The 227121-nt window shown below is 68.3% G+C and carries 214 protein-coding genes, 1 tRNA gene, 5 pseudogenes and 1 riboswitch (1 of these 221 only partly in view); of the genes and pseudogenes, 79 read left to right on the top strand and 141 right to left on the bottom strand.

Going from position 1 to position 227121, the window contains the following annotated elements; genetic code table 11:
* Window positions 1-80: 80 nt before the first annotated feature.
* The 5 genes from G3I17_RS13755 to cobT form a co-directional block, all read right to left on the bottom strand.
* A tRNA-Ala gene (locus tag G3I17_RS13755) sits at window positions 81-146 on the bottom strand.
* Between the two features lie 193 nt (window positions 147-339).
* Complete coding sequence (locus tag G3I17_RS13760) at window positions 340-861, bottom strand: GNAT family N-acetyltransferase (protein ID WP_164596412.1); 522 nt, start codon at window positions 859-861, stop codon at window positions 340-342.
* A gap of 12 nt (window positions 862-873) precedes the next feature.
* Window positions 874-1692 (bottom strand): RNA methyltransferase, encoded by an 819-nt coding sequence (locus G3I17_RS13765; RefSeq protein WP_164596413.1) that lies wholly within the window; start codon window positions 1690-1692, stop codon window positions 874-876.
* Window positions 1689-2915, bottom strand: a complete 1227-nt coding sequence (gene cobA / locus G3I17_RS13770) for a uroporphyrinogen-III C-methyltransferase (RefSeq protein ID WP_164596414.1) — start codon at window positions 2913-2915, stop codon at window positions 1689-1691. The genes G3I17_RS13765 and cobA overlap by 4 nt, the downstream gene beginning before the upstream one ends.
* Window positions 2912-3952: a nicotinate-nucleotide--dimethylbenzimidazole phosphoribosyltransferase gene (gene cobT / locus G3I17_RS13775; protein ID WP_164596415.1), complete on the bottom strand. Its 1041-nt coding sequence runs from the start codon at window positions 3950-3952 to the stop codon at window positions 2912-2914. The genes cobA and cobT overlap by 4 nt, the downstream gene beginning before the upstream one ends.
* Window positions 3953-4086: 134 nt before the next feature.
* On the opposite strand from cobT, the gene G3I17_RS13780 reads away from it, so the two are divergent.
* Entirely contained in the window at window positions 4087-4632 is a 546-nt protein-coding gene (locus G3I17_RS13780; RefSeq protein WP_343238317.1) for a YbhB/YbcL family Raf kinase inhibitor-like protein, read from the top strand.
* A gap of 58 nt (window positions 4633-4690) precedes the next feature.
* Here the strand turns inward: G3I17_RS13780 and G3I17_RS13785 are convergent, their stop codons facing one another.
* The 5 genes from G3I17_RS13785 to G3I17_RS13805 all read right to left on the bottom strand — a co-directional run bounded on the left by G3I17_RS13785 (window position 4691) and on the right by G3I17_RS13805 (window position 11425).
* Window positions 4691-5575 carry a carbohydrate ABC transporter permease gene (locus G3I17_RS13785; protein WP_164596417.1) on the bottom strand — a complete coding sequence of 295 codons (885 nt, stop codon included), beginning with the start codon at window positions 5573-5575 and terminating at the stop codon, window positions 4691-4693.
* Entirely contained in the window at window positions 5575-6444 is an 870-nt protein-coding gene (locus G3I17_RS13790; protein WP_164596693.1) for a sugar ABC transporter permease, read from the bottom strand. Before G3I17_RS13790 ends, G3I17_RS13785 begins: the two co-directional genes overlap by 1 nt.
* A 107-nt stretch (window positions 6445-6551) precedes the next feature.
* Window positions 6552-7835 (bottom strand): extracellular solute-binding protein, encoded by a 1284-nt coding sequence (locus G3I17_RS13795; protein WP_164596418.1) that lies wholly within the window; start codon window positions 7833-7835, stop codon window positions 6552-6554.
* Window positions 7836-8048: 213 nt separating this feature from the next.
* Entirely contained in the window at window positions 8049-10208 is a 2160-nt protein-coding gene (locus G3I17_RS13800; RefSeq protein ID WP_164596419.1) for a 3-hydroxyacyl-CoA dehydrogenase NAD-binding domain-containing protein, read from the bottom strand.
* A complete protein-coding gene (locus tag G3I17_RS13805) occupies window positions 10205-11425 on the bottom strand; it encodes an acetyl-CoA C-acetyltransferase (protein WP_164596420.1) in 1221 nt (406 codons plus the stop codon). Before G3I17_RS13805 ends, G3I17_RS13800 begins: the two co-directional genes overlap by 4 nt.
* 85 nt (window positions 11426-11510) lie before the next feature.
* On the opposite strand from G3I17_RS13805, the gene G3I17_RS13810 reads away from it, so the two are divergent.
* Window positions 11511-12248, top strand: coding sequence for a MerR family transcriptional regulator (locus tag G3I17_RS13810; RefSeq protein ID WP_203590174.1), 738 nt, complete (start codon window positions 11511-11513; stop codon window positions 12246-12248).
* A gap of 76 nt (window positions 12249-12324) precedes the next feature.
* Window positions 12325-13455: an alpha/beta hydrolase gene (locus G3I17_RS13815; protein ID WP_164596422.1), complete on the top strand. Its 1131-nt coding sequence runs from the start codon at window positions 12325-12327 to the stop codon at window positions 13453-13455.
* A 52-nt stretch (window positions 13456-13507) separates the two neighbouring features.
* Here the strand turns inward: G3I17_RS13815 and G3I17_RS13820 are convergent, their stop codons facing one another.
* The 11 genes from G3I17_RS13820 to G3I17_RS13865 all read right to left on the bottom strand — a co-directional run bounded on the left by G3I17_RS13820 (window position 13508) and on the right by G3I17_RS13865 (window position 22366).
* Window positions 13508-13978 (bottom strand): hypothetical protein, encoded by a 471-nt coding sequence (locus G3I17_RS13820; RefSeq protein WP_164596423.1) that lies wholly within the window; start codon window positions 13976-13978, stop codon window positions 13508-13510.
* Between the two features lie 78 nt (window positions 13979-14056).
* On the bottom strand, window positions 14057-14332 hold the full coding sequence (locus tag G3I17_RS13825) for a DUF6510 family protein (protein ID WP_164596424.1): 276 nt from the start codon (window positions 14330-14332) through the stop codon (window positions 14057-14059).
* Window positions 14329-15084, bottom strand: a complete 756-nt coding sequence (locus G3I17_RS13830; protein WP_164596425.1) for a ferredoxin reductase — start codon at window positions 15082-15084, stop codon at window positions 14329-14331. The genes G3I17_RS13825 and G3I17_RS13830 overlap by 4 nt, the downstream gene beginning before the upstream one ends.
* Window positions 15054-15650 carry a molybdopterin-dependent oxidoreductase gene (locus tag G3I17_RS13835; protein WP_164596426.1) on the bottom strand — a complete coding sequence of 199 codons (597 nt, stop codon included), beginning with the start codon at window positions 15648-15650 and terminating at the stop codon, window positions 15054-15056. Before G3I17_RS13835 ends, G3I17_RS13830 begins: the two co-directional genes overlap by 31 nt.
* A 201-nt stretch (window positions 15651-15851) precedes the next feature.
* Window positions 15852-17300: an ATP-binding protein gene (locus tag G3I17_RS13840; protein ID WP_164596427.1), complete on the bottom strand. Its 1449-nt coding sequence runs from the start codon at window positions 17298-17300 to the stop codon at window positions 15852-15854.
* Window positions 17301-17376: 76 nt separating this feature from the next.
* Window positions 17377-18519, bottom strand: coding sequence for an acyl-CoA dehydrogenase family protein (locus G3I17_RS13845; protein ID WP_164596428.1), 1143 nt, complete (start codon window positions 18517-18519; stop codon window positions 17377-17379).
* 64 nt (window positions 18520-18583) lie between these two features.
* A complete protein-coding gene (locus G3I17_RS13850) occupies window positions 18584-19708 on the bottom strand; it encodes a CaiB/BaiF CoA-transferase family protein (protein ID WP_275402461.1) in 1125 nt (374 codons plus the stop codon).
* Window positions 19709-19747: 39 nt separating this feature from the next.
* Entirely contained in the window at window positions 19748-19882 is a 135-nt protein-coding gene (locus tag G3I17_RS41625; RefSeq protein ID WP_275402462.1) for a hypothetical protein, read from the bottom strand.
* Entirely contained in the window at window positions 19879-20622 is a 744-nt protein-coding gene (locus G3I17_RS13855) for an NAD(P)H-binding protein (RefSeq protein WP_164596430.1), read from the bottom strand. The genes G3I17_RS41625 and G3I17_RS13855 overlap by 4 nt, the downstream gene beginning before the upstream one ends.
* Window positions 20623-20637: 15 nt before the next feature.
* Complete coding sequence (sigJ, locus tag G3I17_RS13860; RefSeq protein ID WP_343238297.1) at window positions 20638-21561, bottom strand: RNA polymerase sigma factor SigJ; 924 nt, start codon at window positions 21559-21561, stop codon at window positions 20638-20640.
* A gap of 22 nt (window positions 21562-21583) precedes the next feature.
* Window positions 21584-22366 (bottom strand): LysR substrate-binding domain-containing protein, encoded by a 783-nt coding sequence (locus tag G3I17_RS13865; protein ID WP_164596431.1) that lies wholly within the window; start codon window positions 22364-22366, stop codon window positions 21584-21586.
* Here G3I17_RS13865 and G3I17_RS13870 point away from each other — a divergent pair.
* A pseudogene (locus G3I17_RS13870) lies at window positions 22317-23114 on the top strand (NAD(P)H-binding protein); the annotation flags it as partial. The gene G3I17_RS13865 and the pseudogene G3I17_RS13870 sit on opposite strands and share 50 nt — an antisense overlap.
* A 15-nt stretch (window positions 23115-23129) precedes the next feature.
* Window positions 23130-23816 carry an SDR family NAD(P)-dependent oxidoreductase gene (locus G3I17_RS13875; protein ID WP_164596433.1) on the top strand — a complete coding sequence of 229 codons (687 nt, stop codon included), beginning with the start codon at window positions 23130-23132 and terminating at the stop codon, window positions 23814-23816.
* 15 nt (window positions 23817-23831) lie between these two features.
* On the opposite strand, the gene G3I17_RS13880 is transcribed toward G3I17_RS13875, so the two are convergent.
* The 5 genes and pseudogenes from G3I17_RS13880 to G3I17_RS13900 form a co-directional block, all read right to left on the bottom strand.
* Complete coding sequence (locus G3I17_RS13880; protein ID WP_164596434.1) at window positions 23832-24395, bottom strand: DinB family protein; 564 nt, start codon at window positions 24393-24395, stop codon at window positions 23832-23834.
* A gap of 15 nt (window positions 24396-24410) precedes the next feature.
* Complete coding sequence (locus tag G3I17_RS13885) at window positions 24411-25883, bottom strand: cobyric acid synthase (RefSeq protein WP_164596435.1); 1473 nt, start codon at window positions 25881-25883, stop codon at window positions 24411-24413.
* Between the two features lie 44 nt (window positions 25884-25927).
* Entirely contained in the window at window positions 25928-26227 is a 300-nt protein-coding gene (locus G3I17_RS13890) for an Imm74 family immunity protein (RefSeq protein ID WP_164596436.1), read from the bottom strand.
* Window positions 26228-26248: 21 nt separating this feature from the next.
* Window positions 26249-26443, bottom strand: coding sequence for a hypothetical protein (locus G3I17_RS40715; RefSeq protein ID WP_343238298.1), 195 nt, complete (start codon window positions 26441-26443; stop codon window positions 26249-26251).
* A gap of 98 nt (window positions 26444-26541) precedes the next feature.
* Window positions 26542-26724 (bottom strand): annotated as a pseudogene (locus G3I17_RS13900) (MFS transporter); the annotation flags it as partial.
* Between the two features lie 68 nt (window positions 26725-26792).
* Here G3I17_RS13900 and G3I17_RS13905 point away from each other — a divergent pair.
* From G3I17_RS13905 to G3I17_RS13915, 3 genes are read left to right on the top strand one after another with little or no spacing between them, the layout of a single operon-like run.
* Window positions 26793-27089 carry a GNAT family N-acetyltransferase gene (locus G3I17_RS13905; protein WP_164596437.1) on the top strand — a complete coding sequence of 99 codons (297 nt, stop codon included), beginning with the start codon at window positions 26793-26795 and terminating at the stop codon, window positions 27087-27089.
* Window positions 27086-27619 carry a YbaK/EbsC family protein gene (locus tag G3I17_RS13910; RefSeq protein ID WP_164596438.1) on the top strand — a complete coding sequence of 178 codons (534 nt, stop codon included), beginning with the start codon at window positions 27086-27088 and terminating at the stop codon, window positions 27617-27619. The genes G3I17_RS13905 and G3I17_RS13910 overlap by 4 nt, the downstream gene beginning before the upstream one ends.
* Before the next feature lie 20 nt (window positions 27620-27639).
* The gene (locus G3I17_RS13915; RefSeq protein WP_343238299.1) at window positions 27640-28509 is read left to right on the top strand and encodes a helix-turn-helix transcriptional regulator; all 870 of its coding nucleotides are present in this window, start codon (window positions 27640-27642) and stop codon (window positions 28507-28509) included.
* Window positions 28510-28619: 110 nt separating this feature from the next.
* Here the strand turns inward: G3I17_RS13915 and G3I17_RS13920 are convergent, their stop codons facing one another.
* Window positions 28620-29051 (bottom strand): organic hydroperoxide resistance protein, encoded by a 432-nt coding sequence (locus G3I17_RS13920; RefSeq protein WP_164596439.1) that lies wholly within the window; start codon window positions 29049-29051, stop codon window positions 28620-28622.
* A 49-nt stretch (window positions 29052-29100) separates the two neighbouring features.
* Window positions 29101-30054 (bottom strand): zinc-binding dehydrogenase, encoded by a 954-nt coding sequence (locus G3I17_RS13925; RefSeq protein ID WP_164596440.1) that lies wholly within the window; start codon window positions 30052-30054, stop codon window positions 29101-29103.
* Window positions 30055-30140: 86 nt separating this feature from the next.
* Between G3I17_RS13925 and G3I17_RS13930 the strand changes: the two genes are divergently transcribed.
* On the top strand, window positions 30141-30803 hold the full coding sequence (locus G3I17_RS13930) for a TetR/AcrR family transcriptional regulator (protein ID WP_164596441.1): 663 nt from the start codon (window positions 30141-30143) through the stop codon (window positions 30801-30803).
* Here G3I17_RS13930 and G3I17_RS13935 read toward each other — a convergent pair.
* The 4 genes from G3I17_RS13935 to G3I17_RS13950 all read right to left on the bottom strand — a co-directional run bounded on the left by G3I17_RS13935 (window position 30787) and on the right by G3I17_RS13950 (window position 34448).
* Window positions 30787-31533, bottom strand: coding sequence for a sulfite exporter TauE/SafE family protein (locus G3I17_RS13935; RefSeq protein WP_164596442.1), 747 nt, complete (start codon window positions 31531-31533; stop codon window positions 30787-30789). The genes G3I17_RS13930 and G3I17_RS13935 overlap by 17 nt on opposite strands.
* Before the next feature lie 121 nt (window positions 31534-31654).
* Complete coding sequence (locus G3I17_RS13940; protein WP_164596443.1) at window positions 31655-32818, bottom strand: SPFH domain-containing protein; 1164 nt, start codon at window positions 32816-32818, stop codon at window positions 31655-31657.
* Between the two features lie 189 nt (window positions 32819-33007).
* Window positions 33008-33520 carry an NfeD family protein gene (locus G3I17_RS13945; RefSeq protein ID WP_164596444.1) on the bottom strand — a complete coding sequence of 171 codons (513 nt, stop codon included), beginning with the start codon at window positions 33518-33520 and terminating at the stop codon, window positions 33008-33010.
* A 145-nt stretch (window positions 33521-33665) separates the two neighbouring features.
* Window positions 33666-34448: an ABC transporter ATP-binding protein gene (locus G3I17_RS13950; protein WP_164596445.1), complete on the bottom strand. Its 783-nt coding sequence runs from the start codon at window positions 34446-34448 to the stop codon at window positions 33666-33668.
* 150 nt (window positions 34449-34598) lie between these two features.
* Here G3I17_RS13950 and G3I17_RS13955 point away from each other — a divergent pair, with 150 nt between their 5' ends.
* The 4 genes from G3I17_RS13955 (at window position 34599) to G3I17_RS13970 (ending at window position 39074) form a co-directional block, all read left to right on the top strand.
* Window positions 34599-35342 (top strand): hypothetical protein, encoded by a 744-nt coding sequence (locus G3I17_RS13955; protein ID WP_164596446.1) that lies wholly within the window; start codon window positions 34599-34601, stop codon window positions 35340-35342.
* Window positions 35343-35370: 28 nt separating this feature from the next.
* Window positions 35371-36594, top strand: coding sequence for a phosphoserine phosphatase SerB (serB, locus tag G3I17_RS13960; protein ID WP_164596447.1), 1224 nt, complete (start codon window positions 35371-35373; stop codon window positions 36592-36594).
* Window positions 36595-36639: 45 nt separating this feature from the next.
* Window positions 36640-37524, top strand: coding sequence for a GNAT family N-acetyltransferase (locus G3I17_RS13965; RefSeq protein WP_203590176.1), 885 nt, complete (start codon window positions 36640-36642; stop codon window positions 37522-37524).
* A 137-nt stretch (window positions 37525-37661) separates the two neighbouring features.
* Window positions 37662-39074 carry a glycoside hydrolase family 16 protein gene (locus tag G3I17_RS13970; RefSeq protein WP_164596448.1) on the top strand — a complete coding sequence of 471 codons (1413 nt, stop codon included), beginning with the start codon at window positions 37662-37664 and terminating at the stop codon, window positions 39072-39074.
* A 50-nt stretch (window positions 39075-39124) separates the two neighbouring features.
* Here the strand turns inward: G3I17_RS13970 and G3I17_RS13975 are convergent, their stop codons facing one another.
* Window positions 39125-39928 (bottom strand): hypothetical protein, encoded by an 804-nt coding sequence (locus G3I17_RS13975; protein ID WP_164596449.1) that lies wholly within the window; start codon window positions 39926-39928, stop codon window positions 39125-39127.
* 222 nt (window positions 39929-40150) lie between these two features.
* Here G3I17_RS13975 and G3I17_RS13980 point away from each other — a divergent pair, with 222 nt between their 5' ends.
* The 5 genes from G3I17_RS13980 (at window position 40151) to G3I17_RS14000 (ending at window position 46096) form a co-directional block, all read left to right on the top strand.
* Window positions 40151-40330 (top strand): hypothetical protein, encoded by a 180-nt coding sequence (locus G3I17_RS13980; protein ID WP_164596450.1) that lies wholly within the window; start codon window positions 40151-40153, stop codon window positions 40328-40330.
* Between the two features lie 41 nt (window positions 40331-40371).
* Window positions 40372-41502: a cyanophycinase gene (locus G3I17_RS13985; protein ID WP_164596451.1), complete on the top strand. Its 1131-nt coding sequence runs from the start codon at window positions 40372-40374 to the stop codon at window positions 41500-41502.
* Window positions 41499-44309 (top strand): cyanophycin synthetase, encoded by a 2811-nt coding sequence (cphA, locus tag G3I17_RS13990; protein ID WP_164596452.1) that lies wholly within the window; start codon window positions 41499-41501, stop codon window positions 44307-44309. The genes G3I17_RS13985 and cphA overlap by 4 nt, the downstream gene beginning before the upstream one ends.
* 78 nt (window positions 44310-44387) lie before the next feature.
* Entirely contained in the window at window positions 44388-44921 is a 534-nt protein-coding gene (locus tag G3I17_RS13995) for a copper chaperone PCu(A)C (RefSeq protein WP_203590177.1), read from the top strand.
* A complete protein-coding gene (locus G3I17_RS14000; RefSeq protein ID WP_164596453.1) occupies window positions 44918-46096 on the top strand; it encodes a Dyp-type peroxidase in 1179 nt (392 codons plus the stop codon). Before G3I17_RS13995 ends, G3I17_RS14000 begins: the two co-directional genes overlap by 4 nt.
* Before the next feature lie 293 nt (window positions 46097-46389).
* Here the strand turns inward: G3I17_RS14000 and G3I17_RS40720 are convergent, their stop codons facing one another.
* The 6 genes from G3I17_RS40720 to G3I17_RS14030 form a co-directional block, all read right to left on the bottom strand.
* Window positions 46390-46734, bottom strand: coding sequence for a peptidase inhibitor family I36 protein (locus G3I17_RS40720; RefSeq protein WP_164596454.1), 345 nt, complete (start codon window positions 46732-46734; stop codon window positions 46390-46392).
* 74 nt (window positions 46735-46808) lie between these two features.
* The gene (locus G3I17_RS14010; RefSeq protein WP_164596455.1) at window positions 46809-47651 is read right to left on the bottom strand and encodes a hypothetical protein; all 843 of its coding nucleotides are present in this window, start codon (window positions 47649-47651) and stop codon (window positions 46809-46811) included.
* A 38-nt stretch (window positions 47652-47689) separates the two neighbouring features.
* Window positions 47690-49378, bottom strand: a complete 1689-nt coding sequence (locus G3I17_RS14015; protein WP_203590178.1) for a Mur ligase family protein — start codon at window positions 49376-49378, stop codon at window positions 47690-47692.
* Entirely contained in the window at window positions 49378-50154 is a 777-nt protein-coding gene (gene fabI, locus G3I17_RS14020; protein WP_164596456.1) for an enoyl-ACP reductase FabI, read from the bottom strand. Before fabI ends, G3I17_RS14015 begins: the two co-directional genes overlap by 1 nt.
* 37 nt (window positions 50155-50191) lie before the next feature.
* Window positions 50192-50896: a 3-oxoacyl-[acyl-carrier-protein] reductase gene (gene fabG, locus G3I17_RS14025; protein ID WP_164596457.1), complete on the bottom strand. Its 705-nt coding sequence runs from the start codon at window positions 50894-50896 to the stop codon at window positions 50192-50194.
* A gap of 133 nt (window positions 50897-51029) precedes the next feature.
* Window positions 51030-51242 carry a dodecin gene (locus G3I17_RS14030; protein WP_164596458.1) on the bottom strand — a complete coding sequence of 71 codons (213 nt, stop codon included), beginning with the start codon at window positions 51240-51242 and terminating at the stop codon, window positions 51030-51032.
* A 73-nt stretch (window positions 51243-51315) separates the two neighbouring features.
* Between G3I17_RS14030 and G3I17_RS14035 the strand changes: the two genes are divergently transcribed.
* Together G3I17_RS14035 and G3I17_RS14040 are read left to right on the top strand one after the other, a co-directional pair.
* Window positions 51316-51639 (top strand): DUF3099 domain-containing protein, encoded by a 324-nt coding sequence (locus G3I17_RS14035; protein WP_164596459.1) that lies wholly within the window; start codon window positions 51316-51318, stop codon window positions 51637-51639.
* A 208-nt stretch (window positions 51640-51847) separates the two neighbouring features.
* Window positions 51848-52054 (top strand): hypothetical protein, encoded by a 207-nt coding sequence (locus G3I17_RS14040; RefSeq protein WP_164596460.1) that lies wholly within the window; start codon window positions 51848-51850, stop codon window positions 52052-52054.
* A 77-nt stretch (window positions 52055-52131) separates the two neighbouring features.
* Here G3I17_RS14040 and moaA read toward each other — a convergent pair whose 3' ends face one another.
* Window positions 52132-53148: a GTP 3',8-cyclase MoaA gene (moaA, locus tag G3I17_RS14045; protein ID WP_164596461.1), complete on the bottom strand. Its 1017-nt coding sequence runs from the start codon at window positions 53146-53148 to the stop codon at window positions 52132-52134.
* Window positions 53149-53216: 68 nt separating this feature from the next.
* On the opposite strand from moaA, the gene G3I17_RS14050 reads away from it, so the two are divergent.
* Both G3I17_RS14050 and G3I17_RS14055 read left to right on the top strand, forming a co-directional pair.
* On the top strand, window positions 53217-54041 hold the full coding sequence (locus tag G3I17_RS14050) for an SURF1 family protein (RefSeq protein ID WP_203590179.1): 825 nt from the start codon (window positions 53217-53219) through the stop codon (window positions 54039-54041).
* A gap of 181 nt (window positions 54042-54222) precedes the next feature.
* Entirely contained in the window at window positions 54223-54978 is a 756-nt protein-coding gene (locus G3I17_RS14055) for an SDR family oxidoreductase (protein ID WP_164596462.1), read from the top strand.
* A gap of 7 nt (window positions 54979-54985) precedes the next feature.
* On the opposite strand, the gene G3I17_RS14060 is transcribed toward G3I17_RS14055, so the two are convergent.
* On the bottom strand, window positions 54986-56098 hold the full coding sequence (locus G3I17_RS14060) for a DNA polymerase domain-containing protein (RefSeq protein WP_164596463.1): 1113 nt from the start codon (window positions 56096-56098) through the stop codon (window positions 54986-54988).
* Between the two features lie 160 nt (window positions 56099-56258).
* On the opposite strand from G3I17_RS14060, the gene G3I17_RS14065 reads away from it, so the two are divergent.
* On the top strand, window positions 56259-57854 hold the full coding sequence (locus tag G3I17_RS14065; protein WP_164596464.1) for a M4 family metallopeptidase: 1596 nt from the start codon (window positions 56259-56261) through the stop codon (window positions 57852-57854).
* A gap of 128 nt (window positions 57855-57982) precedes the next feature.
* Window positions 57983-58402, top strand: a complete 420-nt coding sequence (msrB, locus tag G3I17_RS14070) for a peptide-methionine (R)-S-oxide reductase MsrB (protein WP_164596465.1) — start codon at window positions 57983-57985, stop codon at window positions 58400-58402.
* On the opposite strand, the gene G3I17_RS14075 is transcribed toward msrB, so the two are convergent.
* The 6 genes from G3I17_RS14075 to hemE form a co-directional block, all read right to left on the bottom strand.
* Window positions 58374-58874: a phosphotransferase gene (locus tag G3I17_RS14075; protein ID WP_164596466.1), complete on the bottom strand. Its 501-nt coding sequence runs from the start codon at window positions 58872-58874 to the stop codon at window positions 58374-58376. The two genes, msrB and G3I17_RS14075, sit on opposite strands and share 29 nt — an antisense overlap.
* A gap of 102 nt (window positions 58875-58976) precedes the next feature.
* Window positions 58977-59357 carry a VOC family protein gene (locus G3I17_RS14080; RefSeq protein WP_164596467.1) on the bottom strand — a complete coding sequence of 127 codons (381 nt, stop codon included), beginning with the start codon at window positions 59355-59357 and terminating at the stop codon, window positions 58977-58979.
* Window positions 59354-60055: a hydrogen peroxide-dependent heme synthase gene (gene hemQ, locus G3I17_RS14085; protein ID WP_164596468.1), complete on the bottom strand. Its 702-nt coding sequence runs from the start codon at window positions 60053-60055 to the stop codon at window positions 59354-59356. Before hemQ ends, G3I17_RS14080 begins: the two co-directional genes overlap by 4 nt.
* Window positions 60052-61473 (bottom strand): protoporphyrinogen oxidase, encoded by a 1422-nt coding sequence (gene hemG / locus G3I17_RS14090; protein ID WP_164596469.1) that lies wholly within the window; start codon window positions 61471-61473, stop codon window positions 60052-60054. The genes hemQ and hemG overlap by 4 nt, the downstream gene beginning before the upstream one ends.
* Before the next feature lie 12 nt (window positions 61474-61485).
* The gene (locus G3I17_RS14095; RefSeq protein WP_164596470.1) at window positions 61486-61995 is read right to left on the bottom strand and encodes a GNAT family N-acetyltransferase; all 510 of its coding nucleotides are present in this window, start codon (window positions 61993-61995) and stop codon (window positions 61486-61488) included.
* Window positions 61988-63076: a uroporphyrinogen decarboxylase gene (gene hemE, locus G3I17_RS14100; RefSeq protein ID WP_343238318.1), complete on the bottom strand. Its 1089-nt coding sequence runs from the start codon at window positions 63074-63076 to the stop codon at window positions 61988-61990. The genes G3I17_RS14095 and hemE overlap by 8 nt, the downstream gene beginning before the upstream one ends.
* Before the next feature lie 89 nt (window positions 63077-63165).
* Here hemE and G3I17_RS14105 point away from each other — a divergent pair, with 89 nt between their 5' ends.
* Together G3I17_RS14105 and G3I17_RS14110 are read left to right on the top strand one after the other, a co-directional pair.
* On the top strand, window positions 63166-63768 hold the full coding sequence (locus G3I17_RS14105) for a DUF3000 domain-containing protein (protein WP_164596472.1): 603 nt from the start codon (window positions 63166-63168) through the stop codon (window positions 63766-63768).
* Window positions 63765-65108 carry an HRDC domain-containing protein gene (locus G3I17_RS14110; protein ID WP_203590181.1) on the top strand — a complete coding sequence of 448 codons (1344 nt, stop codon included), beginning with the start codon at window positions 63765-63767 and terminating at the stop codon, window positions 65106-65108. Before G3I17_RS14105 ends, G3I17_RS14110 begins: the two co-directional genes overlap by 4 nt.
* A gap of 773 nt (window positions 65109-65881) precedes the next feature.
* Here the strand turns inward: G3I17_RS14110 and G3I17_RS14115 are convergent.
* From G3I17_RS14115 to G3I17_RS14125, 3 genes are read right to left on the bottom strand one after another with little or no spacing between them, the layout of a single operon-like run.
* Entirely contained in the window at window positions 65882-66370 is a 489-nt protein-coding gene (locus G3I17_RS14115; protein WP_164596473.1) for a glutathione peroxidase, read from the bottom strand.
* 31 nt (window positions 66371-66401) lie between these two features.
* Entirely contained in the window at window positions 66402-67082 is a 681-nt protein-coding gene (locus tag G3I17_RS14120) for a dienelactone hydrolase family protein (RefSeq protein WP_164596474.1), read from the bottom strand.
* Between the two features lie 9 nt (window positions 67083-67091).
* The gene (locus G3I17_RS14125) at window positions 67092-67766 is read right to left on the bottom strand and encodes a hypothetical protein (RefSeq protein ID WP_164596475.1); all 675 of its coding nucleotides are present in this window, start codon (window positions 67764-67766) and stop codon (window positions 67092-67094) included.
* A 171-nt stretch (window positions 67767-67937) separates the two neighbouring features.
* Between G3I17_RS14125 and G3I17_RS14130 the strand changes: the two genes are divergently transcribed.
* The 4 genes from G3I17_RS14130 to G3I17_RS14145 all read left to right on the top strand — a co-directional run bounded on the left by G3I17_RS14130 (window position 67938) and on the right by G3I17_RS14145 (window position 72800).
* Window positions 67938-69143: a thiolase family protein gene (locus G3I17_RS14130; RefSeq protein WP_164596476.1), complete on the top strand. Its 1206-nt coding sequence runs from the start codon at window positions 67938-67940 to the stop codon at window positions 69141-69143.
* Window positions 69140-71254: a 3-hydroxyacyl-CoA dehydrogenase NAD-binding domain-containing protein gene (locus G3I17_RS14135; RefSeq protein WP_164596477.1), complete on the top strand. Its 2115-nt coding sequence runs from the start codon at window positions 69140-69142 to the stop codon at window positions 71252-71254. The genes G3I17_RS14130 and G3I17_RS14135 overlap by 4 nt, the downstream gene beginning before the upstream one ends.
* 165 nt (window positions 71255-71419) lie before the next feature.
* Window positions 71420-72325 (top strand): DUF929 family protein, encoded by a 906-nt coding sequence (locus G3I17_RS14140; protein ID WP_164596478.1) that lies wholly within the window; start codon window positions 71420-71422, stop codon window positions 72323-72325.
* Window positions 72326-72329: 4 nt separating this feature from the next.
* Window positions 72330-72800 carry a vitamin K epoxide reductase family protein gene (locus tag G3I17_RS14145; RefSeq protein WP_164596479.1) on the top strand — a complete coding sequence of 157 codons (471 nt, stop codon included), beginning with the start codon at window positions 72330-72332 and terminating at the stop codon, window positions 72798-72800.
* Here G3I17_RS14145 and G3I17_RS14150 read toward each other — a convergent pair.
* The 6 genes from G3I17_RS14150 to dxs form a co-directional block, all read right to left on the bottom strand.
* Window positions 72797-74095 (bottom strand): hypothetical protein, encoded by a 1299-nt coding sequence (locus tag G3I17_RS14150; protein WP_164596480.1) that lies wholly within the window; start codon window positions 74093-74095, stop codon window positions 72797-72799. The two genes, G3I17_RS14145 and G3I17_RS14150, sit on opposite strands and share 4 nt — an antisense overlap.
* 126 nt (window positions 74096-74221) lie before the next feature.
* The gene (locus tag G3I17_RS14155; RefSeq protein WP_343238300.1) at window positions 74222-75445 is read right to left on the bottom strand and encodes an amino acid permease; all 1224 of its coding nucleotides are present in this window, start codon (window positions 75443-75445) and stop codon (window positions 74222-74224) included.
* Window positions 75352-75699, bottom strand: a complete 348-nt coding sequence (locus tag G3I17_RS42085; RefSeq protein WP_343238301.1) for a hypothetical protein — start codon at window positions 75697-75699, stop codon at window positions 75352-75354. Before G3I17_RS42085 ends, G3I17_RS14155 begins: the two co-directional genes overlap by 94 nt.
* A gap of 72 nt (window positions 75700-75771) precedes the next feature.
* Window positions 75772-77154 carry a hypothetical protein gene (locus tag G3I17_RS14160; protein ID WP_203590182.1) on the bottom strand — a complete coding sequence of 461 codons (1383 nt, stop codon included), beginning with the start codon at window positions 77152-77154 and terminating at the stop codon, window positions 75772-75774.
* Window positions 77155-77269: 115 nt separating this feature from the next.
* Window positions 77270-78652: a hypothetical protein gene (locus tag G3I17_RS14165; RefSeq protein WP_203590183.1), complete on the bottom strand. Its 1383-nt coding sequence runs from the start codon at window positions 78650-78652 to the stop codon at window positions 77270-77272.
* Window positions 78612-80504 carry a 1-deoxy-D-xylulose-5-phosphate synthase gene (dxs, locus tag G3I17_RS14170; RefSeq protein WP_164596481.1) on the bottom strand — a complete coding sequence of 631 codons (1893 nt, stop codon included), beginning with the start codon at window positions 80502-80504 and terminating at the stop codon, window positions 78612-78614. Before dxs ends, G3I17_RS14165 begins: the two co-directional genes overlap by 41 nt.
* A 158-nt stretch (window positions 80505-80662) precedes the next feature.
* On the opposite strand from dxs, the gene G3I17_RS14175 reads away from it, so the two are divergent.
* Window positions 80663-81175, top strand: coding sequence for a DUF402 domain-containing protein (locus G3I17_RS14175; RefSeq protein ID WP_203590184.1), 513 nt, complete (start codon window positions 80663-80665; stop codon window positions 81173-81175).
* 3 nt (window positions 81176-81178) lie between these two features.
* Here G3I17_RS14175 and G3I17_RS14180 read toward each other — a convergent pair whose 3' ends face one another.
* Both G3I17_RS14180 and G3I17_RS14185 read right to left on the bottom strand, forming a co-directional pair.
* Window positions 81179-82075 (bottom strand): hypothetical protein, encoded by an 897-nt coding sequence (locus G3I17_RS14180; RefSeq protein ID WP_164596482.1) that lies wholly within the window; start codon window positions 82073-82075, stop codon window positions 81179-81181.
* The gene (locus G3I17_RS14185; RefSeq protein WP_164596483.1) at window positions 82065-83123 is read right to left on the bottom strand and encodes an NBR1-Ig-like domain-containing protein; all 1059 of its coding nucleotides are present in this window, start codon (window positions 83121-83123) and stop codon (window positions 82065-82067) included. The genes G3I17_RS14180 and G3I17_RS14185 overlap by 11 nt, the downstream gene beginning before the upstream one ends.
* 26 nt (window positions 83124-83149) lie before the next feature.
* Between G3I17_RS14185 and G3I17_RS14190 the strand changes: the two genes are divergently transcribed.
* Entirely contained in the window at window positions 83150-83653 is a 504-nt protein-coding gene (locus G3I17_RS14190; protein ID WP_164596484.1) for a toll/interleukin-1 receptor domain-containing protein, read from the top strand.
* Between the two features lie 48 nt (window positions 83654-83701).
* Here G3I17_RS14190 and G3I17_RS14195 read toward each other — a convergent pair whose 3' ends face one another.
* From G3I17_RS14195 to G3I17_RS14205, 3 genes are read right to left on the bottom strand one after another with little or no spacing between them, the layout of a single operon-like run.
* Window positions 83702-83839 (bottom strand): hypothetical protein, encoded by a 138-nt coding sequence (locus G3I17_RS14195; RefSeq protein WP_164596485.1) that lies wholly within the window; start codon window positions 83837-83839, stop codon window positions 83702-83704.
* The gene (locus G3I17_RS14200; protein ID WP_164596486.1) at window positions 83836-85395 is read right to left on the bottom strand and encodes a hypothetical protein; all 1560 of its coding nucleotides are present in this window, start codon (window positions 85393-85395) and stop codon (window positions 83836-83838) included. Before G3I17_RS14200 ends, G3I17_RS14195 begins: the two co-directional genes overlap by 4 nt.
* Window positions 85396-85448: 53 nt before the next feature.
* Window positions 85449-86093, bottom strand: a complete 645-nt coding sequence (locus G3I17_RS14205; RefSeq protein ID WP_164596487.1) for a VWA domain-containing protein — start codon at window positions 86091-86093, stop codon at window positions 85449-85451.
* A gap of 197 nt (window positions 86094-86290) precedes the next feature.
* On the opposite strand from G3I17_RS14205, the gene G3I17_RS14210 reads away from it, so the two are divergent.
* Window positions 86291-89266: a tetratricopeptide repeat protein gene (locus G3I17_RS14210; RefSeq protein WP_164596488.1), complete on the top strand. Its 2976-nt coding sequence runs from the start codon at window positions 86291-86293 to the stop codon at window positions 89264-89266.
* Here the strand turns inward: G3I17_RS14210 and G3I17_RS14215 are convergent.
* The 3 genes from G3I17_RS14215 to G3I17_RS14225 form a co-directional block, all read right to left on the bottom strand.
* The gene (locus G3I17_RS14215; RefSeq protein ID WP_164596489.1) at window positions 89244-90521 is read right to left on the bottom strand and encodes a helix-turn-helix transcriptional regulator; all 1278 of its coding nucleotides are present in this window, start codon (window positions 90519-90521) and stop codon (window positions 89244-89246) included. The two genes, G3I17_RS14210 and G3I17_RS14215, sit on opposite strands and share 23 nt — an antisense overlap.
* 132 nt (window positions 90522-90653) lie before the next feature.
* Window positions 90654-90827 carry a hypothetical protein gene (locus tag G3I17_RS14220; RefSeq protein ID WP_164596490.1) on the bottom strand — a complete coding sequence of 58 codons (174 nt, stop codon included), beginning with the start codon at window positions 90825-90827 and terminating at the stop codon, window positions 90654-90656.
* 119 nt (window positions 90828-90946) lie between these two features.
* Window positions 90947-91525, bottom strand: coding sequence for an NUDIX hydrolase (locus tag G3I17_RS14225; RefSeq protein WP_164596491.1), 579 nt, complete (start codon window positions 91523-91525; stop codon window positions 90947-90949).
* Window positions 91526-91675: 150 nt separating this feature from the next.
* On the opposite strand from G3I17_RS14225, the gene G3I17_RS14230 reads away from it, so the two are divergent.
* From G3I17_RS14230 to G3I17_RS14245, 4 genes are all read left to right on the top strand, one after another.
* The gene (locus G3I17_RS14230; protein WP_164596492.1) at window positions 91676-92170 is read left to right on the top strand and encodes a hypothetical protein; all 495 of its coding nucleotides are present in this window, start codon (window positions 91676-91678) and stop codon (window positions 92168-92170) included.
* On the top strand, window positions 92167-93345 hold the full coding sequence (locus G3I17_RS14235; RefSeq protein WP_164596493.1) for a hypothetical protein: 1179 nt from the start codon (window positions 92167-92169) through the stop codon (window positions 93343-93345). The genes G3I17_RS14230 and G3I17_RS14235 overlap by 4 nt, the downstream gene beginning before the upstream one ends.
* A complete protein-coding gene (locus G3I17_RS14240) occupies window positions 93342-94595 on the top strand; it encodes a hypothetical protein (protein ID WP_164596494.1) in 1254 nt (417 codons plus the stop codon). The genes G3I17_RS14235 and G3I17_RS14240 overlap by 4 nt, the downstream gene beginning before the upstream one ends.
* A gap of 218 nt (window positions 94596-94813) precedes the next feature.
* Window positions 94814-95497 (top strand): hypothetical protein, encoded by a 684-nt coding sequence (locus tag G3I17_RS14245; RefSeq protein WP_164596495.1) that lies wholly within the window; start codon window positions 94814-94816, stop codon window positions 95495-95497.
* Window positions 95498-95549: 52 nt separating this feature from the next.
* Here the strand turns inward: G3I17_RS14245 and G3I17_RS14250 are convergent, their stop codons facing one another.
* The 3 genes from G3I17_RS14250 to rfbB all read right to left on the bottom strand — a co-directional run bounded on the left by G3I17_RS14250 (window position 95550) and on the right by rfbB (window position 99177).
* Entirely contained in the window at window positions 95550-96224 is a 675-nt protein-coding gene (locus G3I17_RS14250) for a hypothetical protein (RefSeq protein ID WP_164596496.1), read from the bottom strand.
* 16 nt (window positions 96225-96240) lie between these two features.
* Window positions 96241-98031 carry a LamG domain-containing protein gene (locus tag G3I17_RS14255; RefSeq protein WP_164596497.1) on the bottom strand — a complete coding sequence of 597 codons (1791 nt, stop codon included), beginning with the start codon at window positions 98029-98031 and terminating at the stop codon, window positions 96241-96243.
* Between the two features lie 150 nt (window positions 98032-98181).
* Window positions 98182-99177 carry a dTDP-glucose 4,6-dehydratase gene (gene rfbB, locus G3I17_RS14260; RefSeq protein ID WP_203590185.1) on the bottom strand — a complete coding sequence of 332 codons (996 nt, stop codon included), beginning with the start codon at window positions 99175-99177 and terminating at the stop codon, window positions 98182-98184.
* Window positions 99178-99226: 49 nt separating this feature from the next.
* Between rfbB and G3I17_RS14265 the strand changes: the two genes are divergently transcribed.
* Entirely contained in the window at window positions 99227-99721 is a 495-nt protein-coding gene (locus G3I17_RS14265) for a DUF402 domain-containing protein (protein ID WP_164596498.1), read from the top strand.
* Here the strand turns inward: G3I17_RS14265 and G3I17_RS14270 are convergent, their stop codons facing one another.
* A complete protein-coding gene (locus G3I17_RS14270; RefSeq protein WP_164596499.1) occupies window positions 99722-101221 on the bottom strand; it encodes a CocE/NonD family hydrolase in 1500 nt (499 codons plus the stop codon).
* Window positions 101222-101350: 129 nt separating this feature from the next.
* Here G3I17_RS14270 and G3I17_RS14275 point away from each other — a divergent pair, with 129 nt between their 5' ends.
* Both G3I17_RS14275 and G3I17_RS14280 read left to right on the top strand, forming a co-directional pair.
* Window positions 101351-103252 (top strand): Na+/H+ antiporter, encoded by a 1902-nt coding sequence (locus G3I17_RS14275; RefSeq protein WP_164596500.1) that lies wholly within the window; start codon window positions 101351-101353, stop codon window positions 103250-103252.
* Complete coding sequence (locus tag G3I17_RS14280; protein WP_164596501.1) at window positions 103252-103668, top strand: HIT family protein; 417 nt, start codon at window positions 103252-103254, stop codon at window positions 103666-103668. The genes G3I17_RS14275 and G3I17_RS14280 overlap by 1 nt, the downstream gene beginning before the upstream one ends.
* A 21-nt stretch (window positions 103669-103689) precedes the next feature.
* On the opposite strand, the gene G3I17_RS14285 is transcribed toward G3I17_RS14280, so the two are convergent.
* Entirely contained in the window at window positions 103690-105324 is a 1635-nt protein-coding gene (locus tag G3I17_RS14285; RefSeq protein ID WP_164596502.1) for an alkaline phosphatase D family protein, read from the bottom strand.
* Window positions 105325-105467: 143 nt separating this feature from the next.
* Here G3I17_RS14285 and G3I17_RS14290 point away from each other — a divergent pair, with 143 nt between their 5' ends.
* From G3I17_RS14290 to G3I17_RS41630, 3 genes are all read left to right on the top strand, one after another.
* Window positions 105468-105890, top strand: a complete 423-nt coding sequence (locus G3I17_RS14290; protein ID WP_164596503.1) for a hypothetical protein — start codon at window positions 105468-105470, stop codon at window positions 105888-105890.
* Between the two features lie 28 nt (window positions 105891-105918).
* Window positions 105919-108945 carry a S8 family serine peptidase gene (locus G3I17_RS14295; RefSeq protein ID WP_164596504.1) on the top strand — a complete coding sequence of 1009 codons (3027 nt, stop codon included), beginning with the start codon at window positions 105919-105921 and terminating at the stop codon, window positions 108943-108945.
* A gap of 158 nt (window positions 108946-109103) precedes the next feature.
* Window positions 109104-109928 carry a hypothetical protein gene (locus G3I17_RS41630; protein WP_164596505.1) on the top strand — a complete coding sequence of 275 codons (825 nt, stop codon included), beginning with the start codon at window positions 109104-109106 and terminating at the stop codon, window positions 109926-109928.
* A gap of 93 nt (window positions 109929-110021) precedes the next feature.
* Here the strand turns inward: G3I17_RS41630 and G3I17_RS14305 are convergent, their stop codons facing one another.
* The 8 genes from G3I17_RS14305 to G3I17_RS14340 all read right to left on the bottom strand — a co-directional run bounded on the left by G3I17_RS14305 (window position 110022) and on the right by G3I17_RS14340 (window position 124532).
* A complete protein-coding gene (locus tag G3I17_RS14305; RefSeq protein ID WP_203590187.1) occupies window positions 110022-110576 on the bottom strand; it encodes a HEAT repeat domain-containing protein in 555 nt (184 codons plus the stop codon).
* Window positions 110577-110610: 34 nt separating this feature from the next.
* Complete coding sequence (locus G3I17_RS14310) at window positions 110611-111204, bottom strand: DUF3558 domain-containing protein (protein WP_164596506.1); 594 nt, start codon at window positions 111202-111204, stop codon at window positions 110611-110613.
* Between the two features lie 155 nt (window positions 111205-111359).
* A complete protein-coding gene (acnA, locus tag G3I17_RS14315) occupies window positions 111360-114146 on the bottom strand; it encodes an aconitate hydratase AcnA (protein WP_164596507.1) in 2787 nt (928 codons plus the stop codon).
* Window positions 114147-114302: 156 nt separating this feature from the next.
* Window positions 114303-115511, bottom strand: a complete 1209-nt coding sequence (locus tag G3I17_RS14320) for a Fic family protein (RefSeq protein ID WP_203590188.1) — start codon at window positions 115509-115511, stop codon at window positions 114303-114305.
* An 81-nt stretch (window positions 115512-115592) separates the two neighbouring features.
* Window positions 115593-116525 carry an LLM class F420-dependent oxidoreductase gene (locus G3I17_RS14325; RefSeq protein WP_164596508.1) on the bottom strand — a complete coding sequence of 311 codons (933 nt, stop codon included), beginning with the start codon at window positions 116523-116525 and terminating at the stop codon, window positions 115593-115595.
* 10 nt (window positions 116526-116535) lie between these two features.
* Complete coding sequence (locus tag G3I17_RS14330) at window positions 116536-121245, bottom strand: hypothetical protein (protein ID WP_164596509.1); 4710 nt, start codon at window positions 121243-121245, stop codon at window positions 116536-116538.
* A 75-nt stretch (window positions 121246-121320) separates the two neighbouring features.
* Entirely contained in the window at window positions 121321-122508 is a 1188-nt protein-coding gene (locus G3I17_RS14335; protein WP_164596510.1) for a TRAM domain-containing protein, read from the bottom strand.
* Window positions 122505-124532, bottom strand: coding sequence for an APC family permease (locus tag G3I17_RS14340; RefSeq protein ID WP_164596511.1), 2028 nt, complete (start codon window positions 124530-124532; stop codon window positions 122505-122507). Before G3I17_RS14340 ends, G3I17_RS14335 begins: the two co-directional genes overlap by 4 nt.
* A 95-nt stretch (window positions 124533-124627) precedes the next feature.
* Here G3I17_RS14340 and G3I17_RS14345 point away from each other — a divergent pair, with 95 nt between their 5' ends.
* Both G3I17_RS14345 and G3I17_RS14350 read left to right on the top strand, forming a co-directional pair.
* Window positions 124628-125290, top strand: coding sequence for a TrkA family potassium uptake protein (locus G3I17_RS14345; protein WP_164596512.1), 663 nt, complete (start codon window positions 124628-124630; stop codon window positions 125288-125290).
* Window positions 125290-125958, top strand: coding sequence for a TrkA family potassium uptake protein (locus G3I17_RS14350; RefSeq protein WP_164596513.1), 669 nt, complete (start codon window positions 125290-125292; stop codon window positions 125956-125958). Before G3I17_RS14345 ends, G3I17_RS14350 begins: the two co-directional genes overlap by 1 nt.
* Before the next feature lie 89 nt (window positions 125959-126047).
* On the opposite strand, the gene G3I17_RS14355 is transcribed toward G3I17_RS14350, so the two are convergent.
* The 4 genes from G3I17_RS14355 to G3I17_RS14370 all read right to left on the bottom strand — a co-directional run bounded on the left by G3I17_RS14355 (window position 126048) and on the right by G3I17_RS14370 (window position 133272).
* Window positions 126048-129650 carry a S8 family serine peptidase gene (locus G3I17_RS14355; protein WP_343238302.1) on the bottom strand — a complete coding sequence of 1201 codons (3603 nt, stop codon included), beginning with the start codon at window positions 129648-129650 and terminating at the stop codon, window positions 126048-126050.
* A 242-nt stretch (window positions 129651-129892) separates the two neighbouring features.
* Window positions 129893-130954 carry a cobalamin-independent methionine synthase II family protein gene (locus tag G3I17_RS14360; protein ID WP_164596515.1) on the bottom strand — a complete coding sequence of 354 codons (1062 nt, stop codon included), beginning with the start codon at window positions 130952-130954 and terminating at the stop codon, window positions 129893-129895.
* An 88-nt stretch (window positions 130955-131042) separates the two neighbouring features.
* Entirely contained in the window at window positions 131043-132305 is a 1263-nt protein-coding gene (locus G3I17_RS14365; RefSeq protein WP_203590189.1) for a hypothetical protein, read from the bottom strand.
* A gap of 46 nt (window positions 132306-132351) precedes the next feature.
* A complete protein-coding gene (locus G3I17_RS14370; protein ID WP_164596516.1) occupies window positions 132352-133272 on the bottom strand; it encodes a LysR family transcriptional regulator in 921 nt (306 codons plus the stop codon).
* A 73-nt stretch (window positions 133273-133345) separates the two neighbouring features.
* Between G3I17_RS14370 and dapA the strand changes: the two genes are divergently transcribed.
* Window positions 133346-134221, top strand: coding sequence for a 4-hydroxy-tetrahydrodipicolinate synthase (gene dapA / locus G3I17_RS14375; RefSeq protein WP_164596517.1), 876 nt, complete (start codon window positions 133346-133348; stop codon window positions 134219-134221).
* Window positions 134222-134226: 5 nt separating this feature from the next.
* Here the strand turns inward: dapA and G3I17_RS14380 are convergent, their stop codons facing one another.
* Window positions 134227-135378, bottom strand: a complete 1152-nt coding sequence (locus tag G3I17_RS14380; RefSeq protein ID WP_164596518.1) for an alpha/beta hydrolase — start codon at window positions 135376-135378, stop codon at window positions 134227-134229.
* A 119-nt stretch (window positions 135379-135497) separates the two neighbouring features.
* Between G3I17_RS14380 and G3I17_RS14385 the strand changes: the two genes are divergently transcribed.
* Window positions 135498-136148, top strand: coding sequence for a TetR/AcrR family transcriptional regulator (locus tag G3I17_RS14385; RefSeq protein WP_164596519.1), 651 nt, complete (start codon window positions 135498-135500; stop codon window positions 136146-136148).
* 6 nt (window positions 136149-136154) lie between these two features.
* Here G3I17_RS14385 and pcaC read toward each other — a convergent pair.
* The 4 genes and pseudogenes from pcaC to pcaH all read right to left on the bottom strand — a co-directional run.
* Window positions 136155-136529: pseudogene (gene pcaC / locus G3I17_RS14390) on the bottom strand (4-carboxymuconolactone decarboxylase); the annotation flags it as partial.
* Window positions 136495-137751, bottom strand: coding sequence for a lyase family protein (locus tag G3I17_RS14395; RefSeq protein ID WP_164596521.1), 1257 nt, complete (start codon window positions 137749-137751; stop codon window positions 136495-136497). The gene G3I17_RS14395 and the pseudogene pcaC, both read right to left, overlap by 35 nt.
* Complete coding sequence (pcaG, locus tag G3I17_RS14400) at window positions 137735-138322, bottom strand: protocatechuate 3,4-dioxygenase subunit alpha (RefSeq protein ID WP_343238303.1); 588 nt, start codon at window positions 138320-138322, stop codon at window positions 137735-137737. The genes G3I17_RS14395 and pcaG overlap by 17 nt, the downstream gene beginning before the upstream one ends.
* Window positions 138319-139005, bottom strand: a complete 687-nt coding sequence (pcaH, locus tag G3I17_RS14405) for a protocatechuate 3,4-dioxygenase subunit beta (protein ID WP_239062535.1) — start codon at window positions 139003-139005, stop codon at window positions 138319-138321. Before pcaH ends, pcaG begins: the two co-directional genes overlap by 4 nt.
* Before the next feature lie 52 nt (window positions 139006-139057).
* Here pcaH and G3I17_RS14410 point away from each other — a divergent pair, with 52 nt between their 5' ends.
* Both G3I17_RS14410 and pcaD read left to right on the top strand, forming a co-directional pair.
* Window positions 139058-139819: an IclR family transcriptional regulator gene (locus tag G3I17_RS14410; RefSeq protein ID WP_164596523.1), complete on the top strand. Its 762-nt coding sequence runs from the start codon at window positions 139058-139060 to the stop codon at window positions 139817-139819.
* Between the two features lie 9 nt (window positions 139820-139828).
* Window positions 139829-140593 (top strand): 3-oxoadipate enol-lactonase, encoded by a 765-nt coding sequence (pcaD, locus tag G3I17_RS14415; protein WP_164596524.1) that lies wholly within the window; start codon window positions 139829-139831, stop codon window positions 140591-140593.
* Here the strand turns inward: pcaD and G3I17_RS14420 are convergent, their stop codons facing one another.
* On the bottom strand, window positions 140594-141751 hold the full coding sequence (locus G3I17_RS14420; RefSeq protein ID WP_164596525.1) for a 4-hydroxybenzoate 3-monooxygenase: 1158 nt from the start codon (window positions 141749-141751) through the stop codon (window positions 140594-140596).
* 181 nt (window positions 141752-141932) lie between these two features.
* Here G3I17_RS14420 and G3I17_RS14425 point away from each other — a divergent pair, with 181 nt between their 5' ends.
* A complete protein-coding gene (locus tag G3I17_RS14425; protein WP_164596526.1) occupies window positions 141933-142715 on the top strand; it encodes an IclR family transcriptional regulator in 783 nt (260 codons plus the stop codon).
* Here the strand turns inward: G3I17_RS14425 and G3I17_RS14430 are convergent.
* On the bottom strand, window positions 142702-143610 hold the full coding sequence (locus G3I17_RS14430) for a LysR family transcriptional regulator (protein ID WP_164596527.1): 909 nt from the start codon (window positions 143608-143610) through the stop codon (window positions 142702-142704). The genes G3I17_RS14425 and G3I17_RS14430 overlap by 14 nt on opposite strands.
* A gap of 84 nt (window positions 143611-143694) precedes the next feature.
* Between G3I17_RS14430 and G3I17_RS14435 the strand changes: the two genes are divergently transcribed.
* The 8 genes from G3I17_RS14435 to G3I17_RS14470 are packed head-to-tail and all read left to right on the top strand — an operon-like array spanning window position 143695 to window position 152369.
* On the top strand, window positions 143695-144789 hold the full coding sequence (locus G3I17_RS14435; RefSeq protein WP_164596528.1) for a hypothetical protein: 1095 nt from the start codon (window positions 143695-143697) through the stop codon (window positions 144787-144789).
* A 2-nt stretch (window positions 144790-144791) separates the two neighbouring features.
* On the top strand, window positions 144792-146021 hold the full coding sequence (locus G3I17_RS14440; protein WP_164596529.1) for a DUF5624 domain-containing protein: 1230 nt from the start codon (window positions 144792-144794) through the stop codon (window positions 146019-146021).
* Window positions 146018-147262, top strand: coding sequence for an amino acid ABC transporter substrate-binding protein (locus G3I17_RS14445; RefSeq protein WP_164596530.1), 1245 nt, complete (start codon window positions 146018-146020; stop codon window positions 147260-147262). The genes G3I17_RS14440 and G3I17_RS14445 overlap by 4 nt, the downstream gene beginning before the upstream one ends.
* Window positions 147259-148143 (top strand): branched-chain amino acid ABC transporter permease, encoded by an 885-nt coding sequence (locus G3I17_RS14450; RefSeq protein WP_164596531.1) that lies wholly within the window; start codon window positions 147259-147261, stop codon window positions 148141-148143. The genes G3I17_RS14445 and G3I17_RS14450 overlap by 4 nt, the downstream gene beginning before the upstream one ends.
* Window positions 148140-149969, top strand: a complete 1830-nt coding sequence (locus tag G3I17_RS14455) for a branched-chain amino acid ABC transporter ATP-binding protein/permease (RefSeq protein WP_164596532.1) — start codon at window positions 148140-148142, stop codon at window positions 149967-149969. The genes G3I17_RS14450 and G3I17_RS14455 overlap by 4 nt, the downstream gene beginning before the upstream one ends.
* Window positions 149966-150691: an ABC transporter ATP-binding protein gene (locus G3I17_RS14460; RefSeq protein ID WP_164596533.1), complete on the top strand. Its 726-nt coding sequence runs from the start codon at window positions 149966-149968 to the stop codon at window positions 150689-150691. Before G3I17_RS14455 ends, G3I17_RS14460 begins: the two co-directional genes overlap by 4 nt.
* A complete protein-coding gene (locus tag G3I17_RS14465) occupies window positions 150688-151503 on the top strand; it encodes an aldolase/citrate lyase family protein (RefSeq protein WP_164596534.1) in 816 nt (271 codons plus the stop codon). The genes G3I17_RS14460 and G3I17_RS14465 overlap by 4 nt, the downstream gene beginning before the upstream one ends.
* Window positions 151500-152369 (top strand): amidohydrolase family protein, encoded by an 870-nt coding sequence (locus tag G3I17_RS14470; RefSeq protein ID WP_203590190.1) that lies wholly within the window; start codon window positions 151500-151502, stop codon window positions 152367-152369. Before G3I17_RS14465 ends, G3I17_RS14470 begins: the two co-directional genes overlap by 4 nt.
* 13 nt (window positions 152370-152382) lie before the next feature.
* On the opposite strand, the gene G3I17_RS14475 is transcribed toward G3I17_RS14470, so the two are convergent.
* The 4 genes from G3I17_RS14475 to dut all read right to left on the bottom strand — a co-directional run bounded on the left by G3I17_RS14475 (window position 152383) and on the right by dut (window position 154805).
* Entirely contained in the window at window positions 152383-153111 is a 729-nt protein-coding gene (locus G3I17_RS14475; RefSeq protein ID WP_164596535.1) for a DUF3159 domain-containing protein, read from the bottom strand.
* Window positions 153104-153493: an OB-fold nucleic acid binding domain-containing protein gene (locus tag G3I17_RS14480; RefSeq protein WP_164596536.1), complete on the bottom strand. Its 390-nt coding sequence runs from the start codon at window positions 153491-153493 to the stop codon at window positions 153104-153106. The genes G3I17_RS14475 and G3I17_RS14480 overlap by 8 nt, the downstream gene beginning before the upstream one ends.
* A 54-nt stretch (window positions 153494-153547) precedes the next feature.
* On the bottom strand, window positions 153548-154225 hold the full coding sequence (locus tag G3I17_RS14485; RefSeq protein ID WP_164596537.1) for a DUF3710 domain-containing protein: 678 nt from the start codon (window positions 154223-154225) through the stop codon (window positions 153548-153550).
* Between the two features lie 127 nt (window positions 154226-154352).
* Entirely contained in the window at window positions 154353-154805 is a 453-nt protein-coding gene (gene dut, locus G3I17_RS14490; RefSeq protein ID WP_164596538.1) for a dUTP diphosphatase, read from the bottom strand.
* A 52-nt stretch (window positions 154806-154857) separates the two neighbouring features.
* On the opposite strand from dut, the gene G3I17_RS14495 reads away from it, so the two are divergent.
* A complete protein-coding gene (locus tag G3I17_RS14495; protein ID WP_343238304.1) occupies window positions 154858-155313 on the top strand; it encodes a DUF3093 domain-containing protein in 456 nt (151 codons plus the stop codon).
* A gap of 24 nt (window positions 155314-155337) precedes the next feature.
* Window positions 155338-155619 (top strand): DUF4235 domain-containing protein, encoded by a 282-nt coding sequence (locus G3I17_RS14500; protein ID WP_164596540.1) that lies wholly within the window; start codon window positions 155338-155340, stop codon window positions 155617-155619.
* Window positions 155620-155751: 132 nt separating this feature from the next.
* Here G3I17_RS14500 and G3I17_RS14505 read toward each other — a convergent pair whose 3' ends face one another.
* The 3 genes from G3I17_RS14505 to G3I17_RS14515 form a co-directional block, all read right to left on the bottom strand.
* The gene (locus G3I17_RS14505) at window positions 155752-156051 is read right to left on the bottom strand and encodes a DUF4193 domain-containing protein (RefSeq protein ID WP_012921380.1); all 300 of its coding nucleotides are present in this window, start codon (window positions 156049-156051) and stop codon (window positions 155752-155754) included.
* Between the two features lie 278 nt (window positions 156052-156329).
* Window positions 156330-157130: an inositol monophosphatase family protein gene (locus G3I17_RS14510; RefSeq protein ID WP_164596541.1), complete on the bottom strand. Its 801-nt coding sequence runs from the start codon at window positions 157128-157130 to the stop codon at window positions 156330-156332.
* A complete protein-coding gene (locus G3I17_RS14515; protein ID WP_164596542.1) occupies window positions 157127-158254 on the bottom strand; it encodes a ferrochelatase in 1128 nt (375 codons plus the stop codon). The genes G3I17_RS14510 and G3I17_RS14515 overlap by 4 nt, the downstream gene beginning before the upstream one ends.
* 77 nt (window positions 158255-158331) lie before the next feature.
* Between G3I17_RS14515 and G3I17_RS14520 the strand changes: the two genes are divergently transcribed.
* Window positions 158332-159531, top strand: a complete 1200-nt coding sequence (locus G3I17_RS14520) for an MFS transporter (protein ID WP_164596543.1) — start codon at window positions 158332-158334, stop codon at window positions 159529-159531.
* A gap of 3 nt (window positions 159532-159534) precedes the next feature.
* Here G3I17_RS14520 and G3I17_RS14525 read toward each other — a convergent pair whose 3' ends face one another.
* Window positions 159535-160149, bottom strand: coding sequence for a trimeric intracellular cation channel family protein (locus tag G3I17_RS14525; protein ID WP_343238306.1), 615 nt, complete (start codon window positions 160147-160149; stop codon window positions 159535-159537).
* 77 nt (window positions 160150-160226) lie between these two features.
* On the opposite strand from G3I17_RS14525, the gene G3I17_RS39800 reads away from it, so the two are divergent.
* Window positions 160227-160370, top strand: a complete 144-nt coding sequence (locus tag G3I17_RS39800; RefSeq protein WP_203590192.1) for a hypothetical protein — start codon at window positions 160227-160229, stop codon at window positions 160368-160370.
* A gap of 149 nt (window positions 160371-160519) precedes the next feature.
* Here G3I17_RS39800 and G3I17_RS40730 read toward each other — a convergent pair whose 3' ends face one another.
* Complete coding sequence (locus G3I17_RS40730; protein WP_239062536.1) at window positions 160520-160771, bottom strand: hypothetical protein; 252 nt, start codon at window positions 160769-160771, stop codon at window positions 160520-160522.
* Window positions 160772-160918: 147 nt separating this feature from the next.
* Between G3I17_RS40730 and fdhD the strand changes: the two genes are divergently transcribed.
* From fdhD to G3I17_RS14545, 3 genes are all read left to right on the top strand, one after another.
* Window positions 160919-161746: a formate dehydrogenase accessory sulfurtransferase FdhD gene (gene fdhD, locus G3I17_RS14535; protein ID WP_164596544.1), complete on the top strand. Its 828-nt coding sequence runs from the start codon at window positions 160919-160921 to the stop codon at window positions 161744-161746.
* Window positions 161747-161882: 136 nt separating this feature from the next.
* Window positions 161883-162410, top strand: coding sequence for an ECF RNA polymerase sigma factor SigK (sigK, locus tag G3I17_RS14540; protein WP_239062557.1), 528 nt, complete (start codon window positions 161883-161885; stop codon window positions 162408-162410).
* Between the two features lie 5 nt (window positions 162411-162415).
* Window positions 162416-163150: an anti-sigma factor gene (locus G3I17_RS14545; protein ID WP_164596545.1), complete on the top strand. Its 735-nt coding sequence runs from the start codon at window positions 162416-162418 to the stop codon at window positions 163148-163150.
* A gap of 113 nt (window positions 163151-163263) precedes the next feature.
* On the opposite strand, the gene G3I17_RS14550 is transcribed toward G3I17_RS14545, so the two are convergent.
* The 4 genes from G3I17_RS14550 to G3I17_RS14565 are packed head-to-tail and all read right to left on the bottom strand — an operon-like array spanning window position 163264 to window position 168653.
* The gene (locus tag G3I17_RS14550) at window positions 163264-164265 is read right to left on the bottom strand and encodes an aldo/keto reductase (protein WP_164596546.1); all 1002 of its coding nucleotides are present in this window, start codon (window positions 164263-164265) and stop codon (window positions 163264-163266) included.
* A gap of 31 nt (window positions 164266-164296) precedes the next feature.
* A complete protein-coding gene (locus G3I17_RS14555; protein ID WP_164596547.1) occupies window positions 164297-164704 on the bottom strand; it encodes a MerR family transcriptional regulator in 408 nt (135 codons plus the stop codon).
* A gap of 44 nt (window positions 164705-164748) precedes the next feature.
* Window positions 164749-167526, bottom strand: a complete 2778-nt coding sequence (locus tag G3I17_RS14560; protein WP_164596548.1) for an AAA family ATPase — start codon at window positions 167524-167526, stop codon at window positions 164749-164751.
* Window positions 167523-168653, bottom strand: coding sequence for a metallophosphoesterase (locus tag G3I17_RS14565; RefSeq protein ID WP_164596549.1), 1131 nt, complete (start codon window positions 168651-168653; stop codon window positions 167523-167525). Before G3I17_RS14565 ends, G3I17_RS14560 begins: the two co-directional genes overlap by 4 nt.
* A 127-nt stretch (window positions 168654-168780) precedes the next feature.
* Between G3I17_RS14565 and G3I17_RS14570 the strand changes: the two genes are divergently transcribed.
* Both G3I17_RS14570 and G3I17_RS14575 read left to right on the top strand, forming a co-directional pair.
* Window positions 168781-169338, top strand: a complete 558-nt coding sequence (locus G3I17_RS14570; RefSeq protein WP_164596550.1) for a GNAT family N-acetyltransferase — start codon at window positions 168781-168783, stop codon at window positions 169336-169338.
* Window positions 169339-169345: 7 nt separating this feature from the next.
* Window positions 169346-169843 (top strand): HAD family acid phosphatase, encoded by a 498-nt coding sequence (locus tag G3I17_RS14575; protein ID WP_164596551.1) that lies wholly within the window; start codon window positions 169346-169348, stop codon window positions 169841-169843.
* A 64-nt stretch (window positions 169844-169907) separates the two neighbouring features.
* Here G3I17_RS14575 and G3I17_RS14580 read toward each other — a convergent pair whose 3' ends face one another.
* The 10 genes from G3I17_RS14580 to hrpB form a co-directional block, all read right to left on the bottom strand.
* Window positions 169908-171584 (bottom strand): ABC transporter substrate-binding protein, encoded by a 1677-nt coding sequence (locus tag G3I17_RS14580; RefSeq protein WP_164596552.1) that lies wholly within the window; start codon window positions 171582-171584, stop codon window positions 169908-169910.
* Complete coding sequence (locus tag G3I17_RS14585; RefSeq protein ID WP_164596553.1) at window positions 171581-172612, bottom strand: ABC transporter ATP-binding protein; 1032 nt, start codon at window positions 172610-172612, stop codon at window positions 171581-171583. Before G3I17_RS14585 ends, G3I17_RS14580 begins: the two co-directional genes overlap by 4 nt.
* Entirely contained in the window at window positions 172609-173610 is a 1002-nt protein-coding gene (locus tag G3I17_RS14590; protein WP_164596554.1) for an ABC transporter ATP-binding protein, read from the bottom strand. The genes G3I17_RS14585 and G3I17_RS14590 overlap by 4 nt, the downstream gene beginning before the upstream one ends.
* The gene (locus tag G3I17_RS14595; RefSeq protein WP_164596555.1) at window positions 173603-174601 is read right to left on the bottom strand and encodes an ABC transporter permease; all 999 of its coding nucleotides are present in this window, start codon (window positions 174599-174601) and stop codon (window positions 173603-173605) included. The genes G3I17_RS14590 and G3I17_RS14595 overlap by 8 nt, the downstream gene beginning before the upstream one ends.
* Window positions 174601-175530 carry an ABC transporter permease gene (locus G3I17_RS14600; RefSeq protein WP_164596556.1) on the bottom strand — a complete coding sequence of 310 codons (930 nt, stop codon included), beginning with the start codon at window positions 175528-175530 and terminating at the stop codon, window positions 174601-174603. The genes G3I17_RS14595 and G3I17_RS14600 overlap by 1 nt, the downstream gene beginning before the upstream one ends.
* 260 nt (window positions 175531-175790) lie before the next feature.
* Window positions 175791-176462: a hypothetical protein gene (locus G3I17_RS14605; protein ID WP_164596557.1), complete on the bottom strand. Its 672-nt coding sequence runs from the start codon at window positions 176460-176462 to the stop codon at window positions 175791-175793.
* 61 nt (window positions 176463-176523) lie between these two features.
* Entirely contained in the window at window positions 176524-177213 is a 690-nt protein-coding gene (locus tag G3I17_RS14610; RefSeq protein WP_164596558.1) for a hypothetical protein, read from the bottom strand.
* The gene (locus G3I17_RS14615) at window positions 177210-177731 is read right to left on the bottom strand and encodes a sigma-70 family RNA polymerase sigma factor (RefSeq protein ID WP_164596712.1); all 522 of its coding nucleotides are present in this window, start codon (window positions 177729-177731) and stop codon (window positions 177210-177212) included. Before G3I17_RS14615 ends, G3I17_RS14610 begins: the two co-directional genes overlap by 4 nt.
* 331 nt (window positions 177732-178062) lie before the next feature.
* On the bottom strand, window positions 178063-178500 hold the full coding sequence (locus G3I17_RS14620; RefSeq protein WP_164596559.1) for a GNAT family N-acetyltransferase: 438 nt from the start codon (window positions 178498-178500) through the stop codon (window positions 178063-178065).
* Between the two features lie 24 nt (window positions 178501-178524).
* Complete coding sequence (hrpB, locus tag G3I17_RS14625; protein ID WP_343238307.1) at window positions 178525-181122, bottom strand: ATP-dependent helicase HrpB; 2598 nt, start codon at window positions 181120-181122, stop codon at window positions 178525-178527.
* 101 nt (window positions 181123-181223) lie between these two features.
* On the opposite strand from hrpB, the gene G3I17_RS14630 reads away from it, so the two are divergent.
* Window positions 181224-182741 carry a TldD/PmbA family protein gene (locus G3I17_RS14630; protein ID WP_164596560.1) on the top strand — a complete coding sequence of 506 codons (1518 nt, stop codon included), beginning with the start codon at window positions 181224-181226 and terminating at the stop codon, window positions 182739-182741.
* Complete coding sequence (locus tag G3I17_RS14635) at window positions 182738-184147, top strand: metallopeptidase TldD-related protein (protein WP_164596561.1); 1410 nt, start codon at window positions 182738-182740, stop codon at window positions 184145-184147. The genes G3I17_RS14630 and G3I17_RS14635 overlap by 4 nt, the downstream gene beginning before the upstream one ends.
* A gap of 55 nt (window positions 184148-184202) precedes the next feature.
* Here the strand turns inward: G3I17_RS14635 and G3I17_RS14640 are convergent, their stop codons facing one another.
* On the bottom strand, window positions 184203-184640 hold the full coding sequence (locus G3I17_RS14640; protein WP_164596562.1) for a DUF805 domain-containing protein: 438 nt from the start codon (window positions 184638-184640) through the stop codon (window positions 184203-184205).
* A 126-nt stretch (window positions 184641-184766) separates the two neighbouring features.
* Window positions 184767-185435, bottom strand: coding sequence for a class I SAM-dependent methyltransferase (locus tag G3I17_RS14645; RefSeq protein ID WP_203590196.1), 669 nt, complete (start codon window positions 185433-185435; stop codon window positions 184767-184769).
* Window positions 185436-185758: 323 nt separating this feature from the next.
* Between G3I17_RS14645 and G3I17_RS14650 the strand changes: the two genes are divergently transcribed.
* Window positions 185759-187678, top strand: coding sequence for a hypothetical protein (locus tag G3I17_RS14650; RefSeq protein ID WP_203590197.1), 1920 nt, complete (start codon window positions 185759-185761; stop codon window positions 187676-187678).
* An 89-nt stretch (window positions 187679-187767) separates the two neighbouring features.
* Entirely contained in the window at window positions 187768-189297 is a 1530-nt protein-coding gene (locus G3I17_RS14655; RefSeq protein ID WP_164596563.1) for a PfkB family carbohydrate kinase, read from the top strand.
* Window positions 189298-189310: 13 nt separating this feature from the next.
* Here G3I17_RS14655 and G3I17_RS14660 read toward each other — a convergent pair whose 3' ends face one another.
* A complete protein-coding gene (locus G3I17_RS14660; RefSeq protein WP_164596564.1) occupies window positions 189311-190252 on the bottom strand; it encodes a hypothetical protein in 942 nt (313 codons plus the stop codon).
* Window positions 190253-190593: 341 nt separating this feature from the next.
* Between G3I17_RS14660 and G3I17_RS14665 the strand changes: the two genes are divergently transcribed.
* Window positions 190594-190749, top strand: a complete 156-nt coding sequence (locus tag G3I17_RS14665) for a hypothetical protein (protein ID WP_164596565.1) — start codon at window positions 190594-190596, stop codon at window positions 190747-190749.
* A 74-nt stretch (window positions 190750-190823) separates the two neighbouring features.
* Window positions 190824-192218 (top strand): amidase, encoded by a 1395-nt coding sequence (locus tag G3I17_RS14670; RefSeq protein WP_164596566.1) that lies wholly within the window; start codon window positions 190824-190826, stop codon window positions 192216-192218.
* A gap of 1 nt (window position 192219) precedes the next feature.
* Here G3I17_RS14670 and G3I17_RS14675 read toward each other — a convergent pair whose 3' ends face one another.
* The 17 genes and pseudogenes from G3I17_RS14675 to G3I17_RS14755 all read right to left on the bottom strand — a co-directional run.
* Complete coding sequence (locus tag G3I17_RS14675) at window positions 192220-193962, bottom strand: IucA/IucC family protein (protein ID WP_164596567.1); 1743 nt, start codon at window positions 193960-193962, stop codon at window positions 192220-192222.
* Window positions 193959-195251, bottom strand: coding sequence for a SidA/IucD/PvdA family monooxygenase (locus tag G3I17_RS14680; protein ID WP_164596568.1), 1293 nt, complete (start codon window positions 195249-195251; stop codon window positions 193959-193961). Before G3I17_RS14680 ends, G3I17_RS14675 begins: the two co-directional genes overlap by 4 nt.
* Window position 195252: 1 nt before the next feature.
* Window positions 195253-195798, bottom strand: coding sequence for a GNAT family N-acetyltransferase (locus G3I17_RS14685; protein WP_164596569.1), 546 nt, complete (start codon window positions 195796-195798; stop codon window positions 195253-195255).
* Window positions 195795-197513, bottom strand: coding sequence for an IucA/IucC family protein (locus tag G3I17_RS14690; RefSeq protein ID WP_164596570.1), 1719 nt, complete (start codon window positions 197511-197513; stop codon window positions 195795-195797). Before G3I17_RS14690 ends, G3I17_RS14685 begins: the two co-directional genes overlap by 4 nt.
* Entirely contained in the window at window positions 197510-199000 is a 1491-nt protein-coding gene (locus G3I17_RS14695) for a pyridoxal-dependent decarboxylase (protein WP_164596571.1), read from the bottom strand. Before G3I17_RS14695 ends, G3I17_RS14690 begins: the two co-directional genes overlap by 4 nt.
* A 156-nt stretch (window positions 199001-199156) precedes the next feature.
* Window positions 199157-200458: a serine hydrolase domain-containing protein gene (locus G3I17_RS14700; RefSeq protein WP_164596572.1), complete on the bottom strand. Its 1302-nt coding sequence runs from the start codon at window positions 200456-200458 to the stop codon at window positions 199157-199159.
* A gap of 67 nt (window positions 200459-200525) precedes the next feature.
* Window positions 200526-203375: an aminomethyl-transferring glycine dehydrogenase gene (gene gcvP / locus G3I17_RS14705; protein WP_164596573.1), complete on the bottom strand. Its 2850-nt coding sequence runs from the start codon at window positions 203373-203375 to the stop codon at window positions 200526-200528.
* Window positions 203376-203446: 71 nt separating this feature from the next.
* Window positions 203447-203544: riboswitch (glycine riboswitch) on the bottom strand.
* Between the two features lie 21 nt (window positions 203545-203565).
* On the bottom strand, window positions 203566-204066 hold the full coding sequence (locus G3I17_RS14710) for a MerR family transcriptional regulator (RefSeq protein WP_203590241.1): 501 nt from the start codon (window positions 204064-204066) through the stop codon (window positions 203566-203568).
* A gap of 509 nt (window positions 204067-204575) precedes the next feature.
* Window positions 204576-205067: a bifunctional nuclease family protein gene (locus G3I17_RS14715; RefSeq protein ID WP_164596575.1), complete on the bottom strand. Its 492-nt coding sequence runs from the start codon at window positions 205065-205067 to the stop codon at window positions 204576-204578.
* Between the two features lie 78 nt (window positions 205068-205145).
* The gene (locus tag G3I17_RS14720; protein ID WP_164596576.1) at window positions 205146-205832 is read right to left on the bottom strand and encodes a MerR family transcriptional regulator; all 687 of its coding nucleotides are present in this window, start codon (window positions 205830-205832) and stop codon (window positions 205146-205148) included.
* Between the two features lie 38 nt (window positions 205833-205870).
* Complete coding sequence (locus G3I17_RS14725; RefSeq protein WP_164596577.1) at window positions 205871-206392, bottom strand: FHA domain-containing protein; 522 nt, start codon at window positions 206390-206392, stop codon at window positions 205871-205873.
* A 295-nt stretch (window positions 206393-206687) separates the two neighbouring features.
* The gene (gcvH, locus tag G3I17_RS14730) at window positions 206688-207068 is read right to left on the bottom strand and encodes a glycine cleavage system protein GcvH (RefSeq protein ID WP_164596578.1); all 381 of its coding nucleotides are present in this window, start codon (window positions 207066-207068) and stop codon (window positions 206688-206690) included.
* 50 nt (window positions 207069-207118) lie between these two features.
* Window positions 207119-207937, bottom strand: a complete 819-nt coding sequence (locus tag G3I17_RS14735) for a DUF881 domain-containing protein (protein WP_164596579.1) — start codon at window positions 207935-207937, stop codon at window positions 207119-207121.
* A 1-nt stretch (window position 207938) separates the two neighbouring features.
* Entirely contained in the window at window positions 207939-208271 is a 333-nt protein-coding gene (locus G3I17_RS14740) for a small basic family protein (RefSeq protein ID WP_020389931.1), read from the bottom strand.
* On the bottom strand, window positions 208268-209059 hold the full coding sequence (locus tag G3I17_RS14745; RefSeq protein ID WP_164596580.1) for a DUF881 domain-containing protein: 792 nt from the start codon (window positions 209057-209059) through the stop codon (window positions 208268-208270). The genes G3I17_RS14740 and G3I17_RS14745 overlap by 4 nt, the downstream gene beginning before the upstream one ends.
* A gap of 90 nt (window positions 209060-209149) precedes the next feature.
* Complete coding sequence (locus G3I17_RS14750) at window positions 209150-209746, bottom strand: CDP-alcohol phosphatidyltransferase family protein (protein ID WP_164596581.1); 597 nt, start codon at window positions 209744-209746, stop codon at window positions 209150-209152.
* A gap of 313 nt (window positions 209747-210059) precedes the next feature.
* Window positions 210060-210200 (bottom strand): annotated as a pseudogene (locus tag G3I17_RS14755) (SRPBCC domain-containing protein); the annotation flags it as partial.
* Window positions 210201-210307: 107 nt separating this feature from the next.
* Between G3I17_RS14755 and G3I17_RS14760 the strand changes: the two are divergent.
* Together G3I17_RS14760 and G3I17_RS14765 are read left to right on the top strand one after the other, a co-directional pair.
* Window positions 210308-210544: pseudogene (locus G3I17_RS14760) on the top strand (kinase); the annotation flags it as partial.
* A gap of 60 nt (window positions 210545-210604) precedes the next feature.
* Window positions 210605-211720 (top strand): hypothetical protein, encoded by a 1116-nt coding sequence (locus tag G3I17_RS14765; protein ID WP_164596583.1) that lies wholly within the window; start codon window positions 210605-210607, stop codon window positions 211718-211720.
* A gap of 23 nt (window positions 211721-211743) precedes the next feature.
* On the opposite strand, the gene G3I17_RS14770 is transcribed toward G3I17_RS14765, so the two are convergent.
* Window positions 211744-212610, bottom strand: coding sequence for a helix-turn-helix transcriptional regulator (locus G3I17_RS14770; RefSeq protein WP_164596584.1), 867 nt, complete (start codon window positions 212608-212610; stop codon window positions 211744-211746).
* Window positions 212611-212731: 121 nt separating this feature from the next.
* Between G3I17_RS14770 and G3I17_RS14775 the strand changes: the two genes are divergently transcribed.
* Window positions 212732-213658: an alpha/beta hydrolase gene (locus tag G3I17_RS14775; protein ID WP_164596585.1), complete on the top strand. Its 927-nt coding sequence runs from the start codon at window positions 212732-212734 to the stop codon at window positions 213656-213658.
* A gap of 61 nt (window positions 213659-213719) precedes the next feature.
* Here G3I17_RS14775 and G3I17_RS42090 read toward each other — a convergent pair whose 3' ends face one another.
* A complete protein-coding gene (locus tag G3I17_RS42090) occupies window positions 213720-214328 on the bottom strand; it encodes an acyltransferase (RefSeq protein ID WP_164596586.1) in 609 nt (202 codons plus the stop codon).
* A 166-nt stretch (window positions 214329-214494) separates the two neighbouring features.
* Here G3I17_RS42090 and G3I17_RS14785 point away from each other — a divergent pair, with 166 nt between their 5' ends.
* Window positions 214495-215391: a zinc-binding dehydrogenase gene (locus G3I17_RS14785; protein WP_164596587.1), complete on the top strand. Its 897-nt coding sequence runs from the start codon at window positions 214495-214497 to the stop codon at window positions 215389-215391.
* Here the strand turns inward: G3I17_RS14785 and G3I17_RS14790 are convergent.
* Both G3I17_RS14790 and G3I17_RS14795 read right to left on the bottom strand, forming a co-directional pair.
* The gene (locus G3I17_RS14790; RefSeq protein WP_164596588.1) at window positions 215344-215643 is read right to left on the bottom strand and encodes a hypothetical protein; all 300 of its coding nucleotides are present in this window, start codon (window positions 215641-215643) and stop codon (window positions 215344-215346) included. The genes G3I17_RS14785 and G3I17_RS14790 overlap by 48 nt on opposite strands.
* Entirely contained in the window at window positions 215640-216221 is a 582-nt protein-coding gene (locus G3I17_RS14795) for a dihydrofolate reductase family protein (protein ID WP_164596589.1), read from the bottom strand. The genes G3I17_RS14790 and G3I17_RS14795 overlap by 4 nt, the downstream gene beginning before the upstream one ends.
* 370 nt (window positions 216222-216591) lie before the next feature.
* Here G3I17_RS14795 and G3I17_RS14800 point away from each other — a divergent pair, with 370 nt between their 5' ends.
* Window positions 216592-216915, top strand: a complete 324-nt coding sequence (locus G3I17_RS14800; RefSeq protein WP_164596590.1) for a hypothetical protein — start codon at window positions 216592-216594, stop codon at window positions 216913-216915.
* A 78-nt stretch (window positions 216916-216993) separates the two neighbouring features.
* Here the strand turns inward: G3I17_RS14800 and G3I17_RS14805 are convergent, their stop codons facing one another.
* The 3 genes from G3I17_RS14805 to G3I17_RS14815 form a co-directional block, all read right to left on the bottom strand.
* Window positions 216994-220674, bottom strand: a complete 3681-nt coding sequence (locus G3I17_RS14805; RefSeq protein WP_164596591.1) for an error-prone DNA polymerase — start codon at window positions 220672-220674, stop codon at window positions 216994-216996.
* 87 nt (window positions 220675-220761) lie between these two features.
* Window positions 220762-221631, bottom strand: coding sequence for an LLM class flavin-dependent oxidoreductase (locus G3I17_RS14810; protein WP_164596592.1), 870 nt, complete (start codon window positions 221629-221631; stop codon window positions 220762-220764).
* 9 nt (window positions 221632-221640) lie between these two features.
* The gene (locus G3I17_RS14815) at window positions 221641-222660 is read right to left on the bottom strand and encodes an aldo/keto reductase (RefSeq protein WP_164596593.1); all 1020 of its coding nucleotides are present in this window, start codon (window positions 222658-222660) and stop codon (window positions 221641-221643) included.
* 137 nt (window positions 222661-222797) lie between these two features.
* Here G3I17_RS14815 and G3I17_RS14820 point away from each other — a divergent pair, with 137 nt between their 5' ends.
* Window positions 222798-223391, top strand: coding sequence for a TetR/AcrR family transcriptional regulator (locus tag G3I17_RS14820; RefSeq protein ID WP_343238308.1), 594 nt, complete (start codon window positions 222798-222800; stop codon window positions 223389-223391).
* A 72-nt stretch (window positions 223392-223463) separates the two neighbouring features.
* Here G3I17_RS14820 and G3I17_RS14825 read toward each other — a convergent pair whose 3' ends face one another.
* The 3 genes from G3I17_RS14825 to G3I17_RS14835 form a co-directional block, all read right to left on the bottom strand.
* A complete protein-coding gene (locus G3I17_RS14825; RefSeq protein ID WP_203590198.1) occupies window positions 223464-224318 on the bottom strand; it encodes an alpha/beta hydrolase in 855 nt (284 codons plus the stop codon).
* A gap of 480 nt (window positions 224319-224798) precedes the next feature.
* Window positions 224799-226382, bottom strand: a complete 1584-nt coding sequence (locus tag G3I17_RS14830; protein ID WP_203590199.1) for a DNA polymerase Y family protein — start codon at window positions 226380-226382, stop codon at window positions 224799-224801.
* Between the two features lie 376 nt (window positions 226383-226758).
* On the bottom strand, window positions 226759-227121 hold the 3' portion of the coding sequence (locus tag G3I17_RS14835; RefSeq protein ID WP_203590200.1) for a hypothetical protein. Its footprint extends 456 nt past the window's final position; 363 of the gene's 819 nt are visible here — the last part of the coding sequence; its start codon lies off the right edge, out of view; its stop codon occupies window positions 226759-226761.

A 227121-nucleotide genomic window follows, 5' to 3' on the forward strand; every position in this document is an offset into this window, starting at 1 on the left:
AAGCCCTACTGCTGCATTTTGCTGCTGCACTCGACGACAAAGGCCCTCCCCGATTACTCGGAAAGGGCCTCTGACCTGGGTGGAGCTGAGGGGATTCGAACCCCTGGCCTCCTCGTTGCGAACGAGGAGTGACCGATCTTCGGCCCTGATGCGCCGGGCAGTCGGGGCTTCGTCCAACGCAGTGTGGCGAGCAGGCGACACGCCATGGGTTGGGTAGCGGGCCAGTTCGGCCCCTCTGTGTTTGCTTCAACGGCAGACGAGGTGCGACGGAGGAGCGCCTGCTGGGGGGTGGGGAGCGGGCGACGGAGGAGCCTGCGTGGGCGCTCGTCGTACGGGGTGTCAGCTCTTCCAGGTCTGCTGGGTGATGGAGTAGATGACGGCGGCGAAGGTTTCGCTGGCTTCCTCGAGCAATGCTTCGTGGTCGAAGGTCATGCCTAGGCGTTGCATGACGGCCGCGCTTTTGGTGTTGGCTGTTTCGGTGGAGGACAGGACGCGCGGTAGGTCCAGGTCGGTGAAGGCGCAGGTGAGCCAGGAGGCGGCGGCTTCGGTGGCGTAGCCGTGGCCCCAATACTGGCGGGCCAGGCGCCAGCCGAGGTCCAGGTCGTCGGGGTGCCAGGACTCGTGGGTGAGGCCGGCTGCGCCGAGGAACGCGCCGTCGGAACGGCGTTCGATTGCCAGGAAGCCGGTGCCGTCCGCCTCGTACCGGCTGTTCACTGCTGAAGCGATTTCGTCCGTCTCGGCGCGGGTCAGCGGCTTGCCGCCGAGGTAGCGCATCACCTCGGGGTCGGTGTTCAGGTCAGCCCACGCCGGCAGGTCCTCATCGCGGAATGGCCGCAGGTACAGGCGATCTGTCGTGCGCATGACGACCTCCGATCAGTTCGTGGTCCGTTCGGGTCTGGTGGCGTAGAAGGCCACTGCTGCTGAGGATGCCACGTTGAGGGAGTCGACTCCGGCGGACATCGGGATCCGGACCGTGAGGTCTGCCTGTTCGAGCACGTGGGGTTTGAGGCCGTGCCCTTCGGTGCCGAAGATGAGCGCGAGCTTGTCGTCCTGGCGGGCGGTGAGTTCGTCCAGGGTGAGGGAGTCGTCGGTGAGGGCGAAGGCGGCGGTCACGAAGCCGTGCTGCTTCAGGACGTCGAGCGAGTCGGGCCAAGAAGACAGCCGCGTCCACGGGACCTGGAAGACCGTGCCCATGGAGACCTTGATCGATCGCCGGTACAGCGGATCCGCGCAGGTCGGAGTCACCAGTACTGCGTCGACGCCCATCGCCGCGGCGGCGCGGAAGCCGGCGCCGACGTTCGTGTGATCCACGATGTCGTCGAAGATCGCGATGCGCCGCCCGCCGAGCAATCCGTCCAGGCCGACCGAAGGGCGGCGCCGGTACGACGCCAGCGCGCCGCGGTGCACGTGGAAGCCGGTGACTTGCTCGGCCAACTCCTCCGTCACCACGTAGACAGGGGCCGAGGGCCACTTCTCCAGGACGTCCGCCAGCGAATCGAGCCAGCGTGGAGCCAGCAGGAACGAGCGCGGCTCGTACCCCGCGTCGGCGGCGCGGCGGATCACCTTGTCGCCCTCGGCAATGAATAGGCCATGCTCTTCTTCGAGCAGCCGGCGCAGATTCACCTCGCGCAACTGGACGTAGTCCCCCAGCCGCTCGTCCGCGGCGTCCTCAACCGGAACGATCGGGCTCATGAGCCCTCAGCGGTGGACAACCCGGCGGCGACCTCGACGACGTTGCCGATCACAACGATCGCCGGCGCTCCGACCCCGGCCGCTGACATCGCCGAAGCGATCCCGGCCAGGTCGGAGGTCACCTGCTGCTGTCCGGGAAGGGTGCCGTCGGCAATTGCTGCGGCGGGCGTCAGGGGATCCTTGCCATGAGCAATGAGAGTCGACGCGATCACCGGCAGGTTCTCCACTGCCATCAGCAACACGAGAGTGCCGCGCAGCGAAGCGAGCGCTTCCCAGTTGACCAGCGAGTCTGGATGTCCCGGCGGGATGTGCCCCGACACCACGGTGAACTCATGTGTCACCCCGCGATGCGTCACCGGGATCCCCGCCGCCGCCGGCACCGCGATCGAGCTGGTGATCCCCGGTACGACGGTCCACCTCACCCCGGCCTCGGCGCACGCCAAAGCTTCCTCGAACCCGCGGCCGAAGACATACGGATCGCCGCCCTTGAGCCGCACCACGACCTTGCCCTGCAGTCCGCGGTCAACCAGGATCCGGTTGATCTCCTCCTGCTGCGCCGACCGCCCACGCGGCAACTTCGCCGCGTCGATCAGCTCGACATCGGGATGAAGCTCCTCCAGCAACTGCTGCGGCGCCAACCGATCCGCGACCACGACATCCGCCTCGGCCAGCAACCGCCGCCCGCGCACGGTGATCAGGTCTGGATCGCCAGGACCGCCGCCCACGAGATACACACCCGGCTGCTTGGCCAGCGAATCCCGCGCCCCCAAAGAACCCTCGCGCAACGACTCCAGGATCGCGTCCCGTACCGCCGCCGACCGCCGGTGATCGCCACCACCCAGTACGCCGATGGTCACCTGGTCGTGCTGCCCCGAAGCCGGTGTCCAGGCCGTCGCCCGCGACCGATCGTCCGAGCGCACGCAGAAGATGCGCAGCGACTCCGCCTCGGCCGAGACCTGATCGTTGACCGCGGCATCATCCGTCGCGACCACCACGTACCAGGCGCCGTCGAGGTCACCGGCGGCGTACCCGCGCTCGACCCAGCGCAGATCCGGGTTGGTCAGCAGCCCCTCGATCGTCGGCGTGATCACCGGCGAGATGAGGTCGATCTGCGCACCGGTCTCGAGCAACCGCGGCAGCCGCCGTTGCGCGACGCCGCCGCCACCCACGACCACCACGCGGCGGCCGGTGAGGACCAGGCCCGACAGGTACGGCGCCGTCACGCCTCGATCCCCGCAGACTCGAAGGTCGCCATCTCGGCCAGCGCCCGCACAGCACAGGTGAGGATCGGATAGGCCAGTACCGCGCCCGTCCCCTCCCCCAGCCGTAGATCCAGATCAACGAGCGGCTGCAGCCCGAGCGTCTTGAGCGCGACCGCGTGACCGGGCTCGGCCGACCGGTGTCCAGCGATGCAGTAGTCGATCACCGAAGGATGCAGTGCCTGAGCAACGAGCGCCGCGGCACCCGCGATCACGCCGTCGAGGATCACCGGCACCTTGTTGGCAGCGGCGCCGAGGATGTACCCGGCCAGCGCCGCGTGCTCCAGCCCGCCGTACGCCGCCAGCGCGGCCAACGGCTCCGAAGCCGGTACGTCGTGAAGCGCCAGCGCAGCCCGGACGATCTCGGTCTTGTGCGCGAGCATGGCGTCGTCGATGCCGGTCCCCCGGCCTGTCACCTCATCGGCCGTGCCCCCGCTGAAGGTCGCGATCAACGCGGCCGAGGCAGTCGTGTTGGCGATACCCATGTCACCGGTCAGCAGGCACTGGTACCCGTCGCGCACCAGCTTCTCCGCGAGCTCGAAGCCGACGCCCAGGGCAGCCGACACCTCTTCCGGCGTGAGCGCCTTCTCGACCGAGAGATCCCGCGTCCCGGCGCGGACCTTCGCGTGCACGATGTCCAGCTCGTCGACATCCGAGGCAACCCCGACGTCGACCACCCGTACGTCGACGCGGTTGTTGGCCGCGAAGGCGTTCACCGCGGCGCCACCGGCCGCGAAGTTCGCGAGCATCGCCGCGGTGACCTCCTGCGGCCAGGGCGAGACGCCCTGGGCGTGCACACCGTGGTCGGCGGCGAACACCGTCACGGCAGCCGCGGTCGGAACCGCAGGCGGGCAGACACCGGTCATACCGGCGACGCGGACCGACAGCTCCTCCAGTACGCCGAGGGAACCGGCCGGTTTCGTCAGCCTCAGCTGACGCTCCGTCGCCGCCCGCTTCGCGGCCTCGTCGGCCGGACCGATCCTGGCCAGGTACTCCTCCACCGCTGATCCTCCGCTCCATACGGCGCCTGGACGCGCCCACTTCCGATCTTCGCACCTCCGAACGCCTGCCCCGGCCATGAGCGCTGGCCTGTGGACAGTAATGTCGGATTCACCACACGCGAGATCCCGGGAGGATCACAAAGATGTCGCTCCAAAGGCCCGTCGCACCGGATCCGTACAGCCTGCTGCCCGAGGTCGGATCGTTCACGGTCACCAGTACCGACGTCGCCGACGGCGAGCCGCTGGGCGACGACCACGCCTTCGCCGGCGGCAACAAATCCCCGCAGCTCAGCTGGGAAGGCTTCCCCGCCGAGACCTTGGGCTTCGTCGTCACCTGTTTCGACCCGAACGCACCGACGCCATCGGGCTTCTGGCACTGGGCTCTCGTCGGCCTGCCCGCCACCACGACCGAGCTCCCGACCGGCGCCGGTACCACCGAGCGACTCGATGACGGCGCCTTCCACATCCGCAACGACTACAGCATGAGGTCGTACGCCGGTGCCGCCCCGCCGCCCGGCGACCAGGTGCACCAGTACCACTTCGTCGTGCACGCCATCGATGTCGAGGCCCTCGACATCGACCACGACGCAACCCCGGCCGTGGTCAGCTTCAACCTCGCCTTCCACACGCTGGCCCGCGCGATCATCACGCCGACCTACCAGGTGCCCGCGGACAGCTAAAGGCAGCGAAGCGGCGGGAGCCGGTCAGGGACTCCCGCCGCGGTCTATGTGACCAGCCTCAGTCCTTGATGCCGGACTGGGTCACGCCTTGGATCAGGTAGCGCTGCAGGAACGCGAAGATCAGGATCAGCGGCAGGATCGACACCGCGGCCGCCATGAAGAGCTGGTGGACGTTGACCGTCTGCGCGGTGATGAAGGTCGACATCGCCACCTGCACCGTCCACGACTTCTCGTCCTGGCCAATCACCAGCGGCCAGATGAACGAGTTCCAGTTGCCGATGAAGGTGATCGCCGCGATCGCCGCGAAGAACGGCAGTGAGTTGGGTACGACGATCCGCCAGAACGTGGTGAAGTACCCCGCCCCGTCGACCCGCGCCGCCTCCTCGAGCTCCTTGGGGAACCCGAGGAAGTACTGCCGGAACAGGAAAGCCGCGAACCCACTGAACAACGTCGGGATGATCATCCCGCGCAGCGTGCTGACCCAGCCGAGCGAGGACACCACGATGAAGCTCGGAATGAAGGTCACCGCGGCCGGGATCATCAGGGTCGCCATCACCGCGTAGAACACCTTGTCGGCATGCCGGTACGGGATCCGGGCCAGTCCGTAGCCGGCCATCGATGCCAGCAGCAACTGTCCGCCGGTGCCCAGAACGCCGATCACGGCCGAGTTGTAGAGCGCCCGGGCCATCGGGACGTTCTCGTCCTCGAACAGTTCCCTGATGTTGCCCCACTGGAGATCGGTGGGGAAGAACTTCCAGTCGACTCCGGTGATGTCGGCCTCGGTCGACAAGGCGTTGCGCAGCACCAGGTAGAACGGGATCAGGAAGAGCAGGGTCGCGATGATCAGCGCCACCCAGCGAAGAACCGCTCCGACCACTCCCCACGGGCTGCGGCTGTGGCCGATCGGCTGCGGCGTCCGGGTGGTCCGCTCGATCGCCGCCATCAGTCGTTCGCCTTTCCGAAGCCGAAGATCTTGCTCTGCAGCAAGGTGAGCACCATGATCACCACCGCCAGGATGAGCGCACCCGCGCTGCCGTGGCCGAGGTCCTGGATATTGCCGAGCGAGACCTTGTACAGGTAGACCAGCGGCGGCCGGGCGAAGTTCGCGTCGGCGCCGATCAAGTTGTAGAACTCGTCGAACGCCTGGTAGGCCGCGATCAGGTTCAGCAGCAGCACCGCGACCGAGGTCGCCCGCAGCTGCGGCCAGGTGATGAAGCGGAAGACCTGCCAGCCGGGCTTCGCGCCGTCCACGTAGGCCGCTTCGTAGAGTGCCGGGTTGATCCGCTGAAGACCGGCGATGAACAGGATCATGTAGAAGCCGAGCTGCAGCCAGAGCCGCACGGTGATGATCGGCAGCCAGAACCAGGGCGGGTCGACGGTTGACAGCCAGGCGATCTGGTCGAGGCCGAACCAGTTCAGAACCGTGTTGGCCAGACCGAACCGGACACCGTTGAAGATCGACAGCTTCCAGATCAGGGATGCGACCACGTACGAGCAGGCCGTGGGCAGAAAGAACACCGAGCGGAAGAACGCCCGGGCCACCTTGGCCTGGTTGACCAGCAGTGCCAGCGCGAGCGACAGCACGAAGGTCAGCGGCACGATGAAGATCGCGAACACCGTGAAGGTGCCGAGGGAGCTGATGAAGTTCCGGTCGGTCAGCATGTCGATGTAGTTCTGCAAACCGACGAAGTCCGTCGGCGTGACCGTGTTCTGCGCCGAGAAGAAGCTCAGCACCAGGCTCCACAGGATCGGCAGGTAGCTGAAGACCAGCAGGCCGAGCACGAAGGGGCCGGTGAACAGCCAGAACCACAGCGTGTTGTTGCCGTTCGCCGACCTGCGCGACTTCTTCTTGCCACCCCCCGGACCGGCCGGCGTCCGGACGACGTCGACCTTCCGGGTCGGGGTGGCAGCCCCGCTGCTCACCCGAAGAGCCTCGCCAGCTCGGTGTTCACGGTCTTGTCCAGCTTGGTGATCTCACCGGCCGGGTCGGCGCCCTTGCGGATCACGTTGTTCAGCAGGTCGGTGAAACCGGTCGTCATCTTCGGCGTCCAGGCCGGCAGGTCCACGACCCCGAAGTCCTGGTTCAGCTTGACCACCTCGGCGGCGGCACCGCTCTGCAGCTTGGTCGCCTTGGCGGCCAGGCTCTTGCGCGGCGGGATGTGGAAGCCGTAGTTCAGGTTCCAGTCCTCCTGGAACTCCGCGTTGTCGACCCACAGCCACTTGACGAACTTCTTCGCCGCCTCGACGTTCGCGCTCTTCGCGGAGACGAACTGGGTCCAGCCGCCGGACGGCAGCGCTTGTTTGCCCTCGGCATCGAGCTTCGGGTAGGCGAAGACACCGAAGTCGTCGCCGAGCGCCTTCTGGATGGCCGGCATCGCCCACAGGCCGGTCCACTGGATCGCGGTCAGGCCCTGGACGAACGCGCCCGGATCCCACCAGTCGGCCGGGGCGCCGAGCAGGACACTCTTGTCCGCGAAGAACTGGTGCAGCTTGCCGAAGGCCTCTGCCGCCCGCGCGTTGTTGAAGCCGGGCTTGTTGTCGTCGGTCAGGTACTGACCACCGGACGACCACAGCGCCGGACCGCCGACGATCACGCCGCCGTCATTGCCGAGGAAGATGCCCTTCACCTTGTCGGTGGTGAGCGCCTTGGCCGCGGCGATCAGGTCGTCGACGGTCTCCGGCGGCTTGATCCCGGCCTTGTCGAACATCGACTTGCGGTAGTAGAACACCTGCGGGTCGTCGATCATCTTGATGCCGTAGAGCTTGCCGTCGATGGTGTTCGTCTTCAGGTCGTTCGGGTTGAAGTCGTCCTTGGCATCGCCGAGGATGTCGTCCAGCGCCACGACCTGGCCGCTCTTCACCATCGCGACGTTCAGCTGGCTCTCGAACACGTCCGGCCCGTTGCTGGACAGCAGACCCGACGCGAGCTTGGCGCCGTAGTCACCCGGCGTCCACTGCACCCCGATGGTCGAGTCGGTGTAGGCCTTCGCGTACTTGAGCGCGGCCTCCTTCGTGCCGGCCTCGCCGTACTGGTGGTACCACTGCGACAGCGTGACCTTGCTGCCGTCGCCTCCCCCGCTGCTTGCTGGTCGGCCGGTGTTGCCGCCACACGCGGCGGTGAAGGCGGCCAACGCGGCCAGCCCTCCGGTCCGCTTGAGCAGGTCGCGCCGGGACAGTCCGGCAGTCGGGATACGAGCAGGCATGCGTTCCACCTCCAGGGACTAGCGGATCCGGTAGTTACTTAACTTGGTTAAGCATCTCCGGGTTTCGCACACGTTACAACTAAGTCAAACATCGCAACAGGCCTAGCCGGTGACAGTTCGAGCACGACCGCGAGTGCCCACGTTGTAACGCTGAGGTCAAACACACGAAGAGCGCGGTACCGGACAAGTCCGGTACCGCGCTCAGTGATCGAATCAGGAGAACTTCTCGCCCGCCTCCGCCTTGCTGACGAGCAGCGCCGGTGGTTCGAAGCGGCTGCCGTAACTCTGTGCGAGCTCCCGCGTGCGGGCGACAAAACCGGCAAGTCCACCTTCGTAGGCGTTGATGTACTGCAGCGCGCCACCGTGCAGCGGCGGGAAGCCGATGCCGAAGATCGAGCCGATGTTCGCGTCGGCCGTCGAGCGCAGCACGCCCTCCTCGACACACTTGACCGTCTCGAGGGACATCGCGAACGCCATCCGCTCCTGCAGGTCGATCAGCGGTACGTCGGTGTCCGCCTTGACGAAGTGCTCCCACAGCCCGGGCCACAGGTGCTTCGGACCGTCGGCCGGATACTCGTAGAAGCCGGCCCCGGCCGCCTTGCCCTTGCGGTCGAACTCCGTGACCAGGCGCTCGGTCACCTCCATGCCCGGGTGGTCGTCGAAGGCACCCGCGTTGTCCCCAGAAGCGCGAGCCGCATCGCGGATCTTCATCGGCAAGGTCAGCGTGACCTCGTCGAGCATCGCCAGCGGCGGCGCCGGGAAGCCCATCTGGGTCGCGGCGCGCTCGATCGTCACCGGGTTGACGCCCTCGGCAACCATCGCGGCACCCTCCATCACGAGCGTGCCGAACACCCGTGAGGTGAAGAAGCCACGGCTGTCGTTGACCACGATCGGCGTCTTCTTGATCTGCCGGACGACGTCGTACGCCTTCGCCAGCGCGCGATCGGAGGTCTTCTCCCCCACGATCAGCTCGACCAGCGGCATCCGGTCGACCGGTGAGAAGAAGTGCATCCCGACGAAGTCGTCCGGCCGGTCGATGCCCTCGGCGAGCGAGGTGATCGGCAGCGTCGACGTGTTCGAGCAGAGCAGCGCGTCCGGCTCGACCACACCGGCGATCTCGGCGAAGACCTTCTGCTTCACCTCCTCGCTCTCGAACACCGCCTCGATCACCAGGTCGCAGCCGGCCAGGTCGTTCGGATCCGCGGTCGGCGTGATCAGGCTCAGGAACGCCGCCGCCTTCTCCGGCGTACTGCGGCCCTTCTTCACCTGCTTGGCGAGCAGCTTCTCGGAGTACTCCTTGCCCTTCTCGGCCGACTCCAGCGAGACGTCCTTGAGCACCACCTCGATGCCCACCTTCGCGCACACGTACGCGATCCCCGCGCCCATCATGCCCGCGCCGAGCACCCCGACCTTCCGGGCCTTGTACGCCGGTACGTCGGCAGGCCGCGACGCCCCGGCGTTGATCGCCTGGAGCTCGAAGAAGAACGCGTTGATCATGTTCTTGGCGATCTGGCCGGTCGCCAGCGAGACGAAGTACCGGGACTCGATCCTGCTGGCCGTCGCGAAGTCCACCTGGCTGCCCTCGATGGCCGCGCTCATGATGGCACGCGGAGCCGGGTACGGCGCGCCCTTGAGCTGCTTGCGCAGGTTCGCGGGGAAGGCCGGGAGGAACGCGGCCAGCTTCGGCGAGGACGGCGTACCACCGGGGATCCGGTAGCCGTCGCGATCCCAGGGCTGCTTGGCGTCACCGTCGTAGGAATCGATGAACCTGTACGCCGCGGCGAGCAGCTCGCCGGCCGGGACGACCTCGTCGACGATGCCGACCGACTTGGCGTGCTCGGGCTTCATCCGCTGGCCCTGCAACAGCACCTTCATCAACGCGTCCTGCAGCCCGAGCATCCGGACCGTCCGGGTGACGCCGCCACCGCCGGGCAGCAGGCCGAGCGTCACCTCGGGCACGCCGAGCTCGATCCGGTTGTCGTCGGCAACGATCCGGTGATGGCAGGCGAGCGCGATCTCCAGCCCACCGCCGAGCGCGGCACCGTTGATCGCGGCAACGACCGGGACGCCGAGCGTCTCCAGCACGCGGAGCTGGCGCTTGACCTCCTCGATCGTCTCGAACACCTCGGCCGCGTTCTCCGGCTGGATCTGAGACAGCATCTGCAGGTTGCCACCGGCGAAGAAGGTGGACTTGGCGCTGGTGATCACGACGCCCTTGAGCTGATCCTTCTCCGCCTGCAGCCGTTCGACAGTCGAAGCCATCGCGGCGATGTAGGTGTCGTTCATCGTGTTCGCCGAGGCGCCGGGATCGTCCATCGTCAGCGTGACGGTGTATTTTCCAGACGCGTCAGTGTCCTTCGTCCAGTCGATCATGCCGCCAGCCTCTCGATGATGGTGGCGACGCCCATGCCGCCGCCGACGCACAGGGTGGCCAGACCGTAGCGCAGCTCGCGCCGCTCCAGCTCGTCCAGCAGGGTTCCGATCAGCATCGCGCCGGTGGCGCCGAGCGGGTGGCCGAGCGCGATCGCGCCGCCGTTGACGTTCACCTTCTCGTGCGGGACGCCGAGGTCGTTCATGAAGTGCAGGACGGCGGCCGCGAAGGCCTCGTTCATCTCGAACAGGTCGATGTCGGAGACCTCGAGCCCTGCCTTCGCCAGCGCCTTGCGGGCGGCCGGCGCCGGGCCGGTCAGCATGATCGTCGGGTCGGTACCACTGACCGCCGCGGCGACCACCCGGCCGCGCGGGGCCTGGCCGAGCGCCTCGCCCGCCTTCTCGTTGCCGATGGCAACCAGCGCGGCGCCGTCGACGATGCCGGACGAGTTGCCGGCGTGGTGCACGTGGTTGATCCGCTCGACGGTCACGTACTTCTCCAGCGCGACCGAGTCGAACCCGCCGTGCTCACCGATCGCGGCGAACGACGCCGGCAGACCGGCCAGGGTTTCGACCGTGGTACCGGGTCGTACCAGCTGGTCGTGGTCCAGGAGCTGCAGCCCGTTGCGATCCGTCACCGGGACGACCGAGCGAGCGAAGTACCCGTTGGCCCACGCCTTGGCGGCCCGCGCGTGCGACTCCGCGGCGTAGGTGTCGACGTCGGTGCGGGAGAAGCCGTCCATGGTGGCGATCAGGTCGGCGCTGATGCCCTGCGGGATGAAGTTGGTGTCGATCGCGGTCTCCGGGTCCATCGCCCAGGCGCCGCCGTCGGAGCCCATCGTCACCCGCGACATCGACTCGACGCCGCCGGCCAGGATGAAGTCCTCCCAGCCCGAGCGGATCCGCTGCGCCGCCTGGTTCACCGCTTCGAGGCCGGAGGCGCAGAAGCGGTTGAGCTGCACGCCGCCGGTGGTCTCCGGGTAGCCCGCCGCGAGGACCGCGGTCCGGGCGATGTCCATGCCCTGGTCGCCGATCGGGGTGACCACGCCGAGGACGACGTCGTCGATCGCGTCCTCGTCGAGCTCGGGGTGTCGCACCCGGAGCTCCTCGAGCAGGCCGGTGATCAGCTGGATCGGCTTCACTTCGTGCAGCGCGCCGGCCGCTTTGCCCTTGCCGCGCGGTGTCCGGATCGCATCGTAGAGAAAGGCTTCAGTGCTCATGGGGATCCCGTCGGTCGAGTCGTCCCGTTGATTGTGACAGTTCTGGTGTCATGGTCGTCAAGAGGGGGTCGTTATGATCTCGGCCATGTCAGAAGTCACCGCGGACGAAGCGACCCTCACGGTCGACGAGCTGTCCGCCCGGGTCGGGATGACCGTGCGCACGCTGCGCTTCTATGCGGGCCGGGGCCTGATTCCCCCGCCGGTACGCCGTGGGCGGGTCGGGTACTACGGCTCCGAACACATCGCCCGGCTGGATCTGGTCCGCGAACTGCAGGCGCACGGGTTCAGCCTGTCCGCGATCGAGGGCTACCTGGATCGCATCCCCGCCGACGCGACCCCGCAGGACATCGCGCTGCACCGGACCCTGCTCACCCCCTGGATGCGCGACCTGCCCGAGACGCTCGACCGGGCGACGCTGGTACGGCGTACCGGCCGGGAGCTGACCGATGACGACATCGAGATGCTCGTCGCGCTCGGCGTGGTCGAGCCGACGCCGGACGACGACGTCTTCCAGGTCGCGACGGCACACCTCAGCCTCGGGGTCGAGCTGCTCGACCTGGACCTGCCGGTCGACGCGGTGCTGGATGTCGGGCGGATCTTCACCGAGCACGGCCGGCAGCTGGCCGAGGAGCTGACCGACGTCTTCCGGACCAAGGTCTGGCCGCACTACCGCGACTCGGGCGGCCCGCCGGAGCACATCCAGCAACTGGTCGAGCGCTTCAAGCCGGTCACCATCCAGGGCCTGGTACTCGCGTACGAACGGGCCGTCGGCGAGACGCAGCGTGACACGATCCGCTCCCGCAACAAGCCGCCGCGACGCTGACAACACCCTGACATTCTGGGACATTCTGGGACATCCCGGCTGACAACCAGCCGGCTGAGCGGCGCGTGGCAGCAGTATGAGGAAACTGCTGACCGTAGTCGCCGCACTCGCCCTGACCGGCGCGGTCCTGGTGCCGACGGCATCCACCGCCCAAGCCTCCACCCTCCATCCGATCGGCAGTACGTCGTACAGCCTCGGCAACGAGCTGACCGCCGTCGTGCACTACCCGAAGGATCTCGCCGGTCACAAGTATCCGGTCGCGCTGATGTCGCACGGCCTCTGGATCACCTGCGCGGATCCGAAAGCCTGGGACGAGCAGGACTACGACAAGCTGTCCGTCCAGCCGTGCGCGGCAGGCACACCGGAGATCCCCAGCTATGTTGGCTACGACTATCTCGGGAAGGCGCTCGCGGCGCAGGGCATGATCGTGGTTTCGATCGACGCCAACAGCACGATCGACTTGATCGGTCAGGAGCAGGACGCCGCCCGGGCGTCGCTGATCAACCAGCACCTCGCCATCTGGCAGCAATTGTCCGCGCACGGGTCCGGGCCGCTGGCCGGCAAGCTGAAGGATCATGGCCAGCCGATCGACTTCCGTGGACACGCTGATCTGACCAATGTCGGGTTGATGGGCCACTCGCGGGGTGGCCGCGGCACGTTGCTCGAGGCAGCCGACGTGAACCAGAAGAACTGGCCGGCCGGCGTGAAGATCAAGGCGGTCGTCCCGCTCGCGGCCGCCGAGCCCTACGCTCCGGACGACAACCCGGACAACGCGGAGTACGACAACTACCGGATCACCAATATCCCGGTCGCCTCCCTCGTCGGGAGCTGCGATCGCGCCGTCGACGGGCATCTCGCGTATCTCGGCGCGCACAACAAGGCGCCGTACTACGAGTTCTACGTACACGGCGCGAACCACGACTTCTACAACACCCAGTGGTCGCCTTCGAGTGGCCAGGTCGGCGCCTACGACGACGCGGAATCGCCCGATCGGCCGTCCCCCGGTCACTGCAGCGCGAATGATGATCGCCAGCGTGCCGACAAGCAGTTGACCGAGACCCAGCAGCGGCTGGTCTCCACCACTTACCTGTCCGCGTTCTTCCGCCGCTATCTGCTCGGCGACACCCGCAGCAACTCAATCCTCAGCGGAAGCATCAAACCCCTGGGGGCCTTCTCGACGATCGACGTCCACCAGGACCTCCCATAACGCCGCCGGCCCGGTCCGCCCATGCCCGGGTGGACCGGGCCGGTCGGTGGTGTCAGTCGGTGAGCTCGCCGTCGTACGGGCCGACTCTGGTCACGCAGGCGCCGTCGCGGAAGACCAGTTGCAGGCCTTGCTCGGGCTCCCAGTCGCAACCGCACTCCAGCGACACATAGATCCGCCCGTCGCCGTCGTCGTTGCGGAGGACCTCGGCCTCGGTACCCAGGTTGACGTACTCGAGCACGTCGTCCGGACCGTTGATCTTGACGCCCAAGTCGCCACCGGGCTCACGCCGCGCCCGCAGGTAGTACGCGTAGACCGCGGGCGCCGCCTCGGTCAGCGCGCTTGGCCCGAGGCTGAGGAACGTCCGGATCGCCGCATGGAAATCCTCCTGATCCTCTTCCTCGTCATAGCCCTGTACGACGAACTCACACTCGAGGCCACCCAGCACGCCGACCGGGACGGCCTTGCTGCGATAACCCTCGAAGGCGTCGTCCTCGACGACCGCCCCCAGCCCAGGAATCTCCATGGGCCGGATGCTAGGAGCAAAAAAGCCCAAAGTCGGGCAAATTCGACCTCAGCGCAATGTCACTTCCTGCAATTTGCGTCAGCTCGGGGTGGAGAAGCGCAGATAGGTGAGGCCGCGGAGATCCAGATAGGTGTCGGTGGGGGTGGTGACGACCCGGAGGAGGACGCCGTCGCAGCCAGAGCAGCGGGCGACCAGGCCGGGGGCGTCCAGGTAGACGCGGGTCTCGGCGAACACGCCAGTCTGGCCGCAGCCGGCGCACTGGCCGACCGCAGCGGTGATGTCGACGGCGAAGACCTCGCGGAGCGCTCCCGCTGCAGCATTGCCATCCAAGTGGGTCGGAACATCCGCGGTCATCGCGGTCCTCCTGTCGGTCCGAAGCGTTCGGTTCTTACCCTGGCCGGGTCGTGCCCGGCCGCGACGAGCAGGTCTGCCACCGCTTCGACGAACGGGGTCGGACCGCAGACATAGGTGGTCGGTGCGTCTTCCGGCTGGAAGGTCACCGACCTCAGCAGCTCCGCGTCGACGCGAGCCGGGGAGCGTTTCTCCCCCGGTGGCGCCTCACGGGTGTAGAGGAAGGTGATCTCGACGTCCTCGGACCCCGCGATCTCCTTCAAGCCGTCCACGTAGATCACCGACGCCGGCCTGCGGACGGAGTACAGGAGTTTGGCCGGTGTCGTGCTCGCGGCGGCCGCGTGGGCGCGGAGCATCGCCATCAGCGGTACGACGCCCGAGCCACCGCCGATCAGCTGGATCGGGCCCTCTTGCTCGGGTTTCCAGACGAACCAGCCGCCGACCGGGCCGCGCACCTCGAGCGGGTCGCCGACTTTGAGCACGTCGACCAGGTACGGCGAGACCTCACCGTCGGGCACCTGCTCGACGGTCAGCTCGATGGTCGACCCGGTCCACGCCGAGGCGATCGAGTACGAGCGGGAGGCGCGATACCCGTCGGGCGCGGTCAGCCGGACGTCCAGGTGCTGCCCGGCGAGATGACCCGGCCAGTCCGGTACGTCGAGAACCACGGTCCGGGCGGTCGACGTCTCCTCGCGCACTTCGGTGACGGTGCCGACCTGCCAGGTCAGTCGCCGGCGTATCGCTGTTCTTTCCATGGGTCTCCGTACTCGTGATAGCCGGCGGTCTCCCAGAAGCCCAGGTCCTCGGTGTCCGACAGGATCATCCCGCGCACCCACTTGGCGCTCTTCCACAGGTACAGGTGTGGCACCAGCAACCGGGCCGGGCCACCGTGCTCCGGGGCCAGCGGCTCACCGTCGTACTCGTAGGCGATCCACGCCTGGCCGTCGAGCAGGTCTTCGAGCGGCAGGTTGGTCGTGTAGCCGCCGTAGCTGTGCACCATCACGAAGTCGGCGCCGGTCTCGATGTCGGCCAGCAGGACGTCCAGCGAGACGCCCTTCCACTCCGTCCCCAGCTTCGACCACCTGGTCACGCAGTGCAGGTCCTTGGTGATCGTCTCGCTCGGCAGCTTCGTGAACGCCGACCAGTCCCAGCGGGTGACCTCGCCCGCCTCGTTGGCGACGGTGAACTCCCAGTGCTCCGGCTGGATCCGCGGCGTCGGTCCCGCCGACAGAACCGGGAACTCGTGCGTCAGATACTGCCCCGGCGGCAGATCACTACTACCTCGGCGACGGCCGGTGAACCCCGGCGACACAACGTCCATCGGGAACCTCCTCCAAGCTGAAACCACTCCCGGCAGTCAACCACGAAACCACCACGATCACGGCGTGGTCGGGGCTGATTTCCGCGGGTCGGCGGCGATGGCCTTCAGCCACTCCTGTGGAGTTTGCGGCGGCTGCCCGACGGCCGCGAGGGTATGCAGCATCGCTCGGCGTTCTCGGCCGGGTTGTTCGTCATTCTGAGGTCACCCCCGCCAGGCGCCAACGACATCCGCGGGGGTCCACAGCAGCTCGTCAGGCCGCAGGTCGACGCCAGGCGCCACCCCGCTCAGCGATGCGACAACCAAGCCGGCCACCACCGGGTCGAAGCCGGGAATCGCGGTGACGGCCCGGCGCAGTCCGTTGAGGTCATGTCCGTCGAACGGGCTGCTCAACCACTTCACCGAGCCCGCGAAAGCCAGCCTGGTGGCAATCGGAGCGCGATCGGCGCCTACCAGGTCGACCTCCGGATCAAACTGACGATTCCACCATCCGCCGACAGTCTCGACCTCCGGCCAAGGAAGGGCGCCGGCCAGCCCGGCCAACTCCAGCGACTCTCGAACCATCGGTTCGACCGCACGACCTCGCCAGGTTGCCCATCGACGCTCGATCACCCGGAATCCAGCCTCGGGCCGGCCACGGCGCGCTTGTTCATGGACCGACCTCAGTACCCCCAGGTACAGGCGGAGGTTGCTGTCGGCAACGCGGTACAGGGCGGGTTTGCCGGCTACCGTCGACAGTGGCTCATCGATCGCCAGGACCTGCTTCTCCCTGGTCAACCGCTGCAGGAGGGGCGACAGCGTGCCCGATGGCAACCCACCGTCACGACTACCGGCCGCGGCAGCGATGTTGGGATGGGTCCGGTCGCCGGCACCGACCGCCTCGAGAACCCGCCGGGCCAGATCCGGCGTCGGGAACTCAGCCAGCAGAGCCGTCTCCGGAACACTGAAGAGAGCTGCGGCCGGATCAGCCGACTCGGTCCGCAGGAAGTCCAATGCAGGCATACCGTGCGGCCAGGTGCGCAAGATGCCTGGCAGACCACCGGATACCAGGTGTACGTCGATCGCATCCGCGCCCTGCATACCTACGGCAGAACCTGCGTCGGCTGGATTCAACGGTCCTAGGACGAGGTTGTCAGCTCGACCGAAGAACGGGCGGTCGTAGGCCGTCAGACGCTCCATCATGTGAAGGTCGCTGCCGAGCAGCAGAAGGAGGAGGGGCTTCGAGGACAGCAGCCTGTCCCAAGCCGTCTGTAGGGCCCCGTCGAACAGCGCATCTTGCTCGGCCAGCCACGGCACCTCGTCCAGAACCACGATGCTCGGACTCGAGGGAAGCGCTGCAGCGAGAACCTTGAAAGCGTCGGGCCAGTTTCCGCTGGTCAGCCCAGGAATCAGCTCACCATCAGCCGGCAGCGTCGAATCCTTCAGATCCGCGAGGAGGGTCTGCACCGCCTCCACCGGCGATGCGCCTTTGGTCGCAGTCGAGAAGAGGTACGGAACCGCAGCCTGATTACAGAACTCCTGTACGAGGCGCGACTTGCCGACCTGCCGCCGACCTCGCACCGCTACCGCAGTCCCTTGGCCGGTCGAGGTAATCCTCTGCAGTCGCTTGCCCAGCAGACCGAGTTCGATCCGACGGCCGATGAAATCTGACAAGAGTAATCCTCGCTAGGTAGATTGAATCTACATAGATCCAATCTACCTAGTTGGCGTCACTCAGGCAATACTCGCGTCAGATGCCCATCGTGCGGCCGATGATTTCCTTCATGATTTCGGTGGTGCCGCCGTAGATGGTTTGGATCCGGGTGTCCAGGTAGGCCTTGGCGATCGGGTACTCGGTCATGAAGCCGTAGCCGCCGTAGAGTTGGAGGCACTTGTCGACGACCTTTTTCTGGAGTTCGGTGGTCCACCACTTGGCCATCGCCGCGTCGGAGACGGTCAGGGTTTGGGTGTTGAGTTCTTCGATACAGCGGTCTACGAAGACTCTGGCTATCTGGGTTTCGGTGGCTAGTTCGGCGAGGACGAAGCGGGTGTTCTGGAAGGCGCCGATGGGGCGACCGAAAGCCTTGCGTTCCTTCACGTACTGGAGGGTGCCGGCGAGAATGGATTCGCAGGCGGCGGCCGCGACGACCGCGATCGTCAGGCGCTCCTGCGGGAGCTTCTCCATCAGGTAGATGAAGCCTTTGCCTTCTTCGCCGAGCAGGTTGGTGGCGGGGACGCGGACGTTGTCGAAGAAGAGTTCGGCGGTGTCCTGGGCTTTCAGGCCGATCTTCTCCAGGTTGCGGCCGCGTTCGAAGCCTTCCATCCCGCGCTCGACGACGAGCAGCGAGATGCCCTGGTAGCCGGCCTCGGGGTCGGTCTTGGCGACGACGATCACCAGGTCGGCGAGGATGCCGTTGGAGATGAAGGTCTTCTGGCCCTTCAGGATGTAGTCGTCGCCGTCGCGCTTGGCCGTCGTGGTGATGCCCTGCAGGTCGCTGCCGGCGCCCGGTTCGGTCATCGCGATCGCGGTGATCATCTCGCCGGAGCAGAACTTGGGCAGCCACCGCGCCTTCTGCTCCTCGGTCGCATAGTCCAGCAGGTACGACGAAACGAGATCGGCGTGGATCGTGAACCCGGGGCCGCTCGCGCGTGCTTTGGTCACCTCCTCGATCACCACGGCGTTGAAGCGGAAGTCGCGCGCACCACCACCGCCGTACTGCTCGGGAATCATGAAGCCGAGCAACCCGGCCGAGCCGGCCGCGGTCCACAGCTCGCGCGGGACGATGCCGGCCTCCTCCCAGCTGTCGTGGTGCGGCGCGATCTCCTTCTCGCAGAACGCGCGCGCGGTCTCGCGGAAGGCATCGTGATCGGCGTCGAAGAGGTGACGTTCCACGGGCGGTCTCCTGAGGTGCTTGGTCGGCTTGAACGGCGGCGGCGAGTTTGGTCAGTCGGCTTGGTCAGTCGGCTTGGACGGCGGCACCAGAGGCGAGCAGCGCGTCGATGTCGCTCACTCCCCAGTCGGCCAGGGCTTCGCGGGTGTGCTGGCCGGGACGGGCCGGGGGCTGGCCGAGCGTCGTCGGAGTGCGGGAGAAGCGTGGCGCGGGCGCCGGCTGCCGGACGCCGTCCTTGTCGACGAAGGTGCCTCTGGCAACTAAATGGGGATGATCGCCGGCCATCGGGAGGACCGGCGAGACGCAGGCGTCGGTACCGTCGAAGATCGCTGCCCACTCCGCCTGGGTCCGTTGAGCGAACGTCTCGGCCAGGAGTTTGCGCAGCGCGGGCCAGCTCGCCAGGTCGTACCGGTCAGGCCCCTCGACGCCGAGCAACCTGATCAGCTCGTCATAGAACTGCGGCTCGATCGCACCGACGGCCATGTATTCGCCATCCGAAGTCTCATAGACGTCGTAGAACGGCGCGCCGGTGTCGAGCAGATTGGTGCCGCGCTCCTGCTTCCAACTGCCGCCAGCCAGAGCGCCGAGCAGAATCGTGGTGAGGTGCGCGGAGCCATCCACGATCGCCGCGTCGACCACCTGCCCGCGGCCACTCCCCCGCGCCTCGAACAGCGCGGCCAGTACGCCGACCACCAGGTACAGCGAGCCACCTGCGAAGTCGCCCAGCAAGTTGGCGGGCACCTGCGGCGGGCCACCGGCGCGGCCGATCAGGTGAAGGGCGCCGGACAGCGCGAGGTAGTCGATGTCATGCCCGGCCGACTGAGCCAGCGGACCGTCCTGCCCCCAGCCGGTCATCCGGCCGTAGACCAGCTTGGGGTTGACCTCGTGGCAGGCATCGGGGCCGAGGCCGAGTCGCTCGGCCACGCCAGGACGGAAGCCCTCGATCAGTACGTCGGCACCCGCGATCAACTGCAGGACGGTGTCGATCGCGGCCGGGCTCTTCAGGTTGAGGACGACGTTGCGGCGACCCCGGTTGAGCAACTCCAGCTCGGGTGGCCCCATCGCGAGACCGCCGCCCGGGCGCTCGATCCGCAGCACCTCGGCGCCGAGCTCGGCCAGCATCATGCAGGCGAACGGCGCCGGCCCGATCCCGGCCAGCTCGACGACCTTCACCCCGCTCAGTGGACCCATACGGACCATTGTGACAGTAGTACTGTCACAGTCGTCAAGTCACCGTCCGGCGCGCGGCCTCCTGAGCGCGGCGGGGATCAACGCGAGCGGGAGCACCACCTCCAAGATGGTGAAGGTCAGCAGAACCGTCGACCAGGTCGGCGAGGCACCTCGAAGCCATCCTCGGGCGCTCATCCCTCCACCCCAGCGGCGAGGAAGTCGGCAAAGGTTTTCTGCCCGTACGGCGTACCGTCGGTCAGCGCGGCTCCCCTCGCGAAGGCTCGGAACGCCTTGCCTGGCAGGCGAACTGGGACGATTGGGCGATGGGAGCCGGCCGCCTGCTTCCAGGCTCGCGCGAAGTCGACCAGGGGTCGTTGCTCTGGGCCACCGATGTCGGGGACTCGGCCGGCCGGATGCGCAGCGGCGAGTTCGGTGAGGCGGGTGGCGACGTCCTCGACGGCGATGGATTGCAGCCTGACCGACGGGGTGAGCAGGAGCGGCAGGAAGCGCTGGGCGGTGAGCACCTGGTCGATCAGGTGATGGAACTGGGTCGCGCGAAGGAGGGAGTACGGGATCGCGGACTCCTGGACGAGTCGCTCGGTCTCCAGTTTGGCGCGGTAGTACGGCATCGGGATCTGGTCGATGCCGACGATCGAGATGACGATCAGGTGCTCGACGCCGGACGGGCGCAGGCTCTCGATCAGGTGCTGGGTCTGCGTGACGTCGGCGCGTCCGAGGCTGGTGGCGAGGTGGAGCACGGTGTCGACGCCGTTCAGCGCCTCGCGCAGGCCGATGCCTTTGGTCAGGTCGCCAGTGGTCAGGCCCGGGCCGCGCCGCCTGCTGAGGACGCGGACATCATGGCCGGCCGCTCGTAGGCGTGCGGTCGTCGGGCGGCCGAGGGTACCGGTACCGCCGGTGACGAGGATGGTTCGCATGCTGTGTCCTTTCGGTCACCAGCCCAGACCGGATACCCCGCCGATTCGTGACAGCTGCTCGTCGACGCGGCTGAGCTTGTCGGGGTTCATCGCCAGCTCGAGGCTGGTCAGTTCGTCGCCGTCGAAGGTCAGGAAGACGACTGCCCGGACGCCATCGGGGCCGACGGCAACGATGGCGGGCGCACCGTTCGCGTGGCCGAAGTACGGGAGGATGCCGGCGCCGAAGCGTTCCAGTACGCCGATCAGGTACCGCGCGACACGATCCCGGCCGATGACCGGGTTCCGGGCCGCGTTGACCTTGCCGCCGCTGTCGGCGCGGGACACCACCTCAGCGGCGAGCATCGTTTCGAGGCCGCCGATGTCGCCCAGCTGAGCAGCAGCCAGGAACCGCTCGACCAGAGCACGCCATTGACCGGGGTCGACCGGGCGCGACTCCCGGTCGGCGCCGACCCGTTTGCGGGCTCGTGAATGGAGTTGGCGGGCGTTGGCTTCCGTCGTACCGATCAGCTCGGCGACTTCGCGGTGCGAGTAGGCGAAGGCTTCGCGCAGGACGTATGCCGCGCGCTCAGCGGGAGTGAGCTTCTCGAGCAGGGTGAGCAGGGCGAACGAGACCGACTCGCGCTGGGCGACCTCATCCAGCGGTCCGAGATCGTCGAGCTTGCCGCCGGTGAGGATCGGCTCGGGAAGCCATTCGCCGACATACGTCTCGCGGCGGGCGCGGGCGGAGGTGAGCTGGTTGAGACAGAGGTTGGTGACGGTCTTGGCGAGGAAGGCGCCAGGCTCTTTGACGCTCCGATGATCAACCGACTGCCACCGCAGCCAGGCATCCTGGAGCACCTCATCGGCCTCGACCGCCAACCCGAGCATCCGGTAGGCGATCCCGAACATCCGCCCGCGATGCTCCTGAAACACCTCCAGTTGCTCCGCCGAAGAACTCACCCGGCCATCTTCGCAGGCTGCCTCAGGCGCGCAGAGTCGTGGTCGCCAGGTCGAGGAAGTCGAGCAGCCGCTCTGTCCGGCGGTTCATCGGCACGGCCAGGCAGGTCTCGTCCGGGTCGTTGTCCAGGATGGGCAGGTAGACCAGGTCGGCACGCGGATACATCCCGGCCACGGTCTCGGGCACCAAGGCGATGCCCTGGCCGGAGGCGATCGCCTCGAACTTCTCCTCCAGCGAGGCCATCCGGCGCGGCAGCGAGTTCATCACCGTCTCGCCGTCGAGGTCGGCGAGCACCAGCGTCTCGCGCTCGGCCAGTCGATGTGTCACCGGCATACAGGCGACCCGCTGCTCACTGCCGATCGGGACGATATGCATCTCAGTACGGTCGAACGCGCCGCGCAGATAGCCGACGTCAGCCCTGCCGTCGCGAAGCGGCGCGTCCTGCTCCCACCAGTTCAGGCTGAGCACATCGACTTCGATCTCCGGGTACTTCGCCGCGAACGCGAGCACGACCTCCGACACGTGCAGCCCGGACGCGAAGCCGACCACGATCCGCTGCACCCCGCGATCGATCTCGTGCACCCGCCGGACGGCGGAGTCCACACTCGCGAACACTCCACGCGCCTCTTGCCGCAACTGCTCCCCGGCTGGCGTCAACTGCACACTGCGGGTCGTCCGGACGAACAGGTCGCAGCCGAGATCGCGTTCCAGCGAACGGATCTGCCGGCTCAGCACGGGCTGGGCGATGTAGAGCTTCGTGCGCGACCCCGCCAAACTCCCCGACGCGGTCCGCGGACGCGTCGACATCGTGACCGGATCCCACGGCGATCCCGAGATCGTCGGCAAGGCGTTCGCCGACGCCGACGCGGTCTTCTGGATCGTCCCACCGGACAGTCAGTCGGCGAGTCTGCAGGCCGCGTTCTCCGGGTTCACCCGGGCCGCTGCGGACGCGTTCGCCACCGCTGGCGTCAACCACGTCGTCGGTGTCTCGGCTCTCGGTCGCGGTACGCCGGTCGCCGGGAGCGCCGGGCTCGTCACGGCGTCGCTTGCGATGGACGACCTCATCGGTAGTACCGGCGTTGCCTACCGCGCACTCGCCAACCCGTCGTTCATGGACAACCTGCTGCGCCAACTCACCTCGATCCGCGACAACGGCGTCTTCACCGACACCGTCGCCGGGGACCGTCGGGCTCCGGCGGCGTCCACGAGCGACATCGCCGCCGTCGCAGCCGGGTTGCTGATCGACCGGTCATGGACCGGAACCGGCACCGTCCCCGTCCTCGGCCCGGAGGATCTGTCGGCCAACGACATGGCCCGGATCATGTCGGATGTCCTCGGCCGACCGGTCCGCTACGAACGCGAGCCCCTCGATGCCCTCGCCGCCAGGCTGACGAGCTTCGGCCTCAGCGACGCCTTCGTCGGCGGCATGGTCGACATGATGCGCGCCAAGGACGAAGGCCTCGACGACGGCATCGCCCGGACGCCGCAGACCTCTACCCCGACCACCTTCCGGCAGTGGTGCGAGCAAGTTCTCAAGCCCGCCGTCAACGCCTGATCCTCTGGAGAACCCGTGACTCAAACTGCACTCATCGTCGGCGCTTCCCGCGCTCTCGGTCTCGCGCTCGCCGCTGAATACCTTCGGCTCGGCTGGGATGTGATCGGAACGGTCCGCGGCGACGACCGCGCCGAACTCCACACGCTGGCTGACACCTCCGACGGACGGCTCGTCGTCGAGTCGCTCGACATCACCGAACCCGACCAGATCTCCGCATTGCACGACCGACTGGCAGCTCGCACCATCGATCTGCTCTTCGTCAAAGCCGGCGTCACCAAGGGCAACCTCCCGATCGCCGAGGTCCCGACCGAGATGTTCACCGAGGTCATGGTCACCAACGCGCTCAGCCCGCTGCGCGTGATCGAGACCCTGCGCTCACTCGTTGCCCCCAAGGGCACGATCGGCGTGATGTCGTCCCGCCAGGGCAGCCTGACCATGAACACCAACGGCGGCCAGGACGCCTACCGCGCCAGCAAGTCCGCGCTCAACCAGCTGATGCGCTGCTACGCCGCCCGGTACGCCGACGACGCGCACACCCTGCTGCTCCTCAACCCCGGCTGGGTCAAGACCGACCTCGGCGGTCCTGGCGCCCTCCTCACCATCGATGAGAGCATCCCCGGCGTCGCCGCCACCATCAACGCCCAGGCAGGAACCCCCGGCCTCCAATTCCTCGACTACCAAGGCGAAACCGTCCCCTGGTAGAGGTCTCTCAACGTGTTATTTGAAGGTATCGGCGGCCTGTTGGAGGGTGGTGTAGTACTCGGTCCAGCCTGGTCCGTCGAGCATGTCGGCGTCGGGGCCGCCGGTGCCGTCGATCAGTTCCCGGATGATGTCGGCGTGGCCGGCGTGGTGGGCGGTTTCGTCGACCATCCGGATCAGGAGGATGCCGAGGGTTGTCGTGCGGGCGCCTTCGGGCCAGTGGGCTACTGAGCCGGGGGCGTCCAGGTCGAGCGAGGTGATCGTCTCGTCGGCGAAGGCGCAGGCGCGTTGGTACAGGGCGATCAGGTAGTCGCTCGTCTCGGTGGGGAGGGCCCACATGTCGGCGCCGTCCCAGATGGTCTCGTCCTCGACCCAGGCGAGTTTTTCCGGAGGGACACGGCCGAGGCATTCACCCAGGTAGGTGTATTCGAGGCCGGCCAGGTGCTTGACCAGACCGAGCAGGTTCGTGCCGGACGGGACGAGCGGGCGGCGCCGGTCGTACTCGCTGAGGCCTTCGAGCTTGCGCAGCAGGACGGCGCGAGTCTCCTGGAGTTTTTGGTGTAGCTCTGCCTTGAGGTCCACGGAGACGACCGTAGATCAGCCCGCCGACAGTTTCGGAGCGCCCGGCGGGATGAACGCAAGACCGCCGGGCGAGCCCGACTCGATCAGGGACAGCAGGGCAGCAGTGTCGAGGTGCTCGTCGATGGCGTCGGCCAGCAGATCGAGGCGGGCTTCGCGTTGGGCTGCGAAGGAGACAGCCCCATCGGGAGCCGGTTTGCCGGTCAGCCCGGCGACCTCGGTCAAAAACGCGTGCCGGGCGGTGTCGTCGTCGAACAGACCGTGCCAGATGGTCCCCCAGACGACGCCGGAGCGGCAGCCGCCCGGGAACTCCGCGGCCGAACCCGTCACGCTGACGACGCCATGATGGATCTCGTACGCCGTGGGCGCCGGTCGCGCGAGCACCTTCTCGGTGCCGAAGGTTGTTGCCACCGGCAACAGCTCCAAGCCCGTGTGCGAGCCGCCGCCCTCGACGCCCGCAGGGTCCGAGATCGCGCCGCCGAGCAGTTGATAGCCGCCGCAGATCCCGAGCACGAGTCGCCCGGCAGCCACACGCGCGGTCACCGCGTCGGCCAGGCCGGTCGAGCGGAGCCAGGCGAGGTCCGCGGTCGTCGCGCGCGAGCCCGGTAGTACGACGAGGTCGGCATCGCGGACCTCCGCCGGGCTCGCGGTGAAGAAGACGCTCGTGGTCGGCTCGACGGCGAGCGCGTCGAGGTCGGTGAAGTTGCTGATCCGCGGGAACCGCACCACCGCGATCGTGAGCACCTCCGACTCCCCTGCCGCGCGTCGGGCCGGTACGTCGAGCGCATCCTCGGAGTCGAGCCAAAGACCGGGCAGCCACGGCAGTACGCCGTACGTCGGCCGCCCGGTCACTGAGCTCAACATGTCGATCCCGGGCTGGAGCAGACTCACGTCGCCGCGGAACTTGTTGACGACGAACCCGCTGATCAACCGCTGGTCGGCGGCGTCGAGCAAAGCGACCGTGCCGAACATCGAGGCGAACACCCCACCGCGATCGATGTCCCCGACAACCACCACCGGCGCCCGGGTGTGCTGGGCGAGACCCATGTTCACGTAGTCCGACTGGCGCAGGTTGATCTCGGTGGGACTGCCCGCACCTTCGCTGATCACCACGTCGTAGCGCGAGGCGAGATCGTCATACGCCGCGAAGGCCGCCTTAGCCAGCTCGGCGCGTTCGGTGAGGAAGCCCCGAGCGGTCAGCTCGCCCCACGGCTCCCCCATCAGTACTACGTGGCTTCGGCGGTCGCTGCCGGGTTTGAGCAGCACCGGGTTCATCGCGGCCTCGGGCTCGGCGCCGGCGGCCACTGCCTGGATCCATTGGGCGCGACCGATCTCGGCACCGTCGGCGCAGACCATCGAGTTGTTCGACATATTCTGTGCCTTGTACGGTGCGACGCGAACGCCTTGGCGCGCGAGCCATCGGCAGAGCCCGGTCACGACGGTCGTCTTGCCCGCGTCGGACGTCGTACCGGCGACCAGAAGTGAACCCACGGGGTGATCGTAGTGTTCTGCGTCCGCTCCTGAGTCTGCTCGGGTCAGTCGATGACCAGTCGCAAGCCGGAGCGGGTTGCGACTTCGGGCAGTTTCTGGACGATGAACTCCTGATCGGCGATCGACATCGGGGGGCCGTCGTCCCATCGGGTGATCGATGCTCGATCGATGTAGTAGTCGACGTCGCCGACCGCGATGAACTCGCCGTAGACCGTGGCTGTACGACCCTTGAGCTCGAGTTGCAGGTGACCTCGGGCCGCATCCACGATCTCCACAGCGCACCCTTCTGCCGACCGGCCGGAGCCCGTGCGGGTGTGCTCGGCCAGACGATCGGCCGGGAACACCCGTGGGCTCCTAGGACACTTCTAGCAGCCGTTCACGTACAAATTGACGGCGCCGATGTTGTTCAGCATGGCGTAATCGTCTCGGTGGTCGCCGTTCAGATCGGCGAACCGGACCATCGCGCCGGAAGCGCCACCTCCGGACGCGACCTGTCCTCGGGGGTGCCACGTGGCGTTCTGGTTCTTGGGGCCGAGCCCGCCGTTGAGGTACGCGGTCACCGCGCCCGAAGTGTTGTTGACCAGGAGGTAGTCGTCGCGGCCGTCTCCGTTGAGATCTGCGAAGTCGAGGGAGCTGCCCGAGCTGAGGACTCCGGAGGCAACCTGACCCCGACCGGGATGATGTCCTTGTCGAGGAAGACCAGGCCGACCGCGGAGCCGATCAGCGCGCCGGCCCAGTAGGTGCCGTTCACGCTGATGTCGACGCGACCCCGGTACTTCGACGGGATCAGCTCGTCGATCGCGGAGTTGATCGCGGCGTACTCACCGCCGATGCCCCTGCCGGCGCAGTCACCGTGCTCAAACCCACCGCCCGGAAGTGTGCTTCGGCCGGCTGGATACAGTGGCTCGCATGGAGAACGAGATCGCGATCACGGACGCCAAGGACGTGAACCGGTACGAGGCGCGCGATGCCGCTGGCAACTTGATGGGGTTCGTCGACTACAAGCTGGCCGGCGAGGTGATCTCCTTCCGGCACGCCGAGACGCTGCCGGAGTACCAGGGCCAGGGCGTGGCGAGCAAGATTGCGCGCAAGTCGCTCGACGACGCTCGCGACGCGGGGCTGCGGATCCGGCCGGCCTGCCCGTACTACCAGGACTTCCTGAAGAAGCACACCGAGTACGCCGACCTCGTGGACGACTCGCAGTGACGGCACCCGTCCTCGGCAAGCTCGACTGGCGAGCGGCTTCCGAAGTACCGGAGCTACTGGCCGAGCCGGTCCGCGCGGCGCTCGGCGACCTGCCTGCGTGGGCCGTCGCGATCGACCCGACACTGGCCGACACGGCCGCTTTCTGCGCGGAGTACGACGTACCGATGGCCGCGTCGGCGAACTGCGTGATCGTGCACGGCAAGCGCGCCGGCGAGTCGACGTACGCCGCCGTGATGGTGCTCGCCACCCACCGGGCCGACGTGAACGGCATCGTCCGCAAGCACCTCGGCGTCCGGAAGATCTCGTTCGCGGCGCAGGACGACGCGGTCGGCTCAACCGGGATGGAGTACGGCGGCATCACGCCCATCGGCGTACCGGCGGCCTGGCCGGTCCTTGTTGACGAGGCAGTGGCGCAGGCCGGGCTGGTCGTCATCGGCAGCGGCATCCGAGGCTCCAAGTTGCTCGTCGACGGCGCCGACCTGGCCAAGCTTCCGTCCGCCACGGCGCTCGAACTCGCCACTCCCGCTTGATCTCCCGCTAGCATGCTGGGGTGACGGTGGCCGGTGGTGAGGGTGGACCGACCGCGCTTCGCATCATGCTCGGCGGACATCTGCGCCGGATGCGTGAGGCCGCGGGGATCAGCCGCGCCGACGCCGGCTGGCAGATCCGCGCCTCGGAGTCCAAGGTCAGCCGGATGGAACTCGGCCGGGTCGGGTTCAAGGAACGCGATGTGAACGACCTGCTCGACCTGTACGAGATGAAGGACCCGCAGGAACGCGAGCGGCTGATGGAGCTCGCCCGCGCAGCGAACAACCCCGGCTGGTGGTCGCGGTACGGCGACGTGATGCCGAGCTGGTTCAGCAACTACGTCGGGCTCGAGGTCGCGGCCAAGCTGATCCGGACCTACGAGCTGCTCTTCGTCCCCGGGCTGCTGCAGACCGAGGACTACGCCCGGGCCGTCGTCCAGCTCGGCAAGTCCTACCTGCCGGCCGAGGAGATCAACCAGCGGGTGGCACTGCGGGTGACCCGGCAACAGATCCTGACCCGGCCCGATCCGGCCCGCTTGTGGATCGTGCTCGACGAGGCCGCGCTGCACCGGCCAGTCGGTGGCCGGGTGACGATGCGCGAGCAGATCGAGCACCTGATCGAGGCCTCGCAGCGGCCGAACGTCACGCTGCAGATCATGCCGTTCAGCAGCGTCGGTTACCCCGACGCCGGCGGCGCGTTCAGCATCCTGCGGTTCCCGGAAGGGGATCTGCCGGACGTCGTCTACATCGAGCACGCGGCAAGCGCCCTCTACCTGGACAAACTCGAAGACCTCGACGAGTACGCCGCAATCATGGAAGCCCTGACAATCGCAGCAGCACCAGTCAGCGCCACCCAGTCCCTACTCGCAGAAGCCCTCGAGCGAATGTCCTGAGCCCCCCCCATTTCGGCGGTTAACCGCCGAGGTGGTGGGTTGTCACCCCGTAATCAGGGGTGACAACCCACGAGGCTGGCGGTTAACCGCCGAAATGCGGGACCGGGGGATCAGGCGACGCTGAGGTCGACCTTGATGTTGCCGCGGGTGGCGTTCGAGTACGGGCAGACCTCGTGGGCCTTGGCGACCAGCGCCTCGGCCTCCGCGCGGTCGAGGGTCGGCAGGCTGACGATCAGCTCGACCTCGAGGCCGTAGCCGGCGCCGCCGTTGATCGGGCCGATGCCGACGGCTGCGGTGACCGTGGAGCCGGCCGTGTCCTGCTTGGTCAGCCGGGCGACCGACTTCATCGCGCTGTGGAAGCAGGAGGCGTAACCGGCAGCGAACAACTGCTCCGGGTTCGTGCCCTCACCGTTGCCACCCATCTCCTTCGGCGGCGCGAGGGTGACGTCCAGCTTGCCGTCATCGCTCGCGGTGTGACCCTGCCGGGCGCCTTCGGCGGTGGCGCGGGCGGTGTAGAGAACCTTCTCGACTGCGATGGTCATTTCTATGACTCCTTAAAAGATGAAAGAGGGGGTTGGCTAGCTGGTGTGTTCAGCGAGTGGGGTCGAGAACGAGCTTGCCGACGGTCCGGCGGGCCCGCATGTCTTCGTGGGCGGTGGTGATCTCGGACAGGGCGTAGTCGCCACCGAGGATCGGCCGCAGCTTGCCCTCCTGGACCAGACCGAACAACTCCGTAAGCGGGTCGCCGATCATGCCGGGAACCTTGAAGCAGTCCGCCAGCCAGAAACCGGCGATGGTCTTCGAGCCCTTCATCAAGCGGCCCGGCGCGATCGGCTCGGCCTGCTGACGCGACGCGGCGCCGAAGGTGGACAGCCGGCCGAAGGTGGCCAGCGCGTCGAACGACTCGTCGAAGGTCTTGCCGCCGACCATCTCGAGCACGATGTCGACGGGCTTGCCGTCGTTCGCCTCGATGATCCGGTCCTTCAGGCCCTCGGGGTCGCCGTCGATCGCGACGTCCGCACCGAGGTCCAGGATCTGCTTGCGCTTCTCCTCGGTGGAGGCGGTCGCGATGACGCGTCCGGCACCCCACAGCTTCGCGAGCTGGATGGCGAGCGAACCGACCCCACCGGCACCGGCGTGGATCAGCACGGACTCCCCCGGCTGCAGGTTCGTCGAGGTCTTCAGCAGGTGCCAGGCGCTCGTGCCCTGCACGATCAGGGCGAGCGCGTCGGCGTCACTGACGCCTTCCGGTACGTCGAACGTCGCCAGCCCGTGGGCCACCGCCTTCTCCGCATACCCGCCCGTACCGACCAGCGCGACGACCCGGCGGCCGTCCTGGGTGTGACCGACGACCTCACCACCCGGCGTCAGCGGCAGTTTGGCCTTCGACAGGTAACTGTTCTCGACTTGGTGGGTGTCGGCGTAGTTGACGCCGGCCCGGTCGACGGTGATCAGGACCTGGCCGTCACCTGCCACCGGATCCGCGATCTCCACCACCTGCAGAACCTCTGGTCCACCGAACTCACTGATCTGTACCGCTCGCACCTTCGCGCTCCTTCCGGTTGCTTCCTCTACGCTGTACTATACACCGTACGTTATAGGTTCACACGTGTGAGATGGGAGACAGGCCGATGCCAGCCAGCCGGACCAGGACGCCGCGGAACACGCTCAGCCCCGACCTGATCGTGCAGACCGCGCTCAACCTGATGGAGGCCAACGGCACCGATGCCTTCAGCCTGCGCGGTCTGGCGGGTGAGCTGGGTGTCGGCCCGATGGCGCTCTACACCTATTTCCGTAACAAGGATGACCTGTACGACGCCGTCCGCGACCACCTGATGGCGCTCGTGCCCGGCGTCCCGGCCGACGTACCGTGGCCGGACCAGGTCCGCGCCGTCTGCCGTGGCCTCCGCGCCCTGATGCTGCAGCATCCTTGCCTTGCGCAACTACTCGCGAGCCGCCCGCTGAGCGGCCACGAGACCGCCCGGGTGGCCGAGGGCCTGCTCGGCGTCCTGCGGTCCGCCGGGTTCGACGCCGAGTCCGCGGCCCGCACGCACACCACGCTGTTCACCTATGTGCTCGGCGCGACGTCCTGGGAGATCCAGATGGCGGCCGAGCGCCGTGACCCCGAGGCCTGGCGCCGGTTGCGGACGACGATGGAGTCGCTGTCGTCGCACGAGTTCCCGACGGTCGTGGAGCTCGCTCACGAACTGGCCCGGACGACAGGTGGCGACGACCAGTTCGACTACGGGCTGGACGTGTTGCTGGCCGGGCTCGAGGTCAGAAGACCATCGTGACGATGGCGACGACGCCGATCACGACGATGAGCACACGCAGGCCCGTCGGCGGCAGCTTGCGGCCGTAGCGGGCGCCGACGAAACCACCGATCGTCGAGCCGACCGCGATCAGCCCGGCCGCCAGCCAGTCGACGTCCGCCACGATGATGAACAAAATCGCGGCGACGCCGTTGACGACCGTGGCGAGAACGTTCTTCAGGCCGTTCATCCGTTGCAGGTTCGCGTCCATGCCGATGCCGAGGATCGCCATCAGCAGCACGCCTTGGGCAGCACCGAAGTACCCGCCGTAGACCCCGGTCAGGAAGACGGCCGGTATCACCCACCAGGCGCCGCGATGGGTGTGCGCCGGGAGGCTGATGCGCTTCGAGAGCCACGGTTGCAGGGCGACCAGGAGACAGCCGAGCAGGATCAGCCCGGGGACGACGGCCTTGAAGGCCGAACCGGGGAGCTTGAGCAACAGGACGGCGCCGACGATGCCGCCGACGAGCGAGGCCGGGATCAGCCGTAGCAGCCGGCCACGCTGGCCTTCGAGTTCGCGACGGTAGCCGATCGCGCCGGCCGCGGTACCGGGTGAGAGGCCGATGTTGTTGCTGACGTTGGCCAGGATCGGCGGCAGGCCGACGGCAAGCAACGCGGGGAAGGTCAGCAGCGTGCCCGAACCCACCACCGCGTTGATCGTGCCCGCGCCCATTCCCGCCACCAGGACGAACAGCGCCTCGAACCATGTCATCGTCGCAAGACTCTACGCACCGGACGGACGTTTCAGTTCACCAGTCCGGTTCGTGGGCGGGAAACGTCACACGGCCCAGCTCTATGAGCCGGGCCGTGTGTTAATCCGTAGTACTGATTTGTCAGCGCTCCTGCGGAGGGCCGTCCTGCACCGGTGAGGTCTGCACGGGAGCCGACGTGACCGCCGGCGGTGCTGCCTGCTGGGCGCGGTTGCCGACTGCCGCGTTCTGCGCGGCCGCGATGGCTTCCTGTACTGCGTTGTCCGCCTCGGCCACTGCAGCGTCCGGCGTTGCCGCCGAACCGAGACCGCTGTCGACCTCCACCGCCTGCGAGCTGCCCAGGTCGGGCTCCGGGAACGGACCCTCGGCCTTCTGGGTGATCCCGGCGATCTGGCCGACGGCGCTGCCGAGGCCCTCCATCGCCTTGCCGATCTCGCTCGGGATGATCCACAGCTTGTTCGAGTCGCCTTGAGCGATCGACGGCAGCATCTGCAGGTACTGGTACGCGAGCAGACCCTGGTCGGGCTTGCCGGCGTGGATCGCGTTGAAGACGGTGGTGATGGCCTGCGCCTCACCCTGTGCCTTCAGGATCCGGGCCTCCCGCTCGGCCTGCGCGCGCAGGATCCGGGACTCCCGGTCACCCTGCGCGGTGAGGATCGCGGACTGCTTCTGGCCCTCGGCCGACAGGACGGCCGACTGGCGCATACCCTCGGCGGTCAGGATCGCGGCGCGCTTGTCGCGGTCCGCGCGCATCTGCTTCTCCATCGAGTCCTGGATCGACGGCGGCGGGTCGATCGAGCGGAGCTCGACCCGGTTGACCCGGATGCCCCACTTGCCGGTCGCCTCGTCCAGGACGTACCGCAGCTTCTCGTTGATCTCCTCGCGCGACGTCAGCGTCTGCTCGAGGTCCATGCCACCGATGATGTTTCGCAGCGTGGTCATGGTGAGCTGCTCGATCGCCTGGATGTAGTTGGAGATCTCGTAGGTCGCCCGCACCGGGTCGTTGACCTGGAAGTAGATGACGGAGTCGATCGACACCATCAGGTTGTCCTCGGTGATGACGCCCTGCGGCGGGAACGCGACCACCTGCTCACGCATGTCGATGGTGTAGCGGACCTTGTCGACGAACGGGGTCAGCAGGTTCAGGCCGGGCTGCAAGCCGACCTTGAACTTCCCGAACCGTTCCACGATGCCCACGGTCTGCTGTTGCACGACCCGGACTGACTTGATCAGTGTGACGACCACCAGTAAGGCGACCAATGCCAGCACTATGAGGAACGCGGTCACGTGACCCTCCCACTCGAAGAACCCTCAGGACGGACAGTCTTTCCTATCGACGGGCCACCCGAGGCAACGGTTCCCTCACGATCCGGGAACCCTTCAGGTGGGGTGTCGCTGGCAACGATGTCCGTACTTCCGACAGTACTTCGAGGCGACGGTGGCGCAACCGCGCCACACCAGCGACCAGCGGCGCGGTTAGGAGTCCTTCGGCTCGGGCTTCTCGCGGAGCTCGGGGAGGGTGTGGTCGATGGGCCCGGCGATCGGGTAGACGACGGCGGTGGCGCCGTCGATGGACATCACCTCGACGCGGGTGCCGGGCTCGATGGTGGAGGTGTCGTCGTACGGGCGGGCGGTCCAGAGCTCGCCGTTGAGTTTGATCGAGCCGCCGCCGTCGGGGTGGATCTCCTTGACGACCACACCGCTGCGGCCGATCACGTGCGCCGACCCGGTCTTCAGCTCGACGCCGTGGTGGATCTTGCGGACCAGCAGCGGCCGGATGGCGGCCAGCATCGCGGCCGCGGTGATCAGGCCGACGACGATCTGGAGCCAGAGCAGGTGCGGGAACAAGGCGCCCACGCCGGCCGCGGTGATCGCCCCCGCGGCGAGCATCAGCAAAGTGAAGTCGAGCGAAGCCAGCTCCGCCAGAGCGAGCGCAGCGGCGATTCCGAGCCACGCCGCCCAGACGTTGTCCCGCAGCCAATCCATCATCTGCCAACTCTATCCGCGTTCGGGACCTCAGGCAGGTCCATCACCAGTGTGACGCGCGAAACCAGCCCCCGGACTCCCCTTACGTCCGAAGAAGTGGGTACCACGTCTCACCAGTTCTTCGGACGTAAGCGCAGGCCAAGGCTGGTCAGAGGGCGCGGGCGAAGTAGCGGCCGTCCTGGTGGTCGAGGCTGAGGGCGAGGTCGAAGGTGTCGCTCAGGGTCTCGGCCGTCAGCGCCTGCTCGATCGGGCCAGCGCTGACGATGCGGCCCTTCTTCAGCAGCAGCGCGTGCGTGAAGCCCGGCGGGATCTCCTCGACGTGGTGGGTGACGAGCACCATCGCGGGCGCGCCTTCAGCGGTCGCGATCGAGCTGAGCGACCGGACCAACTGTTCGCGACCCGTAAGGTCCAGCCCGGCCGCCGGCTCGTCCAGCAGCATCAGCTCGGGGTCCGTCATCAACGCGCGGGCGATCTGCACCCGCTTGCGCTCGCCCTCGGACAGCGTCCCGAAGGTGCGGTCGCTCAGATGACCGATGCCGAGCTCGGTCAGCAACTCCTTGGCCCGCTGGTGGTCCAGCTCGTCGTACTCCTCGCGCCAGCGCCCGAGTACGGCGTACGACGCGGAGACGACCACATCGGACACCCGCTCCGACTTCGGCAGCCGGTCGGCGAGTGCGGCGCTGGTCAGCCCGATCCGCGGTCGCAACTCGAAGACGTCGACCGCGCCGACCACCTCGCCGAGCAGCCCGACCACGCCGGTCGTCGGGTGCATCTGGGCCGCGAGGATCTGGAGCATCGTCGTCTTGCCGGCTCCGTTCGGGCCGATCACGACCCAGCGGTCGGTCTCCTCGATGGACCAGTCGACGCCGTCCAGCAGCAGCGCGCCACCACGCACGATCGAGACACCGGCCAGCTCCGCCACTGCAGTCATGGACCAAAACCTACGGGGTCGCCCGGAACGCCCGACGGCCACCCTGCCGTCTCACGTCGTCAACCAAGGAAGGGAGGTTGGCAGGAGGGGTCGTCCCATGCGGCTGACGCCGACCCTGCTGTGTCGGGACAACAAAGCAAGGATGGGATGATGGCAGATGTGCTGACCACTGCCGCCTCGGTGCGTTTCACCGTGTGGACGAACGCGATGCTGACCGGTGCCTGCGACCCGGACACGGCCGCGCACAAGATCCTGGGCGAGGACGTCGGGCACCACGTGTCCGGTCTCGCCGGGCATCCCGAGCCCACCACGTTGCCGGTGGCCCTCAACCTGTTGCGCGCGGCCGGCGCGACCCAGGCTCACCTCGCCCTGCCGATCCCGGGTGACCCCATCGGGCTGGCCGGGCCGCCGACGTTCAACGAGGCAGCGCTCGAGACGGGCGAGGCCGTAGTACTGACCGGTGCGGAGATCGGGCTCGTACCGGCGTACGTCGGTCCGGCGGTGCAGTGGACCGCGTTGCGGGCGACCAGTCCCCTGCCGGCCGACCTCGGTGAGGCCGATCGTGGGTTGCGGGCCGCGTTGATCCAGGCGGCCGAGTCGCTAGCCGCGCTCGACGTCGCCAAGTGGAAGCCCGAGGTCGCGGACGCGCTGATCGATATCCGCAAGATCGGTTCGGGCAAGGGCGACGACCTTGCCCCCGGCTACGAAGCGCGGGCCGTGAAGGCTGCCGCCACCGCCCGTCGCTGCCTGGCCATCGCCGACGCCGCTCTGGAGGACGACGGCGCCGCTCTCACCGGAGCCGAGGCCGATGCCCGGCGTCGTGCGCTGACCGAGCTGGCCGCGGCTGCCCGGCGCGCTCTTGTCGCGGCATGTGGACCGCCCACCTCCCGTTAACAATTCATCGGTAGCCTGGGGCCTTGACATGACAGGACAGGCTGAGCACGAGACGTCGATAGCGGACCGCCCCACCCTGCTGGTCACTCTGACCGGTACGGACCGGCCAGGTCTGACCTCCGCAGTACTGTCGATGCTCGCGCTCCGCGGGCTCGACGTGATCGACGCCGAGCAGGTCGTCCTGCGAGGCCGGCTGGTCCTCGGCGTGCTGCTGTCGGCGCCGCGTGACCACAAGGAGCTCAAGAAGGAGCTCAAGGCGCTCGCCGAGAACCTCGAGGTCGAGATCGACCTGAAGAAGGGGTTCGGTGACAACGAGCCGCGGCGCAAGGGCCGGACCCAGGTGACCGTGATCGGCAGCCCGCTGACCGCGCAGGGCTTCGCCGCGATCGCCGGCCGGATCGCCGACACCGGCGCCAACATCGACCGGATCAGCCGGATGGCGCGCTATCCGGTGACCGCGATGGAGATCGCGGTGTCAGGTGCCGACCCGGACTCGCTGCGGAAGGTGCTCGCGCTCGAAGGCGTCGTCCAGGGCCTCGACGTCGCAGTACAGCCGGGTGGTCTGTACCGGCGGGCCAAGCGGCTGATCGTGATGGATGTCGACTCGACCCTGATCCAGGGCGAGGTGATCGAGATGCTCGCGGCCCATGCCGGGCGGCTCGAGGAGGTCGCGGCGGTCACCGAACAGGCGATGCGCGGCGAGCTGGACTTCGCCGATTCGCTGCGGAGCCGGGTCGCGACGCTCGAAGGGTTGCCGGAGTCGGCGCTCGACGAGGTCTTCCAGGCGATCGAGCTGGCACCGGGCGCGCGCACGCTGGTACGGACGCTGAAGCGCCTCGGGTACCAGTTCGCCATCGTCAGCGGTGGCTTCAGCCAGATCACCGACAAGCTCGCCGCGGAGCTCGGCATCGACTTCGCCGCGGCCAACGAGCTCGAGGTCGTCGACGGCAAACTGACCGGCAAGGTGGTCGGCGACATCGTCGACCGGGCCGGCAAGGCAACCGCCCTGCGCCGCTTCGCGGTGACTTCCGGTACGCCGCTGTCCCAGACGGTCGCGATCGGCGACGGCGCCAACGACCTCGACATGCTCGCCGCCGCCGGTCTCGGCATCGCCTTCAACGCCAAGCCTGTCGTCCGGGCGGCCGCCGACACCCATGTGAGCGTTCCCTACCTCGATACGATCCTCTATCTCCTCGGCATCAGCCGCGAAGAAGTAGAGGCCGCCGACGCGGACGCCGGACACCTCGGCTGAGTTCCGGGTTGCGGTACAAGGCTCGCGAGGTGAGGATCGGCTTTTGTGCCTACTCCCCCGGTGATGCCTGCTGGATTCAGTTGCCGAGCCGCCACCACGGCTGACGCCAAAACGATCAGCCGGCTGGCGGAGATCGCGCTGGACGAGGTCGAGGCGACGTTGGAGCGGCCCGGGCTGGACGCTTCCGTCGACACGCTGGTGATTCTCGAGCCGGCCGGTGACATCGCAGCCTGGACGTACGTTCGGGGCCGGCGCTCGCAGGTCGACGTCGGACCGTCATACCGCGGGCTCGGCCTGGGCAGCAGCCTGCTCGACTGGGCCGAGGCGCGCGCTGTCGAGATCGACGGGGAATGGCTCGCACAGACGGTCGACGACGAGGACCACGCCGGTACTGCGCTGTTGCGGGCCCGCGGCTACGACGTACTGGCGACCAACTGGAAGCTGACGATGCCGGCGACCGAGAACCCGGCGCTGCCCGACCTGCCCGACCTGCCCGCCGGGATCACCATCCGGCCGTTCTCCGCCGAGGACCGCCAGGCGGCGTACCTGGTGATCCAGAATGCCTTCGACGACTGGCAACCGCGGCGATGGGGCTACGAAGAGTGGGCCCGGATGAGCGTCGAGCGCTCCAGCTTCACGCCCGAGCTCTCCCCGGTGGCCTTCGCCGGTGACGAGCTCGTCGGGGCCGCGATCTGTCTGGCGCTGCCGGATTCCGACGCCGGGAGCGTCGAGCAGCTCGCCGTTCGCCGGGACCTGCGCGGCCAGGGAATCGCCCGGGCGCTGCTCGCGCACGCATCGCACGGCTTCTCCCGCCAGGGTCGCCCCAACCTCACGATCTGGACGCACTCCGGAACCGGGGCGCTGGCGATGTACGAGCGGCTCGGGATGACGGTCGAGCACAGTACGACGGTCTTCAGCCGCAAACTCTGACGAGCGGGGAACGTTCCCTGACGCCAATGCGGTGACGAAGCGTTGACAGCGCGACATGAGAGCGCTCCCATGAGCGTAATCACCTGCCCGGCGCCGTTCTGGTGAAGGCGCTCGGCCCCCGCCCGTGGAGGTCATCCATGCGTTCCCGCCCCAACAAACCGTCCACCCGCCGCCGAACCATCCTGAGCGCCCTGCTCGCTCCCCTCCTCGTCGCGACCGCCCTGACCGTCGCGGCCCAGGCCAGCGTGCCGCCACCGGCCGCCGGCTGGACGACGGTCTGGAGTGACGACTTCAACGGCACGAACGGCACACTGCCGTCCGGCGCCAACTGGATCATCGACACCGGCCACGCCTATCCGGGCGGCCCCGGCAACTGGGGCACCGGCGAGATCCAGAACTACACCAACAGTACGAACAACCTCGCCCTCGACGGCACCGGCAACCTCAGGATCACGCCCCGCCGCGACGGCGCCGGCAACTGGACGTCGGCCCGGATCGAGAGCCAGCGCAGCAACTTCAGGCCCCCGGCCGGTGGCGTGGTCGCGATCGAGAGCCGGATCCAGATGCCCAACGTCACGGGCAACGCGGCGCTCGGCTACTGGCCCGCGTTCTGGGCGCTCGGCGCGCCGTACCGGGGCAACTACTGGAACTGGCCCGGTATCGGCGAGTTCGACATCATGGAGAACGTCAACGGGATCAACTCGGTCTGGGGCGTGCTGCACTGCGGCGTGAACCCGGGCGGTCCGTGCAACGAGACCAGCGGCCTCGCGAACAGCCGCGCCTGCCCGGGCACGAGTTGCCAAGGGGGCTTCCACACGTACCGGTTCGAGTGGGACACGAGCATCTCGCCGAACCAGTTCCGCTGGTACGTCGACGGCCAGCAGTTCCACTCGGTCAGCCAAGGGCAGTTGCCGGCCGACACGTGGAACAGCATGACCTCACACGCCGGGTACTTCATCCTGCTGAACGTCGCGATCGGCGGCGCCTTCCCGGATGCCCTCAACGGTCCGACACCGCGCGCCGAGACCGTCCCCGACCGCCCGATGGTGATCGACTACGTCGCCGTCTCGACCCGAGGTGGCGGTGGCGACCCGACCACCCCGCCCACTACGCCGCCCACCAACCCGCCGGGTGGTGGTGGCAGCGCCTACAGCACCATCCAAGCCGAATCCTTCACCCAGCAAGGCGGCGTCGCAACCGAGACGACCACTGACTCAGGTGGCGGCCAGAACCTCAAGCAGGTCGGCAACGGCGACTGGGCGCTCTATCCGAACGTCGACTTCAGTAGCTCCGCAGCCCATCAGTTCACCGCCCGGGTGGCATCGGGAGCCGCCGGCGGGGTGAGCGGCCTGGTGGAGGTACGGCTCGACAGCAGGACCAACGCACCGATCGGCAGCTTCGCCATCGCCAACACCGGCGGCTGGCAGACCTGGCGCAGCGTCCCGGCCAATATCAGTGCGGTGACCGGGGTCCACAACGTCTACCTGACCTTCACCAGTGGCCAACCGGCCGACTTCGTCAACGTCAACTGGTTCACCTTCGGCCACTGAGATGCGGGCAGGTGGCGCCGGGCCTGTCCCGGCCCGGCACCACCTGCTTGCTACGCGTCGATCTGGGCTGTGGCCGGAGCCGCGACGGTGACCGGGTCACCGAACTTCGTGTAGAGCGTCGAGATCGTCGAGGTACCGAAGGTGAAGTCGAGCTTGCGCGGCAAGGAGTCGTCGCCGACCAGCACCGTGACGGGGATGACCTTGAGCTTCTCTTCGGCGACCACGTCGGGCGTCAGGTACTCACCGAACGCCTTCCCGGCGGCAGCCTTCGCCGCGTCGATGGTGATCGTGTAGGCCGTCGTCGGTACGCCGTCGACGGTCGGCCCGGCGGCGGAGCTGAACTTCGTCGCGTAGGCCGTCCCGGCGAGGAACTCGTGAGTCAGCGCCGGGACCGTGAGGATCTTCATCAGCGCACCGGTCAGCGGCGCCATCGGATCCTTCGACGCGGCCTTCGGATTCCATGCCTTCCACGGCTTCGCGGGGGTGTCGGTGATCCCGTCGCCCTTGCCGTAGAAGGTGCCGCCGATCCGCCGCGCCGACGAACCGTCGCTACTGACCACGGACACATCCGTACCGCCCGAAGCCACCTTCACGTCGGACGTGTACGTCAGCGGGCCGTCCTCGTCGGTCATCGTGGTGACCGAGTGGAAGGTGCTCTTGGCCAGCATCGCGGCCTGGACCTTCGAGACGAAGTCGGTCTGGGACAGCGCCGTTGCCGTCGTTGCCGTCGCAACCGTCGTCGGTGGCGTCGAGGACTGGCCGACAGCCGGAGGCTTCGCTTCGTCGGAGCCACCGCAGGCAGCGGCCGACATCATCGCCGCGGCAACCACCAACGGCATCAGGAGTTTCTTCACCGACGCAGGATGCCACAGGCAACAACTCTCCGTGGCGGAATTGCAGCTTGTTGCAACGGCTTCAGTGCAGTTCGGCGTGCGTGGTGCCCAAGGTGAGGGCTTCGCCACAGTGTTTGCAGATGAGTTCGAGGTCCAGCGGCGAACCGCAATCGTGTTTCAGTACTGCGGCGCGCGGCGGGTCCAGCCACTTCGCCGCCGAGCCGGTACGCCGTCGGCGCCGCCGTGAACTCCAGCTTCCGTCAACTCGGCGCCGTCCTCGGTGTGAGCATCCTGGTCGCCATCCTGGGCTCAACTCGCGACCTCACGGTCTACGACCGGGCCTGGTGGTTCCTGGCCGCCACCGGCGCCGGCAGCGCGCTCGTGTGGCTCGTACCCAAGGCTCGCGCCCAGCACTCCGAGTGACCAAGGCGGGCTGAAGGGGGTCCAGCGCTTATTCTTCGGCTATGTCTGAACAGCAGGGTGGGGTGACGACGAGCGGGCCTGGTGCCTTGTTCGCCATCGGTGGGGCCGAGGACAAGCTGAAGAAGCGGCTCGTTCTGCAGGAGTTCGTCGAAGCGGCGGGCGGGTCGAAGGCGCGGATCGTGGTGGTTCCGACCGCGTCGGCGCTCGGAACCGACGTGATCGACGTCTACTCCGCCCTCTTCGCCGCGCTGGGTGCGGCGAACGTGGTCGGCGTCCGGCCGGAGAACCGGGAGGACGCCGACGACCCCGCCTTCATCGAGCCGCTGAACGAGGCGACCGGAATCTTCATGACCGGCGGTAACCAGCTCAAGCTGAGCGGTGTCGTCACCGGTACCGCGTTCGGCCGGGCCGTCACCGCAGCCCACGCCCGGGGAGCCGCCGTCGGTGGCACGTCGGCCGGCGCGAGCATCCTCGCTGAGCACATGATCGCCTTCGGCCGGTCCGGTGCCACTCCTCGCCAGCGCATGAGCCAGCTGGCCGGCGGGCTCGGGCTGGTTCAGGGCGCGATCGTCGACCAGCACTTCGCCCAGCGGAACCGGTACGGGCGCCTCCTCTCGCTCGTCGCCCAGTCTCCGGGGCTGCTCGGGATCGGCGTCGACGAGGACACGGCGGCCGTAGTACGGGGATCTCACCTGGAGGTCGTCGGGCGTGGCGCCGTGACGATCTTCGACGGCAGCCGGATCACGTCCAACGCGCACTATGCGAGCCGGTCCGAGGCGATTCTCGCGTCCGGGGTCGTACTGCACGTACTTCCCGCGACTGCGACCTTCGATCTGAAGGCGCGGGTGCTGTTGTCCTACGGGCCGCAGCCGCCGGCCGAGGAGATCGCCTCCATCGAGGCGGCCGAAGCAGACCTGCGCAAGCTCGCCAAGGAGATCGCCGCTGAGGGCGTGTCCCCCGCGTACTACGCCGAGCGCAAGCGGCGGGCGGGCCGGCGGACGGCGAAGGCGGCCGATCCCAGCAAGAAGGCGGCGGCGTCGAGGAAGTCCAGATCGTCGGCGGCGATCCAGTCCAGACCGGAGGCGACCGAGCCTCTGAGCGCGGGCGCCGAACTCAGCCGACCAGATACCGACCCCGCAACAGGGCCACTAGCAGACAGTGGGAACGCATGACGGATACCGCCCCCGACCAGACCCACGGCACGCCGAGCCCGGACCTGAAAGTCATCGAGACGCGCGTCTACCGCGGCCCGAACATCTGGAGCTACGACCCGGCGATCCATCTGGTCGTCGACCTGGGTTCGCTGGAGGACTTCCCGTCGAACACGATCGACGGCTTCACCGAGCGGCTGCTCGAGTACCTCCCCCGGCTGGACCAGCACCACTGCTCACGCGGCCGCCGCGGCGGCTTCATCGAGCGGCTGCAGGAGGGGACGTGGCTCGGGCACATCGCCGAGCACGTCTCGCTGCAGCTGCAGCAGGAGGCCGGCCACGACATGCGGCGCGGCAAGACCCGCCAGGTCAAGGGCGTGCCCGGCCGGTACAACATCATCTACTCGTACGCCGACGAGGGCGTCGGCCTGGCCGCGGGTGAGCTCGCGATCCGGTTCGTGAACTACCTGGTCCAGCCGACCGAGGACTTCGACTTCACCACCGAGCTGGAGAAGTTCATCCGGCAGGCGGAGCGGAGCGCCTTCGGGCCGTCGACGCAGGCGATCGTGGACGAGGCGGTGTCCCGCGACATCCCGTGGATCCGGCTGAACAAGTACAGCCTGGTGCAGCTCGGTCAGGGCGTGCACGCGAAGCGGATCCGGGCGACCATGACGTCCGAGACCGGCTCGATCGCCGTGGACGTGGCCGGCGACAAGGACCTCACCACCAAACTGCTCGCCTCCGCCGGTCTGCCGGTACCGCGGTCCGCCTCGGTCCGTGAGGTCGAGGAAGCCGTCTCGGCGGCGAACAAGATCGGCTATCCCGTCGTCTGCAAGCCGCTCGACGGCAACCACGGCCGCGGTGTCTGCCTGAACCTGCAGGACGCGGACGCGGTCCGGGAGGCCTTCCCGATCGCGGCCGACCAGTCGCGCCGCGGTTCGGTGATCGTGGAGAGTTTCGTCACCGGCAAGGACTACCGCTGCCTGATCATCAACGGGCGGATGGAGGCCATCGCCGAGCGGGTACCGGCGCACGTGGTCGGTGACGGCGTGCACACCGTCGCCGAGCTGGTCGACATCACCAACGCGGACCCGCGTCGTGGCGTTGGCCACGAGAAGATCCTGACCCGGATCACGGTGAACTCCGCCGCGCGTGAGCTGGTGAAGTCCCAGGGCTTCGAGATGGACGACGTGCCGCCCGAAGAGACGATGGTGAAGCTCACCCTCACCGGCAACATGTCCACCGGTGGGATCTCGATCGACCGGACCTTCGAGGCGCACCCGGAGAACGTCGAGATCGCCGAGGAGGCGGCCCGGATGATCGGGCTGGACATCGCCGGGATCGACTTCATCTGCCCCGACATCACCCAGCCGGTCCGCGAGACCGGTGGCGCGATCTGCGAGGTGAACGCGGCACCTGGCTTCCGGATGCACACCAACCCGACCATCGGTGATCCGCAGTACATCGCGAAACCCGTCGTCGACATGCTCTTCCCACCGGGCGCGACCAGCCGGATCCCGATCATCGCGGTGACCGGCACGAACGGCAAGACGACCACCTCGCGGATGATCAGCCACGTCTTCAAGGGGATGGGCCGCAAGGTCGGGATGACGTCGACCGACGGCATCGTGATCGACGAGCGGCTGGTGATCCGGTCGGACGCGTCCGGGCCGAAGTCCGCCCGGATGGTGCTGCAGAACCCGCGGGTCGACTTCGCCGTGTTCGAGGTGGCTCGCGGCGGGATCCTGCGGGAGGGTCTCGGGTACCAGCGCAACGACGTCGCCGTGGTGCTGAACATCCAGCCGGACCACCTGGGCATGCGCGGCATCGACACGCTGGAGCAGTTGGCCGACGTCAAGGGCGTGCTGGTCGAGGCGGTTCCGCGCAACGGGTTCGCAGTACTGAACGCCGATGACCCGCTGGTCCGGAAGATGCGCCGGAAGTGCTCGGGCGAGGTGGTCTGGTTCAGCATCGCCGAGCCGGGCAGCGAGGTCCGGGAGTACATCGAGGGGCACTGCCGGCGCGGTGGCCGTGCGGTCGTCCTGGAGCGCTCCGACCTGGGCGACATGATCATCATGAAGCACGGCCGGCGCTCGATGCAGCTGGCCTGGACGCACTTGCTGCCGGCAACGTTCGGCGGCCGGGCGATGATGAACGTGCAGAACTCGATGGCCGCCGCGGCCGCCGCCTTCGCCGCGGGCGCGCCGCTGCACGACATCCGGCAGGGCCTGCGGACGTTCAGCACCTCGTACTACCTGTCCCCCGGCCGGTTGAACGAGATCGACGTCGACGGGCGCACCGTGATCGTCGACTACTGCCACAACGCCCCAGCGATGCGGATGCTCGGCGACTTCGTCGACAAGCTGGGCGAGAGCCTGAACGCCTCGTCCGAGCTCGGCCGCTCGTCGCGGATCGGTGTCATCGCGACGGCGGGCGACCGGCGCGACGACGACATGCGCGAGCTGGGCGAGGTCGCGGCGCACCACTTCGACGTGGTGATCGTCCGCGAGGACGCCCGGCTGCGCGGCCGCGAGCGCGGCAGCACGGCCGAGCTCGTCACCGAGGGCGTCCGCGCTGCGATGGAGAAGGGCGCGCGCTGCCGTCAGGTCGAGACGGTGCTGGAGGAGCTGACCGCTGTTCAGCACGCACTGTCCCGGTCGAACCCAGGCGACCTGGTCGTGCTCTGTGTGGACCAGCACCAGCAGGTGCTGTCCCACCTCGAGTCCGTGTCCCACCTCGCACAGGCCGGCGCCCGCTCCGGCGACGAGGGCGGCGACCCGGACTTCGTGAAGCCGGACGAGTCGGAAGCTGACCAGTCAGCGGAGTAACCGAATCGTGAGCGGGGACACACGGGGTGTCCCCGCTCTTCCGGGAACTCGGATGGCCGAAGCGTCGTTGGCCTGTCCGTGAAGACGAAGCTGCTGATGGCCGGTCTGGCCGTCGCCCTGCCCCTCCTGGTGTCCTCCTGCGGCGCCTCCGATACCAAGGCCCCGACCACCCAGGCCGCGGTGACCACCCCCGGCGTGCTCGTCGAGGACGCCTGGGTGCGCGCGACGGTCGGGTCCAAGGACACCACGATGACGGCGGCCTTCATGTCGCTGACCAACCCGGGCAAGAGCGACATCTCGTTGACGTCGGCAACGTCTCCGGTGGCCGGCCTGGTGCAGCTCCACGAGATGGCGATGAAGGACGGCAAGATGGTGATGCAGGAGAAGGCCGGTGGCATCAAGGTGCCCGCCGAGTCACACGCGCACCTCGCGCCGAGCGGTGACCACGTCATGCTGATGGGGCTCAAGCAGCCGCTCAAGCCGGGCGACGAAGTACCGGTCACGCTGAAGTTCTCCGACGGCTCCACGCACGATCTGACCGTGCCGGTGAAGGCGTTCACCGAGGAGGAAGAGCACTACCACCCGTCGACCACGCCCAGCCCCACCCCTTGACCGGTCGTCCGTCCCGGCGGCAGCTCTTCGGGTACGCCGGAGTTGCCGCCGCGGGCGCCGCCGTCACTGGTGGAGCCGTTGCGCTAGGCAACAATACCGCCTCGCAGTCCGTTTCGGCGGTCGTTGGCCGAGACATCAACCCGTACGGCGACCACCAGCCGGCCATTGCCGCGCCGGCACCGAAACATGCCGAGCTGGTCGCTTTGACCCTGCTGCCGGGCATCGACAAGGCGGCGCTCGGCCGGTTGATGCGGCTGTGGACCAGCGACATCGTTGCCCTCGGCGCAGGTCGTCCAGCTCCCGGCGACACGGCTCCCGAGCTGGCCGTTCCCGGTGTCGCGCTGACCGTCACGGTCGGCTTCGGACTGAAGGTGTTCACGCTGCCGGGTCTCGCTGCGTCGAGGCCGCACGGGTTCAGCGACGTACCGGTGATGTCGCATGATCGGCTGCAACCAGGGTGGACCGGTGGCGATCTGCTGGTGCTGGTGGGTGCGGACGACGCGGTGTCGGTCGTACACGCCGTACGGCGGCTGGTGGCCGATGCAGCGCCGTTTGCGAAGCCGTTGTGGCGGCAGACCGGGTTCTGGAACGTGACCGGGCCTGATGGTCAGGCCGTCACCGGGCGAAATCTCTTCAACCAGGTCGACGGCACCGGCAATCCCGCGCCGGGCACTCCGGACTTCGACAGCACGGTCTGGGCACCCGACGGTGGTACGACCCTGGTCGTCCGGCGGATCAGCCTCAACCTGGACACCTGGGACGAGCTGACGCGCTCCGAACAGGAGCGCGCGGTTGGCCGCAAACTGTCCAACGGCGCGCCGCTGACCGGTACGGCCGAGCACGACGAACTCGACCTGTTAGCCCGCGACGCCGACAACCAACTGGTGATCGCCAAGAACGCGCACGCGCGCCTGTCCCACCACTCCGAGAACGACGGACGGCGGATCTTCCGCAAGGGCCTCAACTACGTCCAGGACACCGGCGCCACCCGCGAGTCCGGCCTCATCTTCCTCAGCTACCAGGCTGACCTGGTCAGCCAGTTCCTCCCCCTGCTGGCCCGCCTCGACGCCGCGGACGCCCTCAATGAATGGACCACCACGATCGGCTCAGCCGCCTTCGCAATCCCACCGGGATTCCACGAAGACGGCTGGCTGGCCCAGAAGCTCCTCGCCTGACCTACCACCTTGTGCACCACCTGAGCGGATCGCTCGCGGCAGGATGCTCACGTGGCGCACAAGGCGAGAGCCGGCGAGCGGCTGACGCCCCACGGAAGGGCGCCCAAGGTCGGAACGGTGTCGTTTGGGGGGTTAACCCCTGAGGTGGTGGGTTGCCTGCCCGGGTTCTGAGCAGGCAACCCACCGTTTGAGGGGTTACCCCCTCAAACGACGGGGTTCCGCCTTGGTGGCAGCGGGTGAAACCCCCTGGTGGGGGCGGGAGGAGGGCGAGTCAGGCGCCGCCCGGCTGAGTGTTAGCCCGCGCGGAAGCTGAGGAACTTGGTGCTTGGGTAGCTGTGGAAGTTGCCGGCGGGCTCTACCGACGCGATGCCGGTGCAGTTGGCGGTGCGGTACAGGTAGATGTCCTTGGTGCTCCAGTTGAAGAGTGCGCCGGGGACGAAGGGCAGCACGGTGCAGGAGGTACTCGGAGCGGGGTACTGCACAGTCTTGCCGCTGAAGCTGGTGGTTTCGTAGAAGCAGGCGATGCCTTGGACACAGGCGGTCGAGGCCGACTGGTCCTGGTACGCCGAAGCTGGGGTGATGCCGACCGCGACGACGGCGGCCGCTGCGGTGGCTCCGAGAGCGAGGCGAAGTTTCACGAGGGGTCCTCCGGGAAGATGGGCGGTTTCCCTGACACCCGAAAGCCTATAGTTGAGATTTCACTAAAGCGGTTTTAGCGGCGTGCCGGAAGCAGTCGCCGCTTCGGGTCCTCGCGGTCGATCCAGTCGAGGTCGTCGGACAGCACCGCGTCGTTGCTCCGGCCGTCGTCGACGGTGGGCGGCGGAGGCGGCGGTGGCAGCGCGCGGACCTTGAGGGCGACCATCGGGATCGCGAGCAGCACGGCCAGCGCCAGCCAGGGCCAGTACTCCCGCAGCAGCGGCTCGAAGCCGTCGAAGAACGCGTCGGTACCGGCGTTGGCGATCACGTCGGTCGGCTTGCCTTTGGCCGCTGTCACCGCCTGGAGGCCCTCGACGACCGCGAACGACGCCAGGTAGAACGCGGTCAACGGCAGCCAGAAGTACGCCGATCGCCAGCCGCGCCGCCAGCAGGCGACGTACAAGAGGATGGTCAGGCCGACCGTGACGAGCAGCCCGTTGAGCTGCCACAGCCAGCGCCAGTCCTGCAGTTCATCGGCCGGGCGCAACGCGTACCAGGCGACCGGCACCGACAAGGCGAACGCCGCCAGCACCGTACTTCGGGTGCCCAGGGCACCGAAACCCGCGCCGACAACGCTTGCCACCAGCAACGTCGCCAGCAAACCCTTGTCCGACAATGAATAGTCACTCAGCCACCAGGAGCCCCCGGCAACGATCAGGATCAGTGGTGCCGCGATCCGGACGCGGCCGACGATCAGGCCGGCCAGCACTCCCCCGGTGAATCCGCCCAGGACGAGCAGATCCAGCCGGGTCCCGACGAAAGTGGTCGAGCCTGACGGCAGCCCGTTCAGGTAGGTCGGCGCGAAGCCGGCCACGAACCAGGCGACCACCGCCGCTGGTATCGACCACAAATAACGCATGTAACCCCGATCCGCCCCGGGCGGTGGGGTCCCGGGGATCAGTGCTGTGCTCGTTCGACCTTCGCCTTCAAGGTCTCCGGGTTATCGACGGTAGCCCCCTCGGACCGCAACCAGGCGTCAAGACTCGCCCGATCCTGCAAAGCCATCACCGCGACCACGTCACCGGCCTGCGCTTCGCGGACCAGCGCCTGGGCCGCCTCGAGTTCGGTCGGGAAGGACGGTACGTCGTCGACGCCAACCGAACTGGCGCCTTCGCGGAAGACGGCCTCCAGTTCCTCCGGCGGCCGGCCACGCAGGTACTCGCCCTTGTGCCCGATCACCACCCGGTCCGCGCCGCGGGCGCCGATCGCACCCATCGCGACGACCATCTCGTCGGCCCGGTCACCGGGCGAGCCGAGTGCCAGCAGCAGCCGCCCACTCGGTTGACGGACGCCGTTCATGATCTCCAGCAGCGCTTCCAGGCCGGCCTCGTTGTGGGCGAGGTCGATCACGACGGTGAAGTCGCGGACGGAGTACATGTTCATCCGGCCCGGGTTGTTCTCGGCCGGGGAGAACGTGCTGAGCCCCTCGATCACCGCGGCGCGCGGCAGCCCGAGGCCGAGGGCGGCCGAGGCGGCGGCGAGCGCGTTCTCGACGTTGTAGTGCGACAGCCCGGACAGCGTCATCGGGACGTCGACGACCTTCAGCAACGGCTCGGCGTCGCTGGACTGGTCGAGCACGGTGATGAACCCGTCCAGCACCGTCGTCGCGCGGCCACCCTCGTCGAGCACGCTGCGGATCGACGGCGAGTCGGGGTCGCGGGAGAACACCCAGCACTTGGCCGGCGAGTCGAGCCGCATCGCGAACGTTCGCGGGTCGTCACCGTTGACCACGCACCAACCGCGCGGCCGGGTGATCTTGGTGATGACCGCCTTGACCTCGGCGAGCTGGTCCACGGTGTCGATCCCGCCCAGGCCCAGGTGGTCGGCGGTCACGTTGGTGACGACGGAGACGTCGTTGTAAGCCACTCCGACACCGCGACGAAGGATGCCGCCGCGCGCGGTCTCGGTGACAGCCAGCTGGACGCCCGGCTGGGACAGCACCTGACCGGCACCGCTAGGCCCGGAGAAGTCGCCGTACTTGACCAGCTCGCCGTCGAAGTACACGCCGTCGGTGCTGGACCAGCCGACGTGCAGGCCGGCCGCGCGGCCGATGTGCGCGATCATCCGCGAGGTGGTCGTCTTGCCGTTCGTGCCGGTGACGGCGACGACGGGGATCTTCGGCCGCAGCGTCGGCGGCGAGTTACCGGCCGGCTCATTGCGGACCCGGTCGCCGACAGTCGCCACCAGCTCGGGCAGCTCCTCAGAGCCAAAGGCATCGACCACCTCGACGATCGCCTCGCCGAGCGCCCGGGCGCGCCCTTCATGCGCCCACGGGAACGCCACCACGAGCCGGTGCACATCGGTCTCGGACCGGACCCGTACGCCGATCCGCCCGATCCCCGCCTCGCGCGCGATCCGCCGGACGATGTGCCCGACGACCCGGACGGCGAATCGCTGCCGGAACCCCGACCCGATCCGCCCGGGGCGGGTCGCACCGAGCCCGAGCGCCTGCCCGTAGGCCTTCGCGGCCGGCGCCGGCGCGTCGATGAGTGCCGTCAGGTCGAGCGTGAGCTTGACCGCCGCCCGGCTGAAGTACAGGTTGGCGCCGTCCAGAACGCGGAGCTCTACCAAGGAAGTGGTCAGCACTAGGCACCCATCGCGTGAAAGCCGCCGTCGACGTGGATGATCTCGCCGGTGGTGGAGGGGAAGAAGTCACTGAGCAGAGCGACGATCGTCTTGCCGGTCGGCTCCAGGTCGGACGGGTCCCAGCCCAGCGGTGCCTGCTCCAGCCAGGGACCCTCGAACTTCTCGAAGCCCGGGATCGCCTTCGCGGCCAGCGTCTTCAGCGGACCCGCTGAGACCAGGTTGCAGCGGATCCCAAGAGCGCCCAGGTCACGCGCGAGGTAGCGCGAGGTCGACTCCAGCGCCGCCTTGGCGACCCCCATCCAGTCGTAGCCCGGCCAGGCCACGGACGCGTCGAAGGTCAGCCCGACGATGCTGCCGCCACTGCTCATCAAGGGCGCACACGTCACCGCGAGAGACTTCAGGCTGTACGCCGAGACGTGCACCGCGCGCGACACGTCGTCCCACGGACCCTCGAGGAACTTGCCACCGAGGATCGTCTCCGGGTTGCCGTAGGCAATGGAGTGGACGACGCCGTCCAGGCCGTCGACGTGTTCGCGGATCGCGGCCGGCAGCGCGGCCAGGTGGTCGGCGTCGGTGACGTCCAGCTCGATCACCGGCGGCGTGACGGGCAACCGGCCCGCGATCCGTTTGGTGATACTCAGCGCCCGGCCGAAGTTGGAGATCAGCACCGTGGCGCCTTGTTCCTGCGCCACCTTGGCGGTCGCGAAGCCGATCGAGGAATCGAGCGTCACGCCCGCGACCAGGATCCGCTTGCCGTCGAGGATGCCCACCGGCATTGCCTTCCTTCTAAAAAAGTGGTCTCAAAAGAAGTAGTTAGTTGCCCATGCCGATGCCGCCGTCGACGGGGATCACCGCGCCGGTGATGTACCCGGCTTCGTCCGAGCTCACCCAGCGGACGACCTTGGCGATCTCCTCGGGCAGCCCGAAGCGGCCGAGCGGGATCTGGCTCAGGTACTGCTGCTGGGTCTCTTCCGGCAGTACGGCGGTCATATCGGTCTCGACAAAGCCCGGCGCGACCACGTTCGTGGTGATGCCGCGGCTGCCGAGCTCGCGCGCCATCGAGCGCGCCATCCCGATCAGGCCGGACTTGCTGGCGGCGTAGTTCACCTGGCCGGGTGAGCCGAGCATGCCGACCACCGAGGAGATGAAGACGATCCGGCCCCGGCGCAGCCGCAGCATGCCCTTGGCCGCCCGCTTGGCGACCCGGAACGAGCCGGTCAGGTTCGTCTGGATGACGGCGTCCCAGTCGTCGTCTGACATCCGCAGCAGCAGGGTGTCGCGGGTGATACCGGCGTTCGCGATCAGTACCTCGACCGGGCCGTGCTCGGCCGCGATGGTGTCGAAGGCGGCATTCACCTGCTCGGTGTCGGTGACGTCGCACTTGACCCCGAGGAAGCCTTCCGGCGGCTCACCGCTGCGGTAGGTGACGGCGACCTGGTCGCCCGCCTCTTTGAAGGCGGTCGCGATGGCCAGGCCGATGCCCCGGTTGCCGCCGGTGACCAGTACCGATCTCGCCACGTTCCATCTCCTCACAGAAGTCACTTCAGCCGTTGGACGGCGCTGCCGCACGAACGGTATCGCCCGCCCCCGCCGGTACTGCGAACCGGGCGGCCCCGGCGGCTCGCAGTACCCGTCCCGCGACCAGCCGGAGTCAGGAGTCTTCGAGCCGGAAGCCGACCTTCAGGCCGACCTGGTAGTGGTCGATCGCGTTGTCGATGATGTGGCCGCGGATCTGCGTCACCTCGAACCAGTCCAGGTGCCGCAGCGTCTCACCGGCCCGGCTGATCGCGTTCGTGATCGCCGCGTCGACGCCCTCCTTGGAGGTACCGACGAGCTCGGTGACGCGGTAGGTGCGATCGGTCATGGCTGTTCCCCTTCGCCTGGGTACGCCACAACTTATGCCACGGCGTACCGTTGGGTGTTGGTGAGGAGAATAGATGCCACAGCGTCGTAAGCGGGGTCGTGAGCGGGCGGACGCGACAGTCATCTCGGTGACCAGCGCGCAGCCCGGCCGGTCGGAGGAGCTGGAGAGCAGGATCTTCCGGTACGCCTGGATGATGTCGCTAAGGGTGGTCTGTTTCGTGGGCGCCGTCATCACCCCTTCGCCGTGGCGCTGGATCCTGCTCGTCGGGGCCGTCTTCCTGCCGTCGGTGGCCGTCGTACTGGCCAATGCGCGGCAGACGAAAGAGGTATCCGGCGCCGAGGTCTACGTACCGCCGGCCCGGCCCGAACTGGGTCCGGATCACGACACCGAAAAGTGATCTGCGTCGGGACTGGATTCTCATGACGGATCCGTGTCAGAATCTGCGTGCTCTGAAGTTCACAGCTGGAATTCAGGGTCTTGATGCGGCGTCGGACGGCTCCCCCCGTGGCTGTCCGACGTCGCTTCATTTTGCCCAGGCTATTGATAATTGAGTGGTCAGGAACAATTGCCTGTACTGACCTGAATGACACCTGGGAGACCCTGCTGTGAGCGAAGAAGCACTGCCGTCCGTCTGCTCTGCAAGGGGATGCGGCAAACCGGCCACCTGGGCGCTGTTGTGGAACAACCCGAAGATCCACACCCCCGACCGGCGCAAGACCTGGCTGGCCTGTGACGAGCACAAGGACAGCCTCTCCGACTTCCTCGGCCGGCGTTCTTTCCTGCGCGAGGTCGAGCCTTTCCTACTGCCGTAACTGCGCCATCGGTCCGCGTTACACCGGAAAAAGTAAATTTCCTGTTTAGAAAGGTCCGCCGCGGACCGGCTGGGGACTCAGCCGCCGATCGCGGACATCGGCCGGACCGGCTGCAGAAAGCTCGGGTCGTTGATGCCGTGGCCGGGGAGTTTGCCGCGCATCGCCCGGCGCCAGCGGTCGGCCAGTTCGTCGTCGTCCGCACCCGCGCGCAACGCCGTCCGGAGATCGGATTCGGTCCGCGCGAACAAGCAGTCGCGGACCTGACCGTCGGCCGTCAGCCGGACCCGGTCGCAGTCGCCGCAGAACGGGCGCGTCACGCTCGCGATGATGCCGACCGTGGCCGGGCCGCCGTCGACGGTGAACGACTCGGCCGGTGCGCTGCCCCGCGTCGCCGCATCGGTCGCCGTCAGGGTGAAACGCCCACCGAGCAGCTCGAGGATCTCGTCCGCGGTGACCATCTGGTCCCGGCTCCAGCCGTGCTGGGCGTCCAGGGGCATCTGCTCGATGAAGCGCAGCTCGTAGCCGTGGTCGAGGCAGAACTGCAGCAACTCGGGCGCCTGATCGTCGTTCACGCCACGCATCAGCACCGCGTTGACCTTCACCGGCGTCAGGCCGGCCTGGTGGGCCGCCGCGAGACCCGCCAGGACGTCCTTCAGGCGGTCCCGTCGGGTGAGCTGCAGGAACGTGTCCGGCCGAATCGTGTCGAGGCTCACATTCACCCGGTCGAGTCCGGCCTCGCGCAACGCCTCCGCCTGCCGGGCCAGGCCGATCCCGTTCGTGGTGATCGAGATCTGCGGGCGGGGCTCGAGTTGGGCGGTACGGGCGACGATCCCGACTACGCCGCGGCGAAGCAGCGGCTCTCCCCCGGTGAAGCGGATCTCGTCGACGCCGAGCCGGTGGACGGCCACCTCGATCAGCCTGATGATCTCGTCATCCGTCAGCAATTCCGGCTTGGCGAGCCAGTCGAGGCCCTCTTCGGGCATGCAGTAGGTGCAACGCAGGTTGCACCGGTCGGTCAGCGACACGCGCAGATCGGTCGCGACCCGGCCGAAGTTGTCGGCCAGGCCTGGCTGGGTCGTGCTGGGCGCTGTCACGGGGCCAGCGTACGTCCCGCCCGGCAGCCGACCGCGAGGCGTTTCGGTGGATGGCTTAAGTTCGAACCGTGCGTCGTCTGATGAATCTCCGCTGGATCACCGCCGCGTTGATGATCCTCGTCCTCGCCGGGGTCTGCGTGGAGCTCGGCCGGTGGCAGCTGCACCGGCTGGACGCCCGCAAGGCGCGCAACGAGGTCACCCGGACCAATCTGGCCGCTCCGGCGGCTCCGCTGGCCGAGATCGTCGGGCCACAGCGAGTGATCGGCGATCAGCACGACTGGCGCACCGCGGTCGTCACCGGCCGGTACGACCCCGCCAAGCAGGTCGTGATGCGCTATCGGAACATCAACGACCGCCCGGGGTTCGAGATCGTCACGCCGTTGCTCCTGTCCGACGGCACCGCCGTCCTGGTCGACCGGGGCTTCCTGCCCAAGCAAGGCGGCGAGCTGGCGCCGAGCAGCATCCCCGCCGCGCCATCCGGAGAGGTCACCGTCACCGGCCGCCTCCGCCGCAGCGAGCGTGGCGGGCATACGAACGGCGGTACGCCGTCCGACGGCACCGCCAGGCTCATCAACGGAGCCGACTTCGCCCCGGCGCTCGGGCTGACCCTGTACGACGGCTACCTGACCGTGGAGCAGCAGGTTCCCGCCGCGGATCCGGCCTTCGACGGGTTCCCGGGGCCGGAGATCGACGACGGACCGCACTTCTTCTACGCCTTGCAGTGGTTCTTCTTCGCCCTGCTGGCGGTCGGCGGGCTGGTCTACTTCTCCCGGCGTGACGTGACCGGCGAGAACGCCGGCTCCCCGGATCCCCAAGCCGCCGTCCCGCCGGACGATTCGTTGCCCACTGCAACGACATCGGCCGGTTCGCGAAGCGGTCCGGGTAATCCGTAGTACCGGCTGCCGTTGCCTGCGGCCACCACCGGCGTGTCGGCCTGTCCAGGCACACGGAACGCCGGTCTGGCGCTGGCGGCAACTACTTTACGGTGAGACGGCTGTCCAGTGAATGAGATCGTTGCCACCCCTGGCGGCGCGCTCGGCGGCGAGATCTGACGGCGTGAGGCAGGATGGAGCCGTGGACCTCGGACTTCGTGATCGCATCTATATCGTCACCGGCGCCAGTGGCGGGCTGGGCTTCGCCACCGCGAAAGCCCTGGCTGCCGAAGGGGCCCGGCTGGTCATCTCCAGCAGGAACGAGGAATCGATTTCACGGGCGGCCGCGGAGCTCGGCGCCAACGTCGTCGGCATCCCGGTCGACAACGCCGACCCGGAGAGCGCGCAGCGGCTGGCCGCGACGGCGGTGGCCAAGTGGGGTGCCCTGCACGGCGCGCTGATCAGCGTCGGCGGCCCCCGGCCCGGTACGGCGATGGACACCGACGAGGACGACTGGCGAGCAGCCTTCGAGAGCGTTTTCCTCGGCGGACTGCGGATCGCCCGCTCGGTCGCACGAGCCGGTACGGACGGCACGTCGATCGCCTTCGTGCTGTCGTCGTCGGTGAAATCGCCGATCAACGGGCTGGCGATCTCGAACGGCCTGCGCCCGGGGCTCGCGATGGTGGCCAAGACCCTCGCCGACGAGCTCGGGCCGAACGGCGTCCGGGTGAACGGCCTGATGCCCGGCCGGATCGCGACCGACCGCCTGAAGGAGCTCGACGGCAAGAGCGGCGACCCCGACGCGGCCCGCCGGGCGGCGGAGAAGACCATCCCGCTGCGCCGCTACGGGATGCCCGACGAGTTCGGCCGGGTGGCCGCCTTCGTCCTGTCCCCCGCCGCGTCCTACCTGACCGGCGCCATCATCCCGATCGACGGCGGCGCCCTCCGCACGATCTGACGCCCTTCTACTGCCCTGGCTCCTCGGGCGCAGCTTCCTCGGGCGCAGGCTCCTCCGGCGCGGGGTCCTTGGGTCGGTCGCGGTCCTTCGACGGCTGGACGCGCTTCGGCTCGCCGGGCATCTTCGGGTACTCCGGCGGGTAGGGCAGATCGCCTTCGCCGAAGTCGCGTTCGTGCTTGGCGGACAGCTCCAGCAGGGACTCCAGCGAGAACGCCTTCTCGCCGACGGCCGCGTGCAGGTCGCCGACCTCGGCGAACCGGGCCGGCATCGTCAGTACGTCGAAGTCGTCCGGAACCACCTCGGAGACCTCCTCCCAGCGCAACGGCGCCGAAACCCGGGCCCGCGAGTTCGGGCGGACCGAGTAGGCCGAGGCGATCGTGCGGTCGCGGGCCATCTGGTTGAAGTCGATGAAAACGCGTTCGCCGCGCTCCTCCTTCCACCAGTTCACCGTCACCTGGTCGGGCATCCGGCGAGCCAGCTCGCGACCGACCGCGATGACCGCCCGGCGAGCCTGGATGAAGTCCCAACGAGGCTCGATCGGCACGTAGACGTGCAGCCCGCGGCCACCCGAGGTCTTCGGATAGCCCTCGAGGCCGTGCTCAGCCAGTAGCTCCCGTAGTACCGGTGCTACCACCGCGGCGCTCTTGAAGTCCGTACCAGGCTGGGGGTCGAGGTCGATCCGGAGCTGGTCCGGTGAGTCGAGCTCCGGGCGGCGGACAGGCCACGGGTGGAAGGTCAGGGTGCCGAGGTTGGCCGCCCAGACGACCACTGCGAGCTCGCTCGGGCAGACCTCGTCGGCGGGCCGGCCGCTGGGGAACTTGATCGTCGCGGTCTCGACCCAGTCGGGCGCGCCCTTGGCGACCCGCTTCTGGTAGAACGCGTCGCCTTTGTTGTCCATCCGGGTGGACAGCTTCGCGCCCTCGAACCAGCCGCCCGGCCAGCGCTCCAGCGTGGTCGGGCGGTCCCGGAGCGCGCCCAGGATGCCGTCGCCGACCGCGACGAAGTAGTTCACGATGTCCAGCTTGGACAGTCCTCGGTCCGCGAAGTACGGCTTGTCCGGATTGCTCACCCGGACCGTCCGCCCCGCGATCTCCAGCTCGATTGCCTTGGTCGCCGCCATGCCGCCGACGCTACCGGTCGGCACCGGCCAATTGCCGTGACCACCACGGAAAAGGGAAGTTTTCTCAACCCCTGGCCACCCTAGGTGACCGGGCGGTAACGTGCGTGCACCTCGTTCCTGGGGCGTGAGGCCCCCGGGACACTCTTGAAGGAGCACGAGGATGAAGAAATCCGCCCTGCTCGCCGCTGCCACCGCAGTGGCGACCGCAACCGCCCTCGGGCTGGCCGGAGCCCCAACGGCTACCGGCGCACCGAAGGCAGACCCCGGCCCGACCCCCGCCAGCGCGGTCGCCCGGGCGAAGGCTGCGATCTCCGAGAATCTCGGAACCCTCAGAGCCACCGGCGCCGACACCTTCCTCGTGAAGGACGTCATCCTGGACGCCGACGGCTCCAGCCACGTCCGGATGGACCGGACCATCGGCGGACTGCCGGTGCTCGGTGGCGACGTCGTGGTTCACCAGGCCAAGGACGGCGCCGTGAAGGGCGTCAGCCTGACCCTCGACCGGTCGGCGAACGTCAGCCGGACAGCGAAACTCAGCTCCGCCACCGCGCTCGCCAAGGGAGTCGCCGGCGGCCTCAAGGCCGAGGGCAAGCCGTCCCTGGTGATCGAGGCCCGCAAGGGCGCGCCGCGGCTGGCGTACCTGGTCACCTCCGGCGGCACGCAGGCCGACGGCACGCCCAGCCACGTGACCACGACGATCGACGCGCTGACCGGCGCCAAGCTTGTCAGCGAGCAGCACATCGAGACGGTCACCGGCGACGGCAAGAGCCTGTACTCCGGGACGGTGCCGATCGACACCACGGCGGTGTCGGGCGGGTTCAACCTGACCGACTCGGTCCGCGGCGGTGGTACCACCCTCGACGCGCAGAACAAGACCGACTCGATCCTGTGCCAGCTGTTCGGTCTCGGGTGCCCGGTCGCGGCCAAGTTCCTCGACGCGGACAACCACTGGGGTACCGGTCTGAACACCGACCGCGCCTCGGCCGCCGTGGACGCGCACTACGGCGCGGCGACGACGTTCGACTACTACAAGAACATCCACGGCCGGAACGGGATCTTCAACGACGGCAAGGGCGTCCCGAGCCGGGTGCACTACGGCACGAACTACGTGAACGCCTTCTGGGACGGCAAGAAGATGACCTACGGCGACGGCGACAACGTCGTCGCGGGACCGCTCGTGTCGATCGACGTGGCCGGTCACGAGATGTCCCACGGCGTCACCTCGGCGACCTCGAACCTGACCTACTCCGGTGAGTCCGGCGGTCTGAACGAGGCCACCAGCGACATCTTCGGCACCGCGGTCGAGTTCTACTCCAACAACGCCAACGACCCGGGCGACTACTACATCGGCGAAGAGATCATGAAGGACCGGCCGGCCCTGCGGTACATGGACAAGCCGAGCAAGGACGGCCAGTCCAAGGACTGCTGGTACGCCGGGATCGGCGACATCGACGTGCACTACTCCTCGGGCGTGGCGAACCACTTCTTCTACCTCGCCTCCGAGGGCACCGGCGCCAAGACCATCGGCGGCCTGCCGCACGACTCGACCAGCTGCACCGGGTCGACCGTGACGGGCATCACCGAGGCCAAGGTGGCCAAGATCTGGTACCGCGCCCTGACGACGTACTTCACCACCGGTACGACGTACGCCCAGGCGCGGGTCGCGACGCTCAGCGCAGCCACCGACCTGTACGGCGCCTCCAGCCCCGAGCGGGCCACCGTGGCGGCCGCCTGGTCGGCGGTCAGTGTCAACTGAACTGGGTCGACTGAACTGGTGATCGCCGGAGCCTGTCCCACTGGGGCGGACAGGCCCCGGCGATTGCGGCTGGCTTACGTCGGTCGCCGGCGCGGGGTTTCGGTTGACCGGCCGTCGATAATGGGGACATGACAGATAGCACCAAGCAGTACGCCGTCCAGAAGTCCGACGAGGAGTGGCGCGCCAAGCTGGCGCCGGCGGAGTTCCAGGTGCTTCGCAAGGCCGGAACCGAGCGGCCGTTCACCGGTGAGTACACCGACACCAAGACGGTCGGTGTCTACAAGTGCCGGGCCTGTGACGCGGAGCTGTTCCGCAGTGAGACCAAGTTCGACTCGCACTGCGGCTGGCCGTCCTTCTTCGCGCCGCTCGCGGAGGACCGGGTCGAGTACATCGAGGACCACGACCTCGGCATGAAGCGCGTCGAGGTCCGCTGCGCCAACTGCGGCTCCCACCTGGGCCACGTCTTCGAAGGCGAGGGCTACGGCACCCCCACCGACCTCCGCTACTGCATCAACTCGGTCAGCCTCGCCCTGGCCCCGGCTGAGTAGTCACCCCAAGCAGGACCGCGCGGCTCGCCAGGATGTACGAGACGGCCGCGCGGTAACCGCCTGCGTGATCCTCGTCGCGGTGTACGCCGAACGCGGGATTGCCGGCGCGCACCTGCTGCTCGATGTTCGCGGCGTGGGACAGCAGCCGGATGACGATCAGATCCAGTACGTCGGCGGGCTCGACGCCCAGCCCGTAGGAATCGCAGAACAGCCTCAGCCGACGCGCGCGGTCGGGCTCTGCAGACCAACCGAACGGCTCGAGCCACGCCGGTGGGTGAAACGGGACGAACTGGTAAGCGGCGTAGGCCAGGTCCCAGACCCGGTTGGACGGCCGAATGGTGTCCCAGTCGATGATGCCGACCAGTTGGGCGCCATCGAAGACCAGGTTCCAAGGAGCCAGGTCGTGATGTCCGATGCAGTCGATCCGGACGGGCGCAGCGACTTCCAGGTCGTTCCAGGCCGTCGGGTCCACCGGCTCGAAACCGGCCGTGGCGTCGTGCAGGCCGAACGCGTTGGACGGTGTCGCCTTGGCGGATCGGCCTGGAGAAGCGGCCGCCGGGGAGGGCTTCGGCCATCAGATCGGGGTGGCGAGGGCTACTGGGTTGTTGTCGGGGTCGGAGACGTAGGCCTGGCGTTCGCCCCAGGGCATGGTGGCGGGCTCCTGGAGGACCGGGAAGCCGGCGGTGCGGAAGGTGTCCACGGTGGTTTGGACGTCATCGACGTACACGAAGAGCTCGAAGCGGGGGGCCGTGCCGACGGTGATACCGAGCTGGGCTTCGGGCCAGTTGGCGTCGGCGATGCCCAGGGAGGAGTCGCCGCGTTCCAGGCCGACGTAGTGCGGGTCGCCTTCGAGGGGGAACTGATAGCGCGACTCGTAACCGAGCAGGGCGTAGAACTCGACCGACCGGCGGACGTCCGTGACGTACAGGACCGGGAAGGCCTTGCGCTCCGTCACGCCAGGTTCGCGATCAGATCGCTCAACTCGGCCCGCTTGCCGGTGTAGAAGGGGACCTCTTCGCGCACGTGCCGGCGGGCCGTCGACGCGCGCAGGTCGCGCATCAGGTCGACCATCCGGTGCAGCTCGTCGGCCTCGAAGGCGAGCATCCACTCGTAGTCGCCGAGCGCGAACGACGCCACCGTGTTCGCCCGGACGTCGGGGTAGCTGCGCGCCATCTTGCCGTGCTCGGCGAGCATGAACCGGCGCTCCTCGTCGGGCAGCAGGTACCACTCGTACGACCGGACGAAGGGGTAGACGCAGATGAAGGTCCGCGCCTCCTCGTCGGCCAGGAACGCCGGGATGTGGCTCTTGTTGAACTCCGCCGGCCGGTGCAGCGCGAGCTGCGACCAGATCGGCGCCAGGTGCCGGCCGAGCCGCGAGCGGCGCAGCGCGTGGTACGCCTTCTGCAGCGCGTCGGACGTCGGCGCGTGCCACCAGACCATGAAGTCGGCGTCGGCGCGGAACCCCTCGACGTCGTACCAGCCGCGGATCACCACGTCCTCGTCGGCCCCGAGCTTGCCCAGGAGCTCGTTGAGCTCCGCGACGAGCTCGTCGCGGTCGGCGTCGCCGAGCGGCGTCTCCACCTTGAACACCGACCACATGGTGTAGCGGATCACATTGTTCAGCTCGCGCGCCTTCGGCTTCGTCTCGGTCACCCAGCCATTGTCGCCAATGCGTCCAGGTGAGCCTGCACCCGGGTTGCTGCCTTCCCTGCCGAGGCGACGCAGGCAGCGATGCCGACACCCCGGTACGCCGCCCCGCAGACGGCCAGGCCGGGCTGGTCGGCGACGGCCGCTTCTACCCGGTCAATGCGGTCCAGGTGGCCTACGGCGTACTGCGGAAGGCCACCGCCCCACCTGGTGATCAAGGAGCCGACTACGGGCGCCTGCAGGCCCACAGCGGCTCGTAGATCCGCTGCTGCGAGCGCAGTGAGCTCCTCATCCGACCGCTGGAGCACGTACTCCTCACCGAGCCGCCCGACGGAGCAGCGCAGTACTGCGAGGTCTCCCCCGGCGTCGGCGGACCACTGCCACTTGGCGTGGGAGTAGGTCGACGCCTTGATCGTGCGGCCCTCCACTGACGGCACCAGGAAGCCGGACCCGGTTGCCTCCGTCGGCCAGTCCGCCTTGCGTACTGCGAGCGTGACGATCGCCATACTCGCGTACTCGATGGCAGCCAGCTCAGTAGACGCCTGCGGAACCACCTCGGTGAGCATGCGAGCCGCCGGAGCAGCCGGGACAGCCACCACGATCGCGTCGGCCTGCAGCAAGGTCGGGGCGGGCACCGGGCCGGTCTCGAGTTCATAGCCGTCCGCAGTACGGCGGATCCGGCGTACGGTCGCGCTGCGGTGGATCTGGACCCCACGGGCGAGCAGATCGGTCTCCAGCGCGGTGATGAGCCGGTTGACGCCGCCCTTGATGCCGGCGAAGACAGGCTCGCCGGCCGCGTTCCGGCGCTGACTTGTCTCCCGCAGCTCGGCCGTTGCCGCCAGCAGGCTCGGCGCTGTCTTCAGCTTGGCGTAGAGCTCCGGTACCGCGGCCGCCAGCGAGATCTCGTCGGCGCGACCGGCGTAGACCCCGCCAAGCAGCGGGTCGACGAGTTTTTCGGAGACGGCTGCACCCATGCGTTCGGCGACGAACCGCCCGATCGCCACGTCCTCGGTCAACGCGGGCGCGGGTAGGTCGGACTCGTGCGCGACGGTCTCAGCCGCCTCCTCGCCGATGGCGTCGACAGTGGACGCAGGGTCGGTCGGCACGCCCATCACGGTCGGCGGGATCGCCCGGATCCGGTCGCCGATCCAGAGCCCGGCCGAGGTCGTTGCCGGATGCACCACGTCGTCACCCAGCCCGATGGCGTGGATCAGCTCGAGGGCCTCAGGACGACGGGCGAGCACGGACTCGGCGCCGAGGTCGACCGGGATGCCTTCCAGCTCGGCTCCCGCCAGCTTCCCGCCGAGCCGTGGCGACGATTCCAGCACGGTGATCTTCGGGGGGTTCGGCCCACTCGCCAGCGCATGCGCCGCAGCCAGCCCACTGATCCCACCACCGACGACAACTACAGACTTACGCTCCACGACCCCATGAGATCAGACGCTCAAAGAACGCACGTAGGTGAGGCCCGGACCGCCGCCGTACGTCGCCTCACCGACAGGGATGAAGCCGGCGCGGGCCAGCACCGCCTGGGACGCCGCGTTGGTCAGGTTGGTCCCCGCGCGCAACTCCTTCAGCTCGTACTCCCGCGCAGCCAGCCGGCACACCTCGAGCACACCAGCTGTGGCGAGCCCGCGGCCGGTGGCGTGCTCCGCGATCCGATAGCCGAGTTCCGCCGATCCGTCCGCGACGTCGACCAGGTTCACCCGCCCGACCACCCGGCCGTCTTCTTCCACCAGAAGATGGAAATGGAGCTCCCCGGCATCCTGGTCGGCCAGCAGGTCGGCATGCCGGGTGGCGAACTCCGCGAAGTAGGCCTCCCCACGATCGGACACGTGAGCGGCGAAGTACGCCCGGTTCTCCAGCTCGAAGGCAAGCAACGCAGGCGCGTGCTCAAACCGCAGGCGCTCAAGGCAAACGCCCGCCGGAAGACCATTCTCAGGCACGGGCGGACTTCTGCTGGACCGCCTTGACGATGCGGTCGAGAACGTCGGGGTCGGTGGTCGGGGGGACTCCGTGGCCGAGGTTGAAGATGTGGCCGGGCGCCGACTTGCCTTCCTCGAGGATTCGGTCGATCTGGGGCTCGATCGCGTCCCAGCCGGCGATCAGGAGGGCCGGGTCGAGGTTGCCTTGGACCGGCTTCGGGGCGCCGCTCGCCGCGGTGATCCGGCGGACGGCCTCGTCCAGCGGCACTCGCCAGTCGACGCCGACGACGTCTGCGCCGGCCTCGCTCATCAGGCCGAGCAACTCACCCGTGTTCACGCCGAAGTGCAACCGCGGCACGCCGTAGTGCGCGAGCGCCTCGAACACCTTCGCCGAGTGCGGCTGGACGAACTCCGCATAGTCGCGCGCCGACAACCCACCGGCCCACGAGTCGAACAGCTGGATTGCCGAAGCGCCCGCCTCGATCTGCACCGACAGATACGCGATCGCCACGTCCGCGAGCCGGTCGGCCAGCGCGTGCCAGAGCTTCGGGTCGCCATGCATCAGCGCCTTGGTCTTCGCGTGATCCTTGCTCGGCCCGCCCTCGACCAGGTACGACGCGACCGTGAACGGCGCGCCCGCGAACCCGATCAGCGGCGTACCACCCAGCCGCGACACCAGTTCCTGCACCGACTCGGTGATGTACGAGACATCAGCGGGTGTCACCGGACGTACCGGCTCGAGGTCCTCGAGTGACTTGACCGGCGAGGCGACGACCGGGCCGACGCCGGGCTGGATCTCCAGGTCGACACCGACCGCTTTGAGCGGCAGCACGATGTCGGAGAAGAAGATCGCCGCGTCGACGCCGTAACGGCGTACCGGCTGCAGCGTTATCTCCACGACGAGGTCGGGCCGCATACAGGACTCGAGCATCGTCGTGCCAACGCGGATCTCCCGGTACTCCGGCAGCGAGCGACCCGCCTGGCGCATGAACCAGACGGGCGTGTGCGGGACCGGTTCGCCCCGGGCGGCCCGCAGGAAAGCGGACTGCGCGAGCGAGGAGGGTCCATCGGTAGCGGTGGGTGATTGAGGAGATTGCGTCACGGGCACAAGAGCGATGATCCCATGCCCGCGAGGTGTCACCGGCGCGTCGTCACCGGCGTCGGTGAGTAATCAGTCGTAGGCTGCGAAGCATGGGTGCCCGCAAGCAGGTCGACGCGCCACCCGCGGAGTTCGCCGAGGCTCTCACTCAGTTGCGAGAGGCCCGGTTCAGGCCCGAGGTGTTCGTCGAGGAGATGCCCGCACCGCAGCGGATAGCACCGCACGCGGCCGCGGTCAGCGCAGACGTGACGGTCGATGGTGACGATGTCGCCACCGGTCGCCTGGTCGTCCTCTACGACCCGGCGGGGAACGACGCCTGGCAGTCGACCTTCCGTTGTGTCGCGTATGTGCGTGCCGCCGTCGAACCGGAGATGGTGACGGACGCACTGCTCGGTGGCGTGGGCTGGACCTGGTTGATGGAGGCCCTGGCCGACCGGGGCGCCGAGTTCGTGGCGCCGAGCGGTACCGTCACCAGAGTGGTGTCCGAGAGTTTCGGCGGAATGGCCGATGATGAGGCGACGGCGGAGATCGAGATCCGTGCGTCCTGGAGTCCCGTGCCCGGCCCGGACGGGATGGTCGAAGTGACCCACCACGCCGAGGCCTGGGGCGAGGTGCTCTGTACTGCGGCGGGACTCCCGCCGGTTCCGCCGGGGGTGGTCGCGATGCCGACCCGGCGCGGTCAGCGGGGCCGATGAGCCCGGCAGAGACCCAGCAGCAGCCGCCCGTCCCGGATGATCCGGCCGAAGAACTGCCTCTGCTCGAACTACGCGACGGCTTGTCCGACGTGATCGACACCGACCCGGCCCTGGCCGAGGTCGTCGAAGCTTTCCGCGCTGGTACCGGCCCGGTGGCCGTCGACGCCGAGCGTGCGTCCGGCTACCGCTATTCGCACCGCGCGTACCTCGTTCAGCTCCGCCGGGAGGGTTCCGGCTCCGCGCTGGTCGACCCGATCCCGTTCGGTGACCTGTCGTCGCTCGGCGATGCGATCCTCGACGCCGAGTGGATCATCCACGCGGCGAACCAGGACCTGGCCTGCCTGGCCGAGGTCGGGATGGTCCCGAGGACCGTCTTCGACACCGAACTGGCCGGCCGCCTGCTCGGCTATCCCAAGGTCGGGCTGGCCTCGCTCGTCAGCGAAGTACTCGGCTTCAAGATGCGCAAGGAGCATTCGGCGGCCGACTGGTCGACGCGTCCGCTGCCGGGTCCGTGGCTGATCTACGCCCAGCTCGACGTCGAGATGCTGATCGAGCTGCGGGACGCGATCGAGGCCGAGCTGCGCCGCGAAGGCAAGTGGGAGTGGGCGCAGCAGGAGTTCACCGCGATCCTCAACGCCCCGCCGCGCGAGCCCAAGCCGGACCCGTGGCGGCGGACGTCGGGAATGCACCGCGTCCGCAACCGCCGCAGCCTGGCCGTCGTGCGCGCGTTGTGGGAGGCGCGCGACCAGATCGCCGAGTCCGCCGACATCTCCCCCGGCCGCATCCTCCCGGATGCGGCCATCGTCGAGGCCGCCGCTGCGATGCCGGTCGACCGCGACACGTTGCAGCGCCTGACCGCCTTCAAGGGTCGCGGCGCGCACCGCCACATGCGCACCTGGTGGGAGGCGATCGACCACGCCCGCCGCCTGCCCGACACCGAGCTCCCCAAGCAGGGCCCCCGGTACGACGGACCGCCACCGGCTCGCGCCTGGGCGGATCGCGACCCGGACGCGGCAGCCCGCCTCTCGGCCGCGCGGTCGGCGGTCAGCGAGATCGCTGAGGCGCACCGGCTCCCGACGGAGAACCTGCTCTCCCCCGACACGATCCGCCGGCTGGCCTGGACCCCTCCGGCCGATGCCGACCTGACGTCGGTGTCGACGTTCCTGCGCGAGCACAACGCCCGCGAATGGCAGATCGGCCTCACCGCCGAGATCCTCACCGACGCCATCGCCACCGTCGCAGCCCCAGCCGATCCGCTAGACCCAGCCGACACCCCCAACGGCGCCGCTCCCACCAGCGAAGCCCCCACCAGCGAAGCCCCCGCAAGCGACACTCCCTAGCCCTGGCTCCACCCACGGACCAGCCACGATCCGCCCCGCCGGCCGAACTCCCTGAGCACCCATGGACGCCCCGTCCACACCCACCGGCTGGCATAGTTGCCAAGGGCAACGGACTTCCCCGCATACCCAAGTCACCAGGCAAGCGCCTACCTCGTCGCGTCCGGCCAGTTATGCATGCATGGCGGTCCTGCCGGTCCCCTCGACCAAACGCGACAGGCGTGTTCACTGGGATGGTGCTGTTTGGGCGATTTCGGGGGCTGAAATCGTCTTGCTGGGGGTCGGCTGGCAGGTTATTCGACGGCTAGCGTGCTCTAGCACGCTAGCCGTCGAATAACGCGCTAGTGGCCGAGGATTTGAGGTCGCCGATCCCCGTCGGCCCCGAGCAGGCCCCGGCTCCACGTGGGTCGTGGCGTCACGGCCACTCGAATGGTGCCCGGCCGGGCGGGACTCGGGTGCCCGAATGTGCCCGGATGGTGGCTGGTCCTGGCGATGGTGGTGATTCATTCATCGTGGTCAGTCTTTGCAGCGACTCCGGGATAGCTGCGTCTTTCCCTGGTCGTGGTGGTGCGTGTCAAGAGTCGAAACTTGTTTCGATCCCGAAGGGACGCGAAGCGCTCTTGATACGCACCACCACGACTAGGACCATTTCGCAGCCCGGCGACGCAATCCAGAGTCCCTTTCCGTCAGCACCCGGATCCAGAGTCCCCTTGGCAACAGCACCCCGGATCCAGAGTCCCCTTGGCGACAGCACCCCGGATCCAGCCACCCCCTGGTCAGGCGCTGAGTTGCGCCTCGATCGCCTTGGTGATCTCGTCCGACTCCGGCAGCGTCTGCGGGCGGAAGCGGCCGGCGACGGTGCCTTCTGGGGTGATGAGGAACTTCTCGAAGTTCCACTGGACGTCGCCGGCGGTGCCTTCGGCGTCGGGGGTCTGGGTGAGTTCGGAGTACAGGGCGTGCTTGCCGTCGCCGTTGACCTCGAGCTTGTCCAGCATCGGGAACGTCACGCCGTACGTCATCGAGCAGAACGTCTCGATCTCCTCGGCCGAGCCGGGCTCCTGGCCGCCGAACTGGTTGCAGGGCGCACCGAGCACGGTGAAGCCGCGGTCCTCGTAGCGCTTCTGCAGGTTCTCCAGGCCCTCGTACTGCGGGGTGAGGCCGCACTTGGAGGCGACGTTCACGACGAGCACGGCCTTGCCCTTGTACTCGGCCAGGGAGGTGTCGGCGCCGGAAAGAGTGTGCAGTGGGATGTCGTACAGGCTCATCAAAATCCTTAAGAGAAGGTGGAAGGGCCGATCAAGCCGTCGGAAGGTGGCGGCTGAGAAAGACTTCGGTACGGCTCCACGCGAGCGCTGACGCCTCGGCGTGGTGGAAGGCGGGCATCGGGTTGTCGAACGCGTGCCCGGCCCCGGGATAGCGGTAGATCTCGTTCTCGGGACGGTCGACGGCCGCGACGATCCGGTCGACGGCATCCGGCTTCAGGTAGTCGTCGGCATCGCCGAAGTGGTGCAGGCTGACGGCGTTCACGTCGGGAGCCAGCTCCAGCAACTGCGGCAGCGCGGAGCCGTAGTAGCTCACCAGGGCGTCGGGCGGTGACACGGCTGCCACGTTGAAGGCCAGTCCCCCGCCGAAGCAGAAGCCGACGATGCCTACGCCCAACTCACGGCTGCGCAAGTAGTCCAGCGCGGCGACCGAGTCCGAGACGGCGGTCGGCCAGTCGAGTCGCTGCATCAGGCCGATCGCCTGGTCCAACAGGTCGGGAGCCGACTCGTCCAGCTCCGCGTCGTCCAGGCGCCAGTAGATCTCCGGTGCGACGACGTAGTACCCGAGTGTGGCGAGATCGACGGCCCGCCGCTTGATGTAGTCGGAGACTCCGAAGATCTCCTGGAGCAGCAGAATGCCAGGCCCAGTTCCGCCGGCAGGTTCCCATACGTGTGCCGGCATCAGCCCCGAGCCGGTATCAATCTCCAAGGTCACCCTTGGAGCCTACTTCGCCTCCACAGACTCCCGTCGCGTCACCTGGGTCGGCGCAACCACCGGAGCGGGCATCCACCGCTCGCACTCGGCGATTACTGCCTCAAGGAGCTCGTAGAGCCGCTCGTCCGGGTTGGACACGCAGGCCTGCGAGATGCCCTCCACGGCACACGACACTGCCCGTGGGGCCGTCCGGCGCGCGAAGTCCGGCGTACCGCGGTGTGGTCGGGCAGTGAAGGTCCGGGCCCACTTGGCAGCCGACGGTACTGCGTCCAGCGCCACCTGGGCCTCCGGGCGCAACGTGTCGAGAGGCTGGCCATCCAGTGCGGCCAGGGTGCGCTCCCCCACCAACAGCGCCACGGCCAGGATGTACTGCCGCTCCTGCGACACCACCGGCAGCGCGTGCTGGATACACACACCGGTCATCAGCGGTACGACGTGTGGGTCCTCCGGGGTCAGCCCGATCACCGAGGGGATCAGTGGAGCCAGCCGAGTCCGACCGGCGTCCGTCGTGCAATCGTTGACGTCGCGGGCCACTCCGGCCAGCAGTGGATCGGTACAGGCCGGGTGATCCGACCAGGGCTCGCCCGCGAGGTACGACGCGAACTCCATGAAGCAGGCGCCCTTGCGAGGGTTGCGGTGTTTGCCCCGCGACAGGACCGGGACTGCAAGATCGAAGTTGTTCATGGCGACTCCTGAGACGCTCGTCATCCCAGAATGCGCTCGAACGGCCGCCGACGCCACGGGTTACCGGAATCGGCTTGTGAGGAGGGGCACAGGCGTGGCGGGTTGGGGGGAAGTGTTACCGACGGGTAGCCTTGGCGGTGCTCCCACTCCTGAAGCACAGAGGAGGGCCTCGTGCCCCGTGAGATCCGCGATGTCGTCTTCGTCGACGGCGTTCGCACCCCGTTCGGAAACGGCAAGGCCACCGGCCTGTACGCCGAGACGCGCGCCGACGACCTGGTGATCAAGTGCATCCGGGAAATTCTCCGGCGCAACCCGTCGCTGCCGCCGGAGAAGGTGGAAGAGGTCGCCATCGCGGCCACCACCCAGATCGGCGACCAGGGCCTGACCATCGGCCGGACCGCCGCCCTGCTGGCCGGTCTGCCGAACACCACTCCGGGCTACGCCATCGACCGGATGTGCGCGGGCGCCATGACGGCGGTGACCACACTCGCGTCCGGGATCGCCTTCGGCGCCCAGGACGTGGTGATCGCCGGCGGCGTCGAGCACATGGGCCGGCACCCGATGGGCGAGGGCGTCGACCCGAACCCGCGGATCATCTCCGAGAAGCTCGTCGACACCAGCGCGCTGGTGATGGGGTCGACGGCCGAGAACCTGCACGACCGGTACCCGAGCATCACCAAGGCCCGTACCGACGCCTTCGCCGTACTGTCCCAGGAACGCGCCGCCAAGGCGTACGCGAACGACCTGATCCAGCCTGACCTGGTGCCGATCGCGATCCGCTCGGCCGAGCAAGGCTGGGGTCTGGCGACCGCCGACGAGCCGATGCGCCCGGGCACCACGCTGGAGGACCTGGCCAAGCTGAAGACCCCGTTCCGTCCGCACGGCCGGGTCACCGCGGGCAACGCGGCCGGGATCAACGACGGCGCCACTGCCGCACTGCTCACGTCGGCCGAGGCGGCCGAGGAGCTCGGCCTGAAGCCGAAGATGAAGCTGGTCTCCTACGGCTTCGTCGGCGTCGAGCCCGAGGTGATGGGCTTCGGCCCGGTCCCGGCGACCGAGAAGGCGCTGAAGCTGGCCGGCCTGACCATCGACGACATCCAGGCCTTCGAGGTGAACGAGGCGTTCGCCGTCCAGGTACTGGCGTTCCTCGAGCACTACGGGATCGCGGACGACGACCCGCGCGTCAACCCGTACGGCGGCGCGATCGCGTACGGCCACCCGCTGGCGTCCTCCGGCATCCGCCTGATGACCCAGCTGGCCAAGCAGTTCGAGCTGCGGCCCGAGGTCCGGTACGGCCTGACCACGATGTGCGTCGGCCTCGGCATGGGCGGAACCGTCATCTGGGAGAACCCGAACTTCGAGGGGAACAAGGCATGAGCTTGCAAGACCTCATCGACGAGGCCGTCGCGATCGAGAACGACGAGCTCGTCACGCTCGCGCCGAGCCGTGACGTCGTCCTGCCGAACAAGGCCGGCACGCTGGCGCTGATCACCCTCGACAACCTCCAGGACCACACCAAGCCGAACACCTTCGGCCCCAAGGGTCTGGCCGAGCTGAACAAGGCGATCGACGCCGCGCTGGCGCGGGAGGATGTCGTCGCGATCGGCGTCACCGGCAAGCCGTTCATCCTGGCTGCCGGCGCCGATCTGAGCGGCGTACCGAAACTGACCGGGCGCGAGCAGGCGCTCAACCTCGCCAAGATCGGCCACGGCGTCCTGCGCAAGCTGCTCGACGGTGGCAAGCCGTCGTTCGCCTTCGTCAACGGGGTCGCTCTTGGTGGCGGCCTCGAGGTCGCGCTGCACGCGCAGTACCGGACTGTCTCCGTCGCTGCCGGGATGATCTCGACGCCCGAGGTCTTCCTCGGGCTGCTGCCGGGCTGGGGTGGCAACTTCTTGCTGCCGAACCTGATCGGCGCCGACAAGGCCGTCAAGGTCGTGGTCGAGAACGCCCTGAACCAGAACAAGATGCTCAGCGGTCCCGAGGCGGTCAAGCTCGGCATCGGCGACGTCCTGCTCGACTCGGCCGACTTCCTCGAGCAGTCGCTGATCTGGGCGAGCAAGGTGCTGACCGGCGAGGTCACCGTCGACCGGCCCGAGATCGATCGCGGCGAGGCCTGGGACGCGGCTGTTGCGCGCGGCAAGGCGTTCGCCGACCTCAAGGTGAGCGGCGCGGCCCCGGCGCCGTACCGGGCGCTGGATCTGATCGCGGCGGCCAAGGACAACGACCGCGATCGTGGCTTCGCCGCCGAGGACGAGGCGCTCGCCGACCTGATCATGAGCGAGGAGCTGCGCAGCGGCCTCTACGCCTTCGACCTGGTCAACAAGCGCGCCAAGCGCCCGGCCGGAGCGCCGGACAAGTCGCTCGCCCGCCCGGTCAAAAAGGTGGGCGTTGTCGGCGCCGGTCTGATGGCCGGACAGCTGGCGTTGCTGTTCGCCCGCCGGCTCGAGGTGCCCGTGGTCCTCACGGACCTCGACCAGGAGCGCGTCGACCGTGGCGTCGGCTATGTGCACGGCGAGATCGACAAGCTGCTCGGCAAGGGCCGGATCCGGTCCGACAAGGCCAACCAGCTGAAGGCGCTCGTCACCGGTTCGGTGGATCGTGCCGTCTTCGCGGACGCCGACTTCGTGATCGAGGCGGTCTTCGAGGAGCTGCAGCTGAAGAAGACGATCTTCGCCGATCTGGAGAAGATCATCCGGCCGGACGCGATCCTCGCGACCAACACCAGCTCGCTGTCGATCACCGAGATGGCGGCCGACCTCGAGCACCCGGAGCGGGTCGTCGGGTTCCACTTCTTCAACCCGGTCGCGGTACTACCGCTGCTGGAGATCATCCGCGCGGACCAGACGGATGACGCCGCGCTGGCGACGGCGTTCGCCGTTGGCAAGACGCTGAAGAAGTCGTGCGTACTGGTCAAGGACGCACCGGCCTTCGTGGTGAACCGGCTGCTGACCCGATTCCTCGGCGAGGTGAGCGCCGCTGTCGACGAGGGCACGCCGATTCCCGAAGCGGACAAGGCATTGTCGGCGCTCGGCTTGCCGATGCCGCCGTTCGTGCTGCTGCAGCTCGTCGGGCTGCCGGTCGCGCTGCACGTCGCCGAGACGATGAACCGGGCGTATCCCCAGCGCTTCGCGGTGTCGGCGAACCTCGCCAAGGTGGTTGCTGCCGGCAAGAACTCCTTCTACGTCTGGAGCGCCGAGGGCAAGCCGTCGGTGGACCCGGAGGTCGAGGCGCTGGTGACGGTCGGCGACAAGCCGTCGACCGCCGAGGAGCTGCGCAGCCGGGTGCTGACCGCGCTGGCCGAGGAGATCCAGATCATGCTCGACGAGGGTGTGGTGGCGCAGGCGCAGGACATCGACCTCTGCCTCCTGCTGGGTGCGGGCTGGCCCTTCCACCTCGGTGGCATGACGCCGTACCTGGACCGCAGCGGCATCGCCGAGAAGGTCAACGGTAAGCGGTTCCTGCCGAAGGGCGTCGCAAGCATCGCGTAGTACAACAGACTGCTGGGGGTCGGTCCGGCGCCGGAAGCCCGGTCTGGCCCCAGCAACTTTCTTTCTCGCCCCCTCTCTTTTTCTCCCTTTTGCAACATGCGGCGCGGAACTTCCTGGCTTGGTCGGCAGTTGTCCTTGATGGACCAAACCGATGTTGGGGAGAACATGAGCAAGCGCACGGAACAGAAGTCTCAGGCTCGCGAGAAGGCGGCGGCGCTCGCCGCCACCCAGGCGCGGGCCGAGCGCCGCAGGCGGGTGCTGATCGCGATCAGCGCCGTCGTGGTCGTCCTCGTCGTGATCGGTGGACTCGTCGCGGTCCGCCTCGCCGGTGGCGGCAAGAAGGACGAGGCGGCCGGCCCGTCCGGCACGGCCGACACGAACCTGATCTCCACGCTCGCCAGCATCCCGGCCGCGACCTTCGCCACGGTCGGCAGCGACGGCGTCCAGGCTGCTCCCGCGGCCATCACCGCCCCGGCGCTGACCGACGGCGGCAAGCCGAAGGTGCTCTACATCGGCGCCGAGTTCTGCCCGTACTGCGCCGCGGAGCGCTGGCCCGTCACGGTCGCGCTTTCCCGCTTCGGCACCTTCAGCAACCTCGGCACGACCCACTCGGCCGCCGCCGACGTGTTCCCCAACACCGCGACGCTGTCCTTCCACGGCTCGACCTTCACCAGCCAGTACCTCGCCTTCACCGGTGTCGAGACGACCACCAACGAGCAGGTCAACGGGCAGTACGCCCCGCTGGACACCCCGACGGCCGAGGACCAGAAGACCTTCGACACGTTCAACCAGCCGCCGTACGTGAAGAGCGGCGGCTCGATCCCGTTCATCGACCTCGGCGGCAAGTTCGTCGGCTCCGGCGCGACGTATACGCCGGAGGTCCTGGCCGGGAAGACGCAGACCGAGATCGCCGACGCATTGAAGGACCCGGCGAACCCGATCGCGAAGGCCGTTCTCGGCTCGGCCAACGTCTACACCGCGGCCATCTGCCAGCTCACCAACAACCAGCCCGCGGCCGTCTGCTCGACCGACGTGGTCAAGACGGCAGCCGGCAAGCTCGGGAAGAGCTGACCCGGTGAGCTCGACCACAAGGGCCACTGGGCGCAAACCGCTGGGCTGGCTCCCGTGGGCGACCCTGGTGCTGTCCATCGCCGGGGTCGCCGTCGCGTCGTACCTGACCTATGAGCACTTCACAGCTGGTACGACGCTCGCCTGCCCCGACACCGGCGTGGTCAACTGCCTGAAGGTCACCAGCAGCGAGTACTCCAAGCTCTTCGGCATCCCCGTAGCACTACTCGGCCTACTGTTCTTCATCGGCATGACAGCCCTCTCGCTGCCACCCCTATGGCGCACTACGTCCCCCTGGCCGAGCCGCCTACGCCTGACAGCTGTCGTAGTCGGAGTCATCTTCGTCTGCTACCTGATCTGGGCCGAACTCTTCCAAATCGACGCCATCTGCCTATGGTGCACAGTCGTCCACGGACTAACGCTCGTCCTGTTCGCCCTAGTCGTCATCCGCCAGGCCCTACCACCACTCGAGGACTAGCCTCGGAACTTCTTGACCGCGGTGACTAGTTCGGGTGGGGTCTTGCCTGTTTGTTTTTTGATGATTGAGGCGATCGCCGCCGGGCTGGTGCCGTGTAGTGCCAGGTCTGTGTAGAGCGCGGCCATGCCCTTCTCGCCCTTGGTGGAGACCAGGTACTCCGTCACCCACCAAGCCTGCCCGTACGAGCGGTCGCCGCTAGCGTCGAACTGCGTCTCCCCCGGGAGCACCTTCATCGACGGCAGGTACTTCGTTCTGACCGTCTTGCGATAGGGATCGACGGTCCAGTGCGGGTCATCCTCGATCGAGCGGCAGCGCACGTACTCGGCGATGCCCTCGACCAGCCAGACCGGCGCATGGACGCCGATCGGTACGGTCGCGACGTGGGTCATCTCGTGGACCAGCAGGTCCTCGTCGAGGCTCTTGCGGACGGCCGGGTTGATCACGATCCTGCTGCCCACCGGTGCAGCTGCCTTCACGCTCAGCGGCTCACCGTCGTACAGGGTGACGGCCTTCGCCGCGATCGTCCAGCCGGTGCCCGTGCCGGTCGTCCACAGCAGTGACATCACCCGGGGCTCGGGCATCGCGACCACCATCACGGCACCGTTCCAGGGTCGAGGCCAGTGCCGGTGTACGGCGGAGATCGCGGTCTTCGAGACGCCGGCGATCTTCTTGCCGAGCGCCGCCTCGGACTTGTCGACCACCACGACGATCTTGCCGCGGCGGATCACGGTGATCGGCTGGAAGTCCCACGGCTGGCGATGGCCGTCGTCGCTCAGCGTCTGGTCGATCGCGTCGTCCGCGACCAGGATCCAGCGGCCGGCCCGGACCACGAAGGTGTAGCCGAGGTCGGTCTGCACCGGCCCCGGGTCGAGCCCGGCGAGCTGGTAGCGCATCATCACGCGGGTGGAGAAGGCGGTGTTGCCGTACTTCTCCACCAGGTTCGGCGCAAGTCGCTCGTCGGCGACGAAGTACCGCAGAGTGCTGAACTGGAACTGGCGAAGGTTCGCGAACAACACGCGCTGCTTCGCCACGAGCTTCGGCTGCTGGGGGTCGACCGAGGCGATGAACGCCTTCACGTCACCCTTCAGCACGGCGGTCGCGCGCTGGGCGAGGATCACGTCGAGCGCGGCCTTGCGCGACTGCGGCGAGCCGGCCTTGGCACCTGCGGTCGCCGCTGCGGCAGTACCACCTGCTGTCGCGCTGTTGTCCGACCTGGTCGCGACCGCGACACCGACGGCGCTCACGAGGACCAGCGCGGCAGCGCCCGCGAAGAGGCGTCCCCGCTGCATCACCATGTCCCGCTCCTCGCCCGGCTCGATCCGGCCGGACGGATAATACGCCGTGCCCCGGGACGCCGGAAGGGCCGCGCCCTCGGGGTGATCCCGGGAACGCGGTCCCTCCGCTTACTGCTCCACGCAGCGCTAGGCGTGCGTGCTCTCGCCCGTGCGCTCCGTCTCGCCGACGCGGCTCTTGCGGTAGCCGTAGATCGCGTAGACGACGAAGCCGAGCACCATCCAGACCAGGAACCGAATCCAGGTCTCCAGCGACAGGTTCAGCATCAGGTAGATGCAGATGAGCGCTGCCAGGAGCGGCACCACCGGGTTGCCCGGCACCTTGAACGAGCGCTCGATGTCGGGCCGGCTCCGGCGCAGCAGCGGCACCGCGATGGAGACCAGCGTGAACGCGGCCAGCGTGCCGATGTTCACCATCTCCTCCAGCTTGCCGATCGGCGTCACCCCGGCCACGATCGCGACCACCACGCCGATGCCGACTGTCAGCCGGTACGGCGTACCGAACTTCGGGTGCGTCTTGCCCAGCTTGGCCGGTACCAGGTGGTCCCGGCTCATCGCGAAGACGACGCGCGCCGCGCCGATCATCAGCGTCAGCACCACGGTGGTCAGACCGGCGACCGCTCCGGCCGAGATCAGCGTCGCGAAACCAGGCCTGCCGACCGACCGGAAGGCCTCGGCCAACGCCGCCTCACCCTTGATGTCGGTGTACTTGACCATGCCGGTGATGACGATGCAGACCAGCACGTAGAGCACCGTGCAAATCGCCAGCGAGCCGAGGATGCCGCGGGGCAGGTCGCGCTGCGGGTTCTTGGCCTCCTCCGCGGTCGTCGCGACCACATCGAAGCCGATGAAGGCAAAGAACACCAGCGAGGCGCCCGAGATCAGGCCCATCACACCGAACGTCGACGGCGCCCCGGTGATCCATTGGATCAGCGGCGTGGTGATCGTCGCGTCGCCGCTCGCGGCCGGGACGCCCGGCGGGATGAACGGGCTCAGGTTCGAGGCCTTGACGTAGAACAGCCCGGCGATGATCACGAACAGCACGACGAACAGCTTCACCGCGACCAGCACCAGGTTGACCCGCAACGACTCCTTGATGCCGACCGTGGCCAGGATGGTCAGCACGATCACCAGCAGCATCGCGAGCACGTTCACGTCGCTCTTCGGCCCGATCGACGCGGGCCAGCCCAGCCCGATCTGGTCGAGGAACAACGCGGCGTAGGTCGACCAGCCCTGCGCGACAACGCTTGCCCCGAGCATCAGCTCGAGCAGCAGGTCCCAGCCGATGATCCAGGCGAAGATCTCACCCAGTGAGAAGTAGGAGAACGTGTACGCCGAGCCGGAGACCGGCACGGTCGAGGAGAATCCGCGTAACACAGCGCGGCCAGCCCACAGCAGATCGCCGCGAACACGAAAGACAGTGCGATGCCCGGACCGGCGAAGGCCTGGGCGGCGCGACCGGTCAGGGTGAAGATGCCGGCGCCGATGATGACGCCGATGCCGAAGACGGTCAGGTCGAGGGCGGTGAGGCGTTTCTTGAGCTGGTACTCCGGCTCGTCGGTGTCCGCGATCGACTGCTCGATCGTCTTGGTTCGCAACAGACTCATCTGTACGCCTCCTCAAACTCGGACGGAACCCTCCGAGCCTGCCAACCTGACAGCCCGAGGTCAAACCGCCACTCAGCGTTGAGGCTCGTAGTCCTTCAGGTAGATCCAGAGTGTCGCCTCGGTGAACCCGGTCCTGGTCAGCAGGATCCGATCCCGCGACGCCTGATCGATTCCATGCCTAGCCAAATCCTCGTACAGCTCCTCGACCGCCGCCAGTCCGAGCCGTTTCACCAGGAAGCGCACGGCCAGCCAGCTCACGCCGTACACGTCGGCGGTGTTCTGGTAGAAGCCCTGGTCCGACGGCAGGGCGGTGAGCAGCGGGAGCGCGTCGTCGATGACTTCCTGCTCCCATTTGCCGACCTCGCCGGGCCCGCTGATCGCCTCGATGCCGCGCCAGGAGACGTACTCCGCGCAGCCCTCGGCCAGCCACAGCGGCTCGTAGCCACCGAGATCGGCGGTCGCGACGTGGGTGATCTCGTGCGACAGCAGGATCTCGTCGACCCGGTCGCGTTCCTTCGGGTTGACCACGATGTAGGCGCCGGCGACGGTTCCGTCGGCGGTGTCCTGACCGGGCAGCGACGAGAAGGTCGACCCGGCGCTCGCCGCGGACTCGACATCCTCGTCGGCGAACCGCGCGTCCCGGACGTCGGTGTCGTCCAACGCCGCGATCAGCACCGAGCCACGCCATTTGCGCGGCCAGTACGCCGTTACCTCGCCGAGCGCCTCGGTGGCCTCGGTGACGATCGAGCGGCCGCGCTGCGTGTCGCCCTTGTCGACCAGCACGAGGACGCGTGGGGCGCGATGCACCTCGAAGCGGCCGAGGTCCCAGGCCTCCTGGTGTGCGCCCGGCCCGAGGTCCTTGTCGAGATCGTTGTCGTCGGCCATGACCCAGCGGCCGCTGCGGTGCACGTAGGTGTAGCCGAGCTCGGTGGTCACCGGCGTCAGATCGACCTCGTGGATCTGGTACCGCATCAATACCCGGACCAGGTACGTCGAGGCGCCGTGCTCGCGGACCGCGGCCTGGTCGAATCGCTCCTCGGCCTGGCTGTACCCGATCTCGTCCAGGCCGAGCTCGACCAGGTTCGCGAACAGCACCTTCTGGGCCTGCCGCAGTTTCGCGTTCGCCGGGTCGACGTCCTGCAGGAACAGCTTCTCGTTGACCGTCCGGACGGCCTTCGCGCGCCGGAGCAGGATCGTGTCGACGGCCAGCCGGCGGGCCGCCACCGCGGCGGCCGTCTTGGACGGCGGTTTGGTGCCGCGGTTGGGCTGGGTGGTCGGCGGCTTCGTCAAGGGCGCGCTCGGCCTGGCCCGGGCATCCCTTTGGCGGTCCTCGACGGCGTACACGACGCCGGCCGACACCACGGCCACGGCAAGGAGCAGGCCCAGCGCTCGGCGGGGCCCGTGGGGCGGAACCTCAGCGCCGGACGGGGCGGCGCTAGGTGGTGTGAAACTCACGTCGGGTCGATTCCTCCGGTCCGCCCGTCTGCTACAGCCCGGCTACCCTACTCGGTCCAGCGGATTCCACCACCGACACGCCCGGTATACAACCTGCCCCTGTCTGCCCCGAGCCCTATTGGGCAGCAGCGGCGGCCTTCAGGGCTTGGAAAAGGCCGGCTTCGGTGATGCCGACGTGCTCGAGCATGATCCGGTTGCGTTCGGCCTGGGTCGAGCCGAGGGAGGCCATCTCCTGGTAGAGCGTGCCGACCTCGGTCCCGCCGTACTTCGTGAACAGGTAGTCGACCGCGAGCCACGACATCGGGTACGAGCTGTTCGAGTCCTTGAAGAAGACGCTGTCCGCGGGAAGCGTCTTCGCCCTCGCCAGGTACTTCGACCGGACCTCCTTGCGGTACTTGTCGAGCGCGAGGTCCTCCTCACCGGCCATCGGCAGGAACTCGACGTACGTCGCCGCGCCCTCCACCAGCCAGCGCGGCGCATAGGCCCCGTACGGCGCTGTCGCCACATGCGTGAACTCGTGCGCCAGCGTGCGAGCGTCGACCTTGGCGCGGTTGCGCGGGTTGATCACGACGTACGAGTCGGCGCGCTGCCCCATCGCGGTCACCTCGCCGGGCAGCGTCCGGTAGACCCAGGTCGCCATCGCCAGTGCGTCCTCGGCGTTCTTCGGGACGGTGTAGTCGGCGCCCCGGACGATCTTGTCGTCCAGGGCGATCACCACCCCGGAGCCCGTCCAGCCGCCCGGCCAGCTCTTGCTGACCGCCTGCACCGCGCTGACCGCCTTCGCGGCGAGGTTGTCGGCGAGCTTGCCCTGGCCGCGCTCGACCACGATCAGCACCCGCGGGGACCGCTTCACCAGGATCTGGCCGAGATCCCACGCCTCCTGATGCGACCCGCGCGGGAGCAGCTGATCCATGTCGGAATCGGACACCAACAGCCAGCTGCCGTCGGGCTTCTGGGTGAAGGTGTAGCCGAGCATCGTCCGCACGGGTTGCGGGTCGATGCCCTTGATCTGGTACGTCATCGCCACGCCGACCAGGTACGTCGAGGGGCCGTACTTGTCGACGAGTCGCTGGTCGAACTGTTCCCTCAGTTGCTCGTACCGGATGCTCTGGAAACCGAACTGCTGCAGGTTCGCGAAGAGCTGCTTCTGCCGGGCGACGAGGAGCTTGTCGACCGGGTCGACGTCGCGGAGGAACTCCTGCTCGTCGTTGCCGCTGACCGCCTGCGCGCGGCGTACCAGCACCTTCTTGACGCCGGCGGCGCGGGCGGTCTCGTCGATCTCCGGCGGGCCGCTCGTCTTGGGCGTGACGATGCCGGCGCCGTCGGGGTCGGCGCTGGACCGGTGCAGGGCGAGACCACCGGCGACGGCACCGGCTACGAGAACCAGCGACAGCAGCAGCGGCCAGAGCCGACGCTGCCGGGGAGCCGCGGAGTGACGCCCCCTCGCCGGTCCCCCGTCAGGCCCCGCCCGGCCTGCCGCTCGCGGTGTCTGACTCACTGGTGATCGCGTCCCCTTGCTTGGCGATCATCTCTATCACGTCCCGGGCCAACCCCTGGCCGGTCAAGCCGATCTCCTGCAGGATCTTGTCGCGCTTGGCGTGCCCGAGAAACTCCTGCGGGATGCCGAAGTCGCGCACCGGCGTCGTGACACCCGCGTCGCGCAGCGTCTGCGAGATCGCCGCGCCGCACCCACCGGCCCGGCCGTTGTCCTCGATCGTCACGACGAACTTGTGCTTGGCCGCCAGCTCGATCAGCTTCGGGTCGACCGGCTTGACCCAACGCGGGTCGACCACGGTGACGCCGAAGCCTTGCGCCTCGAGCCTCTTCGCGACGTCGACGGCGGTGGCGGCCATCGAGCCGATCCCGATGATGAGCACGTCGGTGCCGGTACGGACCAGGACATCGCAGCCGCCGACGCGGTCGATCGCGTCGATATCGGCGAACACCTCGCCCTTCGCGTACCGCAGTACGGTCGGGGCGTCGTCGACCTCGACCGCCTCGTTCAGCAGCTCGCGCAGGCGGGTGCCGTCCCGCGGCGCGGCCAGCCGCAGGCCCGGTACGACCTGGAGGATCGACATGTCCCACATGCCGTTGTGGCTCGCGCCGTCGTCACCCGTGACGCCGGCCCGGTCGAGCACGAAGGTGACACCGCACTTGTGCAGAGCGACGTCGAGCAGAAGCTGGTCGAAGGCGCGGTTGAGGAAGGTCGCGTAGAGGCCGACGACCGGGTGCAGACCGCCCATCGCCAGGCCGGCGGCACTCGTCACCGCGTGCTGCTCGGCGATGCCGACGTCGAAGATCCGGTCGGGGAACTCTTTGGCGAACGGGGCCAGGCCGGTCGGGTGCAGCATCGCGGCGGTGATCGCGACGACATCGGGCCGGCGGTGGCCGATCTCGATGATCTCCTCGGCGAACACGTCGGTCCAGCCGCGCGGCTTGCTCTTCGGCCGGACCTGGTGGAAGTTGTCTTCCTCGTCCTGCTCGGCAGCGGCGTACCCGAAGCCCTTCTGGGTGACCGCGTGCACGATCACCGGGCCGCCGAACGCCTTCGCCTTGGCGAGCGCGTCCTCCATCGCCTGCCGGTCGTGACCGTCCACCGGGCCGACGTACTTGAGGCCGAGGTCCTCGAACATGCCCTGCGGGGCGAGCATGTCCTTCAGGCCCTTCTTCACCCCGTGCAGCACCTCGTACATCGGCGGGCCGACGTACGGCGTGCGGCCGAGGTTCTTCTTGATCAGGTCGAGGATCTTCTCGTACCGCGGGTTGGTGCGCAGGCTGGTCAGGTGCGTGGCCAGGCCACCGACGGTCGGGCTGTACGAGCGGCCGTTGTCGTTGACGATGATGACGAGCTTGAGGTCGTCGGCCGCGGCGATGTTGTTGAGCGCCTCCCAGGCCATCCCGCCGGTCAGGCCGCCGTCACCGATCAGCGCGACGACATGCCGGTCCTCTTTTCTGAGCCGGTAAGCCTTGGCGAGCCCGTCGGCGTACGAGAGTGAGGTCGAGGCGTGGCTGTTCTCGACGACGTCGTGCTCGGACTCGGCCTGGCTCGGGTATCCCGAGAGGCCGCCTTCCTGACGGAGCGTGTCGAACGTCGCGGCGCGGCCGGTGAGCAGTTTGTGGACGTAGGTCTGGTGCCCGGTGTCATAGACCATCCGGTCCCGCGGCGAGGAGAACACCCGGTGCATCGCCAGCGTGATCTCCACCATGCCCAGGTTGGGACCCAGGTGACCACCGGTCCGCGACACCGTCTCGACGAGAACGTCGCGGATCTCCGAGGCCAGCTCACGCAGCTGAGAATCGGTCATTCCTTTGAGGTCCGCCGGGCCATCGACGGTCTCCAGAACGCGCATCGAGCTCCTCCGCAGGTTGTCCTCGAAGTCTTGAGTCTATGCACGGACAGCGACGATTCCGAACCGGGCAGCCCCAAAGGTGAATTTCTCACACTCGCCCCACGCACGGGCCGTGTGCTTGCTCGCTTGTGATGCAAGCCTCACCTACAGTGACGTGTATGGAGATGGTGAGGACACTCTTCTGCAAGTACGACGGTCGCCCCCACCGCCTGCTGAAATCCATCCGTTTGGGTGAAGACGAACACGGTCTCTGGGTAGGTTCTCTCCCTGGCTCCCGCGGCCAACGAGCCGACGGCACCTGGGTGACGATCGACCACCACAGAGTCCGCCTCTACCCCCGAGGCCAATGGTGGAGCGCCCTCTTCAACGACGCCCCCCACCCCACCCAGATCTACTGCGACATCACCACCCCACCCGAATTCGGCGTCGACTCCGTCACCACAGTCGACCTAGACCTAGACATCCGCCTCCTCCGAGACGGCACCATCAAAGTCATGGACGAAGACGAGTTCCTGACCCACCAAAAGCTCTACGCCTACCCACCCCAGGTAATCGCCACAGCCCAAGCCACCTGCGCCTGGGTAGTAGCCAACATCGCCGTATCCGAGCCCTTCATCACCGTCTACAAGACCTACCTGGACAGACTCCGTACCCTCACGCCGACCGCCTGATCGTCAATCCGTAGCTCGTGCCACCGGGAAACCGGGTGGCAGATCGAACGTGCTGTCGTATTCCTCGGTGCGGGTGTCCACCCAGAGTGGCAGCCTGCCAGGCAGGCACGACGACAGATCCGGGAACACCATCACGTAGCTGACCACTGCCAGGTTCGGGAAGAACTGGGCTCGACCGGGCACCAGCAGGTCACAACTGTCACCCGGATCGGTGTCCGGTACCGGCAGAATCGCAGGTGTCAGAGGCAGACTCGAGGTCACCGGAGCGCCCAGCCGGAAGAGCAGACGATCGCGCCACGGCACGATCCCGCGGTTGCACAGTTTCAGCTCGAGAACAAACGGTTCGCTGTGATCGACCTGAATGCGCGCCGACGAGGCCGTGGAAAGGATGCCGACAGCATCGCCTTCGACCGGACGAAAAGGACCGCCGGTCGCTCCCAGTTCCAGGCGGCGCCGCACCAGTTGGAGAAGCTCCTCGCGCTCGCTGCCGTGCCGATCGAGTAACTGCAGGTAACCGCCGAGAGTCTGTGCAGTCGTGAGCCGCGCGGCCGCCGCGAGCAGCCGCTGCCACCACGAGTTGTCCGGGACCGGAGCGACGATTCTGCTCCACTGCTGCAGGCGGGACGCCGGAGTGCTTGTCGGGAGCGGTGCGATCATCGGGGGTGGTACAACTCGTAGCGGCTCGACCTGTTCGGGCGGCACGCCGGCGCGGATCAGTGCGTCGGCGACCTCGTCCCACTCGACGGGCGACAGGTCGGCCAGGCCTTTCTCGAGGTTGCTGAGTCGGCGCGTGCTGAGCGAGCTCTCAGCCAGGCCGTTCTCGACCAGGTGGTCGACGAACGCCCGCAAGGACATGGTTCCGCGCAGCGCCCTGAGGATTCCCGCGTGATCACCGGTCATGATCGGGCCAGTCCTGGTACGGGTCCGCGATGTCCGCGGGCGGCACGATCAAGGTGATGATGACGCCCAGGAGCGTCGTCGGGAAGCAATAGGTGCCGTCCGGCCAGCCCATCTTGACGCACATCCGGTAGGTCCCCGGCTCCGTCGGAGCACGCAGGACCCAGCGAACGTTGGCGAAGGACCCAGGATCGGTGTCGGCGAGAGGGACGAAAGGCGGACTGCAGATCCCGGCGGACGAGCTGCCCACGCGGTACATCAACCGATCCCGCCAAGGCACCTGTCCGACGTTGTGGACGACGAAGCGCGCGACCAGCATGCTGCCGGGCGCCACGACTGTCCCTTCCGGCGCCTCTTCCTCCGCTTCACCGAGAAAGCCCGACTTGTCAGCGGCTGCGGGGACCCACAGGCGCGGCGCCGCCTGGTACCGATCTCTCGCTGCAGCCAGCTCCGCTGCCTGGGTCGACAACAAGGTCCGCAGGTCTGCGGCCGGCGCTCCCAGATCGCGGATCAGACAGGCGTACTCCTCGCCCGGAACCACATCGGCCGGCAGGTCGCGGGTCCTGCGTGGCAGGTCCTGCGACTGATCCTCCCTCAGCGCCTCGCTCCAGACATACACGTCGGCCAGGAAACCATCGGCGCCGAAGGCGATGTCGTAGGCCCGCACCAGCCAGGCCGGTACCCGGCTCGCGTTCGTCCGGACCCGGTCGACCGTCACGAGCTCGGCCCACTGCGGCACCTGTTCACGCCGGGAATGCAGGCCTCGTTCCAGATGTGAGACGTACTTCGCCGAGACCAGCCGGGGAGTCGAACGTCCGCCGTCTCCGCCCGGGCGGGCCTCTGGACTAGCCCCGGGATACAGCTCCTCGATGGTCTGGTTGAGAATCTCCACCGTCCGCTCCAGGTCGCTACCGGTGGCGCCTCGCAACTGGCGCATCGCGACGGTGAGCTCACGGCTGGCGAAGAGGTGAACCGGCGCCGGCTGCGGTGGCCGGCCGCGACGCCCGGCACTGCCCAACACGCCCCTGGCTTTGGTGAGGCTAGTGCGCATTAATGGTCCTGTTCCAAGGTTGCGTCATGAACAACGCCACCTCTGCATCGATCTTCATCAACTACCGGTCCTCGGACGAACATGTGGCTGCGGTGTTGCTGGACAACACGCTCTCGGCACGGTTCGGCGAGCAGAACGTGTTCTTGGACAGCAAGTCCATGGCGCCCGGCACCCCGTTCGACGAGGCGCTACGCACTGCTGTCCGGGACTGCGACGTCCTGCTCGTGGTCATCGGCTCACGCTGGCTCACCTCCGCCGACGAGCACGGCCGCCGGCTGATCGACCACCGCGGCGACTGGGTCCGCCTCGAGATCGTCGAGGCCGAACGGGCTGGCAAGCACGTGGTCCCGGTCCTCGTCGGCGACGTACCCCCGTTGGCAAAGGTCGCGCTGCCGGCCGCCATCCGATCACTGGCAGGCAAGCAGTTCCTCCGGCTGCGCCCTCGTGACGGGCGGGCCGACCTGGACCAGATCGTCGCCAGGACCCGGACTCTGGCTCCTCGGCTCGACGGGTTTCTGAGCCCTGCATGACCGCCGAGGCAGAAGGTGGGACCCCTCCATTCCCACCTTCCGCTTCCGTCACTTGCCGCTGTTGTTGCCCTTGATGGCGGCCTTACCCAGTCCCCGCACCACTTTTTCCGAGGGCTTCTCCCGCGGCCGCTTCTCGATCGGGTCCGGGGCCCCCTTCCTCTCCGGGTTTCTCTCCATGTCGGTCACCCCCCTCCCGTACTCGGGTTCTCCGCCCGCGCTACCGCGGGCATCGAGGTCTCGTCGGTGTCAGCCGGTCCGCGATTCCGCCACTGGGCGACGCCCAGGACGACGAAGAGCAGGACCGTCGACGTGATGGTCAGCGACCCGACCTTGATCGGTCCGTGGCCGAGAGTCCCCGGTATGCCCACCACCCAGGCACCCGCGATGAGAGTGACGACCAGGTGTGGCATGACGCGCTCCACCGAGCGCCGCCAGGACTCTGACGTCTCTGCTATCGGTAGATCGCACAAAGCGATCCAGGCAACGGTGAGGGCGAGGACGCTGCCCGCTGCCGCCACGGCCAGCAATCCGAGCGCGCCCGGTCCGTCGCCGAGCAGATAGCGCAACGTGTAGATCGCACCGTAGGCGACGCCCGCGGCGGCGGCGGACAGCATCAGCACCGGGAGAACCACCACTCTGGCGGTTCGCCATCCCACGGCCCAGGCGAGCAAGGCCGCCTCCGCGAGAATTTCGGCCGTTGCCCGCACCGCGGCCGCCAGACGACGGCAGGCCACGACCACGAGTCCGCAGATCCAGTTGGCCAACCGGACAGCCAGCACCAAAGCTATGTGGGCCGCACGCAAGAGCATGTTCGCCACTCCCCGAGCGGTGGCAACGATGGCGGCCGTGGCCCGCGCAGCGAATTCGGCCAGCGCACGATCGAACGCCCCTCTCGCTGTGGATCGCGATCCGCGACGGACGGCGACCCGCCAGTTGACGAGCCACGGTTCCCGCCGGACGGGAAACAGCGGGGCCACGAACGTGTTCACCCTCGCCTGGCCACCGACTGCTCCGGCGATCGCCGCTACCAACAGCGTTGCGGCAACGCCGGTCGCCACCCCGATCGGCAGGTAGTGCCGCACCCAGTCCGGCACCGAGATGAGGCCGATCGACGGCGACGCAAGGAACCACCCGGCTGCCAGGGCCGGCACGGCGGTGAATGCGGCCACCGTCACGGCGGGCGCGGCAGCACCACCCCGCGATCTCTGCTCCCGCCAGGCGAGCGCACCGGCGTACAGCATCGCGAGCACAAGCGTGAGGACGACGGCGATCGTTCGGACCAGCGACGCAGCGGCGTGCCCGAAGTGCGGCAGGAGGCCGGCCGCAAGACCGGCCAGCAGCCAGACGAAGATCACCGTCCTCATCGTGACCGGGAACCGGTACAGCGGCCCGGCCACGATCGCCAGACCGGCCAGGACGAAGAGAATGAACAAAGGGACCGAACTCTCCACTCCGGCGGCGAGTACCACTGCTCCACAGACGGCTCCCCGCAGCAGGTTGACCGGAATCCAGCTCCCGCGCCGCTGCAGGTACCTGCTCAGCGGGATGAGCCGATCGTGATCCCTGCAGTACAGGTCTACAGCCGAGAGGTCGTCCACCGAACAGGGTTCCTCCTGACACCCGGTGACTGCGGTCGACCGCTCCTTGCCGACTTGAAGGAGCATGCTTTCGTAGGGCTGGTAATCGGACTCGGCTTCGTCGGAGTCGTGCGCGGAGAAGCCGGTGTGAGTGCTGTGTTTCATCACCACACCTCCTATCGGTGCGAGGAACGAAAACCGGACGTGGGCCGCAGAGGTCAGCGTTGCGCTGACGGTTGGACGCCGGATGGATCAGAGCTGGACCGCTGCTTGCTGCTGGGCCGCCGGACGAGCAGCGAGCAGCGAGGGGAGCAGGTGAAAGCGTCGATGACCCCGGCGGTCCGGCAGGCCGGCGGCGGGGATGGCGTCGCGATGCGTTGTAGCGTGGCCGCATCGGCATCGCCGACGCCGACCGTGAGCAGGTGCGGATGGGTCGGCCGCGCCGGGTCGGTGAGCGCGGCGTGCGCGGTCGGCCATGTCGCCGGGTCCGTCGGTTGCCCGTCCGAGACGAACAGGACCACCGGCCGGCGCACGGCCACTGCCCCGGCGAGGAGCTGGCCGACGTCGGCTTCGATCGTGTCCAGCAGGAACTTGAACGCGGTACGGAAGCTCGTGATCGACGTACCGCGTCTGGGAGCCGAGGGCAGCTCGAAGACCCCCAGTGGCCCGAGTGGACGGAGCACCTGGGCGGAGTCCGAGAACCCGATCAGGCCCAGTCGTACCCGGGCCGGCCCCGACCCCGCGGCGCGCCTGAGACTACCGGCGAAGCTGGCAACGATGCCGGCGACCGCCTGCTCGTGCTCGGCCATGGACAGCGACTCATCGCAAGCGACGTAGAAGGGCAGTACTGTCTCAGGTGCCATCGGATCTCCTCGTCGGATGCTCGTCTTCGCTCCGACGGTGCACCGCAAGGTTGGACCTGTTGTGGATCAACCAGGGATCAACAAAGGATCAACCAGGGATCCGGACGAAACGCCGGACCCTGTTTCGCCGATAGGGCAGATGAGGGGCGCGTGGCCATCATCGGGGCGGCCGGCGCAAGGGGGAGTGGGCAGCGGTAATGGAGTTTCGCTTGCTCGGGCCGTTCGAGGCCTGGCACAACGGTTCCAAGGTCGCCCTCGGCGACCCCCAACAAAGGTTTGTTCTAGTGGTGCTGCTGCTGAACGCCGGCAGACCCGTGTCCACCGAGCGGCTGGTCGAGACCGTCTGGCCCAATCAACGCCCGAAGAGTCCCCTGGTGCCCGGCTACATCAGCAAGATCCGCGCCTTGTTGCGCCGCGGGGGCGACGCGACCGTGGAGAACAGCCAGACCGGCTATGTTCTCCACCTCGCCTCGAACACGCTCGACACCGAGCGGTTCGCCGAGCTCAAGGAGGCCGCCACCGGAGCCCACTGCGCCGGAGACCTGGACCGGGCCGCCCACCTCCTGCAGGAGGCTATCGACCTGTGGCGCGGCGACTTCCTGGAGGATCTCGACGTCGACCGGGTCGGCGGGGCGGACGTGGTACCGCCCGAGGAGTCGCTGATCGACGTCGTCGGCGACCTGGCCGAGCTGAAGCTTGCTGACGGCAACCATAGGTGGGTCCGTGACCGGGTCCGCCCGCTGCTGCGCAAACACCCTGAGAACAATCATCTGGCCGTCCTGCTGATGCGCGCACTGCTCGCCGACGGGGATCGGGTCGGCGCCATCCAGGTGTACCGCGAGGCGGTCGACGAGGTCGGCCGGTTCGGCATGAAAGCGCCACCTGAGCTCCGCGAACTGGCGCAACTGGCGCACCACCAGGGGATCAGGAACACCCTGCCGCGGCGGTCAAAGGTGTTCACCGACCGCGCCGAGCCACTGCGCGAGGTAGCCCAACTGGCCGGTCAGAGCTCCACCCGGCTCGTCTGGGTGAACGGACCGCCCGGCGTCGGGAAGACGACCTTCGCCGTCGAGGCGGCCCACCAGATGGCCACCCGCTTCACCGGCGGACTGCTGTTCGCCTCCCTGAACGGCTTCACCCTCAACGTCGAACCGGTCACGGCTGCCGATGCCCTGGCCGTTCTGCTCCGCGACCTCGGCGTACCCGAGGAGCGCATCCCGAAGGCCGTCAACGAGCGGGCTCTGCTCTACCAGGAGCGCCTCGCGGGCACCCAGACCCTGGTGGTACTGGACAACGCCGCCTCTGACGAGCACGTCCGGCTGTTGCTGCCCGACGCCGCGGAGTGCTTCGCCATCGTGACGAGCCGCCGGGACAGTGACCTCCTCGACGGCGGAACACAGATCCGGCTGTCACCGTTCTCCGCCGATGACGGGGCCACCCAGTTCCGTACGCTGGTCGACACCCGCCGCCTCGAGAACGCGGGCGCGTCGATCGAACGGATCGTGACCGGGTGCGGCGGACTGCCTCTGAACATCCGGCTCGCCGCGGCGCAGTTCAGCCGGCACGACAGCTGGCCGATCGCTCACCTGGCCACGCTGCTGGAGCAGAAGGTGCCCTGGCGCGCGGACGCCGACTCGGCCGACGTGTCGGCGATCCTCGTCTCCTACCGGCACCTCGACGACGACCAGCGCGCGATGTTCCGGCTCTGCGGTCTCGCTCCAGGTGCCGACCTCGACCTACGGGCCGCGGCGGCGTTGGCCGACTGCACGGTGGCACGGGCCTGCGGCTTGCTCGACGGACTGCACGCAGTCGGAATGCTGGAGGAACAGGCACCGGAACGCTACTACCTACTGGATCCGCTCAAGGAGTTCGCCCGCTCTGTGCCGGCGCAGGACGGCCAGGGCTCGGAGCTCACCGGGGTCGCGCTCGATCAGCTGCTCGACTTCTTCCTCGTCACCACGCACGCGGCGGTCGCTACCGCGTTCCCCTTCGCCAGTGATCAGCTCCCGGTCGTCGACCGCTCCAGCACGTTGGCGAGAACCTTCGCCGACCGCGAGGCCGCGCTCGGCTGGCTAGCCGCCGAGCGGGCGAACCTGGTGACGATCATCGGCTACGCGGCCGGCCGCGATCGGCCGGACCACACCTGGCAGCTCGCCGTGCTGCTGTGGCGCTTCCTCTACACGACCGGCCGGTTGCAGGACTGGCTCGAGACGCTCACCATCGCCCGGTGCGTCACCGCGCGTCAGCCCGATTCGCCGGGCTTCGCGCAGGTCCTGTTGCGGTTGTCCGCGGCGTACTGGCAGACCGGGCAACTGCATCCGGCCCTCGAGGTCGCCGCGCAGGCGCTCCCCAAGTGGGTCGCGCTCGGGGACGTCCTGGGCCAGGCCGACACTCTGGTCGCAATCGCTGCCGTGAGCACAGACCTCGGCAATCCCGATGAGGCAATCGCCCATCTGGAAGCGGCCCTGGCCAAGTACATCCAGATCGGTGACCGGCGCGGTCAGGCGAACGCGCTCAGCATGCTCGGTCATCAGAACCATCAGCAGGGAGAGTATCTGCTGGCCGCTCAGCGGCAGCGGGCGGCCGCCGACCTGTTGGAGTCCATTGGCAACTTCCAGGGTCTCGCGCATGCGCTGGACAACCTCGGTTCCGCACAGCAGCACCTGGGCGACCTCGACGACGCGATGAGCAACCACGAGCGTGCTCACTCACTGGCCAAGGAACACGGCGACCTCGGGGTCGCCGCCTATGCCGTCGGCAACATCGGCAACGCCCACCGGCGGCAGCGACGGCTCGACGCTGCCGTGCGGTCGCACCAGCGGGCGCTGAAGATCGCCGAACCGCTCGGTGATCCCAACCTGACCACGTTGCTGCGCCTCGATCACGGCGAGACCTGTCTGGCCAGACGCGATTTCGCCGGCGCGACCCGATTGTTCGCGGTGGCCGCGGAGCTCGCAACCGAGACCGGCGACATCGGCAAGCTCGCGCAAGCTCACCTCGGGCTGGCCAGGACGCTGCATGAACAGGGTCGGCACGACAGCGCGATCATCGAGTGGAACCAGGCGGAGTCCGCCTTCACCCAAGCACGGCTGCGGCAACTCGATGCCGTCCAGCAGGAGCGGAAGCTCCTCCCCTGCGCGTGCGCCGGTCCTACTCCCCTGCCTGCGAGCTGAGTGCACGGAGCAGCAGCGGTTGGGTCTGGCGAACGGCGTCATGTGTGGACCAGCGATTCAGCACCCGTACCAGATTGCGTAGATCGGCCCTGATCGTCGCCGAGTCGACCCGGATCGCGTCGTCGAGCGTCGCGCGGACGACGAGACAGGCCTGATCCACCTCGCCCGCCTGTCCGTACGCCAACGCCTGGCGGATCCCGAAGCGGGCCCGGGCCCTGCGGCTGGCAGGCGGTATCGACGCCAGATGCTGTTCGAGGATCGCCGCTGCCTCGGCGGGCAGGCCGAGGTCGAACAGCGACCAGCCCAGTGCGAGGCGCAGCTCGTCCGCCCCGCTGGACGAACCCAGCATCGGCGCCGACGACGGAGGCTCGGCGGCAGCGGCCGCGAACAGCTCGGCGGCTCGATCCAACGCCCGCCGGCACGCTGCGGCATCTCCGGCGAGAGCATGTCCTTGCGCTTCGCAGCGGGCGGCCAGCCCGCGCACCCGCGGGCTGATTCGGGTGTCGAGCTGGGCGCGGCCGGCCAGCTCGATCGTGCTGATCGCATCGTGCCGGTACAGCGCGACCTCGGCCCGGCGTACCAGGGCATAGCCGGCGATCTGCGGGTCGAGGCTCTCCGTGCCCAATCGGACGGCCTGTGCCGTCCACCAGCTCGCCGCCCGGTCGTCCCCCGCCTCTTGACTCATCCATCCGGCGTACTCGGCCGCGCGGGACGCCAGCAGCAATAGCTCGATCCGGGCGGACCCGGTTGCTTCAGCTGCCAGAGCACGCAGTGTCTGGAGATGAGCGATCACCGGTCCGAGCACCAGCGCCGGGCTGACTGCCATGCCGAGAGCCCGATACTGGTCGAAGCTCACTCGCAGGGCAGCGATCACCTGCTCGTCGGCGACCTGTCCGGCGCCGGTGATCGCGGTGAAGATCGCCGGACCGGAAGCGGGGAACCTGTCGCCCTGGTCGAATCGCAGCCCGCCACTCGCTGTCAGCCCCAGCAACCAGGTCTCCCCCGCCGTCTCGCCTTCTCCAGCCGGATCCTGCGTCCGCGCCGGCTGGTCTTCGGCGACCAACCCGGCCAGGACGCCGCCAGTCTCCAGGGCGGCGTCGCAGAGCTTCGCCATCGTGAGGCTGGGCGACTTGTGGTCGTTCTCGAGCTTGCTCAGATAGCTCTTGTGGTAGTTGACGCGTCGCGCGAGTTCGCCCATCGAGAGCCCGGCGGCGATCCGGCAGGCGCGCAACTGGGCGCCGAAAGACTCCGGCACGGACACCTCCAGTAGGCGCGACCTCATCCGGTGATCGAGTAGACCACGGCCGGAGGGATCACAACAGGCGCCGACGAGGAAGGGTCCTGGGTGGACGTTCCACCCAGGACCCTCCTTCCCGCTGGTGAGTTCTCAGCCGACCCAGCCGTGGCTGTCCGTCGGCGGCGGGGGCGGCGGGGGCGGCACCTGGCCGGTACCGCCGTCCGCGACGGCGATCGACCCGGTGGCGGCGGCGCCGATTCCGATGACCACGGCGACGGCGACCGCGGCGAGGGCGTTCCGGGCCATGCTGCGTACTGCGATCATGACAATCCTCCAAGTATTTCATTCGGCTTCCGCGAATTTGGTTTCGCGAATACTTGGAGTTTGTGGTCGACGCCTTTCCCGGACTAGCTGGTGACTGTTTCCCAACAATCAGGAAACGGTCAACGGTAAATGTCGAGAATTCCATTCACCCGGGCCGACAGAACCGCGAACGCGCTGCCGGCATGCGGCATCTGCCCGGCCCGGACCATGGCCAGCACCCGGTCGAACGGGAACCAGCGCACCTCCAGGTCCGCCTCCCCCGGCTCCAACTCCGGCTTGCCCTGGGTCAGCTCGCCGGCCACGAAGACGTGTTCGCGGTGATTCGTCAAGGAGTCCGCGCCGTTGATCACCCCCAGCAGGCGCAGGCGCGCCGCGGAGAGTCCCGTCTCCTCGCGCAGTTCACGCCGCGCTGCAACTTCCGGACTCGCGTCAGCTGCCTCGATCCGCCCAGTCGGCAGCCGCCACTGCGCCTGCCCGTGGGGATAGATCCACTGCCGGGTCACCGCCACCATGGCGTCCTCGTCGACGGCCAGCACCGTCGCCGACCCCGGTACGACGACGTGGTCGTACCGACCCCTGGAACCTTGCGGGAGCACCGTTTCGTCGCAGCGCAACTCGAGCCACCGCGATCGATAAAGAATTCTCGTGGACAACGTCACCCATTGCGTCCGGCCTGATTGCGCTGCGTCATTTTTCATGCCGCCGAGTGAAGCACGAACAGCGACCGGATTCGCAGCCCCGGACGCATCGATGATCTATCCAGTTCCGGTCCAACGGTGGCCACGACGATGGCTGCGAACGAGCCGTCGCCATGCGTCGGCGCCGGGGGGAAACCGAAAGGAAAGTACATGGAGTACATCGTCGGTATCGCCGTCATCGCCGCCTTGGTCGGCGGCGTGCTGTGGAACCACCGCACCAAGCAGGCTGCCTTCACGGGGGTCGGCTTCGAGGTGCCGCTGCCACCTGCCCAGGTAGCGGACGTCGTCAGCGCTGTCTACTGCCAGGGCGCCAAGGCGTCGGTGCGCAGCACCTTCTCCGGCGTCTCCGTCCGCCGCCAGGGGCCGACCGAGTTTCTCTTCGAGACGAAGCTCGGCGACACCGACTGGATCAAGATCACCGCGGCTGAGACCGGCAGCGCGGTGGAGGCCGAGACGACCTCGCTGCACATCGGGGGAACGTTGCTGTCCGACGACGGCTCGCCGATCTGGCGGTTGTCGAAAACGCTGACCGACCTCATTTACAAAGTGCTCGGGCTGGCGCCGTTCGCCGCCAGGATGAAGAGGTTCCAGAACGGCCTGGAGCGGAAAGTCGGCAACCACATTCATCGGCAGCTGCAGTCATGAAAGCCAGGATGCCCAACTCCTACCGGATCGCGGGACTGGTCGCCATCGTGGCGGCCATCTCCGCGTTCCTGCTCCTTCGCGGCGGTGACGAGGACCCGCCGGAGCGCACCGTCGCCCTGATCGTCGGCCTGCACACCGGCGCGACCGGGCTGCTCGACGGAAAGGGCAACGCGATCCCCGAACTGACTGCGGCCCTCGACCAGTTCCTGCGCGGACCGGGGACGTTGACCGTGATCGCGAACGACGGTCGCCCGCACGCGGTACGGACGATCGAGCTCGGGTACGACGACGGTTCCGACCTACGTCGCCAGGACAAGGTCAACGCCAACAAGCGCCGACTGGAGGAAGCGCTGCGGGATGCGGAGCCGGTGGCCGAACAGGCTGACCCGACCGCCGCGCTCAAGCTGGCCGGTGACACCGTGCGAGGCAAGAAGAACCCCGCAGTAGTTGCCTTTGACAGCGGGCTGTCCACTACCGGGACGCTGCTGATGCAGCTCGGCGCGATCGACATCGGGACCGATGTGGCCGATCTCGCGCGCCAGAGCAAGGCGACGCTGATCGGCTCTTTCCAGGGGATCGTCGTCGACTGGCACGGTCTTTGCTCGGTCGCCGATCCGCAACCCGCTTGCAACGCCGGGGTTCAGCAGCAGCTCCAGAAGTACTATCGGCACCTGATCGAGGACGCGGGCGGCAAGGTCGAGTTCGACGACGCGCCGCTGGCCGGCGTCCCACCGGCCGCGACCATGCCCGTGGTCGACGTCGTCCACTGGCGTGTTCCGAAGTTGCCGACCGCGACTCCGACGCCGACACCCTCTCCTCCGGCGCTCGTCGAGGTGCTCACCGAAGACCTGGTGCGATTCAAGCCCAACTCCGATGCGTATGCCGACGAGGACCGCGCAGAACTGGAGATCGCGGCTCTGGCCGGCCGGTTGCGGGCCTCGGCCTACCCCAAGATCTATGTGGCCGGTTGCACGGCCAAGGATCCTGAGTCGACCGAGCAGCAGATGATCGATCGCGGCCAGAGCCGAGCCGACACCATCGCCCGCGACCTGCAGGCTCACGACGTCACCACGCGGTTCACCACCAAGGGCCTCGGCTGGCAGTGCCCGGGGTACCGGCCCGGTGACGACGACGCCAACCGCCGCGTGATCGTCTCGTCGGAGCCGGTCCGATGAGCACGCCCACCAGAACGCTCAACCTGGCCGGTGGCCCCGCGATGGAGGAGCCCGGTCCGCACTCACGCGCTGTCGACGCCGACCACCATCTCGGCCTTCAGGACGCCCGCTGCCACGACCAGGACTCGATCGATCCGTCCCAACCGCTCCGGCGGGAGTTGACGCTGGCTTTCGGCGTGATGATCCATCTACAGGCTTTGCTCAACACGCTGCTCGGCACCTTGATGATCCAGTACGACATCTGTAAGGACCTGCGCGCCGTCCAGGCCGGTGCGTCCGAGCAGATCCAGCAAGCCCGGCAAGCCTGGACACAGGCGGGCGCAACGCTCGGAACGGCCCTGGCGCAACTCGCTCCGGACCGGCCCGACCTGGTCGCCGACGCCCAGGAAGAGGCTGTGGCGCCGGAGTGGTCTCTGGAGGCCTTCCTCCGCGGCTGGCTGGCCATGACCGTGTTCGCCATCCTCGAGATCGTCACGAACTACCTCGCGATGCAGTACCTGCGCGACAACGAGGCAGCGACCTGGGTTCTGGCCGGGGCGACCACGGCGGCCATTCTGGGCGGCTGCTACTACATCGCCCAGTCCCGCAGCCGGTTGCGAACCTCGACGCTCGGCATCTGCGTCGCCGCGGTCGTGGTCGGAAGTGGAGTGCTGCGTTTCCGGTACGTGGTGGACGCCGTGAATCAGGGCTTGACCGAGAGCCAGCTTCCGAACCTGGACTGGGTGACCAAACTGGCCATCCTGGCGTTCGCGATCGGCCTTCCCGCCGCGTTCGGGCTGATCACCATCGCCAAGACCCGGCCGGAGCCAGGAGCGGCCGAGGCGATCGCAGACCAGGCCGCCGAAGAGCGGCAGGTCGGTGGCGTCCGGAGGCTCCAAGCCACCGCCGAACGCCGCAAAGCAGAGCTGCGGGCAGCGGTCGAGGCGGAGGCCGCTGCAGCTGACGCGTTGCGGAACGGCGAGACTTCCTTGCGGATGCTCTGCGACCAGACCGACGCCGCCGTCATGGCGGAGTACGGTCGCCGGCTCGAACGGCTCGACGCCTACTTCCGGGGACTGACGCTGGCCTCCGGTGACCCCGCCATGACGACGCGGCTCGACCGGCGGTACGCGAATGCGGTCGGGGTCCTCACCGAGCAACTCAGCTACGCGATCCAGGAAGCCCGCAAGCAGATCTCCACGGTTCGGGCCGAGCTGCTCGCCTTCCCAGCCGGTGAGTCGCTGCCGCGGGAGCGAACAGAGGCCTCCTGATGCGGCAGATCTGGCGTTGGTTCTGGCCGAGCCGCCGGGATGCCCCGGCGTCGCCTTCCCCATCGACGGCTCCTTGCCCGTCCTGCGAGGGCACGTTGACCGCCTGCGTGGCCTGTCAGGGTGACTGGCGCACCAGCCTCTGCCCGAGGTGTGCGATCGGTCTGTTGTGTGACACCTGCGGTATTCATCACTGGATCGCTTGAGAGGGACGAACCACGATGCTGATTCCCAGCTCGACCCGCTCCATCCTGCTTCCCAAGGCGCCACCGTTCGCCCGCCGTCGTGGACTGCGTTGCGCAATCGCGAACCTGGTGGCCCAGATCCGCGGCGCGCGCGACCTCAACCAGCCCTTCGGGGAGAACGGCCTGCAGCCCGCGGTTTCTGCCTGGCACCGGCAGGCCGACCAGGTCGCCGCCCAGATCGACGATGCGCTGTGCTCACGTCTGGAGGAGCTGGACCGCCGCTCCGCGGAGCTCTTCGGTCTGGCGAACCACCGGGTCTCGAGCATCGCCGAGCTCGACGCCACCCTCCAAGAGTCGGCCGCCTCCGCCATCGACGAGGGAACCGTGGCTGCCAGTGACAATCGCAGGATGATGCGCTCGGCCCGGGCCACGATCGAGGCCGAGCGCAGCAATCTCGCCAACGCCGCCAAAGAGTTGCGCCAGCTGGCGCAGACCAGGCAGCACCTCCGCGAGGCCGCGCGCGACCTCGCGGACTCCTGGTCGAGCCGCTGCGACGAGCTCGGCGCCTTCCACCGCCGCGGCTTCCACTTCCGCGCCGCCCGGGCGAAGGTCAGCTCCACCCCCGACGCCCCTCCGCTGCCCAGCCACCGCAACCGCTACGAATGGGTCGACGCCTCGGATCAGACTGCCAGCACCGATCAGTGGCCACCGCAGCCTTGACCCGGCACCCTGACCTCCACCGCTCCCGCGCCGTACCGCTTGCGCAACTCGTTCAATGATCTGCCGGCTCTGGGACGATTTTGTAGTTCGGGGGGTTGAGGGTGCCCCAGGGGGTGGTTCTTGCGTGGGGTGGGAGGGGGGCTGTGGCGGGCATCGGGCCGATTAGGCAGGCGTTGCACCAGAAGTAGGCGGTGCCGTGGTCGGCGCAGGGGTCGCGGACTTCGAATTCCAGGCGTAGGCGGTGCTCGCCGCAAGCTGGGCATGGCTGGGTCGGTACGGACTGGGGGTCGTGGTGCGCCACCATGTAGGCGTCGATCCAGCGCTCGTACGGGGTTCCGCCTGAGCACAGGCGGGTCAGGACCCGCCAGACGGCCCACAGGTCATCCGCTCGGTCCAGCTCTCCGGCGTACTCGTCTGCTTTGTCGACGGCCTCCTGCAGCATGATCAGCAACAGGTCCGCGCGATCGCGGACGATTCCCTGCGGCAAGGTGACATCCACCGACAGACGCCGGTCCTGCGTGTGCAGCCCGCCGACCCGCACTCGGGGGATTTCGACCGGCCCTCGGAATCGCACCACCAGGCGGAGCTCGGGGACCAGCCCGTACTCCGCGGCCTCCGCCCGCGCCTGTAGCTCGGCTATCTCTTCCTGCCAGCCCGCGGCGACATCCACCAGTGAGAGCACACCCTCACCGGTGGACATCGCCTCGGTCGGCCATCGAACACTCATCGGACCATAAGAGGTGCTAGGACCCGCACCTGTCTAGATCGGGGTAGTCCTCACATAGCCTCGGGCCCTGCGCGTTGCCTGCGTACAGCCGGAGGTCGTCGAGCCGCCCAGCGAACGATTTCCCGGCCGTACGGGCCGCGCCGACCACCGTGGCACCGGCGCGGGGCGGGGTTGCCGGGTAAGACTGGCTCGATCCGTCTGAGCCTCGGTAGTCGACCGTCAGGAACAGGTCACCGGTCGGATCGGTGTCGGTCGGCAGGGTGTATGCGCCCGCGAGCAGATGCCACTCGGCAAGCGTCTCGCGGTCGACCTTCGCGGTCGCGAGGGTCTCCCCTGTCGACGCTGCGTCGCCTCGCGCGAAGATGAACTGGCCACGGAATTCGTCGAGTGGCTGGTACTCCAGCCGCCAGGTGTCCTTCCCGCTCGTCCCCTGACGCGCGATCACCACCGGCTTGGAGGAGTCGGCGAGCTTGACCCGGACCGCGACGGTGAAGCTCAGGCTGCCGTCGACGACCGGGCTGTTCAGCGTCACGGACTCGCGAGACTTGCCGGTCATCTCCAGCACGTGGCCGCGCTCGGGGTCGTCGACGAAGGCGCCCGACTGGTTGCTGGTGGCACCGAAGCCCGCGACGGTGAGGTCGGCGCCACGCACGGTCTCGGGAGTGTGCCAGACGTTGCCGGCGCCCTTGACCGCGTTGTCGAACGGCCAGTATGCCGCCAGGCCGGCAGCGAGCCGGTCGTTCCCGCTCGAGCCCAGCCGAGGGTCGACCAACGCCGGGATCTCCTCGGGGACGATCACCCGCTGCCACAGATTGATCTGGTCCAGTGAGCCGGCGAACTGCCCGGTGAATACACCTGCATACTTCGCCCGGCCGACCGTCAGCGGCCCGGATGCTTGCCAGGCCGGCGTGGTCGGGGACGTCGCGGTCTGCTGGGACCTGCCGTTGACGTACAACTGCAGCGCGCCGGTCGAAGCGTCGTACGTGCCGATCAGGTGGGTCCAGGCGCCGTTGACCGGAGCCTCCTTGGAGGCAGCCTGGTAGCGGGTCGGGTTGTTCACGTCCGCGGAAGTGCGGGCGAAGAGCCAACGCTTGGCCGACGCGTCGTAGTACAGGCCGAAGGCGCTGCTGTTGGTGCCGGACACAGCCGCGACCACGCCGGTCTGACTGGCTTTGGTCGGCCTGGCCCAGGCCGAGATCGTGAAGCTCTTGGAGGTGTCGACCACCGGCTCGGCGGCCTCGGCGTAGTCGTTGGTCCCGTCCAAGGCCACTGAGCCGATGATCCGGCCCTTGCCATCGAGGGAGGCGCCGTTGACGAGAGTCAGCGGATGGGCCGGCACCGCCGCGTCAGCTGCCGTCGTACCTGACCCGTCGTCGAACCCCCAGGACCCGACCGGCTTCGGCCGTGGCCCGACATTGAACAGGAAACGCGCCGAGGTACTGAACTGGCCGAGCTCGTTGACGCTCTGCACGTCCAGGGTGTTCCACCCCGCGTACGGAGGGGTCAGCGACAGCGTCAGGTTCGCGCCGTCGTGATCCTCGATCACGGAGTTGAACCTGACCCGGGTGCTGACCAGGTTCGGTGAGGTGGCCGTGATCGTGACGGTGACCGGCTCACCGGTGACGGCCGTCTTCGGGCACGACGGCTGCGTCCCGCAGTCGAGGATCTCGACGCCGTTGTACGACACCGCGATCTGCGGTGGCGCCGGCGGTACCGGCGGATCGTCGAGCGAGCCGGCCGCGGCCTGCAGACCGGTCAGCCCCGCGATCGCGAAACTCAGCGCCGCGATCACAACTGCCCCGCGCACGCGTCGATTACCCCACCTGGCCATGAAGCCCTCCCAACAACACACCAGGCTCCTGCAGCCAGGCGGCCGCATCAGCCTGAAGGGTTGCCTGCAATGCCGTCCAGCGACTTACCGGGATCTGCAGGAACCTGCAAATGCTGTAACGCCGGGTCAGCGGCCGAGGAGTTTGTACTTGGCTTCGGTGTGGGATTTGGTGGGTTTCCACCAGGTGGGGTTTTCGCGGTACCAGGAGATGGTGGCGGTCAGGCCTTTGGTGAAGTCGTAGGTGGGGTGCCAGGCGAGTTCGGTGCGGAGTTTGGTGGTGTTGTTGGAGTAGCGGAGGTCGTGGCCGGGGCGGTCGGGGACGTGGTCGTAGGCGTCCGCTGGGTGGTCCATCAGGGTGAGGATCTGCTCGATGATCTGCTGGTTGCTGCGTTCGTCGCCGGAGCCGATCAGGTACGTTTCGCCGATCCGGCCGGACGCGATGATGCGGTGGACCGCGTCGTTGTGGTCGTCGACGTGGGTCCATTCGCGGACGTTGGCGCCGGCTCCGTACAGCTTCGGTCTGTCGCCGAGCAGGATGTTGGTGATCTGGCGTGGGATCAGCTTCTCGACGTGCTGGTACGGACCGTAGTTGTTGGCACAGTTCGACAGGGTCGCCTGTACGCCGTACGAGCGGACCCAGGCGCGGACGAGCAGGTCGGAGCTCGCCTTGCTGGCGGAGTACGGGCTGGAGGGGTCGTACGCCGTCTGCTCGGTGAACTGCTCCACCGAGTCCAGCGGCAGGTCGCCGAAGACCTCGTCGGTGGAGATGTGGTGCAGCCGCTTGTCATGACGCCGCACTGCCTCGAGCAGGGTGAAGGTGCCGAGGATGTTGGTGCGGATGAACGGCGACGGGTCGTTCAGCGAGTTGTCGACGTGCGACTCGGCGGCGAAGTGCACGAGTACGTCGGTGTCGCGCACGAGCCCGTCGACCAGCGAGGCGTCGCAGATGTCGCCGTGGACGAAGGTGATCCGGTCCGACACCTGGTCGAGGTTGCGCTGGCTGCCGGCGTAGGTCAGCAGATCCAGGACGGTGACCGCGAGGTCGGGGAAACGCCGCAGCGTGTCGAGCACGAAGTTCGAGCCGATGAACCCTGCCCCGCCCGTGACGAGCATTCGCTGCATGCGGGTCAGGATATCCGGCGTGACCGCCTGCCGCCGGTACGGTGACGGCATGCGTAACGTCCGGGTGGTCTACCGCAAGTACGACGAGAAGCTCCACTGGCACCAGTGGATGCAGTATCTGGGCGAGGACCAGTACGGCGTCTGGCTCGGCGCCCCGCCGAACTCGGTCTCCCAGCGCGGCGACGAGCCCGAGGTCACCCAGGAGCAGGCGCACGTGCAGCTGTTCTCCCGCGACCGTGGCTTCACCGCGATCTTCAACGACGAACCGCGGTCGACCGAGATCTACTGCGACGTGACCTCTCCGGTCGAGTTCGGCGAGGACGTCTTCACGATGATCGACCTCGATCTGGACGTCATCCGCAAGCGCGACGGCACGATCTATGTGGACGACGAGGACGAGTTCGCCGAGCACCAGGTGAAGTACGGCTACCCGGCCGACGTGATCGAGCAGGCCCAGGCGACCGCGGACTGGCTGGTGACCGCGGTCGCCGCCGAGGAGCCGTTCCTCACCGTCTTCAAGACGTACCTCGACAAAGTCAGGTGATCAGCGCACCCGGTGCAGGCTGAGCCGCACGTCGTCCAGGCGCAGCGGCGCGGGAACGTGACCGTCTTGCCCGGCGAACATGTCGGCGACCGGTGAGACCGTCAGGAAGAGCTTCTTCCCGGCTGGTACGTCGACGGCGATCCCCGGCAGGTCGACGGTGCGGCGCACTCCATGGACCGGGCGGAGTTCGCGCAGCGGCATCGTGTTGTTCTGAACGATCTTCGCGTCCAGCGGCGTGGTCCCGACACTGAGCGCGAAGAAGGCGGCCGCCCCCGGGACCAGACTGCTCACCTTCGCCTTGAGCTGCGGAACACCCGCGACCGTGATCGGCCCCTCGGCCACAGCGGTCGTCACAGCGTTCACCTTGCCCAGCCGGTACTGCGTGTTCGGTGTCAGCTGTCGTTGCGTAAGGCAACGGCCGTCCGCGGTGGCGAGGTGGTAGCTGCCGAAACCCGAGAGTCCGGTGTCCTCGTGCTTGAGGTTGCGATCCATGAAGCGTTGCTCGAGCGCGGCGAACGTCGGGCTGCCGAGAGCGATCGAGCACGGGTCGCCGGGCGTGACGAAACCGGGCGGGACGACGCTCGGCAAGGTGTGCCCGGCGTTGTAGCCGACGAAGAGCGACTTGGACCGCGCCCGTGCGGTGAGCGCCTTGTCGAAGTTCTGCAGCCCCTGGTTGAGGTTGAACAGGTTGTCGGACAGGCCCTGGCCGATCAGCACCGGGATGTCGAGCTTGCGCCCGTGCTTCACCTGCCAGGACGGACCGTTCTTGGCGAAGAACGCCGTCAGATCACGGCCGGCCTGACCAGTCGGCCATTGGCCGGTGGTGATCAAGACGACGAACCCCGCCTGGACGGCCGGCGGCAGATGCGTACCACCGCCCGCGTACAGGAGCGACAGCCACATCGTCCGGGCCGCCTCCGACGGCGCGAGGCTCTCTTTGAGATCCCACCAGGTGATCTCGGGCGCCAGCGCGTCGAAGCGGGTCCGGCCCTTGTCGCGCAGCTCCGCGAAGGCCCCGGCGAACTGATAGCCACCCCCGTACGAGCCACCGATCGCCCCGATCAACGGGTCGCCCGGTCGTTGCCTGGTGACCCAGTCCAGACCAGCGACCAAGTCGACCAGTTTGACCACGTCGCGGCCTTCGAGCTCCGGGTTCATCACGTGCGCGACGCCGGTCGACTCCCCGAAGCTGCGCTGGTCGAAGCTCAGGACGCCGTACCCGGCGTCGAGCCACGATTTGAAGGCGGCCGCGTCCTTGGTCCGGCTCCCGCCCCACCCATGACTGTGGAAAACGAGCGGCACGGTGTGTCCAGCTGACGCATCCGCCGGTTGGAACAGGGAGTAGCAAATCCGCACCGGCGCCGTAGTACCGGGCTCTGGCACGCTCGCGACACACCCGTTCGTTGTCACCGGGCCCGCAGCAGCGTGGGCCGATGGGGCGACGACTACCGAACTGAGCAGAGCCAGGCTGACTGCGATACGAATGACGTGGCGGGACATGTGACCCCCAGTGGTCGTGGCGTGCCGGTGCGCACACGGTAGATGATTGCAGGCCGGTCGGACAGTTCCTGATCTCCGCTGTGGGCGAACCGCGCAGCAGCCGCCAATAGCGCCTGCGAGACTGTGCGCGTGGATATCGCGATCGAGATCGTTGCCCTCGTCGCCTTGGTCGCGGCAGGGGCCGCGCTGGCTCGGCGGATCGGGCTCTCGGCTCCCCTCCTGCTCGTCGTGATCGGGGTCGCCGCCTCGTACCTGCCGTTCGTGCCCCGGGTCGAGCTGTCCCACGAGGTCGTCCTGGTCGGCTTCCTGCCGCCGCTGCTGTACTCCGCGGCGATCAAAACCAGCCTCGTCGACTTCTCCAAGCACCGCCGCTCCATCGGCCTGCTGTCCGTCGGCCTGGTCGCCTTCACCGCCGCGGGAGTCGGGCTGGTCGCCTACTGGCTGCTCGGTCCGTCGATGGTCAGTGAGAACCCGCTCCCGCTGTGGGCTGCCTTCGCCATCGGTGCGGTCGTGGCGCCGCCCGACGCAGTCGCGGCCACCGCGATCGCCAAGAAGGTCGGCCTGCCCCGGCGCGTGGTGACGATCCTCGAGGGCGAAAGCCTGCTCAACGACGCGACCGCGCTGGTCTGCCTGAACACCGCGATCGCCGCCGCCCTGATCACGCCGACCTTCCTGCACGTCGGCCTCGACTTCCTCCGCGCGGCCGGCGGTGGCGTCGTGGTCGGCCTGATCGTCGCGTTCGTCCTCGCCAAGGTCCGCAAGCGCTTCACCGATCCCGTGCTGGACACCACCCTCAGCCTGACTGCACCGTTCATCGCGTACGTCGCCGCCGAGAACCACTACGTGCACGCGTCGGGCGTGCTCGCCGTCGTCGTGACCGGCCTGCTGCTCGGCCACAAGGCGCCGATCATCCAGTCGGCGGCGTCCCGGATCTCCGAGCGGACCAACTGGCGCACCTTCCAGTTCCTGCTCGAGAACACGGTCTTCCTGCTGATCGGCCTGCAGACCCGATGGATCCTCGACGACCTCTCGCGGAGCCCTCTGTCGGGCTGGACCATCGCGGTGGCCACGATCGGCGTCTTCCTGGCCACCGTCCTGCTCCGCCCGATCTGGCTCTTCCCGGTCACCTACCTGTCCCGGCGAATCCTTGGCCGCTCCCGGCCTGGCCCGGTCAGCGTGCAGGCCCTCGTCGTCGTCTCCTGGGCCGGGATGCGCGGCGTGGTCACGCTGGCGGCCGTCTTCATCCTGCCGGAGAACACACCGCACCGCGAAGTACTGGTCTTCATGGCACTCGTGGTGACCGCCGGGACCCTGCTGCTGCAGGGGTCGACCCTGCCTTGGCTCGTACGCCGGTTGCGGCTGCCCGGCCCCGACCCTGCCGAGGACGCGCTGCAGGAAGCCGCCGTACTGCAAGGTGCGCACCGCGCCGCGGAGCAGAAGCTCGACGAGCTCGTCACCCCGAACGACCCGCCGGAGGTCGTCACCCTGCTGCGCCAACGCGGCGAATCCCGGGCCCTCGCCGCCTGGGAACGCCTCGGCCGGGCGGAGACCGATCTGGAGACGCCGAGCGAGGCCTACCGCCGGCTGCGGATGGCGATGCTGGACACCGAACGGGCGCACATCCTCAAGGTCCGCGACGACGGCCTGGTCGCCGACGAGGTGCTCCAGCGCGCCCAGATCGCGCTCGACATCGAGGAGTCGATCCTCGACCGCTCCGAGGCCGACGACGTCGGCGGGCAGTCGGACAACCTGACCGCTCCCCCGACGACGGCCGCCGAATGCGAACACCTGGCCGCCGCACCCTGCGTGCTTACGCCGAAGACGCCTGAGGGCTGCGAGGAGTGCCTCCGCGACGGCGGCACCTGGGTCCACCTGCGGCTGTGTCTGGGCTGCGGCCACGTCGGTTGCTGCGACTCGTCGCCCGCGCGGCACGCGAGCAAGCACTTCGACGAGACCGCGCACCCGGTGATGCGCAGCTTCGAGGCCGGCGAGACTTGGCGCTGGTGCTTCGTAGACGAGAAGCTTGGCTGATGGCCGACTGTCTCTTCTGCTCGATCATCGCCGGATCGACGCCAGCACACATCGTCTACGACACCCCTGAGGTGCTGGGCTTCCTGGACATCCGACCGGTGTTCAAGGGGCACACCCTGCTCGTCCCACGCGAGCACATCGCGACCTTGGTCGAGCTGCCCGACGAGCTGACGGTCCCGCTCTTCGGCGCCGCCCGGTCAGTCGCCGCGGCAGTCCGCACCGCCTATGACGCGCAAGGCTCCTTCGTCGCCGTCAACAACGTCGTGTCGCAGTCGGTCCCCCACCTCCACGTGCACATAGTCCCCCGCACCAAGGGCGACGGCTTGCGCGGCTTCTTCTGGCCACGCACCAAATACGCCGACGACGCCGAAGCAGCGCAGTACGCGGAGAAACTCCAGAGCTCACTCGCCGAGTGAGCTCTGGAGTTCCCTTGAGCGTTAAGGGCGCTCGGTCTCCCAGGCGATGGTGTCGGGGGCGGTCGCAGTACGGAAAGCGGCGGCCGGCGGGGTGTCAGCGGTCTGGTGGAGGCCCGGGTTGCGGTCCTCGATGGTGAACTGGGCGCGGGTGAAGACGTCGGCGTCCTTGCTCTGGACGGCCCTGACACAGCGGAAGTCGGCGACCAGCGACTCGCGCGTGATGGTGGTGTTCACATAGCCGCGGAGGTTGTTCTGGAAGCGCAGGTGCGGGTTCCAGCGCAGCCACGGGTGCGAGCCCGACGCCGAGTCGCTGCCGTTCCCACCCGTCGAGATGGACGAGCAGACCAGCTCCGAGCCCACCGTCCGCGACGCCGGGTCGGCATAGTCGAGCTTCAGGTCGGACGCCCAGTGCGCGTGCACGTCACCGGTCAGTACGACGGGATTGCGCACCCGCGCGTCGACCCAGCCGCGAGTGATCCGGTCGCGTGAGGCGACATACCCGTCCCAGGCGTCCATCGAGGTGAGCTTGACCGGCCCCTCGGTGTTGTCGCGCTGGGCGAAGAACACCTGCTGGCCGAGGACGTCCCAGCGCGCCTCCGAGCGGCGGAACCCATCGATCAACCACTTCTCCTGCCGCCCACCGGTGATCGAGCGCTTCGGGTCGACCGCGGCCGGGCAGTCCTTGTAGCCGTCGCCGCAGCCCTGGTCGTCGCGGTACTGCCGGGTGTCGAGCATGTGGAAGGTCGCCAGCTCACCCCACTTCACCCGCCGGTAGAGCTGCATGTCGATGCCCCGCGGCTTCGAGGTCGCCCGCAGCGGCATGTTCTCGTAGTACGCCTGGAAGGCGGCCGCCCGGCGCTCGAGGAACCCCTCTTCCGGCTTCTCCGGGATCTCGTCGGCCCAGTTGTTGTCGACCTCGTGGTCGTCCCAGACGACCAGCCACGGCGCCACCGCGTGCGCCGCCTGCAGATCCAGATCGCTCTTGTACTGCGCGTGCCGCTGCCGGTACGACGCCAGCGTGGTGGTCTCCGGTCCATCGTGGTCGCGCACATTGCCGCCGGGGGCGACGTACGTGTTCTTCGTGTACTCGTACTGATAGTCACCCAGGTGGAGCACCAGATCCGGCCGATCCTCCGCCAGCCGCCGGTACGCCGTGAACCAGCCGTGCTCGAACTGCGAACACGACACGAATGACATCGCCAGCTCGCGCGGAGTCGTCCCGCGAGCCGGTGCGGTGAGCGCTCTCCCGACCCGCGACGCCCGGCCGTCGACCCGGAACCGGTACCAGTACTCGCGTCCCGGTCGCAGTCCCTCGATGGTCACGTGGACCGAATGCGCGTGCTCGGGGCGGGCCACGGCCACCCCCGAGCGCACAACGTGATGGAACCGCGCATCGCCTGCCACCTGCCACTGCACGGCGTACGAGCGGCTCGGCATGCCACCGAGGCCGTTCTCGGCGAGCGGGTCGATCGCGAGCCGGGTCCAGAGCACGAACCCGTCGGGCCACGGGTCGCCGCTCGCGACACCGAGCGTGAACGGATCCTGCGGGATGGGAGTGGCGGCCGCGGTGGTCGGTGTGGTCAGGCTCGCAAGGCCGGCGACGGCCGCTGAGGAAGCCAGACCGGCTTTCAGGACGGATCTACGGGAGGTCTCCATACGCCGACGCTTCCCGCCCCGGGAAGCCGACGACTGACATCCAGGTGGCCATCCGATGACAGCGATTCACGAAGTGGACTTTAAGGATTTCTGAAGGCAGCGGCAGAGCATCAGAGGAACAAGCAGATGACCGGGGGAACGTCATGCATTGGGTCCGATGGGGTGTGCTCGCGGCGGCGTTGCTGCTGGCGGCTTCCTGCTCGTCCGGGGCGAGCACGACGCCGGACGCTCAGCAGCCGTCGCCCGGGAGCACGCCACAGAGCACGCTCCTGAGCAGAGTCCCGCCCGCCGGGACCCTGCCGGTGGTCGTGACGCTCGCCGGGACGTACGTGCCCGAAGGGGAGCTTGCCGACGAGTCCGCGCGACAGGCTCAGCGCCGCGCGATTCGGGCGGCGCAGGACGCCGTACTGGCTGAGCTCCCGTCGTCCGGCGTGCGGGCCGTACGGCGCTTCGCCTTCACCCCGCAGCTTGCGTTGACGGTCGACGCGGCTGCTCTCGAACGGCTGCTGCGCTCGCAGCGAGTGGCAGCAGTTCAGGAAGACACCGCCCAGTCTCAGCACGGCTGAGACGCCTAATCCCATGGGGGGAACCATCATGCACAACCGAAGACTGTTCACCGCCGGAGCCGCGGCTCTGGCCATGCTGGCGGCGATGGCCGTTCAGCTCCCGGTGCAGGCTGCGCCGGATCCGACGCCGAATCCGGCCGAGCAGAGTCTGATCGACAAGGCCGCTCAGGAGGGCTCGACCCGGGTCATCGTCCAGGTCGACCAGCTCGCCGACAAACAGAGCGTGCTCGACAACATCGACCAGGGCTCGGCGGACGTGAACCAGACGTACCGCTCGATCCCGCTCCTCGCGCTGGATGCGGACGAGAAGGCACTCGAGGAACTCGCGGCCGACCCGAACGTCGTCTCGATCCAGGAGGACAAGGTCGGCTCGCCGTCGCTGGCTTCGAGCATCCCGTTCATCCACGCGGATCAGGTCCAGCAACTGGGCTTCACCGGCGCCGGCCAGACGGTCGCGATCCTCGATACCGGGATCGACCGGGACCACCCGTTCTTCACCGGCCGGATCGTCTCCGAGGCGTGCTACTCCAGCGTGAATGACGCCGCCACCGAGGTCTCGCTCTGCCCGAACGGCACAGCGAGCCAGACCGGCGCGGGCGCTGCCGACGCGGAGACGGCCCAATGCCTCAACGGTATGGCGAACATCTGCCGTCACGGCAGCCACGTCGCGGGGATCGCGGCCGGCAACGGGGCCGGCGTGACCGGTGCCCCGGGCAACGGGGTGGCGCCGGGCGCGAACATCATCGCGATCCAGGTCTACCACCGCGCCAACACCGGCTGCGACGGCAATCCACCCTGCGCGCAGTTCTACTACTCCGACTTCATCGCCGGGATGCAGCGGATCTACGACCTGCGCAACTCGTTCACGATCGCCTCGGCCAATCTGAGCGGCGGTGACGACAGCAACCACACCACTACCTGCGACGGCAGCTCGACCAAGGCATCGATCGACCTGCTGCTCTCGGTGGGCATCACGACGACGCTCTCGGCCGGCAACGAGTCGCACCCGGCGGGCGTCGGCGAACCCGCCTGCGTCTCCACCGCCGTGACGGTCGGCGCGATCGATGCCGATGGCAGTGGCAACGACGTAGACACCCCGGCGGGCTACTCCAACCGCGGCTCGCTGCTCGACCTCTTCGCGCCGGGCACCTCCATCGACTCGTCGGTACCGGACGACGCCTGGGCGAATTTCCAGGGCACCTCGATGGCCGCACCGCATGTCGCCGGCTCGATCGCCGCACTCCGGCACGCGTACCCGAACGCCACGGCGGCGACTCTTCTCACCTATCTGCGGGACACCGGCGTCGATATCACCTACGCGACCAGTCCGACGACAAACGTGACCACGCCGCGCATCGACCTGCTGGCAGCATTGCAGGAGGGCAACAACCCGCCCGCGATCAGCGCGGACCAGGGCACGGTCAACGTCAACGAAGGCTCGACGGCAACCAATGCCGGGGGTTTCAGCGACCCCGAAGGCCGGCCGGTCGGCCTCACCGCGTCGAGCGGTGTCGTGTCGGATGCTGGTGGCGGCCGCTGGTCATGGAGTCGCGGTACCAGCGACGGGCCCGCGCAGAGCGGCGACGTCACGATCACCGCGACCGACGACAAGGGCGAGACGGCGACCACGACCTTCCACGTGAACGTGGCGAACGTTGCCCCGAGCATCAGCATCGACGCGGGCCAGCTCACCACCGCGACCGAGGGCAGTACCTTCTCGGTGAAGGCCGGGTTCTCCGATCCGGGATGGGCCGACGCGTACAGCGCCCAGATCGAGTGGGGCGACGGTAGTACGAGCACTCCCCCGGCGACGGTCACCACCCAGGGACCGCCGGCGGACCAGGGTCAGATCACCGGCAGCCATGCCTATGCGGACAACGGCAGCTACACCGTCAAGGTGACCGTGACGGATGACGACGGCGGGACGAGTTCGGCCTCGTTCGCAGTACAGGTCAGCAACGTCGCGCCGGCCGTCACGATCGATCCGGCGCAGGTGAAGACGATCACCGAAGGGTCGACAATGGCCGCCAAGGCGTCGTTCAGCGATCCGGGATGGGGTGACACGTACTCGTCGGAGATCAACTGGGGCTTCGGCGCCCCGACCGCTGGGTCGATGATCCTGACCAACGACGGGCCGCCGGCGGATCAGGGCACCGTGACCGGAACGCGGGCCTACGGGGACAACGGGGCGTTCACGGTCGGTGTGAAGGTGACCGACGACGACGGCGGCAGCCAGACCGCGTCCTTCCCCTTGCAGGTCACGAACGTCGCGCCGACGGCCGTGATCGACGAGACCGGCGCGACGGTGGTCAACGGAGTACCGACCTTCATCGCGCACAGCGGGCAAGCGGTGCCGTTCAAGGCGCGGTCGACGGACCCGGGCAGTGACGACCTGGCGCTCAGCTGGAGCTGGGGTAACGGGCCGCCCGCACCGGACGTGACGACGAACTACATGGTCAACCCGCCCGGTACCGACCCGGTGACGAGTCCTGACCTCCAGCCGCGGGACGTGACCGACAGCAAGTCGCACACGTTCGGATCGGCGTGCAGCTACGACGTCGGCTTCGGGGCACGAGATGACGACGGTGGTACCAGCTCCGACGCGGCCAAGGTGGTCGTGACCGGGAACGCGCACCTGACCAGGATCGCGCCGGTGTGGTTCCTGCAGACCCGCGCCGGTCTCCGGCTCCCGCCGATCGACCTGCCGGTCAGCACAGTGAACTGCTACCTGCAGGTGGTCCAGCACATGAGCCCGCTCTTCTCCGAGGCGAAGGACGTCTCCACGATGGCCAAGGCGCACAGCGTGCTGAACCTCCAGCTGCTCAATCCGAAGGCCGAGTTCGACCGGCAGGCACTCGCTGCCTGGCTGAACTTCGCGGACGGCTCGTTCGACCTCGGGACCAGGGTGGACACCAACCTGGACCTGCGGCTGGACAGCACCTTCGGGGCAGTCATGGCCCAGGCCGAGGCCATCCGGCTCAGCCCGGCCTCGACCAACACCCAGATCCGCCAGCAGACCCTGCTCCTGGAGAAGCTGAACCTGCTCGGGATCTGATCCCCGGCGGTCGGCGGATCTCACTCAGGGTCCGTCGACCGCTACCGGCAGCAATCGAACTGCCGGTTGAACTGCCTGTCGAATTCCCCGTCAAACCGCTGAAATCAGAGAGTCCCGATCCGCTGACACAAAGTCACGGACCGACTGAGGGGATTCAGATGAGGCAAGCAGTACGCATTACCGCAGTACTAGCCGCCGGCGGGATGGCCGTCGTGGCCCTGACCACCAGCAGCAACGCCCAGCCGACGAACGACCAGAGCATCCAGGCCAGTGCGGCCCGCCCCGCCACTGCGGCCGCAGACGACCACACCGACACCGTTTACGTCACCGGCAAGGCCAAGGACGGCACTGTCAGCGTGACGATCTACGACCCCGCCAAGGGAGTGACACCGGATCAGCTCCGGGAGAAGCTCCGCCGCAGCGGCGTCACCGGAGTACTCGCCAAGGGGCAGCAGCCGCCCACCGCGCAGCCTGGCCAGAAGCAGGACAAGCTGCTCGAGTGCCTCAGCTATGGGAGTGCCCGTGAGTGGTGCGACCACCGCTGGAGCTACGGGTCCTTCCGTGACCCGCAGGTCTACTTCCTCGACCACACGTCGTCGGCCTGGCCGGTGACCAACGCTGTGAACGACTGGTACCAGGCAGTCGGCATCGACGCCTACTACCGCTGGTACACCGCGGGCTGCCCGGGCGGCACGCACTGCGTCAATGTCTACAACGGTGGCTACGGCGCCACCGGCTGGTACGGCCTCACTACCTGGTCACCGGGGACTCAAGGCCCGGTCACCGTCCAGCTGAACGACAGCTACCCGCTGAACGCCAACGAGCACCGCACCATCGCCTGCCACGAGCTCGGCCACGCCCTGTCGCTCGCCCACAACGTCTCCACCTCGAGCTGCCTGTACTCGGGCACCTACATCTCACTCCGCCCGAACGGCGACGACTACAACATCCTGCCGCGCATCTACCCGCTCTCCGGCACCTGAGCACGCAATAGCTGACACCGGGGCGGCACCCACCACGGGTGCCGCCCCGGCCCTGCGTTCCCGCGCTGCGGCCCTCCACCTCAGCGCAGCGGGCTACTCCAGCTCGCGGTCCAGCCTGCGGGCCAGTCCGTCCAGCGCGCGCTCAACCGCGGCTCGTACGGTCTGGTCCGGATCGTCCCGGAGCGCCTCGACCGCCTCGACGTGCTCGAACTCCCCCGCTGCACCCACCGCCCGTACTGCGGCAGCGCGCACCCGCGGCAGCTCGTGGTCCAGCATCGGGATCAGCGCATCGACCAGCTGGCCCAGCTCGCGTTGAGCGGTGATCCGGGCGACATGCTCACGCACTCGCCACGCTGGATCGTCGGTGACTGCCAGGAGCGCATCGACCACGTCGTCGCGCCAGATGTAGAGGAACGCTCGCGCCGCCCACACCCTGATCCAGTAGAAGTTCACCGGATCGACCGGCTGCGACCATCCGCCCGGATTCGCCGAGCCCGTGATCGCCACCAGCTTCGGCAGCTCCGGACCGTAGGCGTCCTCGCCCGAGATCTCACCGGTCAGGTACGCGACGCACCAGTCGATCACCACGTCCTCGCCGTACTTCGCGCAGGCCGCCCGGATCACGTCGCGTGGAGGCTCCCGTTCCATGCCGCCCAGTAAATCGGACCCCGCCGACAGTTTCTCAGCCCCGCGCGAGGACCTCGATCATGAACGCCTTGATCGTGCCGACGCTGGCCTTGCTGCCCGCGCCCGACACCTGCACCCCGGTCAGTACGCCGGCGTGCTGAACCACGGCGTACCAGATCGGGACTCCGCTGACCGAGGCGCCGATCGCGAAGCCCTCGTCCCCGACTCCTTCGAGCAGCTTCTTGCCACGCGCCTTCTTCGACTTCGCCTCGGCGATCATCTGCTGCGAGAACGCGTCGTACTGCGCCCCATCACCGCGGGTGATGGTGACGCTGCCGGGGCCTTCCACCGGCTTCACCGTCGTCCAGGTGCAGGTGACGTACGGGCCGCGCTTACCGGCCACCACCTTGCGGACGGGGAGTCCGAGCGTCGCGGTGATCTCCGCCGTGGTGAAGATCGAACACAGCGGCTTGGCCGTCGGCTCGGTCGTCGCGTCGATGTTCGGCAGGCTCGGATCGGGTGTCCTCGGCCCGGTCGACTTGGGTCTGAGGGTCGGTCCGGCCGTGGTCGGTCCATAGGTAGTCGGCTCCTCGGCCGCACACCCCGTGACCAGCAACGCCGTAGCTAGCAAGAGCAGTGGGTAACGCACGTTTCCCCCCGGAAATGAGGCCCGGCCCGCCCGGCCGAGCATCGACAGCTAACCAGGACTGTATTACGACGAGCAACCTCACCGATGAACAGCTCCGCACAGACCAGTACGGCGCACCCCGGGCAGCAGCCCGCAGTACGCCGTACCGGTGGTGATCAGTTCGCGATCAGGGAGCGCAGCACGTACTGCAGGATGCCGCCGTTGCGGTAGTAGTCGGCCTCGCCGGGGGTGTCGATCCGGACCACGGCCTCGAATTCCTTGACCGAGCCGTCGGTACCGGTGACCTTGACGTGCACCGTGCGCGGGACCGAGCCGTCGTTCAGCGCGGTCACGCCCGTGATGTCAAAGGTCTCCTCGCCGGTCAGGCCGAGGGACTCCGCGTTCTCACCCTCCGGGTACTGCAGCGGCAGGACGCCCATGCCGATCAGGTTCGACCGGTGGATGCGCTCGAAGGACTCGGTGATGACAGCCTTTGCGCCGAGCAGCGCCGTACCCTTCGCGGCCCAGTCGCGCGACGATCCCGAGCCGTACTCCTTGCCGGCCAGGATCACCAGCGGCGTACCGGCCGCGATGTACGACTCGGAGGCCTCGTAGATCGACGTGACGGGCGCGTCGTCCTTGGTGAAGTCGCGGGTGAAGCCGCCCTCGGTGCCGGGCGCGATCTGGTTGCGCAGCCGGATGTTGGCGAACGTGCCCCGGATCATCACCTCGTGGTTGCCGCGGCGCGAACCGTACGAGTTGTAGTCCTTGCGGTCCACGCCGTGCTCGGCCAGGTACTTGCCGGCCGGTCCGTCGGCCTTGATCGAGCCGGCCGGGGAGATGTGGTCGGTGGTGACCGAGTCGCCGAGCTTGGCGAGCACGCGCGCGCCGGCGATGTCGGTGACCGGCGACGGCTCCTTGGCCATCCCGTCGAAGTACGGGGGCTTGCGCACGTAGGTCGAGTCGGCGTCCCACTCGAACGTCTTGCCCTCGGGCGTCGGCAGCGACTGCCAGCGCTCGTCACCGGCGAAGACGTCGGCGTAGTCCTTGGTGAACATCTCCTTGTTGATCGAGGAGGCGATCACCTTCTCGACCTCGTCGGTCGCCGGCCAGATGTCCTTCAGGAAGACGTCGTTGCCGTCGGTGTCCTGACCCAGGGCGTCGGTGTCGAAGTCGAAGTCCATCGTGCCGGCCAGCGCGTAGGCGATCACCAGCGGCGGCGACGCGAGGTAGTTCATCTTCACGTCCGGGTTGATCCGGCCCTCGAAGTTGCGGTTGCCGGACAGCACCGAGACGACGGCGAGGTCGGCTTCCTGGACACCGGCCGAGACCTCCTCGGGCAGCGGGCCCGAGTTGCCGATGCAGGTGGTGCAGCCGTAGCCGACCAGGTGGAAGCCGAGCTTCTCCAGGTACGGCGTGACGCCGGCCTTGTCGTAGTAGTCGGTGACGACCTTCGAGCCCGGCGCCAGCGACGTCTTGACCCACGGCTTGCTGGTCAGGCCCTTGTCGACCGCGTTCTTCGCGAGCAGCGCGGCGGCGAGCATGACCGAGGGGTTCGAGGTGTTGGTACAGGAGGTGATGCTGGCGATCACGACGTGGCCGTGGTCGAGCTCGACCTCCTGGCCGTTGAGGCTGATCTTGGTCTTCTTGGTCGGCCGGCCCCGGTCGCCTGCGCCGTGCGGCACGAGCGGGTTGTCGTCGGTGTGGCCGTGGCCGTTCGGCGCGTCACTTGCCGGGAAGCTGCCCAGCTCCGACGGGTCGACCTCAGCCTCGTCCTCGTGCGACGCGTAGTCGGCCAGGGCGCCGCGGAAGCCTTCCTTGGCCTCGCTCAGCGCGACCCGGTCCTGCGGCCGCTTCGGCCCGGCGATCGACGGCACGACCGTCGACAGGTCGAGCTCGAGGTACTCCGAGAAGCGCGGCTCGATGTCTGCGTTGTGCCACAGGCCCTGCTCCTTGGCGTAGGCCTCGACGAGGGCGACCTCGTCGTCGCCGCGGCCGGTCAGGCGCAGGTACTCCAGGGTCACGTCATCGATCGGGAAGATCGCGCAGGTAGAGCCGAACTCCGGGCTCATGTTGCCGATCGTGGCGCGGTTGGCCAGCGGTACGACCGAGACGCCCTCGCCGTAGAACTCGACGAACTTGCCGACCACCCCGTGCTTGCGCAGCATCTGGGTGATGGTCAGCACGACGTCCGTCGCGGTGGCGCCGGCCGGCACCGCACCGGTCAGCTTGAAGCCGACGACCTTCGGGATCAGCATGCTCACCGGCTGGCCGAGCATCGCGGCCTCGGCCTCGATCCCGCCGACGCCCCAGCCGAGCACGCCCAGGCCGTTGACCATGGTGGTGTGGCTGTCGGTGCCGACGCAGGTGTCCGGGTACGCCTGGCCGTTGCGGACCATCACGGTCCGGGCCAGGTGCTCGATGTTCACCTGGTGCACGATGCCGGTGCCCGGCGGTACGACCTTGAACTCGTCGAACGCGGACTGACCCCAGCGCAGGAACTGGTACCGCTCCTTGTTGCGCCCGTACTCCAGCTCGACGTTGCGCTCGAAGGCGTCCTGGCGACCGAAGACGTCGATGATGACGGAGTGGTCGATGACGAGTTCGGCCGGCGCCAAGGGGTTGATCTTGGTCGGGTCGCCACCGAGCTCGGCGACGGCCTCCCGCATGGTGGCCAGGTCGACGACACAGGGCACACCCGTGAAGTCCTGCATGATCACCCGCGCGGGGGTGAACTGGATCTCGGTGTCGGGCGCCGCGTTCGCATCCCAGTTGCCGAGCTTGCTGATGTGCTCGGCGGTGATGTTCGCGCCGTCCTCGGTGCGCAGCAGGTTCTCGAGCAGCACCTTGAGCGAGTACGGCAGCGTCTCAGCGCCCTCGATACCCGCCAACCTGAAGATCTCGTACGACGTTCCGTTGACCTCGAGTGCGCCCTTGGCACCGAAGCTGTCGACGCTGGCCATCAACCTGCTCCTCTATCCGGTCCTGTATCCGCTGAACCCATCCTGCCGAGCCCCCGGCCCGGCCCGGAGGTCAGGCTCCCCTAACCTCCACACCCACAAACTCTCTCGACATCAAGATACACGACATCGAGCCACTTCCGCTCGCCCGAACCGCCCTCATCTCAGCGCAGCGGCCGCGATCCGAGCCCCGAGGCCTTCCAGTTCGTCCAGTACGTCGGACGCTCCCCACACCTGATTGCGGACCCGGCGGGTGAGCGGACGGATCACGCCGGCCTCGTGCAATCGCTCGACGGCCGAGTAGACGCTGCTGACCGGCCCTCCGATCGCCTGCGCCGCATCGTCGGCAGAAAAGATCGGATCGGCAGCGAGCCCGTCCAGCAGTCGCGCCGCAGCGCTGCCTCGGCGCGCACCGACGGCCTGCCGCCAGTCCTCGGGCATCTTCACGATCCTCCGAGCGGTCACCTGCGACTCCTTCGCAGCGACAGTCGCGGCGGTCGAGAAGGCCAGCACGAGCGGCTCGACCTGGCCCGCACGATAGGCAGTCAGGAGGCCGAAGTAGGCGTCGCGTCGCGCCACGAGTGCCGACGCGAGCGGCACCACGACCTGCCGGGTCGCCCCGCGGCGCCGAAGTACGGCGTTGATCAGCGCCCGCCCGATCCGGCCGTTGCCGTCCGTGAACGGGTGGATTGACTCGAACTGTGCGTGCACGATGGCCGCCTGAGCTAGTACCGGCAGGTCGGTCCGATTGGCGAACGCCACCAGATCTTCCAGGTGGTCGGCGACCGTCTCAGCCGCCGGCGGTACGAACTGGGCGATACGGGGCGAGTAGTCGCTGCCGCCGATCCAGTTCTGCATGTCCCGGAAACGGCCCGCGTAAGCACGCTCGTACTGGTCGTCGGCCATCAGCGCCTGATGCGCGAGCAGCAGGTGCTCGATCTCGATGTCCGCCCCACCCTCGACGGAGTTGATCATCGCCACCAGCGCCTCCGCGGCGGCGACCATCGACGTCGCGGACGCGTTCGACCGAATCCCGTGCAGCGCCCGGGCGAAGTCCTCGACGGATGCCTCGATCCGCTCGATCTTCGACGAGGCAACCGACTCTGTCCGCAACAGGAGCGTCTCCAGCGCCTTGAGGTCGGCGCCGTGCGAATGGTCGAGCGCGACGATCTCGCGAACGCAGGCTTCCGCCGCCGCCCCAACGGCAGGCGTCAACTGAACCTCGAGGCCGGCGATCAGCGGTGGCCGCATGGTGACCACCTCGGTCAGCGTCCGATCCTCGATCGTTCCGCCGCGGTACGACTGCCGCCAGGGCCGGACCTCCGGCACATGCGCAGGCCACGCCGGTCCTGCCTGCTCCGTTGCCATCTCACCACCCGCTAAGTCGGAATAACACCGGAGTTATTCCGACTTAGCGAGTGTAACTCGGAATAGCGTCGCTAGTTTTAGTCAGGACATCTGAGGTAGGACGTCGGAGGCGATCAGGTCAAGGTGGGCCAGGTCCGTGAGGTCCATGATTTGCACGTAGACGCGTTGGGTGCCGATCTCGGCGAAGCGGGCGAGGTGGTCGACGACCTGGTCCGGCGTACCGCCGACGCCGTGTTCCTTCAGCTCTTCCAGGGTCCAGCCGGCCGCTTCGGCGCGGCGCTTCACCTCGGCGTCGTCCTTGCCGACTACCACTCGGTGAGCCGCAGACAGTGCGAGTGTCTTGGGATCGCGACCAGCGGTGGTGCATGCTTCCTGAACCCTGGCGAACAGCGCGGCAGTGTCCTCAACCGTCTTGAAGCCGGCATTGAACTCGGCGGCGTACTTCGCGGTGAGAGCGGGCGTGCGCTTCTTGCCGGCGCCGCCGATGATGATCGGCGGGTGCGGCTGCTGCACGGGCTTGGGCAGTGCGGGCGAGTCCTTCAGCTGGTAGTGCTCGCCGTCGAAGTTGTACTTCTCCCCCACCGGCGTGTCCCACAGGCCGGTGATCAGTTCGAGTTGCTCGGCCAGCAGGTCGAAGCGGCCGGGCGTGTCCGGGAAGTCCAGCCCGTACGCCGCGTGCTCCTCCGCGAACCAGCCCGCACCGAGCCCGAGCTCCGCGCGGCCGCCGCTCATCTGGTCGACCTGGGCGACCGTGATCGCCAGTACGCCGGGGTGGCGGAAGGTCACCGGGCTGACCAGCGTGCCGAGCTTGATCCGGCTGGTCTCGCGCGCCAGGCCGGCCAGCGTGATCCACGCATCGGTCGGGCCGGGCAGACCGTCGCGGCTGCCCATCGCGAGGTAGTGGTCGGAGCGGAAGTACGCGTCGAAACCGCACTCCTCCGCCTTGCGCGCGACGGCCAGCTGATCGTCGTACGAGGCGCCTTGCTGGGGTTCGGTGAAGATCCTGAGCAACATGCGGGTCACGCTATCTCGCGCTGATGTAGAGCTTCTCCAGGTAGGACGGTTGCCAGTCGGGACCGCGCCCGTTCAGCCGCCGGACCAGCCCGTTGACGTCCAGCCGCGACTCGATCGGGTTGTCCCACCAGTCGGGCACGCTGTCGTACCAGCGGTCGATCCGCAGCGTCCGGCCGGCCGCGTCGAGCCGCGCGAAGAGCCAGCCGCCTTGCTCGCCTTGCGACTCCGCGATCCAGAGGTCGCCGAGGAGTTCACTGAGTCGCTCGGACCCGTACTGCGGGTCGTCGACCTCGGGCGGCTCCAGATCGAACCGGTAGCTGGGCGCCGCCGGGTCGAGCACCTGCACCTGGATGGTGAAGCCGGACGGTACGACTTTGGTGCGGGCACGGCACCAGTCGCGAACAGCCTTGAACGCGTCCGACTCCTTGGGTCGGGGGCGGGGGCGCTCGACCTCGGCGCGCATAGCCTCCTCGATCGAACCAGGAGGCGTCTCGACGCGCGGGCTGTCGACAACCCCGAGACCGGGGATGGCCACCGACCCGCCACCCTCGTCCGGCACCACCAATTTCTCCGGCCGCTCAGCAACCGAAGCCTCAACCTGACCTTCAGCCTCTACCGGGCGAGCCTCCGCCGGCGGTTCTTCGGCGGATACTCCGGCTCGTACTTCGCGCTGCGCTTCAGCTTCCCGCAACGCCTCAGCCTGTACTCCGCCCACTGCTCCAGCGAGCTGCTGGGACCGAGCGTCGGGGAGTTCCTCAGGTTGCGCGTCCGCGGGCTCTTGGTGCTGCGCGTCCGCGGGTTCTTGGTGTTGCGCTTCGGCTGGCTCTTGGTGTTGCGCGTCGGCGGGTAGTTGGTGCTCGGCTCCGGCTGGTGCTTCGCCTGCTACTTCGGCGGATGCTCCCGGAGCCTGATCGCCTTCCTTGGACTCGCCGTCCTGGGATTGGGCGTCAGCCTGCTCGGTGTCCTGAACCGGAGCGAACTGAGCAGTGACGTCGACAGCTGCCGGTTCCCGCGGCTCGCCTAGCTGGTCGGCCGTCCAGTCGGCGCCACCGAGGATCTCGTCGTGGAACTCCTCGTCGGCCATCCGGTAGTCGAGATCACCAAGCGGTTCGAGACTGCTGAACCCGTTCGGCGGAATGTCCCGGGCCGGTGGAGCGAACGGCGTGCTGCCGCTGGCGTAGTACTCGTCCTCGAGATCCTGCTCAGTAATCGCGGCAATCTCGGCCGTCGGAGCCTCATCCTCAACCTGAGCCTGATGCCCAACAACCACCGGCTCACCGCCAGCATCAGGCGATGCCTCAGCAGCCGCTTGCTCGCCAAGCACATCCCCGCCCGGCAGCCCGAGCACCTGATCCTCGGCTGGTACTCCGACGAGCTGGTCCTCGACCGGTAATCCGCCGAGTTGCTCTCCAGCCTGCGATCCGCCGATCCGCTCAGCCGCGTGCCCTAGCACCCGCGCGTCGGTCAGCGGCTCCTCGCGTTCCTCGAACTCGGCCAGATCGAGGACATGTTCTTCCGTCGGCGGCTCTTCGACGGACTGCCCAGGCCCGCCGCCCCCGCGAACTCCACCTACAGCGGGCGACTCCCCAGCGGACAGCGCGTACTCATCGACGCCAAGAACCCGCTCCTCGATCGGCGGCTCCCCGGCGGGCTGCCCGTACTGGTTGCCGCCAAGAACCCGCTCCTCGGTGGGCGGTTCCTCGGCGGGCTGTCCCAGCCGGTTGAGCCCGAGAACGTGCTCTTCCGTAGGCGGCTCTTCGGTGGGCAGCTCGCTGACGTCGAGGATGCGTTCCTCGGTCGGTGGCTCCTCGGGCTGGGCTGCGGTCAGATCTTCTGCGGGCTGGGATTGGGCAGGGACGGACTTGGCGGGGCCAGCTGCGTTCTGGGCTGCGAGGTAGGCGGCTACGTCTTCAATCCACACGCCGTTGATCCAGGCGCCGCCGATCCACTCCCGCTGCGCCGGAGCGGCCGGAGGCTCTGGAGCCGCCTCCGGCTCCGCCTCCACGACCGCCTCGTACTCCGCGATCGCTTCAGACCTTCGATCGGACTCAATGGACCATGCGCCCGCTTCAACAGACCCCCGACCCGCCTCGAAGGACCCTGGGGTTGACTCAGCAGACTCTCGGCCTGCCTCGAAGGACTCTGGGGTTGACTCGGCAGACTCTCGGTCTGGCTCGAAACCGGCTGCCGTGCCGTCGAAAGTGTCCTGGTCCGCCGCGGCGTTCTCAGCGGTTGGGGCGAGGGGCTGCTGGCGCGCTCCGAGGGCATCCATCGGTGTGCCGAGGGCGTCCTGGCGAGACCCGGTCTCGAAGTTTCCCGCGGCCGAGCCGGACGGCTCCTGGCGAGCTTCGAAGGGGTCCGCGGGGGTGCCGAGGGCATTCCGATTCAGCTCTGCGTTTTCGGCGGTTGTGTCCGACGCGTGAGGCTGGCCCTGGATGCCTTCTGGAGGTTGTCCGAGGGCGTCCTGCCGCACCTCGGCGTTCTCCGTGGTTGGGGCAAACGGCTGTCGGCGCGCCTCGGCTTCAGCGATTCTTTCGGTTGCGGTCGAAGGCTCCGGGCGTGTCCCGAGGGGTTCCACGCTCGTGCCGCCGACATTCCGGTGTACGTCCACGTCGTCCGCCGGACTGCCGAAAGTGTCCCGGAGGAAATCCGCCCCTCCGGCGGGGGCGCTGAAGTTGTCCCGACGCGTCTCCGCGGCATCCCCAGGACCGCCGAGGGTCTCCCGGTGGACCTCCGCGCCTTGCCCGGTACCAGCGAGGCTGTCCGGGCGCGCCTGCGCGTCTTGCTCGGGTGCATCGAAGGCTTCTCGGCGGGCCTCTGCGTCTTGGTCAGGGCCGCTGGAGGTCGGCTGCCTCGCATCGGTGTCTGTCGTCGATGTGTAGAAGTGGTTTTGGGGGGCGATCTCGTCGCTGGGGATCGGGGGGATGACGCCCGTGTCGTCGGAGGCGGAGACGGCCGGGGCCGGGTCGGCTGCGGCTGGGGTGTCCGTTACTGCGATGAACTCGCTTGTTGCGTCGTCGGCAGACCAGGAGTCTGGCGCGGCGGGGGTGTCTCGGATGACATCCGGTACGTAGGTCGCGGCCGCCGGGGCGTCTGCGAACAGGCTCGCGTAGAAATCCTCGCCGTCGTCCACCGGGCCGCCGACGCGCGGCGGTTCGGAGGACGGCATCGGACGCTCGACGGATGGAGCAGAGGCGTCGGCCTGGTCCCGCGAGACGTACGGCGCCACAGTGGCCGGCTCGGTGTACGGCACCGGAGCGGAGCGCCCGTCCGTCGGCTGCTGCCCGTACGACGCTCCCGCGGGGCGGTCGGCGCCTGGCTGGTCGGTGTAGGGCGGTGTGGTGGCGCGGCCGACTGTGGAGTAGTCGGCGTAGGGCGGTGCGATGGCGCGGCCGTCTGTGGGGTAGTCGGCGTAGGGCGGTCGGCGGTCGGGCGTCGATGACGGGGTGTAGGGCGCGGCTTTGGACCAGTTGGTGGTGGGCTGCGGGGCTTCTGCGGGGGCAGAACCGACTGGAGAGGGTGGGGTGGGGTCGTCGTGTTTGCGGCGGCGGAAGAGGCGGGGCTTCTTGGCGACGACGCCATAGGCGTCGTGCTGGTCTCCGGCGTCTTCCGGCTGGTACGGCGGGTCCGCGTCGGGCTCCGGCCTGTACGGAGGCTCTGGTGCGTACGGCCGTGGCTCGGGGGCGAAGGGTGAGTCGGGGCGGAACGGGGGTTCGGGAGTCAGCGGTGGTTCGGGAGTGAACGGCCGTTCGGGGGCCGGCGGAGGCTCGGGGGTGAAGGGTGGTTCGGAGGTGTAGGGCTCGGAGCCGCCGATGATCAGGTTGGCGTCGTCGCCGATCGGCTGGCCGGTGAACGGGCTGATGCCCGGCGGGACGATGAAGGACTCTTCGTCGTCTGCTTCATCGACTGGCAGTTCCGCAGCGGCTGCCGGCGCCACCGGTACAACCAGCGCAGGGCCAGCTGGCGCAGCGGGTGCCGGAGCAGGCGGTGCGGGGCGTGCAGAAGGCACGGGGGCTGCGGCAGGTGCGGGTGTGCGAGTGGGTGCGGACGCGCGGGTGGTCGGCGTGGATTGGCTTGGGGCGGTGCCGTTGAATTGGGATGCGGCGGACAGGGCAGCTCGTAGGTCCGGTTGTTGTGGGGATTGCGGTCCGATCCCCAGCCGGTCGAAGAGCTCCAGCAGCGACTCCTGCGTGAGGCCGGTGCTCGCCGCCGTACGGATCAACCGGACGCCAACCGGCAGCAGCTCATCGAGCCCGCCGAGATAGTCGGCCCACTCCGCCGCCCACTCGATCATTTCCCGGGCGGCCTCCTCGTCGGAGGTGATCCACTCGCCGATCGGGAGGAAGCCGTCGTCCAGCGGCTGCCACGGGTCGCCCGGGTACGACGCGCGCGCCCACGTCCCGTTGAAGCTGCCGTAGACGAACCCCAGCTCCCCCGCCGCGATCCGCCGCTTGACCTCCGGCTGGCCGATCCACTCCGGCGCCCCGGCGAGCAGCTCCGCCTCGGCCGTCTGGGTGTGCTGCGTGTGGAATCCGAACAGCACCGCCCGCCCGCCCTCGAGCCGCTGCATCCGCAGGTCGCTGCCGGTCTCGTCCTGGTGGTACCAGCCGTTCTCGTCGGCGTACCAGCGCCGGTCGTAGCCGGTGGCATGGGCGACCGCGGCGAGGGCGCTCCAGCGGGCGCGCAACTCCTCCGGGTCGTCCAGGTCGACGAGCGGCATCGGGTCTCCTGCTCAGTGCCAATCCAGGGCCAGTCCAATCCAGGCCAGAACGGTACCCGACACCGCCCATCCCAGCTAGGCCACTCCGGCGCCCAGCTCGGGTCGCGGTTCGAGCACAGCCACGCACTCTATGTGATGCGTCATCCCGAACAAATCGAACGCCCGCAACGAGCTCACCCCGTACCCGAGTCCGCCGAACGTCTTGAGGTCCCGCGCCAGCGCCGCCGGGTCGCACGCGACGTAGGCGATTTTGCGAGGCGAGAGCGCCGCGATCCGCCGTACGACGTCCTGCCCCGCCCCCGTCCGTGGCGGGTCGAGCACGACCAGGTCGACCGACTCCAACCCCTGCCCGGCCGCGTTGTTGAGCACCTTGGCCACGTCCCCGGCCTCGAGCGTCACCTCTGGCAGGTCGTGCAGGTTCCGCCGGGCGTTCTTCACGGCGTCTTTGCTGCCCTCCACAGCCAGTACTGCGCACCCAGCTTGGGCCAGGAACGCAGCAAACAGCCCCACTCCGGAGTAGAGGTCCAGCGCCGTCTCACCGTCGCGTGGCTCCAACCCGGCCAGTACTGCGTCCACCAGCGTCTCGGGAGCGTCCGGGTGCGCCTGCCAGAACCCATTGGCCTCCACCCGGAAGCGTCGGTTCCGCACGACCTCCACTACTCGACCACCGGAGTTGTCATCGGTCAGTACGGCCGACTTGCCCTCCGACGACACCACTGCCTTCACCGACGAGGCCTCTGGCCACTGCTCGTGCAGTACGTCCGGAGTACCCGGGTGTGCGATCAGGCACTTGTCGATCTGGACCAGGTCGTGCGTACGGTGCGCGTACATGCCTGGCCGGCCGTCGACGACGGCGTACCGCATCCGGGTGCGCCAGCCGAGGCCATCGTCGCCGGGTGACTCCACCACGATGTTCCGCTCGATGCCGCCGATCCGCCGCAGCGTGTCGGATACCACCGTCGCCTTCAGCCGCCGCTGCTCGACGATGTTGGCGTGCTGGAAGTCGCAGCCGCCGCACCGGCCGGGCCCGGCGAACGGGCAGGGCGGCTCGATCCGCTGCGGGGAAGGCGTCAGCACCTGCACTGCGTCCGCACGGAGGTACTTCGTCGTCTGCTCGGTCACGCGGGCATGCACCAGCTCACCTGGTAGCGCGTGCCGCACGAAGACCACCTGGCCCTCGTAGCGCGCGACACAGTGCCCGCCGTGAGCTACCGGCCCTACCTCCAGCTCCAGTAGCGTCCCGACGATCTGCTCTGCCGTCACCGGTCTCCTGAACTCTTGCGCGCACCGCGCCGTACTTGGCCGGCCACACGCTCCTCGCGGTCCTGCCGCTCCTCAGCTGCCTGGGACGAGATCAGCTGGTACGGAACGGACGTGACCATCACACCAGGCGTGAACAAGAGCCGGCCCTTGAGCCGCAGCGCGCTCTGGTTGTGCAGGATGTGCTCCCACCAGTGCCCGACGACGTACTCAGGGATGTAGACCATGACCACGTCCCGCGGCGATTGCCGCCGGATATCACGAACGTACTGCACGATGGGTCGAGTGATCTCCCGGTACGGCGACGCGAGCCGCTTGAGCGGTACCGGAATGTCCCGCGCCTCCCACTCGGCCTGCAGCGCCTCCGACTCCTCCCTGTCGACGTCGACCGTGACAGCTTCGAGGACGGACGGCCGGGCCGCCTTGGCGAAGGCCAGTGCCCGCAGGGTCGGCTTGTGGAGCTTGGAGACGAGCACGATCGAGTGCACCCGGGCCGGCAGCATCAGCTGGTCGTCGGGGTCCACCGCCATCTCCCGGCCGACAGTGTCGTAGTGCCGGCGGATGCCCTTCATCATCACGAACAGCACCGCCATCGCGATGATCGCGATGTAAGCACCGTGGGTGAATTTGGTGACCAGCACGATGACCAGCACGATGCCGGTCATCGTCAGGCCGATCGCGTTGATCACCCGCGACCGCATCATCTGCCGACGCTTGCCGCCGTCGGTCTCGCTCTTCAGGTGCCGCGTCCAGTGCCGGATCATGCCGAACTGGCTGAGCGTGAAGGAGACGAACACCCCGACGATGTAGAGCTGGATCAGCTTGGTGACCTCGGCGTCGAAGGCGATGATCAGGCCGACCGCGCACAACGCCAGCACGATGATGCCGTTGCTGTAGGCGAGCCGGTCGCCGCGGGTGTGCAGCTGCTTGGGCAGGAAGCCGTCCTTGGCCAGGATCGAGGCGAGCACCGGGAAACCGTTGAACGCCGTGTTCGCCGCCAGCACCAGGATCAGCATGGTCGCGCCGATCACCAGGTAGAAGCCGGGCGGGAAGTTGGAGAAGACCGAGTCGCCGATCTGGGCGATCACCGTCTTCTGGCTGTAGCTGTCCCCGACCGGCTGACCGTCGCGCAACAACTGGGTCGCGGGATCCTCGGCGTACCGGAGCCTGATCTTGTCCGCCAGGAAGAGAATGCTCATCAGCATCGTCACGGCGATGGTGCCGAGCAGCAGCAAGGTGGTCGCGGCGTTCTTGCTCTTCGGCTTACGGAACGCCGGGACGCCGTTGCTGATCGCCTCGACACCGGTCAGCGCCGCACAGCCGGAGGAGAACGCCCGCGCCAGCAGGAAGGCCGCCGCGAACCCGGTGAACGCCTCGTGTCCGGGCTCCGGCTTCACCTCCATGCCGGCGCTGTCGGCCAGCGGCAGGCTGCCGACGCCGAGCCGGATGATGCCCCAGATCGCCATCCCGATGATGGCCGCCATGAAGATGTAGGTCGGGATCGCGAACAGCGCGCCGGACTCGCGCACGCCGCGCAGGTTCAATGCCGTCAGGATCAGTACCAGCGCCACCGCGAGCGGGACTTCGTGCCCCTCCAGGAACGGCAGCGCGGACTTCGCGTTCTGCACTCCGGAGGAGATCGACACCGCGACGGTCAGCACGTAGTCGACCATCAGCGCGCTGGCCACCGTCAGTCCGGCGGTCGGGCCGATGTTCACGGTGGCGACCTCGTAGTCACCGCCGCCGGACGGGTATGCGTGCACGTTCTGCCGGTACGACGCGACCACGATCAGCATCACGAAGGCGACCAGCAGGCCGATCTTCCAGGAGAACGAGTAGGCCGCCAGACCGGCCAGCGAGAGGGTCAGGAAGATCTCGTCCGGCGCGTAGGCCACCGATGACAGAGCGTCACTGGCGAACACGGGGAGCGCGATCTTCTTCGGGAGCAGCGTCTCGCCGAGCTGCGTACTGCGCAGCTTGCGTCCGATGAGGATGCGTTTGCCGATGTCGCCTAGAGCGGGAGTCACACCGGTGATGTTAGAGGCAGCACCGGTCCGGTGTAGCGTCTATCCCTGCCGAGACCGATGCCAGCGGCCCCAGTGGGGCAAGGAGTGATCACGGAGTGCACGTCGTCATCATGGGCTGCGGCCGCGTCGGGTCGACGCTCGCCCGGACGCTGGAGAAACGCGGCCACACAGTCGCGATCATCGACCAGTCTGCCGACTCTTTCCGCCGGCTGAGCCCCAACTTCTCCGGTCGTACCGTGACCGGGATGGGCTTCGACCGCGATGTGCTGACCGAGGCCGGGATCGAGGAGGCCGAGGCGTTCGCGGCGGTCTCCAACGGCGACAACTCCAACATCCTGGCCGCGCGCGTCGCCCGGGAGAACTTCGGTGTCGGCAACGTCGTCGCCCGGATCTACGACCCGGGCCGGGCCGAGGTCTACCAGCGGCTCGGCATCCCCACCGTCGGCACGGTGAAGTGGACCGTCGATCAGATGATCAGGCGGTTGCTGCCGAGCGGTTCGGAGCCCGAGTGGCGCGATCCGTCCGGTACCGTCCGGCTGGCCGAGGTACACGTGAACTCCGGCTGGGTCGGCCGGCTCGCGATGGACATCGAGAAGGCCACCGGCGCGAAGGTCGCATTCCTGACCCGGCTCGGCGAGGGCGTGATGCCCAAACCGGACACGGTGATTCAGGAGGGTGACCTGGTGCATGTCGTCATGCTGGAGCGCGATGCCGCCGCGATCGAGTCCCAACTAGGCACCAAGCCCGAGGAGCTGTGATGCGGGTAGCCATCGCCGGCGCGGGCAACGTCGGGCGATCGATCGCCGCTGAACTGCTGGAGAACGGCCACGAGGTCCTGCTGATCGACAAGGACCCACGGGCGATCAAGGCCGAATCCGTACCGCGCGCCGAGTGGCTGCTGGCGGACGCCTGCGAGCTGTCCTCCCTGGAGGAGGCGGCTCTGCAGCGCTGCCAGGTCGCGATCGCGAGCACCGGCGACGACAAGACCAACCTGGTCGTGTCGCTGCTGGCGAAGACGGAGTTCGGCGTGCCGCGGACCGTTGCCCGGGTCAACCACCCGCGCAACGAGTGGATGTTCAACGAGGCCTGGGGCGTGGACGTCTCGGTCTCGACCCCGCGCATCATGTCGGCACTCGTCGAGGAAGCGGTCTCGGTCGGTGACCTGGTCCGCCTGTTCACCTTCCGCCAGGGCAACGCCAACCTGGTCGAGCTGACCCTGCCCGAGGACTCCCCCATGATCGGCCTCCGCGTCGGCGACATCGACTGGCCGGTCGACACCGCCCTCGTCACGATCATCCGGGAAGGCCGCGTCCTGCGTCCGGATCCGGAAGGCACCCTCGAACTGAACGACGAACTCCTCTTCGTCGCAGCGGACGAGACCGAGGAACAACTCGAGAACATGCTCTCCCCGCACCACCGCAGGTAACCCAGACGGTCGGCTCGGGCCACTGAACCTTCAGCGCCAAGAAGTGAAGCTGCCGGGCGGAGCTGCTACTCCGCCCGGCAGCGGCCTGTCTACTTGAGCCCGAAGGCCCTGGTGATGGTTTGGTCGATCGCGGCGCCCTGGCCGTCCTCCGCGTGCGTGCGGAGGCTGACGAAGGCGGCGTTGCGCGGTCCGTCGAGGCGGGTGGTCCAACCCTCGGCGGTACTACGAAGTGCTGCCCGCTGCCACGTCTTGCCATCGTCGTACGAGATGTCGAGCGAAGGCGTGCGCAGCCCGGCCGCCGTGGAGCTGACCGACCACTTGGGCGAGATGGTCAGGTCGTCATGCCGGCCGGCGCGTCCAGTCGTGTCAACGTTGATCGCATAGTCAACCTGGATCAATGACACCGGCGACGCGTCAACAGTGGACGCGGAGTTGAAGCTCCACTCGGTCCGCGTCGCGGTCGAGTACGGGCTCGGGTACTCGCCCCGAGTGTTGTCGACGACGAGCCGGTACGGGCGGGCTTCCGCCTTGAGTCCCGACACGCTGAGCTGGTCGCGATCGGCCTCGGCGACCAGCGTCGAGCCCTGGTACAGGCTCAGCTTCTGGGTGAGGTCGAAGTTGCCGAACGCTGTGCCGATGTGGTTTCCGCCGCCGTCGCTCCAGCCGGGCGCGACCATTGCGAGCCCGTCGTTCAGCCGCACCGGCGAGAGCGCCATGCTCAGCCGCGGCCGCTGGATCGGGCCGAACCACCGCACATCGGTCCGACTCCCGGCCTGGTACGTCGTCCACTCCGGCTCGGCTTGTTGCGTCTCGCGCAGGATCTCGGCCTTCGCCTGATAGGGCACGCCGGCCATCACGTAGTCCGCGCGCTCGGCCACGAGCGGCATCCCGGTCGTGTTCATCGCCGACTCCCAGTCGACGTTCCAGACGTCGAAGCGGTTCTCGATCCCCGTGCCCTGCCGGAAGTTCCGGTAGGAGACGTTGAGCCGCGCGAGGTCACCCGTCCGCGCCCGGTACGACGGGTCGGCCGGCAGGTGATCCCAGAACTGCGACAAGTCGTAGGTGTACTCCAGCGTCGGGTTCGAGTTGACCGTGAGGCTGCCTCGACCGTGCTCCACCTGGGTGATCAGCGCCTCGCCCTCGTCATGCGTGAGGGTCGCGATCGTGATCGGCGCCGGCTTCGTCCAGTAGATCGAGTCGACCCAAGGCGCCAGCTTGCCCACGCCGTCGTTGACCACGACGAGGAGTTTCGCGCCCGCCGCCGCGGCGGCATCGGCCTGCTCCTCCAGCGTTCCGTCGTTCCGTACGACGACCGCCTTGCCCCGCTGGTCCTTCGCGTCGGCGAGTACAGCCTCGAGCTGGTGCTTACCCTTCGACAGCGGCGTGGCACCCCGGCGTACCAGGAGGTCTTCGTAGGTCTGGGTCGACGAGCTGATCGTCAACGCAGGCTGCTCCAACCGCCACCGGGCGCCGGTCGTGAACGTCCCGCTGGTCGCCTTGCCCGTGGGCAGCTCCCAAACGCTGTCGTAGCTGGCATCCGGCCAGCGCGACGACCCCACCGAGAAGACGTCTCGCCCGAAGTCCCGATAGTTGTTCACCCTTACTTCGCCGAGCGTGGTCGCCTGCGGAGACGCCACCTTGAGCTGCCGCGCCTTGCGGGCGTCGTACGTCACCGTGCGGTCCTTGTCGAGGTGGATGTCGAGCAGGGTCAGTACTGCGAGCCCGCGCGACGACGGGCCGTTGACGCCCTCCACATCGGTGGTCAGCCAGGTGGTGTAGTCGCCAGGCGGCAGGCGGAGTGAAGTACCGCCCTCCTCGACGATGAACTGTCCATAGCTGGTACCGCCGATCAGGATCGCGTCGCCACTGAGCGGGCGGCCGCTGCGGTCCTTGGCGTTCAAGGTGAGCTCGTAGCGCTCGCCTTCACGGCCGATGCCGATCATAGTGCTGAGCTGGGCGCCGTCGGCCTTCTTCGCGATCAACTGGCCGGACAGTTGCCGGTCGACCGGCGCGACGTCCACCTTCGCCGTCAGGGTGACGGTAGCGGTCCCGTGCGCAGGCACTGTGACCGTCGGGGTCGAGAGCGTGAATAGACCAGCCGGCGCGTCCGCGACCTGCGTGGTCAGGTTGAGCACGACGGGCGCGTCACCGGTGTTGGTGTAGGTCACGTCGTGATCCACAACCTTGCCGGGGGCAACCGGCCAGTCGTAGTGGCCGGAGTATGCGCTCGACGTGGCGAAGACGGTCGCCTTGCTCGTCGCGGCAATGTCCAGCCGCCCATTGCCACCCTGGTAAGGGTTGTAGGCGGGCGTCGGCTTCGCGGTGCTGACGATCGCGCTCTTGAGCTGCTGCCCAGTCCAGTCCGGGTGCTGCGCGGCGAGCAGCGCGACCGCTCCGGCGACGTGTGGTGTCGCCATCGAGGTACCGCTCATCAGCTGGTACGAACCGCTGCCTCCCGCCGCGTACTGCGAACGGGCGGCGAGGATGTCGACGCCGGGCGCGGTGATGTCCGGCTTGAGCCCGCCGTCGGCGACCCGCGGGCCCCAGCTCGAGAAGTCGGCGAGCTTGTCGGCACCGTCGACCGCGCCGACGGTCAGTGCCGCCTCAGCGATCCCCGGCGCGGTGGCGGTGTAGTAACCCGGGCCATAGTTGCCCGCGGCAACAGTGAAGAGGGCGCCGGTCTCGGCGGAGAGCTCGTTGAGCGACTGGCTGATCGGATCGGTACCGTCGGTCGGCCCGCCACCGAGGCTCATGCTGACGACCTTGGCGTGCTGGTCGCGAGCGGCCCACTCCATCCCGGCGATGATCCAGGACTCCTGGCCACTCCCCTCGTTGTCGAGCACCTTGCCGACGTGCAGCCGGGCGCCCGGCGCGACGCCCCGTTCCTTGCCGTCCGAGGCGTCCCCGGTACCGGCGATGGTCGACGCGACGTGGGTGCCGTGGCCTTGCCGGTCGGTCACGTCGAGGCCGGGCACGAAGCTGGTCGAGGCGGCCACCCGGTCGTCGAGGTCGGGGTGCTCGAGATCGATGCCGGTGTCCAGTACCGCGACATCGACGCCTTCGCCGGTGTTGCCGCCACGCCAGACTTCAGGCGCGCCGATCTGCGCAGTACTGTCTGCCAGGTCGGCCTTGAACTTGCCGTCCAGCCAGACCTTCTTGATGCCGGCCGCGAATGCTGCCTTCGATCGTGCCGTGCTGCCCGCGGTCAGCGAGCGCCAGAAGTCAGCGGGCCGGTCGGCGGTCAGCGCGGCGCCCTGGATGCTGCTGAGCGTGCTCTGCTTGCGGGCACCGGCCGGGACAGCCTGCGTGCGCGCCTTCGCCGCGGCATCGGTGTAGGTCACGATCAGCGGAAGCCCGCCGTCGTCGTACCCGTCGGCCAGCAGTCTGGTGACGTTGAACAGATCCTCGTCGAGCAACTTCGCCGCGAGGAAGCGGGCGGCGGATCGGGGGTAGACATAAGTGTCCTTCCCGTTGACCCGCACGTCATGGTCGACGAGCCGGCCATCCGGCGCGGTGACGAGATAGTTCTTCTTCCCGTCGGCCCCGGTGGTCACCTTGACCAGGTCCCCAGTGACCAAGGTGACGGACTTCGCAGCCTGCCCGGCCACCGGTACGACGTACGCGGCGGCTGGAGTGGTGGGTGGTGACGCGGCGGCGATGCCACCGGTCAGGGAGGTGGCAGCGGCCAGCACCGCTACCGAAAGGACCGGCAGTCTTCGACCGCGGCCAGGGCGTGGAGTCACAGATGCCTCACAGAGGGTCTACGAACAAGTCGCCAGATCGTAGGCCCGCGAATCCACCCGGGTTAACCGATTCAGTTGGCCACAACCCGCCGTGTCACGTTTGCGACACCCCGGAAAGTAAGTGCGGCGGCCAGTGCCGCGAAAGGACCCTCACCAGATCGCTCCCGGTGAGGGCCCTTGCGGAAGGTCGATCAGCCCAGGGCGTCCGCGGCCAGGCGGGTTCCTTCGACGCGGGCGGCGATCTTGGCGAAGGCGATGTCACGCGAGGTCGACGTGTCGTCGGCGAACGGCGAGAAGCCACAGTCGTCGCAGGTGCCGAGCCGGTCGGCGGGCAGGTACTCGGCAGCCAGCAGCACCCGGTCCCGGACTTCCTCGGCGGTCTCGACGCGCGGGTCGATCGGGTCGATCACCCCGACGAAGACCCGCTGATCCGGCCGGGAGTACTCCGCGATCGTCGCCAGCGCCTTGCGCGGCTCGGCCTCACTGGCGAGCTGCACGTAGAACCGGCCGGCGTGCAGTTCGAACAGGGTCGGCAGCAGTCCCGCGTAGTCGACGTCGAGGCTGTGCACCGAGTCCTGGTCGCCACCGGGGCACGTGTGCACCCCGATCTTGGTTCGCTCCTCGTCCGAGAACCGGTCGAGGACCCTGTTGTTCAGCTCCACGAAGGACTTCAGCAGCCCGCCGGACGGGTCGAGCTTCAGCGACAGCCGGCCCTCGGTGAAGTCGAGCTGCACGCTGTCGGCGCCGGCGTCCAGGCTCCGGCGGATGTCGGCCTCGGCCGCGTCCACGAGGTCGGCCAGGAACTGCTCCTGGGAGTATCCGTCGATCCCGTCACCGGGGTAGATCAGCCCGACGGCCGACGCGGCGATGACCGCCTGCTTGACCGGCAAAGCGGTGAGCTGCTTCGCGCGGCGGAGGTACTCATCGGCGTGAACCGCGTACCGGAACGGGCCGGCCGTGAGCCGCGGCAGCTGCCGGGTGTGCCCGTCCGCGAAGGGGATGACCACGCCGTCCGCGGCGAGGTCGGTCAGCCCGGCCAGCGGGTAGGTGGCGAAGCTCGGCTTGGTCTGTTCGCCGTCGGTGAGCACCGGCGAGCCGGTCTCCTCGAACCTGCTGATCGTGTCGGTGAGGGCCTGGTCCTGCAGTTCGGTGAGCCGGTCGGTGTCGATCTCGCCGGCGGCGTGGGCCACCATGCCTGCGATGAGGTAGTCCGGACGGGGAATGCTGCCGATCGGTTCGGTGGGAATGGTCATCCCTTGCTCCTCCAGCGTTTTTCCACAGTCAGCGGCACGGCGGAAGGCGCGGCCGCGGCGGTCACGGCCAGTATCCATGCGGCCCGGGTCAGTCACCACCTCCGAGCGTGCTCACTTTTTCGCCGCCGTACGGCGCATCGGGGAGGCCCAGGTTGCGCCAGACGAAGCGCGGGATGCGGGCCAGGAAGCCGCCGAGGATCAGGGAGTTGTGGGCGATTACCTGATGGCTGTGCTCGCCTGGTTCGAACCAGGCCCAGTCGTCGACGATCTTGAAGGCCGCCGGCGGGTTGGCCATCAGGTATTCCATCTGGCGCGGGTGGATCACGTCGTACGCGAACTTGGTGTCGTCCGCGCGAACCTTGAACGCGTCGTTGAACGCGCCACTCTCGAAGCTGATGCCGTGGCCGAATCCGCGCTGCCCGACCTGCAGCGACGGCATCCGGGTCGGCAACTGGAATCCGAGGATCGACTCGCTGTGGTTCTCGACCACCCGCCGGGTCTGGCTGCGACCCTCGCTGTCGGTGTAGGTCTCGGTGCGCGTCGTCTTCCACTCGTGGGTGAAGGCGACGAACGGCGGGCCGTCCCCATCGCGACCGCGGATGACGTCGCTGGTGCTGTGATCGTGGCCGGACCTGGTCACCGGCATGGTCTGCAGCAGGCTGTCGTCGACGCCGATCCAGTGCCAGTCCGGGTGGTGGTAGAAGGACAGCCGCGGCGGCTGCTCCGGTTGGATCCAGCGGTCCAGCGGGGTCGCGTCGATCGCCGCGGCGATGGCGGCGAGCTGCTCCAGCCATTGGGCCATCAGCTCGGCGTCCTTGCGCGGCGGGTCCAGCACCACCAGCTGGTCACCGTCGATGCCGAGGCTCAGGTTCAGCGGTCCGGCGCCCAGCCGCTCGCACACTTGCGGGCTCAGGACCTCCGCGGCGTACGCCGGGTCGAGCGCGCCGATCTGCCAACCCTGACCGAGTTGCGCGGGCACCGGCACCTTCGTCGCTTCGACGCCGTACCGGGGCCGCGCCTGACCGCCGAAGACCCACAGCTCAGGGAGCCGGCGGGACAGCGTGACCATCCCGACCCAGCCCGACCACTGCTCGGACTTGTACTCGATCACCTGGAACGGCCGGCCCGAGCTGGTCGAGCCGGTGATCTGGTCATCCGGATCCCGGCGGAAGCCGAGCCCGAACGGCGGGCTGGCGAGTCTCGCCACGGTGTCGAACGTGGGGCTGCCGTTGAACGTCCACCCGCGATCCGTCAACGACTTGATGTACCGCCCACGCCGCACGACCAAGAAAAGACCGATGGCGACACCGATACCGGCGATCACCAGGATGATCACAGCGGTCTGATTCACGTACTCCCCCTTGGTTCGCGGCCTGCCCGCGGGGCTCGATTGTTCCCTATGACGCGGGTGACCCCGGGGTGAGTTCCGTCAGCATCGCCTGGATCGCCGGGCTGGCGTCAGCGCTCCGCCGCCAAGCAGCCTGTACTTCGCGCGTCGGCCGGCGCGCGAGTTGCCGCGAGACGAGTCCGTCACCCAAGGGCGGGCGAGCAAGGCGCGGGAGCAGCGCGATCACGTCGCCCGCGGCCACCAAGGCGAGTTGAGTGGCGAAGTCGTCGACCAGATGGCGAATTGCCACCGCCTCACCGCTCCGGTCTTCGGGCACCTCGGCCAGCAGTCGCCGGAACCCTTGGTGACAGACCGTGCCGGGCGGGCTGGTCACCCACGCCCGGCCGGCGAGATCCGCGGCGGCCAGCGGTTCGTCGAGGCGCGCCAGTGGATGCGTGCTGCTCATGACGACGTCGCCGACATCGGTGTGCACGCGGCGTTGGGTCAGGGACGGCGGAAGCGGAGCAGGCAGCCCATCCGCGTCGTGGACGAGCGCGAGGTCCGCAGTACCGGCGTCGACGCTGTGAAGTGCTTGGTCCGGATCCTGCTCGGTGATCTGCACGACCAGGTCGGGACAGCTCGTCGCCAGCCGGCCCAAGGTCGGCGCGACCAGTCCGCGGATGGCGGTCGAGAAGGCGACGACACGCAGTACGCCGCGTGGAGCGCCCTGCGAGACCGACTGGGCCGCTTCGGCGCAGCGCTCCAGCGCCTGGAACACCTCCGGCGCCGAGTCGACGATGGCCTGCCCGGCCGGCGTGAGCACGACTCCACGTCCAGCCGGCGCAAGTACCGGTACTCCTACCTGGCGCTCCAGCCGCTTGAGCTGCTGCGACACCGCCGAGGCCGTGAACCCGAGCTCCTCGGCCGCCCGCGCCAACGTCCCAAGAGCAGCCACCGACCGCAACGCTCGCAATGCACCGACCTCAATCATGCAGTCAGGCTAAGCAATACCAGGTAAAAACCATCGCTGGACCTGACCTATGGCGCCAAGACAGGCTCAACCCATGACCTCTGCGGCCCAGCTCTTCGGCATCAACCTCGTCGCCATGGTGACCCCGATGAACCCCGACGGCTCGATCAGCGACCCAGGCGTCACCAGCCTCGTCGACCAACTCCTCGCCACCGGCTGCGACGGCCTCGTCGTCGCCGGAACCACCGGCGAGTCCCCCACCCTGGCCGACGCCGAGACCATCTACCTCATCCGCACGGTAGCAACGCGAGCCAGCGGCCGAGCCCGAGTCATCGCCGGCGTCGGCACGTACGACACAGCCGCCAGCATCCGCCGCGCGCAAGAGGCCGAAGCAGCCGGCGCAGACGCCCTCCTGCTAGTGACCCCGTACTACTCCAAGCCAACCCAGGCCGGCGTGATAGCCCACTGCCTGGCAGTCGCCGACGCCACCGACCTCCCGGTGATGCTGTACGACGTCCCCCACCGCACAGGCCTCGCCATGGACCCAGCCACCCTGATCGAACTGGCCACCCACCCGAGAATCCGAGCGGTCAAAGACGCCAAAGGTGACCTCGCCGAGGCAATGACCGTCATGGCCGGTACCTCACTCGCCTACTACTGCGGCATAGACGACCTGAACCTCCCGTACCTGGCCGCCGGCGCCACGGGCGTGGTCAGCGTGATCGGCAACCTCTACGCCGACCACAACGCCGCTCTCATCCACGCCATCCACACCGGCGACCTCGACACGGCAAGGTCGATCCACCGCTCACTGATCCCTTCGACAGCCGCCCTGACAGGCACCTCCCAAGGCGCAACGATGACCAAGGCAGCCCTGGCCGAACTCGGCGTCATCCCCCACGCAACCCCACGCCTCCCCCTCCTCGAGTCCCCGCCACCACACCTCCCGGGTGAGCCGCCGACCAGTTGAGCCCGTCAGGCGGCCAGGTGCTGGGCCAGGAAGTCGACGATGTGATTCATGGTCTCTTGCGTACCCCAGGGCTTGCCGGCCGCGGTGTCGCCGGTGAAGGACAGATCGCCATGATCCGCACCGGTCAGCACATACCTGGTGCTGTCGATCCCCTTACTCCGCAACGCGTTGTGGAGCAGCAGAGTCTGACTCGGCGAGATCAACCGGTCCGCGCTGCCGTGCAGCGACAAGAACGGCGGCGTCTTGCCCGAGAGATAGCTGATCGGGTTGGCCGCCGTGATCTCCGCCGAAGGGTTCTTGACGGACTTCTTGGTGCCGGGGCCGTAGACCCACGTGGCCAGGGAATTGCCCGGGGCATAGTTCGCGTTCTGCGCGGCCTGGTCGAAGTCCGCCGCGATCTTCGAGAGGTCGGACGCGCCGAACTCGTTCACGACGCCTTGGACGTCGCTGCTCTGATCAAGATTGTCGCCGACGTCGAACTGCTTGTCGCCGTTGGTGGCGCCAGTCATCGCCGCGAGGTAGCCGCCGGCCGATTGGCCCCACACCGCGACCTCACCGGTATCGATGCCGTACTCGTCGGCGTGCGCGCGCAGATAGCGCACCGCTGACTTCACATCAGCGGGGCCCGTCTTGTACGTCGCTCCCTGGCCGATGGTCCTGTACTCGATGCTCGCCACCACATAGCCCTGCTCGGCGACATAGGTGCGTTGATCGAGGTTCGCCGTCTTCTGGGACAGCACGAACCCACCTCCGGGAAGGTAGACGACCAGCGGCTTCTTGCCCGCCGTGTCGGGGATCTGGAGGTCGAGCTTGAGTTCGGTCTTCTTCCCGTTGACCGTCGGCGCCGAGTAGACGATGTCGTCGTGGGCGGTGACCTTGGTCTTGCCGCACTCGATCTGCGCGCCCGTGGGGGCGATGACCGCGCTGGTGCTCGTATCGCCCGGCTTGATGGTCTTGGCGAACGTCAGGCTGACCGGAGCTGCACCCTTGGGTGCCGCCGCCGCGGCCGGCTGGGGACTTGCCGGGCACGCCACAGCGGTCGGCGTCGTAGCCGATCCCCCGGCATCGCTCTCCGTCTCCGACGAACAGGCGGCCAGCATCAAGCAACCCACCACCGTCACCGCCAGGACTACCGCACCTCTGGGCCTCAGGGTCATCTCATCGTCTCCGTCACTCGATCGAACTGGAGGCATATCCTCCACTTGCCGGATGTTAGCATCAACTGGAGCCTCACCCTCCAGTTATGTTTCCGGTGAGTGGAAGAGGAAGGACGAGGATGGAAACGCCCGCCGGGCAGCCGCCGCTCAGGCGCGATGCCGAGCTCAATCGCCAGCGGCTGCTGGCTGCCGCCCACGAGGTCTTCCGGGACCGCGGACTCAGCGCCACCCTCGAGGATGTGGCCAGGCACGCCGGGGTCGGGATCGGAACCGCCTACCGACGGTTCGCCAACCGGGACGCACTGATCGACGCACTCTTCGAGGACATGATCGCCAAGGTCGCGGCGATGGCGGTGGAAGCCGCTGAAGACCCGGACGCCTGGCGAGGCCTGAGTACCAGCCTGGAGCGGGTGTGCGAACTGCAGACCTTCGACCGCGGACTGCGCGACATCATGCTGGGCACCGGGCGGGGCCGGCGACGCCAGGAGCTCGTCGCCGAGCGGATCAAGCCGACGGTCGACGCGATGATCCAGCGAGCCAAGGACCAAGGGGTACTACGCACCGACGTCGAGGGCTGGGACCTGCCGATGATCCAGCTGATGGTCGCCACCATCACCGATCACACCGGGCATCCCGACCTGTGGCGGCGGTACCTGCACCTGATGCTGGACGGCATGCGGATCGGCGGGGCCGACGGCACCACACTCCCCGTCGCGCTGTTCCCCGACGGCCAACCACCTTCGGAAACCCTTAGCCTGCCGCAAGGATGAGCACGTTCACGATGGCCCGTCCTGAGGCCCGAGCGCGCGGGTGGCGATCGCGAAGGCCGAGTTCGCGGCCGGTACGCCGCAGTACACCGCGCACTGGAGCAGTATCTCGGCGATCTCCTCGCGGCTGAGCCCGTTGCGGACCGCTGCCTGAAGGTGGAACTCCAGCTCGCTCCAGTGGTGTCCGGCGACCAGAGCCGTCACCGTGACCACTGACCTGGTCCGCCGGTCGAGCCCGTCGCGCTGCCAGACCGAGCCCCAGGCGTACCGGGTGATGAAGTCCTGGAAGTCGTCGTTCAGCGGGGTCCGTGCGGACTCCGCGCGATCGACATGGTCGTCACCGAGGACTTCACGGCGGATCCGCAGGCCCTCGTCGTAGGGATCCGTCCAGGTCATGGTCGTCCACCTTTCCTTGGTCGGCCTCGAGTGCGCGGTCGACCCACACGTCCGCCGCGCGGAGGTGAGCGTCCGTCCAAGTCTCGTCCTCACCCAACGCGGAGCGGAGCAACTCGAGGTTGCGGGCGAGGGCGTCCTCGTCGAAGACCAGCCCGTCGACCAGGTCGCGGGTCAGGGCGGCCACACCACCTGCCAGGCGCAGCATCGTGCGGAGCGGCTGCCACTCGGCATGCCAGGCCCCGGCCGGGCGCTCCTGCTCCGCGACAGCGGACGTACCGATGACCGCGGCAAGGGCGGGGAGTTGGCGAGCCGCCGAGGCGATCAGGAGGGATCGGACCGGGTTCGACTTGTGCGCCATCGACGACGACGCACCACCGCTCGACTCGCGGACCTCGCCGATCTCCGTCTGGCTCATCACGAGAACGTCTGCCGCGACCTTGCCGCCCGCGGCGCCGACCATCACCAGAGCATTGGCCAGGCCGAGCACCGCCCCACGCCGGGTGTGCCAGGAAAGCGTCGGCGCGGACAGGCTGAGCCGGCCCGCGAAGGCGTCCAGTACTGCGGGACCGTCCGCGCCGTAGACATGCGCGGTCCCGACCGGTCCCGCGAGCGAGGCCGGCAGGGGCTGAAGTGCATGGATCGAGTGAAGAGCGTCTCTCGTACCAGTCAGCCAACCGGCCACCCGCAGACCGAGCGTCGTCGGCAACGCCTGCTGGCCAAGGGTCCGGGCAACGATCGGGACGCCGCGATAGCGGACGGCAAGCTCTGCCAGCCGGTCGGCGGCCGCGCCCAGATCCTCGGCGACCACCGCGAGTACGTCCGTCGCGAGCAGCATCATCGCGGTGTCGAGAATGTCCTGGCTGGTCGCACCGTGGTGGATCCAGTTCGCCGTCTCGTGGCCGAACGCGGCCGTGGCCGACTCCCGCAAGTGCTGTACCAGCGGGATCACCGGGTTGCCCCCGGCAACGGCTTCGACCGCCAGCCGGCGAGGGTCGATCGGGACCTGCCCGAGGTGCGCCGCCAGCGCCTCGGTCGACGCGGGCGCGATCCCTGCCTGCGCCAGCGCACAGATCAGCGCCGCCTCGCCGAGCACCAAGGCATCGACCAGAGCCGCATCGCTCGTCATCGCCTCAGCCCGGCTTCCAGCCCAGACCGGGCTCAGCAACCCGAAATCTCCACCCACCAGCGGGGCCTCACCGGCCGCCGACATCGAGGAACACCGTCTCCTGGTCGCCCTGCAGGTACACGTCGAAACGGTAGCCGTCCGGCGCCGGCGTGGCTACGAGTGACGACCGGCGGGCCTGCGGCAACGAATCGAGCAGGGGATCCATGTCCAGCGAGTCTTCAGGGAAGTAGATCCGGGTGACGACCCGGCGCAGCAGACCCCGGGCGAAGACCGACATCGCGATATGCGGCGCCTGGCAACGGCCGTCGATCGTCGGCACCGGCCCTGGCTTCACGGTGAAGAACTCGTACTCGCCGCTGTCCGTCGCCGAGCGCCCGAAACCGCGAAAGCCGTCGGGCTTTTCGTAGATTCCCTGCGTCGTCACGAACGTTCCGGCCTGGTCTGGCTGCCAGATCTCGACCAGCGCGTCGAGGGCGGGCTCACCGGACCCGTCGTACACGGTCCCGGCCAGCCGGATCCGCCCCGGCACGGACGTTCCCGCGACCTCCGACCCGGCGGAGTACGGCAACGCGAGGTGGAAGAAGGGCCCGACGGTCTGCCACGGCGTCGGGCCAGGCGACGCCGTCACGTCCGTGACCGGGTAGACGATGCTCACGACCGCTCCTCGAACGGGGTGGCTGCGGCGCCGTCGAGCACGATGTCGAAGCGGTAGCCGGTGGCCCACTCCGGTGAGGTCGCGCTGTGGTCGTAGGACGCGATCAGTCGCTTGCGGGCCCGCTCGTCCCGAATCGAGTTGAAGATCGGATCCTGGAAGAACAACGGGTCGCCGGGGAAGTACATCTGCGTCACCAGCCGCTGCGTGAAGGCCTGGCCGAACAGGGAGAAGTGCAGGTGGGCCGGACGCCAGGCGTTGTCGTGGTTGCGCCAGGGGTACGGGCCCGGCTTGATCGTGACGAACTGATAGTTGCCATCAGCATCGGTCAGGCACCGGCCGGCACCGGTGAAGTTCGGATCCAGTGGAGCCGGATGCCGATCGAGCTTGTGCACATACCGCCCGGATGCGTTGGCCTGCCAGAGCTCGAGCAGGGTTCCCGAAAGCGGCCGGCCGAACGTGTCGGTGACCCGGCCGTGCACGATCAGCCGCTCGCCGATCGGCTCGCCCACTCCGTGCACGGTCAGGTCGGCGTCGCTGTCCCGGACATCGCCTGAACCGAACACCGGCCCGGTCGACTCGACGTACCCGGGCGGCGGCATCACCAGTGCCTTGGCCGGGGCGCGGAGCACCGAATTGGCAAGGTCCGGGAACAGGTACGGAGGATCCAAGGCCTGGTTCGTCATGGCCGTCATGCTCGCTTGCACCAACCCCTCTCGGCGAGCAGACTTCCGTCACATGGAAGTCGCCGGCACCGCAGCGAGCAAACTGCTCTCCGTTCTGAGCGCGTTCACCGAGCAGCGGCCCGCCCTGACCTTGACCGAGATCGCCGCCGGCACCGCACTCCCCCTCAGCACGGCGCATCGCCTCGTCGGTGAACTGGCCGCCTGGGGCGCGCTGGAGCGCGGGCCGGACGCACGGTACCGGATCGGTCTGCGACTGTGGGAGCTCGCCTCGTTGGCCCCGCGTGGTCTGCCGTTGCGCGAGGCGGCGCTGCCCTTTCTCGAAGACCTCTATGAGGCCACCCACGAGAACGTCCAGCTGTCGGTCCTCGATGGCGACGAGGTCGTCTACGTGGAACGGCTGTCCGGCCGCCGCGCGGTGAAGACGCGCACGCGGGTCGGTGGACGGCTGACCGGCATCGCCACCGCCGGCGGCCGGGTGTTGCTCGCCCACGCGCCGGCCGAGGTCGTCGAGAAGATCCTCGCCGAACCGGTGATCCCGTACACGCCGCAAACCGTGACCGATGCCGCGACACTGCGCGGGCTCCTCGCCGAAGTACGCCGTCAGGGGCTCGCCGTGGACGAGCACCAGGTGACGGCAGGCGCTATCGCCGTGGCAGCGCCGATCAGGAACCGGTACGGCGAAGTCATCGCTGCCGTGTCCGTCGTCGCCAAGGCCGAACCGGGGTCCGCACGAATCCTGACACCGCTGGTGACGACGACCGCGTCAGCCGTGTCCCGCGCCCTGGGTTTCAAAGGCACCAGACGTCGGTCCTAATCTGTGCGCATGCCGAGACTGCACTGCGAAGTTACCGGACCCGAGCACGCACCCGTTGTGGTGCTGGCGAATTCGCTCGGCGCAACGTTGCGCATGTGGGATCCGCAGATCGAGGCGCTGACCCAGTCGTACCGGGTCGTCCGCTTCGACACCCGCGGACATGGCGGTTCACCGGTACCACCGGGGCCGTACACGATCGACGGGCTCGCCGACGACGTGGTCGAGCTGCTCGACCGGCTGGCGCTCGAGCAGGTGCACTACGTCGGGCTGTCTCTCGGCGGCATGATCGGGATGCGCCTGGCCGCCCAGCACCCTGACCGGGTCGATCGGCTCGCGGTGTTGTGCACCTCAGCCCTGCTCGGTCCGGCCTCGATGTGGCACGAACGCGCTGCCAAGGTCCGGCGGTCCGGTACGGCGAGCGTGGCCGGGACAGTCGTGGCCCGGTGGTACACGGACCCCTTCCAGGAAAGGCATCCCGAGGTGGTCGCTGCCGCCCGCGAGATGATCGGCTCGACACCCTCAGAAGGCTATTCGGGGTGCTGCGAGGCGATCGCGGCGATGGACCTGACCGCCGACCTGGCGCGGATCACCGCACCGACCCTGGCGATCGCGGGCGCGGGCGACCTGGCGACACCGCCCGATCACCTCGCCCGCATCGCGTCGACGATTCCCGCCGCGGCGCTGCTCGTCGTACCGGAGGCTGCTCATCTCGCCAATGCCGAGCAGCCCGACCTCGTCACCGCCGCGATCCTCCGCCACCTGCAGGGGACGTGATCAGGTCCACGGCAGCCCGACGTAGTTCTCCGCCAGTTTCGTGGCCGCGGCGGATGAGCTGACGACGTACTCCAACTGCGAGCGCTGCAGCCGCTGCTGGAACGGATCCTCGCCCGGGAAGCTGTGCAGCATCGAGGTCATCCACCAGGAGAAGTGCTGGACCCGCCACACCCTCCGCAAGCAGGTAGCCGAGTACGCGTCGAGACCGGTACTGCGACCGGAGTCGTACCAATCCCCCATGGCTTCGGCCAGCACGTGGACGTCGTGGATGGCAAGGTTCAGCCCCTTGGCGCCGGTCGGCGGGACGATGTGCGCGGCATCGCCGGCCAGGAAGAGCCGGCCGTGTTGCATCGGCTCGCAGACAAAGCTGCGCATCGGCGTGATCGCCTTCTCCAGCACCGGTCCCTCCTTCAGCGACCAGCCACTGTGCGCGAGCCGCACGTGCAGCTCGTCCCAGACCCGATCGTCCGACCAGGCGGCGAGATCCTCGAGCGGGTCGACCTGCAGGTACAGCCTGCTCACGGTCGGCGAGCGCAGACTGAGCAGCGCGAAGCCGCGGTCGGTGTTGGCATAGACGAGCTCGTCGTTCGACGGCGCGACGTCGGCAAGGATGCCCAGCCAGGCGAACGGGTACTCGCGCTCGTAAGACGTTGCCGACGGCAACACCTCACGGCAGACGCCGTGGAAGCCGTCGCAGCCGGCGATGAAATCGCAGTCGAGCTCGACCCGTTGCCCCTCGTGCATGAAGGTGACCCGCGGCACCGCGGGATCGACCACGACGTCGTCGGCCGAGAAGTAGAGCTGACCGCCGGCCGCCAGCCGTGCCTCGGTCAGATCACTGACCACCCGCTGCTGACCGTAGATGGTGATCGACCGGCCGCCGCTCAGCTCGGTCAGCGGGATCCGGTGCGACACCCCGTCGAAGAGCAGCTCGATACCGTGGTGCGGCAGGCCGTCGCGGTCGAGTCCCGCGCTGACGCCGGTGGCCCGCAGCAGGTCGACGGTGCCCTGCTCGAGCACACCGGCCCGGACCCGCTTCTCGACGTACTCCCGGCTGCGTCTCTCCACTACGACGGACTCGATGCCGCGCAAATGCAGCAGGTGTGACAGCACCAACCCGGCCGGACCCGCACCGATGATCGCCACCTGTGTGCGCATGATGTGGCCTCCTCTCAGGCTTTCGCCGAGAGTCCCCGATCCGCGATCAGCCCGGGCGAATCTGCTTCCGCTGAGTGGAAAGCCGCTCGATCCGAGCGGCCGTTCGAGTGGTGCTGTCCAGTTCGCCGACTGTCGGGCAGGATGGGCTCGTGATCGACCTGCCCGACGCAGCTGAGCACTGATGGCTGGGAACACTCGCGACAGTGGCCAGTCCGTCACGGCCCGCGCGCTCGCGGTCCTCGGGGCGTTCGACGTCGAGCACCGGCAACTGACGCTGTCCGAAATCTCCCGCCGGACCGGGCTCCCGCTGGCGACGGCGCACCGCCTGATCCGGGAACTGGAGTCGTGGCGTGCACTCGACCGCGACGCGCACGGCAATTACCACATCGGACTACGCCTGTGGGAGATCGGCCTGCTCGCCCCACCGGCCGGCAGACTGCGCGAGATCGCCCTGCCCTTCATGCAGGATCTGTACGAGGTCACCCGGCAGAACATCCACCTGGCGATCCGCGACGGCTTCGACGCGGTCTATGTCGAGAAGCTCACCGGGCACCGCTCGGTCCCGATCATCTCCCGGACGGGCGGCCGGCTGCCGATGCACGCGACCGGGGTCGGCAAAGCGCTGCTGGCACATCAGAGCGACGAGTTCGTCCAGGCCTTCTGCGAGCGGCCGCTCGAGCGACCGACGCGCTACACCATCGTCGAGCGCGGTCGCCTGCTGCGCGAACTGGACCAGGTCCGCAAGCGCGGCTACGCCACCACCAGCGAGGAGATGACGCTCGGCGCCTTCTCCGTCGCGGTCCCCATCCTCGACGAGAGCGGCGCGGCCACCGCCGCACTCGGCATCGTCATCCACACCGTCCGGGCTGACGCCTCCAAGCTCGTACCTCCGCTGCGTACCGCCTGTGAAGGAATCGAACGCCGGCTGGCCGAAGGCGCCGACGATCCCGTCACAACGCGGTGAAGGTCCGCGCCGTGACCGTGTGGACCGCGGTGACGACGGCCTCGATCTCCGGGATCTCCTGTTCGCCGTCGCGGCAGACCAGCACGCTGTAGCGTTTCGCGTCCACGCCGTCGAGGGTGATCCGCTTGATCGAGTTCTCCGGTGCGCCCGGCGTCAGGTCGGGAGCGATCGTCAGGCCCCAGCCGACGCCGACCAGTCCCAGGGCGGTCGCGACATCGCCGACGGTGGCCGCTACCCGCGGGCGGTAGCCGGCGCCGAGGCACAACCCCAGCAGGACAGCGCTCAGGGGATGGTTCTGGTAGACGACCCAGGACTCGTCCCTCAGTTGCTCGATCCGGCAGCTCTCCAGGTCGGCCAGCTCGTGCCCGACCGGCGTACAGAGGCTCAACCTGTCGCAGCCGAGGATCCATTGCCGCAGACCTGCCTCGGGAAGCGGCGCGGTGGCGCCGAAGGTCGAGAGGATCACCACGTCGAGCCGGCCGCGCTTCACCTCGTCAGCGCCCTGCTGGTCCGAGATCGCCACCAACGAGACCTCCAGCCGCGGGTACCGCTGGCGGACCTTCGTCAGCGCCGTACTCATGATCGGCGGGCCCTCCCGGAACGGGACACCGATCTTCAGCCGGCCGGCCACTCCCTCCGACTGACGCAGGGCCGATTCCGCCGCCCGGAGTTCGACCAGGATCCGCTCGGTGTGCTCAAGCAGGCGGCGACCCAGCGGCGTCAGCGTGACGGTCTTACCGCCCCGGATCAGCAGCGAGACCCCGGCCGATCGCTCCAGCGCCGACATCTGCTGCGACACCGCCGAGCGGGTGTAACCGAGCTCGCGGGCGGCCCCGGCGATCGAGCCGTGCGCAGCCACGGCACGCAGTACCAGGAGTTTCGATGTATCCAGCATGCGTCACCTCTGTTAACGCTCCATGACCTCAAGCGTCAACCTACGCCCCTTGCTGGGCGAGGGACAGGGCGAGTTCTCTTAGACATGGCCCCGAAACTGACCGAACTCCAGCGCATCCCGACCTCCGGCGCCCGCGCCGTCGAGGCCTTTGCGATCGATGGCCGGCAACTGCTCGCGATCCCCCAGCTGGCGCTCGACGTCCCTGGCACGCCGGCCGGGATGAACGCCGGTGACAGCGACACCGAGCTGCTCATCCTGCAACGGCAGCAGGGCGGCTACGTCCCCTTCGCCACCTTGCCCGCTCCCGGCGGAGAGGACGCGGAGTTCTTCACCATCGGCACCCGGTCGTTCCTCGCCGTGGCCTGTATCCGCACCGGCTCCGGCCCTTACGAGTACGCCACCGAGTCATTCATCTACGAGTGGGACGGCGTCGGCTTCGAACTGTTCCAGTCGATCCCGACGTTCGCGGCCAAGCAGTGGAAGTACTGGTCGATCGGCGCCCGGCACTTCCTCGGTCTGGCGCAGGGAGTCGCGCTCCCCCAGTACGAGGGCCGCAACCGCGACTCGATCGTGTTCGAGTGGAACGGCGCGAAGTTCGTCGAGTTCCAGCAGACGCCGTCGCAATGGGCCTACAACTGGCACTCGTTCGAACTGGACGGCCAGTACTTCCTCGCCCACGCCGACCACGCGGGCGAGAGCATCCTGTACCGCTGGAACGGCTCGCAGTACGTGGCGCACCAATCCCTGCTCGAGAACTCCGGCCGGGCCTTCGCCCACTTCACCGCCGGTGCCACCTACCTCGTCGTCGCCGGTCTCAGCCATCCCCCGTCCGTACTGCGCTGGGACGGCGCGCAGTTCGTTGCCGTGGGCAACCTCGAAGGCCTCGGCGCGCGCGAGCTCCGGGTGGTCGAGAAGGACGGCCGGATCTACCTGATCCGGATCAACTTCATCCTCGGCACACCCGCCGAGCCGAGCCCGTCGCTGACCTCACAGGTCTACGAGTGGCGCGACGGCAGCTTCGCCGTCGTGACGCAGTTCCCGACGTCGGGCGGCACCGACGCCGAGGTGATCGGCCTGGACGGCGGCATCGAGTTCGTCGTCTCCAACGCGCTGAGTGCCGAGGTTCGGTTCGCGACCGAGACCGTCGTCTATCTGCTGTCCGACTCGGAGGAGGACTGACCATGGCTTTCGACATCTACGAGTCGCCGGCCTTCGCCAGGCTGTTCCGCGCCTACACCGGCGCCCCGCAGAGCGTCGGGATCCAGCTCACCCTGGCTGCCGAGCGGGCCCATGCCGCGGCACCCCTGATCGTTGCCACCAGCAGCGACCTCGCGCTCTACCCCGGACACGGTGCACCACCGGCGGTCGAGGGCTTCCGGCTCTCGACGCGAGGTTTCAAGGAACTGACCGCCGTCTCTCACCTCGGCCCGGCCGTGGCGTCGCTGGCCAGGATCAAGGAACTCGATCCTGGCGGCCCGTGGCCGGCCGCCGGCGCAGAGTTGCTGGCGGCGACCCGGGAGACGCGCGAGGCCAACACCGCCGAGCTGTGGCGCGACCTGGTCCGGATCGACAGCTTCGCCGGCCGCGAACCCGAGATCGCCGCGATGATCGACTACGCCTGCGTGGTCACCGAGCGGATCCTCGAGCGGTCGCTGCGGGACGAGTCGTACCTGACCGCCGAAGCCGTCCGCCGCGACTACCTCGACGGCCCGTCGGACGACCTGCCGGTGCCGCTCAACCGGATCATGGTCGCCACCTTCTACCTGTTCGGGATGGACCTCGGGCACCGGCTGATCAACTGGTTCGACGGTCTCGGCCTGCCGTGGGAGGAGACGATGGTGATCATCGCCGGCCGCCAGGGCCGCCCGACGGCCGGCGTGACCAGGGACAGCAACAGCGTCGCCGGGGTGATCAACGCGGCATCACGCGGCCGGTTGCCGGAGCGCAATCTGCTGATCGCCCCGCACGCACCGGTCTTCCCGATGTACGACGGCACCAACCTCGACGCGGTCTCCGCGCAGGAACCGGCCTACCGCCGGCTGTGGTCCGGAGTCCGGGCGACCTGCGAACTGGGCGAGCAGATGTTCGCCGGCTACCCACGGTTCCAGCCGTCGCGATCGAGCCGGCGGACGGTCCGTCCCGGCACCGAGACGGTGAGCGAGATGCCGGCCATCAATGGTCCGGCCGACTGGTTCGCCCTCACCGCGCGGCTCCGGCTGGTCCTCGAGGACCCCCGCCAACTGCTCTCCGGCGCGGTGACCGACTTCGCCGCCCAGCAACTCGTTGACAACGGCAACGATCCGGCCAGGATCTTCGTCCCGGGGCTGGACGGCGAACCGTATCCGGTCCGCGCCTCCTCGTCCGCTCACGACCGCATCCATTCACGGGGCTACCAAGGAGAGGCATCATGAGACGTCCCAGAATCCGCCTGCACAGAGGCGGCACCGCCGGTACCGCGATCGTCGCGCTGCTGGCCCTGGTCTCCGCCTGCGGCCTGTCCGCCGAGAAGTCGGACGAGCAGGCGACCAGCACCGAGCCGATCGTCATCGGTATGTCCCTGCCGCTCAGCGGACCGGTCGCTGATCGCGCGAAGCCCGGGATGGAGGGATACCAGTACTGGGTGGACGAGCTGAACGCCCAGGGCGGCCTGCTCGGCCGCAAGGTCGAACTGAAGGTGCTGGACGACAGCTTCGACCAGCAGACCGCCATCTCCGACTACACCCGGCTGATCTCACAGGACAAGGTGGACCTGCTGCTGGGCACCTTCTCCTCCGACCTGAACGTCGCCGTGGCACCGGTCGCCGAGCGCTACAAGTACGCGTACGTGCAGCCGTCCGGCGGCGCCGACGAGATCTTCGCGCGCGACTTCAAGTACCTGTTCTTCGCCCAGCCGGCCACCACCCAGAAGCTGCCCGACCGGTTCGTCGACCTGATCGCCGCCCTGCCGGCCGACCAGCGCCCGAAGACGCTGGCGCTGGTCCAGCTGGACGACCCGAATACCACCCAGGCGGCCAAGCTGTTCGGCGAGCGGCTCGGGAAGCTCGGAGTGAAGACCGTCTACGACAAGACCTACGCTCCGGACACCTCGAACTTCGACACGATCGCGAACGCGATCAAGCAGGCCAAACCCGACCTGGTGATCAACGGCTCGATCGCCGGTGACGGCATCTCGCTGATCCGCTCGTTCCAGAAGGTCAACTTCTCGCCCAAGCAGTTCTACCAGCTCAACACTCCGACCGACCCCTCGTTCGCGAAGGCGATCGGGACGGCCAACACCGAGGGGATCTTCACCTACCTGGCCTGGAGCCCGGAGGCGAAGTACCCGACGAACACCGGCTTCGTGGCCGGCTACACCAAGCAGTTCAAGGCGGCTCCGAGCGAGGACGCCGCCAACTCCTATACGGCCGGTCAGGTTCTGGCGGCCGCGGTCAAGGCGGTCGGCAAGCTGGACCAGACGGCGATCGCGGACTGGCTGCACCAGAACAGCGTCGACACGATCGTCGGCCCGCTGAACTGGGACGCGACCGGCCGGCCGCAGGGCGACATGCTGCTCGGCCAGTTCCAGGGCGGCCAGCTCAAGATCGTCCGCCCCGAGTCGGCCGCGACGTCGGCTGACATCCTGTTCGCCAAACCCGGCTGGAGTGGCTCGTGACCCTGCTCGTGCAGACAGTCATCCTCGGCCTCCTGGTGGGCGGCGTGTACGCGTTGATGTCGTCGGGTTTCAGTCTGGTGTTCGGCGTGATGCGGATCATCAACCTGGCGCACGGAGCGATGATCGTGCTGGCGGCCTTTCTCACCTGGTGGGTGTGGGACCGTACCGGCATCGATCCGCTGCTCGTCGGCATCGTCATCACCCCGGTCATGTACGGCATCGGCTGGCTGCTGTACCGGACCGTGATCGCCCGGGTGCACCGGATCGATCACGAACTCGCGATGGTGGCCTCGTTCGGCGTCGCCATCGCCGCGGGTGGAGTGATGTCGCTGATCTGGGGAACCGAAGTTCGGTCCGCGACCCCTGGCTACTTCAACACGTCGTTCGAGCTCGGTTCCCTGGTGGTGCCGCGCGCCCAGCTGTACGCCTTCGTCGGCGCACTCGCCATCCTGGGCGCCCTGTACGCGATGCTGCGCGGTACGTTTCTCGGCCGCGCGATCCGGGCCTGCTCGACCAACCGCGACAGCGCCGCCCTGGTCGGGGTCGATGTGGAGCGGACGATGGCGCAGATGTTCGCCATCGGCGCGGCCACCACGGGTTTCGGTGGCGCCGCCCTCTCGGTGATCTACCAGTTCGTCCCGGACTCCCACTACGTCTGGATCGGGCGGATCCTCTGCGTGGTCATCCTGGGCGGTCTGGGCAGTCTGCTCGGCGCCGCGCTCGGGGCCGCGATCCTCGGCCTGGGTGAGGCACTGACCTCCTCGTACGTCGACACCCGCTGGGCGACGGCGGTCCCGTACGTGCTGATCATCGGGATCCTGCTGATCCGTCCGCAGGGCCTGCTCGGTGGCCGGATCCGGACCGACGGAGTGCAGCCATGACCGCCGGGACGCGGGTCCCCCGCCGGCTGCCGAAGCGGTCACTCGTTGCGCTGGGCATCTTGGTCGCCGTCGCGATCCCGTTCCTCACGCCGAGCTCCTACATCCACAACGTGCTCATCCTGACCTTCCTGCTCGGCATCCTCGGCTCCGGCTGGAACGTGATGTCCGGGTTCACCGGCTATGTGAGTCTCGGGCACAGCGTGTTCATCGGTATCGGCGCCTACACCGCCGGCATCCTGGCCGGCCAGTGGGGCGTCTCCCCCTTCGTCGTCGCGCCCCTCGGCGGAGTCGCGGCCGCGCTCCTCGCGTTGCTGCTCGGCTGGGCGACCCGGCGTACCAGAGGGGTCGCGTTCGTCATCGTCTCGTACGCGATGCTCGAACTGCTCGGGCTGATCGTCCGCAACTGGTCCTCGCTGACCGGCGGGAGCCAGGGCCTGCTGATGCCGTTGCCCGACTGGGACGTCCGGTTCCACAACTGGCCGTTCTACTACGCCCTCCTCGCGCTGTTGCTGCTCAGCGTGGCGATGACGGCCGCGATCCGGCGCTCCAAGCTCGGGCTCGGCCTGGTCGCGATCCGCGACGACGAGGACAAGGCCGCCGGTATCGGCGTCGTCACGCCCGTCTACAAGAGCCTGGCCTTCATGGCCAGCGCCGTCCTGGTCGGCGTCGCCGGCGCCGTCTACGGGTACTACGTCAGCTTCCTGACCGTCAGCACGATGTTCGACATCGTGCTGAGCATGCAGGTCGTGCTGGCCGTCCTGCTCGGTGGCCGGGCGACCGTTTGGGGTCCCGTGCTGGGCGCGTTCATCGTCGTGCCGCTCGCCGAGGTCACCAACACCTCGATCGGTGGCGTCGACGCCGGAGCGTTCCGCCTGATCATGTTCGGTGGGCTCCTGCTGCTCGTCACGCTGGCGCTTCCGAGAGGCATCATCCCGTCGGTCAGCCGGCTCCTCGAGCAACGGCGGCGCGGGGAGACGAGCAGCCTCACCGGCGCCCGGCTGGTCGAGACGACCTTGCCCGTCGCGCCCGTCAGCGAGCGGGTGGCAGTGGGTAGTACGGAGATGTTAAGAGTCGAGGACGTCGCGGTTCAGTTCGGCGGGGTCAAGGCTCTCGACGGCGCGTCGCTGGTGGTTCCCGCGGGGTCGATCACGGCCTTGATCGGGCCCAACGGGTCGGGAAAGACCACCTTGTTCAACGTCATCGACGGGACCTATTCACCCGTTCGCGGCGATGTCGTCCTGGCCGGCAAGTCGCTGGCGAAGCTGGACCGGACCGGTCGCGCCTTCGCGGGGATCGGCCGGACGTACCAGTTGCCACGGCTCTTCGACAGCCTCACCGTGCTGGAGAACGTTGCCGCGGTCAACTCCAGCTTCAAGCTCCGCAGACTGGTGCACTCGGCGGTCTCGGGTGCCGAGGCGGCCCGCGCCACCGAGTTGCTCGAGTTCGTCGGGCTGGGCGAGTACGTGCAGGCGCACGCGACGGACCTCTCCTACGGTCAGCGCAAGCTGGTCGAGCTGGCACAGATGCTGATGCTCGACCCAGCCGTCATCCTGCTCGACGAACCCGCGGCTGGGATCAACCCGACCTTGCTGCGGCGGTTGGCGGCGCTCATCGAATCGCTGAACGCGACCGGGCGGACCTTCGTCATCGTCGAGCACGACATGCACTTCGTTCTCTCCCTGGCCGACCAGGCGACGGTACTTGCCCACGGCAAGGTAATCGCGTCCGGCGAACCGGCCGCGGTGAGCACCGATCCGGCAGTACTGGAGGCCTATCTCGGCGACGACTTCGTCCTCGAGCCGACGACGATCGGTACGGGATCATGATCGAGTTCGAGAACGTCCGGGCCGGGTACGGCGGTGGAGACGTCCTGCAAGGCGTGACCCTGACCGTCGAGCGTGCCGCCATCACCTGTGTGGTCGGGCCGAACGGCGCCGGCAAGTCGACCCTGCTGCGGGCACTCAGCGGGCTGCTGAAACCTCGCGAGGGAACGATCCTGGTGGATGGCAGACCCGTCCACGACCTCTCCCCCGCCGAGGTGCTCGCCACCGGAGTCGCCCAGGTGCCGCAGCAGGGCGGTCTGTTCGGCAACCTCACGGTTCGCGACAACATGTTGCTCGGCGGCTACCTGATCCGCCGCGACCGGCGCCGGCTGAGGAAGCGGCTCGGCGAACTGGCCGAGGCGTTCCCCGTGATCGCCGCCCGAGCCGGGGACAAGGCAGCCGACCTCTCGGGTGGGCAGCGCCGGATCGTCGAGTTCGCCCGGGCCCTGGTCACGACACCGTCGGTGGTACTGCTGGACGAGCCGACTTTGGGGCTTGATCCGAAGACCTGCGAGGTGGTGTTCGAGAGCACCAGGACGATGAACGACCTCGGGGTGACCGTCCTGATGGTCGAGCAGAACGTCCGGTTCGGCCTCCAGCTCGCGAGCCACGGCGTGGTGATGGAACGCGGCCGCGTGCTGCTGTCCGAACCGGCAGACGAACTCCTCGCCCGCCCCGACATGGCCGCGCTGTTCTTCGGCGCATCGCAACCAGGAGTCTCATGAACAGATTCGTGCAGCAGACCAACGCCGGCAACGACTTTCTCGGGCGGCTCCGAGAAGGCCGGACGACGCTCATGCTGGGGGTCCGGGGATCCCGTAGTACAGACATCGCCAGGATCGCCCACTCCACCGGACACCACGCGATCCTCGTCGATCTGGAGCACTCGACGATGTCACTCGACGTCGCGGCGAGCCTGTGCGCAGCAGCTGCCGACCTCGGGGTGATGCCGCTGGTCCGGACGCCGGAACGCGAGTACGGCTCCATCGGCCGGTTGCTGGACGGCGGCGCCCTCGGCATCGTGGCTCCCCGGATCGAAACCGTCGAGGAGGCGCTGACGGTGGTACGGGCCTGCCGCTTTCCACCTCGTGGGCAGCGATCCCAGCTCGCGAGTGTGCCCGCGCTCGGCATGCGGCCGACACCGGCGGCGGTGCTCAACTCGACACTCGACGCGGCGACGGTGGTACAGATCCTGCTCGAGACGCCGCTGGGCATCAGCAATGCGGAGGCGATCGCGGCGATCGACGGCGTCGATCTGCTGGCACTCGGCGCCAACGACCTGACGGCAGAGTTGGGGATCCCGGGTCAGTACGACCATCCGCTGGTCCGGGAGGCGGTCGCCGGAGTCGCCAAAGCCTGCGCCAACCACGGCAAGCTCTTCATGCTCGGTGGGATCTCCGACCCCAGCCTCTACGCATCCCTCGCCCAACTCGGCGTCTGCCCATTGATCGTCACTGGGATGGACACCGACCTCCTGTACTCCGCGGTGCAGGCGCGAGCCGACGCCGTCCTCCGATCGACCAGCGAGGTGTCATGACTCTAGAGACCCTGCCCATGCGCCCGGCATCGTCCAACACCCAGCCCGATTTCGAGCTTCCGGCGGGTAGCTGCGACGCGCACTTCCACGTCTTCGAACCCGGCTATCCGCACGTCCCGAATCCGCTCTACACCTTTCCCGACGCAACGCTGGAGAAGTACCTCGCGCTGACCGGCTTCCTCGGCATCTCCCGGATGGTGCTGGTCCAGCCGACCTTCTACGGCACCGACAACAGCCTGACCCTCGACGTACTGCGCCGGTGCGGGTCAAGTTGCCGGGCGGTGGTCCGGGTCGAGGAGGACGTCAGCGACGCGGAGCTGGACCGGTACGACGAACTCGGGGTGCGGGCGATCAGGCTCGACCTGTTCGCCCGGGCCGAGCTGCCGACCGCGGAGATCATCGCCTACGTCCGCCGGATGGCTCTCCGGACCGCACCGCGGGGCTGGCATCTGCAGTTCTACACACCTGGCGGGGTGGTCCGGGATCTACTGCCGTTCCTGTCCGACTTCGACGAGCCTTTCGTGATCGACCACATGGGCTACATGAAGGAATCCGACGGGCTCACCGCTGCCGACGCTGACAAGTTGCTGGCGGTCCTCGGGGACAACGGCAACTGCTGGATCAAGCTCTCGGGCCCCTACCGCATCGCCAAGGACAAGCCGTTGAGTTCTGTCCAGCAACTCGGCGCCGCGCTGGTGCAGACCCGCCCGGACCGCCTGCTGTGGGGTTCGGACTGGCCACACCTACCCGACGGCCAACGAGACACCGGCGAACTACTCAACCTGCTCGCCGCGTGGGCACCCGCTGCCGAGGACCGGAAGAAGATCCTGGTCGACTCAGCCGACCAGCTCTTCTTCCGGCACTAGTGGCCTGGGTGGGCTACTTCTTGCCGCCGCGGAGGAGGCCCGTGACGTGGTCCCGGGTCTCGTCCCATTTGTCGGCGGGGAGGGAGCCCTTGAGGACGGAGTACGCGAGCCAGAGGGCCAGGGCGTAGCACGGGAGGCCCAGGCCGATCTTGGCGATGCCGAGGGCGTTGAGCTGCTCGGTCAGGTACAGCGGGATCTGGATCACCAGGCGGAAGGCGAAGAGGCCGGCGAAGATCAGGGTGGCGCGGTTGAAGCCCCGGTACATGTCGGCGTCCTTGCGCCACTCGCCACCGGTCTGGGTGATCAGGCCGTAGAGGGCGCCGAACAGCGGCCACTTGGCGATGATCGAGATGCCGTAGATCGCCAGGTAGACACCGCTGAGGATCATGCCGGGCAGGTAGACGTTCTCGGCCTTGCCGCTGCGGTTCGCGACCCAGGCCGAGAACGCGACGCCGATGAAGCCGCCGATGACGTTGCGCAGCGGCTTCTTGCGGACCAGCCGGAGCAGTGCGATCGCGGCGCCACAGGCCACCGCGACGATCAGCGCGAGCTTGAGATCGTGGTCGGAGGCCGCGTAGACGACCATGAACGCGATCCACGGCAGGCCGATGTCGAGCAGGGCCCCCCAGCCGCCGAGGGCGTGGAAGAAGTCCTTGTCCGTGGTCGGCGCCGGCTTGACCGGTTCCTCCTCGGGCGAGGAGGCCGGGTCGGCGGGCGGCACCGTGCTCTGTGGGTCAGCCATGCGCAGCCGTCGGACGGAGCTCGTAGCGCGGGTTGAACATCACCCGGTCCCCGTCCACTACACCGATCCGCCCGGACGCGGTCAACTCAGAGCCAGGGTGGATACCGGCGATCTTGCGCCGGCCCAGCCAGACCAGCTTGACCGTTCCGGTGCCGTCGTACAGCTCACCCTCGAGTGCCGGTACGCCGCCGCGCGGGCTGAAGGTGATCGTGCGCAGCGTGCCGTACAGCGTCACCATCTCCCGGTCGTGACAACCGGTGATGGACCGCGCGCCACAACCGTTCGCGTAGTCCTGAAGCACCTCGGCGTCCTGCTCGTCCCGATCGCCGGCCAATCCCTTGAAGGCGCGCTTCCAGATGCCCCCGGGTTTCTCACTACCCATGAGGCCAGTGTAAGCCGTTCGTGAGCGTGCTCGGCCGGTATCCGGACATGTCGGTCAGGCCTCTTCCTCGGTCGCGGCCTGGGCTCCGGCGGGCAGTTGCAGGGCCAGCGATTCGCGCGGTGCCATCGGCTCGTTGCCGCGAACGACGACCACGTTGCGCAGGGACTGCTCCATCGGCGGCGCCGCCTCCGGCTCGACCGCCGCGCGACCCAGCACGGTGGCCCGCAGCAGCCAGCGCGGGCCGTCGACCCCGATGACGCGCGAGGTCTGGCTGAAGATCTGCCCTTCGGGGTCCTCGACCGGTACGACGAGCACCAGCTCAGTACCGAACGGGCCCTCGGTCTCGGAGGCCGTGCCACCCATCCGGGTCGCCTCGGAGGCGATCTCGCGCCGGACCTCGGACCAGATACCGCTCGTCTTCGGCGCGGCGAACGCTCGCAGCTCGAGGGCCGAGTCCTCCAGCACCAGCAGCACCGCCTGGACGTCACCGCTGGCCTCGTCGACCTGCAGCCGCAGCTCCATCCCGGGCAGTCCGGTGACCACCAGCGCGCCGAGGTCGATCCGGTCCTCGGCCTCGAGCGTCTCGGGCTCCACCTCGGTGGAGTCGAACGGGCCCGCGCTGCGACCGACCGGCGCGGCTTCCTCAGCCTCTTCGACGGCCTCTTCCTCGTCGCCGAAGAAACCGCCGGTCGTCTCGGCGTCGTCGTTCTTGCCCTTGCGACGGAAGATCACTGCTCTTGCCTACTTCCTTGTTCGTGTACCGACTCGTTCGTCGAAAGTCACCATCAGCTCAGCGGCCCGACCCAGTCGGAGCCCGCCGTAGTCTCGCGCATGCCGTAGGTCAACGGCGTGCACCTGATCAGCGTGTCACACCACCGAAGCCGCCGGTCGAGCCGTATCCACCCGCGCCGCGATCCGACCCCGGCAGCGTCGCGACCTCGACGAACCGGGCCTTCTCGACGCGCTGGATGACGAGCTGCGCGATCCGGTCGCCACGCTTGAGGGTGATCTCGGCGGCGGGGTCCAGATTGATCAGGCAGACCTTGATCTCGCCACGGTAGCCCGCGTCCACGGTGCCCGGCGCGTTGACGATCGACACCCCGTGTTTCGCTGCCAGCCCGGATCGCGGGTGCACGAACGCGGCGTACCCGTCCTGCAGGGCGATCGCGATCCCGGTGCCGACCAGCCCCCGCTCCCCTGGCTTCAAGGTGATGTCGCTGGCCGCGACCAGGTCGGCACCGGCATCGCCGGGATGCGCGTACGCCGGTACCGGGAGGTCCTCGTCGAGCCGCTGGATCAGTACCTCAGTCATGGGAGAGGACCCTACCGACGGCCCTCGACGGCGAGCGTGCCAGGCTGGTCTCGTGGAGCAATACCGGGAACGGCTGAGCGTGCCAGTGAGCTGGTGGGTCATCGGCGCTGCCGCAGTGATCACCCTCTTCGTCATCACGGCCGTCCCTGCCGGCCTCCCCGCGGGCATAGCAGTCGGCGGGATCTCTGCCGCCGTCCTGCTCACCCTGTACCTCCGGTACGGCGGTGCTGTGGTTGCTGTCGACGCCGACAAGCTCAGGGCCGGCCGTGCCGCTATCGAGCGGCAGTACCTGGGCAGGGTCGAGCCGTTGTCCGGCGAGGACGCGCGCAACGCGTTCGGCCGCGACTGCAACCCCGCTGCCTACCTCGTACTGCGCAGCTACCTGCCCGGCGCGGTCCGGGTCGAGATCACCGACCCGAACGACCCGGCGCCGTACTGGCTGATCGCCACGCGGAGCCCGGAACGGCTGGCAGCAGCCCTCACGGCTGAGACCGTGGCAAGATCCTGAGTACCCGGACCTGAGGAGGTAGTCGTGGTCGGAGCGAAGATCGGCTGGAAGCTGGTCCTGATGGCGTTCACGATCGTGGTGTCGCTGGTCGCCAACAAGGCGGTGACGACGGCCTGGAAGATCGGGTCCGGCGGCAAACCACCCAAGGGCAACCAGGCCGGCTACATCGAGATCGTCACCTGGGCCGTCGCCAGCGGCGCCTCCGCCGCGGCAGCCAAGCGCTTCGCCGAGGACCGCGCGGCGAAGTACTGGCTCAAGTCCACCGGCAGCCTCCCACCCGGCTACGAGGACAACCCGAACTCCTGACGCAACGCGTCGACCGCCGGCACCTCGGTAGCAGCCGCCGGTGAGAAAACATGACGACGGGACCGCCCCCGGAAAAGGGACGGTCCCGTGAGTCGGTACGGACTCAGCCGAGCAGGGCGGCCACGCTGCGGTTCAGGCAGCGCAGTCGCGGCAGATCAGCTGTCCGTTCTTGCTGTTCGCGAGCTGGCTGCGGTGGTGAACCAGGAAGCAGCTCGAACAGGTGAACTCATCGGCCTGGCGCGGGAGGACCCGCACCGCCAGCTCTTCGTGGCTCAGGTCTGCACCGGGCAGCTCGAAGCTTTCTGCGGCTTCGGCTTCGTCCTCGTCGACCTTGCCGGAGTTCTTGTCGTGACGGCGAGTCTTCAGTTCCTCGATCGACTCTTCGCTGGAGTCCTCGTCCGTCTTGCGCGGGGCGTCGTAATCAGTCGCCATCGTGTTCCCTGCCCTCTTCGTACCCGTGGTGTTGCCTGCTGAGCCCTTGAACGGGTACAGCGGCCGAGAAATTCCATCCAGGAAGCTCTCGTCCCCCGAAACCCTTGACAGACAGGCTGGCAGCGGCATCAATACCGCCCCCGAGGCAGGGATTGTGCCCTATCAACGGGCCTTCGCGCGCGTCGGGGTCCACCTTCTGGCCCGCGTGTCGCAGATTGAGACAGTACCGAACAGGTTATTGCTCATTAGTGCGTACTAGCGCGCACTAACGAGCAGTTTTACGATCTCAGCGGATCGGCGGCAGCGAGCGCGTCGTGTAACGCATCGAACACCGCCGGGGTCGCCGCGATCGACATCTCGGGAGAAACCGGGGCTCCGCCGATCCCGCCGACGGTCGCGCCGGCCTCGGACGCGATCAGCGCGCCCGCGCCGTAGTCCCACGGGTTCAGACCGCGCTCATAGACCGCGTCCAGCCGGCTGCAGGCGACATAGCACAGGTCGATCGCGCCGACCCCGATCCGGCGGATGTCCCGGACCTTGGCGATCAGCGACTGGACGACCTCGGCCTGCACCTGGCGGCGGACCGGGTCGTAGCCGAAGCCGGTGCCGACGAGTGCCTTGCTCAGGTCGGGGCAGTCCGAGACCCGGATCGGCTTGCCGTCGAGGAACGCGCCGCCGCCCAGGGTCGCGGTGAACATCTCGCCCTTGGGCGCGTCCACGACCACGCCGGCCACCGTCTGGCCGTCAACCTCGACCGCGATCGAGACGGCGTACGTCGGGATGTCGTAGAGGTAGTTGACGGTGCCGTCGATCGGGTCGACCACCCAGCGGACGCCGCTGGAGCCGTTGACGTCGTCGCCCTCCTCGCCGAGGAACGAGTCGTCCGGCCGTGCAGCCAGCACGCGAGCCCGGATCAGCTCCTCCGACTCCCGGTCGACGGCGGTGACGATGTCTGTCGCGGTGCTCTTCGTGTCGGCCACGGTGACCGTGCCCCGGCGGCGCTCGACGATCAGCTGGGCCGCCTCGGCGGCAACCTCGACAGCCAGCTTCAGCAGGTCCTGGGGGTTCTCGGAGCTCATACAGATTCCTTCGTTGCCGGTGCGGCTGATTCGTGGACTGATGATTCGCGGGTTGGGGACGCTCCGGGGCGGCGGAGAGCTGGACAGCAGTCGGGTCGGCAGTTGTCCCAGCCAGGGCCGAGCTTGCCGAGACAGGGCCGTGAGGGCTGCTCACCGCGCTCTGCGGCGGCCCGCTCGAGGACCAGGTCGCGCAGCATCGTCACGAACCGCTGGCCGGTGCCAGGGGTCGCTGCACGCGCGATCGGCAGGCGGAGCTTCTCAGCGGTCGCCAGTGCCTCGGTGTCGAGGTCGTAGATGACCTCCATGTGGTCACTGACGAACCCGATCGGTACTACGGCGACGCCCGGCGCACCGTCGGCCGCCAGCGCCTCCAGGTGGTCGTTGACGTCCGGCTCCAGCCACGGCACCTGTGGCGGGCCGGAGCGCGAGCAGTAGACCAGGTCGGTCCGGCGCTCGACCCCTGTACGCCGCTGCAGCTCCGCGGTGATCTCGGCGGCCACGTCCAGGTGCCAGCCGACATACGCGTTGCCGTCGGGGCCGCTGGTCTCGTTCATCGCGTTCGGGATGGAGTGCGTCACATACGCGATCGCGGAGCCCTCGGGCAGCTTGCTCAGCGCCTCGGCGGTGGACTCGACGAAGGACTCAATGAAGCCGGGGTGGTTCGCGTAGTGCCGCAGCTTGTCGATCACCGGTGCACCCTCGACCGCTGCCGTCGCAGCGGCCAGGTTCTCCCGGTACTGCCGGCAGCCCGAGTACGACGGGTAGGCGCTCGTGACGATCACCACAGCCCGCTGCACGCCGTCCGCCGTCATCTGGCGCAGCGTGTCGGTCAGGTACGGCTCCCAGTTGCGGTTGCCCCAGTAGATCGGCAGGCCCGCGCCGACCTCGTCGAAGGAGTCGCGGAGCGCTCTCAGCAGGTCACGGTTCTGGTCGTTGATCGGGCTGCGGCCGCCGAACGAGTAGTAGTGCTCGCCGACCTCGACCAGCCGTTCGTCCGGGATGCCACGGCCGCGGGTGACGTTCTGCAGGAAGGGCAGCACGTCCGCGGGCTTCTCGGGACCACCGAAGGAGAGCAGCAGGACGGCGTCGTACGGGGTTGGATCAGGCGTCAGCTCGACGGGCATACCTCGATGATCCCAGGCGCGCTGACAACGGATGCGCGCGGTACCTCCGCGGCCAGCTAGGGTGAAGGCGATTTCTGATGCTCAAGCCCTATGCACACCTCATGCGCCGACCCGGTGCCCGTGCCTTCTTCGTCGCCGGGATCGTCAGTCGTATGCCGATCTCGATGCTCGGTCTCGGCATCGTCATCCTGATCGCGCGGGAGAGCGGTTCCTACGGTCTGGCCGGTGCCGTCTCCGGCGTCGCCGTGGTCGCGGGAGCGCTCACCGGACCGATCCAGGGCCGGCTGGTCGACCGGTTCGGCCAACGGCTGCTGCTCCTGGTCGGCACGGTGCTCTGCACGATCGCGCTGGCCGGCCTGCTCGTCGCCGTCCGCGCCGACGCGCCGTCCTGGCTGCTGTACCTCATCTCGTTCGTTGCCGGGGGCACCCGTCCGCAGGTCGGCTCGTTCGTCCGGGCACGCTGGACCCATCTGCTCGGCCGGGGTCGCGCTCTCCAGACCGCGTTCGCGCTGGAGGCTGTCGGCGACGAGGTCGTCTTCATCGTCGGCCCGGTCCTCGTCACCGCCCTCGCCACCCAGGTCAGCCCGTACGCCGCCCTCGGAGCGGCCGGCGTACTCGGTCTGGCCGGGGGCATCTGGCTGGCGGCGCTGCGGGCCTCCGACCCGCCTGGCCGTGGCAAGTCGAACGGTAGCGAGAAGGCGCCACTCCCCTGGCTCTCGTTGCTCCTGCTCAGCATCATCGGGCTCGGGCTGGGAGCGACCCTGGGAAGCGCTGAGGTCGTCACAGTGGCGTTCACCGCCGCCGAGGGCCAGCCGGGCATGTCGGGCGTCGTACTGGCCGTGTGGGCGCTTGGCTCGCTGCTGGCGGGGCTCTGGTACGGGTCGGTGCATTGGAAGGCGCCCGTCGAGCGGCGGCTGCTGATCGGCACGATCGCGCTGGCCATCACGCTGGCCCCGCTGCCCTGGGTCGGCAACATCCTCGCGCTCGGCGCCGTCCTGTTCGGGGCAGGCCTGACGATCGCGCCGACGATGGTCGCGGTCACCGCCTGCGTCGAGGAGTGGGTGCCGCCGCAGCGCCTCACCGAGGCGATCACCTGGACGGTCACCGGGCTGCTGCTCGGTGTTGCCCCAGGCAACGCCGCAGCCGGTCACGCGGTCGACAGCTGGGGCGCCTCGGACGCCTACTGGGTGCCCGTCATCGTCGGCATCGCCTGCGCCCTGATCGCGAGCGCCTCAGTCACCTTCGCCCGACCCAAGACCCGCTTCGCCCACAATTGACCGCTAGGCCATCCGGGGTAGCGGGGCGTTCCAGCCTCGGCGGATGGCGATGAAGCGGATGACGAAGCAGACGACGGCGGCCGCGAGGGTGGTCCACGACGCGTCGTAGTGCAGGGCGTCGACGACCACCACGATGCCGGCGCCGAGGAAAGCGGGGGTCGCGTAGATCTCGCTGCGCAGTACGACGGGGACGCGGCCGGAGAGCAGGTCGCGGATGACGCCGCCGCCGATGCCGGAGATCGTGCCGACCAGCGCGGCGGACAGCGGCGGCAGCCCGTACTCGAGCGCCTTGCGGGCTCCGGTGACGCAGAACAGCGCGAGCCCGGCCGCGTCGAAGATGTTGACCATGCGTTCGACCCGCCCGATCCCCGGGTGCAGGAAGAAGGTGATCAGCCCGGCCGCGACCGGCACCACGAGATAGCGCCAGTCGACCAGCGCGGCCGGCGGCGTCGCGCCGATCAGCACGTCGCGGATGAACCCACCGCCCAGCCCGGTCACCAGGGCGAGCACCTGGATCCCGAACACGTCCAGCTTCTTCCGTACTCCGACCAGCGCCCCGGTGATCCCGAACACGAAGATCCCGACCAGATCGAGCACATGCAAAGCCCATCCACTCACCACCGAACCGTAGCCGCCCGCGCGCCCCGCCACGAAAACCAGCCGCATCCGCCACGCCGGACGCCTACCCTGCTGGCATGAGCGGAGCACCCGTCGTCGACTACACCGCCACCTCGGCCAGGCCGCCGTGGAGCGCTCTCCCGGAGTCTCTCCGGACCGCGCTGGCAGTTGCCCTCGGCACCGAAATCATCGAGGCCGGTCCCTCGGTCGGCTCCGGCTAGGGTCTGGAGCCCTTCAGCGCCGAGATCGAGGGTGGCAACTTCCCCCGGTATCGGCCGGCCGAGATCCTGGCCGGCAAGGAGCCGCTCCCCGACGGCTTCCAGCCCTGGCTGCCCGACCGTCTGCAGGAGCTGCAGGACCTGGTCGACCTCTACCCGACCGCCCTCGCTCCCACCTCCGCGATCCACACCGACATCCGCCCCGACAACCTCCTGATCGACGCCCAGAACACCTGCTGGACCGTCGACTGGAACTGGCTGTCCCTCGGACCCGCCTGGTTCGACTGGGTCGGGCTGCTCCCCCTCGCCCACCGCGACGGCATCGACACCCTCGCCGCCCTGAGGTCCAGCCCGCTGACCGCCGGCGTACCGGCTGAGCACATCGACAGCTTCGCCGCGATCATCGCCGTCTACATGATCAACAAGCTCGACGCCCCGCCGCCACCCGGTTGCACTCCGGAGATCCGCCGCCACCAGCGTCTCTACGCCTGGGCCTACTTCGATTGGCTCGCCCTACGGCGCGACTGGAGCTGAGGATCTAGATTGTATACATGAGCAAAGGACCCACCACCCGGTACAAGATCGAGGTGCAGGACGGCGCCAAGACGTCCCGGCGTGAGGACGTGGTGGTCACCGAGGAACCGCTCGAGCTCCGCCTCGAGTGGCCCGGTCGCCCGCCCGAGCCGCTCGTCGTCACGATGCGGACGCCCGGATCGGATTTCGAGCTGGCCGCCGGCTTCTGTCTCGGCGAAGGCTTCGCAGTACGGCCGGACGCGATCAACACCGTCGCCTACTGCACCGACGTCAAGCTCACCAGCGAGCAGCAGTTCAACACCGTCACGGTCACCTTCGACGGCCCGCCCGACCGCGAGCCACCCCAGCGGTACGGCGTCACCTCCGCGGCGTGTGGCGTCTGCGGCCAGCAGAGCCTCGACGACCTCGCCGAGCGCGACTACGACCCGGTCGACCCGGTGGAGGTCCCGCTGGACGTCGTACTGCGCCTGCCGGATCTCCTCCGTGAGGCGCAACCCACCTTCGGGCGCACCGGCGGCCTCCACGCGGCGGGCCTGTTCACCCCCGACGGCCAGAAGGTCGTAGTACGGGAGGACGTCGGTCGCCACAACGCGGTCGACAAGGTGGTCGGCTGGACCGTTCTCAACCAGCGCAGCCGCAAGGGCCTCGTGCTCGTCGTGAGCGGCCGGATGGGCTATGAGCTGATCCAGAAAGCCGTCGCCGCCGGCCTCGGGATGATGGTCGCCGTCGGCGCGCCGTCCAGTCTCGCCGTCGACCTGGCGCGGCGGTTCGACGTCACCCTGGTCGGCTTCACCCGGGGCGAGCGCTGTGTGATCTACAGCGCACCCGAGCGCGTGCTGCGCTGACCCATCCGGCGACCGCCCGGCTCCGAAGTACCTCCGACCAGTTTCACCGACCCGGAGGATGCGTCCTGTGAGCGAGGAGACGGCCCTACCTTGGCCGCGGGTGGTCGACCCGTCCGCCGGCAGTCCGGCCGACCTGATGGCACGAGTCGCGCGGGGTGATACGGACGCGTTCGCGCAGCTGTACGACCAGATGGCGCCCCGCGTCTACGGCCTAATCCGGCGGGTGCTGCGCAATCCGGCCCAGTCCGAGGAGGTCACCCAAGAGGTGATGGTCGAGGTCTGGCGGACCGCCACCCGGTACGACGCCGACCGCGGTTCGCTCACTTCGTGGGTCCTGACGATGGCGCACCGCCGCGCGATCGACCGGGTCCGGTCCGAGCAGTCGTCCACCGATCGCGAGCAAGCGGTCGCGGCGGCGAGCTCGGCCACGGAGTACGACGAGGTCGCGGAGGCGGTCACCACGAACCTCGAGGTGGAACAGGTCCGGCACTGTCTGTCCTCGCTGACCGAGCTGCAGCGGGAATCGGTGACGCTGGCCTACTACGGCGGATACTCGTACCGGGAAGTGGCGGAGTTGCTCGACGCCAAACTCGCGACGATCAAAGCGCGGATGCGCGACGGCCTGATCCGGCTGCGCGACTGCCTGGGTGTGACGGGGAGGTGAGGGCCATGACGACACCGGAAGTGCACGCGCTGACCGGACCCTACGTACTGAACGCACTGCCCGAGGACGAACGGATCGGTTTCGAGGAACATCTCGCCGACTGCCAGTCCTGCGGCGCGGAGGTCGCGGAGCTCCGCGAAGCGGCCAACAAGCTCGGTACGGCGGTTGCCACCCCGCCGCCACCGGCGCTGAAGGCGCGCGTCCTCGCCGAGATCGCGACCACCCGGCAACTACACCCGTTGGTGAGGCCCGACGGACCGGTCGCCGTGCCGGCACCTGAGCGGCGCAAGGGTTTCAGCCGTCGCTCGTTCTTCAGCCTGGCCGCGGCCGGACTCGCCGTCGCCGGAGCCGGTGGGATCGCGATCGACCAGTACCGCGACAACTCCCGCGCCCGCCGGCAGAACGAGCAACTCGCCTCGCTGCTGGCCGAGCCAGACACCCAGACCGTCCGCGGCAACCTCAAGGCCGGCGGTCAGGCGACAGTCGTGATGTCCCCCGCCAAGGACCGCGCGATCGTCTTGCTCCACGACCTCCCGAAGCTCCCCGACAACAAGACCTACCAGCTCTGGCTGATGGACAAGTCCCGCGACATGCACTCGGTGGGCCTGGCCACCGGCGACGAGTCCAAGCTCCTCCAGGGCGGAGTAGCCGACAAGATCGCCTTCGGCCTGACAGTAGAAAACAAGCCCGGCGCCACCCAACCAACCCTCTCCACCGCGACCGTCATCACGATGGTCTGACGGAGACCCGGACCGCCACCACACACCAACGGGGGGTGGTGGCGGCCAGGCAGGCAGCGACGAGCGTCAGGCGACGCCAGCCGACGAGGTTGGTGTGTGGCAGCCGTCCGGGGTCAGCGGCTGCGCTCGGGTGAGTCGGCCAGTAGCACGTCGATCTCGTCTCGCGCCGAGTCGGCCAGCGGGCCGAAGGCCACGGCAGCCGCGTGTTCGGTGACTTGTTCTGGGGTGCGGGCGCCGGGGAGCGGGATGATGACGGGGTCCAGGGCCCAGAGGTAGGCGAGGGCGCCTTGGGTGAGGGAGCGGCCGTCGGTGGTCAGGAGTTCCCGGACGGCCTCCAGGCGGCGGAGCCAGTCGGCCATCGCGTCGTCGTCGAAGTAGGTCCACCACGGGGTGTCGCGACGGACGTCACTTTCGGACGGGCGGTTCGACAGGTCGTACTTGCCGGTCAGCAGGCCCATCGCGAGCGGCGTGCGGGCCAGTACGGCGAAGTCCTGCTCGTGTGCGGCCTTGAGCACCTCAGGGTTGTGCCCGAAGACGTTGAGCTGCGACTGGACGCTGATCGCCGTCGACTTGCCGAAGACGGCGATGATCGCCGGGTCGTCCACACTGGTGCCGAAGTCCTTGACCTTGCCTTCGGCAACGAGTTGTTCGAGGGTCGCGACCACGTCCTCGGCCTCGGCGGCCGTGTCGGCGCCGCCGTGCATCTGGTACAGGTCGAGCGCTTCGACACCGAGACGCCGCAAGCTCCCCTCGCACGCGGCCCGGATACCGGCCGGTGTCACATCCTGGCCGGTGGCCACCCGGGTCTGCTCGTCGAACAGGTTCCCGAACTTGGTCGCCACGATCACCTCGCCGCGCACACTCGCCGGCAGTTGCCGCAACGCCTCACCGACCACCACCTCGCTGTGCCCGGCGCCGTACACGTCGGCCGTGTCGAGCAACCGGATCCCGCCGTCGACCGCGGCATGGATCATCCGGATGCTGACCTCGTCGTCAACCTCTCCCCAGCCTGCGGGGCGTCCCGCGTACTCCCACGGTCCCCCGATCGCCCAGCACCCGACGCCCAGTGCACTCGTACTACGCCCACCGAGCCGCTTACCTGCTGTCGCTGTCATTCGATTCCTCATCATCAATGTCTGTGAATGGTCAGTTGCGAGGCGGCGGATCGATACCGTCCTCGGCGGCCTGGTAGGCCGCGATCTTCCAGTCGATGACCTCGAGATCGGCTTCGAGCTGCCGCAGGTCCTCGATCACCTTGGTGCGGTGCTCGCGCAGCAGCGCCAGCCGGCCGGCCCGATCCCGGTCGCCCTCGCGGACGTGCCGGGTGAACCGCCGCACCTGCTCGATCGGCATCCCTGTCCGTCGCAACCGGATCAGCACATCGAGCAAGCCGATGCTGATCTCGTCGAACCGCCGTCGCCCACCACCGTCCCGTGGCAAGTCACCGAGCAGCCCCTCGCGGTCGTAGTACCGCAAGGTGTCGATGGACAGCCCAGTCAGCCGGGCCGCCTCGCCGATCGTCACGCCGCCGTCGGGTACCTGAATCGAGGTCATGCCTCTAGCCAACAACCTGGAGTGCACTCCAGGTCAAGGGCGATTCAGGATTCGAGTTTGAGGTAGGTCGCCTTTGGGACGTATTCGTAGCGGTCGGGCATGCAGGTGAGGATGATGACCTGACCGTGGTCGCCGGCGCGGCCGAGCAGGGCGCCCATGTCGCGCAAGCGGGCCTTGTCGGACCAGCCGAGCGCGTCGTCGAAGATGACCGGGACGCTGCCTTCGCCTGTACTGACCAAGTGGCTGATCGCCAGCCGGGTGATGATCGCGAGCTGCTCCTGGGCACCCGTCGACAACGCCTCGACGCGCAGGCGAACGCCGTCCAGCTCGCGCTCGGCGACGGCCAGGTCGTCGTCGAGCCAGACCCGGAAGGACGGTCCGTAGACGCTTCGTCCGAGCGCCTCGATGCGGGTCTGCAACGGCTCCGAGTACTTCGTCTGCGCCTCCGCGCGATGCCGGCCGAGGGTTTCGTAGACCCGGCGAGCCGCCTCCGCGCGACGCTTCAGACTCTCGTACTCCGTGCGAATCGCGGCCAGATCGAGCTCAGCCGTGTCGCGCCGAGTGGCCAGCCCGTCGCGCCCCGACTGCTCCAGCCGGCCCTCGGTGGTCCGCAACGAATCCCGCAGTACGTCCCGCTCGCCCTGCAGCCGCGTAGCGACCGCTAGCGCATCAGCCAGCTCCCCGGCGACCCGATCGGCCCCGGCCGCGTCGACCTGCTCCTGTACTGCGGTCAGCTCGTCGAGCACCGCCTCGACCTCACCGGTCGCCTCGACCTCGGCACCCTCGACCTCGTCGTCGGCCAGCAACTGCCGAGCAGCATCGAGGGAGTCGCCGGCAGCGGCCAACCGCTCCCCCGCCAACTCGGCCCGCGCCCGCGCCTGCTGGGCCTCCGATCGATCCTCGTCGGCCGCCTTCCGCGCCTGCGCCGCCGCGAACTCCGCGTCCGCCAGCAACCGCTCGGCCTCGGCCAGGCCGGTCCGCGCGTTCTCCAACCGTCGTTGCGCCACCGCCAGGTCGCCAACGTCCATCGGCTCGGGAATCTCGAGCTCGGCAAAGTCAAAGGCGTTCTCGTCCGGTTCGAACTGCTCGAACAGCGACATCTGCCCCGGCACGCTCTCCACGGCGGCCTGCTTCGCCGGCGGCTCCTCGAGGTCTTCGCCCTCGACATACCCGAGTCGCGAGGTCAGTACCGCGATCCGCTCTGCCGGGTCGCCCCCGGACGTCAACGACCGCTCGGTACGCCGTGCCTCCTGCAACTCCGCCGACGCCAGATCCCCCTTGCGCAGCAACTCCCGCGCAGCCGGCAGATCCTTGACCCGAGCCTTCTTCAGCAGGTCCTTCTCGCGCCGGACGGCCTCGTCCACACCCGCCCGCAGTGTCGCCGCCTCACCACCCGCGCGGACCCTGACCTCCAGCTGACCCGGTACGCCGACCACCAGCTCGCCCGACACGAGCAGCTCGATGGCGCCGTCCTCGCCCAGCGACGCGGGCACCTTCCCGACGCCCGACCCGGCATCCAGCCCGGTCCCCGACAACTCGACGGCCTCGCCACCAAGCCGCCGTACCGACACTTCCGGCACTCCGGCCGCCAATGCCGCGCGAGCCTCGACCACCTTCGCCCGCGAGTCTTCCAGCGCATTGACCACTGCGTCGTCGACGAGGATCGCGTCGAGCACAGCACCCGCCGCGGCGATTCGGGCCCGTACGTCGACCAGCTCGCTCTGCTGACCCAGCAACCGATCGAGCTCGGCCCGGTCCATCAGCGATGAGACGAGCCGCTCCACATCCTGGACCTCGGCGCGCCGCTCGTCCCTGAGCTCGACCACCTCGGCGAGTGCGGCCTCGGCGGCGTGCACCGTTTCGGCGGCCTTGCGGGCGATCTGGTCGGCGTGCTTCCAGCGCTCGGCCAGATCGGCGCCGGCCTTGGTGAACCGCTCGAGATCGACCAGCAGCCGCTCGCGTTCGAGCCGGGTACGGGTGTGGTTCTCCAGCCGGGCGCGGGCGGTCTCGGCGCGGCTCTTGATCGAGTCCCGCCGGAGCAGGATCTCGTCGGTCGCCTTCTTCCGCTCGCGCAGGTCCTCGACCGATTCGAGGTGCTCTTCCAGCCGCCCGGACAGGTCGGCGAGATCGAGGGCGAGCCGCTCGGCGCGACGGATGTCGGCGAGCACCTCGTCCATCGCCTTCAACGCCTGCTCGGCGGCCAGCTCCCCCGCGGCGACATGCTGAGCCGATCTGGCGAAGTCGCCGGTCGCTCGGCCGCCACGGGTCCAGTAGCGCAGGTACTCGTGCTCCACCGCGGTCACCAGCGGCATCGAGGCGCCGTCGACCGGAGTACCGGATTCTGCTGTGACCGCGGTGATCAGCGGCTCTGCGTCAGCCGGCGTCGGCAGGATGAGCGACTGCCCCTGGCCGACCATCAACGTCTGCCACAGCACCGGATCGACGTTCTCGGCGAACAGCCGCTCGGCCTCGTTGTGCGCCTCGCGGCCGGTCCAGGTCTGCCGGCGGCCGTCCTTGTCGACGCTGGCCAGCTCGGTGGAGCGGTTCTTCAGCCAGCGCTTGGTGTAGGTCAGATCGCGCCCGCCCAGCGACAACTCGACGGTCACCTCGGGCGCGACGTCCTGGCCGACCGGCTGGATGTCGCGGATCCGGGTCGACTTGGAGTCGTCCGGGAAGTCGAAGATCAGCGCGAACGCCTCGACCAGGCTCGACTTGCCGACCTCGTTGTCGCCGACGATCACCGTGGTACCGATGCCAGGCAGATCGACGGTACGGTCCTTGACGCCGCGGAAGTTCCGCAGCGTCAGTCGATGCAGCCTCATCCCGCGTCCCGGGCCAGTCTGTGCATCAACGTGAGGGCCGCGCCGGCGCCCTCGTCACCACCGGCCAAGGCCTGACGCAACTCCTCCATCGCGGCGCGCGCGGGCCCGCTCAACTGCAACGCATCCAGGTCGGCCGCGTCGGGAGCCGGCCGGACCGTCCAGAACTTCGCCCATCGCTCGACGCTGGCGAAGACCTCGCCCTGCGCGTCGACCATCGCGTCCAGCCGGCTCAGCAGCGGCAATGGCAACGACCCGTCGGCGGCGAGCCGGACATACGTCCGCTCCTTCTCCGGCAGCTCGGCGAAGAAATCCTCCAGCGCGGTCAGCGACTCCTCGTCGTACAGCTCCGCGTGGTGCTCGACCATGTGCCAGGCGCCGACCCGGATCGGCTCGACCTCGATGGACTTGGCGCCGAGCGTCACCTTGAGCACGTTGCCCGGATGCGTCTCCTCGGGCGCGGTGACCTCCTGTGTCCCGGAGAACCAGATCCGCTCGGTCACCTCGGTCGTCGAGTGCCGGTCACCCAGGCCGACATACTGCAACCGGCCATCGGCGACAGCTGCTTCGAGCGCCACCTGGTCGATCGTCGGTACGTCGGACATGCCGCCGCTGAGGCTGGTCAGTTGCCCATGCGCGAGCAGGATCCGCTTCGTCCCGGCGGGCGCGGGCTTCAGCTCGGCGTACCCGGGAGCGGCCGGGTCCGAGACTGGCCGGCGGGAACGCCAGGGCGCGCCGACGATCTCGACACCCGGGACGATCTCGATCGGCGAACTGCCGGTCACGACGACGACGTGGTCGGGCGCGTGGCCGGACCACTGCGCCGACGACCAGAGCGAGCCCGGCTCGAGCGCGTCGTGGTTGCCCGGCAGCAGCACCACCGGCACCTCGATCCGCTTCAGCGCTTCACAAGCACGCAAGATCGTCTGCCGCTCGACCTGGTTGTGCTCGAACACGTCCCCGGTGACGACCACGAAGGCCGCCCCGGTCTCCTTGGCGACGTCCCCGATCCGCATGACGGCGTCCAGCCGCGCCTGGGCCCACCGAGCCTGACCGTCCGGCCCCAGGAACCGGCGCATCATGCCCAGCTGCCAGTCCGAGCTGTGCAGGAAGGTGATCGAGTCATTCATCGCGCGAGAACGCTAACCCGGCCCGCTCGCCAGCACCCAATCAACACACCCACAACCCACCGACTGCCCGCCATGCGAACACCCAAATCCAGTTGAAGCGGCCGCCGGGGGTCGCGAGGATCACTGGATGGACATCTATCTCGAGAGTCAGCGGCTCGTACTGCGGCGGTTCACCGGGGCTGATGTCGAGTTGCTGGTGGAGTTGGACGCCGATGTCGAGGTGATGCGGTACCTGACCGGGGAGCCGACGCCGCGGGAGGAGGTCGAGCGGAAGGTGTTGCCCGAGATCCTCGCGCGGTACGAGACGCATCCGGGGCTGGGGACGTTCGCGGCGCACGAGAAGTCGAGTGGAGCGTTCGTGGGGTGGTTCGGGTTGCAGCCGACCGGTGAGGCCGGCACGGTCGACGTGGGGTACCGGTTGAATCGCCCGGCGTGGGGTCGGGGGTATGCGACCGAGGGCACCCGCGCGCTGATCGACGAGGCGTTCGGCGGGCTCGGGATGGACCGGGTGGTGGCCGACACGATGGCGGTCAACACGAGGTCCCGGCGGGTGATGGTGAAGTCGGGGCTGCGGTTCGTGCGGGTCTTCCACGTGCACTTCGACGAGCCGCTGCCGGGGACGGAGTACGGCGAGGTCGAGTACGCGATCGACCGGAGTACCTGGGAAGCTGCCTCCCTGAGATGATGCAGTCGTGCCTGACGATCAACGCCCGTACGCCGTACTGGACATCGACGCGACCTTGTCCGACACCAGTCAGCGGATCAAGTTCCTGGACCGGAAACCCAAGGACTGGGACTCGTTCTTCGCGCACGCCAAGGACGACGCCGTCCTGGACGAAGGGTTCACGGTCGCGACGACGCTGGCCGCGGACCACGAGATCGTCTACCTGACCGGGCGGCCCGAGCGGCTGCGGCGGGACACGGTGAAGTGGTTCAAGGACAACGGCTTCCCCGAGGGCAAGCTGCTGATGCGCGGCAACAACGACCGGCGCCCATCGGCGACGATGAAGCTCGCCCGGCTCAGGACGCTCGCGCAGGAACGCCGGGTCGCGGTACTGGTCGATGACGACGTGAAGGTCTGCGCCGCGGCCGAGAAGGCCGGCTACACAGTGATGAGGGCCGACTGGGGACTCGATGCCGAGACCCAGCCGACCCTCTTCGAAGCCCAGGAAACCGAGGGTCGCACCTGACCCCTCGCTTACGTCCGAAGAAGTGGCGAGACGTCATGCACACTTCTTCGGACGTAAGCGTCCTTTACTTGCTCAGGCCGACGATCAGCACGTTCGGGTAGGGCGGGTAGGACGGCAGGTAGAAGTTCTGCACCTTGGAACCGTGCAGGAACGCGTTCCGGGCGTAGATCAGCGGGACGATCGGTGCGTCGGCCATGATCTGCTTGTCCAGCGCACCCCAGGCCGAGGCGGCCTTGGCCTTGTCGCCCTCCGCGGTCGCTGCCTGGATCGCGGCATCCACCGTCGGGTTCGAGTAGCGCGACTGGTTGTACCCGCCGTTGCCGATCTCGGAGGTGCCGAACAGCGGCTGGATGTTGCCGAGCGCGCTCGGGAAGTCCGGCAGCCAGCTCGACACCGTCAGGTCGTAGTCACCCTTGGCGCCGGTGGTCAGGTCGAACAGCGGGTCCGACTCGTACGGCTTGATCGTGACCGTGATGCCGGCCCGCTTCAGGCCCTGCTGGATCGCCTGCGCCACGCTGAGCCCGACGGGAGTGTTGGCGGCGGCGAAGACGAGGTTGAGGTTGGTCACCCCGGCCGCGGTGAGCATCGACTTGGCCTTCTCCGGGTCACCCTGCGGAGCGGTCGGGTACAGGTCGTACTTGCTGTAGCCCTCAATCCCGGGCGTGATCAGCGTGGTCGCGATCTCGCCACCGAACTCCGGCCCGCCCTCGGCGACCTGGACGGCCTGCTTGTCGACGGCGTACTGGATCGCCTTGCGGACCTCGGGGTTCGACAGGCCCGGGCGCTTGTTGTTCAGCGCCAGGTATTCCAGCGCACCCGACGGGGAGGTCGCGACGCGGGCCTTGACGGCCGGGTTGCTGGTCACGGTCGGGATCAGCGCGGCCGGGATCGAGGTACCAGAGGTGGCGGCATTCTTGTCGTCACCGGAGTCGGCGATCAGCCGCTGGTTGACGACGTCGGGCTGGAGGCCCATGTCGAACACGATCGAGTCCGGCAGACCGGTCCGGGCCTCGTCGGTGGACTTGTCCCAGCCCGGGTTGCGCTCCAGTTCGAGCTTCGAGCCCGGGGCGTACGACTTGACCTGGTACGGGCCGCTGGCGGCCGGCTTCTCGCCGTAGTGCGACGGGTCCGTGTCGGCCTTCTTCGGCACCGGCGAGAAGGCCGGCATGCTGACGATCCACGGCCAGTCACCGAACGGCTTGTTCAGCTTGAACACGATGGTGGTCGCATTCGGCGTCTCGATCGACGCGAGTTCCTGGTTCTTGTACGGACCGGTGTACTTGTCACCGCCGATCAGCAGCGACTTGTGGTAGCCGAGGCCGCCGGACAGCTCGGGCGCGAACGACCGCTCGATGCCGTACTTGATGTCGGCGGCAACGATCGGCGAACCGTCGGCGTACTTCAGGTTCGGCTTCAGCTTGTACGTCCAGGTCTTGCCGCCGTCGCTGGCCTGACCGGTGTCGGTCGCCAGGTCCGGTACGACCTCGGTGGCCTTGTCCGGGGAGGTCTTCCACGAGGTGAGACCGCGCATGACCAGGTGCAGCGTGCTGATCCCGAGGTTCTGGCTCTTGGCCGGATCCAGGTTGATCTCCTTGCTGGTGCTGAGCAGGTGGAGGGCGCCACCTTGCTCGGCCGCGGCGCTGCTGCCACTACTCGGAGCAGTCTTGTCATTAGCGTTGCAGGCGGACACGGCCAAAGCCAGTACGGCCGCGGCTGCGAACGCTCGGGTAGTGCGTTTCATGGTGTCCTCTCAGACAAAGGGGGGTTCGAGAGTTCAAGAGGGGTTGGCGGTTCCGGAAAGTAGCAGGCGACCCGATGGGTGCCTCCGGCAACTGGTTCCAGTACCGGCCGAGTGGTCGCACAGACGTCCTCGGCCTTGTAGCACCGGGTCCGGAACGGGCACCCGGACGGCGGGTCGATCGGCGTCGGGACATCGCCGGTCAACACGATCCGGTCCCGGACTGCGCCGGGATCGGGGACTGGTACCGCGGACAGCAGCGCCCGCGTGTATGGATGCGCCGGGGACGAGTACACCTCGGCCGCCGGGCCTTCTTCGACGATCGTGCCGAGGTACATCACCGCGAGCCGGTCGGCCACCTGACGGACGACGGCCAGGTCGTGAGCGACCAGCACGTAGGACAGGCCGAGCTCGTCCTTCAGATCGGCCAGCAGGTTCAGCACCTGCGCCTGGACCGAGACGTCGAGCGCGGAGACCGGCTCGTCGCAGATCAGCAGATCAGGCTTCACGGCAAGGGCTCTCGCGATCCCGATCCGCTGCCGCTGACCACCCGAGAACTCGTGCGGATAGCGCTCGAGATGTTCCGCGGAAAGACCCACCTGGCTGAGCAGCTCGACCAGCTGCGCGCGGCTCGGGCGGATCCCCTGCGCCTTGAACGGAGTGGTGAGGATCGTGCCGACAGACTGCCGCGGGTTGAGCGAGGCCTGCGGGTCCTGGAAGACCATCTGGATCTTCCGGCGGACCGGGCGAAGCCTGCGACCGCGCAACCTGGTGACGTCCTGACCGGCGATCGACACCCGGCCCGCGGTCGGGTCGAGGAGTCGCGTCGAGAGCCTGGCCAGCGTGGACTTGCCCGATCCCGACTCACCGACCAGTCCGACGGTCTCGCCACGGCGGACGATCAGGTCGACGCCGTCGACGGCCTTCACCGACTGCGACTTCTGCCATGGCGCGGTACCGAGCTGGAAGTACTTCTTGACGCCATCGAGGCGGAGCAGTTCGTCCGACCCGGCTGGTTTCGGCTCGGTCATAGCGCGGCCTCCGGTCGGCGGCCGAGATGGCAGGCGGCCTCGTGATAGCCCTCGCCGGGCCTCGGGGTGAGCTCGGGGCGCTCGGTGACGCATCGCTCCCCCACCTGGCTCGCGTATGCACAGCGCGGCTGGAACGCACAGCCGGTCTTGATCGAACCCGGCGACGGCGGGCTGCCGGGGATCGTCGTCAGCCGGTGCCGCGGCGGTACGTCGACCCTCGGCATCGCGCCGAGCAACCCGAGGCTGTAGGGATGGGCCGCGCGGTAGAAGAGGTCCTTCACCGAACCATGCTCGGCCGCGCGACCGGCGTACATGACCAGGACGTCGTCGGCGACCTCCGCGACCACACCGAGGTCGTGCGAGATCAGTACGAGCGCAGTACCGAACTCCTTCTGTACGTCCTCGAGCAGCCGCATGATCTGGGCCTGCACGGTGACGTCGAGCGCTGTCGTCGGCTCATCCGCGATCAGCACCTTGGGATCGTTGATCAGCGCCATCGCGATCACGACGCGCTGCCGCATCCCACCCGAGAACTCGTGCGGGTAGTCCTTGGCCCGGGCCTTGGCCGACGGGATGCCGACCAGATCGAGCATCCGGACGGCCCGCTCGAAAGCTTCTTTCTTGGAGACAGCGTGATGCAGCCGGTACGCCTCGGCGACCTGCCAGCCGACGGAGTAGTACGGGTTGAGCGCGGACAGCGCGTCCTGGAAGACGAGCGCGATGTCGTTGCCGCGGATCTTGCGCAGCTCGTCGTTGGGAAGTCCGACCAGCTCGCGGCCGTCGAGCAGCACCTCCCCCGTGAGGTCGGCGTTGCTGGGCAGCAGACCCATCACCGCTGCCGACGAGACGCTCTTGCCCGAGCCGGACTCGCCGACGATCGCGAGCGTCTTCCCGGCCGCGACCGCGAAGTCGATCCCGGCCACCGCCGGCACCGGGCCGCCCTCGGTCTGGAAGGTGACGTGCAGGTCGTGGACCTCGAGCACAGGATTCTCAGCCACGGGTCACCCTCGGATCCAGTACGCCGTGCAGAAGGTCCACCACCAGATTCGCCAGGATCACCAGGAACGCCGAGAACAGCGTCACGCCGACCACCACCGCCACGTCGAGCTGGCCGACGCCGCTGATCAGCAACTCGCCCAGGCCCTGCATGCTGAACACCTTCTCGGTCAGGATCGCGCCGCCGAGCAGGCCACCGAGATCCAGCCCGAAGATCGTCACGATCGGCACCAGCACGCCGCGGATCCCGTGCACGAAGACCACTCTGCGCTCGCCCGCACCCTTGGCACGGGCGGTGGTGACGTGATCGAGGTTCATCTCTTCCAGCATCTGCGACCGCGAGAGCCTGATGTACGACGCTGCCTGGAGCATCGCCAGGACCAGCCAGGGGGTGACCAGGTGCCAGGCCCAGTCGAGCGGGTTCTCGGTGAACGGCACGTAGCCGTTCACCGGCACCATGTTCAGCCAGAAGCCGAAGACCAGGATCGCCAGCAGCCCGACCAGGAACGACGGCGCGGCGATGCCGAACAGCGCGATCCCGACGGCGATCCGGTCGAACAACTTGCCACGCCGCAGCGCCGCGCCGATGCCGAGCGACACCCCGAAGGGAAGCCAGAGCACCGCCGCGCCGAGCGCGATCGACGCGGTGATCGGGAGCCGGTCGAGGATCAAAGTGGTGACCGGGCGGGCCAGCGGGAACGAGTAGCCGAAGCAGGGTGCGTCGCAGTGCACCGCGGCGCTGCCCTCACCGAAGGTCCGGCCGGCCACGATGCCCTTGAGGAAGTGCAGGTACTGCTGCATGACGGTCTGGTCCAGCTGCATGAAGTGCCGCGCCCGGGCCAGCAGGTCCGGCGTACAGGGTTTGCCGCAGGCGAGCCGGGCCGGATCGGCCGGCAGGGCGTAGAAGATGAGGTAGACGGCCAGACTGAGGGCGAGCAGCACCAGGATGGTGGAGAACAGCCGACGGGTCAGGAACCAGGCGAAGTCGAGCATCAGATCGCCCTCCGCAGCCGGACGTCGAACGCATCCCGGACACCGTCACCGAGCAGGACGAACCCGAGCACGGCGATGAAGAGCATCGCGCCGGGGAAGGCCAGGAACCACGGGTCGGCGCCGGTGTAGACCCAGACGATCGAGTCGGAGATCGACCGGCCGAGGCTCGGTGTCGGCGGCGCCACCCCGACGCCGAGGAACGACAGCGCCGCCTCGGACGTGATCACCGCCGGCAGCGCCATCGTCGCGACGACCAGAATCGGGCCGACCAGGTTCGGCAGCAGCTCGCGGGTGATCACATGCCAGCCACTGCTGCCGACCGAGCGGGCCGCCTCGACGAACTCGCGGGTGACCAGCGACCGGGCCTGGCCGCGGATCAGCCGGGCGAGACCGGCCCAGCCGAACACGCTCAGCACCAGGATCAGCAGCAGCCAGCGCGGGAACCCGCTCGGCACGATGATGCCCAGCGCGATCATGAAGACCAGGCTCGGGAACCCGAAGAGGAAGTCGAGCAGCCGGGAAACGACCGCGTCGTACCAGCCGCCGAAGTACGCGGCGCTGATGCCGACCAGGGTGCCGAGCACCGTGGTGATGACGGTGACGACCACGGCGATGAACAGCGACGTCCGCAGGCCGAGGGCGACGATCGAGAACAGGTCACGACCGGTCAGCGGTTCGACCCCGAACCAGTGGTCGGCGCTGAGCCCGCCGACCGCGCCGCGCGGGGCGTTGCCGCGCGCCGGATCGAGCAGCCCGATGTTGTAGGTGTACGCATCCTGTCCGGCCAGTTTGACCAGCAGTGGCGCCGCGGCCGCGACCACCACCAGACCGAGCACAAGCAAGGCTCCCAGCCGTGCACTCCGGTCCCGTCGCAGGCGGCGAAGCGCCTGACGGGTCGGCGAGACGGCCGCGGCGACCGACGAACTCACTAGCGCTCCTGACAACGATGGACTGAACCCAAGCCGAATGACGGTAGGCCAGAGTCTCCCACCGACACGTCACATCTTGAATGATGAGAATGTCAGTCCACGCACAAGGGTTTCGTCAAGCGCTTCGACCCCCTCCGTGACCAGCTCGTTGCACGCCGCCACCAGAACCACCGTCTACCGCCACACGGCGACCGCCCTCGGCGAAGTACTCGCTGAGGGCGGTTGAGTGGACGGCTTAGTCCTCGTCGATGAGTTGCCGGCTACTCCTCGTCGATGAGTTGCCAGCGGCGGCGTGGGAGGAGGCGGAGGAAGAGGTAGGCGGCGGCAGCGCCCACGAGGAAGCCGGGGATGGACCAGCGCCAGCCGAGCAGCGGCTTCTGTTCGGCCTTCAGGACGGTGGCGGTCGGGGTGTCGTCCACCGCGGCGACTTCGGCCGGGGTCTGCGGGGCTTGCGGGAGGGCGGTCGGGCCGCCGAAGGTGCCGCCGTCGGCACTGTCCGCGTTGAGGAGGCCGAGCGAATCAAGCAGCTTGATCAGCTGAGCGCCGTCCTTGGCCCGGTGCCAGACCGGGTCGTAGGGCAGGGCGCCCCCGCTCGCGTTCTCCGTGGTCGCGATCCATGGGCCGCCGGGTGCGTCCGGGTAGATCATGTCGAGGCGCCACGGCGTCATGTCGTGGATCATCCAGGTCGCCCGGACGTAGCGGCCATTGGCGCGTTCCGTCTTCTCGGCCGGGCTCCCCGGCGCTGGCGTCGTGTCGAGCAGCTCTTGCAACTCGCCGTAGATCTTGTCGTCGTAGCCGGTGGCAACGACCTTGCCGGCGCTCGGCACACTCAGCAGCACGCTGGTGGGGCCACCGGCGTGAGCCGGCAACGCACCGACCCCGAGGATGCCCAGGACGATCAGCGGGAGGGTACGGCGGATCCAGCGCTTCATGACGGTCTCCTGTTGTTCGACTGCCCTGGATACACCGCTACCCGCCGGCTGGTTCCCCGCGTCACCGGGCCAGCTCGACAGCGCGGTCCTTGTCCAGCACACCCTCGAGGCGGTACGTCATTTCGTCCGACACCCACACCAGTGTCGGCCCGGCCACCCTGACTGTCTGCTCGACACCGTCCTTCTTCAGGAGTACGAGCTCGTGCGGCGTGCTGAACCAGTAGCCGCCAATGGACGGCACGTACTCCAGCTGTTTGTAGTACTTCTTGAAGTACATCGGCTCCGGCTCCGCTTGAAACTGCTCCAGCCGTACTACGCCGCTCGGCGTCTCCCAGCTCACCGCGACGAACCCGGCCGATGCTTCGACATTGGTCGGTGTGCCCAGCGCAGCAGGAGTCACTGGAGTGAACCCGGCCACCTTCGATGCCTCAGCCAAAGTCAGGCGACCAGGCACCGCGGGAGGTCCTGGTGCGCTCGTCGGACCGCTGGGGACGCGTACCGCCTCCACTCCCCCGATGTTGAGCCACTCGGCCACAGCAGCCCGCACTGGCGGCGCAACAAGGGCACCTGCGAGCAGGACGGCCAGCAGCGCCAGTAGGGAGCGCCAGCGGCGACGGACGGCCTCGCCGAAGGTACGGCGTACCGGGCGCTCGGCGACTCGCTCGAGCACTGCGGTGGCGAGGTCGTCTGCCACGGGAGGCACCACGGCGCTACGGCCGAGCGCACGGAGCTCGTCTTCCAATGAGGTCATCGCTGCACCTCCTTGTCCGGTAGTTGCGTCCGTAGTCGCCCCAGAGCCCGGTGCAGCCGCGACTTCACGGTGCCCCGCGGCCAACCCAGCACAGTGGCCGTCTCCTGCTCATCCAGCTCCAGCAGATAGCGGCACGTCACCACCAGCCGGTACTGGTCAGGCAGACCTCGTACTGCGGCCAGCAGCTCGCCTCGACGTTCAGCAGACAGCGCGTGGTCGGCCGGATCGAGCACATCATCCGGCAGTACGGCCAACTCCTCCCGCCGGACCCGCCGCCCTCGCGACCGCTGCAGATTGCGAGTCTCATTGGCCACGATCCGCAACAACCATGGTCGAAACGCCGCCCCGTCCCTGAACGACCCCAACGCCCGAAACGCCTTCACGAACGACTCCTGCACCACATCGTCCGCGTCAGCGCCGGCCCCCAGGAACACCGCGGTCCGCTTGGCCACCGAGGCATGCAGAACCACCAACTCGCCGTACGCGGCAGTCTCCCCACCGCGCACCCGAGCCAGAATCTCCGCCTCACCCAACCCGCCGATCCCAACCTCCCATCAACCAGCTACGGCCCTACTACACCCCCACAGCCTGATCGGTTCCACTTCTTCCCACGCGCCTCCTCCGTCGGCCGCTCCCGCCCACCCCAGATCGCAGCTCCTCAGTGGTGGCCAGCGCGCAGTCGCCCGGATCGCCTCTGTACACAACGACAGGCAGTAGTGCCCGCCTTGGGCCCGTCGACTGTCAACTGCCGCCTGAGCCGGGGTCGTTCAGGCGACTACTTCCTGTCGTTGTGTACGGGATCGAGGCCTCAAGCCGATCAGCAACCCAGCCGAGGAGCCAGGCAGATCGTCACGACGGTCGAGCGAGGAAAGCCGACTTGGCGTCGGGTGAGAAGCCGCAGGCTTGGTAGAAGGCAAGCGTCGAGGGTCGGCGGGAGCCCGTCAGCAGCATCGCCTTGTAGCAACCCGCGTCCCACGCAGCCGCCAGCGTCCCCGTCATCACCTGCTGGCCCAGCCCGGTGCCGCGCAGCGACTCTTCCACCACGACGTTCTCGATCACCGCGTAGGGCGAAGCCGACCGCGTGAGGTTGGGAATCACATTCAGGTAGGTGGTGGCGACGACTCGTCCCTCCACCTCGAGCACGAAGATGTGCAGTCCGCGCGAGTCCAGTATCTGCTCGAAGGCCGCCTTGAGGACCTTGTCCGCCAGCACGGGATCGCCGGGGTGCAGTTGCTGGTAGAGGCGCTGCACGCTCTCGAAATCCCCAGTCCGAGCTTCACGAAACATGCAGCGGAGCCTAACCCGCGCGCCTTACTGGCGAGGCTTGACTCGTTTGGTGGGAGGAGCTGTCAACGGGTCCTCCGGCCAGGGGTGGCGGGGGTAGCGGGCTCGTAGGTCGGCGCGCACTTGGGGGTAGCCCTGGGACCAGAACGATGCGAGGTCGCTGGTGATCGCGACCGGGCGTCTTGCGGGTGAGAGCAGATGCAGTACCACCGGGACGCGGCCGTCCGCGACCACCGGGGTCGTCGTCCAGCCGAAGACCTCCTGCAGCTTGACCGCGAGGACGGGCGGCTCGGTACCGTCGTACGCGAGCCGTACCTGGGATCCGGATGGCACCTGGATCCGTTCCGGCGCGAGTTCTCCGAACCGGGTGGCGGCGGGCCACGGCAGCAGCCGCCGGAGCGCGGAGGCAATGTCGAGCCGGGCGAGATCGCCCGAGCCACGCACCGAGGTGAGTTCTGGGCCGAGCCAGTCGTCGAGGCCCGCCAGCAGCGCCGCATCGTCGACCGCGGGCCACGGAGCTCCGAGATGGGCGTGGCAGAAGGCGAGCCGCTCGCGCAACGCGACGGCGGCCTCGGACCAGCGCAGTACGCCGAGACCGCTGCGGCGCAGACCATCGCGGACGGCCGCTTGGACGAGCAGGGGGTCGGGCTTCGCCAGCGGTACGTCGGTGAGCACGATCGCACCGAACGCCTCCACCCGACGGGTCACGATCCGGCCGTCGTCCCAGCGGATCTGGTCGGTGGACGAGGCGAGGTCACCGGCGACCTCGCGCGCTGTCGCCTCGTCGATCGGCGCCGCGGACCGGATCCGGGCATCGGCCCGGCCCGGTGCCCGGTCGGCCACCGCGATCGCCAGCCAGCGCGTGGTCCGCAGCGGCGACTGTGGGTCCAGCGCAGCGCCGGTACCACCCGACATCTGGTACGTCGCGGACCCGGCCTCACGAGCCAGGGCGATCCGGTCCGGATACGCCAGGCCAACCACGATCCCAACCGCCAGATCATCCGGTACGACCCCCGCCGCGCCTCCTGCTGACAGACCGGCCGCCGGGTGGCCGGCCGCCGATCGCGGCGCGGCTCCCCCCGCGTGGTCCGCCCTCGATCGGGATGCGGGTCCCGCGGGTTCCGAGCCGCGGCTGAGGCGCTTCGTCTCCTCTCGCCAGCGGGCCGTGGCCGCCCGGTCGACGCCGCGCCGAAGCGATCGCCAGCGGGCCGGCAGATCGTCGCCGAAGTCGCGGCCGGAGTCCTCCGAGAGCATCGCGACGATCTCGCGGGCCCGGTCGGCTCCGACCCGGGAGGTACCGTCCAGCAGCGCGCGAGCCAGCCGCGGGTGCGCGCCGATAGCCGCCATCCGGCGTCCCCGAGAAGTGATCCGGCCGCCGTCGTCGATGGCGTCCAGGCGACGCAGCAGCTCGGTCGCCGCGCTCATCGCCACCACCGGCGGCGCCTCCAGCAAGCTCAGACCATCGCCACCGGGCGCACCCCACGCGGCTAGATCCAGCGCGAAGGCGGCCAGATCGGCAGTGGCGATCTCGGGAGCGGCATGATCGTCGAGATGCGCGTGATCGGTCGCGGACCAGCACCGGTAGACCCGACCAGGCGCCTCCCGCCCAGCCCGACCGGCCCGCTGATCGGCCGACGACTTCGACACCCGGCAGGTGACCAGCGCGCCTAGTCCGCGGGACTGGTCGGTACGGGGTTCGCGGGCAAGACCCGAATCGACGACGACCCGAACCCCCGGCACTGTCAGAGAACTCTCCGCAACCGACGTCGTGACCACGATCCGTCGGCCTGTGCCTGGCGCCAGCGCACGATCCTGCTCGGCCCGGGACTGCCGGCCGAACAGCGGCAAGACGTTCTGCCCGCCCAACCGGCGCGTCACCCCGTTGATCTCGGCCTCCCCCGGCACGAACACGAGGATGTCACCGTCATTCTCGGCCAACGCCCGCTGGACGACCGCGGCAACGTGATCCAGCAATCGTGGGTCGACCCGCCCGCCAGGAAGCAGCGGCACTGGGACCGGTGGCGGCGCCCACTCGATCTCCACGCCGAACAGCGCGGCCGACGCGGTGACCACCGGCGCCGGCTGGTCGTCGCCGGCACCCAGTGCCCGGCTCAGCGTGAGCGTTTCCGCGGTGGCCGACGTCGCAACGATCGCGAGATCCTCGCGCAGGTTCGCGCGGATGTCGATACTGAGCGCCAGCAGCAGATCGGCATCAAGATGCCGCTCGTGGCATTCGTCGATCACGACCGCGGCGACGCCGGGGAGCTCCGGGTTCTGCTGCAACCGCCGGACCAGAAGCCCTGTCGTCACCACCTCCACCCGGAGGTCCTTTCCGCCACTGCGTTCACCACGCATCGCGTACCCGATACGCCGCCCGAGGGGTTCGCCGACCAGCATCGCCAGCCGGGCCGCGGCGGCGCGGGTCGCCATCCTGCGGGGTTCGGCGACGACGATCGTCCCGCCGAGGGCGTCAGCCAGCGCGAGCGGCAGGAGCGACGTCTTCCCCGATCCGGGCGGCGCGACCAGGACCGCGGTGCCGTGCCGCCGGACCGCGTCGACAGTGGCGGGCAGGACGGCACGGACAGGCAGGTCGGCCCCAGGCACGGACGGATCAGGCAACAACACAGAGCCGACGCTAACCGACTGCCCCTGCCCGACTGCCACTGTGCGGGCCTGACACAGATATCTCGTGAGCGTCGCACCGGCGATGTCATAGGGTCGGGGTCGTGTCTGAAGTCGATGCTTCTTTCCTCGCCCTTCCCCGTCATGAGCTCGCCAGCGCTGCATTGCAGCGGGCCAAGGATCTGGGAGCCACGTTTGCCGAGTTCCGGCTGGAACGGATTCGGTCCGAGTCGATCACGCTGCGGGACGGTGTGCTCGAGAATGCCCGGGACGACGAGGATCTCGGGCTCGCTGTCCGGGTGATCCACGACGGGACCTGGGGGTTCGCCGCCGGGGTCGCGCTGACGACCGACGAGGCCGTGGGGGTGGCCGAGCAGGCCGTGAACATGGCTCAGGTGTCCCGGCCGATCAACTCCGAGCCGATCGAGCTCGCGGACGAGCCCGTGTACGACGACGTCAGCTGGGTCTCGTCGTACGAGATCGACCCGCTCGGCCTGCCGCGCGCGGAGAAGGTCGCGCTGCTGACCGACTACAGCAACCGGCTGCTCCAGGATCCCGGTGTCACGCACGTGACCGCGCGGGTCGCGTCGGTCAACGAGTGCAAGTACTACGCGAACTCCGAAGGCACCTCGACCACCCAGCAGCGGGTCCGGATCGGCCCGAAGATCGTAGCGACCGCGGTAGACCCCGAGACCGGTCGCTTCGACACCATGGCCGGCTGCGCGCCGCCAGCCGGTCGCGGCTGGGAGTACATGACCGGTACCGGCTGGAACTGGGACGAGGAGCTTGCCCAGATCCCCGGCTGGCTGGCCGAGAAGATGAGCGCCCCGGGCGTCGAGGCCGGCAGCTACGACCTGGTGATCGACCCGACCAACCTGTGGCTCACCATCCACGAGTCGATCGGCCACGCGACCGAGCTGGACCGCGCCCTCGGCTACGAGGCCAACTACGCCGGTACGAGCTTCGCCACCCTCGACAAGCTGGGCACCCTCGAGTACGGCTCCCCGGTCATGCATGTCACCGGCGACCGTACGGCGGAGCACGGCTTGTCCACCGTCGGGTACGACGACGAGGGCGTGGCCGGCCAGCAGTGGGACCTGGTCAAGGACGGCATCCTGGTCGGGTACCAGGTCGACCGCCGGATGGCCAAGGTCAATCAGGACGTACTCGGCACCGAACGCTCCAACGGTTGCGCGTACGCCGACTCCTCCGGGCACATCCCGATCCAGCGGATGGCCAACGTCTCGCTGCAGCCCGCCGTCGACGGCCCCTCGACCGAGGAGCTGATCAGCCGGGTGAAGAACGGCATCTACATCGTCGGCGACAAGTCGTGGTCGATCGACATGCAGCGGTACAACTTCCAGTTCACCGGCCAGCGGTTCTACAAGATCACCGACGGCAAGCTGGACGGGCAGCTGCGCGACGTCGCCTACCAGGCCACGACGACCGAGTTCTGGGGCTCGATGGAGGCAGTGGGCGGCCCCGAGACCTATGTGCTCGGCGGCGCTCTCAACTGCGGCAAGGCCCAGCCTGCCCAGTCCGGGGCCGTCACCCACGGCTGCCCGTCAGCGCTGTTCCGCGGCGTTCGCATCCTCAACACCACGCAGGAGGCCGGCCGGTGACGACCGCTATTCAGCTCAGCCCGCAGGACACCATCGAGCGCGGCCTCGACCTGGCAGCGGCCGCAGGGGCGTCCGGGTGCGTAGTACTGGTCGCTGAGACCTCCAGTGCCAACCTGCGCTGGGCCAACAACACTCTGACCACCAATGGCGCCATGCGCGGCTCCAGAGTCACCGTGATCGCCACTGTCGATGCAGGCGAGGGCACGGCGGCCGGCGTGGTCGGCCGCTCCTCCATAACCGACGTCAGCCTGCACGAGCTCGTTGAGGCTGCCGTAGCGGCAGCACGCAGCTCCACCCCAGCAGAAGACGCCCGGCCGCTAGTGGACGGCACTGTCGGCGAGGGCTGGTCCGAGGAGCCAGACGAGACGTCCGTCAACGTGTACGCCGATTTCGCCCCCGCACTCGGCGAGACGCTCACCCGAGCGGGCAAGGAGAGCCGCTGGCTCTACGGCTTCGCCGACCATGAGGTCGTCACCCTGTACGTCGGGTCATCGACCGGACTGCGGTTGCGGCATAGCCTGCCCAGGGGCTACGTCTCAGCGACTGGCAAGTCGGGCGACCTGAGCCAGTCCGCCTGGGCAGGCGCGGCCACTCGCGACTTCAGCGACATCGACCCGCTCGCGCTCGACGCCGAGCTCACTCGCCGGCTCGGCTGGGCCAGCCGGACAGTCTCGGTGGAAGCCGGCCGGCACCCGACCATCCTGCCGCCCGCTGCCGTCGGCGACGTCATGACGCACCTGTTCTGGGATCTCGAAGGCCGCGACGCCTACGAGGGCCGCACGGTCTTCTCGAAGCCCGCAGGCGGTACCAGGATCGGCGACGTCCTGTCCCCGCACCCCGTCAACCTGCGCTCCGACCCGGGACTGACCGGGCTGGAGACCTTCCCGTTCGCGGTGGCGTTCTCGTCCGGCGGCTCGGCCAGCGTCTTCGACAACGGCCTGACCCTCGGCGCGACCGACTGGATCCGCGGCGGCAAGCTGGAGAACCTGATGCAGAGCCGCTTCAGCGCCGACCTGACCGGCGCTCCTGCGGTGACACCGACGATCGAGAACTACGCCCTCTCGGTCGATGGCGCGACCGGTACGACGGACGACCTGGTGGCCGGCCTCGATCACGGCCTCCTGCTCACCTGCCTGTGGTACATCCGGGTCGTCGACCCACAGACGCTGCTGCTGACCGGCCTGACCCGCGACGGCGTCTACCTGGTCGAGAACGGCGAGGTGACCGGTGCCGTGAACAACTTCCGTTTCAACGAGAGCCCCGTCGACCTGCTCTCCCGCTTCACGGCGGCCGGCGCGACAGTCCCGTCGTTCTCCCGCGAGTGGGGCGACGACTTCTCCCGTACCGCGACCCCGCCGCTGCTGGTGCCCGACTTCAACATGTCCAGCGTCAGCCAGGCCTCCTGACCAACACGAAGGCCCGGCACCCCGTAGTACAGGGGTGCCGGGCCTTTGCGTTGGATCAGGCCTGCGGGCCCTGGGGGGCCGGCGGGTAACCCGGGTAGCCCGGCTCCTGCGGGAAGCCGCCTGCTCCACGCTCAGCAGCCTTCGGGTCCGGACCGTACTCGTTGTCGCCCGGGTTGCCTTCCTGGACGTAGAACACCAGGAGGACGATCCAGCCGACGACGATGGCGAGGATCAGGAACAGCCAGTACGCCGACCGGCCGGTGTCGTGCAACCGGCGGGCGGCGACCGCGAGCGACGGAATCAGGATGGCGAGGCTGAAGATCGAGCCCAGCAGTCCGCCGCCGTTGCCGGAGTCCGTACCGATGATCCGGTCCAGGATGTTCACGATGATGCTGATGATCCAGGAGAAGAGAACGAACATCCAGAACTCTTTGCGCCGCGCCCGGCCGCTGAATGTCGCGTACTGCTTGATGACGTCGGTGAACCAGTGCATGAGCTGAACTCCGTAGCTTGAAGGTAAGACGCTGGCCGAGCCTGTCGGAACCCATCGGGTTCGTCAATGCAACTATTCGCATTAGTGACCACACCGCAACACGGCACGCCGTACTTCGAGCCGACTTCAGGTTGCCGGAGCCGGTTTCGCCTGGGTCACGCGCCACAGCCGGTGGCCGTTCTCCTCATAGGCATCGGCGCCGCCGAGCTCCCAGCGCTCGGCCAGTTCGTGCACCAGGTCGAGGTCGAAGAACCGGCCGGCGAATCCGTCCTTTGCATACAGGCCGTCGCCGATCTCGGTGCATTTCCCGAAGCGGCTGTCATCGGTCGACCACACGGTGTACACGAAAAGCCCGCCAGGGCGCAGTACCCGGCGGATCTCGTTGACCAGTGTGCGCAGTTCGGTCCGCGAGAAAGCCATGTTCAGCAGGACATTCGCATACACCGCGCCGACCGTCGCGTCGGCCGGTGGCAACGGGTCGCGGACGTCGTGCAACGCCGCGGTGACCCGATCGTCCAGCCCTTCGCGCTGCGCTCCCAGCCGGAGCCGGTCGAGCGCCGACTCGCTGAAGTCGGTGGCGTGCACGCTGAATCCCTGCCTGGCAAGGTAGAAAGCGTCCCGGCCCTGCCCGGCGCCCAGCTCCAGCACGTCATCGATGCCTGCGGCACCGAACAGCTTCGCCGTCCAGCGGGCCGCCGCCGAAGGATCCGTGCCGTGCAGGCTCGGATGCTGTTCATAAGCCGTCTGCCATCGCTCTTGCTGAGCCCTTGCGAGCTCCACATACCCAGTCTTCATCTTGCTCCCCGTGTTCGCCTCGCCGATCTGTTCGAACCGGCAGACCCGCAGCAGCCTACGCGACGAATTGAGTAGACGTACTCAAGCGTCCACCCGTTCCGCCTGGCGATAGTGAGGTTGACCGTCGAGGAGGACGCCAGATGAACGCCCACCCCACCGCATTCCAATGCCCCGTCTGCCACACCCAACTCCACCTGGACGTCCATCTGGCCACGCCTCCGCCACTGCAGGCGCCCGCACCCCAGACCGCACCCCAGACCGCGCCTCCGCCGCGCGTCCTCCCCCCGATGACGATTCCCAGGCCCGCAGCGCCGGCACAGCCCATGCCCCCGCTTCCGCCGAGGCCGCAGAAGGCTCGCCGGCCGCGCAGGCGGTTGAGCCCGCAGGCAACGCTTCTCAGCCTCGGTGTCCTTCTCCTGCTCGCCGCCGGCGTCACCTTCCTCGCCGTCACGTGGGACAGCCTGTCCGTCTCCGTCCAGGCGTCGATCATCGCCACCCTCGCCGCGCTCGCCCTGGCCGGCTCGGTCCCCGCCGCGCGCCACAGGCTCACCGGTACCGCCGAGGCCCTCGCCATCCTCGGCACCGGCCTGCTCACCGTCGACCTGTACGGCGCCCGCGCGCTCGGCCTGATCTCCCCCGAGACCGTCGACGGCCTCACCTACTTCGGCCTGGCCGCAGCATTGGTTGCCGCGATCAACCTCTTGATGTCCCGCATCGCGCCCACCGTGGTCACGTACGGTGTCGCCGCCGTCATCATCGGCCAGTTCCCGCTGCCCTTCCTCCTGGCCGACCACCTCGACCTGGCACCCTTCCTGCTCAGCCTGCTCGCCCAGGTCGCGATCACCCTGTACTGGTCGGCGCTGGGCACCAAGATCGTCCGCGTCACCGGCGCCATCTGCTCCGCCGTCGTCTTCTGGGCCCTGATGATCACCGGCTGCGTTCGCGTCTGCCTGAGCCTGGTCGCACACCACTCGCCTGGCATCCGCCCAGATCTCCAAGACCTCTTCGACGGCTCCGCGACAGCGCTCTCTCCCGTCCTCGCCACCACCGGCGCCACCTGCTTCGCCGCACTCGTCGGCGTCTTCCTCCTCCGCAAGATCGCGCTCCCCCGAGCTCTCCCGCCCGCCCTCGGCGAATCCGCCTGTACGGCGGCTGCCGCGCTCGCGCTGGCGCTGTGTCTCCCGCAAATCCCCACCGCCGGCCGGTGGCTGGACACCGGCCTCGCCACCGCTCTCGCGTTGACGGTTCTCCTGGTGGCCAAGCGGACCGGCGTACCGGCTGCTGTGTTGTCGACCGCGACCGCAGTTGTTGCCTCAGTCAACCTTTTGCTCTACTTCAGCCTCACCGACCTCGTGCAGCTCGGCCTGATGTCCGCGATCGTGGCGGCGCTGGCGCTCGTCGCCGTCTGGCGCAAGCGGCTGCGGCCGCCGGCCGCCGCGATCACCGCAAGCTTCGCGGCCCAACTCGCGATCGTGCTGGTCACCTATGACGGGCTCTTCGACCTGTGGACCGGCGCGATCACGCTAGCCGTGACCGGTGCCCTTTCGATCGCCGCTGCCTGCCTGGTCACCGAGCTGCCCAGCGACGGGCCGCTGGGCAGCTCGCCACTCGAACGCGCTCTCTTGTGGCCCGCGCTCAGCGCGATCACCATCGCCGAGCTGATTGCCATCCTCGACTCCAGCGCGACGCTCACCGGCATCGTGCTCACCGTCGCCGCGGCCCCCTTGGTTGCCTACGGCATGCGACCCGCGCGCCGCCAAGCGCTGCTGCTGGCCGGCCTCCTGCTCATCTTCGCCAACACCGCCTTCGTCCTCGGCGCGGGCGCCACCACCGTCGAGTGGTTCACGGTGCCACCCGCCGTCGTAATGCTCGCCATCGGCCTCTACGGCTGGCGCAACCAGCCCAGCTGGACCTACCTCGGCCCCGGCCTGCTCCTCGGCCTGGTCCCCTCAGCACTAATTGCCAACAGCAACTACGACTACCTCCGCACCACCTTCGTAGTGGCCGCCGCCCTGGCGATCATCCTGATCGGCACCCGCCAGTCCCTCCAGGCGCCCTTCGTCATCGGCGCCACCGTCCTCCTCAAGATCGCCCTCTGGCAATTCCTGGAGGTAGCCCCGCTGATCCCTCGCTGGATCACCCTCGCCACCGCAGGCCTGGTCCTCCTCACCGTCGGCGCCACCTACGAACGCCGCCTGCAAAACGCCAAACAAGCCGCCCGCTGGCTGACCGCCCTGCGCTGAACCATTGCTGCGACCGACGGTCGCCCTTCCGCCGTGCGATGAGCGTCCGCATAATGACCAATGCGACGACATGCCGACCCGGGGGCCGAATGACGAATCTCAGTGCCAAGGAGCGAGCTGACGCGCTCCTGCTGGCCAATCTGCTCGAGAAGCTGCGGACCCACGACGGTCTGACCGTCGACCGCTTGAACGCAGGCCGGAAGACCCACGCGGCCCCTCTTCTCGGACTGGCCGCCACCCGGCGATTCGCGATCGTCCACGAGATGGAGCCGCCCGCGGCCGCACTCGAGCTCATCATCCACTGCGTCCGCGACGACATGTCCGGCCGCCAGCAGATCGTCGCGGACGCCACCCTCGCACTGGGATTGCACACCGAGGCCTATGCACGCGCCGGGGTGGACGACCGGATCGTCCGCTCGCTCTATCACGGTTCCCTGGGTACGCGTCGCGAGATGCTGCTCAAGTACTGGGCTCAGCTCCATCAGGCGCTCGGCGTGCCGCACGACGATCCGCCGAGTGACCGCGCCTTGCGTGGCACCACAGAGCCCGCCGTACTACGTGAGCTGGCCAACCAACTGATCCGGCGCAACGTCTACTCGGCCGGATCCAAGGCCGTGCTGCCGGCCGCCGATGGCGCCACTCCGGACACTCAACGACCGCAAGGCCGGGTGGTCGTCGTCGGCGGCGCGGTGATGGACGCCACCTTCCGGACCAAGACGCTGCCCGTGCCGGAGACCTCGAGCGAAGCGTATGGATTCGATCTCTCACCCGGCGGCAAAGGCCTCAGCCAGGCCGTCGCCGCGGCCCGGCTGGGGCTTCAGGTATCCCTCGTCGCAGCGATCGCCGACGATCACTTCGGCGACGAGATCGTCGAGTACCTGGAGGACGAGGGCGTCGACACGGGGCTGATCAAGCGCGTGACCGGGAAGAAGACGCCCTTCACCGGCATCTTCGAGATGGAGCTGGGCGACAGCATCGCGGTCAACTGGCGAAACCAGGCGGCAGTCCAGATCACCGAGGAGGACGTCGAGGACCGGCAGCGCGAACTGGCGGCCTGCGATGTCTTGCTGGTCACCTTCGAGGTACCGCGGGAAACGATGCAGCGCACGCTCGCCCTGGTCCATCAGGACCCGGCCAACCGGCCGCTCGTGATGGTCACCCCGGGCCAGCCGTACGTCGACGAACGCATCTCCCGCGACACCTTCTCGCGGATCGACTATCTGGTCGCGCATCCCTGGGAGCTCGGCCACTTCACCTCGCAGGGCCGCGGGCCGTTCGATCCCGACCCGGTCGCCAGGAACCTGCTCGCCATCGGCGTCGAGACGCTCTGCATGCTCGTCAACGGTGGCTGCACGGTGTACTCCGGCACGGCGCACGACGTTCTCAGCGTGCCGACGATCCCCTCGATCTACAAGGAGTCCTCGGCTGCCCGAGATGCCTTCTGCGCCGCCCTCGCCGCAAAACTGATCGACAACGAGCGGGTGTTCTCCGCCGACGTCGCCCTGTGGGCCGCCGCGGCAATGACCTGCGCGACGGCCGACTTCCCCCTGACGAACTCGATGCCCGACCGCGCCCGCGTCGACGCCCTGCTCAGCCGCTCCCTGTTCGGCAGGGGGTAGCAGCGCGCTCAGCTCAGCGGCGGAGTCTGCGGCGCAGCTCGTCCGCGACGGGCTCGGTCTCACGGCGCACCCGGCAGCAGTAGATCACCGAGTCCAGCAGCTTCGCCCGGCTCTGCTCGAAGGTGCCCGGAAACTTCGCCCGCAATTCGTTCAGATTCGCCCCGCCGAACTGGGTCCGGAGCTGACGTGGGCTGGCGTAGATACCGTCGACATAAAGGTAGGGACGCGGCTCGATGGACATCCAGGGATGCCAGTTGGCGGCCCGGTAACTGGCCCCGACGAAACCCAGGTTGGGATCGACGGCCGTGGTCAGCAATTCGACCGCAGGATACTCCCGGCGGATCACCTGCCGGACCTTGCCGAGTAGGTAGGAAATCGCATTCACCGGCGCTACGTTGAACGAGTAGACGCGGGAGACGTCCCAGACCGCCGACCGCGGTAGGTCGAATTGGGTGTGGATCTGCCGGCCGACCCGGAGCCACTCCAGCGGCGAGACACTGCACAGCGTCACCGGCCGCCGGGTCACCGGATCGATCAGCGCGAAGTTGATCGATCCCGCCCGGGCGCTGCGCAGATAGTGCAGGTTGCTGAAGATCGCGTTCGCCTGGAGGCTGCCCAGCTGGACGAAACGCAGATCCGGCAACGGGTACTGGTTGGTCGGGATCAGGTCGCGGATCCGCTCGTGGTCGGACACCAGCCGGGCGGCGTTCCGCTCCATCTCCGCACGGATCTGGCCTCTTGTCACGGTCCCGCTATGCAGGGCCACCCGGGGCAGATGCAACAAGGTCCGGACCGTCAGCGCGCGCGACTCCACGGCGAAGCGGTACAGGGTCTGCCGGCGCAGCTCGGTGAAAGCAGAGTCATCCTGACGGCAATCGGCCAGCGAGAACCGAGCCGGGTGGTGGGGGGTCGGGACTCGTGCGGAAACCGCCTTGCCGGCGGCGCTCGTTACCACTCGAGAATGCTAGCGGAAAGTTGCCTCGACACCGCAAATTCGGCCCGCGCCGCAACGAGTTCGCCGCTGGAAGGCGTTCTGGTGACAGTTTCTGCCAATTGGCAGGAACTGCCTGCCAACTGGCGGGGCGGCAGCAGGCCGGGAGCCGCCAAAAGCCGCCGCACGATCACCAAGTCGGCGTCATCCACGCATTTGTCATGACCAACACTGCCGGATTGACAACCTTTTGTCGTGGCCTTCACTAATAGTGAGGGAACAGCACCACGGATCGCCCCAATCTAACCCACTGAGGGCGAAAATCAACCGCTCGACAGGAAGTGAAACAAGAGAAGAGGAATGCCATGCCTCACAACGAGTTCATCGTATCCGTCGTCGTCCTGGCCTCCGCGGTACTCCTGATCTCCTTCTGGAAGCAGATTCTCTTCATTCTCCTCTTCGGGGTAATCATGGTGTTCTGCTTCGGTGTCTACAACGTCGCATCGGCGGTCCACGGCTGACCCGGCCCCCGACCGCACCGCCCACGACCCGCCCGGACCATCACCGGGCGGGTTCTTTTCGTAGGCTCGACAGGATGAGTGACGATGCCGCCGATCTCAGCCTGGTCGAGGTGCTCCAGCTACTGGAGCGCCGCAAGCTGTCCGCGCGCGAACTCGTCCTGGACTGTCTGCACCGGATCGAGCTGACCGAGCCGACGCTGCGGGCCTTCGTCACCCTGACCCAAGACCTCGCCCTGGACGCGGCGGTGCGGGCGGACGAGGCGCGGGCAGCCGGTGCCGAGGTCGGCCCGCTCGCCGGCGTACCGGTCGTCATGAAGGACGTCTTCCTGACGCGAGGCGTGCTGACCACCGCCGGCAGCCGGATTCTGGCGAAGTACATCCCGACCGAGGACGCCGCCGTCTGGGAGCGGCTCGCCGGCGCGGGCGCGGGGCTGCTGGGCAAGTCGACCACTCACGAGTTCGCCTACGGGACCGCGTCTCCGCCGACTGCCAACCCTTGGGACATCACCCGGACTCCCGGCGGTTCGTCGGGCGGCTCGGCGGCTGCCCTCGCGGGCCGGATGGCACCGATCGCGACGGGCACCGACACCGGTGGATCGCTGCGGATCCCGGCCTCCGCTTGTGGCGTGTGCACCTTGCGCAGCGCCCGCGGCCGGATCTCGCGCTACGGCGCCATCCCGCTCAGCCCGTCGTTCGATGTCGCGGGTCCGATGGCCCGCAGGATGCGCGACCTCACGGTGCTGCTGCGCGTTCTGGCCGGCTACGATCCGCGCGACCCTGGCAGTCGCGACGAGCCCGTACCGCGGTACCCGGACAAGGCACCGAGAGACATCCGTGGGATCCGGATCGGACTTCCGCTGGAGATGTCCTGGCGGAAGGTCGACGACCGGATCGCGAAGGTCTGCCAGCAGGCGCTCGGCATCCTGGTCGATCGCGGCGCCGAGCTCGTGGAGATCGCGGCACCGGCGAACGCGGCCGTAGTACTGGCGAAGAACCTCGGTGTCTTCGACACGATCAACGAGACCGAGGCGCACCAGATCCACGATCTGCTCGTGCCACACAGCCACCTCTACACCCCACAGGTGCGCGAGCGGGTCCGGAAGGGCGAAGCCATCAGCCGCGAACGCTACGAAGAGGCGCTGCTGCTCCGCGACGACTGGTCGCGGCGCTGGCGACGACTGATGGTCAAGCACCGGCTGGACGCGATCGCGCACCCGACGATCGACGCGCCGCCGCCGCTGATCGATCCGAGCCTTCCGCCCAAGGGGCCACGGATCCGCCTGTCGGTGCCCTGGTCCATCGCGGACTTCCCGGCACTGAGCGTGCCGGCCGGCTTCGACGACCGCGGCCTCCCCGTCGGGCTGTCGCTGGCAGGCCTCCCCGAACGCGAGGCGGAGCTGCTGGGCCTTGGGATTCTGATCGACGAGGAGCTGCAATTGTGGCGCCATGGGCCGCCCACCGGGCCCTAGTTCACCACTTCCTGGTGGGCGGGATGGACCGGACTGTGTATAGGGGATTCGGCATCCGGCCGGTGACGGGGATGGGCGGACGGGTGTCGAGGTCGGCGTAGCCGAGGGTCAAGCGGTAGCCGTTCAAGGGATAGCGGGCGAAGGTCTCGCCCAGCAGGTCGGTGGCGGCGAGTCGGTCCGCGTGTTCGGGGTACTCGTCCGCGTACGCCTCGAGTTCGCCACGAAGGGTGCCCCAGAAGATGTCCGGCGACAGGAGTTCCGCGGCCGCGAGGACGTCTGCCAAGGGGTTGAGGACGCCGAGGAAGAGGGCGTCTACGAGGTATTGGCGGAGGATGTGCCAGGGCTTGCGTGGGAGGACTCGGGCGTGGGAGTCGGGTTCTGGGCCGCGGGCCGGGATGGGGGTGGTGGAGATGTTGACGTCGTCGATCAGGTCTTTGATGACCAGGCGGGACGGTCGGCCTTCGGGGGTGCAGATGATGGAGAGGTTTTCGCCGTGCGGGTTCACGGTGATGCCGTAGTGGTGCATCAGGTGGAGAAGGGGGCGGATGAGGGTGGAGATCAGGTCGGCTAGCCAGGTGGTGGCGTCTGTGTTGGAGGCGGCGATCAGGGCTGCCACCAAAGGGGCGCCAGAGGTGTCTCTATGCAGTATGGCGGCCAGTGGCCATGCCGTCTCGGCTGGCTGCAGGCGTGGGGTCAGCGGGTCTCGCCAGATGCAGCCGAGAGTCTCCGTCCACTGGTACGGGACTCCGTCGGACAGCTGTGGATGGCGGACGGTCACCGACGCGACCTCGCCGAGCAGCTCGGTCCCCAGCCGGTTGAAGAGCTCGTCGCGGTACCAGATGCCGCGCAGCCATTGGGTGACCATCGGTGCCGCCAGCGAGCAGTGCGGCGGGATGCCCCGGTAGACAGAGGTGTTCAGGATCTTCAGCGGCAGCTTCACCTGATATCGCTGCGACTGGGACACGTTCACCATCGTGCGGATCGACTGGGTCGGCCGGTAGTCGTCAGGCCCCTCCCCCAGCTCCACGATCTCGCCAGTGGCCAGCTCACGGGCCCACTGCGTCCGTACTACGTGGTCGAGCTGCCACGGATGACAAGGGAGCCACACGTACGAGTCCGGGTCGACCAGCTTGGCGCGGAAGGCGTCCAGAGCGGCCGGGTCCAACTCCTGGCCGACCACGGCATGCTCGGACAGCTCCGGGGTTCCGCGGAACTCGGCGAGCCCGCGTCGTACGGCGAGCCAGACCAGGCGGACCGGAGTACGGGCTTCTGGGGTGTAGCGGAGGCTGTCGGCGGCGGAGAAGCCGAGGCGTCCCTTGTTAGCCACTAGGAGAGGGTGGCCGGTGAGGTGGCCTTCCAAGCCTGTGTGGTCCAGGCCGATCAGCTCTGCGTTGGGGACAGCGGTAGAGGCGAGACGTACGTCGGCAGCGAGTGTGCTCGAGAGCTCTGCCACGTAGCCGGCCACTGTGGATCCGGAGATCCCTAGCGCTTCAGCAGCGTCCACCAGGAACTGCACAGGGTCGGTGGCCTCCTCGCTCTCGTCGTTGCCGAGGATGCCGGCCGCAGTACGGCGTACGGAGCCGGGGACCACTCGATAGCTACCGAAGCCGCCGCGGGTCGAGGAGAAGGTGTAGGTCGCTGTGCCGAACGACAGGCGATCGCCATCGGGCTGCAGGAGGTCTTCGGTGCAGAGCTGCGAGATCAGTTTGGCCAGTAGCTCCGAGGAGCTCTCGGTCCAGCTCATCCCGGGACGGAGAAGCTCGTGAAGGCAGTGGACTTGGGCAGCCGGAAGACCTCGCGACCTGCGACGCTGTTGAGGATTGTGGCGTTGCGGATCGCCCCGATGCCCAGGTCGGGCGCTGCCACGCCGTGAGTGTGTAGGTCTGCGTTGGCGACGAACAGCCTGCCGGTCAGTGGGTCGTCGGTGCTGATGCTGTGGTCGCGGTTCACCACCCAGCGCCCGGCAGCGTCTCTGTGCACCAGCGGGTCCAGGGCAGCGAAGAACGGCAGCGGGCGGTTGCGGTAGCCAGTGGCTGCCACTACTGCGTCTGTCAGGTGCTGGAAGGTCCGCCCGCTGTCGGTGTGCCGCATGGTCAGCTCGATGCCGTCAGCACGCGCTACTGCGGACTCCACGGCCACACCGACCTGCAACTCGACCGGCGCCACAGCCGAAGTACCGAGGTCTCGCTGGTAGAGCACGTCGTGGATCTCCTCCAAGGTGTCCGAGGAGATGCCCTTGTAGTGCCGCCACTGATCCTTGACGAGGCGATCGCGGGTCGACTCCCCCAACGCGTGGAAGTAGTCGATGTACGACGGCGTCGTCATCTCCAGCACCAGCTTGGAGTAGTCCAGAGGGGTGTAGGCCGCAGTACGCGTCAGCCAGCTCACGCCAGGCCCACCAGCCGCATTGGCCCGCAGTAGGTCCAGTGCGCACTCGGCGCCGGACTGGCCCGATCCGACCACTGTCACCCGCCCGGCCCGCAGTAGGTCGTCCCGGCGATACAGGTAGTCGGCGGAGTGCAGGAACCGCTCCTCCGGCAAGTCGGCAAGGGCAGCTGGCACGGCAGGCTCAGTACCGACGCCTAGTACCAGGTGTCGGGCCCTGAAGACCTCCACCGATCCGGCACGCTCCACTGTCAGCGTGAACGCGTCGTCGTCGAACACCACCTCGACCACGTTGTGCCCGAAGTGCAGCGAGTCAAGCTGCGCCGCACACCAGCGCAGATAGGCCTCGTACTCCTGCCGCGTCGGGTGGAACTTCTCCCGCACGTAGAACTGGTACAGCCGGTCGTTGTCGCGCAGGTACGACAGGAACGACAGCGGGTGCGCAGGCTCCACCAGACTGACCAGGTCGGCCAGGAAGGACACCTGCAGCATCGCGTCCCCGAACATCAGGCCCCGATGCCAGGTGAACTCGGGCCGGCTGTCCAGCACCGCCAGCTTCACCTCGTCCACGCCACTGGCCAGCGCGGCCAGGCCCAGGTTGAAGGGGCCACACCCGATCGCGATCACGTCGTACGGCTCGGTACTCATCTCAGGCCTCCACTGTCCGGGTGCGGACCATCAGTAGTGCTCTCTTCTCGGGCAGCTCGAGCTCCCCTTGGGTGACGAAGCCGGCCGCCTCGAACGCGCGAACCGACGGAAGATTGGTGATATCGGGCTCGGCGACCACTCGCTCGCTGAGCGGATCGGCGCGGAGCAAGGCGTCGGCCAGCGCGCGAAGCAGCCGACGGCCGAGCCCCCGGCCGAGCAGGTTGGTGTCGCCGATCGCCACGTGGACGCCCCAGTCGTGCTCATGCCAGGCGTAGTACTCCGCCAGCCGGTCGTGGCGGACCCGGTAGAGCTCCGCGTAGCCGATGGACTCGCCATGCATCGAGATCAGGCAAGGGATCGAGTGCACCCCCGCTAGCTGCTCCTCGATCGCCTGCGCCCACCGCTCGACCGACCAGTCCTGCTCCCACCACTTCAGGATGTGCGGCTGGACCATCCACCAAGCAATGGTCGAGGCATCGGCCGTCGTGGCAGGGCGCAGGTCGAAGCCGCTGTCCAGATGCAGCAGCGGTGCGACGTCACACCTCACAGCGCGCCCAGCCGGAGGGGGTTGGGAACCTCCAGATAGACCGACTGCGCGTCCAGCGGAGCCACTACCTCGTCGATGCCGCGCAGGCGAGTCATCATGTTCGCCTTGCAGGGCAGCTGATCGGCAGACAGCCAACGCTGCGCCAGGCGGTCGCCGTCAGGGCCAGCGGCCTTCAGCGATGCCAGAGCCTCCGACAGCCGGTCGCGGACGACGCCAAGCAGCGCGTCCTCAGCAGCCAGCCCATCCACCGCCAGGGTGCCGACCACGGCCAGCGCCTGGTTGTGCAGCAGGTAGTAGGTCAGCCGGTCGTCGACGATCGCGTCGTCCACCACAGCCAGTGTCGAGTCGCTCAGCCCAGTGACGTCCAGCAGGCCACGCAGGTACGACGAGGCGAGGTAATAGCCCTGGTTGTCCCGGTAGGCCCCACCCGCGACCCGTCCTGCGTCGTCCAGGCGAACCAGCGTGTTCTGCTGATGCGCCTCCAGCCCGATCCCCGTCTCGGCGTACAGGTGGAGCATCGGGACGAGCACCTCGTCCACGTACGACGCCACCCACGCCTCTGCACCGCCATCGCCATGACCAGCCACCGCAGCACCCAGCCGACTGAGCTCCCCCGGCCGCGGCGCGACCAGACCGGCCAGGCACGCGTAGCTGTCGACACCAGCCGGTACTTCGCGCACGGCGACGTCCAACCCGGTCAGCAACGGGCCGCCCTCGTCGAGTGCCACCCAGGCCGGGTCGCGCACGATGGAGAAGCGCGGGTACGCGGTCGCAGTACCGGCGTTGTAGGCGGAGTCCAGGAGGCGGTTGATCTCCAGGCCACGGCGCAGCTCTGTCGGCGTCGACTCGCGCTTGGAGTTCGTGATGCGCAGTCCGAGTGACAGCTTCAGCATCACCGGGAGGTCCGGGTGGTAGACCGTGCGCAGGCTCGACGTCGGGTACCACTTCGCGCCCAGCGGTCCCAGCGGCTCCATCCGGCCGTCGGCGATCAGTGCGGCGACCCGTGGGCGCTTCAGCACGTCATTGGCCTGCCACGGATGCGCCGGCACGAGCACGCGGCCAGAAGGAGGAGTGATGCCGGCCAGCGCGGCCATCAGCTGCAAGGCGTCCAGTCCCTGCAGTGATGGCGCGCCGACCACCTGGTCCGAGGACACCAGCTCGGCGTCGACAGCGAACCAGTGCACCGCGAAGCGGCCACCGAGCTCCGGCGAGTACGCCGTCAGCTCGGCACCGCTCAACCCGTCTCGGCTCTTCGGAGCCGGGTGGTTCAGATGGCCGAACAGCAACGCCTGCTCGGCCTCGAGAAAACGACCAGCCTGGAAGCGCCTCAGACCACCCTGGCCCGCGTCCTTGCCGGCTTGCCGGCCGTCTTCCTGGCCGTCTTCCTGGTCAGCCTGCCGGCCGGATACGAAGACGGTCACGTTGCGGACCGACTCCGCCGTACGCGCTGCGAGGTCGTCGATCTCGGCCGGGTCGGCGCCGACGGACAGCAACCGGACGAGCTGCTCAGGACTCACCGAGGCACCGTCGACGCGGACCTCGGCGAACTGGTGCAGCCCGGTCTTCGACGCGTGCCGCACCGTCGCCGTCAAGGCCGAGGAGCCGACCTCCAGCGTCAGCGGACCGGCCGAGACCGGGACCGACGCCTCCCGCGTGTAGCACCGCAGAATCGCATTGAGATGGGCTTCGACGGCCAGTGAGGTCGGTGAGATCACGCTGCTCCCTCGCGAGACAAGACGTCGTGACCGGTGGCCACGACCTGGTCGAGCAGGTCCTCGATATCCGTCACGGTCGCGTTCGGGTTCAGCAACGTCAGCTTCAACGCGACCGCCGCCGGACGGCCGCCCCGGGCCGGGATCCTGGTCCGGCCGATCAGCACCCGCCCCGACGTCAGCAACCGGCGCCGGACCTCGCCCTGGACGGCGTCCAGCTCGGCCGCCGCCAGGCCCCGTCCCGCGACCCGGAACAACACCGTGGTCAAGGTCACCGGCGCCAGCAACTCGAGCTGGCTGTCGGCAACGACCCGGGCCGCGGCGGCGTGCGCGAGCTCGTGACAGGTGTCGAGCATCTTGCCCAGTCCGGCCCGGCCGTATGCCGTCAGCGTGGTGGCGACTTTCACCGCGTCCGGCCGGCGGGTGGTCTGCAGGCTGCGGCCGAGCAACCCGTCCAGCCCGGAATCGATGTCGTCGGCCGGGTTCAGATAGTCCACCGAGCGCCCGAGAGCGGCGAACCGGTCCCGGTCCGCGACGAGCAGCATGCTGGTGGCGGCGGGCTGCCAGCCGATCTTGTGCAGGTCCAGCGTCACCGAATCGGCGAACGGCAGCTCGGCGAGCAGCGGCGCGAGCCGGTCCGAGAACAACGCGCCGAACCCGTACGCCGCGTCCACGTGCACCCAGGCGCCATGCTGTCGCGCCAGCCCGGCGATCTCCGCGATCGGGTCGATCGAGCCGTAGTCGGTTGTACCGGCGGTCGCGACCACGGCGATCGGCGTCCGGCCGGGCTTGCCCAGCTCGTCGGACAGGATGTCCGGGCGCAGCCGGAAGTCGCCGTCGGCCTGGATCGTGATGGCCGCATCCTCGCCGAGCCCGAGCGCTGCACACGCCCGCTGGACGGAGAAGTGGGCGAGCTCGGAGCAGAACACGACCGGCTTCTCCAAGCCGGCCAGGCCGTTCCGCCGGACGTCGATGCCGAGCGCGGCGGCCGCGCTGTCGCGGGCGATCAGTACGGCGAGCAGGTTGGAGATCGACCCGCCAGGGGTGAGCACGCCATCGGCGGCCGGGCCGAAACCGGCCATCGTCGCGAGCGCCCGGACCACCCACTGCTCGATCGCCAGCGTCGCCGGGCCCGAGTCGTAGGTGTCCATCGAGGCGTTGCTCGCGGACGCCAGCGCGTCGGCGTCCACGGCGACCTGGAGCACCGGCGGCTGCAGATGAGCCGCCGCGTGAGGGTGACTGAGATCGATCCCATCCCGATCGAGCAGACCAGCGATCAGGTCCAGCGCGGCCGACTCCCCGACGCCGGTCGACGGCACCAGCGGCGCACCGAGCAGCTCGGCTGCCCGCTGCTGCACAGCAGCCGGCGTACCGGCCGGAAGCGGGCCCCGTTTACTGTCCCGCACGGCCGATGCCAGCGGCCAGCGGCGGCGGTCCGCCACGCGCTGATCGCGATCGAAAGGACTGTGCGGTGCGTCGAGGGACGACATCCAGCTTCTCCTGGGGAAGTTGTCGAGTAAGGCAACCCTTACTTAGGTAGACCTAACCTACTAACGCCGGGGCTGTGAGTGTCAACCGGGGTTCCCTGCGTGATGCACCACAGCAACCGCCTCGTCTGGTAGACGAGGCGGTTGTCTGTGAACGACTCAACGGTCGTACGGGGTACGGGTCAAGGCGAAAGTGGCGAGATTCAGCTGCGTTATAGCGTCACCGTCACGGATGACGCGGAGCCGCTCGCCGGCGAAGTACCCGTCGCGGCCTTGGTAGAGGTCGGGACCGAGTGGTGAGAAACGACACGTGATCCCACCCGACAATTGCAGGATTCCGCCGGCGACCGAGATCGTCAGCGGGGTGTTGCCCCAGTACCAGTGCCCCAGCAGCTCCTCACCCTGGGCGAGCTCCGGCTCCGGCACCCACTCCACCGGCAGCGGCGGCTCGTACGACGCCAGCGTGCGCATCAGGTCGAGCGGCACGGTCGCACTCTTCCCGTACGTCGCGTTGGCCAGCGTCACGCCACCGATCCGCCGGGCCCGGTCGACGAACAACCCCGCCACGAACCCAGGCATCGAACCGGTGTGCCCGACGAACAGGTGCGGGTCGTCGGCGTGCATCCGCAGACCGAGCCCGTACGACGCGGCCAGCGACTCGCGGGGATCAGCGGCGGCCGGAGCGGCCATCTCGTCGACCGTGTCCCGGTTGAGCACGTCGTAGCCGGGGTCGATCCAGAACGCGGCGTACTTGGCGAGGTCCTCGACAGTGCTCCACAGCTGCCCGGCCGGCGCCATCGCACCGGCATCGTATGCGGGCTCCAGCTCGAGCCGCCCGCTGAACGGATGCACCGAGTACCCCTGGGCCGCGGGCGTCACCGGGAAGTACGATGTCCGGCGCATCTCCAGCGGATCGAGGATCCTCGACGCCACCAGCTCCATCCACGGAGCACCGCGCAACTGCGCGACGATCTCGCCGAGCAACGCGTAGCCGAGGTTGGAGTAGTGGTGCCGGCGGTCGGGTTTGCCGGCCGCCTGCGACTCATCCATCGCGGCCGTCAGCGTCTCGAAGGAGACGCCCGGGTTGCGCTCCCACCAAGGCCCTTCGGGCTCGGCGTTCATCCCACCCGAGTGCGCCAGCAGGTGCCGGATCGTCAGCTCGCCGAACGCCACCCCGGGCAGATGCTTGCCCACCGCATCGGTCAGCGCGAGCAACCCGTCGTCGCGGCACTGCAGCACCAGCACCGCGGTCATCGTCTTGGTGATCGACCCGATCCGGTACTGCACGTCCGGACCGGGTGCCAGCCCCCGCCCATCCACGATCTGTCCGCGCGACGCGGTCCACACCAGCGCGCCGTCCTTCAGCACGCCGGCGTTGATCGACGGCAACTTCCACTCACTCTGGGCTGCCGCGACTTCGGCGTACAGGGCGGCAGCGGTATCAGGACGGACGTCAGTCACTCGAACGCTCCAGTGCAGGTCGTCGGCAGACCATTATGCGACGCACCGGCCCCCGTCGCGAGTCCCGTTACTCGAAGGACTCCGGCGGAGGGCAGGAGCAGATCAGGTTGCGGTCGCCGTAGGCGCCGTCGATGCGACGGACCGGCGGCCAGTACTTCGTGGTCCGGTCGACCGACTGCGGGAACGCGGCCTCCTCGCGGGTGTAGGCGTGCTCCCACTTGTCGTTGATCACCGACGACGCGGTGTGCGGCGCGTTGACCAGCGGGTTGTCACCGGCCGGCCACTCCCCCGCCGCGACCCGGTCGATCTCGTGCTTGATCGCGATCATCGCGTCGCAGAAGCGGTCGAGTTCCCCCAGGTCTTCAGACTCGGTCGGCTCGACCATCAGCGTGCCCGCCACCGGGAACGACATCGTCGGCGCGTGGAAGCCGTAGTCGACCAGCCGCTTCGCGACGTCGTCGACGGTGATACCGGTCTCCTTCGTCATCGGCCGCAGATCCAGGATGCACTCGTGCGCGACCAGCCCGTTCTCGCCCGTGTAGAGCACCGGGAACGCGTTCTCGAGCCGCTTGGCCACGTAGTTGGCCGTCAGCACCGCGGCCTTCGTCGCCGAGGTCAGCCCCTCGGCGCCCATCATCCGGATGTAGGCCCAGGAGATCGCGAGTACGCCGGCCGAACCGAACGGCGCCGCGCTGATCGGGCCGACGCCCGACTCGGGGCCGGCCTGGTCGAGCAACGGGTGGTTCGGCAGGTACGGCGCCAGGTGCTCGGCGACCGCGACCGGGCCGACACCCGGGCCACCGCCGCCGTGCGGGATGCAGAACGTCTTGTGCAGGTTCAGGTGGCTCACGTCGCCACCGAACTCACCGGGCTTGGCCAGCCCGAGCAGCGCGTTCAGGTTCGCGCCGTCGACGTACACCTGGCCGCCGTGGTCGTGGACGATCTGGCAGACATCGGTGACGCTCTCCTCGTACACGCCGTGCGTGGACGGGTAGGTGATCATGATCGCCGCGAGCTTGTCGGCGTGCTCGTCGGCCTTGGCGCGCAGGTCGGCCAGGTCGATCGTGCCGTCATCGTTGCCCTTGACAACAACAACCTTCATCCCGGCCATCACCGCGGAGGCGGCGTTGGTGCCGTGCGCGCTGGCCGGGATCAGGCAGACGTTGCGATCCTCGTTGCCCTGGGCCCGGTGGTAACCGCGGATCGCGAGCAGCCCGGCGAGCTCACCCTGCGAGCCCGCGTTCGGCTGGATGGAGACCTTCGCGTAGCCGGTCACCTCGGCCAGCCAGCGCTCCAGCTGACCGATCAGCTTCACGTAGCCGGCAGCGTCCTCGATCGGCGCCAGCGGGTGCATGTCGGCGAACTCGGGCCAGGTGACGGCTTCCATCTCGGTGGTCGCGTTCAGCTTCATCGTGCAGGAGCCGAGCGGGATCATGCCGCGGTCGAGCGCGTAGTCGTAGTCCGACAGCTTGCGCAGGTAGCGCAGCATCGCCGTCTCCGACCGGTGCGTGTTGAAGACCGGGTGAGTCAGGTACTCCGAGTTCCGGGTGACCGTCCCGGCGAGGTCGATCCCGCCGAGGGTCGCGTCGTAGGTGACGCCGAAGGAACGGCAGACCCCGCCGAGCGCGGTCGCGTCGGTCTTCTCGTCGCAGGAGATGCCGACGTGGTCCGCGTCGACCTGACGCAGCCAGATACCGTTCTGGCGCGCGTTGTCGACGACGTCGGCCGCGCGGCCCGGCACTCTGGCGAGCACGGTGTCGAAGAACTGGTCGTGCACAACCTCGACGCCACCCGCCTTCAGCGAAGCGGCGAGGCTGTCCGCGTTGCGGTGCACCCGGTCGGCGATCGCCTTCAGACCGTCAGGACCGTGGTAGACGGCGTACATCGACGCGACAACGGCGAGCAGCACCTGCGCGGTACAGATGTTGGAGGTCGCCTTCTCGCGGCGGATGTGCTGCTCACGCGTCTGAAGCGCCAGCCGGTACGCCGGCGCGCCGTCCGCGTCGACCGAGACGCCGACGAGGCGGCCCGGGAGCGAGCGCTCGAGGCCTGCGCGCACGGAAATGAAGCCGGCGTGCGGGCCGCCGTAGAACAGCGGGACGCCGAAGCGCTGGGAGGACCCGATGACGATGTCGGCCCCGGCCTCACCTGGCGCCTCGAGCAGCGTCAGGGCGAGTAGGTCGGAGGCGACCGCGACGAGCGTCTCGCGCTCGTGTGCCGCGGCGATCAGCGGCTTCAGGTCGCGGACGACGCCGCCGGAACCGGGGTACTGGACCAGGAAGCCGAAGAAGTCGCCCTCGGGCAGACCGTCCGTGGTGTCGGCGACGACGACCTCGATGTCGAGTGCCTCGGCGCGGGTCTGGACGACGGCGATCGTCTGCGCGAAGGTGTCGGCATCGACCAGGAAGCGGTTGCTCTTGCTCTTGCGGTTCGAGCGGTGCGCGAGCGTCATCGCCTCGGCGGCGGCGGTGCCCTCGTCGAGCAGCGACGCGTTCGCGGTCGGCAGGCCGGTCAGGTCGGACACGACGGTCTGGAAGTTCAGCAGCGCCTCGAGCCGGCCCTGGGAGATCTCCGGCTGGTACGGCGTATACGCGGTGTACCAGGCCGGGTTCTCGACCAAGCGGCGGACGATCACCGACGGGGTGAAGGTGCCGTAGTACCCCTGGCCGATCATCGAGGTGGCGACGTTGTTGCGCGCGGCGAGCTGACGCAGCTCGGTCAGCGCGTCGACCTCGGAGGCCGGCTCGGGCAGCCGGAGCGGCTCGGTCGACCGGATCGAGGCCGGCACGGCGGCATCCACCAGCGCGTCGACATCGGCGTACCCGAGGGTCTGCACCATCCGGGCGATCTCGTCCTGGCGCGGACCGATGTGGCGGTCGGCGAAAACGGCCGACACCTGGGGAGTGGTTTCAGTCATTGAGGAGGCTCCGTTGCTGACAATTGCCGGTGGCCTCCCCCTCTGTCACGCGGCACGCGCTTCAGAGTCGCCTAAGACACTCGGTCCATGGGCCTGAGAGGTTCCGGGGAGGAATTGCCCCTTCGGCGCCCAGCTGTCCAGCTTGCTGAGACTCTCCCGAGTGTTGTGTACGGCTGAGAAAGAGAATACCTCAGCCGGTCATCCGGGCCCGGCGGCGGGCAGCCAGCTCGTCGTTGGCGTGGTCGTCGGTCTCGCCGTGCGCGTCGAGACGCTCGGTCGGCAGCTCGGACAGCGAGCCCTCGACCTCGCGCCAGACACCGCCGAGGGCGATCCCGAACACTCCCTGGCCGCCGGCCAGCAGATCGATGACCTCGTCGGGCGAGGTGCACATGTAGACGGACGCGCCGTCGCTCATCAGCGTGATCTGGGTCAGGTCATCGATTCCACGCTTGCTCAGGTGGGCGATGGCGCTGCGGATCTGCTGCAGCGAGATACCCGCGTCGAGCAGCCGCTTGATCACTTTGAGCAACAAGACGTCGCGGAAGCCGTAGAGCCGCTGGGTGCCGGAGCCGGTGGCCGGGCGCACGGACGGTGATACCAGTCCGGTGCGGGCCCAGTAATCCAGCTGACGGTAGGTGATACCGGCCGCGGCGCACGCCGTCGGTCCGCGGAAACCGACGTCATCGGGCATCGGCGACAGATCGTCATCGAAGAGCAGACCCTGAACGCCGGCGCTGGCGGCCGCCTCGGCGTGTGCTTCGGACGTCGACTGCGCCGTCAGATCAGTGTCGCCGGTGCGTGTCACGCCTGAGCCTCCCTGGGTACCGACTGGAACGGATCACATCCGTGGAGTTACAAGGCCCCACGACTCCTTCAAGGTAAGCCGCCGCTCAGGCCGGGTCAACGACAACCGCACGTAGCCGGAGGCGTGTCGCGGTTCCGATACGAATCGTTACCTATCCGGCCTTGTACCAGCCAACCCCAAACCCGCCTGTACTGCGCCCCGCATCGCACCCTCCGCCGTCACCACCACCGCCCCAAACGTTTGAGGGGTTAACCCCTCAGATGGCGGGTTGCCTAGCGGGAGTCTGAGGAGGCAACCCACCGTTTGAGGGGTTAACCCCTCAAACGCCGGTCCGGAGCCGGACTTGGGGTGGGTGGGGCGAGCGGGCGACGCAGGAGCCGCGACGCGGGGGGACTTCAGCTTTTGTCGAAGTCTTCTGGGGTTACGTGGTCGAGGAACTCGCGGAAGCGTTCGACTTCTTCTTCCTCGACGACCTCGTCGTCCTCGTTCTCGCTGTCCGGGACCGGGATACCGGCCTCGGCCAGGATCTCCTCGGTGCAGAAGACAGGCGTACCGGTGCGCAGGGCGAGCGCGATCGAGTCCGACGGGCGGGCCGAGATCTCGGTCTTGTCGTCGAAGACCAGGATCGCCTCGAAGACGCCGTCGGTCAGGTTCACGATCCGGACCTGGCTCAGGGTGTGCCCGAGGACCCGGATCGTCTCCGCGAACAGGTCGTGCGTCAGCGGCCGGGGTGGTTCCATCCCCTGCTGGGCGAAAGCGATCGCGCTCGCTTCGGCCGCACCGATCCAGATCGGCAGGTACCGCTCACCGCCGACCTCCCGGAGCAGCACGATCGGCTGACTCGAAGGCATCTCAACCCGGACTCCGACCACGTCGACTTCGCGCACTCCTTCAGCCTACTCTGCGGGCCGGGCCGGGGCTGCCCCGACGGGTCGGCCCCGGCCCGTCGGCAGCCGTAGTACAGGTCAGCGGGTGAGACGGGAGCGGACCAGTGCCGCGTGCAACCGAACCGCGAGCGCGGCCAGCTCGAGCGTCTTGTCGTCCCGCCGCGGTTGCACCACCTGCTCGATCAGCCCCACCTCGCGGTCAGCGGCAGCCCGGAACGGCCGCAGGTGCCGCGGCTCGATCCCGTACTGCGCGAACTCGGCGGCCGCCTTGGCGATCAGGATCGCGTCGCCGTCGTAGTGGTTGCCGCGAGCCACGACGAGGTTGTGGCTCTCCAACTGCTCCAGCAACTCAGCGGTGATCCCGGCCGCCACCCGCAACTCGTCGCGGGTCAGCTTGAGCTCGGTCCCGTATGTCGAAAAGTCCACCGCATCGGGCAGACCGGCGGGCTGAGGCAACTCCTCCGGCGCCGCAGGCCGGCCACCCGGCGCGGGCGGCCGCAGACCGCGGTCCATCGCGCCGAGGTGGTCCTTGATCACCTTCAACGGCAGGTACTGGTCGCGCTGGGCGGTCAGCACATAGCGCAGCCGCTCGATGTCCGCGGCGCTGAACTTGCGGTAGCCCGACGCCGTCCGGGCCGGCGTCACCAGCCCCTCCGCCTCGAGGAAGCGGATCTTGGAGATGGTGACGTCGGCGAACTCGGTCTGCAGGAGCTGCAGCACCTCGCCGATGCTGCTGCCCCCTGAAGAAGAGTCAGCTGCGTTCATTCGAGGCCCACCCCACCGCCCCGGTCAGGCCTGCCGGATCAGGCCTGACCACTGGCGTAGTAGACCAGGCGGTACTTACCGATCTGCACCTCGTCGCCGTTCGACAGTTGCAGCTCGTCGATCCGGTCACGGTTGACGTACGTGCCGTTCAGGCTGCCGACGTCGCGGACCTTCACGCCCTGCGGGTCGCGACGGAACTCCGCGTGCCGGCGCGACACGGTCACGTCGTCCAGGAAGATGTCGCTGTCGGGGTGCCGGCCCGCGGTGACGACGTCGACGTCGAGCAGGAACCGGCTGCCTGCGTTCGGGCCGCGCTGGACGATGAGCAGCGCCGACCCCGTCGGCAGCGCGCCGACGGCGGCCTCGTCCTCGGCGGACAGCTGCTCACCGACCTCGAAGCGCTCGGTCTCGGGCTCGATGCTGATCGGTGCGAGCATCGCGGTGTCGGTCACGCCAGGGGCGGTCACCGGACGGTCCGCGCCAGGGAGCATCGTTCCGCACTGCGAGCAGAACTTGCTGCCCTCGGAGTTCTCGTGCCCGCACTGGTTGCAGAACGGCATGCTGTGATCCTCCCGATCGCCGGCGGTCCGGCGACGTTCTCAGTTGACCCCGTGATGACAAGTGTGGCCTGCGACCCCAACCCTCGACTGGCGGTTGAGGTCCGACAGAACCTACCAGTTAGTGCCCTGCGTCCGAAGTTCTCTGAGTGATTGCGGCGCCCAGGTGCGTGCATCGCGGTGCTTGAGGAGCGTCCTCGATGCGGAGCATCGTGGATGCTCGTCAAGTGCCGCGAGGTGCGTGCCTGGGCGCCGCAATCACTCAGAGAACTTCGGACGCAGGGCACTCAGTGCCCTGTCAGCTCTGGTCGAGTTGGCCCTTGTAGGTCTCGGCGTCCATCAGGCCGTCGACCTCCTCGTCGTCGTCCACCTCGATGTCGAGCAGCCAGCCCTCGCCGTACGGGTCGGTGTTGACCAGGTCAGGCTGGTCGGCCAGTGCCTCGTTGACGGCGCGCACGGTGCCGTTGAGGGGCGCGAACAGGTCGCTGACGCTCTTGGTCGACTCCAGCTCACCACAGGAGTCGCCGGCCCGGACAGCGGTACCGACCTCCGGCAGCTGCACGTACACGATGTCGCCGAGCGCGTCCTGCGCGAAGTCGGTGATACCGACCCGCACCGGGCCCTCGCCGGCCTTCACCCACTCGTGCTCGGCCGTGTACTTCAGGTCTTCGGGGTACACCTCGGTCCTCTTTCTTTAAGGGGAACTGCCAGTCAAAGGAAACTGCAGGGTTACTTCGTCGGGCTTGGCGCCGGGCGAGCGTAACGATGCTCGTCCGGGACGTGCAAGGCGGTGATCCCCAGCTGGGCGACCTCGGTCACCTCGGCCGTACCACCGATCTGCGGCCCGGTCACCTCACTCACCAGGCCACCGGGGAAGTTGGCCGCCTCGGCCAGGTTGTGCGACTCCCCGATCGCCTCGATCACGTACGGCGACTGCACCTTCTCGCCGTCGATCTTGACGCCGGGCGCATCGTCGACCAGGTCTGTACTGGCGACCACCCGGACCTGGCCGTTGATCTGGATCGCCTCGGCACCCGCGTCGCGGAGCTCCTCGATCGCGTCCAGCAGGTTGCTGGACTGCATCTTGGCGTCCGGGTCGTTCAGCGTGATCCGGACGCCGGGACCCACGGCGGGCAGCGTGCCTGCCAGGATGCCGAGCACGCGCACCTGCTGCTCGGCCTGCTCGCGGGCGGTCTGCGCCTTGTCCGCGCTGGAGATCAGCGTGTTCTTGCGCGCCTCCAGCTCGGTGATCTCGGTCTCCAGCCGGCGGGTGTTCTGGCCGAGGCCGTCGAGGATCGCGATCAGGTCCTCGCGCCGGGCGTTCTGGTAGCCGTCGTCGGCCCGGTTCACCCGTACCTGGACGACGGCCATACAGGCGACGAGCGCGAGTACGACGGCCACGATCGCCTGGCCGCGAGACGGCTTGAACCCGGATCGCAGCCGCCGCAGCGCCAGGTTCGGCGTCTTCGGCTTGGGCATCGGCGTCGGCTCGGCCGGGTGCGCCTGCTCCGGTTGCTCCGGCGGCGGGGCCGGGTCGTCGGTACTCATGTCAGGCCCGGAAGACGTGGCGCCGGATCGCGGCCATGTTGGTGAAGATGCGGATGCCGAGTACGACCACCACGCCGGTGGACAGCTGGGAGCCGACGCCGAGCTGGTCGCCGAGGTAGACGATCAGCGCCGCGATCAGCACGTTCGAGACGAACGACACGACGAACACCTTGTCGTCGAAGATGCCGTCCAGGAAAGCGCGCAGAGCGCCGAAGACCGCGTCGAGCGCGGCGACGACGGCGATCGGCAGGTAAGGCTGGGCCCACTCCGGTACGTCGGGCGCGACCAGCAGACCGACGACGACGCCGATCACCAGGCCGAGGACGGCGATCATTTCTTGCCCACCTTCGCGTACCGCAGCGCGATGGTGGCATCGGCTGGCACCAGCAAGGAATCCTCCGTCGTGATCGTCATCCGGATATGAAAGTTACTGACCAGGTACTGCACCCACTGGCCACCGGAGCTCTGGGCGAACCGGGCCGGCATGGTCGCTGTCTCCCCGATCGCCAGCACCGTGTACGGCGGGGTCAGGGAACTGTAGTCGACCGTGATCGCACTACCGGCGCCACGGATGGCCGTCAGCGAGGTGAGCCGGTGACCGTTCACGGAGATCGCTTCGGCGCCCGCCGTCCACAGCCCGTTGACCAGCTGTTGCAGATCGACGTCGAGCAACCGGCCCTGCTTGTCGTCGGAGTCCTTGGCGTCGTCGACGACCGCCTTCAGCCCCTGACCGGTCACCGCGACGGCACCGACCTGCAACTCGAGGTCGTTCAGCTTCTGCTGTAGCGCAGCGCCCTCGCTGGTGTTGCTCAGACCGCCGGCCTGGAGGCCGCGGACCTCGTCGGCGAGCTTGATCTGGTCGCTGCGCAGGTCGTTCAGCCGGCCGTCGGCCTGGTTGATCCGGGTGATCAGCTCTTTGCGCTGCTTCTCCGCCTCGGGCGCGCTGCGGTAGTTCTGCGACGCGGCCACGGCGAGCAGGAAACCCAGGACGAGCAGCGCGATCACCAGGATGATCCTGTGCCGCGACTTGTTGGGCTTGTCACCTTGGGCAGGCCGGGACCTGGCCGCGACGGCGTAGCCCTCGTCCAGGGGGTGGGCCATCAGGTTCGTCAGCAGCGACATGGACGCGTCGACGCGCCGCTGCCCGGGCGGAGATTGGCCAGCTGGAGCCTGGCCGGGAGGAGGTTGGCCCGTTGGAGACTGGGTCACGAGTTAGCCCGCCGGTTTGCTGATCGGCTTGACGGTCTGGATCAGGTGGCGCAGTTGGACGAAGTACAGGGCGCCGGCCCAGTAGTACAGAGCGGTGCCCCAGATCGCGAAGGCCCAGCCGAAGACGCGGGCCAGCACGTTCAGGGTGCTGTCGCCGTCGCCGAGAAGGAGCAACGGGAAGGCGTACAGCAGGCAGAAGGTCGCGGACTTGCCGAGGAAGTGCACCGGCAGCGCGTTGAAGCCGCGGCGGTGCAGGGGCGGCAGGGTGAAGGTGAGCAGCAGGTCGCGTAACGGCAGCGCGATCGCGAGCCACCACGGGATGATGTCGCGCAGCGCGAGGCCGAGCACGGTGGCGAAGATGTAGAGCCGGTCGGCGACCGGGTCGAGCATCTGGCCGAGCCGCGTCGTCTGGTTCATCCGGCGCGCGATCTGGCCGTCGGCCCAGTCGGTGAATCCCGAGATCGCCAGCACCAGCAGGGCCCAGCCGTCTTCCTGCGGGCCGAGAATCAGCCAGAGGAAGAGCGGTACGCCGAGCAGCCGGATGAAGCTGAGTGCGTTCGGGATCGTCAGCACCCGGTCGGATACTTCCAGCTCCGGCACGCGATCCTCCCCCTGCTCCCGAATCGGGCGACCGCGAGCGGCACCCCTGTCCCGGTCGTTACTGTACTTGGGCCCGGTACCGGGTCCTGCCCCGGCCACACCCGGGAAGCCCCGGACTTCCCTGACTAGGTGAACGCATTCACAACGACTGGGCTACGCCCCTCGCAAACCAGTGACCCTACGGTGACCCGATCGAGATCTCCCCGTAGCAGGAGTCCCGGCTAAAGCTGCCTTCCGACGAAGCAGAGAACCTCCGGTGGCCCGCACGGTGGCGAGCACCCTGCGCTGCTCATTGATGACATGGGCAACGACTCTCCATCGCGTAGCGGTGGCCGACCTCGAGCCGGAAGTCGCCGGGCATCAGCCATTGCGCGATCAGCTCGGGCTCGGTGAGCGCTCGCCAGACCTTGGCCGGCGGATGGGGATAGAAGGCCGTGATTACTTTTCTGATCACGCACCCGGTGTGATCAGAAAAGTAATCACGCAGCTTCTGTGCATCCACCGAATCCGGACCGGAGCTGGTCGTTCATGGGGACTTTCACGGTAACTCGCGCGCTGACAATCCTCACGACGGCCGACCCCGGCAAGGGCCTTCACCGAACTCTGGACGTCTTCGCCGAGGCGGCCGAGCTCGATCGCGAGCGGGTTGGCCGTTGGGCTCAGCTTCACGCCGTTCAAACCGCCTTCTGGGGGCGTCGTCAAGGTTTCCGTCGAGGGCGTGCGGGAGCGGAGTTGAGCCAGCTCCTCAACCTGGTCGACGAGTTGGTGGATCTCCTCACGCGGTCGCCACGGGTGTAACGCCGGCGGGTGGCGCAGCGTCTATAGAGCTGTAGGCCACCTGACCTGGAGGAATGACTCGTGTTGCAGCAAGACTCAAGACACCGCGCCAGAGCGGCGGCGCTTCTCGGTATCGTCGCGCTGACCATCGGTACCGGATCAACCGTCGCGCAGGCGCGTCCGGCCGAGGCTCCGCTCGACTGGACGCGGACACCGGTCAAACGGCAGCCCGCGATGCTCAACGACATCGACGCCCACCCGGGCGCGACCTGGGCGGTCGGATCCGATCAGCTCGGCGCCGACGAGCACCGTCCGCTCGCCATGCGCTGGAAGAACGGCCGCTGGACCGCCACCCCACAGCCGGTACGCACGAGCGCGACCCTGGAGAGCGTCGCGGTCGCCGGCGTCAACAATGTCTGGGCAGTCGGAGAGGATCGCGCCGATCCGATCAAGACGAAACCACTCGTCATGCACTGGAACGGATCCGCGTGGCGCGTAGTACCGGGTCCGGCGGTGCCGACCGGTTCGTTCGGCGAGGTCGAGATCGCGCCCGACGGAACGCCCTGGATGGCCGGCTGGGCCGATCTCGGTGGCTCCGAGCATGCCGTCGTGTACCGGTACGCCGGGGGCAAGTGGCAACCGCTGGCCGCCGGGTTGGAGCAGTCCATCAACGCCAACGCACTGGCCGTCATCTCCGCCACCGATGTCTGGCTCGGCCTGAACGCGGGCTTGGCGCACTTCGACGGTAAGAGCTGGAAGCTGGTGGACGACCTGCCGACCGACGGCTCCCAGATCCCCACCGCGCTGACGGCCGCCGGACCGAAGAACATCTGGCTGGTGGGTGTGCAGCACACCGGCGGTCCGGAGGGCGAACGCCCGCTGGCCATGCACTACGACGGGCGCTCCTGGAAGCAGGTCACGGTACCGGCCGGCTCCGCCCAGCTGTACGACGTTGCCCTGCGCAACGGCCGCCCGGTCGCCGTCGGCGAACGCTTCGAGATCGACGAGAACCAGTTCACGACGTACCCGCTGGTCCTCGAACTGCGCGGCCAGGAGTTCGTCACCGCGCCCGCGCCTGCCATTGATGCGACGACCTTGACCGGCATCGACATCGCCCAGGGGCGCCTGTGGACGTCCGGGATCACGCTCGACCTGAAGGCGAGCGAGTTCGCCGGCTTCGCCGCTTTCAGCAAGTAGCCCTGACGCACCTCGGCCCACTGCTAAGGGTGGCGGGTCGGGGCGCCGGTGGAGTTCCAGGACGCGAGGATCTGCAGTCCGTCGTACGCCGGTGTGCCGGGCTCCGCGGTCAGGATGAGGATGCGCTGGTCGGGGTCCTCGGGGCTGACCCAGGTGTCGCAGTCCAGGACCAGGTCGCCGACCAGCGCGTGCCGGTAGTGCTTGGTGCCGTTGCCCGTGCTCGTCACCTGATGCGCCGCCCACCACGTGCGGAAGTCGGCGTCCCGGACGGACAGCTCACCGACGAGTGTGGCGAGCTGCGGATCTTCGGGGTAGCGGGCAGCCTCCATCCGCAGCGAGGCGACCGCAGTACGGGCCGCGTTCTCCCAGTCGGCATGCAGGGCCCGCACCACCGGGTCGGTGAACAGGAGCCTGACGTAGTTGCGGTCCGACTCCGCGAACTGGGCGAAGTCGGTGTAGAGCGCGGCGGCTCCAGCGTTCCACGCCAGGATGTCCATCCGCCGGCCGAGCACCATGGCCGGTGCTCCGCTGAGCTGATCGAGCAGCCGTCGCATCGAAGGCGTGACCCGTTGCGCGCGCCGCCGGCGCGGCTTCGCAGGAGTCTTCCCGGCCAGCCGATACATGTACGCCTGCTGGTCCTCGTCCAGCCGGAGCGCGCGGGCCAGGACAGCGAGGATGGAGGCTGACGCCTGCAGCCGCCCCTGCTCCAGCCGCGTGTAGTAGTCCACGCTCATCACGGCGAGCTGAGCGACCTCTTCCCTCCGCAACCCCGGCACCCGTCGCGGCGAACCGGTCTCGGGCAGCCCGACGGCAGCCGGGCTCAGCTCAGCCCGCCTCGCCTTCAGGAACTCGCCCAGCTCGGCTGCCGAAGTACCGTGCTCGCTGCTCATGGCAACCATTGTCCCGCGGCGGGGCTGGTTTGTGGGGAGGCAGATTTCTTCCCAGGCAGCGCACCTCCCCGGATGAAACCCGTCTCTACTCCCTGGGCTGCGCCCGCCGCACGGTGGATCCATGAGAACAGACATCACCTTCGACAGCGCCGGCCTAAAGCTCGCTGGCCACCTCTACCTCCCAGCCGGCGAGGCGACCGGTCCCCGCCCCGCGATCGTCGTCGGCCATCCGGCGAGCGGAGTGAAAGAACAAGCCGCCGGCCTGTACGCCGAACGGCTCGCCCGCGCCGGTTTCGTCGCCCTCGCCTTCGACGCCGCCTACCAAGGCGAGAGCGAAGGACTCCCCCGTGGACTCGAGGATCCCGCCCACCGAGTAGAGGACCTCAAGGCCGCCGTGTCATTCCTCAGCGCCCGCGACGAGGTCGATCCCGACCGGATCGGCGCCCTGGGCATCTGCGCCTCAGGCGGCTACGTGATCCCCGCCGCTGCCACCGACCACCGCATCAAGGTCGTCGCGACGGTCAGCGCGGTCGACATCGGCCGCCAGTTCCGCGAAGGCGCCGACGGTCACCAGGACCCCGCAGTCATCCAAGGCATGCTCGACGCTGCAGCCGCAGCCCGTACTGCGGAAGCGCGCGGCTCCGGCGTTGGCGTGTTCCCGCTGTTCCCGGCCACGGAGGAAGAGGCTCGCGCGGGCGGTCAGCACGCCTACGAGGGCTGGCAGTACTACTGCACCGATCGCGCCCAGCACCCCCGCTCAGCCAAATCCTTCACGTGGACCAGCGTCGATCACATCGCTCAATTCGACGCCTTCCGCTTCATCGACCTGATCGCTCCACGTCCACTACTGATGATCCTCGGGCGGGAGGCGATCACCTCGTGGATGGCAACGGAGGCCTTCGCTCAGGCTTCCGACCCGAAGCAACTGTTCTGGATCGACGGCGCCAGCCACGTCGCCCTCTACGACGAAGACAAGTACGTATCCCCCGCCATCACCAAGCTGACCGAATTCTTCCACCAGCACCTCACCGCCGACGGCATCAGCTGACGTCAGCTACATGTGGCGATCGGCTGGGGCTTCGAGGGTCAGCCGTTGGTTGGTTCGGAGGTCAGCTGTCGGTTGCTTCGGCGGTGGCGTAGGTGATGGTGCGCAGTACTTTTGCCGGGGCGCCTGCTGCGATCGAGAAGGCGGGGATGTCGTGGGTGACGACGCTGTTGGCGCCGATGACGCAGCGCTCGCCGATCGTCACGCCGCTCGTGACGACGACGTTCGCGCCGAGCCAGACGTTGTCGCCGATCCGGGTCGGTCCCTTGGAGTCGAAGCCCTGCCACGGGACCGGGCGGTCGGGGTCGTCGAAGCGGTGGTTGGCGTCCGTCACGAAACAGCCGTTGGCGAGCATGCAGTGCGAGCCGATCTCGACGAGTTCGTGGGCCGCGACCATGACCGCGATATTCAGGAACGTCCCCTCACCGATCCGCACCCGCCCCTGATCGCCGATCGTGATCCACACGTTCGGCTCGAACATCGTGTGGGCGCCGACCTCGAGCCGCCCGTCCTCGAACGCCTCGAGCACATTGCCGTGCAACGGCCAGCGCGCGAACGCCCCACGACGCATCAGCTGCCAGTGAATCCGCGCGCGATTCCAGGGCAGCTCGTTGCGCTGGTACCAACGCCACTTCTGCAGCCACAACTTCGTCTGCCCAGCAAGATCCTCCACGGGCCTCAGGCTACGTGCCGCACCCGGTCCGGCTCAGCTGTGTCAAGCCGTGCCCTGAAACCGTTGCGGGCACACCAAACCGCCCGCTACCAGATCTATGACTGGGTCACCGGACAGCTCGGACATCAAGGGCTGCCGAGGATGCCACCGGAGCTATCGTCTGAGGGTGCTCGCTCTCACCAAGACAGACCCGTCCGTCAGCCTGACCACTGTCGATGAACCGGTACCTCTTCCTGATCACGCGGTGGTTCGGGTCCGGGCGTTCTCGTTGAACCAGGGCGAGGTGCTCGATCTCGCGAAGCTGCCGGTCGGATCGCTCACCGGGTGGGACGTAGCGGGCGTCGTCGCGAAGGCTGCGGCTGACGGGAGCGGTCCGGCGGTCGGGACTCGGGTCGTGGGGCTGGTACGGCGGCGGGGTGCCTGGGCGGAATTGGCTGCGATTTCGACGAAGTGGATGGCGGTGATACCGGACGGCGTGTCCGACGTACAAGCTGCGACGTTGCCCACGGCCGCGCTGACGGCGTTGCGGTCGCTCGAGATCGGCGGGCTCCTGCTGGCCAAGCGGGTGTTGGTCACGGGTGCGACGGGTGGCGTCGGGCGGTTCGCAGTACAGCTTGCGCAGTTGGCCGGTGCCCACGTCACAGCTCTTGTACGCCGTACCCCGGTGACCGGGTTGCTCGGCGCCGATGTGGTCACTGAGCGGATCGAGGGTGACTTCGACCTGATCGTGGAAGCCGTCGGAGGTACGGTCTTCGGCCAGTCCATCGAGCACCTGGCACCGCATGGCGTGGTGGTCAGTCTCGCTACCCAGGATCCGGACGAGCCGGTCAGCTTCCGGGCCGGGTGGTATTCCCGCTCGCCAGGAGCGCGGATCTACACCCTCAACAACTTCGACGAACCGGGGAGCGTCGCCACCGATCTGGCCCGGTTGTGCGCCCTGGTCGCCACCGGTCGCCTAGACGGTCAGGTCGAACTGGAATCCTCCTGGCGGCAGACCCCGACCGCAATCGAGGCCTTACTGAACCGCCGGATCACCGGCAAGGCGGTCCTGCACGTCGACTGAGCCGGCATGAACGACGACATGCGGATTCAGGACCACGACCCCGGCGAACGCAGGCAGCACACCGGCGGTGTCCATCGCGGCGGTACCACGTTCGGGATGCACCAGGATCAGCGAGTACCTGCCGGTCGAGGCCGAGTGGACCCTACTGACTGTCGCCGCCTGCCTAAACGCCAATCCGTCGGCGTCAGCTGCTGGTCTGCGGAAGTCGCGGGAGGTGGTGGACTTCTTCGCGTGCCCGCTCAGATCGGTCAACGGCGCACCCGATAGCGCAGGTGAAGCACCCGGTTGCCCTGAATCACCACGTCAGGATCCTCCAACAGGTGCTGCGCGTGGACCGACCCGAAGTAGCGCTTGCCGGACCCGAACACGACGGGTACGACGTCCATGCGCACCTCGTCGACCAGGCCCGCGGCAAGCACCTGGCCACCGACGTCGCCGGCGGCGACCTCGACCATACGGTCACCCGCAAGCTCCTGCGCCTTGGCCACGGCCGCCTCGACGCCGTTGACGAAGTGAAACGGCGCCTCGGGGTCCCAGCCCTCGGGCTCCGGCCGGTGCGTCACGACGACCACGTGGTCGATCCCGCCCGGAGGCTTCCCGTCCCAGCCGTCCGTCATGTCGAAGACGTGGCGGCCGACGAGTGTCACCCCGATCTGGTCCCAGTACGGCCGGGTGTAGTCGTAGGACACCTGCGACACCTTCAGCTGGCCGCTCTCGTCCAACGGGACGTCACCGCTGGACAACCAGTCGAACAGCGGTCCGGGCTGGTCATTCTCGTCCGCGACGAAGCCGTCCACCGACACCGAGCTGTACATGACCACCTTGCCCACGGGGCTCCTTTGCTTTGGGTGCCCCCAAATTAGCGTGTCGTGAGCGCCTCAGTCAGCGAAACCCAAACGCTGTGAGCAACTCCGTGTCTCTCTTCCACCGCTGAACGACACTCAGCTAGGTGGGCCGAGAGCTCCTCCCGATATTGCGACGGAACCCGATCGGGGAGCGACACAAGCCGTTCCAACTTGCCAACTACCGACGTTCCGCTCTCCCTTCCCCACTTGATCAACGCGCGGCGATAGGCCATGACGGCGTCCTGCTCTCGATCGGCACATCGGCGTCTCGCTGCGTAAACTGCTGGCTCGTGTTCCTGTCCGTGACGTCAACGCGCGCACTGACGGTTACCCGTTCGATCCGAAGGACTGAGCTGTGCCTGACCGACCTGAGATTGTGTGCATCTGCGGCTCTACCCGGTTCGTGGACGAGATGCGCGCGGCGAACCGCGACTTGACCTTTGCAGGCGTCATCGTCGTCGCGCCAGGCGTCTTCCTGCGCGCCGAGGATCACGAAGCAAACGAGTTCATCACCAACGAGCAGCAGACCGCGTTGGGTGCCCTCCACCTGCGCAAGATCGATCTGGCTGACCGCGTTCTAGTCGTCAACCCCGGCGGGTATATCGGCGAGTCCACGAGCAGCGAGATCGCCTACGCCCGCGCCACCGGCAAGCCGATCTCGTTCACCGATCCAGTCTGACCAGTCGACGCTTCGTGGTGCGCCCCTGCTGACTGTCGCCGCCTGCCTTGACGGCCATCCCCCGGCGGCAGCCGCTGGTCAGCGGAAGTCGCGGGAGGTGGTTTTGGCGGCCAGGGGGAGGCGTTCGAGTTTGTCGGCTACCAGATTGGTGACGCCCTGGGAGCGTTCCAGGCGGCCGCGGATGATCATCGCGCTGGATTCGCGGGCGATGCGGCGGTAGCGGTTCCAGACGCCGTTCGAGCAGATGACGTTGATCATGCCGGTTTCGTCCTCCAGGTTGAGGAAGGTGACGCCGGCCGCGGTGGCGGGGCGCTGGCGGTGGGTCACCACGCCGCCGACGTGGACGCGGCTGCCGTTCTCGGCGGTGGAGAGCTGGTTCGCGCGGAGGATGCCGCGCTCGTCGAGAGCCGCGCGGATGTGCCGGATCGGGTGGTCGTCGGGTGAGATGCCGGTGGCCCACAGGTCGGCCATCGTCGTCTCCATCCCGGTCATCCCGGGCAGCATCGGCGGCGGGCCGGAGCTGCTCACCCCGGACAGATGCCCCGGACGTTCTTCGGCCGCACGTCCCGCGTTCCACAACGCCTGTCGCCGCGACAGCCCGAACGAGTCGAACGCCCCAGCCGTCGCCAGCGCCTCCACCTGTACTGCGGTCAGCCCGGTCCGGCGCACCAGGTCCGACATGTCGGCGTACGGTCCGTTCTTCTCGCGTTCCTCGACGATCGCGGTCGCGGCCGGCACCCCGACCGACTTCACCCCGGCCAACCCCAGACGCACCACCAGCCGCCCGTCCCGCCGATGCAGATCCGAGTCGAACGGCACCTCGGGATCGAACTCCCCAACCTCCGGCTGATCCCTCGCCAGACAAGAGTTGTTGCCTGTAGCAACCGTCTGTCTTTCGGCGGACGGATTGCCACCAGCAGCCCCTCCGGCTCCACCGGAAGAGAAGGCAGCGGCTCCCCCATCCGCAAACTGACCACGCAGCGCACCAGCCCCCAGGAAAGCGGGCGTAGCAGAGGCCGCAGCAGCCAACGCGGAGACCGCAAGGATGGGCACGGATGCGGGGGCGGGCGCGGGAGCCGGCGTGGGCTCGGAGGCCTGTGTCGGTGTGGAAGCGGAAGCCGGCCCGGGGGCGGAGGTGGTGGGTAGGGGTTCGAGGGTGGCGTGGATGTTGGAGGTTTGGAGGTCGGGGCGGAGGACTTCTACGCCGTGGCGGCGGGCGTCGGCTACCAGGGATTGGGGGGAGTAGAAGCCCATGGGCTGGGCTCGGAGGAGGGCGGCGAGGAAGGCTGCTGGGTAGTGCAGGCGGAGCCAGGTGCTGGCGTAGACGAGGAGGGCGAAGCTGATCGAGTGGGACTCGGCGAAGCCGAAGTTGGCGAAGGCTTCGATTTTTTCGTAGATCTGGTCGGCGGTGTCGCCGGTGATGCCGTTCGCCGCCATTCCTTCGTAGAGCTTGGTCTTCAGGGACGAGATCTTCTCGACGCCGCGCTTGGAGCCCATCGCGCGGCGGAGCAGGTCGGCGTCCTCGCCGGTGCAGCCGCCGACCTTCATCGCGATCTGCATCAACTGCTCCTGGAACAGCGGGACGCCCAGGGTGCGCTCCAGCACCGGCTCGAGCGCCGGATGCAGGTAGGTGACCGGCTCCTCCCCCAGCTTGCGGCGGATGAACGGATGCACCGCGCCGCCCTGGATCGGGCCGGGCCGGATCAGCGCCACCTCGATCGCCAGGTCGTAGAAGCTGCGCGGCCGCAATCGCGGGAGCGTACTCATCTGGGCCCGGCTCTCCACTTGGAACACCCCGATCGAGTCCGCCTTGCAGAGCTGGTCGTAGACGCCGCGCTCCTCCTTCGGGATCGTGTCCAGGTTCCAGTCCTCGCCGAGGTGTTCGCGGACCAGGTCCATCGCATACTGCAGGGCCGCCAGCATGCCGAGCCCGAGCAGGTCGAACTTCACCAGCCCCATCCAGGCGCAGTCGTCCTTGTCCCACTGCAGCACGGTCCGGTTCTCCATCCGGGCGTGCTCGACCGGCACCACGTGCCCGACCGGGATGTCGGTCAGCACCATGCCACCGGAGTGGATGCCGAGGTGCCGCGGGAACTTCAGCAGGTCCTCGGCCAGCGCCACCACCGGTGGCGGGATGTCGTGATCGACACTGCTCCGCACCGCGCCCCAAGCGTCCACCTGCTTGGACCACGCGTCCTGCTGCCCGGTGCTGAACCCGAGCGCCTTGGCCATGTCCCGCACCGCGAGCTTCGGGCGATAGGTGATCACGTTCGCCACTTGGGCCGCGTTGCGCCGGCCGTACTTGCGGTAGACGTACTGGATCACCTCTTCGCGCCGGTCCGAATCGAAGTCGACGTCGATATCGGGCTCCTCGTCACGAGCCGCGGACAAGAACCGCTCGAACGGCAGGTTGTAGAAGACCGGGTCGATCGCGGTGATCTCCAGCGCATAACAGACGACGGAGTTCGCCGCCGAGCCACGGCCCTGGTACAGGATCCCCTGACGCTTCGCGAACATGACGATGTCGCGCACGATCAGGAAGTACCCCGGGAACTTGAGCGACTCGATCACCGCCAGTTCGCGCTCGACCCGGGCGGTCGCCTCCTCCCGCAGCCCGGGTTTGTCCGCGTAGCGCTTCTTCACCCCATCCCGGCAGAGCTTCTTCAGCCACTTCATCTCGTCGTGCCCCGGTGGCACCTCCTGGCGCGGCAGGCTCGGCTTGGCCGCGCGCAAGCTGAACTCCAGCTGGTTGGCCAGCTCCACGGTGCGCGCGACAGCCCCGTCGTACCGGTGGAATCTGGCGAGCATCTCCTCCCCCGATCGCAGGTGGGCCGTGCCGGCGGGTGGCAGCCAGCCGTCCATCGCGTCGAGGCTGCGACGAGCCCGTACTGCGGCGATCGCGGCGGCGAGCTTGTGACGTCGGGGGTGGGCGTAGTGCACGTTGTTGGTGGCGATCACCGGGAGACCCGCGTCGGCCGCGAGCCGGGCCAGCACCGCGTTGCGCGTACTGTCCGTCGGCAACTGGTGGTCGATCAGCTCGACCACCACCCGGTCCTGGCCGAACAGCGCGGTCAGCCGGTCGAGCTCGCGCGCCGCGGCGGCCGGCCCGTCCGCTTGACCACCCAACTCGAGGGCACGGCGCACCAGGCCCTTGCGGCAACCGGTGAGGATCAGCCAGTTGTCCTCACCGATCGCCGCAAGCTCCTCCAGGTCGTAGACGGGACGACCCTTCTCCTGGCCGCGCAACTGCGCCTCGGTGATCGCGCCGGCCAGCCGGTGATACCCCTCTTGCCGCTCGGCCAGCACCAGCAGGTGACTGCCCTCGGGATCGGCCATCCCGTTCTGTGGTTTGGTCAGCTCCAGCGACAGCTCGGCGCCGAACACGGTCTGCAGATCGGCGTACTCCTCTGCTGCCTCGGCCATCCGGACCACGCCGTAGAACCCGTCGTGGTCGGTCAGGGCGAGCGCGTTCAGCCCGAGCCGGATCGACTCCTCCACCAGGTGTTCCGGTGAGGATGCACCGTCGAGAAAGCTGTAGTACGAGTGGCAGTGCAGCTCGGCATACGGCACCACCGGCCCCTCCGGGCGGCGCGGTTTGTCGGCCGGATCCGGATCGTACGGCGGCCGGTGGCGCGACCAGGCCGGTCCGTCTCCCCCGTCGGCATCCAGCAGCTCGTCCGCGGGCGCGGGCGGCCGCGAGCGGCCCGACAACTTCCGCTCCAATTCCGACCACGGAATCGGCGGGTTGTCCCACCCCATCAGAGAACTCCGGCGCCCGACGTCATGTATCGATGTTCGAACATCTGTTCGAACAAGTCAAATCCGTCGAACCCTACGACACGGGGCCTACACCGACGTGCTGATCAGTTCGTCGGCGACCCATTGGGCGACGCCGACGGGATAGGGCGCCGGCAGGCCGAGGATGACATGCCGGAAGCCGGCGCCGGTCGCTTTGGCGATCGCATCGCGAGTGATCGCAGGGTCTTCGTACGAGACCGGCAGGTGGATCGACCGGGTGATCGAGGCGGGATCCCGGCCGATCTCACCGCAGTACCGGTCCAGCAGCGCGCTGCCGCTGACGGCATCATCCAGATCCTCGCCCGGGTGGTTCCAGAGGTCGGCATGCTCGGCGACCACTCGCAGCGTGGAAGTCGCACGTCCACCGATCAGGATCGGGAGCCGCGACCCCTGCACGGGCTTCGGATTGCAGAACGCCCCCACGAGGTCGACGTGGGCGCCATGGAAATCGAACGGCTCGGCCTCGGTCCACAGGCGCCGAATGACCGTGCACGCTTCACCCAGGCTCTCGACCGCCTGGGTCGCGTCGAGGTACGGCAGACCGTGCGCGTCGTACTCACCCCGGGCCATCGGAACGCTGGGCCGGGAGCCGGCGCCGATCCCGAAGTCGAGCCGTCCACCGGAGACGATGTCGACGGTCGCGGCGATCTTGGCCAGCATCGCCGGCGGCCGGAAGCGGTTGCTCGTCACGAGCAGACCGAGGCGGAGCCGCCGGGTCTGCGCGGCGAGTGCCGAGAGCAGCGTCCAGCCCTCGAAGATCGGCCCGTCCGGAGCACCGCCGATCGGCATCAGGTGATCGAACAGCCACGCATGCTCGATCTCGGGGATCTCGTCGGCTTCGCGCCAGACCCGCAGTACGTCGCCGTACTCCACTTGTTGTGGCGCGGTCATGATTCCGAAACTGGTTGATTGCGACATAACGTCCTTTCAGCGCCGGCGCAGGGCCGGGTCGAGCAGCGAGGGCGGAGCGTCGAACTTCTCCTGCGGCGCAAGATCAGTGCCGGGGGCAACGATCTCGTCGATCGCGTCGAGCAGGTCGGCGGAGAGCACGGTGTCGGCGGCGGCGAGCTGTGAGTGCAGGTGCTCCAGCGTGCGCGGGCCGATGATCGCGCTGGTCATGGCGGGATGAGCGGTCACGAACCCGAGCGCGAGCTGGATCAGCGTCAGGCCGGCCTCGTCGGCGACCTTCGCCAACCGCTCCACCGCGTCGAGCCGGGCGCGATTGGACGGGATAGTGAGATCGAAGCGTTCAGGTACGACCACCGAACGGCTGGTGGTGATCTCACGGCCCTCGCGGACCGCACCCGACAGCCACCCCGAGGCCAGCGGACTCCACGCCAGTACGCCGAGCCCGTACTGCTCGGTCACGGGCAGAACATGCGTCTCGATCCCCCGCTGCAGGATCGAGTAGCTGGGCTGCTCGGTCACGTAGCGGCTCAAGCGGTTCTCCCGGGCAGCCCACTCGGCCTGCACGATCCGGTACGCCGGGAACGTCGAGCTGCCGAAGTACCGGATCTTCCCCGCGCGTTGCAGGTCCGTGAGCGCCGACAGAGTCTCCTCGTCGCTGGTCGTCGGGTCCCAGCGGTGAATCTGGTAGAGATCGACGTGGTCGACGCCGAGCCGACGCAGACTGTTGTCGAGCTCGGTGACCAGCCAGCGGCGCGAGCTGCCGCGATGGTTGCGTTCTTCACCCATCGGCATGGTCGCCTTCGTGGCCAGTACGAGGTCGTCGCGGCGGCCGGCGATGGCCTTGCCGACCATCTCCTCGGACTCGCCCTGGCCGTACATGTCGGCCGTGTCGATCAGGTTGATCCCGGCATCGAGGGCGGCGTCGACGATGGCCGTGGCCTCGTCCTGAGTGGTGCGGCCGATCTGGCCGAAGTTCATCGCGCCGAGCGCGAGGGTGCTGACCTGTACGCCGGTACGGCCCAAAGTGCGGTACTGCATGACTATTCCTCCTGGAGTGGTGGCTGGTTCTGGCTCGTCCGGTCTGGCATCATCTACAGAAGCGGAACGAGGTTCCGATAACCAACATACGGAACGTTGTTCCGTTTGCCAAGCCCGATGACGGAGGTAGTTGCGCGGTGGCGGACATCGAGAGCGGATCAGGGGCGCCGACCGCTCTGCGGAAACGGGCTGACGCGCGGCGCAACGAGAAGTCGTTGCTCGACGCGGCGGCCGCGGCTTTCGTCACCTCCGGCGTCGAGGTGCCGGTGCGCGACATCGCCGCCAAGGCCGGGGTCGGCGTCGGCACGATCTATCGTCACTTCCCGACCCGGGCCGATCTGATCGTCGCCGTCTACCAGCACCAGGTCGAGGCGTGCGCGGAGGCGGGGCCGGAGTTGCTGGCCGGCTCCAGTACTCCGCACGCGGCACTAGCGAGCTGGATCGACCTCTTCGTCGACTTCCTGGTCACCAAGCACGGCCTCGCGAAGGCGATGCAGTCCGACGATCCGGCCTACCAGTCGCTGCACGGCAGCTTCCTCGATCGGCTCCTCCCGGTCTGCGCCCAACTGCTGGACGCGGCCGCGGCGGCCGGCGAGATCCGCTCCGGCCAGGATGCCTTCGAACTGATGTTTGCCGTCGGCAACCTCTGCAGCGGCGCCGACTACGGCGACTCCCGTTACGACGCCCGCCGCATGGTCGCACTCCTCATCGCAGGCTTGGGCATCCACTAGCCAGATCCCCAAGCCGCCCAGCGGGGTCAGCCTCCGGGGTGGCTCGCTGGATCACCGGCGAACCTGCGGGGGTCAGCCTGTGAGCCATTGGAGCATGGTTCGGAAGGCTGGTGGCGGTGGGATGTGGCCTCCGTCGTACGGGGTCAGCTCGGCATGTGGGAGGTCGGCGGCGAGCAGTTCGGCGCACTTACGGGCGCGGACGTCGGCGGAGCCGAAGCGGATGCTGGTAGGGACCCGGACGTCGGCCAGGTCGAAGCCCCAGTCGGCGGCGATGGCGACCAGGTCGTCGGCCCAGCCGTCGTGGCTGGTGACGAAGGTCGCGGTGAGGCGAGCCATCGCGTCCGGATCGTCTCGGGCGGGTGGCGCCGGCGGGCCAGAACTGTGCGGGTCCGGCGGAAGCTCGGGGGCGCCCGCTTCGATCCCCGCCATGATGCTCCGGGCAGTCTCCTCGAGGGACGGCCGGATGCGCTCCTCACCGCGGGCGGCCAGCCAGGACGTGCGATCGCGCCGTGGATCCGCTTCGTCGTCGCTCGGCTCGGGGCCGTCGACCAACGGAGGTGCGGTGCTTCCGATGAGTGCACAGCGGGTGACGCGGGATGGCATGAGCGCCGCGCAAGCTAGCGCGTGCGGGCCTCCGCCTGATCCACCGCCGACCGCGAATTGATCCCAGCCGAGTACGTCCGCCAGCGCGGTCATGTCTTCCACCACGTCCGCCACGGTCCGGCCCGGCTGACGAGTGGATCCGCCGTACCCCGGCCGACTGGACACGACCATCCGTACGCCGGACTCCTCGACGGCCCGGAGCGCGCCGGGCCGCTGCCATCGGGTGCTCGGCGTTCCGACGTGATAGATCACCGGCGGCCCAGCCGGGTCGCCGTACACGCTGTACTCGAGCACCCGTCCGGCGACCGTCAATCGTTGGTCCACGATGCGCAGATTAGCCGGGTTCAGGGGGCATGATGGCGGTCCGGGCGGGCTCACGTCAGCCTGCTGGGAACGGGTCGGCGAGAGACAGATCGCCGTACTGCGGTGTCGTGGCTCGGCAGCAGGTAGCAGGCGGCCAGGAGGTGGCGTCTGGCGCACAACAGGTGGCGTTGCGCCGGCAGGTGATGGCGCTGACGGTGGGCGGCGAGGAGATGTCGCCGGGCGCACGACAAGTGGCGCTGGGTTGGGAGCCGGCGCCGATGACGGGCGGTGCGTAGACGATGCCTGGCACACGACAGTTGCTCCTCGCTGAAAGCCCGGCAGCACCGGCAGTACCGGGCACGCATCAGACGCCGCTGGGTGAAGTACCGGCAGTGCCGGGCTCGCGTTGGACGCCGGCCGGCGTAGCACCCGTCGTGCCGGGCGTAGGAGAGGTGCCGTGCGGCTGAGAGCCTGCAGTGCCAGGCAGGCGGGAGGGTTTGGTCAGTCATAGCTTGCTTCTGTCCACCATTGGTTGTTGCGTACTGCGAAGAGCCAGGCGCGGCCGTCGGCGCCTACCAACTGGAAGCGGGCCAGGCGGTTCTCGCTGTCGGCGTCCCACCAGCGTTCGTCCACCGGCCAGGGGCCGGCCCAGGCGGTGACCGGATGGAGTTTGTTGCTGTCAGCAACTTGTGTGGATGGTTCGAAGCGGAAGGCGGCCGGGGCGCCGGACAGCACGCCGCGGGCGCTCACCGAGACTTGCCGGCCGTCTGCTGAGAGCACCTGCGCCGGCTTTGGCGTCGGGTAGATGGAGCTGGGCGCCGGTGTCGGCCAGCGGCTTCCCGTCCCGGCGATTGCACCTGGCCAGGGAACGTCCGGTGGGTTGGCGGGCACCGGACGATCGCCCCACGGGACCAGGGTCTGCCGCTCCAGGAAACCCCGGCCGCCACCGACCACCACCGAGACGACCCCGCCGTGGCCAAGCATGCTCTGCACCCGGGACAGTGCTCGGTGGATCCGCTCGTCGGGGCCGCCTCCCCAGAGGCCGTCGACGTGGGCACCGACCGGATCGACCTGCTCGGGGATCAGCCGGATCCGCACCACGGGTGACGTCAGCTCGCTGGTCGCCGTACCGCTGCCCTGTAGTTGCCAGCGGACCCGGTCGACGAGGTCGGCGGGGCTGAACCAGCGGGGATGCAACCACTCCCGCTCGTGCACCCGGCCGGACTCGGTACCGACCTCGACTCGCAGGGTGGTGCAGACCAGGCCGAGCTTGGTCAGCTTCTCGATGAGCTCGTCGGCGACGGCCCGTACTGCGAACGCCACCTGGTCCACGCGATCCACCGGGGGCTCGAACTCGAGCTTGCGGGCCAGCTCGAGTGGGACCTTCCGGGCAACCACCGGCCGCTCGTCGTCACCACGGGCCAGCCGGTGCGCGAACGCGCCGTCCGGGCCGAACCTGGTCAGCACCTCGGTCGCCGGCAACTGCGCGAAGGCGCCGAGCGAACGGAGCCCGAGCCGCCGGAGCAGGTCGGTGAGGGTGGGTCGCTCGAGTGTGTCGACCGTGAGCGGCGCGAGGAACTCTGCCGACCCGCCACTCGGGATCACCAGCACGCGCGTCCGCGCCGAACTCGCCCGCGCCGCCTGCTCCGCGGCGAACGGTCCGTCGGCGATCCCGACCCGCCCGCCCGGTACGTCGAACGTCTCGAGCCGGTCGAGCAGCTTCTCCGCGGCGGCGGACTCGCTCCCGTAGAACCGGCTCGGGCCACGGGCCTTCAGCGCGCACATCCCCGGGCGGATCACCTGGATGCCGGGGGTGAGCGCCTCCAGACAGCTGATCACCGGATCGAAGGCGCGGGCGTCGATCACCGGGTCGTACTTCAGCACCACCAGCTCCGGGCATCGCGACTGCGCATCCCGCGCACGCAACCCACGCCGCACCCCCTCGGCCCGGGCAGCCGCCGAACTGGCCAGCACCCGCCCCTTCGCCAGCACCGCGACCGGCGCCTCCGGCGAACACCCAGCAGCACCAGCAGCCGCCGTCACCGGCCAATCCGGAACCCACACCACCATCACCCGACTCGCCATCCCCCGACCGCCACCAGCCTTCCCCCGAGCCGGCGCAAGCACCCCAGGACGAGGCGAGGCAAAGGGCTCAGGGAGAGCCGAAGCGGGCTCTGTGTGGGGTGTCGTGGGCTGCTCTGGGTGGAGTGGGGTGATTGATGCTGGGGTGCGGAGAGTGCTCATCAGCCGATGACTCCTCGGTGCGCGACGTCTTCGAGTAAGCGCACCAGCTCGGCCGAGCAGCTTCCCGCAGTTGGGGCGAGCAGTTCGGGGGTAGACAAAGCGAGCTCTACACGAGGCATTGCGAGTGGTGCTGGGTGGGATGGAGGCGGCTCCGGGTGGGGTGAGGCTGGCTTCGGGTGGGGTGACGGGGTTTGGTGGGGGGAGGTTGGGGTGGGCATCAGCCGGTTGCTTCCCAGTGGGTGAGGGAGGGGGCGGTGGGGTGGGCTGGGCGGATGGTGCCGTCGGGGGCTGGGAGCCAGAGGTGGTGTTGTTGGGGGCGGACGGCGGCGCCTCGGCCGGTGACGGCGACGGTTGCCTGGCGGGTGGTCAGGAGGCCTTCGCCTGCGCCGAGGCCGGTCCAGGTGCTGGATTGCACCTCCAGGCGGGCTTCGCTGCCTGGCCAGGAGCCGACTGCGATCAGCATCGCGCCGCGGGTGCGCAGGCGGGCCGACAGGCGGGAGGCCTCCCCCGGCGTCACCTCTCCCGGTGGCCGGACCACCACGACCGTCAGGGCGTCGACGAGTGCTGCGACGACGCTCAG

The organism is Streptomyces sp. SID13031 (assembly GCF_010548305.1).
In the GTDB taxonomy this organism is placed as follows: domain Bacteria; phylum Actinomycetota; class Actinomycetes; order Propionibacteriales; family Kribbellaceae; genus Kribbella.

Coding starts and splice junctions, on each gene's coding strand:
- G3I17_RS13760 (WP_164596412.1), bottom strand. CDS start 861: ATGCGCACGACAGATCGCCTGTACCTGCGGCCATTCCGCGATGAGGAC.
- G3I17_RS13765 (WP_164596413.1), bottom strand. CDS start 1,692: ATGAGCCCGATCGTTCCGGTTGAGGACGCCGCGGACGAGCGGCTGGGG.
- G3I17_RS13785 (WP_164596417.1), bottom strand. CDS start 5,575: ATGGCGGCGATCGAGCGGACCACCCGGACGCCGCAGCCGATCGGCCAC.
- G3I17_RS13795 (WP_164596418.1), bottom strand. CDS start 7,835: ATGCCTGCTCGTATCCCGACTGCCGGACTGTCCCGGCGCGACCTGCTC.
- G3I17_RS13800 (WP_164596419.1), bottom strand. CDS start 10,208: ATGATCGACTGGACGAAGGACACTGACGCGTCTGGAAAATACACCGTC.
- G3I17_RS13805 (WP_164596420.1), bottom strand. CDS start 11,425: ATGAGCACTGAAGCCTTTCTCTACGATGCGATCCGGACACCGCGCGGC.
- G3I17_RS13810 (WP_203590174.1), top strand. CDS start 11,511: ATGTCAGAAGTCACCGCGGACGAAGCGACCCTCACGGTCGACGAGCTG.
- G3I17_RS13815 (WP_164596422.1), top strand. CDS start 12,325: ATGAGGAAACTGCTGACCGTAGTCGCCGCACTCGCCCTGACCGGCGCG.
- G3I17_RS13820 (WP_164596423.1), bottom strand. CDS start 13,978: ATGGAGATTCCTGGGCTGGGGGCGGTCGTCGAGGACGACGCCTTCGAG.
- G3I17_RS13825 (WP_164596424.1), bottom strand. CDS start 14,332: ATGACCGCGGATGTTCCGACCCACTTGGATGGCAATGCTGCAGCGGGA.
- G3I17_RS13830 (WP_164596425.1), bottom strand. CDS start 15,084: ATGGAAAGAACAGCGATACGCCGGCGACTGACCTGGCAGGTCGGCACC.
- G3I17_RS13835 (WP_164596426.1), bottom strand. CDS start 15,650: ATGGACGTTGTGTCGCCGGGGTTCACCGGCCGTCGCCGAGGTAGTAGT.
- G3I17_RS13850 (WP_275402461.1), bottom strand. CDS start 19,708: ATGGGTCCACTGAGCGGGGTGAAGGTCGTCGAGCTGGCCGGGATCGGG.
- G3I17_RS41625 (WP_275402462.1), bottom strand. CDS start 19,882: ATGAGCGCCCGAGGATGGCTTCGAGGTGCCTCGCCGACCTGGTCGACG.
- G3I17_RS13855 (WP_164596430.1), bottom strand. CDS start 20,622: ATGCGAACCATCCTCGTCACCGGCGGTACCGGTACCCTCGGCCGCCCG.
- G3I17_RS13865 (WP_164596431.1), bottom strand. CDS start 22,366: ATGTCGACGCGTCCGCGGACCGCGTCGGGGAGTTTGGCGGGGTCGCGC.
- G3I17_RS13905 (WP_164596437.1), top strand. CDS start 26,793: ATGGAGAACGAGATCGCGATCACGGACGCCAAGGACGTGAACCGGTAC.
- G3I17_RS13920 (WP_164596439.1), bottom strand. CDS start 29,051: ATGACCATCGCAGTCGAGAAGGTTCTCTACACCGCCCGCGCCACCGCC.
- G3I17_RS13930 (WP_164596441.1), top strand. CDS start 30,141: ATGCCAGCCAGCCGGACCAGGACGCCGCGGAACACGCTCAGCCCCGAC.
- G3I17_RS13935 (WP_164596442.1), bottom strand. CDS start 31,533: ATGACATGGTTCGAGGCGCTGTTCGTCCTGGTGGCGGGAATGGGCGCG.
- G3I17_RS13945 (WP_164596444.1), bottom strand. CDS start 33,520: ATGATGGATTGGCTGCGGGACAACGTCTGGGCGGCGTGGCTCGGAATC.
- G3I17_RS13950 (WP_164596445.1), bottom strand. CDS start 34,448: ATGACTGCAGTGGCGGAGCTGGCCGGTGTCTCGATCGTGCGTGGTGGC.
- G3I17_RS13955 (WP_164596446.1), top strand. CDS start 34,599: ATGGCAGATGTGCTGACCACTGCCGCCTCGGTGCGTTTCACCGTGTGG.
- serB (WP_164596447.1), top strand. CDS start 35,371: ATGACAGGACAGGCTGAGCACGAGACGTCGATAGCGGACCGCCCCACC.
- G3I17_RS13970 (WP_164596448.1), top strand. CDS start 37,662: ATGCGTTCCCGCCCCAACAAACCGTCCACCCGCCGCCGAACCATCCTG.
- G3I17_RS13985 (WP_164596451.1), top strand. CDS start 40,372: ATGTCTGAACAGCAGGGTGGGGTGACGACGAGCGGGCCTGGTGCCTTG.
- cphA (WP_164596452.1), top strand. CDS start 41,499: ATGACGGATACCGCCCCCGACCAGACCCACGGCACGCCGAGCCCGGAC.
- G3I17_RS14010 (WP_164596455.1), bottom strand. CDS start 47,651: ATGCGTTATTTGTGGTCGATACCAGCGGCGGTGGTCGCCTGGTTCGTG.
- fabI (WP_164596456.1), bottom strand. CDS start 50,154: ATGCCGGTGGGCATCCTCGACGGCAAGCGGATCCTGGTCGCGGGCGTG.
- G3I17_RS14030 (WP_164596458.1), bottom strand. CDS start 51,242: ATGACCGATCGCACCTACCGCGTCACCGAGCTCGTCGGTACCTCCAAG.
- G3I17_RS14035 (WP_164596459.1), top strand. CDS start 51,316: ATGCCACAGCGTCGTAAGCGGGGTCGTGAGCGGGCGGACGCGACAGTC.
- G3I17_RS14060 (WP_164596463.1), bottom strand. CDS start 56,098: ATGGCGGCGACCAAGGCAATCGAGCTGGAGATCGCGGGGCGGACGGTC.
- G3I17_RS14065 (WP_164596464.1), top strand. CDS start 56,259: ATGAAGAAATCCGCCCTGCTCGCCGCTGCCACCGCAGTGGCGACCGCA.
- msrB (WP_164596465.1), top strand. CDS start 57,983: ATGACAGATAGCACCAAGCAGTACGCCGTCCAGAAGTCCGACGAGGAG.
- G3I17_RS14105 (WP_164596472.1), top strand. CDS start 63,166: ATGGGTGCCCGCAAGCAGGTCGACGCGCCACCCGCGGAGTTCGCCGAG.
- G3I17_RS14110 (WP_203590181.1), top strand. CDS start 63,765: ATGAGCCCGGCAGAGACCCAGCAGCAGCCGCCCGTCCCGGATGATCCG.
- G3I17_RS14115 (WP_164596473.1), bottom strand. CDS start 66,370: ATGAGCCTGTACGACATCCCACTGCACACTCTTTCCGGCGCCGACACC.
- G3I17_RS14125 (WP_164596475.1), bottom strand. CDS start 67,766: ATGAACAACTTCGATCTTGCAGTCCCGGTCCTGTCGCGGGGCAAACAC.
- G3I17_RS14135 (WP_164596477.1), top strand. CDS start 69,140: ATGAGCTTGCAAGACCTCATCGACGAGGCCGTCGCGATCGAGAACGAC.
- G3I17_RS14140 (WP_164596478.1), top strand. CDS start 71,420: ATGAGCAAGCGCACGGAACAGAAGTCTCAGGCTCGCGAGAAGGCGGCG.
- G3I17_RS14150 (WP_164596480.1), bottom strand. CDS start 74,095: ATGGTGATGCAGCGGGGACGCCTCTTCGCGGGCGCTGCCGCGCTGGTC.
- G3I17_RS42085 (WP_343238301.1), bottom strand. CDS start 75,699: ATGAGTCTGTTGCGAACCAAGACGATCGAGCAGTCGATCGCGGACACC.
- dxs (WP_164596481.1), bottom strand. CDS start 80,504: ATGCGCGTTCTGGAGACCGTCGATGGCCCGGCGGACCTCAAAGGAATG.
- G3I17_RS14175 (WP_203590184.1), top strand. CDS start 80,663: ATGGAGATGGTGAGGACACTCTTCTGCAAGTACGACGGTCGCCCCCAC.
- G3I17_RS14180 (WP_164596482.1), bottom strand. CDS start 82,075: ATGACCGGTGATCACGCGGGAATCCTCAGGGCGCTGCGCGGAACCATG.
- G3I17_RS14185 (WP_164596483.1), bottom strand. CDS start 83,123: ATGCGCACTAGCCTCACCAAAGCCAGGGGCGTGTTGGGCAGTGCCGGG.
- G3I17_RS14190 (WP_164596484.1), top strand. CDS start 83,150: ATGAACAACGCCACCTCTGCATCGATCTTCATCAACTACCGGTCCTCG.
- G3I17_RS14200 (WP_164596486.1), bottom strand. CDS start 85,395: ATGAAACACAGCACTCACACCGGCTTCTCCGCGCACGACTCCGACGAA.
- G3I17_RS14205 (WP_164596487.1), bottom strand. CDS start 86,093: ATGGCACCTGAGACAGTACTGCCCTTCTACGTCGCTTGCGATGAGTCG.
- G3I17_RS14210 (WP_164596488.1), top strand. CDS start 86,291: ATGGAGTTTCGCTTGCTCGGGCCGTTCGAGGCCTGGCACAACGGTTCC.
- G3I17_RS14220 (WP_164596490.1), bottom strand. CDS start 90,827: ATGATCGCAGTACGCAGCATGGCCCGGAACGCCCTCGCCGCGGTCGCC.
- G3I17_RS14225 (WP_164596491.1), bottom strand. CDS start 91,525: ATGAAAAATGACGCAGCGCAATCAGGCCGGACGCAATGGGTGACGTTG.
- G3I17_RS14230 (WP_164596492.1), top strand. CDS start 91,676: ATGGAGTACATCGTCGGTATCGCCGTCATCGCCGCCTTGGTCGGCGGC.
- G3I17_RS14235 (WP_164596493.1), top strand. CDS start 92,167: ATGAAAGCCAGGATGCCCAACTCCTACCGGATCGCGGGACTGGTCGCC.
- G3I17_RS14240 (WP_164596494.1), top strand. CDS start 93,342: ATGAGCACGCCCACCAGAACGCTCAACCTGGCCGGTGGCCCCGCGATG.
- G3I17_RS14245 (WP_164596495.1), top strand. CDS start 94,814: ATGCTGATTCCCAGCTCGACCCGCTCCATCCTGCTTCCCAAGGCGCCA.
- G3I17_RS14250 (WP_164596496.1), bottom strand. CDS start 96,224: ATGAGTGTTCGATGGCCGACCGAGGCGATGTCCACCGGTGAGGGTGTG.
- rfbB (WP_203590185.1), bottom strand. CDS start 99,177: ATGCAGCGAATGCTCGTCACGGGCGGGGCAGGGTTCATCGGCTCGAAC.
- G3I17_RS14265 (WP_164596498.1), top strand. CDS start 99,227: ATGCGTAACGTCCGGGTGGTCTACCGCAAGTACGACGAGAAGCTCCAC.
- G3I17_RS14270 (WP_164596499.1), bottom strand. CDS start 101,221: ATGTCCCGCCACGTCATTCGTATCGCAGTCAGCCTGGCTCTGCTCAGT.
- G3I17_RS14280 (WP_164596501.1), top strand. CDS start 103,252: ATGGCCGACTGTCTCTTCTGCTCGATCATCGCCGGATCGACGCCAGCA.
- G3I17_RS14285 (WP_164596502.1), bottom strand. CDS start 105,324: ATGGAGACCTCCCGTAGATCCGTCCTGAAAGCCGGTCTGGCTTCCTCA.
- G3I17_RS14290 (WP_164596503.1), top strand. CDS start 105,468: ATGCATTGGGTCCGATGGGGTGTGCTCGCGGCGGCGTTGCTGCTGGCG.
- G3I17_RS14295 (WP_164596504.1), top strand. CDS start 105,919: ATGCACAACCGAAGACTGTTCACCGCCGGAGCCGCGGCTCTGGCCATG.
- G3I17_RS41630 (WP_164596505.1), top strand. CDS start 109,104: ATGAGGCAAGCAGTACGCATTACCGCAGTACTAGCCGCCGGCGGGATG.
- G3I17_RS14305 (WP_203590187.1), bottom strand. CDS start 110,576: ATGGAACGGGAGCCTCCACGCGACGTGATCCGGGCGGCCTGCGCGAAG.
- acnA (WP_164596507.1), bottom strand. CDS start 114,146: ATGGCCAGCGTCGACAGCTTCGGTGCCAAGGGCGCACTCGAGGTCAAC.
- G3I17_RS14320 (WP_203590188.1), bottom strand. CDS start 115,511: ATGGCAACGGAGCAGGCAGGACCGGCGTGGCCTGCGCATGTGCCGGAG.
- G3I17_RS14325 (WP_164596508.1), bottom strand. CDS start 116,525: ATGTTGCTCAGGATCTTCACCGAACCCCAGCAAGGCGCCTCGTACGAC.
- G3I17_RS14330 (WP_164596509.1), bottom strand. CDS start 121,245: ATGCCGCTCGTCGACCTGGACGACCCGGAGGAGTTGCGCGCCCGCTGG.
- G3I17_RS14350 (WP_164596513.1), top strand. CDS start 125,290: ATGCGGGTAGCCATCGCCGGCGCGGGCAACGTCGGGCGATCGATCGCC.
- G3I17_RS14360 (WP_164596515.1), bottom strand. CDS start 130,954: ATGACCATTCCCACCGAACCGATCGGCAGCATTCCCCGTCCGGACTAC.
- G3I17_RS14370 (WP_164596516.1), bottom strand. CDS start 133,272: ATGATTGAGGTCGGTGCATTGCGAGCGTTGCGGTCGGTGGCTGCTCTT.
- dapA (WP_164596517.1), top strand. CDS start 133,346: ATGACCTCTGCGGCCCAGCTCTTCGGCATCAACCTCGTCGCCATGGTG.
- G3I17_RS14380 (WP_164596518.1), bottom strand. CDS start 135,378: ATGACCCTGAGGCCCAGAGGTGCGGTAGTCCTGGCGGTGACGGTGGTG.
- G3I17_RS14385 (WP_164596519.1), top strand. CDS start 135,498: ATGGAAACGCCCGCCGGGCAGCCGCCGCTCAGGCGCGATGCCGAGCTC.
- G3I17_RS14395 (WP_164596521.1), bottom strand. CDS start 137,751: ATGTCGGCGGCCGGTGAGGCCCCGCTGGTGGGTGGAGATTTCGGGTTG.
- pcaH (WP_239062535.1), bottom strand. CDS start 139,005: ATGACGAACCAGGCCTTGGATCCTCCGTACCTGTTCCCGGACCTTGCC.
- G3I17_RS14410 (WP_164596523.1), top strand. CDS start 139,058: ATGGAAGTCGCCGGCACCGCAGCGAGCAAACTGCTCTCCGTTCTGAGC.
- pcaD (WP_164596524.1), top strand. CDS start 139,829: ATGCCGAGACTGCACTGCGAAGTTACCGGACCCGAGCACGCACCCGTT.
- G3I17_RS14420 (WP_164596525.1), bottom strand. CDS start 141,751: ATGCGCACACAGGTGGCGATCATCGGTGCGGGTCCGGCCGGGTTGGTG.
- G3I17_RS14425 (WP_164596526.1), top strand. CDS start 141,933: ATGGCTGGGAACACTCGCGACAGTGGCCAGTCCGTCACGGCCCGCGCG.
- G3I17_RS14430 (WP_164596527.1), bottom strand. CDS start 143,610: ATGCTGGATACATCGAAACTCCTGGTACTGCGTGCCGTGGCTGCGCAC.
- G3I17_RS14435 (WP_164596528.1), top strand. CDS start 143,695: ATGGCCCCGAAACTGACCGAACTCCAGCGCATCCCGACCTCCGGCGCC.
- G3I17_RS14440 (WP_164596529.1), top strand. CDS start 144,792: ATGGCTTTCGACATCTACGAGTCGCCGGCCTTCGCCAGGCTGTTCCGC.
- G3I17_RS14445 (WP_164596530.1), top strand. CDS start 146,018: ATGAGACGTCCCAGAATCCGCCTGCACAGAGGCGGCACCGCCGGTACC.
- G3I17_RS14455 (WP_164596532.1), top strand. CDS start 148,140: ATGACCGCCGGGACGCGGGTCCCCCGCCGGCTGCCGAAGCGGTCACTC.
- G3I17_RS14460 (WP_164596533.1), top strand. CDS start 149,966: ATGATCGAGTTCGAGAACGTCCGGGCCGGGTACGGCGGTGGAGACGTC.
- G3I17_RS14465 (WP_164596534.1), top strand. CDS start 150,688: ATGAACAGATTCGTGCAGCAGACCAACGCCGGCAACGACTTTCTCGGG.
- G3I17_RS14470 (WP_203590190.1), top strand. CDS start 151,500: ATGACTCTAGAGACCCTGCCCATGCGCCCGGCATCGTCCAACACCCAG.
- G3I17_RS14475 (WP_164596535.1), bottom strand. CDS start 153,111: ATGGCTGACCCACAGAGCACGGTGCCGCCCGCCGACCCGGCCTCCTCG.
- G3I17_RS14480 (WP_164596536.1), bottom strand. CDS start 153,493: ATGGGTAGTGAGAAACCCGGGGGCATCTGGAAGCGCGCCTTCAAGGGA.
- dut (WP_164596538.1), bottom strand. CDS start 154,805: ATGACTGAGGTACTGATCCAGCGGCTCGACGAGGACCTCCCGGTACCG.
- G3I17_RS14505 (WP_012921380.1), bottom strand. CDS start 156,051: ATGGCGACTGATTACGACGCCCCGCGCAAGACGGACGAGGACTCCAGC.
- G3I17_RS14510 (WP_164596541.1), bottom strand. CDS start 157,130: ATGAGCTCCGAGAACCCCCAGGACCTGCTGAAGCTGGCTGTCGAGGTT.
- G3I17_RS14515 (WP_164596542.1), bottom strand. CDS start 158,254: ATGCCCGTCGAGCTGACGCCTGATCCAACCCCGTACGACGCCGTCCTG.
- G3I17_RS14520 (WP_164596543.1), top strand. CDS start 158,332: ATGCTCAAGCCCTATGCACACCTCATGCGCCGACCCGGTGCCCGTGCC.
- G3I17_RS39800 (WP_203590192.1), top strand. CDS start 160,227: ATGAGCGGAGCACCCGTCGTCGACTACACCGCCACCTCGGCCAGGCCG.
- G3I17_RS40730 (WP_239062536.1), bottom strand. CDS start 160,771: ATGATCGCGGCGAAGCTGTCGATGTGCTCAGCCGGTACGCCGGCGGTC.
- fdhD (WP_164596544.1), top strand. CDS start 160,919: ATGAGCAAAGGACCCACCACCCGGTACAAGATCGAGGTGCAGGACGGC.
- sigK (WP_239062557.1), top strand. CDS start 161,883: ATGGCACGAGTCGCGCGGGGTGATACGGACGCGTTCGCGCAGCTGTAC.
- G3I17_RS14545 (WP_164596545.1), top strand. CDS start 162,416: ATGACGACACCGGAAGTGCACGCGCTGACCGGACCCTACGTACTGAAC.
- G3I17_RS14550 (WP_164596546.1), bottom strand. CDS start 164,265: ATGACAGCGACAGCAGGTAAGCGGCTCGGTGGGCGTAGTACGAGTGCA.
- G3I17_RS14555 (WP_164596547.1), bottom strand. CDS start 164,704: ATGACCTCGATTCAGGTACCCGACGGCGGCGTGACGATCGGCGAGGCG.
- G3I17_RS14560 (WP_164596548.1), bottom strand. CDS start 167,526: ATGAGGCTGCATCGACTGACGCTGCGGAACTTCCGCGGCGTCAAGGAC.
- G3I17_RS14565 (WP_164596549.1), bottom strand. CDS start 168,653: ATGAATGACTCGATCACCTTCCTGCACAGCTCGGACTGGCAGCTGGGC.
- G3I17_RS14570 (WP_164596550.1), top strand. CDS start 168,781: ATGGACATCTATCTCGAGAGTCAGCGGCTCGTACTGCGGCGGTTCACC.
- G3I17_RS14580 (WP_164596552.1), bottom strand. CDS start 171,584: ATGAAACGCACTACCCGAGCGTTCGCAGCCGCGGCCGTACTGGCTTTG.
- G3I17_RS14585 (WP_164596553.1), bottom strand. CDS start 172,612: ATGACCGAGCCGAAACCAGCCGGGTCGGACGAACTGCTCCGCCTCGAT.
- G3I17_RS14595 (WP_164596555.1), bottom strand. CDS start 174,601: ATGCTCGACTTCGCCTGGTTCCTGACCCGTCGGCTGTTCTCCACCATC.
- G3I17_RS14605 (WP_164596557.1), bottom strand. CDS start 176,462: ATGAAGCGCTGGATCCGCCGTACCCTCCCGCTGATCGTCCTGGGCATC.
- G3I17_RS14610 (WP_164596558.1), bottom strand. CDS start 177,213: ATGACCTCATTGGAAGACGAGCTCCGTGCGCTCGGCCGTAGCGCCGTG.
- G3I17_RS14620 (WP_164596559.1), bottom strand. CDS start 178,500: ATGTTTCGTGAAGCTCGGACTGGGGATTTCGAGAGCGTGCAGCGCCTC.
- G3I17_RS14640 (WP_164596562.1), bottom strand. CDS start 184,640: ATGCACTGGTTCACCGACGTCATCAAGCAGTACGCGACATTCAGCGGC.
- G3I17_RS14645 (WP_203590196.1), bottom strand. CDS start 185,435: ATGAAGACTGGGTATGTGGAGCTCGCAAGGGCTCAGCAAGAGCGATGG.
- G3I17_RS14650 (WP_203590197.1), top strand. CDS start 185,759: ATGCCCCCGCTTCCGCCGAGGCCGCAGAAGGCTCGCCGGCCGCGCAGG.
- G3I17_RS14655 (WP_164596563.1), top strand. CDS start 187,768: ATGACGAATCTCAGTGCCAAGGAGCGAGCTGACGCGCTCCTGCTGGCC.
- G3I17_RS14665 (WP_164596565.1), top strand. CDS start 190,594: ATGCCTCACAACGAGTTCATCGTATCCGTCGTCGTCCTGGCCTCCGCG.
- G3I17_RS14670 (WP_164596566.1), top strand. CDS start 190,824: ATGAGTGACGATGCCGCCGATCTCAGCCTGGTCGAGGTGCTCCAGCTA.
- G3I17_RS14675 (WP_164596567.1), bottom strand. CDS start 193,962: ATGAGCTGGACCGAGAGCTCCTCGGAGCTACTGGCCAAACTGATCTCG.
- G3I17_RS14680 (WP_164596568.1), bottom strand. CDS start 195,251: ATGAGTACCGAGCCGTACGACGTGATCGCGATCGGGTGTGGCCCCTTC.
- G3I17_RS14695 (WP_164596571.1), bottom strand. CDS start 199,000: ATGTCGTCCCTCGACGCACCGCACAGTCCTTTCGATCGCGATCAGCGC.
- gcvP (WP_164596573.1), bottom strand. CDS start 203,375: ATGACTGAAACCACTCCCCAGGTGTCGGCCGTTTTCGCCGACCGCCAC.
- G3I17_RS14710 (WP_203590241.1), bottom strand. CDS start 204,066: ATGCCCGATGACGTCGGTTTCCGCGGACCGACGGCGTGCGCCGCGGCC.
- G3I17_RS14720 (WP_164596576.1), bottom strand. CDS start 205,832: ATGAACGCAGCTGACTCTTCTTCAGGGGGCAGCAGCATCGGCGAGGTG.
- G3I17_RS14725 (WP_164596577.1), bottom strand. CDS start 206,392: ATGCCGTTCTGCAACCAGTGCGGGCACGAGAACTCCGAGGGCAGCAAG.
- G3I17_RS14735 (WP_164596579.1), bottom strand. CDS start 207,937: ATGAGTACCGACGACCCGGCCCCGCCGCCGGAGCAACCGGAGCAGGCG.
- G3I17_RS14740 (WP_020389931.1), bottom strand. CDS start 208,271: ATGATCGCCGTCCTCGGCCTGGTGATCGGCGTCGTCGTCGGTCTGCTG.
- G3I17_RS14745 (WP_164596580.1), bottom strand. CDS start 209,059: ATGTCGCTGCTGACGAACCTGATGGCCCACCCCCTGGACGAGGGCTAC.
- G3I17_RS14770 (WP_164596584.1), bottom strand. CDS start 212,610: ATGAGCAGCGAGCACGGTACTTCGGCAGCCGAGCTGGGCGAGTTCCTG.
- G3I17_RS14775 (WP_164596585.1), top strand. CDS start 212,732: ATGAGAACAGACATCACCTTCGACAGCGCCGGCCTAAAGCTCGCTGGC.
- G3I17_RS14805 (WP_164596591.1), bottom strand. CDS start 220,674: ATGGGGTGGGACAACCCGCCGATTCCGTGGTCGGAATTGGAGCGGAAG.
- G3I17_RS14810 (WP_164596592.1), bottom strand. CDS start 221,631: ATGTCGCAATCAACCAGTTTCGGAATCATGACCGCGCCACAACAAGTG.
- G3I17_RS14815 (WP_164596593.1), bottom strand. CDS start 222,660: ATGCAGTACCGCACTTTGGGCCGTACCGGCGTACAGGTCAGCACCCTC.
- G3I17_RS14830 (WP_203590199.1), bottom strand. CDS start 226,382: ATGGCGAGTCGGGTGATGGTGGTGTGGGTTCCGGATTGGCCGGTGACG.